221 protein-coding genes and 1 tRNA gene (2 of these 222 running past the window's edge) are annotated in these 223,558 nt (G+C 65.8%); 105 read left to right on the top strand and 117 right to left on the bottom strand.

The window, feature by feature from the left end; genetic code table 11:
• Window positions 1-2,467, bottom strand: the 5' portion of a protein-coding gene (secA, locus tag G391_RS0102580) for a preprotein translocase subunit SecA (RefSeq protein ID WP_029086124.1). Its footprint begins 452 nt before the window's first position; only the first 2,467 of its 2,919 coding nucleotides appear in the window; the start codon lies at window positions 2,465-2,467; its stop codon lies off the left edge, out of view.
• A gap of 204 nt (window positions 2,468-2,671) precedes the next feature.
• Between secA and G391_RS0102575 the strand changes: the two genes are divergently transcribed.
• Genes G391_RS0102575 through G391_RS0102560 form a run of 4 tightly spaced genes read left to right on the top strand, consistent with a single transcriptional unit; the run spans window position 2,672 to window position 5,648 of the window.
• A complete protein-coding gene (locus tag G391_RS0102575; protein ID WP_035303482.1) occupies window positions 2,672-3,643 on the top strand; it encodes a foldase protein PrsA in 972 nt (323 codons plus the stop codon).
• The gene (gene argJ, locus G391_RS0102570) at window positions 3,640-5,034 is read left to right on the top strand and encodes a bifunctional glutamate N-acetyltransferase/amino-acid acetyltransferase ArgJ (RefSeq protein ID WP_029086122.1); all 1,395 of its coding nucleotides are present in this window, start codon (window positions 3,640-3,642) and stop codon (window positions 5,032-5,034) included. The genes G391_RS0102575 and argJ overlap by 4 nt, the downstream gene beginning before the upstream one ends.
• Window positions 5,031-5,435, top strand: a complete 405-nt coding sequence (locus G391_RS0102565) for a (deoxy)nucleoside triphosphate pyrophosphohydrolase (RefSeq protein ID WP_029086121.1) — start codon at window positions 5,031-5,033, stop codon at window positions 5,433-5,435. The genes argJ and G391_RS0102565 overlap by 4 nt, the downstream gene beginning before the upstream one ends.
• An 18-nt stretch (window positions 5,436-5,453) precedes the next feature.
• Window positions 5,454-5,648 (top strand): Flp family type IVb pilin, encoded by a 195-nt coding sequence (locus G391_RS0102560; protein ID WP_029086120.1) that lies wholly within the window; start codon window positions 5,454-5,456, stop codon window positions 5,646-5,648.
• Window positions 5,649-5,679: 31 nt separating this feature from the next.
• On the opposite strand, the gene G391_RS13635 is transcribed toward G391_RS0102560, so the two are convergent.
• The 3 genes from G391_RS13635 to G391_RS0102540 form a co-directional block, all read right to left on the bottom strand.
• Complete coding sequence (locus G391_RS13635) at window positions 5,680-5,925, bottom strand: HxlR family transcriptional regulator (protein ID WP_035303481.1); 246 nt, start codon at window positions 5,923-5,925, stop codon at window positions 5,680-5,682.
• A 137-nt stretch (window positions 5,926-6,062) separates the two neighbouring features.
• The gene (locus G391_RS0102545; protein ID WP_029086119.1) at window positions 6,063-8,618 is read right to left on the bottom strand and encodes a hypothetical protein; all 2,556 of its coding nucleotides are present in this window, start codon (window positions 8,616-8,618) and stop codon (window positions 6,063-6,065) included.
• A 124-nt stretch (window positions 8,619-8,742) separates the two neighbouring features.
• Window positions 8,743-9,234 (bottom strand): winged helix-turn-helix transcriptional regulator, encoded by a 492-nt coding sequence (locus G391_RS0102540; protein WP_029086118.1) that lies wholly within the window; start codon window positions 9,232-9,234, stop codon window positions 8,743-8,745.
• Window positions 9,235-9,407: 173 nt separating this feature from the next.
• On the opposite strand from G391_RS0102540, the gene G391_RS0102535 reads away from it, so the two are divergent.
• The 4 genes from G391_RS0102535 (at window position 9,408) to G391_RS13630 (ending at window position 12,832) form a co-directional block, all read left to right on the top strand.
• Window positions 9,408-10,235, top strand: a complete 828-nt coding sequence (locus G391_RS0102535; RefSeq protein ID WP_029086117.1) for a thioesterase family protein — start codon at window positions 9,408-9,410, stop codon at window positions 10,233-10,235.
• 73 nt (window positions 10,236-10,308) lie between these two features.
• Complete coding sequence (locus G391_RS0102530) at window positions 10,309-11,499, top strand: acetyl-CoA C-acyltransferase (RefSeq protein ID WP_029086116.1); 1,191 nt, start codon at window positions 10,309-10,311, stop codon at window positions 11,497-11,499.
• Window positions 11,500-11,554: 55 nt separating this feature from the next.
• On the top strand, window positions 11,555-11,776 hold the full coding sequence (locus G391_RS0102525; RefSeq protein ID WP_029086115.1) for a hypothetical protein: 222 nt from the start codon (window positions 11,555-11,557) through the stop codon (window positions 11,774-11,776).
• 9 nt (window positions 11,777-11,785) lie between these two features.
• Window positions 11,786-12,832 carry an SPFH domain-containing protein gene (locus G391_RS13630; protein WP_051257073.1) on the top strand — a complete coding sequence of 349 codons (1,047 nt, stop codon included), beginning with the start codon at window positions 11,786-11,788 and terminating at the stop codon, window positions 12,830-12,832.
• A gap of 11 nt (window positions 12,833-12,843) precedes the next feature.
• On the opposite strand, the gene greA is transcribed toward G391_RS13630, so the two are convergent.
• A complete protein-coding gene (gene greA / locus G391_RS0102515; RefSeq protein WP_029086114.1) occupies window positions 12,844-13,320 on the bottom strand; it encodes a transcription elongation factor GreA in 477 nt (158 codons plus the stop codon).
• Window positions 13,321-13,417: 97 nt separating this feature from the next.
• On the opposite strand from greA, the gene G391_RS15065 reads away from it, so the two are divergent.
• Window positions 13,418-14,590: a serine hydrolase domain-containing protein gene (locus G391_RS15065; RefSeq protein ID WP_029086113.1), complete on the top strand. Its 1,173-nt coding sequence runs from the start codon at window positions 13,418-13,420 to the stop codon at window positions 14,588-14,590.
• Window positions 14,591-14,608: 18 nt separating this feature from the next.
• On the opposite strand, the gene G391_RS0102505 is transcribed toward G391_RS15065, so the two are convergent.
• From G391_RS0102505 to G391_RS0102495, 3 genes are read right to left on the bottom strand one after another with little or no spacing between them, the layout of a single operon-like run.
• A complete protein-coding gene (locus tag G391_RS0102505) occupies window positions 14,609-15,550 on the bottom strand; it encodes an alpha/beta fold hydrolase (protein WP_029086112.1) in 942 nt (313 codons plus the stop codon).
• Window positions 15,551-15,583: 33 nt separating this feature from the next.
• Window positions 15,584-15,781: a helix-turn-helix transcriptional regulator gene (locus G391_RS0102500; protein WP_029086111.1), complete on the bottom strand. Its 198-nt coding sequence runs from the start codon at window positions 15,779-15,781 to the stop codon at window positions 15,584-15,586.
• Complete coding sequence (locus tag G391_RS0102495) at window positions 15,778-16,161, bottom strand: hypothetical protein (protein ID WP_035303480.1); 384 nt, start codon at window positions 16,159-16,161, stop codon at window positions 15,778-15,780. The genes G391_RS0102500 and G391_RS0102495 overlap by 4 nt, the downstream gene beginning before the upstream one ends.
• A gap of 147 nt (window positions 16,162-16,308) precedes the next feature.
• Between G391_RS0102495 and G391_RS0102490 the strand changes: the two genes are divergently transcribed.
• From G391_RS0102490 to folP, 17 genes are all read left to right on the top strand, one after another.
• A complete protein-coding gene (locus G391_RS0102490; RefSeq protein ID WP_029086109.1) occupies window positions 16,309-16,614 on the top strand; it encodes a hypothetical protein in 306 nt (101 codons plus the stop codon).
• 78 nt (window positions 16,615-16,692) lie between these two features.
• Entirely contained in the window at window positions 16,693-17,085 is a 393-nt protein-coding gene (locus G391_RS0102485) for a hypothetical protein (RefSeq protein WP_029086108.1), read from the top strand.
• Window positions 17,086-17,153: 68 nt separating this feature from the next.
• A complete protein-coding gene (ypfJ, locus tag G391_RS0102480) occupies window positions 17,154-18,014 on the top strand; it encodes a KPN_02809 family neutral zinc metallopeptidase (RefSeq protein ID WP_029086107.1) in 861 nt (286 codons plus the stop codon).
• A 15-nt stretch (window positions 18,015-18,029) separates the two neighbouring features.
• Window positions 18,030-18,386 carry a hypothetical protein gene (locus G391_RS0102475; RefSeq protein ID WP_029086106.1) on the top strand — a complete coding sequence of 119 codons (357 nt, stop codon included), beginning with the start codon at window positions 18,030-18,032 and terminating at the stop codon, window positions 18,384-18,386.
• The gene (ybgC, locus tag G391_RS0102470; protein WP_281168396.1) at window positions 18,383-18,832 is read left to right on the top strand and encodes a tol-pal system-associated acyl-CoA thioesterase; all 450 of its coding nucleotides are present in this window, start codon (window positions 18,383-18,385) and stop codon (window positions 18,830-18,832) included. Before G391_RS0102475 ends, ybgC begins: the two co-directional genes overlap by 4 nt.
• A gap of 81 nt (window positions 18,833-18,913) precedes the next feature.
• Entirely contained in the window at window positions 18,914-19,675 is a 762-nt protein-coding gene (locus tag G391_RS13620; RefSeq protein ID WP_051257072.1) for a MotA/TolQ/ExbB proton channel family protein, read from the top strand.
• 1 nt (window position 19,676) lies between these two features.
• Complete coding sequence (locus tag G391_RS0102460) at window positions 19,677-20,174, top strand: ExbD/TolR family protein (RefSeq protein WP_029086104.1); 498 nt, start codon at window positions 19,677-19,679, stop codon at window positions 20,172-20,174.
• Between the two features lies 1 nt (window position 20,175).
• Window positions 20,176-20,967: a hypothetical protein gene (locus tag G391_RS0102455; RefSeq protein ID WP_029086103.1), complete on the top strand. Its 792-nt coding sequence runs from the start codon at window positions 20,176-20,178 to the stop codon at window positions 20,965-20,967.
• Between the two features lie 131 nt (window positions 20,968-21,098).
• Window positions 21,099-22,475 (top strand): Tol-Pal system beta propeller repeat protein TolB, encoded by a 1,377-nt coding sequence (gene tolB / locus G391_RS0102450; RefSeq protein ID WP_029086102.1) that lies wholly within the window; start codon window positions 21,099-21,101, stop codon window positions 22,473-22,475.
• A gap of 106 nt (window positions 22,476-22,581) precedes the next feature.
• A complete protein-coding gene (pal, locus tag G391_RS0102445) occupies window positions 22,582-23,133 on the top strand; it encodes a peptidoglycan-associated lipoprotein Pal (RefSeq protein WP_029086101.1) in 552 nt (183 codons plus the stop codon).
• A gap of 23 nt (window positions 23,134-23,156) precedes the next feature.
• Complete coding sequence (locus G391_RS0102440) at window positions 23,157-24,083, top strand: tol-pal system YbgF family protein (RefSeq protein WP_245572020.1); 927 nt, start codon at window positions 23,157-23,159, stop codon at window positions 24,081-24,083.
• A complete protein-coding gene (gene tilS / locus G391_RS0102435; protein WP_084169097.1) occupies window positions 24,074-25,273 on the top strand; it encodes a tRNA lysidine(34) synthetase TilS in 1,200 nt (399 codons plus the stop codon). Before G391_RS0102440 ends, tilS begins: the two co-directional genes overlap by 10 nt.
• Before the next feature lie 85 nt (window positions 25,274-25,358).
• On the top strand, window positions 25,359-27,269 hold the full coding sequence (gene ftsH / locus G391_RS0102430) for an ATP-dependent zinc metalloprotease FtsH (protein WP_029086098.1): 1,911 nt from the start codon (window positions 25,359-25,361) through the stop codon (window positions 27,267-27,269).
• 111 nt (window positions 27,270-27,380) lie between these two features.
• Complete coding sequence (locus tag G391_RS0102425) at window positions 27,381-28,634, top strand: acyltransferase family protein (protein WP_051257071.1); 1,254 nt, start codon at window positions 27,381-27,383, stop codon at window positions 28,632-28,634.
• A gap of 59 nt (window positions 28,635-28,693) precedes the next feature.
• Window positions 28,694-29,338, top strand: a complete 645-nt coding sequence (locus G391_RS0102420) for a hypothetical protein (protein WP_051257070.1) — start codon at window positions 28,694-28,696, stop codon at window positions 29,336-29,338.
• Between the two features lie 3 nt (window positions 29,339-29,341).
• Window positions 29,342-29,644: a winged helix-turn-helix domain-containing protein gene (locus tag G391_RS0102415; RefSeq protein WP_029086095.1), complete on the top strand. Its 303-nt coding sequence runs from the start codon at window positions 29,342-29,344 to the stop codon at window positions 29,642-29,644.
• Between the two features lie 14 nt (window positions 29,645-29,658).
• Window positions 29,659-30,447, top strand: coding sequence for a dihydropteroate synthase (gene folP, locus G391_RS0102410; RefSeq protein ID WP_035303742.1), 789 nt, complete (start codon window positions 29,659-29,661; stop codon window positions 30,445-30,447).
• Here folP and G391_RS0102405 read toward each other — a convergent pair.
• A complete protein-coding gene (locus G391_RS0102405) occupies window positions 30,444-31,169 on the bottom strand; it encodes a sterol desaturase family protein (protein ID WP_029086093.1) in 726 nt (241 codons plus the stop codon). The two genes, folP and G391_RS0102405, sit on opposite strands and share 4 nt — an antisense overlap.
• 43 nt (window positions 31,170-31,212) lie before the next feature.
• A complete protein-coding gene (locus tag G391_RS0102400; protein WP_051257069.1) occupies window positions 31,213-31,779 on the bottom strand; it encodes a hypothetical protein in 567 nt (188 codons plus the stop codon).
• Window positions 31,780-31,865: 86 nt separating this feature from the next.
• Between G391_RS0102400 and G391_RS13615 the strand changes: the two genes are divergently transcribed.
• Window positions 31,866-32,957: a winged helix-turn-helix domain-containing protein gene (locus G391_RS13615; protein ID WP_051257068.1), complete on the top strand. Its 1,092-nt coding sequence runs from the start codon at window positions 31,866-31,868 to the stop codon at window positions 32,955-32,957.
• On the opposite strand, the gene G391_RS0102390 is transcribed toward G391_RS13615, so the two are convergent.
• Window positions 32,944-33,810, bottom strand: a complete 867-nt coding sequence (locus tag G391_RS0102390; RefSeq protein WP_029086091.1) for an MBL fold metallo-hydrolase — start codon at window positions 33,808-33,810, stop codon at window positions 32,944-32,946. The genes G391_RS13615 and G391_RS0102390 overlap by 14 nt on opposite strands.
• A gap of 66 nt (window positions 33,811-33,876) precedes the next feature.
• Between G391_RS0102390 and G391_RS0102385 the strand changes: the two genes are divergently transcribed.
• From G391_RS0102385 to G391_RS0102375, 3 genes are read left to right on the top strand one after another with little or no spacing between them, the layout of a single operon-like run.
• Window positions 33,877-34,197 carry an ArsR/SmtB family transcription factor gene (locus tag G391_RS0102385; protein WP_029086090.1) on the top strand — a complete coding sequence of 107 codons (321 nt, stop codon included), beginning with the start codon at window positions 33,877-33,879 and terminating at the stop codon, window positions 34,195-34,197.
• A gap of 10 nt (window positions 34,198-34,207) precedes the next feature.
• Window positions 34,208-34,741 carry a rhodanese family protein gene (locus tag G391_RS0102380; protein ID WP_029086089.1) on the top strand — a complete coding sequence of 178 codons (534 nt, stop codon included), beginning with the start codon at window positions 34,208-34,210 and terminating at the stop codon, window positions 34,739-34,741.
• 10 nt (window positions 34,742-34,751) lie between these two features.
• Complete coding sequence (locus G391_RS0102375; RefSeq protein ID WP_425393376.1) at window positions 34,752-35,519, top strand: sulfite exporter TauE/SafE family protein; 768 nt, start codon at window positions 34,752-34,754, stop codon at window positions 35,517-35,519.
• 4 nt (window positions 35,520-35,523) lie between these two features.
• On the opposite strand, the gene G391_RS0102370 is transcribed toward G391_RS0102375, so the two are convergent.
• The 7 genes from G391_RS0102370 to G391_RS0102335 form a co-directional block, all read right to left on the bottom strand.
• The gene (locus G391_RS0102370; protein WP_029086087.1) at window positions 35,524-37,488 is read right to left on the bottom strand and encodes a S9 family peptidase; all 1,965 of its coding nucleotides are present in this window, start codon (window positions 37,486-37,488) and stop codon (window positions 35,524-35,526) included.
• A gap of 75 nt (window positions 37,489-37,563) precedes the next feature.
• Window positions 37,564-38,247 (bottom strand): DedA family protein, encoded by a 684-nt coding sequence (locus G391_RS0102365; RefSeq protein WP_084169096.1) that lies wholly within the window; start codon window positions 38,245-38,247, stop codon window positions 37,564-37,566.
• A 9-nt stretch (window positions 38,248-38,256) separates the two neighbouring features.
• A complete protein-coding gene (locus tag G391_RS0102360) occupies window positions 38,257-40,314 on the bottom strand; it encodes a transglycosylase domain-containing protein (RefSeq protein ID WP_425393375.1) in 2,058 nt (685 codons plus the stop codon).
• Window positions 40,315-40,470: 156 nt separating this feature from the next.
• Window positions 40,471-41,379, bottom strand: coding sequence for an alpha/beta fold hydrolase (locus G391_RS0102355; protein WP_029086084.1), 909 nt, complete (start codon window positions 41,377-41,379; stop codon window positions 40,471-40,473).
• Window positions 41,380-41,494: 115 nt separating this feature from the next.
• Window positions 41,495-43,429 (bottom strand): peptide MFS transporter, encoded by a 1,935-nt coding sequence (locus G391_RS13610; protein WP_051257067.1) that lies wholly within the window; start codon window positions 43,427-43,429, stop codon window positions 41,495-41,497.
• Between the two features lie 218 nt (window positions 43,430-43,647).
• The gene (locus G391_RS0102340) at window positions 43,648-44,865 is read right to left on the bottom strand and encodes an MFS transporter (protein ID WP_211226464.1); all 1,218 of its coding nucleotides are present in this window, start codon (window positions 44,863-44,865) and stop codon (window positions 43,648-43,650) included.
• Complete coding sequence (locus G391_RS0102335) at window positions 44,858-45,265, bottom strand: MarR family winged helix-turn-helix transcriptional regulator (RefSeq protein WP_029086082.1); 408 nt, start codon at window positions 45,263-45,265, stop codon at window positions 44,858-44,860. The genes G391_RS0102340 and G391_RS0102335 overlap by 8 nt, the downstream gene beginning before the upstream one ends.
• A 144-nt stretch (window positions 45,266-45,409) precedes the next feature.
• Between G391_RS0102335 and G391_RS15060 the strand changes: the two genes are divergently transcribed.
• The 5 genes from G391_RS15060 (at window position 45,410) to G391_RS0102295 (ending at window position 49,835) form a co-directional block, all read left to right on the top strand.
• Window positions 45,410-46,744, top strand: coding sequence for a hypothetical protein (locus G391_RS15060; RefSeq protein ID WP_051257066.1), 1,335 nt, complete (start codon window positions 45,410-45,412; stop codon window positions 46,742-46,744).
• A gap of 112 nt (window positions 46,745-46,856) precedes the next feature.
• Window positions 46,857-47,357: a crossover junction endodeoxyribonuclease RuvC gene (gene ruvC / locus G391_RS0102310; RefSeq protein ID WP_029086080.1), complete on the top strand. Its 501-nt coding sequence runs from the start codon at window positions 46,857-46,859 to the stop codon at window positions 47,355-47,357.
• Window positions 47,354-47,968, top strand: a complete 615-nt coding sequence (gene ruvA, locus G391_RS0102305) for a Holliday junction branch migration protein RuvA (RefSeq protein WP_029086079.1) — start codon at window positions 47,354-47,356, stop codon at window positions 47,966-47,968. Before ruvC ends, ruvA begins: the two co-directional genes overlap by 4 nt.
• Window positions 47,965-48,987 (top strand): Holliday junction branch migration DNA helicase RuvB, encoded by a 1,023-nt coding sequence (gene ruvB / locus G391_RS0102300; RefSeq protein WP_029086078.1) that lies wholly within the window; start codon window positions 47,965-47,967, stop codon window positions 48,985-48,987. Before ruvA ends, ruvB begins: the two co-directional genes overlap by 4 nt.
• Window positions 48,984-49,835 carry a hypothetical protein gene (locus G391_RS0102295; protein ID WP_029086077.1) on the top strand — a complete coding sequence of 284 codons (852 nt, stop codon included), beginning with the start codon at window positions 48,984-48,986 and terminating at the stop codon, window positions 49,833-49,835. The genes ruvB and G391_RS0102295 overlap by 4 nt, the downstream gene beginning before the upstream one ends.
• Here G391_RS0102295 and cuyB read toward each other — a convergent pair.
• The 6 genes from cuyB to G391_RS0102265 form a co-directional block, all read right to left on the bottom strand.
• On the bottom strand, window positions 49,807-50,469 hold the full coding sequence (cuyB, locus tag G391_RS0102290) for a cysteate racemase (protein WP_245572019.1): 663 nt from the start codon (window positions 50,467-50,469) through the stop codon (window positions 49,807-49,809). The two genes, G391_RS0102295 and cuyB, sit on opposite strands and share 29 nt — an antisense overlap.
• A gap of 365 nt (window positions 50,470-50,834) precedes the next feature.
• Complete coding sequence (locus G391_RS13605) at window positions 50,835-51,617, bottom strand: terminase small subunit (protein WP_051257065.1); 783 nt, start codon at window positions 51,615-51,617, stop codon at window positions 50,835-50,837.
• A 42-nt stretch (window positions 51,618-51,659) separates the two neighbouring features.
• The gene (locus tag G391_RS0102280) at window positions 51,660-52,403 is read right to left on the bottom strand and encodes a M48 family metallopeptidase (protein WP_029086075.1); all 744 of its coding nucleotides are present in this window, start codon (window positions 52,401-52,403) and stop codon (window positions 51,660-51,662) included.
• Window positions 52,403-55,450, bottom strand: a complete 3,048-nt coding sequence (locus tag G391_RS0102275) for a type I restriction endonuclease subunit R (RefSeq protein ID WP_029086074.1) — start codon at window positions 55,448-55,450, stop codon at window positions 52,403-52,405. Before G391_RS0102275 ends, G391_RS0102280 begins: the two co-directional genes overlap by 1 nt.
• The gene (locus G391_RS15055; protein WP_084169095.1) at window positions 55,447-56,616 is read right to left on the bottom strand and encodes a restriction endonuclease subunit S; all 1,170 of its coding nucleotides are present in this window, start codon (window positions 56,614-56,616) and stop codon (window positions 55,447-55,449) included. Before G391_RS15055 ends, G391_RS0102275 begins: the two co-directional genes overlap by 4 nt.
• Window positions 56,606-58,126, bottom strand: a complete 1,521-nt coding sequence (locus G391_RS0102265; protein WP_211226463.1) for a type I restriction-modification system subunit M — start codon at window positions 58,124-58,126, stop codon at window positions 56,606-56,608. Before G391_RS0102265 ends, G391_RS15055 begins: the two co-directional genes overlap by 11 nt.
• A 126-nt stretch (window positions 58,127-58,252) precedes the next feature.
• On the opposite strand from G391_RS0102265, the gene G391_RS15050 reads away from it, so the two are divergent.
• The gene (locus tag G391_RS15050; RefSeq protein ID WP_051257063.1) at window positions 58,253-59,062 is read left to right on the top strand and encodes an HNH endonuclease; all 810 of its coding nucleotides are present in this window, start codon (window positions 58,253-58,255) and stop codon (window positions 59,060-59,062) included.
• A gap of 24 nt (window positions 59,063-59,086) precedes the next feature.
• Here the strand turns inward: G391_RS15050 and G391_RS15545 are convergent, their stop codons facing one another.
• From G391_RS15545 to G391_RS0102240, 4 genes are all read right to left on the bottom strand, one after another.
• Window positions 59,087-59,557 (bottom strand): hypothetical protein, encoded by a 471-nt coding sequence (locus G391_RS15545; RefSeq protein ID WP_156893824.1) that lies wholly within the window; start codon window positions 59,555-59,557, stop codon window positions 59,087-59,089.
• Between the two features lie 502 nt (window positions 59,558-60,059).
• A complete protein-coding gene (locus G391_RS0102250; protein ID WP_029086071.1) occupies window positions 60,060-60,248 on the bottom strand; it encodes a helix-turn-helix domain-containing protein in 189 nt (62 codons plus the stop codon).
• 193 nt (window positions 60,249-60,441) lie between these two features.
• Window positions 60,442-61,635 (bottom strand): tyrosine-type recombinase/integrase, encoded by a 1,194-nt coding sequence (locus tag G391_RS0102245; protein WP_029086070.1) that lies wholly within the window; start codon window positions 61,633-61,635, stop codon window positions 60,442-60,444.
• A 165-nt stretch (window positions 61,636-61,800) separates the two neighbouring features.
• Window positions 61,801-61,890, bottom strand: a tRNA-Ser gene (locus tag G391_RS0102240).
• Between the two features lie 111 nt (window positions 61,891-62,001).
• Here G391_RS0102240 and msrA point away from each other — a divergent pair.
• On the top strand, window positions 62,002-62,631 hold the full coding sequence (msrA, locus tag G391_RS0102235; RefSeq protein WP_035303478.1) for a peptide-methionine (S)-S-oxide reductase MsrA: 630 nt from the start codon (window positions 62,002-62,004) through the stop codon (window positions 62,629-62,631).
• On the opposite strand, the gene G391_RS0102230 is transcribed toward msrA, so the two are convergent.
• A complete protein-coding gene (locus G391_RS0102230; RefSeq protein WP_029086068.1) occupies window positions 62,612-64,180 on the bottom strand; it encodes an ArnT family glycosyltransferase in 1,569 nt (522 codons plus the stop codon). The two genes, msrA and G391_RS0102230, sit on opposite strands and share 20 nt — an antisense overlap.
• Window positions 64,181-64,366: 186 nt before the next feature.
• Between G391_RS0102230 and G391_RS0102225 the strand changes: the two genes are divergently transcribed.
• The 4 genes from G391_RS0102225 to aguB all read left to right on the top strand — a co-directional run bounded on the left by G391_RS0102225 (window position 64,367) and on the right by aguB (window position 69,246).
• Window positions 64,367-66,841 (top strand): TonB-dependent receptor, encoded by a 2,475-nt coding sequence (locus G391_RS0102225; protein ID WP_029086067.1) that lies wholly within the window; start codon window positions 64,367-64,369, stop codon window positions 66,839-66,841.
• Between the two features lie 133 nt (window positions 66,842-66,974).
• Window positions 66,975-67,958: an agmatine deiminase family protein gene (locus G391_RS0102220; RefSeq protein WP_029086066.1), complete on the top strand. Its 984-nt coding sequence runs from the start codon at window positions 66,975-66,977 to the stop codon at window positions 67,956-67,958.
• The gene (locus G391_RS0102215; RefSeq protein ID WP_035303476.1) at window positions 67,955-68,350 is read left to right on the top strand and encodes a four helix bundle protein; all 396 of its coding nucleotides are present in this window, start codon (window positions 67,955-67,957) and stop codon (window positions 68,348-68,350) included. Before G391_RS0102220 ends, G391_RS0102215 begins: the two co-directional genes overlap by 4 nt.
• Window positions 68,347-69,246 carry an N-carbamoylputrescine amidase gene (gene aguB, locus G391_RS0102210; RefSeq protein WP_029086064.1) on the top strand — a complete coding sequence of 300 codons (900 nt, stop codon included), beginning with the start codon at window positions 68,347-68,349 and terminating at the stop codon, window positions 69,244-69,246. The genes G391_RS0102215 and aguB overlap by 4 nt, the downstream gene beginning before the upstream one ends.
• On the opposite strand, the gene G391_RS0102205 is transcribed toward aguB, so the two are convergent.
• The 3 genes from G391_RS0102205 to G391_RS13585 form a co-directional block, all read right to left on the bottom strand.
• Window positions 69,243-70,052 carry a phosphatase PAP2 family protein gene (locus G391_RS0102205; protein ID WP_029086063.1) on the bottom strand — a complete coding sequence of 270 codons (810 nt, stop codon included), beginning with the start codon at window positions 70,050-70,052 and terminating at the stop codon, window positions 69,243-69,245. The two genes, aguB and G391_RS0102205, sit on opposite strands and share 4 nt — an antisense overlap.
• Window positions 70,049-70,549, bottom strand: a complete 501-nt coding sequence (locus tag G391_RS15045; RefSeq protein ID WP_051257062.1) for a hypothetical protein — start codon at window positions 70,547-70,549, stop codon at window positions 70,049-70,051. The genes G391_RS0102205 and G391_RS15045 overlap by 4 nt, the downstream gene beginning before the upstream one ends.
• Before the next feature lie 64 nt (window positions 70,550-70,613).
• Window positions 70,614-71,621, bottom strand: a complete 1,008-nt coding sequence (locus G391_RS13585) for an RluA family pseudouridine synthase (protein ID WP_051257061.1) — start codon at window positions 71,619-71,621, stop codon at window positions 70,614-70,616.
• 67 nt (window positions 71,622-71,688) lie between these two features.
• On the opposite strand from G391_RS13585, the gene G391_RS0102190 reads away from it, so the two are divergent.
• A complete protein-coding gene (locus tag G391_RS0102190; protein WP_029086062.1) occupies window positions 71,689-73,386 on the top strand; it encodes an alkaline phosphatase D family protein in 1,698 nt (565 codons plus the stop codon).
• A gap of 67 nt (window positions 73,387-73,453) precedes the next feature.
• Here G391_RS0102190 and G391_RS0102185 read toward each other — a convergent pair whose 3' ends face one another.
• Both G391_RS0102185 and folE read right to left on the bottom strand, forming a co-directional pair.
• Window positions 73,454-73,897 (bottom strand): biopolymer transporter ExbD, encoded by a 444-nt coding sequence (locus tag G391_RS0102185; protein ID WP_029086061.1) that lies wholly within the window; start codon window positions 73,895-73,897, stop codon window positions 73,454-73,456.
• 114 nt (window positions 73,898-74,011) lie between these two features.
• Window positions 74,012-74,623: a GTP cyclohydrolase I FolE gene (gene folE / locus G391_RS0102180; protein ID WP_211226462.1), complete on the bottom strand. Its 612-nt coding sequence runs from the start codon at window positions 74,621-74,623 to the stop codon at window positions 74,012-74,014.
• Window positions 74,624-74,711: 88 nt separating this feature from the next.
• On the opposite strand from folE, the gene cysS reads away from it, so the two are divergent.
• The 7 genes from cysS to ubiB all read left to right on the top strand — a co-directional run bounded on the left by cysS (window position 74,712) and on the right by ubiB (window position 82,663).
• Window positions 74,712-76,142: a cysteine--tRNA ligase gene (cysS, locus tag G391_RS0102170; RefSeq protein WP_029086059.1), complete on the top strand. Its 1,431-nt coding sequence runs from the start codon at window positions 74,712-74,714 to the stop codon at window positions 76,140-76,142.
• 74 nt (window positions 76,143-76,216) lie between these two features.
• Window positions 76,217-77,422, top strand: a complete 1,206-nt coding sequence (locus G391_RS0102165; RefSeq protein WP_029086058.1) for a winged helix-turn-helix domain-containing protein — start codon at window positions 76,217-76,219, stop codon at window positions 77,420-77,422.
• A gap of 234 nt (window positions 77,423-77,656) precedes the next feature.
• A complete protein-coding gene (gene ppk2 / locus G391_RS0102160) occupies window positions 77,657-78,424 on the top strand; it encodes a polyphosphate kinase 2 (RefSeq protein ID WP_029086057.1) in 768 nt (255 codons plus the stop codon).
• Complete coding sequence (locus G391_RS0102155; RefSeq protein ID WP_029086056.1) at window positions 78,421-79,458, top strand: UbiA family prenyltransferase; 1,038 nt, start codon at window positions 78,421-78,423, stop codon at window positions 79,456-79,458. The genes ppk2 and G391_RS0102155 overlap by 4 nt, the downstream gene beginning before the upstream one ends.
• A gap of 2 nt (window positions 79,459-79,460) precedes the next feature.
• Complete coding sequence (locus tag G391_RS0102150) at window positions 79,461-80,324, top strand: DUF3298 and DUF4163 domain-containing protein (protein WP_029086055.1); 864 nt, start codon at window positions 79,461-79,463, stop codon at window positions 80,322-80,324.
• Between the two features lie 18 nt (window positions 80,325-80,342).
• On the top strand, window positions 80,343-81,107 hold the full coding sequence (locus tag G391_RS0102145) for a class I SAM-dependent methyltransferase (RefSeq protein ID WP_029086054.1): 765 nt from the start codon (window positions 80,343-80,345) through the stop codon (window positions 81,105-81,107).
• Window positions 81,095-82,663 (top strand): 2-polyprenylphenol 6-hydroxylase, encoded by a 1,569-nt coding sequence (gene ubiB / locus G391_RS0102140; RefSeq protein WP_029086053.1) that lies wholly within the window; start codon window positions 81,095-81,097, stop codon window positions 82,661-82,663. The genes G391_RS0102145 and ubiB overlap by 13 nt, the downstream gene beginning before the upstream one ends.
• 1 nt (window position 82,664) lies before the next feature.
• Here ubiB and G391_RS15040 read toward each other — a convergent pair whose 3' ends face one another.
• The gene (locus tag G391_RS15040) at window positions 82,665-83,546 is read right to left on the bottom strand and encodes a hypothetical protein (protein WP_051257059.1); all 882 of its coding nucleotides are present in this window, start codon (window positions 83,544-83,546) and stop codon (window positions 82,665-82,667) included.
• Window positions 83,547-83,631: 85 nt separating this feature from the next.
• The gene (locus tag G391_RS0102130) at window positions 83,632-83,832 is read right to left on the bottom strand and encodes a DUF1674 domain-containing protein (RefSeq protein WP_035303714.1); all 201 of its coding nucleotides are present in this window, start codon (window positions 83,830-83,832) and stop codon (window positions 83,632-83,634) included.
• 71 nt (window positions 83,833-83,903) lie between these two features.
• On the opposite strand from G391_RS0102130, the gene G391_RS0102125 reads away from it, so the two are divergent.
• Window positions 83,904-85,346 carry an aldehyde dehydrogenase family protein gene (locus G391_RS0102125; protein ID WP_029086051.1) on the top strand — a complete coding sequence of 481 codons (1,443 nt, stop codon included), beginning with the start codon at window positions 83,904-83,906 and terminating at the stop codon, window positions 85,344-85,346.
• On the opposite strand, the gene ccmI is transcribed toward G391_RS0102125, so the two are convergent.
• From ccmI to G391_RS0102105, 4 genes are read right to left on the bottom strand one after another with little or no spacing between them, the layout of a single operon-like run.
• Window positions 85,309-86,184, bottom strand: a complete 876-nt coding sequence (gene ccmI / locus G391_RS15035; protein WP_029086050.1) for a c-type cytochrome biogenesis protein CcmI — start codon at window positions 86,182-86,184, stop codon at window positions 85,309-85,311. The two genes, G391_RS0102125 and ccmI, sit on opposite strands and share 38 nt — an antisense overlap.
• Window positions 86,181-86,654 carry a cytochrome c-type biogenesis protein gene (locus tag G391_RS0102115; RefSeq protein WP_029086049.1) on the bottom strand — a complete coding sequence of 158 codons (474 nt, stop codon included), beginning with the start codon at window positions 86,652-86,654 and terminating at the stop codon, window positions 86,181-86,183. The genes ccmI and G391_RS0102115 overlap by 4 nt, the downstream gene beginning before the upstream one ends.
• The gene (locus tag G391_RS0102110; protein WP_051257057.1) at window positions 86,651-87,190 is read right to left on the bottom strand and encodes a DsbE family thiol:disulfide interchange protein; all 540 of its coding nucleotides are present in this window, start codon (window positions 87,188-87,190) and stop codon (window positions 86,651-86,653) included. Before G391_RS0102110 ends, G391_RS0102115 begins: the two co-directional genes overlap by 4 nt.
• Window positions 87,187-89,163, bottom strand: coding sequence for a heme lyase CcmF/NrfE family subunit (locus tag G391_RS0102105; RefSeq protein ID WP_029086047.1), 1,977 nt, complete (start codon window positions 89,161-89,163; stop codon window positions 87,187-87,189). Before G391_RS0102105 ends, G391_RS0102110 begins: the two co-directional genes overlap by 4 nt.
• Window positions 89,164-89,339: 176 nt before the next feature.
• On the opposite strand from G391_RS0102105, the gene G391_RS0102100 reads away from it, so the two are divergent.
• On the top strand, window positions 89,340-89,720 hold the full coding sequence (locus tag G391_RS0102100) for a helix-turn-helix domain-containing protein (RefSeq protein ID WP_029086046.1): 381 nt from the start codon (window positions 89,340-89,342) through the stop codon (window positions 89,718-89,720).
• Between the two features lie 51 nt (window positions 89,721-89,771).
• The gene (locus G391_RS0102095) at window positions 89,772-90,557 is read left to right on the top strand and encodes an inositol monophosphatase family protein (RefSeq protein ID WP_029086045.1); all 786 of its coding nucleotides are present in this window, start codon (window positions 89,772-89,774) and stop codon (window positions 90,555-90,557) included.
• Here G391_RS0102095 and G391_RS13570 read toward each other — a convergent pair.
• The 3 genes from G391_RS13570 to G391_RS0102080 form a co-directional block, all read right to left on the bottom strand.
• The gene (locus G391_RS13570; RefSeq protein WP_035303475.1) at window positions 90,554-91,540 is read right to left on the bottom strand and encodes an alpha/beta hydrolase; all 987 of its coding nucleotides are present in this window, start codon (window positions 91,538-91,540) and stop codon (window positions 90,554-90,556) included. The genes G391_RS0102095 and G391_RS13570 overlap by 4 nt on opposite strands.
• Window positions 91,537-92,442 (bottom strand): class I SAM-dependent methyltransferase, encoded by a 906-nt coding sequence (locus tag G391_RS0102085; RefSeq protein WP_029086044.1) that lies wholly within the window; start codon window positions 92,440-92,442, stop codon window positions 91,537-91,539. Before G391_RS0102085 ends, G391_RS13570 begins: the two co-directional genes overlap by 4 nt.
• Window positions 92,443-92,569: 127 nt before the next feature.
• Window positions 92,570-93,472, bottom strand: coding sequence for a class I SAM-dependent methyltransferase (locus G391_RS0102080; protein WP_035303710.1), 903 nt, complete (start codon window positions 93,470-93,472; stop codon window positions 92,570-92,572).
• A gap of 225 nt (window positions 93,473-93,697) precedes the next feature.
• Here G391_RS0102080 and G391_RS0102075 point away from each other — a divergent pair, with 225 nt between their 5' ends.
• Entirely contained in the window at window positions 93,698-94,171 is a 474-nt protein-coding gene (locus tag G391_RS0102075) for an Hsp20 family protein (protein ID WP_029086042.1), read from the top strand.
• A 57-nt stretch (window positions 94,172-94,228) separates the two neighbouring features.
• Here the strand turns inward: G391_RS0102075 and G391_RS0102070 are convergent, their stop codons facing one another.
• From G391_RS0102070 to gpmA, 4 genes are read right to left on the bottom strand one after another with little or no spacing between them, the layout of a single operon-like run.
• The gene (locus G391_RS0102070) at window positions 94,229-95,470 is read right to left on the bottom strand and encodes a pentapeptide repeat-containing protein (protein WP_029086041.1); all 1,242 of its coding nucleotides are present in this window, start codon (window positions 95,468-95,470) and stop codon (window positions 94,229-94,231) included.
• Window positions 95,467-96,741: a pentapeptide repeat-containing protein gene (locus tag G391_RS0102065; RefSeq protein ID WP_029086040.1), complete on the bottom strand. Its 1,275-nt coding sequence runs from the start codon at window positions 96,739-96,741 to the stop codon at window positions 95,467-95,469. Before G391_RS0102065 ends, G391_RS0102070 begins: the two co-directional genes overlap by 4 nt.
• Window positions 96,742-96,788: 47 nt before the next feature.
• Window positions 96,789-97,412, bottom strand: coding sequence for a bifunctional diaminohydroxyphosphoribosylaminopyrimidine deaminase/5-amino-6-(5-phosphoribosylamino)uracil reductase RibD (gene ribD, locus G391_RS0102060; RefSeq protein WP_029086039.1), 624 nt, complete (start codon window positions 97,410-97,412; stop codon window positions 96,789-96,791).
• Window positions 97,409-98,122 carry a 2,3-diphosphoglycerate-dependent phosphoglycerate mutase gene (gene gpmA, locus G391_RS0102055; protein WP_029086038.1) on the bottom strand — a complete coding sequence of 238 codons (714 nt, stop codon included), beginning with the start codon at window positions 98,120-98,122 and terminating at the stop codon, window positions 97,409-97,411. Before gpmA ends, ribD begins: the two co-directional genes overlap by 4 nt.
• Window positions 98,123-98,224: 102 nt before the next feature.
• Here gpmA and G391_RS15890 point away from each other — a divergent pair, with 102 nt between their 5' ends.
• The gene (locus tag G391_RS15890) at window positions 98,225-98,356 is read left to right on the top strand and encodes a hypothetical protein (RefSeq protein WP_281168395.1); all 132 of its coding nucleotides are present in this window, start codon (window positions 98,225-98,227) and stop codon (window positions 98,354-98,356) included.
• Window positions 98,353-99,303 carry a KpsF/GutQ family sugar-phosphate isomerase gene (locus G391_RS0102045; RefSeq protein WP_029086037.1) on the top strand — a complete coding sequence of 317 codons (951 nt, stop codon included), beginning with the start codon at window positions 98,353-98,355 and terminating at the stop codon, window positions 99,301-99,303. Before G391_RS15890 ends, G391_RS0102045 begins: the two co-directional genes overlap by 4 nt.
• Window positions 99,304-99,306: 3 nt before the next feature.
• Here G391_RS0102045 and G391_RS0102040 read toward each other — a convergent pair whose 3' ends face one another.
• Window positions 99,307-99,753 (bottom strand): aspartate 1-decarboxylase, encoded by a 447-nt coding sequence (locus tag G391_RS0102040; RefSeq protein ID WP_035303474.1) that lies wholly within the window; start codon window positions 99,751-99,753, stop codon window positions 99,307-99,309.
• Window positions 99,754-99,892: 139 nt separating this feature from the next.
• Between G391_RS0102040 and panB the strand changes: the two genes are divergently transcribed.
• Together panB and panC are read left to right on the top strand one after the other, a co-directional pair.
• On the top strand, window positions 99,893-100,741 hold the full coding sequence (gene panB, locus G391_RS0102035) for a 3-methyl-2-oxobutanoate hydroxymethyltransferase (RefSeq protein WP_029086035.1): 849 nt from the start codon (window positions 99,893-99,895) through the stop codon (window positions 100,739-100,741).
• Entirely contained in the window at window positions 100,741-101,598 is an 858-nt protein-coding gene (panC, locus tag G391_RS0102030; protein ID WP_029086034.1) for a pantoate--beta-alanine ligase, read from the top strand. Before panB ends, panC begins: the two co-directional genes overlap by 1 nt.
• On the opposite strand, the gene G391_RS0102025 is transcribed toward panC, so the two are convergent.
• On the bottom strand, window positions 101,580-102,329 hold the full coding sequence (locus G391_RS0102025; RefSeq protein ID WP_029086033.1) for an SDR family oxidoreductase: 750 nt from the start codon (window positions 102,327-102,329) through the stop codon (window positions 101,580-101,582). The two genes, panC and G391_RS0102025, sit on opposite strands and share 19 nt — an antisense overlap.
• Before the next feature lie 98 nt (window positions 102,330-102,427).
• Between G391_RS0102025 and lspA the strand changes: the two genes are divergently transcribed.
• The 4 genes from lspA (at window position 102,428) to G391_RS0102005 (ending at window position 105,918) form a co-directional block, all read left to right on the top strand.
• Entirely contained in the window at window positions 102,428-102,940 is a 513-nt protein-coding gene (gene lspA / locus G391_RS0102020; protein WP_029086032.1) for a signal peptidase II, read from the top strand.
• Window positions 102,941-102,992: 52 nt separating this feature from the next.
• The gene (locus G391_RS0102015) at window positions 102,993-103,544 is read left to right on the top strand and encodes a DUF3035 domain-containing protein (protein ID WP_029086031.1); all 552 of its coding nucleotides are present in this window, start codon (window positions 102,993-102,995) and stop codon (window positions 103,542-103,544) included.
• A gap of 77 nt (window positions 103,545-103,621) precedes the next feature.
• Window positions 103,622-105,466 (top strand): DNA mismatch repair endonuclease MutL, encoded by a 1,845-nt coding sequence (gene mutL, locus G391_RS0102010; RefSeq protein ID WP_029086030.1) that lies wholly within the window; start codon window positions 103,622-103,624, stop codon window positions 105,464-105,466.
• Complete coding sequence (locus G391_RS0102005; protein WP_029086029.1) at window positions 105,463-105,918, top strand: low molecular weight protein-tyrosine-phosphatase; 456 nt, start codon at window positions 105,463-105,465, stop codon at window positions 105,916-105,918. Before mutL ends, G391_RS0102005 begins: the two co-directional genes overlap by 4 nt.
• Before the next feature lie 42 nt (window positions 105,919-105,960).
• Here the strand turns inward: G391_RS0102005 and G391_RS0102000 are convergent, their stop codons facing one another.
• Window positions 105,961-107,904 (bottom strand): vWA domain-containing protein, encoded by a 1,944-nt coding sequence (locus G391_RS0102000; RefSeq protein WP_245572018.1) that lies wholly within the window; start codon window positions 107,902-107,904, stop codon window positions 105,961-105,963.
• Between the two features lie 34 nt (window positions 107,905-107,938).
• Between G391_RS0102000 and G391_RS0101995 the strand changes: the two genes are divergently transcribed.
• The 4 genes from G391_RS0101995 to G391_RS0101980 all read left to right on the top strand — a co-directional run bounded on the left by G391_RS0101995 (window position 107,939) and on the right by G391_RS0101980 (window position 111,001).
• Window positions 107,939-108,352, top strand: a complete 414-nt coding sequence (locus G391_RS0101995; protein WP_035303706.1) for a DUF2177 family protein — start codon at window positions 107,939-107,941, stop codon at window positions 108,350-108,352.
• Window positions 108,353-108,414: 62 nt separating this feature from the next.
• Window positions 108,415-109,431 carry a tRNA dihydrouridine(20/20a) synthase DusA gene (dusA, locus tag G391_RS0101990; RefSeq protein WP_029086026.1) on the top strand — a complete coding sequence of 339 codons (1,017 nt, stop codon included), beginning with the start codon at window positions 108,415-108,417 and terminating at the stop codon, window positions 109,429-109,431.
• A 2-nt stretch (window positions 109,432-109,433) separates the two neighbouring features.
• On the top strand, window positions 109,434-110,258 hold the full coding sequence (locus G391_RS0101985; RefSeq protein ID WP_051257056.1) for a sulfite exporter TauE/SafE family protein: 825 nt from the start codon (window positions 109,434-109,436) through the stop codon (window positions 110,256-110,258).
• Window positions 110,259-110,317: 59 nt separating this feature from the next.
• Window positions 110,318-111,001 carry a hypothetical protein gene (locus G391_RS0101980; RefSeq protein WP_029086024.1) on the top strand — a complete coding sequence of 228 codons (684 nt, stop codon included), beginning with the start codon at window positions 110,318-110,320 and terminating at the stop codon, window positions 110,999-111,001.
• Here the strand turns inward: G391_RS0101980 and G391_RS0101975 are convergent.
• Both G391_RS0101975 and G391_RS0101970 read right to left on the bottom strand, forming a co-directional pair.
• On the bottom strand, window positions 110,998-111,462 hold the full coding sequence (locus tag G391_RS0101975) for a retropepsin-like aspartic protease family protein (protein ID WP_029086023.1): 465 nt from the start codon (window positions 111,460-111,462) through the stop codon (window positions 110,998-111,000). The genes G391_RS0101980 and G391_RS0101975 overlap by 4 nt on opposite strands.
• A gap of 75 nt (window positions 111,463-111,537) precedes the next feature.
• The gene (locus G391_RS0101970) at window positions 111,538-111,735 is read right to left on the bottom strand and encodes a DUF1289 domain-containing protein (RefSeq protein WP_029086022.1); all 198 of its coding nucleotides are present in this window, start codon (window positions 111,733-111,735) and stop codon (window positions 111,538-111,540) included.
• Window positions 111,736-111,896: 161 nt separating this feature from the next.
• Between G391_RS0101970 and G391_RS0101965 the strand changes: the two genes are divergently transcribed.
• Together G391_RS0101965 and G391_RS0101960 are read left to right on the top strand one after the other, a co-directional pair.
• A complete protein-coding gene (locus G391_RS0101965; protein WP_029086021.1) occupies window positions 111,897-112,187 on the top strand; it encodes a hypothetical protein in 291 nt (96 codons plus the stop codon).
• 103 nt (window positions 112,188-112,290) lie between these two features.
• The gene (locus tag G391_RS0101960) at window positions 112,291-113,088 is read left to right on the top strand and encodes a crotonase/enoyl-CoA hydratase family protein (RefSeq protein ID WP_029086020.1); all 798 of its coding nucleotides are present in this window, start codon (window positions 112,291-112,293) and stop codon (window positions 113,086-113,088) included.
• On the opposite strand, the gene G391_RS15030 is transcribed toward G391_RS0101960, so the two are convergent.
• From G391_RS15030 to G391_RS0101945, 3 genes are all read right to left on the bottom strand, one after another.
• On the bottom strand, window positions 113,085-114,287 hold the full coding sequence (locus tag G391_RS15030) for a cupin domain-containing protein (RefSeq protein ID WP_029086019.1): 1,203 nt from the start codon (window positions 114,285-114,287) through the stop codon (window positions 113,085-113,087). The genes G391_RS0101960 and G391_RS15030 overlap by 4 nt on opposite strands.
• Before the next feature lie 6 nt (window positions 114,288-114,293).
• Window positions 114,294-114,830, bottom strand: coding sequence for a hypothetical protein (locus G391_RS13560; RefSeq protein WP_051257055.1), 537 nt, complete (start codon window positions 114,828-114,830; stop codon window positions 114,294-114,296).
• A gap of 111 nt (window positions 114,831-114,941) precedes the next feature.
• Complete coding sequence (locus G391_RS0101945) at window positions 114,942-115,838, bottom strand: isoaspartyl peptidase/L-asparaginase family protein (protein WP_029086018.1); 897 nt, start codon at window positions 115,836-115,838, stop codon at window positions 114,942-114,944.
• A gap of 79 nt (window positions 115,839-115,917) precedes the next feature.
• On the opposite strand from G391_RS0101945, the gene G391_RS0101940 reads away from it, so the two are divergent.
• Window positions 115,918-116,916 (top strand): NADPH:quinone oxidoreductase family protein, encoded by a 999-nt coding sequence (locus tag G391_RS0101940; RefSeq protein ID WP_029086017.1) that lies wholly within the window; start codon window positions 115,918-115,920, stop codon window positions 116,914-116,916.
• Complete coding sequence (locus tag G391_RS15025) at window positions 116,913-117,623, top strand: 2OG-Fe(II) oxygenase (protein ID WP_051257054.1); 711 nt, start codon at window positions 116,913-116,915, stop codon at window positions 117,621-117,623. Before G391_RS0101940 ends, G391_RS15025 begins: the two co-directional genes overlap by 4 nt.
• Here G391_RS15025 and G391_RS0101930 read toward each other — a convergent pair.
• Window positions 117,620-118,024, bottom strand: a complete 405-nt coding sequence (locus G391_RS0101930) for a YkvA family protein (RefSeq protein WP_029086016.1) — start codon at window positions 118,022-118,024, stop codon at window positions 117,620-117,622. The genes G391_RS15025 and G391_RS0101930 overlap by 4 nt on opposite strands.
• Window positions 118,025-118,083: 59 nt before the next feature.
• Between G391_RS0101930 and G391_RS0101925 the strand changes: the two genes are divergently transcribed.
• On the top strand, window positions 118,084-118,866 hold the full coding sequence (locus G391_RS0101925; protein ID WP_029086015.1) for an SDR family NAD(P)-dependent oxidoreductase: 783 nt from the start codon (window positions 118,084-118,086) through the stop codon (window positions 118,864-118,866).
• A 488-nt stretch (window positions 118,867-119,354) separates the two neighbouring features.
• Here the strand turns inward: G391_RS0101925 and hisS are convergent, their stop codons facing one another.
• The 4 genes from hisS to G391_RS0101905 are packed head-to-tail and all read right to left on the bottom strand — an operon-like array spanning window position 119,355 to window position 123,641.
• Window positions 119,355-120,815: a histidine--tRNA ligase gene (gene hisS, locus G391_RS0101920; protein ID WP_029086014.1), complete on the bottom strand. Its 1,461-nt coding sequence runs from the start codon at window positions 120,813-120,815 to the stop codon at window positions 119,355-119,357.
• Window positions 120,816-120,850: 35 nt separating this feature from the next.
• Complete coding sequence (locus G391_RS0101915) at window positions 120,851-122,089, bottom strand: DUF418 domain-containing protein (protein ID WP_035303471.1); 1,239 nt, start codon at window positions 122,087-122,089, stop codon at window positions 120,851-120,853.
• A 20-nt stretch (window positions 122,090-122,109) separates the two neighbouring features.
• The gene (locus tag G391_RS0101910; protein WP_051257053.1) at window positions 122,110-122,766 is read right to left on the bottom strand and encodes a hypothetical protein; all 657 of its coding nucleotides are present in this window, start codon (window positions 122,764-122,766) and stop codon (window positions 122,110-122,112) included.
• Window positions 122,763-123,641 carry a 3-hydroxybutyryl-CoA dehydrogenase gene (locus G391_RS0101905; protein ID WP_029086011.1) on the bottom strand — a complete coding sequence of 293 codons (879 nt, stop codon included), beginning with the start codon at window positions 123,639-123,641 and terminating at the stop codon, window positions 122,763-122,765. Before G391_RS0101905 ends, G391_RS0101910 begins: the two co-directional genes overlap by 4 nt.
• 163 nt (window positions 123,642-123,804) lie before the next feature.
• Here G391_RS0101905 and G391_RS0101900 point away from each other — a divergent pair, with 163 nt between their 5' ends.
• The 3 genes from G391_RS0101900 to G391_RS0101890 are packed head-to-tail and all read left to right on the top strand — an operon-like array spanning window position 123,805 to window position 126,493.
• Window positions 123,805-124,527, top strand: coding sequence for a DUF969 domain-containing protein (locus G391_RS0101900; RefSeq protein WP_029086010.1), 723 nt, complete (start codon window positions 123,805-123,807; stop codon window positions 124,525-124,527).
• Window positions 124,524-125,489, top strand: coding sequence for a DUF979 domain-containing protein (locus tag G391_RS0101895; RefSeq protein WP_029086009.1), 966 nt, complete (start codon window positions 124,524-124,526; stop codon window positions 125,487-125,489). The genes G391_RS0101900 and G391_RS0101895 overlap by 4 nt, the downstream gene beginning before the upstream one ends.
• A 2-nt stretch (window positions 125,490-125,491) precedes the next feature.
• Window positions 125,492-126,493, top strand: coding sequence for a DUF2891 domain-containing protein (locus G391_RS0101890; RefSeq protein ID WP_029086008.1), 1,002 nt, complete (start codon window positions 125,492-125,494; stop codon window positions 126,491-126,493).
• Here G391_RS0101890 and G391_RS0101885 read toward each other — a convergent pair.
• Window positions 126,490-127,926: an HlyD family type I secretion periplasmic adaptor subunit gene (locus G391_RS0101885; RefSeq protein ID WP_245572017.1), complete on the bottom strand. Its 1,437-nt coding sequence runs from the start codon at window positions 127,924-127,926 to the stop codon at window positions 126,490-126,492. The two genes, G391_RS0101890 and G391_RS0101885, sit on opposite strands and share 4 nt — an antisense overlap.
• A 1-nt stretch (window position 127,927) precedes the next feature.
• A complete protein-coding gene (locus G391_RS13550) occupies window positions 127,928-129,676 on the bottom strand; it encodes a type I secretion system permease/ATPase (RefSeq protein WP_084169092.1) in 1,749 nt (582 codons plus the stop codon).
• Between the two features lie 95 nt (window positions 129,677-129,771).
• Between G391_RS13550 and G391_RS0101875 the strand changes: the two genes are divergently transcribed.
• Window positions 129,772-130,920, top strand: coding sequence for an iron-containing alcohol dehydrogenase (locus G391_RS0101875; protein WP_029086006.1), 1,149 nt, complete (start codon window positions 129,772-129,774; stop codon window positions 130,918-130,920).
• Between the two features lie 22 nt (window positions 130,921-130,942).
• Here the strand turns inward: G391_RS0101875 and G391_RS0101870 are convergent, their stop codons facing one another.
• A complete protein-coding gene (locus G391_RS0101870; RefSeq protein ID WP_245572016.1) occupies window positions 130,943-131,728 on the bottom strand; it encodes a DUF1295 domain-containing protein in 786 nt (261 codons plus the stop codon).
• Window positions 131,729-131,836: 108 nt separating this feature from the next.
• Between G391_RS0101870 and G391_RS0101865 the strand changes: the two genes are divergently transcribed.
• The 3 genes from G391_RS0101865 to G391_RS0101855 are packed head-to-tail and all read left to right on the top strand — an operon-like array spanning window position 131,837 to window position 134,783.
• A complete protein-coding gene (locus tag G391_RS0101865; protein ID WP_029086004.1) occupies window positions 131,837-133,003 on the top strand; it encodes an ABC transporter permease in 1,167 nt (388 codons plus the stop codon).
• Complete coding sequence (locus G391_RS0101860; RefSeq protein WP_029086003.1) at window positions 133,000-133,749, top strand: ABC transporter ATP-binding protein; 750 nt, start codon at window positions 133,000-133,002, stop codon at window positions 133,747-133,749. Before G391_RS0101865 ends, G391_RS0101860 begins: the two co-directional genes overlap by 4 nt.
• Before the next feature lie 17 nt (window positions 133,750-133,766).
• Window positions 133,767-134,783 carry an HlyD family secretion protein gene (locus G391_RS0101855; protein ID WP_029086002.1) on the top strand — a complete coding sequence of 339 codons (1,017 nt, stop codon included), beginning with the start codon at window positions 133,767-133,769 and terminating at the stop codon, window positions 134,781-134,783.
• 2 nt (window positions 134,784-134,785) lie between these two features.
• On the opposite strand, the gene G391_RS0101850 is transcribed toward G391_RS0101855, so the two are convergent.
• Window positions 134,786-135,415 carry a DUF1134 domain-containing protein gene (locus tag G391_RS0101850; RefSeq protein WP_029086001.1) on the bottom strand — a complete coding sequence of 210 codons (630 nt, stop codon included), beginning with the start codon at window positions 135,413-135,415 and terminating at the stop codon, window positions 134,786-134,788.
• 137 nt (window positions 135,416-135,552) lie between these two features.
• Here G391_RS0101850 and rfbA point away from each other — a divergent pair, with 137 nt between their 5' ends.
• Window positions 135,553-136,422: a glucose-1-phosphate thymidylyltransferase RfbA gene (gene rfbA / locus G391_RS0101845; RefSeq protein WP_029086000.1), complete on the top strand. Its 870-nt coding sequence runs from the start codon at window positions 135,553-135,555 to the stop codon at window positions 136,420-136,422.
• A gap of 3 nt (window positions 136,423-136,425) precedes the next feature.
• Here rfbA and G391_RS0101840 read toward each other — a convergent pair whose 3' ends face one another.
• The 9 genes from G391_RS0101840 to G391_RS13540 all read right to left on the bottom strand — a co-directional run bounded on the left by G391_RS0101840 (window position 136,426) and on the right by G391_RS13540 (window position 144,288).
• Window positions 136,426-136,974 (bottom strand): TIGR00645 family protein, encoded by a 549-nt coding sequence (locus G391_RS0101840; protein ID WP_029085999.1) that lies wholly within the window; start codon window positions 136,972-136,974, stop codon window positions 136,426-136,428.
• Window positions 136,975-136,976: 2 nt separating this feature from the next.
• Window positions 136,977-139,388, bottom strand: a complete 2,412-nt coding sequence (gene pheT / locus G391_RS0101835) for a phenylalanine--tRNA ligase subunit beta (RefSeq protein ID WP_029085998.1) — start codon at window positions 139,386-139,388, stop codon at window positions 136,977-136,979.
• Entirely contained in the window at window positions 139,385-139,801 is a 417-nt protein-coding gene (locus G391_RS15020) for a hypothetical protein (RefSeq protein ID WP_051257052.1), read from the bottom strand. The genes pheT and G391_RS15020 overlap by 4 nt, the downstream gene beginning before the upstream one ends.
• An 8-nt stretch (window positions 139,802-139,809) precedes the next feature.
• Complete coding sequence (gene pheS, locus G391_RS0101825; RefSeq protein WP_029085997.1) at window positions 139,810-140,925, bottom strand: phenylalanine--tRNA ligase subunit alpha; 1,116 nt, start codon at window positions 140,923-140,925, stop codon at window positions 139,810-139,812.
• Window positions 140,926-140,987: 62 nt separating this feature from the next.
• Window positions 140,988-141,191 (bottom strand): dodecin family protein, encoded by a 204-nt coding sequence (locus tag G391_RS0101820; protein WP_029085996.1) that lies wholly within the window; start codon window positions 141,189-141,191, stop codon window positions 140,988-140,990.
• Window positions 141,192-141,268: 77 nt separating this feature from the next.
• On the bottom strand, window positions 141,269-142,219 hold the full coding sequence (locus G391_RS0101815; RefSeq protein WP_029085995.1) for a polysaccharide deacetylase family protein: 951 nt from the start codon (window positions 142,217-142,219) through the stop codon (window positions 141,269-141,271).
• Between the two features lie 101 nt (window positions 142,220-142,320).
• Entirely contained in the window at window positions 142,321-142,674 is a 354-nt protein-coding gene (gene rplT, locus G391_RS0101810; protein WP_029085994.1) for a 50S ribosomal protein L20, read from the bottom strand.
• A 43-nt stretch (window positions 142,675-142,717) separates the two neighbouring features.
• Window positions 142,718-142,921, bottom strand: coding sequence for a 50S ribosomal protein L35 (gene rpmI, locus G391_RS0101805; protein WP_029085993.1), 204 nt, complete (start codon window positions 142,919-142,921; stop codon window positions 142,718-142,720).
• Window positions 142,922-143,040: 119 nt separating this feature from the next.
• Complete coding sequence (locus tag G391_RS13540; protein WP_051257051.1) at window positions 143,041-144,288, bottom strand: MFS transporter; 1,248 nt, start codon at window positions 144,286-144,288, stop codon at window positions 143,041-143,043.
• A gap of 97 nt (window positions 144,289-144,385) precedes the next feature.
• On the opposite strand from G391_RS13540, the gene G391_RS0101795 reads away from it, so the two are divergent.
• On the top strand, window positions 144,386-145,177 hold the full coding sequence (locus G391_RS0101795; RefSeq protein ID WP_035303469.1) for an ion transporter: 792 nt from the start codon (window positions 144,386-144,388) through the stop codon (window positions 145,175-145,177).
• Here the strand turns inward: G391_RS0101795 and G391_RS0101790 are convergent.
• The 3 genes from G391_RS0101790 to rpmB form a co-directional block, all read right to left on the bottom strand.
• Window positions 145,174-146,037, bottom strand: coding sequence for an extensin-like domain-containing protein (locus G391_RS0101790; RefSeq protein ID WP_035303467.1), 864 nt, complete (start codon window positions 146,035-146,037; stop codon window positions 145,174-145,176). The genes G391_RS0101795 and G391_RS0101790 overlap by 4 nt on opposite strands.
• 42 nt (window positions 146,038-146,079) lie before the next feature.
• The gene (locus G391_RS0101785; protein ID WP_169719085.1) at window positions 146,080-147,177 is read right to left on the bottom strand and encodes a serine hydrolase domain-containing protein; all 1,098 of its coding nucleotides are present in this window, start codon (window positions 147,175-147,177) and stop codon (window positions 146,080-146,082) included.
• 91 nt (window positions 147,178-147,268) lie between these two features.
• Window positions 147,269-147,565, bottom strand: coding sequence for a 50S ribosomal protein L28 (rpmB, locus tag G391_RS0101780; protein WP_029085989.1), 297 nt, complete (start codon window positions 147,563-147,565; stop codon window positions 147,269-147,271).
• A gap of 208 nt (window positions 147,566-147,773) precedes the next feature.
• On the opposite strand from rpmB, the gene G391_RS13535 reads away from it, so the two are divergent.
• Window positions 147,774-148,214: a DUF3617 domain-containing protein gene (locus tag G391_RS13535; RefSeq protein WP_051257050.1), complete on the top strand. Its 441-nt coding sequence runs from the start codon at window positions 147,774-147,776 to the stop codon at window positions 148,212-148,214.
• On the opposite strand, the gene gshB is transcribed toward G391_RS13535, so the two are convergent.
• Genes gshB through rsmI form a run of 3 tightly spaced genes read right to left on the bottom strand, consistent with a single transcriptional unit; the run spans window position 148,211 to window position 150,439 of the window.
• Window positions 148,211-149,155, bottom strand: coding sequence for a glutathione synthase (gshB, locus tag G391_RS0101770; protein WP_029085988.1), 945 nt, complete (start codon window positions 149,153-149,155; stop codon window positions 148,211-148,213). The genes G391_RS13535 and gshB overlap by 4 nt on opposite strands.
• A gap of 37 nt (window positions 149,156-149,192) precedes the next feature.
• The gene (locus G391_RS0101765) at window positions 149,193-149,585 is read right to left on the bottom strand and encodes a YraN family protein (RefSeq protein ID WP_029085987.1); all 393 of its coding nucleotides are present in this window, start codon (window positions 149,583-149,585) and stop codon (window positions 149,193-149,195) included.
• Entirely contained in the window at window positions 149,582-150,439 is an 858-nt protein-coding gene (gene rsmI / locus G391_RS0101760) for a 16S rRNA (cytidine(1402)-2'-O)-methyltransferase (RefSeq protein ID WP_029085986.1), read from the bottom strand. The genes G391_RS0101765 and rsmI overlap by 4 nt, the downstream gene beginning before the upstream one ends.
• A gap of 104 nt (window positions 150,440-150,543) precedes the next feature.
• Here rsmI and G391_RS0101755 point away from each other — a divergent pair, with 104 nt between their 5' ends.
• Window positions 150,544-151,176 (top strand): hypothetical protein, encoded by a 633-nt coding sequence (locus G391_RS0101755; RefSeq protein ID WP_156893820.1) that lies wholly within the window; start codon window positions 150,544-150,546, stop codon window positions 151,174-151,176.
• Window positions 151,177-151,186: 10 nt separating this feature from the next.
• Here the strand turns inward: G391_RS0101755 and hemW are convergent, their stop codons facing one another.
• Together hemW and rdgB are read right to left on the bottom strand one after the other, a co-directional pair.
• Entirely contained in the window at window positions 151,187-152,335 is a 1,149-nt protein-coding gene (gene hemW / locus G391_RS0101750) for a radical SAM family heme chaperone HemW (protein ID WP_029085984.1), read from the bottom strand.
• Complete coding sequence (rdgB, locus tag G391_RS0101745; protein WP_029085983.1) at window positions 152,328-152,924, bottom strand: RdgB/HAM1 family non-canonical purine NTP pyrophosphatase; 597 nt, start codon at window positions 152,922-152,924, stop codon at window positions 152,328-152,330. The genes hemW and rdgB overlap by 8 nt, the downstream gene beginning before the upstream one ends.
• 430 nt (window positions 152,925-153,354) lie before the next feature.
• Between rdgB and G391_RS0101735 the strand changes: the two genes are divergently transcribed.
• The 3 genes from G391_RS0101735 to G391_RS15380 all read left to right on the top strand — a co-directional run bounded on the left by G391_RS0101735 (window position 153,355) and on the right by G391_RS15380 (window position 154,675).
• Entirely contained in the window at window positions 153,355-153,885 is a 531-nt protein-coding gene (locus tag G391_RS0101735; protein WP_029085982.1) for a DUF2975 domain-containing protein, read from the top strand.
• A complete protein-coding gene (locus tag G391_RS0101730) occupies window positions 153,885-154,130 on the top strand; it encodes a helix-turn-helix domain-containing protein (RefSeq protein ID WP_029085981.1) in 246 nt (81 codons plus the stop codon). Before G391_RS0101735 ends, G391_RS0101730 begins: the two co-directional genes overlap by 1 nt.
• A gap of 158 nt (window positions 154,131-154,288) precedes the next feature.
• On the top strand, window positions 154,289-154,675 hold the full coding sequence (locus G391_RS15380) for a Smr/MutS family protein (RefSeq protein WP_245572015.1): 387 nt from the start codon (window positions 154,289-154,291) through the stop codon (window positions 154,673-154,675).
• A 61-nt stretch (window positions 154,676-154,736) separates the two neighbouring features.
• On the opposite strand, the gene G391_RS0101720 is transcribed toward G391_RS15380, so the two are convergent.
• Window positions 154,737-156,884: a M3 family metallopeptidase gene (locus G391_RS0101720; RefSeq protein ID WP_029085979.1), complete on the bottom strand. Its 2,148-nt coding sequence runs from the start codon at window positions 156,882-156,884 to the stop codon at window positions 154,737-154,739.
• A gap of 185 nt (window positions 156,885-157,069) precedes the next feature.
• On the opposite strand from G391_RS0101720, the gene G391_RS0101715 reads away from it, so the two are divergent.
• From G391_RS0101715 to lpdA, 3 genes are read left to right on the top strand one after another with little or no spacing between them, the layout of a single operon-like run.
• Window positions 157,070-157,918 carry a glutamate racemase gene (locus G391_RS0101715; RefSeq protein WP_029085978.1) on the top strand — a complete coding sequence of 283 codons (849 nt, stop codon included), beginning with the start codon at window positions 157,070-157,072 and terminating at the stop codon, window positions 157,916-157,918.
• 49 nt (window positions 157,919-157,967) lie between these two features.
• On the top strand, window positions 157,968-158,504 hold the full coding sequence (locus G391_RS0101710; protein WP_029085977.1) for a hypothetical protein: 537 nt from the start codon (window positions 157,968-157,970) through the stop codon (window positions 158,502-158,504).
• Between the two features lie 58 nt (window positions 158,505-158,562).
• Window positions 158,563-159,969, top strand: coding sequence for a dihydrolipoyl dehydrogenase (lpdA, locus tag G391_RS0101705; protein WP_029085976.1), 1,407 nt, complete (start codon window positions 158,563-158,565; stop codon window positions 159,967-159,969).
• On the opposite strand, the gene G391_RS13530 is transcribed toward lpdA, so the two are convergent.
• The 4 genes from G391_RS13530 to fsa form a co-directional block, all read right to left on the bottom strand.
• A complete protein-coding gene (locus G391_RS13530) occupies window positions 159,966-160,850 on the bottom strand; it encodes an aspartyl protease family protein (RefSeq protein WP_156893819.1) in 885 nt (294 codons plus the stop codon). The genes lpdA and G391_RS13530 overlap by 4 nt on opposite strands.
• A 127-nt stretch (window positions 160,851-160,977) precedes the next feature.
• The gene (locus tag G391_RS0101695) at window positions 160,978-161,892 is read right to left on the bottom strand and encodes a tyrosine recombinase XerC (protein WP_029085975.1); all 915 of its coding nucleotides are present in this window, start codon (window positions 161,890-161,892) and stop codon (window positions 160,978-160,980) included.
• Window positions 161,889-162,587, bottom strand: coding sequence for a DUF484 family protein (locus tag G391_RS0101690; RefSeq protein ID WP_029085974.1), 699 nt, complete (start codon window positions 162,585-162,587; stop codon window positions 161,889-161,891). The genes G391_RS0101695 and G391_RS0101690 overlap by 4 nt, the downstream gene beginning before the upstream one ends.
• Before the next feature lie 10 nt (window positions 162,588-162,597).
• A complete protein-coding gene (gene fsa, locus G391_RS0101685; RefSeq protein ID WP_029085973.1) occupies window positions 162,598-163,248 on the bottom strand; it encodes a fructose-6-phosphate aldolase in 651 nt (216 codons plus the stop codon).
• A 177-nt stretch (window positions 163,249-163,425) separates the two neighbouring features.
• Here fsa and G391_RS0101680 point away from each other — a divergent pair, with 177 nt between their 5' ends.
• Window positions 163,426-165,591 (top strand): primosomal protein N', encoded by a 2,166-nt coding sequence (locus G391_RS0101680; protein ID WP_029085972.1) that lies wholly within the window; start codon window positions 163,426-163,428, stop codon window positions 165,589-165,591.
• Here the strand turns inward: G391_RS0101680 and G391_RS0101675 are convergent.
• The 6 genes from G391_RS0101675 to G391_RS0101650 form a co-directional block, all read right to left on the bottom strand.
• Window positions 165,588-167,450, bottom strand: a complete 1,863-nt coding sequence (locus G391_RS0101675) for an ABCB family ABC transporter ATP-binding protein/permease (protein ID WP_051257047.1) — start codon at window positions 167,448-167,450, stop codon at window positions 165,588-165,590. The genes G391_RS0101680 and G391_RS0101675 overlap by 4 nt on opposite strands.
• Before the next feature lie 87 nt (window positions 167,451-167,537).
• Window positions 167,538-168,554, bottom strand: a complete 1,017-nt coding sequence (locus tag G391_RS0101670) for a threonine aldolase family protein (RefSeq protein WP_029085970.1) — start codon at window positions 168,552-168,554, stop codon at window positions 167,538-167,540.
• Window positions 168,555-168,560: 6 nt separating this feature from the next.
• Complete coding sequence (locus G391_RS13525; protein ID WP_051257046.1) at window positions 168,561-169,538, bottom strand: mechanosensitive ion channel family protein; 978 nt, start codon at window positions 169,536-169,538, stop codon at window positions 168,561-168,563.
• Window positions 169,539-169,569: 31 nt separating this feature from the next.
• A complete protein-coding gene (locus G391_RS0101660; RefSeq protein WP_029085969.1) occupies window positions 169,570-173,151 on the bottom strand; it encodes a hydantoinase B/oxoprolinase family protein in 3,582 nt (1,193 codons plus the stop codon).
• Window positions 173,148-173,615 carry a universal stress protein gene (locus G391_RS0101655; protein WP_029085968.1) on the bottom strand — a complete coding sequence of 156 codons (468 nt, stop codon included), beginning with the start codon at window positions 173,613-173,615 and terminating at the stop codon, window positions 173,148-173,150. Before G391_RS0101655 ends, G391_RS0101660 begins: the two co-directional genes overlap by 4 nt.
• 19 nt (window positions 173,616-173,634) lie before the next feature.
• A complete protein-coding gene (locus tag G391_RS0101650) occupies window positions 173,635-178,512 on the bottom strand; it encodes an NAD-glutamate dehydrogenase (RefSeq protein WP_029085967.1) in 4,878 nt (1,625 codons plus the stop codon).
• A 204-nt stretch (window positions 178,513-178,716) separates the two neighbouring features.
• Here G391_RS0101650 and G391_RS0101645 point away from each other — a divergent pair, with 204 nt between their 5' ends.
• Window positions 178,717-179,193, top strand: a complete 477-nt coding sequence (locus G391_RS0101645; RefSeq protein ID WP_029085966.1) for a YbjN domain-containing protein — start codon at window positions 178,717-178,719, stop codon at window positions 179,191-179,193.
• 6 nt (window positions 179,194-179,199) lie between these two features.
• Here G391_RS0101645 and G391_RS0101640 read toward each other — a convergent pair whose 3' ends face one another.
• Window positions 179,200-179,955, bottom strand: a complete 756-nt coding sequence (locus tag G391_RS0101640) for a creatininase family protein (RefSeq protein ID WP_029085965.1) — start codon at window positions 179,953-179,955, stop codon at window positions 179,200-179,202.
• Window positions 179,956-180,077: 122 nt separating this feature from the next.
• Here G391_RS0101640 and acs point away from each other — a divergent pair, with 122 nt between their 5' ends.
• A complete protein-coding gene (gene acs / locus G391_RS0101635) occupies window positions 180,078-182,009 on the top strand; it encodes an acetate--CoA ligase (RefSeq protein ID WP_029085964.1) in 1,932 nt (643 codons plus the stop codon).
• Here acs and G391_RS0101630 read toward each other — a convergent pair.
• Genes G391_RS0101630 through G391_RS0101620 form a run of 3 tightly spaced genes read right to left on the bottom strand, consistent with a single transcriptional unit; the run spans window position 182,006 to window position 185,273 of the window.
• On the bottom strand, window positions 182,006-182,599 hold the full coding sequence (locus G391_RS0101630) for a TetR/AcrR family transcriptional regulator (RefSeq protein WP_029085963.1): 594 nt from the start codon (window positions 182,597-182,599) through the stop codon (window positions 182,006-182,008). The genes acs and G391_RS0101630 overlap by 4 nt on opposite strands.
• Window positions 182,599-184,194, bottom strand: a complete 1,596-nt coding sequence (locus G391_RS0101625; RefSeq protein WP_029085962.1) for a DHA2 family efflux MFS transporter permease subunit — start codon at window positions 184,192-184,194, stop codon at window positions 182,599-182,601. Before G391_RS0101625 ends, G391_RS0101630 begins: the two co-directional genes overlap by 1 nt.
• On the bottom strand, window positions 184,191-185,273 hold the full coding sequence (locus tag G391_RS0101620) for an HlyD family secretion protein (protein ID WP_029085961.1): 1,083 nt from the start codon (window positions 185,271-185,273) through the stop codon (window positions 184,191-184,193). The genes G391_RS0101625 and G391_RS0101620 overlap by 4 nt, the downstream gene beginning before the upstream one ends.
• A gap of 104 nt (window positions 185,274-185,377) precedes the next feature.
• Between G391_RS0101620 and nth the strand changes: the two genes are divergently transcribed.
• Window positions 185,378-186,079 carry an endonuclease III gene (gene nth / locus G391_RS13520; protein WP_051257045.1) on the top strand — a complete coding sequence of 234 codons (702 nt, stop codon included), beginning with the start codon at window positions 185,378-185,380 and terminating at the stop codon, window positions 186,077-186,079.
• On the opposite strand, the gene G391_RS0101610 is transcribed toward nth, so the two are convergent.
• Window positions 186,040-186,903, bottom strand: coding sequence for an ATP-grasp domain-containing protein (locus tag G391_RS0101610; protein ID WP_029085960.1), 864 nt, complete (start codon window positions 186,901-186,903; stop codon window positions 186,040-186,042). The genes nth and G391_RS0101610 overlap by 40 nt on opposite strands.
• 45 nt (window positions 186,904-186,948) lie before the next feature.
• Between G391_RS0101610 and G391_RS0101605 the strand changes: the two genes are divergently transcribed.
• From G391_RS0101605 to G391_RS13515, 4 genes are all read left to right on the top strand, one after another.
• Entirely contained in the window at window positions 186,949-187,944 is a 996-nt protein-coding gene (locus tag G391_RS0101605) for an adenosine kinase (RefSeq protein WP_029085959.1), read from the top strand.
• Window positions 187,945-187,946: 2 nt separating this feature from the next.
• Window positions 187,947-188,900, top strand: a complete 954-nt coding sequence (ftsY, locus tag G391_RS0101600; RefSeq protein ID WP_035303466.1) for a signal recognition particle-docking protein FtsY — start codon at window positions 187,947-187,949, stop codon at window positions 188,898-188,900.
• Entirely contained in the window at window positions 188,897-189,586 is a 690-nt protein-coding gene (locus tag G391_RS0101595) for an inner membrane-spanning protein YciB (RefSeq protein ID WP_029085957.1), read from the top strand. Before ftsY ends, G391_RS0101595 begins: the two co-directional genes overlap by 4 nt.
• Window positions 189,587-189,678: 92 nt before the next feature.
• Window positions 189,679-190,164 (top strand): MarR family winged helix-turn-helix transcriptional regulator, encoded by a 486-nt coding sequence (locus G391_RS13515; RefSeq protein ID WP_051257044.1) that lies wholly within the window; start codon window positions 189,679-189,681, stop codon window positions 190,162-190,164.
• On the opposite strand, the gene G391_RS0101585 is transcribed toward G391_RS13515, so the two are convergent.
• The 6 genes from G391_RS0101585 to prmC form a co-directional block, all read right to left on the bottom strand.
• Window positions 190,161-190,433, bottom strand: coding sequence for a hypothetical protein (locus tag G391_RS0101585; protein ID WP_029085956.1), 273 nt, complete (start codon window positions 190,431-190,433; stop codon window positions 190,161-190,163). The genes G391_RS13515 and G391_RS0101585 overlap by 4 nt on opposite strands.
• 34 nt (window positions 190,434-190,467) lie before the next feature.
• Complete coding sequence (locus G391_RS15010; RefSeq protein WP_051257043.1) at window positions 190,468-191,004, bottom strand: redoxin family protein; 537 nt, start codon at window positions 191,002-191,004, stop codon at window positions 190,468-190,470.
• On the bottom strand, window positions 191,001-191,150 hold the full coding sequence (gene ccmD / locus G391_RS0101575) for a heme exporter protein CcmD (protein WP_029085955.1): 150 nt from the start codon (window positions 191,148-191,150) through the stop codon (window positions 191,001-191,003). The genes G391_RS15010 and ccmD overlap by 4 nt, the downstream gene beginning before the upstream one ends.
• Window position 191,151: 1 nt before the next feature.
• On the bottom strand, window positions 191,152-191,871 hold the full coding sequence (locus tag G391_RS0101570) for a heme ABC transporter permease (RefSeq protein ID WP_029085954.1): 720 nt from the start codon (window positions 191,869-191,871) through the stop codon (window positions 191,152-191,154).
• A gap of 26 nt (window positions 191,872-191,897) precedes the next feature.
• Window positions 191,898-192,647 carry a DUF4167 domain-containing protein gene (locus tag G391_RS0101565; protein ID WP_029085953.1) on the bottom strand — a complete coding sequence of 250 codons (750 nt, stop codon included), beginning with the start codon at window positions 192,645-192,647 and terminating at the stop codon, window positions 191,898-191,900.
• A gap of 225 nt (window positions 192,648-192,872) precedes the next feature.
• Window positions 192,873-193,724, bottom strand: coding sequence for a peptide chain release factor N(5)-glutamine methyltransferase (prmC, locus tag G391_RS0101560; protein ID WP_029085952.1), 852 nt, complete (start codon window positions 193,722-193,724; stop codon window positions 192,873-192,875).
• Between the two features lie 66 nt (window positions 193,725-193,790).
• On the opposite strand from prmC, the gene G391_RS0101555 reads away from it, so the two are divergent.
• A complete protein-coding gene (locus tag G391_RS0101555; RefSeq protein WP_156893818.1) occupies window positions 193,791-195,008 on the top strand; it encodes a YihY/virulence factor BrkB family protein in 1,218 nt (405 codons plus the stop codon).
• On the opposite strand, the gene G391_RS0101550 is transcribed toward G391_RS0101555, so the two are convergent.
• Window positions 195,005-195,586: a TetR/AcrR family transcriptional regulator gene (locus G391_RS0101550; protein WP_029085950.1), complete on the bottom strand. Its 582-nt coding sequence runs from the start codon at window positions 195,584-195,586 to the stop codon at window positions 195,005-195,007. The genes G391_RS0101555 and G391_RS0101550 overlap by 4 nt on opposite strands.
• 83 nt (window positions 195,587-195,669) lie before the next feature.
• Between G391_RS0101550 and G391_RS0101545 the strand changes: the two genes are divergently transcribed.
• Window positions 195,670-196,674 carry an SDR family oxidoreductase gene (locus G391_RS0101545; RefSeq protein ID WP_029085949.1) on the top strand — a complete coding sequence of 335 codons (1,005 nt, stop codon included), beginning with the start codon at window positions 195,670-195,672 and terminating at the stop codon, window positions 196,672-196,674.
• Here G391_RS0101545 and prfA read toward each other — a convergent pair.
• Window positions 196,671-197,738 carry a peptide chain release factor 1 gene (gene prfA, locus G391_RS0101540; protein ID WP_029085948.1) on the bottom strand — a complete coding sequence of 356 codons (1,068 nt, stop codon included), beginning with the start codon at window positions 197,736-197,738 and terminating at the stop codon, window positions 196,671-196,673. The genes G391_RS0101545 and prfA overlap by 4 nt on opposite strands.
• 174 nt (window positions 197,739-197,912) lie before the next feature.
• Between prfA and G391_RS0101535 the strand changes: the two genes are divergently transcribed.
• Window positions 197,913-198,689, top strand: a complete 777-nt coding sequence (locus G391_RS0101535; protein ID WP_029085947.1) for a sulfite exporter TauE/SafE family protein — start codon at window positions 197,913-197,915, stop codon at window positions 198,687-198,689.
• Window positions 198,690-198,695: 6 nt separating this feature from the next.
• Here G391_RS0101535 and G391_RS0101530 read toward each other — a convergent pair whose 3' ends face one another.
• From G391_RS0101530 to ptsP, 4 genes are all read right to left on the bottom strand, one after another.
• Window positions 198,696-199,298 carry a glutathione S-transferase N-terminal domain-containing protein gene (locus G391_RS0101530; protein ID WP_245572014.1) on the bottom strand — a complete coding sequence of 201 codons (603 nt, stop codon included), beginning with the start codon at window positions 199,296-199,298 and terminating at the stop codon, window positions 198,696-198,698.
• Window positions 199,295-200,440, bottom strand: a complete 1,146-nt coding sequence (gene ispG / locus G391_RS0101525) for a flavodoxin-dependent (E)-4-hydroxy-3-methylbut-2-enyl-diphosphate synthase (protein WP_029085945.1) — start codon at window positions 200,438-200,440, stop codon at window positions 199,295-199,297. The genes G391_RS0101530 and ispG overlap by 4 nt, the downstream gene beginning before the upstream one ends.
• 32 nt (window positions 200,441-200,472) lie before the next feature.
• A complete protein-coding gene (locus tag G391_RS13505) occupies window positions 200,473-201,633 on the bottom strand; it encodes a helix-turn-helix domain-containing protein (protein ID WP_169719084.1) in 1,161 nt (386 codons plus the stop codon).
• 161 nt (window positions 201,634-201,794) lie between these two features.
• Complete coding sequence (ptsP, locus tag G391_RS0101515) at window positions 201,795-204,059, bottom strand: phosphoenolpyruvate--protein phosphotransferase (RefSeq protein WP_029085944.1); 2,265 nt, start codon at window positions 204,057-204,059, stop codon at window positions 201,795-201,797.
• A 113-nt stretch (window positions 204,060-204,172) separates the two neighbouring features.
• On the opposite strand from ptsP, the gene lysA reads away from it, so the two are divergent.
• Window positions 204,173-205,444 (top strand): diaminopimelate decarboxylase, encoded by a 1,272-nt coding sequence (lysA, locus tag G391_RS0101510; protein ID WP_029085943.1) that lies wholly within the window; start codon window positions 204,173-204,175, stop codon window positions 205,442-205,444.
• Here the strand turns inward: lysA and G391_RS0101505 are convergent.
• Window positions 205,441-206,694: an aspartate kinase gene (locus G391_RS0101505; protein WP_029085942.1), complete on the bottom strand. Its 1,254-nt coding sequence runs from the start codon at window positions 206,692-206,694 to the stop codon at window positions 205,441-205,443. The two genes, lysA and G391_RS0101505, sit on opposite strands and share 4 nt — an antisense overlap.
• A gap of 69 nt (window positions 206,695-206,763) precedes the next feature.
• Here G391_RS0101505 and ubiG point away from each other — a divergent pair, with 69 nt between their 5' ends.
• Both ubiG and G391_RS13500 read left to right on the top strand, forming a co-directional pair.
• A complete protein-coding gene (gene ubiG, locus G391_RS0101500) occupies window positions 206,764-207,504 on the top strand; it encodes a bifunctional 2-polyprenyl-6-hydroxyphenol methylase/3-demethylubiquinol 3-O-methyltransferase UbiG (protein ID WP_029085941.1) in 741 nt (246 codons plus the stop codon).
• A 58-nt stretch (window positions 207,505-207,562) separates the two neighbouring features.
• On the top strand, window positions 207,563-208,081 hold the full coding sequence (locus tag G391_RS13500) for a PH domain-containing protein (protein WP_035303465.1): 519 nt from the start codon (window positions 207,563-207,565) through the stop codon (window positions 208,079-208,081).
• On the opposite strand, the gene G391_RS0101490 is transcribed toward G391_RS13500, so the two are convergent.
• The gene (locus tag G391_RS0101490; protein WP_029085940.1) at window positions 208,078-209,901 is read right to left on the bottom strand and encodes a cation:proton antiporter domain-containing protein; all 1,824 of its coding nucleotides are present in this window, start codon (window positions 209,899-209,901) and stop codon (window positions 208,078-208,080) included. The genes G391_RS13500 and G391_RS0101490 overlap by 4 nt on opposite strands.
• Before the next feature lie 153 nt (window positions 209,902-210,054).
• Here G391_RS0101490 and G391_RS0101485 point away from each other — a divergent pair, with 153 nt between their 5' ends.
• On the top strand, window positions 210,055-212,187 hold the full coding sequence (locus tag G391_RS0101485) for a M13 family metallopeptidase (RefSeq protein WP_029085939.1): 2,133 nt from the start codon (window positions 210,055-210,057) through the stop codon (window positions 212,185-212,187).
• A gap of 4 nt (window positions 212,188-212,191) precedes the next feature.
• Here G391_RS0101485 and G391_RS0101480 read toward each other — a convergent pair whose 3' ends face one another.
• The 4 genes from G391_RS0101480 to G391_RS15540 all read right to left on the bottom strand — a co-directional run bounded on the left by G391_RS0101480 (window position 212,192) and on the right by G391_RS15540 (window position 214,957).
• Window positions 212,192-212,524 (bottom strand): PilZ domain-containing protein, encoded by a 333-nt coding sequence (locus tag G391_RS0101480; RefSeq protein ID WP_029085938.1) that lies wholly within the window; start codon window positions 212,522-212,524, stop codon window positions 212,192-212,194.
• Between the two features lie 9 nt (window positions 212,525-212,533).
• Window positions 212,534-213,757, bottom strand: coding sequence for a beta-ketoacyl-ACP synthase I (fabB, locus tag G391_RS0101475; RefSeq protein ID WP_029085937.1), 1,224 nt, complete (start codon window positions 213,755-213,757; stop codon window positions 212,534-212,536).
• Between the two features lie 9 nt (window positions 213,758-213,766).
• Window positions 213,767-214,300 carry a 3-hydroxyacyl-[acyl-carrier-protein] dehydratase FabA gene (gene fabA, locus G391_RS0101470; protein WP_029085936.1) on the bottom strand — a complete coding sequence of 178 codons (534 nt, stop codon included), beginning with the start codon at window positions 214,298-214,300 and terminating at the stop codon, window positions 213,767-213,769.
• Between the two features lie 66 nt (window positions 214,301-214,366).
• Window positions 214,367-214,957: an SH3 domain-containing protein gene (locus G391_RS15540; protein ID WP_051257040.1), complete on the bottom strand. Its 591-nt coding sequence runs from the start codon at window positions 214,955-214,957 to the stop codon at window positions 214,367-214,369.
• On the opposite strand from G391_RS15540, the gene G391_RS0101460 reads away from it, so the two are divergent.
• On the top strand, window positions 214,956-215,939 hold the full coding sequence (locus G391_RS0101460) for a 2-hydroxyacid dehydrogenase (protein ID WP_029085935.1): 984 nt from the start codon (window positions 214,956-214,958) through the stop codon (window positions 215,937-215,939). The genes G391_RS15540 and G391_RS0101460 overlap by 2 nt on opposite strands.
• On the opposite strand, the gene G391_RS0101455 is transcribed toward G391_RS0101460, so the two are convergent.
• A complete protein-coding gene (locus G391_RS0101455) occupies window positions 215,936-216,265 on the bottom strand; it encodes a YbaB/EbfC family nucleoid-associated protein (RefSeq protein WP_029085934.1) in 330 nt (109 codons plus the stop codon). The genes G391_RS0101460 and G391_RS0101455 overlap by 4 nt on opposite strands.
• A 6-nt stretch (window positions 216,266-216,271) precedes the next feature.
• Window positions 216,272-218,092 carry a DNA polymerase III subunit gamma/tau gene (locus tag G391_RS0101450; protein ID WP_029085933.1) on the bottom strand — a complete coding sequence of 607 codons (1,821 nt, stop codon included), beginning with the start codon at window positions 218,090-218,092 and terminating at the stop codon, window positions 216,272-216,274.
• 133 nt (window positions 218,093-218,225) lie between these two features.
• On the opposite strand from G391_RS0101450, the gene G391_RS0101445 reads away from it, so the two are divergent.
• Entirely contained in the window at window positions 218,226-221,072 is a 2,847-nt protein-coding gene (locus tag G391_RS0101445; RefSeq protein WP_035303464.1) for a M16 family metallopeptidase, read from the top strand.
• A 29-nt stretch (window positions 221,073-221,101) separates the two neighbouring features.
• Window positions 221,102-223,558, top strand: the 5' portion of a protein-coding gene (locus tag G391_RS0101440) for a M16 family metallopeptidase (RefSeq protein WP_029085931.1). The gene runs 387 nt beyond the window's last position; the window shows 2,457 of its 2,844 coding nt (coding positions 1-2,457); its start codon is at window positions 221,102-221,104; the stop codon falls past the right edge of the window.

Genomic DNA, 223,558 nt, shown 5'->3' with positions numbered 1-223,558 from the left:
CGCGCATCTGGTCGGCCCCGATCAGGCCCAGACGCTCAGCCGCGCGGGCTTCGGAAGCGGCCTGAATGCGCTCTTCCATCTCTTCGTTGGAGACGCCTTCTTCGGCAGCCCATTCGGCGATCGGCAGCTCAAGACCCAGGGTCGAGCGGACGCGCTCGTCCAAGCCTTCAACGTCCCATTGTTCGGCATAGGCCTTCTCTGGCAGGAACCGCTCGACCATCTCGGCCACGGAATCCTGACGGAACTCGTCGACCAGCTCGGACAGATCGTCGGACTGCAGGAACTCCTGGCGCTGTTCGAAGATGGCCTTGCGCTGCTCGTTGATGACGTCGTCGTACTTGAGCAGGTTTTTACGGATCTCGAAGTTGCGCTGCTCGACCCGCTTCTGGGCCGTCTCGATGGCTGAATTCAGCCACTTGTGGCTGATGGCCTCGCCTTCGGCGACGCCGAAGTTGCGCATGATCGAATCCAGGCGGTCACCGGCAAAGATGCGCAGCAGGTCGTCTTCACACGACAGGTAGAACTTCGAGAAGCCGGGGTCGCCCTGACGACCGGTTCGACCGCGAAGCTGGTTGTCGATGCGGCGGCTCTCGTGACGTTCCGTGCCGAGAACGAACAGCCCACCCGCCTTGAGCGCCTCATCGCGGCGACCGACGATCTCGGCGGCGATGCGCTCACGCTCGACCAGTTCGGCGGCCGGGTCAGGCTCCTGGCCGGCATCGCGCAGGTCGGCTTCCCAGCGCAGCATGTGCATGTCGAGGTTGCCGCCCAACTGAATGTCGGTGCCGCGACCGGCCATGTTGGTGGCGATGGTGACGGCACCCGGCAGACCGGCGTCTGCGACGATAAGGGCTTCCTGTTCGTGGTGACGCGCGTTCAGGACGTTGTGCGGCACCCCGACACCGTTGCGGGTCTGGATCTCGAAGGCGTCGTCGCCGAGCTTTTCGCGCAGCTTCTTGCCGGTCTTGTCGGCTTCAAGCTCGCGTCGCGACCAGATCAGCTTGATCGACTTGCCGCCCGTGGCCTCCATGAGGCGCTCGACCTGGTCGTCCTTGACGCGCCAGACCTCAACCTCAAAGGGGAATTCCGCCAGCATCTTGGAAAGCTGCTCGGATCTCTCGATCGAGACGGTGCCGACCAGGACCGGCTGGCCCAGGACGTGACGCTCGGCGATGAGCGAACAGATGGCCTGGTTCTTCTCGGCCATGGTCCGATAGACCTCGTCGTCCTCGTCGATCCGCTGGATCGGACGATTGGTCGGGATCTCGACCACATCCATCTTGTAGATGTCGTGGAATTCGCTGGCCTCGGTGGCCGCGGTGCCAGTCATGCCCGACAGCTTGTCGTAGAGGCGGAAATAGTTCTGGATCGTCACCGATGCCAGGGTCTGGTTTTCCGGCTGAACCTTGACCTTCTCCTTGGCCTCGATGGCCTGGTGCAGGCCTTCAGACAGGCGCCGCCCCTGCATCATCCGGCCCGTGAACTCGTCGATCAGGATGATCTCGCCGGCGCGGATGATGTAATCCTTGTCGCGCGTGTACAGCATGTTGGCGCGCAAGGCCTGGTTGACGTGGTGAACCACCGAGATGTTGGCAGGGTCGTACAGCCCGGCGGAATCCTCGGCCAGGTGGCCGGCTGCGGCCAGAAGATCCTCGACCTTCTCGGATCCAATCTCGCTGAGCAGGACCTGACGCTGTTTTTCGTCGAGGTCATAGGTGGTTTCGTCCTTGATCAGCTCACGGACGATTTCATCGACGACGAGGTAGAAGTCCGACCGGTCTTCGGTCGGGCCCGAGATGATCAGAGGCGTGCGCGCCTCATCGATGAGGATCGAATCGACCTCATCGACGATTGCGAAGTTGTGGCCGCGCTGGACCATTTCGCGCACGTCATAGACCAGATTGTCGCGAAGATAGTCGAAGCCGAATTCGTTATTGGTGCCGTAGGTGATGTCGGCCTGATAGGCGGCGGTCCGTTGGGCCTGGGACAGGCCGTTGACGACGACACCGACCTCAAGCCCGAGGAAGCGATAGATCCGCCCCATCCAGTCGGCGTCACGTCGTGCCAGATAGTCATTGACCGTGATCAGATGTACGCCCTTGCCGGTCAAGGCATTGAGATAGGTCGGGGCAGTGGCCACCAGGGTCTTGCCCTCACCGGTGCGCATTTCGGCAATGCCGCCCTGATGGATGATCATGCCGCCGACGAGCTGAACATCGTAGTGGCGCTGACCCAGGGTGCGTTTCGCGGCCTCGCGCACGACGGCGAAGGCCTCGTTGAGGATCTGGTCCAGGGTTTCGCCCGCCTCCAGGCGGTCGCGGAACGTCTGGGTCATCATCCGCAGTTCGTCGTCGGACAGAGCCTCGTAGCGGGCCTCCAGCGCGTTGATCTTCTGAACACGCACCAGCATGTCCTTGACCTTGCGGTCGTTTGAGGAACCGAAGAGTTTCTTGGCGATGCCGAGCATGGAGTACCGGTCAGACAGGCGCGGTGCGCCGCCGCTTGGGAGGAAGACAAGGAGCTTGACAGCGGGGCGGGATGCGCCGCGGCCAGGCGTTTCGAGCGGGTTCAATCCCCTCGACTTGGGCGCGCGTGAGACTTAAGCAGCCCCCCTAGCCCTGTCAACGATACGGGCCCATCATCATTGTCTGCGTTTGGCGAGGCCTGGCTTATGAGCGTCCTTTCGGTTCAGCGGATTCTGACGGCCCTCAGTCTCGTTGTCGTTCTGGGCGCAACGGCCTGTAGCCGGACCCCGTCGGATGAACGCCCGCCGCAGCCCGGCGATATTGTGGTGGCGCGGGTGTCCGGCGATCCGATCTGGGCGTCGGATGTGAAACGTGAGGCGGTCGCCCAGGGCCTGATCGGGGAGGGCGAGCCGCTCGACCCGGCCACAGTTCTGTTTCGGCGGGTTCTGGATGAGGTGATTGACCAGGAGCTTCTGGCTCGGGAAGCCGAACGTCAGGGGCTGGACGATACGCCGCTGGCGCGTCAGCGCCTTGAGGCCGCCCGCAAGCGTATTCTCGGCGACATGCTGGTCGAGACGGTGGTGGATGATGCCATCACCGGTCGCGCGGTCGAGGAACTGTATCAGGAGCAACGCCGCCTGACCGAGCAGTCCGAAGAGTTTCGGGCGCGCATGATCCTGGTGCGGACGCGCGAAGAGGCCGATGCGGTCATGTCGCTGTTGGCCAATGGCGCGTCGTTCGAGGCCCTGGCGGCGGACCGTTCGATTGATGAATCGACCCGCTTCAACGGCGGTGATCTGGACTACTTCACCGCTGACACCATGCCGCCGGCCTTTGGACGGGCGCTGACCGATGCGCGGGCCGGCGACACGGTCGGTCCCTTCCAGGCGGAAGGCGGCTGGGCAGTGTTACGCGTTGAGGACCGCCGTCAGGAGCAGCCCCTGACCCTGGAGCAGGCGCGCCCGCAGATCCTGCGTTTCCTGACCTATGATCAGGTCCGCCAGCTGCTTGAAAGGCTGAGGGGGCGGGCAGAAATCGAGATTCTGCTTCGTGATGACCCGATGGCGGTTCCCGGAGCGCCAGAAGAGCCGGCCTCGGCACCTCCGGCACGGCGTGAGAATGCCGCCTCCCCGACAGCACCGGTGGCCCCGTCGCCGGCGGCGGGCGCCGCCCAATGAGCCGTTCGTCAGGCAAGTCAGGCGGGATAGGCGACAGCGCCAAGGCTGTCGGCCAGACGCTGGAGCGTGCGCTCGATCCTTTGGCCTCGGCCATCAAGAAGGCGTCGGGCCAGAAACCCGCAACCGCGGCTGTTTCGCCCACACCAGGCAAGCCGGGGTTGGCGATCTCGCCTCTGGCCGTGCCACTGCCGCGCATGAAGGCCATTCCCGGCGTGGAGATGGCGGTGGCCCGGGCGGGCTTCTACAAGCACGACCGACCGGATCTGGTCGTGTTTCGCTTTGCCGAAGGGACGACTGCGGCAGGTGTCTTTACCCGTCACAAGATCGGATCGGCCCCGGTCGACTGGTGCAAGCGTCACCTGGAGGGGGCGGGCGGAGACGAAGTGCGCGCCCTGGTGGTGAACGCCGGCTGTGCCAATGCCTTCACCGGCCGTCCGGGGGCGGATGCGGCCCGACGCACGGCCTCAGAGGTCGCCAAGCGGTTCGACTGTCGCCAGCGGGATGTCCTGTTGGCCTCGACCGGTGTGATCGGCGTCGTTCTGGACGACAAGAAGATCGCCGCCCGCATTCCAGACATCGAAAAGGCGCTCAAACCCGGCCAGTGGGACGAGGCGGCGCGCGCCATCATGACGACGGATACCTTCCCCAAGGGGGCCTATGCCGAGGCCGAAATCGAGGGGGTCAAGGTTCGCATCGCCGGCATCGCCAAGGGATCGGGCATGATCGCGCCGGACATGGCGACCATGCTGGGCTTCGTCTTCACCGATGCGGCCCTGTCGCCCGGCGTCCTTCGCGCGCTGTTGTCGCTTCATGTGAGGTCGACGTTCAACTCGGTGACGGTCGACGGGGATACCTCGACCAATGACACCTGTTTGCTGATTGCCACGGGCCAGTCCGGCGCGCCGCGCATCGGTCGGGTCGGCGACCGTCGCCTGGCGGACTTTTCTGCGAAGCTGGAGAAGGTGCTGTTGAGCCTGGCCCACCAGCTGGTGCGCGACGGGGAGGGGGCGACAAAATTCGTCAAGGTTCAGGTTTCAGGGGCAGCCAGCCCCGCTTCGGCCCGCCGGATCGCCAAGTCGATCGCCGAAAGCCCGCTGGTGAAGACCGCCATTGCGGGCGAGGACGCCAACTGGGGCCGTATCGTCATGGCTGTGGGCAAGACCGAAGAACCCGTTTCGCGGGATCGTCTGGCCATCAAGTTCGGGCCGCATCAGGCCGCCATCGACGGTGCGCCGGCACCGACCTACGACGAGGTCAAGATGAGCGCCTATATGAAACGATCCGAATTGGAGATTTCGGTCGACGTCGGGGTTGGGCGCGGCCAGGCGGCGGTTTGGACCTGTGACCTGACCAAGGGCTACATCGAGATCAACGGCGACTATCGCTCGTGACCCTCCCCATCGTCCTCGTAGCGGCCGCGGCGCTCGTTGATGACGAGGGCCGGGTGCTGATCGCCCAACGCCCCGAAGGCAAGCAGTTGGCCGGGTTGTGGGAGTTTCCCGGTGGCAAGGTCGAGCCGGGCGAACGGCCTGAAGAGGCCCTTATCCGCGAGCTGGATGAGGAACTTGGGATCCAGGTGAAAGAGTCGTGTCTGGCCCCCTACGTCTTTGCCAGCCATGCTTATGAAACCTTTCACCTTCTCATGCCATTGTGGCTGTGTCGGCGCTGGGACGGGGTGGTAATCAATCGCCATCACGCGGCCCTGGCGTGGGTTCGGCCCAATCGAATGGCCGAATATCCCATGCCGCCGGCGGACCTGCCCCTGGTCGCGCACCTCTGCGACCTGCTTTAGGATGAAAGGAGGCGGAGCTTGAAACGACTGTTCCGCCAACTGGCGAAAGACCTCCGGGGCGCGACGGCCATTGAGTACGGCCTCATCATCGCCGGCATCGCCCTGACGATCTTTGCGGCCTTCAGCCTGTTTGCCGGTAACGGCACCAGCATCTTCAACGGTGCGATGAACACGACATCGGCGACCCTGGAGGCCAGCCGGTCGGGCAACTAGCCCGGCAACGCCGCCGTCGCGCCGTCGGGGTTCAGGCGGCCTCGTCCCTGGACAGGATTTCCCCGACGGTTGGGCGGACCTGCAGCACGATCATTTCGATATCGCTGCGTTTGACGATCTCGCCGCAACAATCGCAGGCGACGCGGGGCTTGAGCTGCTGACCGCACGGCATGTGTTTGAACACAACCCCGGCTTCCATGTCTCCATAGAGGTGTTTGGACCCCCAGGCGTGCATGGTCACCAGCACGTCGGCCAGATCCTTGCCTTTCTGGGTCATGTACGCCACCGCCACAGCCCAGGTGCTCAGCGGCCTGGTCGAGCTCCAGGCCGAAGCGTTCGTTCTGGTCTTTTGTGGCGTGGCCACGGCCCTGTGGCTCACCTCCGCCGCCTGATCACACGACGAACACCCGCCGATCACATGGCATCGCGAAAGATGCAGGCCAGTTGCTGAGCCGCCTCAGGGTCGGCAAGGATCTGGGCCATCATCTCGGCCCGAACTTGCTCGGGAACCTGAGCCGCATATTGTTCCAGCAGACGGCGCACCTCCTCGGGCGTCAGAGCACATTGACCGGTACCCAACACCCCGCCGGTTCCCGAGGGGCCTCGTGCCGGTCCCGGCTCAGGATCGCCTCGGCGATCAGCCATCTCCATCTCGCGACGGTCCGAGGCAGACAGGCTCACCCATAGCCGCTCCCCCAGCAGGTCAATCGGGCGAGGTGCGATCATGGCCCGGCGCGACGCTGGGGCCAGCGGCAAGGCCACGACCGCCTCCAACTCGCCGGAAATCGTCCCCGCCAGATAGGCCTGGCATTGTTGAGGCTCAAAGCGCGCCTGGTAGCGGACCTTGAGATAGCCGGGCCCCGCCTCCTCCACTGTGATTGTGCCTTCGCCATAGCTCGAGGGCAGCAGGGTCCCGCGCGTCTCTGCCGGAAGGTCTTCGTAACTCACCGAGGCGTCAGCAGCGTAGGTTCCGGGCCCCGTGATCGCCGTGCGCGCCGAAAGGCTGAACGAGACCTGCCGGGGCGCCAGCCCTTCGAGCCCTGTAAGGCTACCACCACCGGATGCCGCCGCCATGGCTTGGGCTCCCAGACCCGTGACCGCGGCCATACGCCCGGCGCAGACAGCGTCCGGCGACCCGGCTGGAGCCGTCGAAACAGTTTGACCAACTCCCACCTGCGACAGCGCGAACTGGACGCGCACGCAGTCGGTCATTTGCCGCATAAAGTCAGGCGAGCCTGCGGCCAGGAAGTGGCCGGTGATGGCAAAGTCGTCGGCATCCAGCGCCGCCGCGTGGAAGCTGACGACCGGCAAGCTGTAGGTCTGCGCCACACCCAGCGAAAGCCGCTGTTGATCTCGGCACGGATCACCATCCGCCGGCAATGACGTCCCGCTGAGATTCTGTCGGGCCTCGTGGGCCCCCGCGCCAACCGTCAAGTCCAGGTCCATCGGTCGGGTCGAGCCGGGACGGTCGGGATGCTGATTGGTGAAGACCAGCGTCATTCTATCATCGCCAAAGGCAGGGTCGGGCCGCAGGACGACCTCCCAGACCTTGGTTGCCTCGCCGGTCGCGGTGTTTTCCACGACGATGCCGGGCCGGATGAGCGGTGTGTGATGGCGTCGGTCAAAAGCCTGAACCCCGCCTTCGCGTTCGACGGTGAGGGTATCGGACCAATTCTGGTCGGCAGATAGATGAAGCGCGTCCAGTCCCGCCGCATCCACGCCGTGCGCTCTGGCCACAACGGTGAAGACGGGAGGCAGTTCAGGGTCGGGCGGCGGCCCATCCCAAGCCACGACGATGCAGTTGGACGCCGCCTCTGCCAGCTCCAGGTCGACCGGCACGGCGGCCACCTCGTGCGACAGCGACACGGGTGCGCATCCGGGCGCGGCATTGACGCTGATCATCGCCTCTTGCCAGATCTCACGTCGAAACACGCCACGTCCGCGAAGGGCGGGGTCGGACTGCCAGTTGGCCGTAATGTCGTTCCAATTGATGGTCGCCAGGGCCCGGTCGAGACCGATGCCGGCATCGCTTGTTCGGCGCAGGGCGGAATCCAGCCAGTCCCGTAGGGCTGGGTCCGTATCGTCCGACGGCGCGCTAGCCAGAAGCGGTTCCAGGAAGGTCCAGTCCCGGACCCAACCCGCATAGTACCAGAACCAGCTGTCGGGAGAGCTTCCAGCCCGCACGGAAAAGAGCGGGTGGTCGACCGGTCGCAGGCCACCCATACGCCGAGCCAGGCCCGTCGGCGACGCCAGCGCGACCTGATCGTCAAACCGGGAAACGCCGAGCCGATCCAGCATCCGCCCGATGATCTGGTCATCCCAACTGTCGCCGTCTCGCGTCAGGTCTCCCCACAGTCCCGATTGGCCGAGCGCTCCTCCCAATCCATTCAAGGCCAGTCCCACCGGCGAGGTGCGGGCCTCGGAGACGGGAACGGGCGACAGGTTCAACCGGTCTGCGCAGTAGTCTCGCATCTGACGCCAGCCGATTGCCATGGCGATGGACAATTCCGGATAGGCCGACATCCAGGTGCTGGAATCTGGCGCGTCGAACCAGGACACCGGTACGGTCAGGTACTCGCTGTCGCCCTGGGCTCCACAACCTCCGGCAAAAGCCCGGTCATCGGCCCGCATCCGGATCATGATGCCGATCATCCGCTCAGGACCAGGCTGGGGTGGCTGAAAAGTCGCCGGGTCGTTCCAGCCGACCAGGCCGAACGGCCGACCGGTCCTCGGGTATTGCCGCAGAACCCGATCAACCGCTGCCTCTATTCGCGACGTTTCAACGGCGTCACGTGGGCGGGCCGAGACATAGTCCACCTCTGCGGCGGGATCATTCCATTGTGCCCAAGGCTGTTCGCCCGACCAAACCCGCAAGGTCGGGGCCGAGGATGGTTGAGCCTGCGCGTGCCCCGAAGCCATCAGGGCCAGCGCCGCGGCGCTCCCTGCCAGCCAGTTTTTGTATCGGTCCATCGCTCTGCCTCCCAGCAACGCTTACTGTTGGGAGTACGCAGAACGGGTCCGAGGTCGGACATCTGGCTCTAAAATCCAGCGTGCTGGAGGCTGACGGCTGCGTTACGGCTTCAGACGATCCTGCCTATGCCGCCTCGTCCCTGGACAGGATTTCCCCGACGGTCGGGCGATCCTGCAGCACGATCATTTCGATATCGCTGCGTTTGACGATTTCGCCGCAGCAATCGCAGGCGACACGGGGCTTGAGCTGCTGACCGCACGGGATGTGTTTGAAGACAACCCCGGCTTCCATGTCTCCATAGAGGTGTTTGGACCCCCAGGCGTGCATGGTCACCAGCACGTCCGCCAGATCCTTGCCCTTCTGGGTCAGGACATATTCGTTGCGCGGAGGGCGGGCGGAGTACTGGCGCGCCTCAAGGACGCCGTGGGCCACCAGCGTCTTCAGCCGTGAGGCCAGGACATTGCGCGCAACGCCCAGCCGTTCCTGCCATTGCTCGAAACGGCTGATGCCCTTGAAGGCGTCACGGATGACAAGCAGCGTCCAGGGGTCGCCGATGACCTCCAAGGTCGCGGCGATCGAGCAGCTTTGATCGGAATAGTCAGCAGTACGTCCCATGCCGACGAAGATGACGCTCCGTCAGGCATTTGACAAGTGGGTTGCGAAAACGAACGCGCCCGATTAGGTTTTTAATCGCAACGTTATCGAATCGCCTCGATTCGGATCGTCGCCAACCTGCACCTCGGGCGGGGGCGCTTGCGCTCCCGCCCGCCTTTGTCCAAGCCGCGCCCATGACCGACCAAACCCTGCCCGAGGCCCTGAGCCTGACCCGCAACGGCGAGGCGCTCAGCGCCTATCTCACCGGCGGCTTCTCGAATGGACCTCAGGGCGGGCCGCCCGAGGCCGGTGCGCCGTTCGGCGGACTGCTGGCCGCTCTGGCGGCCAAGGCCATGCGCGAGGGGCTGGACCTGACGTCGCCGCTTAGAACCCTGTCGGTTCAGTATCTCGCCGCCGCGCGCTTCGAGCGCGAGATCATGTTGCGGCCCCGCACCCTGCGGGGCGGGCGCCGCGTCGCCTATACGGCGCTGGAGGCCTTCCAGGGGGATCGGCTGACCCTGCACGCGACGGCGACCTGGGGCCGGGATGCGCCCAGCGTCGCCCTTGCGCCCCTGACCGCGCCGCCGCCGCCGCGCGACGACAGGCTGATCCGCGATCAGCTTTCGGACCCCTTGTCGCCGTGGTTCACGCGTCAGGTCGACTACATCTATGTCGACGGTCCCAATATCTTCGGCGGCAATGTCGGCAAGCCGCCGATTGAACGCGTGTGGATGCGGACGCGCGATGGCGCACCGCTCGACGCGGACCGATTGTGTTTTCTGCTGGACGCCCTCTATCCACCGGCCTGGACCGCCTTCACCTCGCCGCCGATGATGACCTCGGTGGACCTGCGCTACGATCTACTCGCCGATCCGACCCCCGAACTGTGCCCGGACGGCTGGGCCTTCTTTGAATTCACTCTGCTGGACATCGGTTTGGGCTGGTCGGTCGACGACGTCGTCTGCCGGGCCGCAGACGGCACGCCCCTGGCGGTGGCCCGGCAAAGGCGCAAGATCCTTTAGGACGCCGTAGCGTGACGCCGGACCGATCCAGGCCTATATCCCCGCCGACCCTTTAGCTTCAGGACATCTCCCCATGACCCAGGCCAACGATCCCGTCGTCATCGTCTCCTTCGCCCGCACCCCGATGGGCGGTTTTCAGGGTGTGCTGTCTGGCGTCAAGGCGACGGACCTGGGTGCCCAGGCCGTCAAGGCCGCCGTCGAGCGTGCCAAGGTCGATCCGGCCAAGGTCGATCAGATTTTCATGGGCTGCGTCCTGCCCGCCGGCCTCGGCCAGGCTCCGGCCCGCCAGGCGGCGCTGGGTGCCGGCCTGGGCCAGAATGTCGAGGCCACCACCGTCAACAAGATGTGCGGCTCGGGCCTCCAGGCCGCGGCCATGGCCCACGACGCCCTGAAAGCCGGGACCGCCGACGTCATCGTCGCCGGCGGCATGGAGAGCATGACAGGGGCACCCTATGTCATGGCCAAGCATCGCGGCGGCGCCCGCATCGGCCACGATGTGATTTCCGACACCATGTATCTGGACGGTCTGGAAGACGCCTACACGCCCGGCAAGCTGATGGGGGCCTTCGCCGAGGATTCGGCCGGCCAGTACCAGTTCACCCGAGAACAGCAGGACGCCTACGCCATCGAGAGCCTGGCCCGCGCCAACGCGGCCATCGCCTCGGGGGCCTTCGCCGCCGAGATCACGCCCGTCGAGGTCAAGACCCGCGCCGGGACTGAAACCGTCGACACCGACGAACAGCCCGGCAAGGCCCGCCCCGACAAGATCCCGACCCTGCGTCCGGCTTTCGCCAAGGACGGGACCATCACCGCCGCCAACGCCTCCTCGATCAGTGATGGTGCCGCCGCGCTGGTTATGACGCGCGAATCGACGGCCAACGAGCTGGGTCTGCCCATCGTCGCCCGCGTCATCAGCCATGCCGCCCACGCCCATGAACCGGCCCTGTTCACCACCGCCCCGGTCCCGGCTATGCGCAAGGCTTTGGACAAGGCTGGCTGGACCGTCGACGACGTCGACCTGTGGGAGATCAATGAGGCCTTCGCCGTCGTCCCCATGATCGCCATGCAGGAGATGGGCCTCGACCACGCCAAGGTGAACGTCAACGGCGGCGCTTGCGCGCTCGGTCACCCCATTGGTGCCTCGGGTGCCCGCGTCATGGCGACCTTGCTGGGCGCGCTTCAGATGCGCGGCGGCAAGAAGGGCGTGGCGTCGTTGTGCATCGGCGGCGGCGAGGCTGTGGCCATGGCGGTCGAGCTGGTCTGACGACTTGAGGTTGCCAAGGCGCACGGCCTGCCCCTAGATCGGGGCTGGAGGCGTCATGGATCGCGAAGCCCGCATCGCTATCATGCTGGTTGCACTGATCGTCGGCTGGGTCGCGGCCCTGATCGTGCTGACCCGCTGGCTCGTGCCCATGATCCTGTCGTCCCGGTTCAACGGGGCCCTGCCCGTCGCCACCGTCGTCGGCGTCGTCGGCGTGCTGGGCCTGGCCTGGCTGGCCTTCCGCATCTTTCGCTGGGCGCGCCGCGCCTTTGGCCGCTAGGAGTTCGCCATGACTGACACCAACCGCGTCTGGAAGGGCCCGCGCCTGCCAACGGGCGGGCGGCCCTCGGTTGGGCGCACGATCGGCATGGGTGCCGCCATCATCCTGTTGCTCGTCGGTGCCGCCATCACCGTCTCGTCGTGCAGCGTCACGGTCGAGAGCGGTTATATGGGCATCAAGACCACCCGCTTCGGGGCCAATCCGGGCGTTCAGCGCGACGAGCTGGGGCCGGGTTTCCACTGGGAAGGCATCGGCGAAAAAATCCGCACCTATCCGACGCTCCAGCGCACCTACAGCTACACCCGTGAACCCAACGAGTACGGTAGCGAGAACGAGGAGATCACTTTCTCTGACAATCTCGGCCTGCCGATGTCCGCCGACGTCGCCCTGACCTTCCGCGTGCGTGAGGACCGGGCCGCGGACCTGTTCGCCACCTGGCGGCAGGAGTTTGACGCCTTCATCGATGGCCCCCTTCGAACCTCGGTTCGCGCCGCCATCGCGCGCGAGACAGAACGCCTGCCGGTGGCCTGCAACGCTCAGCTGACGGTGGCCGACATCGCGCCGGTTGTTCCTACTGAAGGCGCACAGTCCGCCCCCGCCGCTCCCGACGAGGATCCAACCTGTCCGGGCCAGCTGATCGGGCCGGGCCGCCAGGTGGCGCTCGCCGCCGCCATGCGCGCGCTTCAGCGCGAATGGGGTCCGCAAGGGTTGGAGATCATCCGCATGGAGTGGGTAGGTTCGATCCGCTATCCCGAGAGCGTGCTGGCCGCCATCCAGGCGCGCACGACCGCCGAACAGAACACGCGCGCGGCGCTGGAGCGGGTCAACCTTGAGCGCGCCAACGCCGAGGCCCGCATCGCCCAGGCCCGCGGTCAGGCCGAGGCCAACCGGCTGCTGGCCGAATCCATTCGCTCCAACCCCGAGGTCGTGCGCCTGCGCGAGATCGAGCGAACGCTCGGCATCTGTCCGCTCAGCGCCGACACCTGCGTGGTCGGATCGGACATCAATGTCTCAGCCCTGATCGCTGAGCGGAACGGGGCAAACGCCAGCCCCTGAGCCGGCAGGCTTCAGTCGACCGCGACCACCTCGGCCTCCTGGCCGTTGATGCTCACGACATCGCCGACGGACTTTCCCATCAGAGCGCGGGCGAGCGGCGACACCTGGCTGACCGACCCCTTGGTGGGATCAGCCTCGTCCTCGCCGACAATGCACCAGGTCTGCGAGCGACCGTCTTCACGTTCGATCGTCACCGACCCGCCGAAGCGCACGGTCCCGTCAGGTTCAGTCTCGATCAACTGGGCGTTCGAGCGACGGGCCGACCAGTATCGCAGGTCGCGGGTCGCCCGCGCCATCGCGGTTCGGTCCGCCTCGATGGAGCCTTGAGCCTGGGCGGCGGCGTAGGCTGCGCGCGCGCTCGCCAATTCACGCTCAATCTGGGTCAGGCCCGAAGGTGTCACCAGATTGGGATGCGGCGAAACCGGCCGGTCCGGCAGGTCCGCCGCCGTGGCTTCCAGGTCCTCTTCGCGGGTGAAGGCGACGCTCATGGCGTCAATCTAGGGTCGTGAGCCTCTCTTCGTCCATGCCCTCGCCCCATTCTCGCCCCTGCTGTCGGCCTAGCCTCGGGACAGAGGGAGGTGTCAAATGAAGCTGATCCAGTCGTCTCTGCCCGGGGTGTTGGCTCTTGGAGCGGCCTGCCTCCTCGCCACGCCGGCGCTGAGCCAGCCGTCCTGCCCGGCACCGGCGCGGTTCGCGGGGCCGCCGATCCACGCCCCACCTGCCCCGGAGGCCTGGCCCGCCCCGGCGACGTTCGCTGCGGATCCCTTCCCTTCGACCGTGACCGCCGCCTTCGACGCCGTGCTGGCGCGCGCGGTCGAGCGGTCCGAGCCCTTGTCGCTCACCGCCGCCCTGTGGCAGCCCGGTGTCGGTTTCTGGAGTTCGCGTTGGGACGCGCCCGGCGTCGAGCCGCGTCCGCTCCACTGGTGGGCCAGCGTCGGCAAGCTGGCCGTCGCAGCCAGCGTGCTTCAGCTCGTCGAGGAAGAGAGCCTCACCCTCGATGCGCCCCTCACACGCTGGCGCGTGGACGTATCTCACGGCGACCAGATCACGGTCGATCAGCTGCTGACCCACACCTCGGGCCTGTTCAGCGCCAATGAGGACCTGGCCTATCGTGCCGAGCCCCACAGCATGAACGTGGACGAACAGGTCGCGGTCGCCGAGCGGAACGGCGCGGTCTTCTGTCCGGGGACCGGCTGGCGCTACTCAAACACCAACTACGCCCTTTTGGGGCAGATCATCGAGATCGAGGACGAGCGCCCCTGGTCCGAGGCGGTCCAGGCGCGCATCCTTGATCGGCTGGGCGTCGACGGGCGTGTCCTCTCAGCCGATGCGGACATTTCTGACATTCAACCTCTCGGACCGCCGCAAGCCGGCGAGCCGGCCGTGGATCCGCGCTGGCCCGGCGCCGCCGGCGGAATCGCGGCAACGCCGGAGGCCGTCATCCGGTTGCTGCACGGCGTCCTCACGGGCGAACTGCTGGCAACGTCAGACGCGCACGCCATGCTGGCCTCATCCCATCAGATGTTCGGTGCGCCTCAATGGTACGGGCGCGGCCTAATGCTCTACGAAGTCCCGGTGCCCGATGGCCCGCCCCAGGTCTGGATCGGCCACAGCGGTGGCGCTCCGGGTGCCGGGACGGTCGTGGCGTGGTCGCCGAGCCATCAGGCCTATGTCGCGGTCGCCTTCACTGGACGATCCTCGGCTGAGGCCGTAGCCAACGGCCTGCTCGCTGCGCTGGCGGCGAGCGCGGCCCGCTGAGACGAGCCGCGTCATTTGCTATTCCGCCAGGAAGGCGTCGATCTGTTCGGCCATCCGGTCGGGCTGGTCGGCCATGACGAAATGGCGTGAACCATCGACCCGCACCAGATGCGCGCTGGGCAGGCCGGCGTACTCCCGCACCCACATGGCGTCGGCCAGGGCGGCGGGCGCGCCGCCGTCTGCGTCCGAAGCATAGACGGCCCAGACCGGCACGGTCATGGTCGCGAGTTGCGGCCGGACGTCGGTGGTCATCACCTCACGCATCGCAGAGGCCAGGGCCTGCCGGTCGCTGGCGACGGCCCATTCGACCATGACGGCCTGGGTCGCCGGATCGCGCGCCATCCCGGCGGCGCCCATCGCCTGCCCCGCTCGGAAGCTGTCGAGGTCTGCGTTCAGCATCATCGTCGCAGCCTGATCGGCCAACGGTCGCATCGTCTCGGCCGTCGTCGTCGGTCCATAGAGGGCGGAAAAGAACGGCAAACTGTCCACGCTCATCACCCGCTCGACCAGGTCCGGGTGCTGCTGGGCCAGCATCAGGGCGATCAGACCACCCATGGAATGACCGATCACGGCGGGCCGTTCGACGCCGGACTGGTGGACATAGGCCGCCAGTCCGTCGATCGCCGGCTGCAGAAACGGTCCGTCGCCGTGCCTCCAGGGCTGGGCGGCGAATCCGGCAAGCTGCACCAGATGCACCCGATGCGTTGCGGCCAGCCGCTCGGCCTGCGCCCGCCACACCTCGCGCGAGGAGGCGAAGCCCGGAATGAAGATGACGTCCGGGCCCTGACCCAGAACCTCGACCGACAGCCGGTCGCTGAGGAAGGTCGGAGCGGTCGGCTCGCCCTGAGCCAGGACCGGCCCGGCGACCATCACCGAGCCGCCGGCGGCCAGGGTCAGAACTGAGGCGACGAACAAGGCGCGCAGGGTCGACCCCGCGGCGCGGCGAGCGAAATGGATCATGGAAGTCTCCTTCAGGCTTCTGGAACGCCGGCCTCAGCCGTGCGGATTCTCAAAGATGTCCTCGACGCTCTGACCGAACACCGAGGCGATGCGATAGGCGAGGTCCAGCGATGGATCGTGTTTCTCAGTCTCCAGGGCGTTGATCGCCTGGCGGCTGACCCCGATGGCCTTGCCCAGGTCCTCCTGGGTCCAGCCCTTTTCGGCGCGGAGCACGCGCAGCCGGTTTTTCATCGTGAGGAATCCCGAACGAAGATCGGCGCGGCGCCCATCAGCGCCCAGAAGACCGGATAGATCCAGTAGGCTTCCAGGTGCGGTGCTCCGGCCAGGCGTTCGGCGAACCCCCAGAAGACCGCCAGGGCGATCGCCAGGCCCGCCGCGAGGATGAACCGCTTGGCGGTGACGGCGGCGACAAACTCGTCACTGTCGCGGATAAAGGCCAGGGTCGCCCAGATCTGCCCCGCCACGGGTGCCGCGACGGCGGCCGCCAGAACCCAGCCATTGGCACCGGCTATGGCGTCCAGCCCGCCACCGATGGCCAGCACGAGCGCGACGGCATAGCCGGCCATGAATAAAACGGTCCGAATCCCATAGGCTTTGGCGGCGGCGGTCATGTCAGCTCCTCGTGACAGAATGTAAGGACAACGTGACACGAGGCGAATGTCGCGTCAACCTGACATTTCGTCAGGCTGTCATCACGCACTCTCGCTACGACCGCAGCCGCCTTTGGCAATCGTTGCGCGGCCTGCTACGGCAGGTCCATGACCGATGACGCGCCTGCCAACCCCAACATCCCGCCCCCTGATATTCGGGGTCGCCGCCTCGATCACCCGGGTTCCGAGCCGCTTAAGAACGAGCTGCTCGAGCTGACGGTGTCGCGCCCGCTGGAAATCCTGGTTCCGAGCAATGACCCGGAAGCCCAGACCTTTGCCGGCATGATCCAGGACCTGATGAAGGAGAAGGGTCGCGCCTGCACGGTGCTGCAGATCACGTTCGACCCACCGTTCCGGGGGCTCCAGATCCACGAAGGCGACGACAAGATCCAACTGGCCATCGGTCACCGCTGACGGGACGGCCATGCTTCAGGACGTGGCCCAGGCCTGGCTCCGCTTGGATCGTGACGGGAGCGATGTCATTCTGCCGGCATGGGACGGGTTCTTTTCAGCCTCGCGGTGTTGATGACGCTTGCGGCACCTGTCGGCGCAGCGGCCCAGGTCCAGACCTGGACACTTCGGCCTGACGATCCGGTCTGGCAGGCCGAGCAGCTGCGCTTTCAACGGGAACGTTGGCGCAACGAGCAAGACCTTCGCCGGCTCGAATCCCGGCTGGACCAGTTGCGGACCGACGCCGTCGTTCGCGATATCCAGGCGCGCCGCGGTCCTGCGGGGGGTGTGATCCCCCTCGATCCGGCCGGGGTGGTCCCAGTCGCTCCGGTGCCTGTCGCGCCTGACCCCAGCCCGACGCGATCGTCACAGGAGGACCTCGAACAGGGTCTGAACGGTCTGCGCGGTTGGTTGAACCAGACTCGGTCTGACTGATCCAGCGATTGCGAGCGTCGCAGTTTTCGGCCTAGGTTGCGGCCAAAGGTCCTTGGGAGGGATTTCGTATGCGTTGGGAAGGTGGACGGCGCGGGGGCGGAGTCGACGATCGCCGCGGCATGGGCGGCGGCGGCATCATTGGCGGGGGCCTGGGGGTCGCCGTTCTGGCCCTGGCTGGATATTTCCTGTTCGGGATCGACCCGCAAGTGACCACCCAGGTCGCCACCCAGCTCGGCATGGGGCAGGGGGCCAGCACGGAGGGGGAAATCGGTTCGCCCGACGATCCGGCAGGTCAGTTCGTCGAGGTCATCCAGTCCAGCACCACCGATGTCTGGTCGGGCCTGATAAATGGCTATGAAGAGCCGCGCGTCGTTATCTACGAAGGCGGTACCGGCACGGCCTGTGGCCTCGGCCAGGCGGCCATGGGCCCCTTCTATTGTCCGATGGATCGTCAGGTCTATCTGGATCTCAGCTTCTGGAACACCATGTCCCAGCAACTGGGCGCGTCCGGTGATTTCGCCCAGGCCTATGTCATTGCCCATGAAGTCGGCCACCACGTTCAGACCCTGGACGGCACAGCCGACCGCGTGCGTCAGGCCCAGTCCCAGGCGCGCAGCCAGGCCGAGGCCAATCGCTGGCAGGTCGCCATGGAACTTCAGGCGGACTGCTATGCCGGTGTGTGGGCGGCGCGGGTCGGTCAGGCCTCGGGCGGCCAGGTGACGCTGGAGCCGGGTGACATCGAGGAGGGCCTGAACGCGGCTTCGCGCATTGGCGACGATGTTCTGTCCGGCGGTCGGGCCAGCCCGGAGAGCTTCACGCACGGTTCCTCGGAACAGCGGGTCGAATGGCTGCGTCGCGGTCTTCAGTCCGGCGATCCGGCCCAGTGCGACACCTTCGGTTCCGGCGGTAGCTCGGGCCGGGCGAAATAGGGGCGGAGGCGCGGTGTGAACCGGGCCTGGATCTTCGGTGTGGGCCTGGCGATCCTCGTGGGATTGGCCGTGATTGTTCTGGTTGATCCGATTCGCGGGCCACAGGCCCCCGAAGCCCGCGCTATGCGCCAGCTCGAGGATGCCAGTATCCGGCCGACCGAGGTGCGGTTCCTCAGAGCCTCGGCCCAGGACCCACAGGTCATCTGTGGTCAGGCCGTTGTTTCACGACAAGGCGGTGGGTCACGCCAGGCCTATTTTGTCTCGACCCCCCGCAATGTGATCATCGGGCGCGTAGAGAATCCGGCCCTTCAGGCGGCACAGGCGCGCTATTGTCGCGGCATGTTCCCCAATCCTGCCGCACCCGTTCCATGACCGCCCTGCCCGAACCGACCGCCGGCGCGTTCGAAGGCCGAACCCATCTGTTGCCAGTCCGGGTCTATTACGAGGACACCGACTTCACCGGCCTGGTCTATCACGCCAACTATCTGCGCTATTTCGAGCGCGGGCGGTCCGATTTCCTGCGCCTGATCTCGATCGGTCATGCCGAACTGCTGGATCAGGCCGAGCCCATCGCCTTCGTGGTTACACGGATGGACACCCGCTTTCGAGCCGCGGCCCGGATCGATGACGCCTTGATCGTCAGGACCCTGTATGAGGCCATTCAGGGCCCGCGCCTGATCATCCGCCAGACCATCACCCGCGGCGATCAGGTCCTGACCCAGGCCGACGTCGAGGCGGCCTGTATTGACCTGAAAGGCCGCCCGCGCCGTCCCCCGGAGGCGCTGCGGAACGCTCTGGCCTCCTGGTTGCTGCCTTAGAAACGTCACGTCTGGCCGCTTGTGTGAGCGGCACCGTTCCTGCAAGCGGGAGGGTGATCGATTCGGGAACCGGAGACTTTCATGCCGATCAGTGCGACCGCCGCCGAGGCGCTCAACGTCATTAACCTGTTCATCCATGCCGACTGGGTGATCAAGGGGGTGATCATCGGTCTGGCCCTGGCGTCCCTGTGGTCGTGGGCGGTGATCATTGACCGCGCCGCGCGGTTCATCACCCTGAACCGTCAGGCCAACGCCTTTGAAGAGGCGCTATCCAGCGGCCGGTCGCTGGAGGATCTGGCCCAGCAGGCCGGCCCCAATCCGCGCCAACCCCTGCCCCGGATGCTGGTCGCGGCGATCCGCGACTGGCGCGAGGCGCGGGCCGGCGGCCCGCTTTCGGATGCGCAGGCCGGTTTTCTGATTGCGCGTCTTGACCGCACACTGGACGCCATCATCGCCCGCGAGAGCCAATCTGCCGAAGAGGGCCTGGGGGTCCTGTCGGTGGTCGCGACCTCGTCACCCTTTATCGGGCTGTTCGGGACCGTTTACGGGATCATGCATGCCTTTGGTGAGATCGCCGCCCAGGGCAACACCAATCTGACGACGGTGGCCCCGGCGATTGCCGAAGCCCTGTTCGCCACCGGAATCGGCCTGGCCGCCGCGATCCCGGCCTATATTGCCTACAACAAGTTCTCGATTGATGCGGGCAAGTTTGCCGGTCGCCTAGAGAATTTTGCCGACGACCTTCAGGCCGCCATCGCCAAGCGCCTGGGCGAACGGTCGGGCCCGCCGCCGCATCCAGCGGCAGGTTTCCAGCCGGTTCAGACCCGTTCGGAGACGCTCTGACATGGCCCTGTCTGCCGGAGGCTCGGGGGGCGCGGGGCGTGGCCGACGTCGCGCTCGCCGTCGCCCCCTGTCCGAAATCAATGTCACGCCGCTGGTCGACGTCATGCTGGTGCTGCTCATCATCTTCATGGTGGCCGCGCCGCTGCTGACGGTGGCGGTTCCGCTGGAGCTGCCCAAGACCGACGCCGGATCGGTCGAGCAGATCGAAGAGCCAATCACCGTCTCGATTCAACGCGACGGGGCCATCTATGTGCAGGAAGACCCCGCAACGCTGGAGCAGTTGGGCCCGCGCATCTCGGCCATGGCCGGCAACAATCTGGAGCGCCCCATCTTTGTTCGTGGAGATGGCCAGGCACCGTATGGCGTGGTTGCCCAGGTCATGGGCCGTCTGTCCGCAACCGGGTTCACGCGCCTGAATTTGGTCACCGACAGTGCCGGCCCGCAGGCGACCCCGGCAACGGCCACTGAAACGGCCGAAGGGACCGCAGAGGCCCCCTGAGATGCTGCGTCGGGCGCTCGCCATTGTTGGATCGATCGTCCTGCATGTGGGCGTGTTGGCGCTCGCCCTGGTCATGCTGCTCAGGCAACCCGAGCGGCCAGAGGTCGTCATCGGCTCGGTGCCGGTGACGGTGGTGTCCGAGATTCAGCGACAGGCGGCGCCGACCCCGGCTCCGGCTGAAGAGGTGTTCGATGAGGTGACGCCGGACGCCGTCGAAACGCCCGAACCCGAAGCGCCTGAGCCGGCCCCCGATCCGACCCCGACTCCGCCCCGACCTCAGCCGCCGCGTCCGACCCCGCCGCGTCCGACGCCGACCCCGACGCCTACGCCCCGCCCGCAACCCCCTCAGCCGCGCCCGGATCGTCCGACCCCGCCGCGCCGGGAAACGGAATCTCTGAACCTCGACGATCTGACGGGAGGCGGGCAACGCCAGCCGAACCGGCCGCAGCGTCCCGGGCGCCCGGCGACCGAATCCGGAGCCGGCGACGCACCGGTGGCCACGGGTCAGCAGGTCGCCCTGTTCGGTCGTCAGGTGATCCCGCACTGGAACCTGACCTTCTGTGAAATGGCAGGTGGAGATGCTCTGTCGATCCGCATGCGTCTGACGATTGACGGTCGCGGCCGTATTACCGAGGGACCGACCCTGATCAGTCCGCAGTCCGGGCCTGTTTGGCGCGCGGCTTCAGAAAGTGCCTTGCGTGCGGTTCGGGCCGCGGCACCCTACGAAGTTCCAGACGGCTATGAGTCGTCCAACGTAACCTTCCGGTTCGAAACCGCTGATGCCTGCCGGTAGAGGGCATCAGGCTTCGTCAGGCCGATCGTTTGACGCCTTCGCCGTATCGTTGCCTTATTGGCCGTTCACCTCTCTGCAAGGGACGCAAGGACAGTAAGGGGTGTCCCTCGCCTTTGCTTGATGGAGCGCCGATGCGTCTGACCGCCCTGATCGCCCCCCTCTGCCTCGCGCTTGCAACGCTCGGGGCTCAGCCAGCGATGGCCCAGTCCGGCCAACCCGCAGGCGAAGATGTCGTGATTTCCGAAGGCGTGCTGCGCGACCTGCCGATTGCCATTGCCCCGTTCCAGGGCCCGCGCGGACAGGAGATCGCCCAGGTCATTTCCGCCAATCTGGAGCGATCCGGCTTTTTTGACCCCATCGACCCAGCCGCCTTCATCCAGCAGAATCCGGGCGTCGATGTCGAACCCCAGTTCGCACAATGGACCCAGATCAATGCCCAGACCCTGCTGGTCGGGCAGGTCAATGTCGACGGTGATGGTCGCCTGCGGGTCAATTTCCGGCTCTGGGACACGGTCCAGCAGACCCAGCTTTTGGGCTTTCAGTTCACCTCAACACCGGAAAACTGGCGGCGGGTGGCGCACAAGATCTCTGACGCCGTCTATCAACGCCTGACCGGTGAGCTCGGCTATTTCGATACCCGGATCGTCTTTGTCGCCGAAGACGGGCGCGGCCCCAATCGAACTACGCGGCTGGGCGTCATGGATCAGGACGGCTTCAACCCCTCCTACCTGCCGGCGACCGACGCCATCGTCATGACGCCGCGCTTCTCGTCGACCCACCAGCGCGTGACCTATATGGCGCTGGGCGAGGACTATACCCGTATCTATCTGCTGGATCTTGAAACCGGTCGCCAGGAAAGCCTGGGCGAGTTTGAGGGCGTCGTTTTCGCCCCGCGGTTCTCTCCCGATGGGCGCCGGATCGCCTTTTCACTCGAACGGGGCGGCAATTCGGACATCTATGTGATGACCCTTCAGGGGCGCCAGCTCACCCGGCTGACGTCGGACCCGGGTATCGACACCTCCCCGTCCTTCTCGCCGGACGGATCGCGGATCGTCTTCAACTCGGATCGGGGCGGGCGACCGCGCCTGTATGTCATGAACGCCGATGGCTCGGGCCAGCGCCCGATTTCATCGGGCTCGGGCAACTACCACACGCCGGTGTGGAGCCCGTGCGGCGATATGATTGCCTTTACCAAACAACAGGGTGGCCGGTTCCACATCGGAGTGATGAACGCGAGTGGTGGTGGCGAGCGCATCCTGTCGTCGAGCTATTATCAGGAAGGTCCGACCTGGGCTCCGAATGGCCGCTATCTGATGTTCTTCCGGGGTGAGGCGGGAGAGAGCCCGCACCTGTGGATCACCGATGTTACCGGACGTATTCTGCGCCCGGCTCCCTATGGTGGGGCGGCCTCTGATCCGGCCTGGTCGCCGCTGCTGGACCCTCCCGCGGCCGACTTCGGCGGGGCTGTCGGCGCGAGTGGCGGAAGCTGTCTCGCCGCTGGGGGGTAAAGGTCAACTTGCCGTTATCGCGATGGTGGAAATCCCAACATCGGCCTAGGACTTTTGGATAAGCTACACCGTTGAAAAAGCGGAACAGTCGAGAGGATATAGATCGATGACCACGTCACCCTTCAAGACCACGGCGATCGTCGTCGCCGCCGTCGCGATGATCGCGGCCGCCGGTTGTACCCGCCGCACGCCGCCGCCGACCCCGGTTGACCCGGGCACGCCGAGCCAGCCGACCACGCCGACCGGCCCGTCGGTTCCGACCGGACCCGTGGACGGCGCGGTCATCCCGGGCTCGGTGCGCGACTTCACCATCAACGTCGGGGATCGGGTCTATTTTGACTTCGATTCCTATTCGATCCGGTCGGATGCCTCGCGCGTTCTGGCGGCCCAGGCCGGGTGGCTGTCGCGCTATCCGCAGGTCCAGATCCGCATCGAGGGCAATGCTGATGAGCGCGGCACCCGTGAATACAACCTGGCCCTCGGGGCCCGTCGCGCCGAAGCCGTGCGTAGCTTCCTGATCGCCAACGGTATCCCGGCCAGCCGGATCGACACGATCTCCTACGGCAAGGAACGCCCGATCGCCTTCGGCTCGAACGAGCAGGCCTGGGCCCAGAACCGCAACGCCCACACCACGATCACGGGCGGCGCGCCTCAGTAACCGGTGATGGGGCGCGTGCCTCGGTGCGCGCCCGTCACGTCAGTCCGTTTGGCCAGGCCATGATGCTCAAGTCTATGTCCCGCTTCCGCCTCGGAACCCTCAGCCTCGTTCCAGCCCTGGCGATCACCCTGGGTGCCGCTGCCGGGGCTCTGGTTGTGACGGGTGGGGCCGTCGTGGCTCAGACCCAGGAGCCGCCGGCGATCGCCTGGGATGCCCGGCGTCTGGAGCGGCTTGATCGCAACGTGCGCCGTCTGGAGCGGGCCCTGACCCAGCGCAATGCGGCGGGGGACCCGGTCATCATCGAGGCCGACCCCGAGGTCGTGGCCTTGATGGGACGGGTCGATCTGATGGATCAGCGGCTATCCGATCTTGAGGCGACCCTGGTTCGGATCAACGGCGAGAATGAGCGTCTGACGATCGAGCTGGAAAGCGGCGAGCGGACCCGGCGCGACCTGGCGGGGCGCATCGACGCCCTGACCCGACAGGTCGCCCAGCTTGAGTCGGCGGCTGCCGAGACGGCGGCTGAGGGCGGTGGAACCCTGGCCCCCCGCTCTCCCAGTGGTTCCGAGGGCGGTGATTTCGATGCCGCCATGCGTCTGGTCCGGGACGGCCAGGCCACCGATGCCGCAGAAGCGTTTGAGCTGTTCATTGTCACCTGGCCGGATAGTGGTCGTGTGTCTGAGGCCCATTATCGACTGGGCGACCTTCGCCTGGCCGGCAACGACGCCACCGGTGCCGTTCAGGACTTTGCCCGCGCGTTGCGGGGATGGCCCAGCACCGCGTGGGCTCCCGATGCGACCGTCAAGCTGGCGTCGGCCCTGGCCGCCAGCGACCGGGACGAACAATCCTGTCAGGCTCTGGGCGAGTTCAGCCGGCGCTATGCTGAGCGCGCCAGCCCGGCCCTGCGCGCCCGCGCCACCCAGATCAACAGCCAGGCCGAGTGCGGCTGAGGCCCGATTGGGTTGAACGCGTCCAGCAACGACTGGACCACTATCTGACGCCGCATGCCCGCGCGCCCGTGACCCTCGGGGTGTCGGGCGGTGGCGATTCCATGGCCTTGATGCATGTGGCTGCCGATTGGACCCGCCGACGCAAGCGGCGGCTGGTTGTTCTCAGCCTGGACCACGGCCTGTCACCGCACGGACCGGCATGGAACGATCAGGTCGCCCGCGCGGCAACTGCCCTGGGCCTGGACTGGCTCGGTTTGAGCTGGGATGGGGCGAAGCCTCATAGCGGTCTGGCCGAGGCCGCGCGGCAAGCTCGACATGCCCTGCTCGCCGAGGCCGCGCGCGCGGGGGGGGCCAAGGTTATTCTGCTGGGCCACACTCTGGATGATCTGGCCGAGGCCGACTGGATGCGGGCCAGGGGAACGCCGCTTGGACAGATGCAGGTCTGGTCGCCGTCGCCGGCCTGGCCGGAGGGCCGGGGGCTGATGCTGCTGCGTCCCATGCTGGATGTTCGGCGCGAGGCGTTGAGGGCCTGGCTTCAGACCGAGGGGATCAGCTGGGTCGACGACCCGGCCAACGCCGACCTCCGCTTTCAAAGGAGTCGTGCCCGCGCCGCCCAACCGTCCCGGACGGCCATGGTGGATCGCCGCCGCCCGAGCCTTGATCTGGAGGTGGATACCGAAACGGGCGTCATCCGCGGGCCGATCACAACGCCCTGGCTGGGTCAGGCCCTGGCCAGCGCGGCGGGGCGGGCCGGCATCCCGTCGTCGTCGGCGGTTGAGCGCCTTCGGCATCGTCTCGTCACCGGGGCCTCTGCGGGGGTGTTAAATGGGGCGAGGGTTCAGGCTCAGGCTGGCGGACTGACCATCACACGAGAACGGGGACGCGAGGGCCCGCCGACCCAATCGCTTGTGCCCGGGGATGTCCAGGTCTGGGACGGGCGTTTCGCCTTTGAAGCCGCTGAGCCGGGGTGGGCGGTCGGCCCGGCCGGCGGCCACCGGGCAAGACTGTCTTGCCAGGATCGGACCTGGCTTGGCCAGTTGCCTGCACCGGCCCGACCGTATCACCCGGTGCTGTTTCGGGACGGTGATCCTTGCCCGGTTCTTGCACACCCGACAGTGAAGGCGTCCTGCCTCGTTCCGGATCGGCTACGACTGGCGACGAGGCAGGCGAAAATGGAAGGCGATCTGTGAGCGGCCATGGCGTCGCCCGACTCGTCATCCTATCTAGGGTCGAACAGCGCGGTGACGCGCTCATCAAGAGACGTTGAGGACAGGAATGAACCTGCGCAATCTGGCCATCTGGGGTGCCATCGCCATGGCCCTTTTGGCGGCCTACAGCTTCATGGGGCCGCAAACCCAGACCAAGACCAACCGCCCGACCGAGATTTCCTATTCGGAACTTCTGCGCCGCGTCGATGCCGGTGAAGTTCGGGAAGTGAGTATTCGGGGAGATCGCGTCGACGGTGTCTATGAAAGTGGCGCCGGCTTCCGATCCGTGACTCTGCTGCCCAGTACCGACCTTCAGGAGCGATTGAACGCCGCCGACGTCGAGATCACGGCGGTCACCGGTCAACAGTCGATCTGGCTGACCCTTCTGATCGGTATCGCCCCCTTCCTGTTGCTGATCCTGGTCTGGTTCTGGTTCATGAACCGGATGCAGGGTGGTGCGCGAGGCGCCATGGGCTTCGGCAAGTCCAAGGCCAAACTGTTGACCGAGCACAAGGGCCGCAAGACCTTCGACGACGTGGCCGGCGTCGACGAGGCCAAGGAAGAGCTGCAGGAGGTTGTCGACTTCCTCAAGGATCCCGGCAAGTTCCAGCGCCTGGGCGGCAAGATCCCCAAGGGTGCCCTGCTGGTCGGCCCTCCGGGCACCGGCAAGACCCTGCTGGCGCGTGCCGTGGCCGGCGAAGCCGGCGTGCCCTTCTTCTCGATTTCCGGCTCGGACTTCGTCGAAATGTTTGTCGGCGTCGGCGCCAGCCGGGTTCGTGACATGTTCGAACAGGCCAAGAAGAACGCGCCCTGCATCATCTTCATCGACGAAATCGACGCCGTCGGGCGTCACCGGGGCGCAGGCCTCGGCGGTGGCAACGACGAGCGTGAGCAGACCCTGAACCAGTTGCTGGTCGAGATGGACGGCTTCGAGGCCTCCGAGAACATCATCCTGATCGCCGCCACCAACCGGCCGGACGTTCTGGATCCGGCGCTGCTTCGTCCCGGCCGCTTCGACCGTCAGGTCGTGGTGCCCAATCCGGACGTTTCCGGCCGTGAGAAAATCCTGCGTGTCCACATGAAGGACGTGCCGTTGGCCGCCGACGTGAACGTCAAGACCATTGCGCGCGGCACGCCCGGCTTCTCGGGTGCCGACCTGGCCAATCTGGTAAATGAGGCGGCTCTGACGGCGGCGCGCAAGGACCGCAAGATGGTCACCCATCGCGACTTCGAAGACGCCAAGGACAAGGTCATGATGGGTGCCGAGCGCAAGTCCATGGCCATGAGCGAGGAAGAGAAGCGCCTGACCGCCTATCACGAGGCCGGTCACGCCATTGTCGCCATCAACGTCAAGATGGCGGACCCGGTCCACAAGGCCACCATTGTCCCGCGCGGGCGGGCCCTGGGCATGGTCATGCAGCTGCCCGAAGGCGATCGCTACTCGATGAAGTACCAGCAGATGGTCGACCGTATCGCCATCATGGCCGGCGGCCGCGTTGCCGAAGAGCTGATCTTCGGCAAGGACAACATCACCTCCGGGGCGTCGTCCGACATTGAACAGGCGACCAAGCTGGCGCGCGCCATGGTGACGCGCTGGGGCTTTTCGGATGTGCTGGGCACCGTCGCCTACGGCGAGAACCAGGAAGAGGTCTTTCTGGGTCACTCGGTTGCCCGCAGCCAGAACGTCTCGGAAGAGACGGCCCGTACCATCGATGCCGAGGTCAAGCGCCTCGTGACGTCCGGCTGGGACGAAGCGCGCAAGATTCTCAAGAAGAAGAAGGGCGATCACGAAAAGCTCGCCCAGGCGCTGCTTGAGTACGAAACCCTGTCGGGCGAGGAAATCGTCGCCCTGCTCAAAGACGGCAAGCTGCCGGACCGCGAGGAATCGGGGGACGTGACTGTCGGGGCATCCCTGGCGGTCCCGGTGACACCCGCCGGCGATACGGTCGAGGCGGACACAATCCCGACCGTACACTAAATCCGAGCATCCAAGACAGGCAGGCGGGCGGCTTCATGAGCCGCCCGTTTGTCATTGCGGAGTCAGGCAAGGGAAGGTTCTGGCGAACAAGTTTGCAAAACAGACAAGTCTATGCAATACGCTCTCCCGCACTATGGAGACATCGTCATGCCGCTCACCCAGACCCCCCCGGACCGCCTGCACGGGCTCGACGCCCTGAGAGGCGGTGCCCTGCTGCTGGGCGTAGTCCTGCACGCCAGCCTTTCCTTCTTCCCGACCCAGATCTGGATCGTCGGCGACGACAGCACCTCGATTGGCGCGGCGTGGCTGTTCTTTGCGATTCACATCTTCCGCATGACGGCCTTCTTTCTGATCGCCGGCCTGTTTGCCCACATGATGCTGAGCCGACGCGGTTGGCTGGGCTTTCTCAAGGATCGCGTGATCCGCATCGGTGGGCCGCTCGCGACCTTCTGGACGCCGGTGATGGCCGGCATCATCACCGCCCTGGTCTGGAATGCCCACATCCAGGGCTGGGTCACGCCGGGTGCGGAACCACCTCCGCCTCCGACCTACGACTGGACCAACTTCCCCCTGACCCACCTATGGTTCCTGTATGTCCTGCTGATCTTCTACGCTGCGGCGCTGATCCTGCGCTCGCCATTCGCGATGCTGGACCGCTCTGGTGCCTGGGGCCGTCTTGTGGATCGGCTGACCGGTGCCGTGACCGGTCCCTGGACTCCCATCCTGCTTGCTATCCCGACCGCCTGGGCCTTCTGGCAGGATCCGGCCTGGGTCGCCTTCTTTGCCGTCCCCACGCCGGACGAAGGGATCGTGCCGGACACCGCTGCGCTGATCGCCTTTGGCCTTGCCTTTGGTTACGGTTTCCTACTGGACCGGCGGCGTGACCTCCTCAACCGCATCGCGCAGTGGTCCCCCATCTTCGTGGGCGTTGCCGTTACGGCGGGCGTTGCCGGCTATATCCTGGCGGGCGGCCCCAACCTGGAGCCAATGGTCGAGCCGACGATGGACAAGGCCATCGCTGCCGGGGTCATGGCCCTCGCCGTTCAGTCATCGGCCCTGGCCGCGATGGGGCTGTGCATTCGCTTCCTGTCGGGCCACAGCCCGGTTCGACGCTATCTCGCGGACTCCTCCTACTGGGTCTACATCCTGCATCTGCCGCTGGTCATGCTGGCCCAGGTCTGGATCCAGGACTGGGCCGGTCCCTGGTGGCTGAAACTGGCCGGTGTATCGCTCGGCGTCATGGCGGTCTGTCTGATCAGCTATGAACTTCTGATCCGTCATACATTCATGGGCCGCTGGCTAAACGGTCGTCGCGTCCCGTGGCGTCGGTCGCCCCCGCAACCCACAGCCGCGCCTGCCGAATAGCTTGCCAAGCCGGGCCGGTGCGTTCACTTCGAAACGCGCCGGTTCACGGAGCCCACAGAATGCCCGACACACCCAATCGCCAGTCCGCCGAAGCCGATCTGGCCTTCCTTCGGTCCATTGTTGACGGTGACCGACGTCCGCCGATGACCTTGGCCATCTGCTATCTGGCCGGTGGCTTGCTCTATGGGCTCCAGTGTCTGTTTCACATCGGCCAGATTCTCGGCGTGATCCGTTGGCCGGGCCTGGCCAATCTGATCTTCGTCGTCGGCATTACCGTTGCCTTTCTGGCCATCCTGACCTGGGCCATCCTGACCGACATGAAGAACGGCGGTGCCAACCGTGGCCCGACCGGTGCCCGTATGCTGAATGCCGCCTTCAGTGCGACCGGCATGGCAAATGCGGCGGTCGTCATCGTCTTCGCCGTCGGGGCGATCCGAGAGGGCGAGTTCTTCATCTGGCTCTACTACGCCGCTATCGTCTTCGCGTTGCAGGCTGCGGCCTGGTACGTCGCCTGGACCCTTCGCCGAAAGGGCTGGATGCTGGCGACCGCACTGGGCGGCTGGGCGACGGCTGTGGCGCTCGGCGTGCTGGTGCGAGAGCCGTTCTGGTATCTGGTCGTCTGCACAGCCGCCCTGTTCCTGCTGTTCGCCCTGCCGGGCTGGATCATGTTTCGCGATGCGCGCGCCGGGCTGAAGGCGCACTGATCCATGAGCCTGTCCGACCTGGGCAAGATCGATGAGGTGATCCACGGTCGTATTCGGCTGGGGATCATGGTCTATCTGGCGGACGCCGAAACGGCTGACTTCACCGAACTCAAATCGGCGCTGGAGGCGACGCAGGGGAATCTGTCGGTTCATCTCAAGAAGCTGGAAGAGGCGCACTATGTCGCCATCGACAAGAGCTTTCGCGACAACAAACCGCTGACCCGCGTGACCATCACCAAGGCGGGGCGCAAGGCGTTCGCGGCCTATCTGGAGGCTCTGGGTGGCCTGATCGGGGGCCGAGGGTGACCCGGCCCCAGGTCATGGGCATCGTCAATGTGACGGCGGACAGCTTTTCAGATGGCGGTCGTTTCGTCTCGACGGACGCAGCTCTGACGCATGCCCTGGCTCTGATCCAGGCGGGCGCGGACATTCTCGACATTGGCGGGGAAAGCACGCGCCCGGGTGCCCAGCCGATCGACGCCGAAACAGAAATAGCCCGGGTCGTGCCGCTGATCCGGGCGATCCGGGATCGCTGGCCGGGGCCGATCTCTATCGACACCATGAAACCATCGGTCGCCAGGGCGGCGGTGGCGGCAGGCGCGACCATATGGAATGACGTCACGGCCCTGACCTGGTCCGAAGAGAGCCCGGCGACGGCGGCCGATCTCGGATGCCGGGTCGTGCTCATGCACATGCAGGGCGAGCCCCGGACCATGCAGGACAACCCCGTCTATGACGACGTGGTGGCCGAGGTGTCGGATTGGCTGGCCGAGCGGGCTTTGGCCGCCGAAGCCGCCGGCGTCGTTCGCGACCGGATCTGGCTGGACCCCGGCATCGGTTTCGGCAAGGCGCTTCAGCACAATCTGGCCCTGACCGCCGACTTGAGGGCCCTGGTCGAGCGCGGCTACCCGGTTCTCTATGGTGCCAGTCGCAAGCGGATGATCCAGACCCTCGACCCGACCGCCGTTGACCCCCTGGATCGGTTGGGGGGATCGCTGGCTCTGGCGCTGGAGGCCGCGCGCCAGGGTGCGGCCATCCTGCGGGTCCATGATGTCCGCCAGACGGTTCAGGCCCTATCCATCCACAGCGCCCTGGAGGGTCTGGGCTAGCCGTCGACGTCCTTCATCATCAGCATCTGGCCGATCAGGCGTTCCTTGTCGTCGGGAAAGCCGCATTCAACCCAGCCGTCTCGTGGATTGCGCCAGGTGCCGAACAGCAGATCCCACAGTGGCAGGCCGTAGTTATTCCGGTGGACACCCCGCTCATGGTGGATGCGATGCATCTCAGGCCTCTGGGCGATGAATCCGAGCCACCAGGGTGTCTTAATGTCGGCGTGGGCCAGCAGGTTGAAGGCCGTCACGCAGCCCAGGCCGATCGCCGCCGCTACCGGCCCGACACCGAGTAGTCCATAGGCCACCGCGGCATTCAAAAGCGTCGCCATAAGGCCGTCGAGCGGGTGGATATAGAAGGCCGTTAGGGCTTCGATCCGGGTCGGGCTGTGATGCAGTTGATGCACCCATCGCCAAAGGCGATCGCTCTTGTGGATCAGCCGGTGATACCAGTAGGCGAAGAAGCTGGCCGTCACGAAAGTTAGAAGGCCGCCGCTGACCGGATCGATCCGTCCCTCCAGTTTGAAAACCGAATGGCCGGCGATCCAGCTCTGGAACAGAACGCCTGCCGCGACCACGACGATCAGGTTGAGGGCGTTCAGCGACCCTGCGTAAAGACGCCAACGCTTGTCGCATTTCGCTCGCGAGGCGGGGGCGATGACCTCGCGGGTGAAGATCACCGAAAACAGGGCGAAGGTCGCGAAATAGACCAGGATCATCATGGTTCCCAACCATGGGTGATCCCGTTGCGCCGAGCAAGCCGCGTCAGGCCGGGGGCGTCCCGGCGACCGTCTGGGCCTCTGCGGCGCGGCCAAAGAGGGTCGCGGCCGCCAGCCACAGGGCGGTGGTGATGCCGCAGAAGACCCAGACAAAGGGCTCGGCCTGCAGGGCGACCAGGGCGCTAAGCGCCTGGGCGGCTGCGGTGGCCAGAAACACCCAGCGCATGCGGCTGGCCTTGAAGCCGACCAGGATCGACCCAAACACGGCGATGGCGACCACGCCGAAGAAGACCAGATTGATCGGATTGTCCTCATTGCCGACGATGCCGACGGCCAGATTGGCCCAGGTGATCACGAAGCTGGTCGCCAGGGCGATCACGACGCCGCCGCGATAGGCCCAGTTCGAGGTCAGGCGGGATACGACCTCAATGACAGCACCGGGAATGGCCAGCATGAAGAACCAGAAGACGTGATCCATTGTCGACCACTGGACCTCGTCAGTGAACTGTTTGGCGATGAGGGGGAAGAGCCACAGGCCCAGCAGGCCACACCACATCAGCAGGCGAAGGATAGTATCGAGGTGGCGGTTGGCGATTGGGTCTGGTCGGGTCATGCGGTTTGCTCCATGTCAGGCTGAGGTCGCCAACCTGGGCCAGAGTTCCATGAGCGGCATGAGCAGGGTGTGAGGAAACGCTGAAATTGACATCGGACCGGTATCGCTTCGGGGAATTCGAGCTGGACGCTGCGGATCGACGGTTGACCCGCGCGGGCGTGCCGGTTGAGTTGTCGAGCCGGTATCTCGACGCTTTGATGCTGCTGGTGTCGGAGGCCGGGCGGCTGGTGTCCAAGGACAGGTTTCTCGACGAGGTCTGGAAGGGCATTCCGGTGACGGACGAGGCCCTGACGCAGTGCATACGCTCGCTGCGTCGGGCGCTAGGCGACGCGGCGGGGCGACCGAGGTTTATCGAGACAGAGCCAAAGCACGGCTATCGGTTCATCGCGGAAGTGAAGCGGGGTGATGGCGGGGTGGTTGACGCTCGTGCCTCCGTCGAGCCGACGACGACCCGAGCTGGTGACACCCCTGTGTCGAACGGGCGCTGGCGTGACGCCCTGCGGCTGGTCGTGGCGGGTGTCGCCGGCGGCGCAGTCGCCGGCACCATCGGTGGCCTGATCTATGGATTTATCGGAGCCGGAGATCCGCTTGAGCCGGGGCTGGGGTCCGGCTCGATTGTGCTGGTGCTGACTTGCGTGACCATTCTGGTGGCCGTGACCGGAGCCGCCGGCGTGTCGCTGGGCATTGCGGGAGCGGACCTGCTGGCCGGTCGGCCCGGCCCGTGGCGGATCGTCGGCGGAGCCCTGGGTGGGATGATCGTCGGGGCAGTGGTCAAGATGCTGGGACTGGACGCCTTCTCGCTGCTGCTGGGTGAGGCACCGGGCGGGATCACCGGCGGCGGCGGCGGGCTGGTGCTGGGTGCGGCGATCGGCGTCGGGGCCTGGATGTCCGTGCGCGGGGCTCCGTCACTGAGGCGGTCGATGGCGGTGGCGGGTCTGGCCGGGGCATTCGGCGGCGTAGCCATCGGCCTGATGGGCGGTCGGCTGTTCGCAGGGAGCCTCGACCTGCTCGGACGTCAGTTCGCGGAGTCGCGCCTGAACCTGGACGGCGTGGCCCGGCTGCTGGGCGAGCCGGAGTTCGGGGTCGTGAGCCGCACCGTCACCGGCGGGCTGGAAGGCCTGCTGTTCGGCGCCTGCATGATCGGGGCGATGTGGCTGGCGTCCGCTAGATCGCGTTGATCGGCAGGCGGATGAACCGCTGACCCGAGGTTTCGGCGGGCGGCAGGGCACCGGCGCGGATGTTGATCTGGAGGGCGGGCAGGATCAGTTGTGGCGGCTTGAGGGTGGCGTCGCGGGCTTCGCGAAGGTCGACGAAATCGGCTTCGGAGCGATCTCCGCCGATATGGATGTTGTCGGCCTTCTGGGCGGCGACAGTGGTTTCCCAGGCGTAGGCGGTGCGACCAGCGGGCAGATAGTCGTGGCCGACGAAGATGCGGGTGTCGTCCGGCAGGGCCAGGATCTTGTGGATCGAGCGATAGAGGGTGCGGGCATCGCCCCCGGGGAAGTCACAGCGCGCGGTGCCGTAGTCGGGCATGAACAGGGTGTCGCCGACGAAGACGGCGTCGCCGATCCGATAGCTGACGCAGGCGGGGGTGTGGCCAGGCGTGTGGATGACCTCGACCTCCAGCTCGCCGAGCGGAAAGCGCTCGCCGTCGGCCCAGAGCTGGTCGAAGGCCGCTCCGTCCGCGGTGACGTCATCGGCGTCGAAGACGGTAGCGAAGGTCTTCTGCACCTCGGTGATCCGGCAGCCGATACCGACGGGCGCGCCGGTGCGTCCGCGCAGCACATGGGCCCCGGTCAGGTGGTCGGCGTGGGCATGGGTCTCCAGCACACGCTCCAGTCTGAGCTCGCGCGCCTCGACGACCTGCATCAGCTTGTCGACCGACATCGTGGTGATGCGCGCCGCCGCCGGGTCGTAGTCGAGCACGGGGTCGATCAGGGCTGCTGTGCCGGTAGCGGGATCGGACACCAGATAGGTGACGGTATGGCTGGCCGGATCGAACAGGCCGACGACGTCGGGGGATGAGGTCATGCGTGTCTCCTGAGGATCTATAATATTATAGCTTGCTAATTTAGCAATCGCGAATATATAGGCCGCATGATCGACGCTGAAATTCACGATCTGGAACGGCTGCAAGCCAGCGCAGGCGCGGCCACGCACCTGTTGAAGGCCCTGGCCAATCCGCATCGTCTTCTGATCCTGTGCCAGCTTGAGGCGGGCGAGATGCAGGTCGGCCAACTTCAGGCCGGCTCAGGTCTGTCACAGTCGGCCCTGTCCCAGCACCTGGCGCGCCTGCGCGAGGATGGGCTGGTGGCAGCGCGCCGGGATGGCGTCGCCATCTTCTATCGCATCGCGGATCCGTCCGCCCTCAAGGTCATCGGCGTGCTCGCCGAGATCTTTTGTCCTCCTGCTGCCTGAAAGGTTCGCCATGACCGCCAAGCTCGTTCCCCTGTCTCCCACCGAAGTCTCTGCGCGCCTCAAGGCCGGCGCGGCGCACCTCGTCGACATTCGCGAACCCGACGAAGTCGCGCGCGAGCACATCGCCGGTGCCGCACGGGTGCCGCTGTCCACTTTCGAGGGGGCGGACCTGAACATTGCACCTGATCGCGACGTCATCTTCATGTGTCGGACGGGCAACCGGACCGGTGCCAACTGCGACCGGCTGGCGGCCAGGGTTCAAGGCGAGGCCTATGTGCTTGAGGGCGGGCTCGATGCCTGGAAGGCGGCGGGCCTGGCGACCGAAGTTGATCGAAAGGCGCCGCTGGAGATGATGCGCCAGGTCCAGATCGGGGCCGGCAGCCTGATCCTGATCGGAGCTGCGTTGGGCGTCTGGGTCAATCCGGGCTTCTGGGCCCTGTCCGCCTTCGTCGGCGCCGGCCTTTTGATGGCGGGTGTTACGGGCTTCTGCGGCATGGCTCGGGTGCTGGCGGTCATGCCCTGGAACCGTCCGGCCCAGGCCTGATCCCATGGAGATGACGACGCTTGCGCTCGCCGCGCTCAGCGGCGGGATCGTGGCGCTGTTCCTGACCGTCTTTGGGGGCGGCGGATCGGTTCTGGCCGTGCCGCTGCTGCTCTATGTGGTCGGCGTGTCCGAGCCTCACGTCGCCATCGGCGTGTCAGCCGCCGGCGTGTCATTGAACGCCCTGACGGCCCTGGTCGGTCAGGCCCGCGCCGGTCGGGTTCGCTGGCCGCACGCCTTGACCTTCGCCGCCTTCGGCATCGCCGGTGCCTGGGTCGGATCGTCCCTGGCCAAGATGGTCGATGGGGATCGGCTACTGCTGGCCTTCGCCGCCGCGATGGCCGCCGTGGCTCTGGCGATGCTCCGGCCCCAAAAGGGATCCGAGGCGTTGATGCGGCCCCATACGGTCTCCCTCGTCCCGCGTCTGGGCGTGGCCGGTGCCACCGTCGGTGCGGCGTCGGGCTTCTTCGGAATTGGCGGCGGATTCCTGATCGTGCCGGGGCTGATGGCCGCCGCCGGCATGACCCTGGCGGTCGCCCAAGCCTCGTCCCTTGTCAGTGTCGCCGCCTTCGGGGCGACGACGGCGATCAACTACAGCCTGTCGGGGCTGGTCGTCTGGCCGCTGGTTGCGGCCATGGCCGCAGGGGGCGCTGTCGGCACGCTCCTCGGCCTGCCGATCTCAGATCGACTGGGCACCAACGCCGCTCTCGGACGCCGCCTGTTCGCGGGCCTGATCCTGGCCGTGGCCGCCTACGTCGCCTGGCAGGCCCTGACCGCCTGACGGATCATTCGCCGGTTCGCCGGACGTACTGATCCAGGAATCGCAGATAGGCTTCCTGCGCCGTCACCCGGTTCTCTCGGCGCAGGAAGCCGTGGCCTTCGTCGGGGAAGAGGACGTATTCCACCGGCGTGCCGTTGGCGCGGGCGGCGGCGACCAGTTCGTCGCTCTCGACCTGCAGCACGCGCGGGTCATTGGCGCCCTGGATAACCAGCATCGGCCGCACGATGTTGCCGGCGTGGAACAGCGGCGAGATAGCGCGGTGGCGCTCGGCGTCGGTGGCGGGATCGCCCATCTCGTCGAACAGCGCGTCGCGCTGGGCACCCCACCAGGCGGGGATGGACTCCAGGGTCCGCACCCAGTTGGTGACGCCGAAGATGTTGATGCCGGCCTCGAACGCTTGCGGGTGGAAGGCCAGAGCCGCCGCCGTCATATAGCCGCCGTAGGACCCGCCCATGACTGCGACCTGGTCGTCGGCCACCCAGTCCTGGTCGCGCAGCCACTGACCGCCGGCGACGATGTCGCGCAGATCGGCCTCACCGTGCGCCCGGTCGTCCATGTGGAAGAAGGTCTTGCCATAACCGGACGAGCCGCGGTTGTTGGCCATCAGGACCGCATAGCCGTGATTGACCAGATGCTGGACCATGGCGGAATAGCCGCGCCGGCTCTGGCCGCCCGGACCGCCGTGGACGAAGACAACGGCGGGAACCGGCACCGCGGCTGAGGCACCGTGCGGCCGGTACAGCACACCCGGAACCATGACCCCGCCCTCGCCCTCGTAGCGAACGATGGTCGCCTCCACGAGATGGCTTTCATCGATCTCGGGGTTGAGGGCGTGGGTCAGGCGCCGCGCCTGGCCGGTCGCCAGGTCGGCGACGAAGATGTCGGACGGCGAGGTGTCGGACGCGACGGAGAAGGCGATGGTCGTTTCGTCCTCATTGAAGCGGATGCCGCCGAGGTCGCCGCCCGGCACGCCTGAAAGGCTGATCGCCTGCCCCGTCGAGGTGTCGGTGAGGGTGACGTCGGTCGAGGCGTCGGCGTTCAGGGCGTGAACCTGGTAGCGGCCGGATGGGCTGTAGCTGACGTAGGTGACGTCCCAGTCGGCCTGGATCATCGGCGAAATCTCACCGGAGGCGAGATCTCGCCTCCAGGCCTGGTTCCATTCGCCGTGCTCATTAGTGCCGAAAACCAGAGCCGAACTGTCCGGTGTGAAGCCGTAGGATCCATAGGCGATCGCGCCCTCATGGGCGGTGATCAGGGTCGGCTCGCCGGACCCCTGCAGGTCAACCAAATAGATGTCGCTGTCGGCCGAAGTGTTGGGCTTGTCGATGACGACCCAACGCCCGTCCGGCGACACCCCCGACGGGAAGAAGCCGCCCGGGTTCTCGAACAGGACGCGGCTTTCGAGCGAAGCGGCGTCGAACGCCAGGATGTCGAAGGCGGCTGCGTCGCGCGCGTTGGACGTCAGGTAAAAGGTCGCTCCGTCCCCTGACCAGCCGAGGAAATCGGCCTTGAGACCCTCGCCCGGCGTCAGGTCGACGACCGTGCCGTCCTCGTTGCGGAGGTAAACGTGGTCCAGTTCGTCGCCGCCCTGGTCGTGGGTGAACAGGACCCGACCGTCATTCGGAAAATAGGAGGCGGCGAAGGTGGCGTTGTCGGTCGACTGGGTCAGGGCGACGGGTTCGCCGCCGGCGATCGGCTGGGCATAGACGTTGAAGACACCTGAGGCGTCGGAGTTGATCAGGATGTGCGATCCGTCCGGCGAAAAGGCGTAGGCACCAGACGAGGCCATACCGAAGCTGGTGGTCTCAAAGAACTGGGCGGCGGTGTAGGTCTGGTGATCCTGATGCGCCGCATGATCCGCGTGCTGGGCGTGGGCGCCGTGGCCGGCATGGCCGTCCTGGGCCACGGCGGCACCGGCGGGCATGGCGGCGAGAAGGGCGAGGATGGATGCGGCTGCGGCGCGGTGCATGGCGGGCTCCTGAGCTTGTGGCGTCTTGGCCTAGAGGTCGCAGACAAGCACCGTGGACGCACAGAGTCCCGCGATTTATTCCTCAGCGAGGCCCAGCGCGCGCTCGGCGCGGGCCTTGAGTGCGCCGCGCGCGACCAGAAACAGCACGATCAGAACCGCCAGGATCGCCATGCCGTATTCGAGGCCATGCTCATATTGGTTCAGCCACTGAAGACCGAGGCCCCCGAGATAGCCGGGGGCCAGCATGATCGGCACCCAGACGGCCGCCGAGCCGAAATTGGCCAGCTGGAACTTCAGATGCGGCATGCCGGTAATTCCGGCGATCAGCGGCACGAAGGCGCGCACCGGGCCCATGAAGCGGCACAGGTAGATCGACAGCACGCCCCAGCGTCGGAAGAACAAGCGCGAGCGCGCGGCCAGGCGGCGCTGGTTTCTGAGCAGGCGGCTACGCCAGGCCGCGGGCCCGAGCTTGCGGCCGAGCCAGTAGGACACGGCGTCACCCAGAAACGCTCCGGCGACGCACCACAGAAGCACCTCAACGATGCTGACCGAGCCTTCCGCCGCTAGACCGCCGGCAATGAGCATCAGGGCGGTCGCCGGGAAGAAAGCCCCGATGAGCACCATGGACTCGCCAAAGGTGATCAGGCCGAGGATCGGTCCCGCCCAAGCCGAATTGTCGCGAATGAGTTCGCCGAGGCCGTCGAAGAAGGCGCTGATCGGAGCCCAGAGATCGGCAAAGAAGCTGAAGATGCTGTCCATTATGGCCCGTCAGAAATAGATGGGCTCGCGTCCCTCGTCCCGTTGTTCAGACGGTTGGGGGGACGGCGTACCGGGCGGTGGCGTTGCGGGTGCAGGACGAGGCTGGGGTTGCGGCTGCTGAGGTTGGGGCCGAGCCGGTTCCTGCACCGGCACGGGTTCAGGCTGGGGTTGCGGCTGGGCCGGCGTACCTTCGCCACCGAACAGACCGCCGATGCCGTCCAGAATGTCGCCGATCGGGTCCTGACCCGGAGCCTGAAGACCCTCCTGCCAGCCCTCGGGCATGGCCGGGCCATCGGGAATGCGCTGGACATCCAGCCGCGGCAGGGCCGCGGCCATGAACTGACGCCAGATCGCCGCCGGCGCGCCGCCGCCGGTCACCCGGCGCATGGGCGTATTATCGTCGCGACCCACCCAGACGGCGGTGACGAAGCCGCCGGTGTAGCCGACGAACCAGGCGTCCTTGTAGTCGGACGTCGTCCCGGTCTTGCCGGCCAGGTCATAGCCCTCGATGGCGGCGGCGCGCGCCGTGCCGCTGGTGATCACCCCACGCAGCATCTGGTTCATGTAGTAAAGCGGGGGGTTGTTGATCACCTGCTGCTGGGCCCCGGCCTCGCCTTCACGGCGTTCGTACAGGGTCTGCCCATCACGCGTGCGGATGCGCGTGATGCCGTGAGCACGGGCCCGCCGACCTCCGTTGGAGAAGGCTGCATAGGCCTGGGCCATCTCCAGAGGGCTGACCTCCACCGCACCCAGAGCCATGGCAGGCTGGGTATTGATCGGCGAGGTGATGCCCAGACGGCGTGCCGCTGAAGCGACACGGTCCCGCCCGACCCGGTCTGCCACATAGGCCGCGACCGTATTGGTCGACTGGGCCACCGCCTGGGCCATGGTCATACGCCCGCGGAAGGTTCCGTCGTAGTTCCTGGGCGACCAGTTTCCGATGGTGATGGCCTGGTCCTCAACCGGCGTATCGGGCGTGTAGCCGGCCTCCATGGCCGCCAGATAGACAAAGGGTTTGAAGGCCGACCCGGCCTGACGTCGGGCATCGACGGCCCGGTTGAATTGGCTGTCGGCATAAGACGCCCCGCCGATCATGGCGCGCACACGGCCTTCGCCGTCGACGGCGACGAGGGCGGCCTGTTCGACACCGCGCTCGCCGTCGCGGGCGATGATCGCGCGCACGGCGCGTTCGGCCTGGGCCTGGAGCGTCAGATCCAGCGTCGTTTCGACGACCAGATCGGCGCTGCTTTCACCGATCAGGGCCTGAACCTCCTGATCCAGCCAGTCGACGAAATACTGGGCGTGTTGGGTCGCCAATGTGCGCGACACTCGCACCGGCTCTAGGACCGCCGCCTCGCGCTGGGCGGTGGTGATGACGCCCGCCTCTTCCATCTCGTTCAGGACGACGGTGGCGCGCCCGGCTGCGCGTTCTGTCTCTGACAGGGGTGAATAACGGGACGGGGCCTTGAGCAGTCCGGCCAGCAAGGCCGCTTCGCCGATGGTCAGCTCGTGGGCGGACTTGTCGAAATAGCGTTGGGCCGCCGCCTCGATGCCATAGGCCCCGGCACCGAAATAGACCCGGTTCAGATAGAGCTCGAGGATCTCGTCCTTGGAGAAGCGCAACTCCAGCCACACCGCCAGCATGATTTCCTGGACCTTGCGGCGCATGGTCTGGTCCGGTGTGAGGAACAGGTTTTTGACCAGCTGCTGGGTCAGGGTCGACCCGCCCTGGACCACGCGCCCGGCTCGCATATTGGCGACCATGGCCCGAACCATGCCGATCGGGTCAAAGCCCGGATGGTGGTAGAAGCGTCGGTCTTCCACCGCGATGAAGGCGGCGGGCACGTAGTCGGGCAGGGTATCCAGCTCGATCGGAGGGGATTGCTCGGAGCCGCGGGCGGCGATCAGCACGCCGTTCCGGTCCAGATAGGTGATCCCGGGCACCCGCTCGATGGCGTCCAGCGACGAGGTGTCGGGCAGACCCCGTGCAAACACCGCAAAGAAGACCACGGCGAAGATCAGGCCCCAAATGGCCAGCACACCACCCCAGTAGACCAGCCTGCCCATGGGCGAGCGCCGCGAGGTTCCCCCGCTTGACTGATGGCCGTGGCTCATCGACGTTTCCGTTCCTTGCTGGACTAACCTAGCGACCTGGACCTCAGGGGCTTGCCAGACGGTTTCTGACGCGACAAGTCCGAGCTCTTATCACGGAAACGTGAAAGGTCACTCCGGCGAAAGAAAGGCGTCCAGTTCGGAAAAGAACCGGGTCGGATTGTCGAACATGATGAAGTGGGCGCTGTCGGGAATACGGACGAGGCGCGTTGCCGGACGGGTGACGAAAGACGTCGTGTAAAGTGCGTCGAGCTGGGCGTCTGTCATTGGAACGCCTGCCGGCGGAGCGTAGAGGACCACCATCGGGACCGAAATCCGCGTAAGTTCGGGGCGCAGATCGGTGACGATGAGCTCGTAGAAGGCTCGACCTGCAACGTCATAGTCGCTGTTCAGGATGTGCTGGATGGCCTGCTCACGTCGGGCCTCCGTTTGAATCATTCCGTTGATGGTCGCTTCCGCCCTCGCGCGGCGCTGTTCGAGCGGCACGGAGCGGACGTTGTTGCGCGTCAGTTCGGCGATCGGCCGAACCTGTTCGGGGGTCGCGCCCGGAGGTCCGAACATCATCCCGAGGAAGGGGAGCATATCGACGACCATCAGCCTGCCGACCAGGTCCGGGTGGCGGGCCGCGAGGACCATGCCGATCCACCCCCCCATCGAATGGCCGACAATGGCGGGCCGAACGAGGCCTTGCTCGTGGATATAGCGGGCGATCTCCTCGGCAACAGGTTGACCGACATCATCCCCGGCGGCATTGGCACCCGCCGGGCGGCCGGCAAAGCCAGACACCCACACCCGGTGGACCCGATGGCCGGTGCCAAGCAGGTGGGCCGTCGTCGTGTCCCAGATCTCGGGATGAGAGGTTAGTCCAGGGATCAGGATAACGTCCGTCCCCGATCCCTCGATCGATACGGCAATCCGCTCCGAACTGAAGGCCGGCGTCGAACGCACGGTGGCACAAGCCCCGAGGACGGACAGGCTTGGCAGGGTCAGGACAGACAGGACCAGATTACGGCGATTCACGAGGAGACTCCTGCAGATGATGGAAAGCCACTCTATCGTCGTGGCGCCGGGATGTAGATGAAAAAGGGGCGGCGGATTGCTCCGCCGCCCCAATCTGTCCGAAATCTGCCGATGATCAGGCGGTGCGTTCGCCCGTGGCCTCGTCGATGTCGGCCGCGCTGTCTTCGATGCGCGGGTCCGGGGCCGGCGTGCCGGCGTCGTCGGAGCCTTCACCCCATTTGCCCATGATGAAGCTGAGCACGAGGAAGACGGCCCCACAGATCAGACCGGCGTAGCCCATCTGTTCGAAGCCGCCGAGCGAGGTCTGCAGCGCGCCCGCCGGGTCAAGAACCTGACCGCCGACTGTCTCGGTGCCCAAGGCGGCGGCGATCATGCCGCCGACATACTGGGCGATGGCGGAAGACAGGAACCAGACGGCCATCATGAAGCTGACGACCGACGGCAGGCTGAGCTTGGTGATCTGCGACAGACCGACCGGCGACAGGCAGAGTTCGCCGGTGGTGTGCAGCAGATAGAGCGCGGCCAGCAGGAACAGCGGGGCGCGGAACGCCTCGTTGACGAAGCCGGCGTTGACGCCCCAGACCACCACCAGGAAGCCCAGGCCGGCCTGGAGCAGGCCGAGCGCGAACTTCAGCAGCGGATTGGGGTCGCGACCCTGACGGCCGAGGTTGGTCCACAGCGCCGCGAAGATCGGCGCGAAGATCAGGATGTAGCCGGCATTGAACGACTGGGTCTGGGCCGCCGTCAGGGTGGTGTCGATCCACATTCCCGATGGTGTGACGCCCGCCTCGGCCAACTGGGCCGGGGTGCCCCACCACATCCCCATGAACTGGGTCGCGGCGGCGGTCAGGTTCAGGTCGACGTTACGGCTCGTGAAAAGGTTGAGCGAGGTGCCGGCCTGTTCAAACAGGGTCCAGAAGACCACCGCGCCGCCGATCAGGACCGTCGCCAGGATCATGTGCCGCCGTTGCATCCAGGTCTTGGCGCCCAGGAGGATGATCAAGCCGATCGCGAGCAGCGAAAGGATGGTCGCGCCGGTCAGAATGCTGCCGACCAGCGCATGGCGCTGGACCATGAACCAGACGACGGGGACAGCCATCAGAGCCAGCAGATAGATCAGCCATTCTCGGTTGACCGGCCCGACGACAGGTTGGCGCAGGCGTTCGGGATTGGGCGGCTCACCGTTACCCTGGAGCAAGGGCTTTCCGAGCACAAAGACGATGAAGCCCAGCGCCATGCCGACGCCCGCGAGCCCGAAGCCCCAGTTCCAGCCGTAGTTCTGACCAAGGATGCCGCACAGGATGGCGGCCCAGAAGGCTCCCAGGTTGATGCCGTAATAATAGAGTGTGAAGCCGGAATCCCGTCGCGGATCGCCCTGCGGATAGAGCTGGCCGACAATCGAGGAGATGTTGGGCTTCAGGAAGGCGACGCCCATGATGATCAGCGAGACCGCCAGGTAGAAGGCGTTCAAGCCGTTCGAATCTTGGTCCTGCTGCATGACATAGCTGTCTTCAGCCAGCACGGCCGGGAGGGATGCGCCCTCTGGCAGGCCCTCGATTGCGAAGCCGCCGCCCTCGGCCGGTCCGAAGTCGTAGCGCTGGCCGTCAACCATGATGCCGGCCTGGCGCAGGTCGCCGCGTCCCTCGGCGACGATCTCATAGGCTTGACCCTGATAGGTCAGGGTCTCGGTCGCTGGGCGGCCCTCGTAGGCCATCAGGCCATGACCGGCGACCAGCAACAGGGCACCGAACGCAATAGCCTTGCGCGTGCCCAGCCAACGGTCGGCGATAATGCCGCCCAGAAGCGGCAGCAGGTACACCAGCGAGGTGTAGGAGCCGTAGGTCTGGCTGGCCGTCTCGTCGTTGAACAGGAAGTGCTGGGTCAGGTAGAAGATCAGCAGACCGCGCATGCCGTAGTAGGAGAAACGCTCCCACATCTCGGCGAAGAACAGGATGATCAGGCCCTTCGGATGGTTCCGAAGCATTTGCATGAGGACCGGAAGGCCGGTCACCAGCGTGACCAGCACGCCTAACAAGATCACGATATTCATGGACGTCCCTACTCCACGGCGGAGCACGCGACCGCGCGCTGTTCCCGCCCCCTTGAGGCGCGGATAGGAACACCAGCTTCAAGGTTATTACAAGCCGTAACCTTAAGTGCAGAAGGCGATGACGGCGTCGATCCAGACCTCAGCCCCTTCACGGAACCACAGCCACACCCCGAGAAGTGTGAGAACGACGAAGCCGCCTATCAGGGCGATCCAGCGTCTCATGCCGGGACCCGGGGGGCTCTCAGCGAGACTTCCCGGATCGGCGCATTTGCGAGCGCCGCAAGGAAAGCCAGGACGATCGAAGCGATCCAGATCGCGTCATAGGACCCCAGCACCGAGAAGGCCATGCCGCCTAGCCAGGCTCCGAGGAAGGCCCCGACTTGGTGGCTGAGGAAGACGATGCCGCCCAGCGCCGACAGATTGCGTACGCCGTAGATCAAAGCGATCAGCCCGTTTGTCAGGGGTACGGTTCCGAGCCACAGGAAGCCGAAGCTGGCAGCAAAGACCAGAGCAGATGCCGCGCTGATCGGGACCAGCAGAAACAGGGCGATGGCGACCCCGCGTAGGGCATAGACCATCACCAGAAGTCGCTTCTTGGAGTGCTTTGAGCCCCAGGCCCCCCAGGCCGCCGAGCCCAGGATGTTGAACAGGCCGATCAGGGCCAGCGCCATGGCCCCGACGCCGGGCGTCAGCCCCTGGTCGCGCAGATAGGCGGGCAGGTGGGTGCCGACGAAAGCGATGTGAAACCCGCAGACGAAGAAGCCCATATTCAGCATCCAGAAGGAGGGGTGGGCCGCCGCCTCGCCCAGGGCCGCCTTCAGGTCCGGGCCGTCGTCGGCCGCCGATGTCGCGGGCTTTCCGGCCACGCCCAGGGCCAGCGGCAGGATCAGGGCGATCAGGCCGCCAAGGATGAGAAGGGTGTCGCGCCAGCCCAGTGCGTCCACCAGGCCCTGGGTTGCGGGGACCAGCAGAAACTGGCCCAGGGAGCCGCCCGCCGTGACAATGCCGAAAGCCAGGGTGCGCTGGCCTTCGGGCACGGCCTTGCCGACAGCCCCGAGGACGACGGTGAAGGTACAGCCCGCCATGGCCAGGCCGACCAGCACGCCCAGGCCCAGAGTAATTCCGAACAGGCCGGCGGCCGTGGAGGCGAGGACCAGGCCGGCCAGATAGGCGACGGCCCCGACAGCGGCGACCTTGCCGGCTCCATGCCTGTCAGCCCAGGCCCCCACAAAGGGCTGGGCCAGACCAAACAACAGGTTCTGGATAGCGATGGCCAGGCCGAAAGCCTCGCGGCTGATGTTCATCTCCAGCCCCAGGGGGGTCAGGAACAGCCCGAAGGTCTGACGCACGCCCATCGACAGGGTCACCACCAGGGCACCGGCCACCACCATGATCCAGGCACGGTTGGACATTTCAGGTGATGCGACGTCAGACACGGGTTTCGACATCCGAAAGCAGGTCAATCAAGGCGCGACCGCGCGGGCCGAGGACGCGATCCACGCGACGCTGCGCCTCTCGCCACATCGGCATGGCGCGCACAAGAGCCATCAGCCCCTGATCCGACAGTTTTACCCGCTGGACCCGGCCATCGGCCTCGGTTTCGATCAGGCCATCCCGGATCATGGGCTGCAGCGTTCGCCAAAGCCCGCTCTTTTCGTGCGACGTCTCATCGGCCAGTTCCCCCAGGGTCGGATGGTCCAGGCGGGTCAGCGTCCGCATGATCGAGAACTGGGTGATGGTCAGGCCAGAGGGGTCCAGCGCCTCGTCATAGAGGCGGCTGAGCGTGCGTGTGGCGCGCCTTAGACGACCACACAGACAGGGTTCGCGAGATTCCATTGCATATGCAATACCCTGAGAGGCGGTGCGAACGCAATCGCTCAGCGAAATTCGAGTCGAATATCGATGTTATTGCGGCCTATACTTGCTGGAGGCCGAAGTCCGGGAGCTGGGGTCCGGCCTGGTAATTGATTGAGAGAACAGATGAAATTGCTATCGCCCTTTGACCGCGTGTTGTCCGCCAGGAAAGATGAAGACAAGGAAGGCCTCAGGGTCGCCGGCGGATCCGGCGTTCGCCGACAGACTGCGGATGTCGCGGGTGCCATCGGGGAACGCTACGAGACGATGAATGTCGGGCTCGACAAACTGTCGGCCATGCTCGACCAGCTTCGCGCCTTCGAGCCCGCGCTCAAGGAGATGCGCCAGCCGCTCCAGGCCGAATATGCCGCACGACGGGCCGACTATATCGAGTTGGTCAATCTCCGCTCGGCTCATGCTGAGACGGCGGCTGCCCTCGAAGCGGCCAGCACGGAGGCGCGCACCCTGATCTCGACCCGCGACGCCATTGAGGAGCGGCTGGAAGAAACTCGCCAGCGCCTGGCCGAGCAGACAGCGACGGCCCAGGAGCATATGGGTCAGGCGGAGGCCCTGAGGGTCGCCAAATCCGAACTTGAGGCCAGGCTCTTGGCCCAGACCGAGGCGGACCGCGTCGCCGCCGAGAAGATCCGGCGGCTTGAGCAGGATCTTGAGCACGTCGGAACGCAGCTGAGAGATGCCGATACGGGACGCGTAGAGGCCGCAGAGGGGCGCGCTGTCGCCGAACGTGGTCATGCCCTGGTTGTGGAAGAGAATGCGGCGCTCAAGCGCCGGCTCGATGAGGCCCAGTCCGAAATCTCGCGGCTGGCACGGGCTGAGGCGACGCTTGATGGCCAACTCACCTCCGAGCGGGCGCGGGCACAGTCCGAGAAGTCTGACGCAACGCGATCAATCCAGTCCCTTGAGGGACAGGTTGAGACCGCGCGCGCGGAACTAGTGGGTCTTGAGACGAAACATGAAACCCTGTCCGCTCGGGCGGAGCGGCTGGACCGTCTCAATGCCGAGCTTACATCGCGCCTCAACGAGTCACAGAGCGCCGGCCAGACCAGTGAACGTCGCTCGGGCAATCTCCAGATCGATCTGACCCGCTCGCAGGACAAGACCAAGGAGCTTGAGAGCCTTCTGGAAGAAAGCCGCCAGCGCCATGCTGCGACCGATGCGGCCCGTCAGGCCGCCGTGGAACGGGCCGACCAGCTTGCCAAGTCGGCGGCGGCCGCCGAGCGTGGGCTGGCGCGCAGCGAACAACGGGCATCCAAGCTGCAGGAGACGATCGAGGCCCTGCGCGCCCAGAATGAAGCCAAGGCGCGGGGCCTGAGCGAGCAGATGGACGCTCTCAGGGCGCGCATGCAGGAGGCTGAGGCCGAGCAGGCGATGACGGCCGCTGCACTCGAGGCTTCGCGGCGCAATCGTTCAAACGACTCGCCAAGCGCCGCCAACGGCTAGGCATCTCAACGGCGGCGCGTGCGGCCTCGCGGCCCGAGCGTCAGCCTGATCAGGGAGGCTCTTTCGCGCCGGTCATTGTCCATCAACCTTCTTTGGGGCATGAACGGAACGGATGGCGAACGAACCGACTCGAATCCTGGGGCTGGACCCCGGCCTGAGGCGCACCGGCTGGGGCGTGATCTCGGTTGCCGGTTCTCGCCTGAGCTGGGTCGCGCACGGCGTGGTGACGCCCGATGACAAGGCTCCGTTCGCGGCGCGTCTTCTGCATCTGATGACTGCGGTGGGCGAGCTATGCGCGACCTATTCCTGTGACGAGGCGGCGATCGAGGAAGTCTTCGTCAATGCGAACCCCGCGTCGACCCTGAAGTTGGGCCAGGCGCGCGGGGCGGTGATCCTGGGGCCGGCCGGTCATGGATTGTCGGTGGCCGAATATGCGCCGAACCTGATCAAGAAGGCCGTGGTCGGGGCCGGTCACGCCGACAAGGCTCAGATCGCCTTCATGGTGCGCCGCCTGCTGCCGGCGGCGGGCGAGGTGTCGGCGGATGCGGCGGACGCGCTGGCCGTGGCCCTGACCCACGCCCAACTTCGGCGGATCAAGGGGATCGCGGCGTGATCGGGCGGCTGCGCGGCATGCTGGTGGAGACGGGCGAAAGCGACCTCGTGATCGATGTCGGCGGTGTCGGCTATGTGGTCACGTGCGGAGCCCGCACGCTCAGTCGCCTGCCGGCCGCGGGCGAGGAGCTGACCCTGATGGTCGAGAGCCAGTGGAGCCAGGAGAACGGCCCGCGCCTCTACGGCTTTCTGGCCAAGGATGAGCGGAAGGCCTTCACCACCCTCATTGCCATTCAGGGTGTAGGACCCAAGGCGGCGCTCGGCGTGCTGGATGTCCTGCCGCCGGGAGAGCTGGCCGGCGCGGTGGCCCGCGAGGACAAGGCCGCGGTTGGACGGGCCAACGGGGTGGGGCCGAAGCTGGCGCAGCGGATCGTGACGGAGCTGAAGGGCAAGACCCTGGGCGAGGTGACCTTTACGCCGTCGGGTCTGCCGGGCGGGCCGGTGCCGGCTGCTGCACCATCGGTCGCGGGTGAGGCCGTGTCAGCCTTGCTGGGTCTGGGCATGCCGGAGATGAATGCACGTCGGGCCGTCGATCAGGCGATTACGCGCCTTGGAGACGAAGCTGACGTCTCAGCGGTGATCAAGGCGGCCTTGCAGGAGTTGGGGCGATGACCGACCGCCTTGTTTCTCCCGATACGCCGGAAGCCTCCGACCGGGCGTTGCGCCCTCAAACTCTGGCGGAGTTCGTCGGCCAGCCCCAGGCCAAGGCCAATCTGAAGGTCTTCGTTGACGCCGCGCGCTCGCGCGGGGAGGCGATGGACCACGTCCTCCTGTTCGGCCCGCCCGGTCTGGGCAAGACGACCCTGGCCCAGATCGTGGCGCGGGAACTGGGCGTCGGCTACCGGGCGACGTCGGGACCGATCCTGGCCAAGGCTGGGGATCTTGCGGCGATCCTGACCAATCTGGAGCCGCGCGACGTCCTGTTCATCGATGAGATCCACCGGCTGAACCCGGCGGTCGAAGAGGTGCTCTATCCGGCGATGGAGGATCATGTGCTGGACCTGATCATCGGTGAGGGACCGTCGGCGCGCTCGGTCAGGATCGACTTGGCACCGTTCACTCTGATCGGGGCGACGACGCGGGCGGGCCTCTTGGCGACGCCGCTGCGCGACCGTTTCGGCATTCCGATCCGGCTGGAGTTCTACTCGCCCGAAGAGCTGCTGGGCGTGCTCCAGCACGGGGCGCGGCGGATGGGGATCGACCTGACCACCGACGGCGCCGGCGAGATCGCCGCGCGGGCGCGCGGCACGCCGCGCGTGGCCGGACGGCTGCTGCGTCGAGTGCGGGACTTCGCGGACGCGGAAGGGTCGACCGCCATCGACCGGATTGTAGCGGCACGAGCGTTGAGCCGGCTGGAGGTTGACGAGGCCGGGCTGGACCGGCTGGACCGTAGCTTTCTCAAGGCCCTGATTGAAAACTACGGCGGCGGCCCTGTCGGCATGGATACGCTCGCCGCCGCCATCGCCGAGGCGCGCGATGCGGTCGAGGACGTGATCGAGCCCTATCTGCTGCAACAGGGCTTCATCCAGCGTACGCCGCGCGGCCGGGTCGCCTGCGCCAAGGCCTATGCCCATCTGGGCCTGGAGACGCCGCCGCAGGGGCCGGGACAGGGCGGGTTGTTCGGGAAGTGAGCGGCCGACCGCTGATTGCGATCGGCGCGGCCGCGGCGGTGATCTCGGCGGGCCTCGTGGCGATGTCGGTCACGGGTGCGCCGACCGCGCTGGTGGTGTTGCAAGGCGTCGCCGGTCTTGTTGGTCTGGGCCTCGGGGGCGTGATCGCGGCCCAGTCGCCCGATCCGCGAGGTCGGGGTGCGATGGCGGCGGTCGGCCTGGCCCTGGCTGCGCTGGCCGCGACCCTGTTCTTTGCGGGAACCGACGGCGTTCATCGCTGGATCGCCCTTGGTCCCGTCCAGTTCCTGCCTTCGGCGGTGGCCCTGCCGATCCTTGTCTGGTTCGCCGTCGCGCGTCCGACCGGATGGGCCGGTCCGGCGGTCGTGATCCTGGCGGCGGCGTTCTGCGCGGCCCAGCCGGACACCCAGGCCGTCGGTGCCCTCTTCGCCGCCGTCGCGACGCTGGTGCTTCTGGGGATGTGGCGACCGCCCTGGCTCCTGGCTCTGGCGGCCTGTCTGATCGCTGGGATTGTCGCCGCGTTCGCTCCACCGTTGGAACCCGTCGCCTATGTCGAGCAGGTCGTGCCCCTGGCCCTTGAGGCTGGACCGGTGTTCGGCCTCGTGGCCGTGGCGGGGCTGATCGGCGTTCCCGCCACGATCCTGCTGGCGTCTTGGGGTCGGTTCGGTCCAACGACAGCAGCCATGGTGGCCCTGTGGCTGATCTTCTGCGCGGCGAGCCTGTCCGGGACGCTGCCGACACCGGTGATCGGTTTCGGCCTGTCCTGGGTCTTGGGTTTCGGCCTCAGTCTCGGCCTGGTGGCGGGGTCAGGTCATCGACGACCTAGAGACACGCCTCCACACACGCCCTAGCCAAAGCCTCGGTGGCGTCGATGACGGGGACGGCGACGCGATCCGGGTCGAGCGCCAGGGGCACTTCGGAACAGCCGGCGATGATGATGTCGGCCCCACCGTTGGCCAGTTCGGCGGCGGCGGCGGCCATGACGTCCTCGACCTGTTCGGACAGATCGCCGGCCTTGACGGCAAAGATCGCCTCCATCAGCGCCTCCTGGCCCAGCGGGGACAGGGCAATGGTCTGTAGACCGGCGGTGCGGATCCGCTCAATGAACAGGCCCCGCGCCAGGGGTGTGGACAGGACGCCGATCCGCTCGGCCCCGAAATCACGCGCCTCATGGACGGCGGCGTCGAGCATATCGACCAGTTCAAGCCCCGAGGCCGCCTCGATGGCGGTGCGGTTCACATGGGCGGTATTGCAGGGCATGGCCAGGATCTGGGCACCCGCAGCCTTGAGGGCAACAGCCATCTGGGCCAGCTCGGCGGCGGCGGCGTCCGTTTCAAGATGGCGGTTGGGCACGCGGGGGTTGAGGTCCATGACCACGCGGATGTGGTCCTCGTCACGCTCAGCCGGCGTCTCGTACTGGAGCTTGGCCAGAAAATCGATGGTGGCAGCCGGACCCATGCCGCCGAGGACGCCGAGAACTTTCAAGAGGCACTCCCAAAACACCTAGCTAGGGCTTGCAGACCGAGGGGTCCAGTCAAAGACGCGGCGCAGGATGACCGGATTCTGCACTGTGAAAACACAGTGCGACTGGTGCAAATGGGGGAAAATCGACCTTCGGCGACGGACCCTGCCAGCCAGTATGGCACCACCGCTTTGAGCGGGGATGACGGAGCAGGTTTGGCCGACCGTGGACGGCAGATTGCCGGCCCCTAAGCGGTTGATGTCGTGATCAAATGATGGCGAGGGCGGCCATCGAACTTTATCAATAAACTATAGAAAATATGCGTGAAAATATCACGCCAACTTTCTTCGCCCACGTTTTCGCCCACACTTTCTCAGAGTGAAGGTGCCTAGTGCGACGAAATGCCCGCCTCGGATCGGGTTCGTCGGACATGCTCCAGGGCGCGTTGGCGTCCAGCTTCGAGAGCTTCAGCGAAGCCCTCGGTCACGTCTAGGACGACCGCCTCGCGGGTCAGGCCATGATGGCGGGCTAGCAGCTCAGTGACCTTCATCTGGTCCACCAGCTTTACCTCGATACCGTCGCGTGTCTGCTTCACCCCTGCGACTAGCCGGGACGCACCGGGGCTGAGGTCATCAAGGTCCGCCAGCCACAGAACGGCTACACCCCGCCCGTGGCATCCGGGGCAGTCGCCAGCCGGGCGCTTGCGCGGATCAAAGCCGACGCCTCCCCTCGGGTTCGGTGGCACTGGCCAGCGAGCACGATCAAGGCCCTCGCGCCTGGCGCTCTCCAGCTCGCCCTCGTGGGCCTCAAGAGCCAAGTCCCATTCTGGTTGGGTGAACTGATACTTGTGACGCTCGCCATGGCAGAAGCGGCATGCGTCGCGTCTCACCGTCACGACCTCTCGCGGATCGGCCTGGAACTGCTGCCAGAGGCGTCGCAGCACGTCGTCTGCCTCACCGATGATCCGCTCCTCGCGCTCCCTGGCTAGGCGAGCGATCACCGTGGAAACCTCAACATTCTTCAACAGCCGCTGACCCTGCGAGTAGGCCGTCTTGAGGCTGTAGCCAGCCCGGATCGCCGCCTGGGTCGCGTTTAAGTCCTTGAGGTATTCGAGGACAAAGAGGCGCTGCTTAATTGAAAGCGCCGCCAGGTCGGGTAGGGGCGGGGCCATGGCGACAAATTACGTCAGCCGGACTCCCATAGATAGGGCGAGCTAGCGCCCTGCTCTTAGAAACCCGTCGTCCAAGGCGCCCTGGTGCCGGTCGAGCCATGCCTTCGGGCGTTCGTAGTCGGGAAGCAAGTCGCCCAGGTGAGCCCAGAAGGCTGGGCCGTGGGATCGTTCCTTCAGGTGAGCGAGCTCGTGGACGACGACGTATTCGAGCACGGCCTTCGGCGCGAAGACGAGCGTCCAGTTGATGAGAATGGCGCCGGTTGGCCCGCAGGAACCCCAGCCGTGCTTCATCTCACCGACGCGGAGAGAGCGAGGCTTCAGATCGAAACGGCGACGGTAGGAGGAGGCGACCTCAAACACATCACGGCGCGCCCGACGCTTGAGCCACAGCTTGAGCTCGGTCGAGACAACGGCGTCCTGATCCTCGTCGCGCACCCAGGACGGCAGATCGATGAAGAAGCCCCGGCGATAGTCGATTTCGACGTGCGCGCCGTCGTGGCGGCGCACAGTTAGCTTCGCCATCCGTCCCCGGAAGGGAATCTTGGAGCCGGTCATAAATCGGGGGACGACGGCCCGCGCTGCCGTCCTAGTTTCCAGCTCACGCAGGGTGTTGAACAGCCACTGACGCTTGCGATTGACAAAGGCGTCGATATCGGCATCGCCGTCCGTGGTCAGCGCCAGCACCTCGACGTGACCCGGCGTTACCGTGATCCGGCGTTCGGACGCGGCGGCCGAGCGTCGAAGGTCGTAGGCGACCTCGGTCTGGCCGATGCGGACAACACCCATCACCGGCTCTCCGCATAGGCATGGACGGCGTAGTTCTCGATCTCGTCGCGGACGGCGTTGGCGTCAGTCAGGTCCAGGGCCCGCAGTTGCTTTCGCACCTCGCGACGGAGCTCTTTCTTGTAGCCGTCCATGAAGAACCAGGAGGGCTGGCTGGCCTGGGCCTGGGCGTAGAGGTCGCCGATCTCGACGGCGACGGGCTGGAGCCCGCTATGATCGGTGTGCGGTGCGTGCGGCTCCATGATCCGCAGGATGGCGAAGGCCCGTTCATCCATGCCTAGATCGGCGTGGGCGCCAGCTTCGGCCTCAATGCCTAAGGCCAGGTCTTCAAACTCCTTCAGGCCCTCAGCGGCGGCGATCTGCCCCTGCTCGAAGCGACGAATGATCTCCAGAACCCGCTCAGAGAACCGTCCGAATTGGGCTGGGTTCCTATCGACCAGCTCTCGCGTCACACGGCGGAGCTCGGCCGCCTTGCGAATGAATGCCTCCTGGAGCTCCTCATCGGACTTTTCGTCGGTCTGGAAGTCGTCCTTGAAGTCTGGATCGGTGATGTTGCGGAGGCGGACGGTTGTGGTCAGGCCGGTAGCGCGGACATGCTCCTCCAGCATGTCCCTGATCTTGCCAGAATAGGTCAGGTGATCGAGGCTCTCGTCCTTGGTGATCGCCTGTTGCGCCAGCCGTAAGAAGGTAGCGGCCCACTTCATGTCCTCGGTGAAGTCGAGGATCGCCGGATCGGGCGACAGATCGCCATAGGTCCGCACGAAGTGGCGCCCCAGCCGCTGAAGCTCGAACCAGTCGTCCTCGCGGCCGTCGGCCACCAGCCTCTCGATGGCGTAGGCGGCGGTCTTCTCGTCCATGCCGTCGAGGCCCAGCAGTCGAAGCTGACGCTTGAACTCGGCATGGGTCTTCCGCAAGTCGCGGCGTAGCAGGTCGAGGTCACGCAGGGCGTTCTGAACGTCCTCGGCACGATAGGACGACAGAGCCTCGTCAAGGTGCTGGGTTACTCCGATGTAGTCCACGATCCGGCCGTGCGGCTTTGTCACCGTCGAACCGTCCGGTCGTTTCGACGAATGAGTCCGGTTAGTGCGGGCGATGGCTTGGAGCAGTCCGTGCTCACGCAGGGGCTTGTCCAGATACATGACGTGCTCGTTCGGGGCGTCGAACCCGGTAAGGAGCTTATCACACACGATGAGAAAGCTAGGCTCATCGCCTGAGCCCTTGAACGCCTTCTTGGCCGCCTTCTCTCCGTCAGCGTCGAGATAGTGGGCGCGCAACTCGGCGCGGACGGCCTCGATGTCCGCACCCTCGCTCGGCTTGTCGTCCTCCTGGCTCTTGGAGAACACGCACGCGATCATGCTGTCGGCTTTGGCCGCAGCATCCGCCTCGGCCATACCGTCCTTCGCCAGATCGGCGGCGATCACCTCCGCCAAGGCCAGTCGATAGAGCACGACCGACTCGCGGTCGATGGCGACGATCTGGGCCTTGAAGCCATCCGGGCGACAGGTCTGCTTGAAGTGCTCCCAGATGTCGCGGGAAATCAGCCGAATGCGCTCGGGATGCTTTGCGATCAGGGCGAGGCTGACACCCTTCTGCTTCAGCTTTTCGCGCTTCTCGTCCGACAGATCGACGAACCAGCGGTCGAACAGAATGTCGATCTCGGCTTCGTTGATCGACCACTCGGTCTTTCGGCCCTCGTAGAGGATCGGCACGGTCGCCCCGTCGCGCACGGCGTCGTCGATCCCGTATTTGTCGAGGTAGGTTTCGCCCGGCTCGCTGAAGCGGGCGTAGGTGTCCTTATCGGCCTTCTTTATCGGTGTGCCGGTGAAGCCGAAGTAGCGGGCGTCGGGCAGCGTCGCCTGAAGAAAGGCGCCGAGGTCTTTCTCCTGCGTGCGGTGGCATTCATCCACCAGCACGATCCAGTCGTCCGAGTTCGGGATCGCCTCCTTGGAGCCTTGGAATTTGAAGATGGTCGAGAGGAGGATTTGGCCGGAACCGCCGCGCGCCACGGCCTCGCGCAGTTCGCCGACCGAGGCCGCCTGTTTCGGGTTGGGTAAGCCACACGCGACGAATGTCTTGGAAATCTGGTCGTCCAGATCAATTCGGTCGGTGAGGACGAGGATGTTGGGGTTCTGGAGCGTCGGCGCATCCAGCGTCAGATGGGTCTTCAGCTTCAGGGCGAGGAACACCATCGTCAGGCTCTTTCCCGAGCCTTGGGTGTGCCAGATCAGACCTGTCTTCTTGGTGCCCTCGGCGACGCGGTTCACCGCCTTGTTGACCGCCCGGAACTGCTGATAGCGGCAGACCTTCTTGATCCGCCGCCCAGTGTCGGGATCGGTCTCGAAGACGATGAAGTGGGCCGGCAGGTCCAGCAGTCGCGACGGCTCTAGCAGGCACCACAAATCTTTGGTCAGGTCGTCGGCAAACTCGTCGCGGGTGCGTGGCCATGGGTCGGGCCAGGGGGCGTAGAACTTCGCAGGGGCTCCGGTCGCGCCATACAGCGTCGCCATGCCGTCCGTCACGACGCTGAAAGCGTTGGGGTAGAACAGGCGCGGAATGTCGCGCTCATACTGCTTGATCTGCTCGAACGCCTGACCGGAACGATCCGCCGCCTTCAGCGGGCATTTCGCTTCAATCACGACCAGCGGGATGCCGTTCACGAACACCACCAGATCGACGATCCGCGACCGCTGCGCCTCGACCTTGAACTGTCGCACGACGTGGTAGCGGTTCCTATCGGGTCGCTTGAAGTCGATCAGGACGACAGGCTTGTCCTTGGCCTCCCCCTTCAGCCGCCGGGAATAGGCGCCGCGCAGACGCCGCTGCCATTCCTCGTTGTCCGACAGGGTGGAGAGGTCGCTGTAGATCGCTTCGGCGTCCTCGGCGTCCAAGCCCTCATTCAGGGCCTGAAGGGCCTCGATCAGCACCGGCTTCAGCAGGACGCGGTTCGCTTCCTGCCGCATCGCCATCGCCGCCTCGTGATGAAGTGCGACGTAGCCCATGCCGGTCAGGGCCTCGAGCGCAGGTTTTTCGGCGAGGCGGTATTCGCTCATGCGGGCACCCGGACACTGCCGGAGAGAAGATCGGCAGACACAGCAGTTTTTGTGATCCTCAACGACAAAATCGTGGCTCGTTGAGCTTCGATGGCAGAATCAAGATCACGCATAGTGATGACGTAATCCCTCTGAACTTCACGAGACGGCACGGGGATCATTATTTTGCCCACAGTTCCTTGGTTCACGGATGGAACAGCACCGGGCTGAACGTAGTCAGCCATGTCGATGGTGTTGAAGGCATAGAACAAGAACCACGACTCAATGGCGGTTGGCACCGCTCCCATGACGTTGTTGTCCACAATGATCTCGCTTGATGAGATGCGTCGTTTGTTTGTGAGCAACGTCGCCCCGACCTTCGGAAAGAACGTCGTTCCCGGCGGGAAGGGCTTGGCTCGCAGCACCTTTAAGTCGGCCTGATCGACGTAGTTTTCCGCACTTACCAGTTCTGTCTCGTTGCCCGGCCGGTTCATGTCCGAAACCTTGGCGAACGGGTAGGCTCCGCTCCGCTTCCCTTGGTGCTTGATGGGGAATCCGTAGCCGCCACCGAGCCGACACACGTCAGCCAGCGGCCGCATGTCGCCCGGTAAGGCCATGAGTCTTTCAAGCTGGTGTTCGCGAGCCTCAAGGGTTTGAGACAACACAGCACCCGCTATCGTTATCGCCACATCCACCGAGCGAAGAACCTCGGCGATCCGCCGCTGCTCGTCGAGCGGTGGGAGGACGATGGGCCAATCGAGCAGAATGTCCTTCCGCAGACCCTTCACTGTGGTCCCAGTCGCGACATCCGCGAAGTGCGTAGAACAGTGTCGCAGCCAATGGAACAGGAAGTCGCCATCGAGCGAGTCAGCCGGGGTCAGCGCGAGCAGGTCTTGGTTGATCGCAACATCGACGCCGTAGCGAACGACCGATCCCACGGCCATTCGCATTGCCAAAATGTTGGTCCCTGCCGCAACCCGACGCGATGACGAGTTCTCAAGCCCCTCGGCGGTGATCCCTTCCAAAGGCTCGCGCGCGCCGCTCGTCACGTCTTTCACGCTGGCCCATGGTAGATCGCGCCCCCAGTAGGCCGGGTTGTCACGGGGTGGAGTTCCGCCGCCTTGGGCAGCTTTCAAGAACTGTCCGAACCGGCCCGGTCGCCACCCTTCCGGCACCTCACTCGACATAGCCGAGCCTCTTCAGATGCTCGAACATCACTGCCTCGGCCTCGTTGCGCTCGGCAATCAGGTCTTGGAGCTTGGCGACTTCGGCGGCCACATCCACCGCTGCAGCGTCCGCACCGGTTTGGACGTAGCGGCTAATATTCAGGTTGAAGCTGTTGGCCGCGATCTCCTCGATCTCCGCGACGCGAGCAAGCTTCTCGGCGTCGGCAAAGCCATGGAAGGCGGCGGCCAGCGTTCGAACATCGGCGTCCGACAGATGGTTTTGGGCCTTCCCCGGCGTGAAAGTGGCGTCGCCGTTGACGACCAGCACCTTACCCTTCCGCTCGGCGGGCTTGGTCTTGCGGATGATCAGGATCGCCGCCGGGATGCCCGCGCCATAGAACAGGTTGGGCGCCAGTCCGATCACCGCCTCGATGATGTCGGCCTTCAGCATGGCCTCGCGGATGCGGCCCTCGGCTCCGCCACGGAACAGCACGCCGTGCGGCACGACCGCGCCCAGCATGCCGTCGTCCTTTATCGAAGAGACCATGTGCTGAACGAAAGCGAGATCGCCATAGCCCTTTGGCGGCACGCCAAACAGATCACGACCGAACGGATCGCCATTGGTCCAGACCTCGTGCCCCCATTCCTTCACCGAGAAGGGCGGGTTGGCCAGCACCCGGTCATAGGCACCGACGCCAGGTGTGAACTCCTGCGCGCGCGGATCGTATCGCTTCGGATCGAGGATAGTGTCGCCCTTGGCAATAAACGCGTCGTCGATGTCATGAAGGAACAGGTTGATTTGGGCGATGGCCCAAGTGTCCAATTCCTTCTCCTGTCCATAGAGGGACAGGCTGCGCGGGTCTTGGCCGTTTGCCTTCAGGTGCTGCGCCGCCTCCAGCAGCATGCCGCCCGAGCCGCAGGTGGGGTCGTAGATCGACATGCCCGGCTGGGGATCGAGGCATTCGACGATCAGCTTCACGACCTGCCGGGGCGTGTAGAACTCGCCGCCCTTCTTGCCCGCGCCCTCGGCGAACTGCTCGATCAGATACATGTAGGCGTCGCCCAGCATGTCGGGCGGCACGTCACTGTTCCGCAGCCGATGCTTCTCGAAATGGGCGAGCAGCCGCTCCAGACGCGCGTCGGGGAACCGTTCCTGATTGGCGAAGTCCACGTCGCCGAACACGCCACGCAGACGCAGGTTGGCGTCCTCGATGGCGGCGAAGGCGTTGTTCAGATGCTGGCCGATCTGGGTGGCGTGCTTCCTGACCGCGTTCCAGTGATGCTGGGGCGGGACGTGGAAGCGATGCTCGTCAGGATCGGCCGCCTCATCGCGGTCGCCGGTCTCGGCCAGCAGCACCTCGAACTCCTCATCCCAGACGTCGCACAGGCGCCGGTAGAACAGCAGGGCGAAGATGTAGTCCTTGAACTTCCCCGCATCGACGTGGCCGCGCAGGATGTCAGCGGCCGTCCAAAGATGGCGTTCAAGTTCGGATTGCGTAAGCGTCGGCACTGATTTCCCCCTGGCGTCCACACTCGACGTCCCCGCCCAAGCGTTGAATCGGTCACGAGGCCTGGGGTCAAGGGCGACCAGGAAGTTGGACCTTCGAGACTGGCGGTCAGCTAGCTAAGGATGCTTCTTCACACACGGAGTTTGCCTATGCCGGGCGGCAACATTCTCATTCGTCGTTCGCCGGAGATGTACCTGGTCGCCTACGCCTTGGCGCGAGCTGGAGCAGACGGTACGCCTCCGTCTTGGCTCGGCGTGGGTTCGTGGAACGAAGCCTATGACCTTTTCTACCTGGTGCTTGGCAATGGGCGGTCGCAGTCCACGTTCCGCAATAGCCTCAAGGCAGCGCGTGACACGTTCGACGGCCATTTCGAGAACGGACGACAGGGGTGGCGGCAATCCAGCAAGATTGAGCGGCCGCCCGCGCCGAACAAGAGGGCTGCCGAAACGATGGAGACGTGGCAGTCGCGCAGCGAAGCCGAGCTGCGGGAGGCTGTTCTCACGCTTATTGCTGAAAGCGTCGCCGATGCAGGAGCGACGCCCGAAGCGGATGTTCCGACTGAGGACCTGGCCGAGGCTGATGCGCGCCTGAAGGTGTTGGCCGAGGTGACGCGTCGGCAAGGGCAGAAGCAGTTTCGGGGCGAGTTGATGAAGGCGTATGGGGCGGCCTGTGCGATTTCAGGGTGCGACGTGCGCGAGGTGCTCGAAGCCGCGCATATTCGCCCCTATCTCGGCCCCCACAGCAACGATGTTACAAATGGCCTCCTGCTTAGGGCCGATCTTCACACCCTGTTCGACCTCCGCCTGATCAAGATCAACGCCGATACGCTGACCGTTCAGGTGTCAGACGAACTGAAGCAATCTCCCTATGGCGAGTTTCACGGGAAGCCGATGCGCCTACCAGATGATCCGGCGCAAAGGCCGAGCAAGACGGCGTTGGCCGCAATCATGCTCAGTTGAGCGCTTGATGGCGGTGCTGAGCAATCAGCCTCCGAGCAGATTGTTGGACGCCCCGCACCGCTTGCCGATGATTAGGCCGCCGGGCTGGCTGCGTCTGATCCCGAACGCTGCCCGAACGTCCGATTCAGCGCCCTTCAAAAGGTAATCGACGGCCTCATCAAAATTGACTTCATGGAGGTGAGGATTGCTTGTCTCCAGGCCGAGCCGTCCGCCAATCGGCACAGACTTGATGGTCTTGGCCGCATAGGGCCTGTTGGTGATCTGTTTGATCCATCGCGTTTGCAGTCGGGTCAGCTTTTTCACTAGCTCGGACGGCACGTGCGCGAGGATGTGGCAGTGCCCGCCGATTTGGGGTCCGTTTTCGTGCACCCATATCCACGAGCGCTCATGTCCCGACGCCTTTAGATGTTTACCAAGGCAATCAAGGAAGGCGCTCGTGGCAGCCACCATTTCCTCCAAGGGTATGCCTGCTGCTTCCCAGGTGATCGTGATCATACGATTGGGCGGGAGACCGAGGGCGAAGCTACGGGCTGCCGCCGCGCTTAGCTGCTGGAGCTGCGCGTCGGTCAGCCCATAGCTTTTCCTATCAGCACGGTTGCGATTCCCGCCCCATGGGGACCGTTGGTCTCCCCTACCTTATATAGAGGTATGGCCTCCCGTGTTGGTCTGCCAATGTGGCGATATAGCTCTGCATTTTCAGCACCTAATGCGGCTGCCGAAGGTTCGTCGGAGCCTGCTGAGCCGTGAGGTTTCACCTGCGGACGTGTGCGGCTGTCAGCATCCTTTCTCAGACGATCTGCTTCTCGGCCTGCCTCGTCCAGGATGGCGCGGCCTAGTCGAGCGAGCGCACGCTCCAGGCCAGCGCTGCCGGGGAATGCCTCAGGCGGTGAGAAAGGGGAATTGCCGCCGGGAGAAACTGGATGGGGCACGCCATTGAGACCAGCGGCGGAGGAGCCAGGTGCCGCGCTTGCGGTCCCGGCCCCTCCGGCTGTCCGCATCACTGATCAGGGTTCTGACTGTCTGTGGAGCGGTCGACTATGGATTTGATGCTGTCGGCCTTTACCAGCCGCCGTGCGCCGATATAGACGGTCTCAAGCCGCCCTTCTTCAATCAGTTCGTAGGTTTTGGACCGACCGATGCCCAGCATCTTGGCGGCCTCGGCGATGGAATGGAGAAGTGGTGTCAATGGACACTCCTGGACCAGGGGGTCACCGCTGACTCAGCGGGTCCAGACGGGCTTGCCCGGACGCAATTCTATCGCCGAGATTCTCGCCGCCGTCAGCCCGAAGTGCTGTGGATGAATGCCGCCGACCTGTGGGAGCTTGGCTCCGCATGACTTGGTTGACCTTGTTGCGTCCTATCCTTGGCAGGGGGATCGCCTAACCCCGATCCACCAGGTTGACGACGGTGCTATGATCGTCGTCACAAAAGGCTCCCCACGCTTCCATCATGCCGCGTCGCTTCTCCAGCAGGTCGCCGCGCCGATAGGCCGCCTCGACCTTGTTGGCGACGACGTGAGCCAGAGCCGCTTCCGCTACTTCCCCAGGATAGTTGGTTTCCTCAGACACCCAATCGCGAAACGAGGACCGGAAGCCATGGACATGGAAAGGTTCTTCAGCATCCCGCAGCACCTTCAGAAGCGTCATGTTCGACATGGGATTCTTGAGAGAGCTTCCGGGGAAAACGAGATCGGTTCCGGCGACGCGCATGGTATTGGCCTTGGCAAGGACTGCAAGGGCAGCTTGCGAAAGGGGCACGACGTGGACCCGGCGCGCCTTCATTCTCGACGCCGGGACGGTCCACAGACCGGCCTCCGTATCGAACTCATCCCAGGTCGCTTCGCGCACTTCCTGAGACCTCGCAGCGGTCAGGATCAAGAACTCCAGAGCGAGTCGTCCAAACGAGAATCGCTCCCTCAAGCGAAGCAAGTAGCTAGGAACATTCGCGTACGGCATGGCCAGCCGGTGCGTGTCTCTCGGCGGTTGGCGGGGCAGTCCTCGACCGGCGGCAAGTGATCGGGCGGGGGCCTCGGTGGCGCGCCACCCCTGCGTATGTGCATAGTCCAAGGTGGCGCAGATGCGCTGACGTAGCCGCCGCCCCGTTTCGGGCTTGGTCGTCCAAACGGACTGGAGCGCCAATACGATATCAGCGGCATCGATATCGCCGACCGGACGGTCCCCGAGTTTGGGAAATGCGTAGGTCTTGAGCATCGCAAGTCGGGCGTCCGGTCGTCCCGAGGCTTTCGATTTGGGATGGCCGAGATTGCAGAACGCTTCAGCGGCTTCCCGGAACGTGACGGCGGCGGCCTTGGCCTGGCGTTTCTCAGTCGCGGGATCACGACCTTCAACACGAATCTGATGGCGAAGTCGGGATGCTTCGGCGCGGGCCTCGGCTAAAGACACAAGGCGGGCGGACCCTACGGCATAGTCACGCCGAATGCCGCAGTGTTGGACCCGAACCTTCCAGGATGCACCGCCGCGCCGATCTACTTTCAGGAACAGCCCGTCGCCATCCTGGTAGGTTCCTGGTCGGTTCAGGGCGGCTTTCACTTCGTTCGCCGTCAGCTTTCCCATAAGTCTTCGCCCACACTCTCCACTTCGGTTTCGCCCACATTTCCGCCCACGAAATATCGCGGCTGCGGGCGAACGCGCTCGGATCAATGCGAAGAATTATGGACAACGAAGCCCTGTGTTTCCAGGGTCTCTACGGACCCTGGTGCACGTCAGCGGACGATGGGATGGCGGAGAGGGTGGGATTCGAACCCACGGTACCCTTGCAGGCACGCCGCATTTCGAGTGCGGTACATTCAACCACTCTGCCACCTCTCCATTTTGGGGGCACCGACGCAGGGCCGGGCGAGCGAGGGCGCGATCTCTAATGCGGGCTTTGCGCAAACGCAAGCGGTGCATCCAAGGGCGGGGTTCAGACGTATAGCCACCATGACCCACACCCGCCTCATTGCCCGAAGTTTTGCTGTCGTCATGGCGGCATTTGCCTTTGCGGCCTGTGCCGACAGCCAGGCCCAGACGCGCCGCGAGGTGCCTCCGTTACGAGGCGAACAGCGTACCGCGATCTTCGCCGGGGGGTGCTTCTGGTCCATCGAGCACGGCTTTGAGCAGATCCCGGGCGTTATCGAGGCGGAATCCGGGTTCACCGGCGGTCATGTGGTCAATCCGTCCTATCGACAGGTGGTGGCGGGCGGGACCGGCCATGTCGAGGCTGTCCGCGTCACCTATGATTCCGGCCGGGTGACCTATCGAGATCTGGTGGACCGGTTCTGGCGCATGATCGACCCGACCGACCCGGACGGTCAATTCTGTGACCAGGGCCCATCCTATGTGTCCGGTGTCTATGCGACGCCGGCCCAGCGACCGGTCGCGGAGGCGTCCCGCCGCGCGGCGGTGGCGGTTCTGGGTCAGTCGCGGTTTCGCACACCGGTCTTGGATGCACAGCGATTCTGGCGAGCCGAATCCTACCATCAAGACTATGCCCGGCGGCATCCAGCCAACTACCAGGCCTATGCGACGGGGTGTCGCCGCGCGGCGCGGCTCAGGGCCGTGTGGGGCTGACCGGAACCGGAAGGCCGGTTTCGGGATCACGAGGCTGGGGGGCGAAGCCCTCGCCGATCCCGATGGCCAGATCCCGCGTTCGTTCTGGATCGAGGCGGACGGTGGCGTCCGTCCAGCCGTCAAAGCGAACGAAATCCGCCTCGAATTCGTGGCGGAACCGGCCTTCTATGGACGCCATCAGAACACGGTGCCCCTGATCCACAGTCAGGGGGTCTTCAGCCTCGGCCTGGTTCTGCGGATGGGCTTCGCGGACCCACATGGTCAGCTCAGGCGCGTCTGGGCCCGACAGGCGGTCGCGCCCATAGTAGGCTAGGGAGTTGTAGAGGAAGCGGTCATCCGCCGCGATCACGGTTCCGGGGCCCAAGGCTTCAGCCGCGTCCAGGATGCGCGTGGTGCCGACCTCCCAGCCGCGCACACGCTTGAACGAGCTGCCCAGCCCGGCGCGATCGGCCAGATGCGGCCAGGCTCCGAACACCAGAACCATGACCGCCACGACGATCTGGAAAGCCAGGCCGCCCATGAACCACCGATAGGCGTGCCAGCGCAGGAGCCAGGCGGCGGCCAGTATGACAGCGGGAGTATAGGCCACAGCGGCCCAGTTGGCGTTTGCGCGCGACAGCAACGCCTGAATGAAGACGAGGATCAGCGGCGGCAGCACGAAGGCCAGCAACAACCGGTCCGATGGCGAAAGGTCGAACCGCCGCGCCGCCGCCAGGCCCGCTCCGATCAGGATGGCGGCAAACGGCACGGGGCCCAGGACCATGGTTTGCGATACCAGGAACTCCAGTGCCTCGCCAGGATGGAACAGGTCCGCGACGTTCCAGTTGGCGTTGGCAGCGGTGTGGCTGACCGTCGAGAAGTCATGCAGGGCGTTCCAGATCAGGTTCGGGGCCGCGACCACAAGCAGGCCCGTAGCAGCAGCCAGGACCCGCATGGGCGTCCAGCCGGCGCGGGCCGAAGGCGTACTGATCAGATGCAGGGCGACGCCGATGAGCAGATAGAGCGAAGCGTATTTGCTGAGAAAGGCCCCGCCGAGGGCCAGTCCGGCAAAAAGCGCCGTGCGCGCCGAAGGGCGGGCTTGAAAGGCCACATAGGCCCACAGGGCCAGGGCGGCGAAAAACAACAGGGGCGCATCGGTCGAGGCGATCCCGACCGACAACTGGACGCCGGGCATCAGCAGATAGAGGACACCTCCCCAGAAGCCGGTTCGCTCATCATAGAGCCGGGCTCCCACGCGAAAGAGAATGAGTCCCGTCGCCGCATGTAGCAGTGACGATGACAGCCTTACAAAGGGCTCGCTGTCGCCACCGATCCCGGTCGTCAGGGCGATCAGCCAGGCCAGCATCGGGGGCTTGGAGAAATAGCCGAAGGCCAGGTCGCGCGACCACAGCCAGTACTGGGCCTCGTCCGGGTAGAGCTCCAGCGGCGTCACGAACAGCGCCGCCAGCCGGATCACGGTGATTCCAAGCGTCAGCCACAGGAACAACCGCCAGAATCTGTGAAATTCTTGCGAACCGGCGTCGGACGAGGCTGCGGCGGAGAGGGCCATTGGCGGGCCTGTACACCAACCAGGCGAAAGGTGTCACCTCCATGCCACGCTTGGCGACTGTCACGCCTCTGTCACAGACCTGTCGCCATCCTTTATAGACTCGCTCCTAAACGCGCCGCATACAACGGGCTGTCCGGGACGGCCTTAATTCTGCCATCGGCTATCTCACCCCAAGGGATCTCAAGAATGACGAACCTCAAGCGCGCTATCTGGGCCACCACGGCCCTTGTCGGCGGTGTTCTGGCGGCTACGGCTGCCTCCGCCCAGTCCACCGGCTCGGAAACCTTCGAAGAAGATACCGTGGCCGAAGTCATCGTCACCGGTGCCCGTGGCCCGGCCAACGTCGACGGTCTGGCCGTCGAAGAGACGGTGACCCGTGCCCGCTCGACCCTCACGGGCGAATATCTGGAAAGCCAGCAGCCGGGTCAGTCCGTTCTGGCCTCGATCGCGATCCTCCCGGGCGTGACCTTCTCGAACAGCGACTCCTACGGCGCTTCGGGCGGTGACATCACGGTGCGCGGCTTTGACTCCAACCGCATCTCGCTGAACCTGGACGGTATTCAGCTGAACGACACCGGCAACTACGCCATCTACTCGAACCAGCAGCTCGACCCGGAACTGATTGAGCGCGTCGGCGTCAACCAGGGGTCGACCGACGTCGACAGCCCGACGGCCTCGGCCACCGGTGGTTCGATCAACATGGTCACCCGTCGTCCCGGCCCGGACATGGGCTTCATTGTCCAGCCGTCGGTCGGTTCGTTCGACTATCGCCGTATCTTCCTGATGGGCGAAACCGGCGAGATCGGCCCGTGGGGCACCCGCATGTGGGCCGCCTATTCACACACCGAATATGACCACTTCGCCGGCGTCGGCGGCGTCCAGAAGGACCAGTACAACGCCCGCATCTGGCAGCCGGTCGGCCAGAACGGCGACTTCATGGCGGTGGCGTTCCACTACAACGAGAACCGCAACCAGTTCCCGCAGACCCGCGACAGCGTTGATACGTTCAATCTGAACGGCACCTTCTCGGCGACGCCCAACTCCACCAGCTGTACCCTTCTGGCTGGTGTCAACGGCACCCGTCAGGACCAGGCGAGCAGCTCGCTGAATCCCGGCTGCAGCAACTACTATATGTTCAGCGTCAACCCGTCGAACACGGGCAGCATCCGCGGTCAGTCACGCTTCACCCTGAGCGACAGCCTGACCCTGACGATTGACCCGACGTTCCAGTACGTCCTGGCCAACGGCGGCGGTATCACCAACGTCGAAGAAACCGACCAGCGGCTGCAGGGGTCAACGTTTGATCCGCTGAACCGGCGGCAGATCACCTATGGTGTCGGTGGCGTTGCCGTTTTCCCGGCGGTGTTCAACGGCGTCGACTTGAACGGTGACGGCGACTTGCGTGACCGGATCAAGCTGTATTCGCCCTCCAACACCAACACCCGCCGTTACAGCGTCAACGCCTCGCTGATCTGGGACTTCAACGACGATCACCGCGTTCGCTTTGCCTATACCTGGGATCACGGCAATCACCGCCAGACCTCGGAGTTCGGCTATCTGGACCTGTCGGGCAACTGGGACAGCTGGTTCGGCGGCAAGGACGGCCACGGCCGTCAGGTTCTGACCCTGGACGGCAACGTGTTCCAGGAGCGCAATCGTCAGTCGATCGCCATCCTGAACCAGTTCGCCATCGAGTATAATGGTCGCTATCTGAACGACACGGTTCGTGTGAACCTGGGTCTGCGCGCGCCGTATTTCTCCCGCGAGCTGAACAACTACTGCTGGCAGACGGACACTTTCAACGCTTGGTGTACCGAGCAGCGTCCCGTGACGCCGCTGGTCAGTGCGTCGGCGTCGACCACGGCCGGTGCCCCGGTGTCGTTCGAGCGCGACTACGATGCCCTGCTGCCGAACGTTGGCGCGTCGTGGGAGTTTGCTCCGAACCACACGACCTACATCAGCTATTCGGAAAACCTGTCGGCTCCGCGTACCGACGACCTGTACGACCGCGTGCCGGCCAACCCCGACCCCGAGCGCAGCCGCAACTATGAAATCGGCTACCGCTTCGGCAACGGCGACCTGATCGTCTCGACCTCGGCCTATTATTCGCAGTTCGAGAACTTCATCGTTCGCGGCTTCGAAGTCCTGCCGGATCTGTCGACGATCGCCTATTCGATCAACGCCGGTGACATCGATCGCTGGGGCTTCGACGGCTCGCTGGGCTATCAGGTGACCGACAGCTTCTCGGTCTTCACCTCGGCCTCGTGGATTCAGACCGAGCTGCAGAACGACATCCCGAACACCTCGGGTGGCTTCTACAACACCACCGGCAACGAGCTGGCTGAGGTGCCGCAGTTCCAGTGGGCCCTGCGCGGCGAATATTCGCGTGGCCCGATCACCCTGGGGGCCCAGGCCCGCTATGTCGGTGAGCGTTGGACCAACCTGGTCAATGACGAATCGACCCCGTCCTACACGGTCGTCGACCTGGATGGCCGCGTGGACCTCGGCTTCATCAACGAGCGCACCTACCTGCAGGTGAACGTCCAGAACCTCTTCAACGAGCGTTACCTGGGCAACATCTCGACGGCTGAAGCGGGCAACCGCACGGCCGACCGCGGTGCCCCGCGTGCGATCTCGGCCTCGCTGCGCATCGCCTTCTAAGCGCGACGCACAGTCAAACGACAGAGGGGGGCGGAGCCGAAAGGCTCCGCCCCTTTCGTTTGCGTGGCTTGCGGGGCGGGCCTCGGCCCCCTATCTGGTCGCGCCTTGGTACGCCTGAGAGGACCTGCCTGAGATGACCGGGATCATCCCCGCTGAATGGTCGCCACACCGGGCGATGTGGGTCGGCTGGCCCAGCCACGAAGAGCTGTGGGAAGAGAACCTCGCACCGGCGCAAGACGAGGTGGAAGCGTTGGTCCGGGCCCTGGCCGGAGCCGGGCGCGAGCGCGTGCGTCTGCTGGTCGGCAAGCCGGAGGCCCTGGCCGACGCTCAAGGGCGCTTTGCTGATGTCGCCGGCGTCGAGGTTGTGGCCGGGCGGTTCGGTGACATCTGGCTCAGGGATACCGGCCCCATCTTTGGTCCGGGCTCGCGCCGGGCCGCCGCTTTTCGCTTCAACGGCTGGGGTGGCAAGTACGAGCTGGCGTATGACGACACCGTCGCCGCCCAGATCGGAGAGGCGTCAGGCGTGCCGCTGGACCGGCATGACTTTATTCTGGAAGGCGGTGCGCTGGACCATGGCGGAGACGGGACGATCCTGACCACGCGCCAGTGCGTGCTGAACCCAAACCGAAATCGCGGCTGGGATGAGGCGATTGCAGAAGCTGCGCTGATCGAAGCCCTGGCCGCGCGACGGGTCGTCTGGCTGGGTGACGGGCTTCTCAACGACCACACGGATGGCCACGTCGACAATCTGGCCCGTTTCGTTGCCCCGGGTGTGGTGGCCTGTCCGATCGCCTTTGGGATCGATGATCCAAACGCGGGGGTCTATGATGCCTGCGCTCAGGACCTGGCCGAGGCCGGGCTCGACGTCGTGCGTATTCCGTCGCCGGGCCGTCAGGTCGATGCGGATGGCGCGGTCATTCCTGCCAGCCACATGAACTTCCTGATCGCCAATGGGGCCGTCATCGTTCCGACCTATGGAAACGAGACGGCCGTGCGCCTGGTCGTCGAGGTTCTGGCCGATCTGTTCCCGGATCGGGAGGTCATCGCCCTGCCCTCGAGTGCCATCCTGACCGGGGGCGGTTCGTTCCACTGTATCAGCCAGCAGGAGCCGGAATGAGTGGCGAGTGGCGAGTGGCGAGTGGCGAGGTTCGTCACTACCGGGAACTCCGGGTTTGGCAGAAGGCCATGGCCTTGGTGCGCGGGGTCTATCAGGCCAGCAGCGGCTGGCCCACGGATGAACGATTTGGGCTAGTCAGTCAGGTTCGGCGCGCCGCTGTTTCTGTCCCGTCAAACATCGCCGAGGGCTGCGCGCGGAGAGCAACCGGCGACTTCGTGCGGTTCCTCTCGATCGCTAGGGGCTCGCTAGCCGAAGTGGAGACGCAAATGCTCCTCGCCGAGCAATTGTCCTATCTTTCGACAGAAGCGCTTGAGCCTCTGTTGCAATCTTCCGACGAAATTAGCCGAATGCTGGCTTCGCTGATCGCCAAACTGGAAGCGCGTCGCCCATGACACTCGCCACTCGCCACTCGTCACTCGTCACTCGTTCGATCTCCGTCGCCGCCATCCAGACCTCCTATGGCGATGACCTCCAGGCCAATATCGACAAGACGATCGACTTCATCCGTGAGGCGGCGGATCGCGGGGCCCAGGTCGTCCTGCCGTCGGAGCTGTTTCAAGGCCCCTATTTCTGTGTCAGCCAGGAGGAGCACTGGTTTGCCCACGCCCATCCGTGGCGCGAGCATCCGTGCGTGGTTCAGCTGGCTTCGGTGGCCCGGGAGCTGGGGATCGCAATCCCTGTCTCGATCTTCGAGCGCGACGGACCCCAGTATTACAATTCCCTGGTCATGCTGGATGCTGATGGCGAGGCCCTGGGCGTCTATCGCAAGAGCCATATTCCCGATGGCCCCGGCTATCAGGAGAAATACTATTTCCGCCCTGGCGATACCGGCTTCAAGGTCTGGAACACGCGTCATGGCCGGGTTGGCGTCGGCATCTGTTGGGACCAGTGGTACCCCGAAACGGCGCGCGCGATGATGCTGATGGGGGCCGAGGTGCTGATGTATCCTACCGCCATCGGCACCGAGCCGCACGACCATGAGCTGGACACCGCCGAGCCGTGGCGGCGTGCCATGCAGGGCCATGCCGTGTCGAACGTGGTGCCCGTCGTCGGGGCCAACCGGATCGGCCACGAACGGGTGACCGAGGCAGGACAGACCTTCTATGGCCACAGCTTCATTGCCGACCATCGCGGCGATCTGGTCGAGAGCTTCGGGCGTGAGGATGAGGGCGTGCTGGTTCACGCCTTCGACCTGGAGTTCCTGGACCGGCACCGGGCCGCCTGGGGCTTTTTCCGGGATCGCCGCACGGACCTGTATGGTCCGCTGCTGGGCCCGCCGCGCGCCTAGTTCAGACCAAGCGCCAGGCGTTCGGCTGCACAGGTCGGATTGGTGTGTCCCAGCTGCCGGGCTGCGGCCAGTTCGGAGCGGGCCTGGGCGATATCGGCCTGGTAGGCCGGTGTGGCCACGATGGCTTCAAACAGCTCATAGCCGAGTTGCTGACCGGCCGTGACGTCGGCGGCATAGTGTAGGCCGCAGACGAGGCGGCTCTCACCGATGACGCGCCCGCGATAGGTCAGGGCATCGGCCTGATCCGGCGCGGCATCGGCCATGATCAGGCCAAAGACGATGCCCGCCGTGGCATGGCTGGAGGGCGCGGAAGAGTTGGTGCGGTAGCTGTCATCGACGCGAATACAGGTGGCCACCGATGGGTCATCGACGAAGGGGCGTGGCCGAAAGATGCGCGCCTTGGCCACGCGAGCCGCGGCCGAAATGTCCTCCAGGGCACGGCTGAACAGCCGAACGAGGGCCGGCGGTGGGGTCTCGGACAGCCGTGTTCCCAAGGGACAGTCGAAATGTCCAAGCGCCAGGGCCGGCGAGATCTCGGCGTGGTTCTGGGCCAGGGTCCAGCGCGGAGAGCCCGGGGCAACCCAGCCGGCGCGGGTAGCCACCTGGTCCGCGCGTTCAGCCGCCGAGCCGGGCTCGGGCGGCAAGGGGGTCGCCTGACCCAGGCGCTGATGGGTTTCGGTGTCCAGATAGGCAGCGGGGCGCTCGGCCTGGCCGGTTTCCGTCGCGACCGGTGCCACGCGCGCACCGACGGGCGCACAGGCGGCGGTCACCAGAAGGAGGGCGGCGGTGGCCAGCGGACGCCTCATCCCGGCAAGCCTTCCCAGGTGACCGTCACGGTCGACTGGCCGTCCTGGGGGGTGACCACGACATTGAGTTCACCGCCGGCGGCTGTGTCTGCCCCGAACTGCTGGGTGTCACCCATGGTCATTTCCGCGCGCGCGGTCAGGCCGGATTCCTCGGCGCGCTGGCGATAATAGGCGATGACGGTGCCGGGCTCAGCCTCGGTCTGGAAGGTCAGCAAGCCGGCGTTGTCGGTGGGCGAGGTAACGGATGACAGCACCCGAGAGTCGGGGTAGGGCCGGGTGTAGGCCGGACCGCTGGCCGCGACATCCGGGCCTGTGGCGACAACCACTTCGCGACCGTCGTTGTCGCGATAGGTCGAGGTGGAATTCTCGCCCTCGGTCTGGGTGTGGATCGTCCCGTCGGGCGTATGCAGGGTGCGGTCTTCCTCTGTGCCGCCATTGCCGCAGGCAGCCAAAGGCAGGGCGAGGAGGACAGCGGCCAGGCCAAGACGTCTGATCATGAAAGGACTCCGTTCGGCCAGAACCTTGGCTTCGCTGGACGACCTAGGCAAGCACCGAACTGCCTCAGAGCTCAGCCAATTGCTGTTCCAGGTCGGACATGTCGGCGGGAAGCGGCGTTTCAAACCGAAGCGTGGCCCCGGTGATGGGATGAACAAAGCCCAGAACGGCCGCATGCAGGGCCTGTCGGTCCAGGCCGGTGGTCTGGATGGCTTGCCTGACTGAAGGCGCGGGCGGGCCGGAGCCATAGATCGGATCCCCCAAGACCGGTGCGCCGATTGAGGCCATGTGAACCCGAATCTGGTGCGTGCGACCTGTGTGGAGACGACAGACGACACGAGATGCCAGCGGGCGATCCTGGGGACCGAACGTCGTTGCGGTCCGATAGTCGGTGATCGCCAGCCGTCCGGATGTCTTGAGGACGGCCATTTTCTTGCGGTCGCTGTTGGAGCGACCAATCCGGTTCTCAACCCGGCCGGATGCGGGCCTTGGCTGCCCCCGGGTCAGGGCGATGTACTGGCGTTCCAGATCATGGGTAGCAAACAGGGCGGACAGGCCCTGATGGGCGGCGTCGGACTTGGCTGCGACCATGATGCCGGACGTGTCCTTGTCGAGCCGGTGGACGATGCCGGGCCGCAGAACCCCGCCGATGCCCGACAGGCTGTTGCCACAGTGAAACAACAGGGCGTTGACCAGGGTACCGGTCTGGTGGCCGGGGCCCGGATGGACCGTCATGCCCGCCGGCTTGTCGATGACGATCAGATGTTCGTCCTCGAACAGAACCTCCAGGGGGATATCCTCTGGCTGCGGCTCGGCGGGCAGAGGTTCGGGAACGGCGATGAGATAGAGGCCTTCGCGCGCTTTGGACGACCCATCGGTCATCACCTCGTCGGCGTAGGTGACGCGACCCTCGGCCATCAGCGCCTGGATACGGGCACGCGAGAGATCCGGGGCCGCCAGGGCGAGCGCCTTGTCGAGCCGCTGGCCGACGGCCTGGGGGCCGAGATCGACGATCAGAGCCTCGATGAAATCAGGCTCGTCGTCGGTCAGGTCTGTGCCGTCGCTGGGCGACAAGGTCGTGCTCCGGTCGTGGTTCCATGCTCTATGACACGTTGAGATGAGACGGACGAGGAGCCAGGCGATGAAGATCGACCGTAGGCAGGCGTTGGGACTGTTGGGAGCGGGCGTGGCGACGCCGGCTTGTGCGACCCCACCACCCCCGCCCGCCTACGAGGGAACAGCCGTATTCAATCATGGCGTTGCTTCGGGCGATCCTACAGCGTCTGGGGGCGTGTTCTGGACACGGGTCACGCCTGTCGAGCCGCCTGATCCCTCCGAGATTCCGCTTCAACTCATTGTCGGTGAAATGAATGATGACGGGTCGTTGGGGCGTCTGATATTGGGGAGCTACCTTCGGGCCAGCCGAGAGCGAGACTACACCGCCAAGCTGGAGATCAACAGTGACTCGGCTCGTCCGCTCGAATCCGGACGCGAGTATTGGTTCGGGTTCTACGTTCAGGGCACCGACCTTGCCTCCCCCATCGGTCGCTTCCGTACCCTGCCCGCCGAGGATTCGACCGACGAGGTCGTCCTGGCGGTGGCCTCCTGTTCCCTGCATCCCGGTGGCTATTTCAATGCCTATGAGGCCATTGCCGGGCTGGAGCGGGTCGATGCGGTCGTCCACCTGGGCGACTACATCTATGAGTACGGGGCCGGCGAGCGTGACTACGGGATGCGCACGGGGCTGGAGCTGAACCGGATACCCGATCCGGCGCATGAGATTGTCACCCTGGACGACTATCGGCGGCGCCATGCCCAGTACAAGGCCGATCCACAAACCCAGGCCGCCCACGCCCGCGCGGCCTGGATCATGACCTTTGACGACCATGAGGTGACGAACGATCCCTGGGAAGGTGGGGCGCAAAATCACAACGAGGGCGAAGGGGATTGGGCCAGTCGCAAGGCCCATGCCCTCAGGGCCTATCTCGAATGGAACCCGATCCGCGAACCGGCTCCCGGTCAGCCGCTGCATGACGCGGTACGCCGCTCTTTCCGATTTGGGCAGACAGCGGCGCTGCACATGATCGAGACACGGCTGTCGGCGAGGGCGCTTCAGTTTGAGTATGAGGATATCACCCGGCCCGACGGCACCATCGACGAAGATCGTCTGAATGACCCGGATCGACGCCTCATGGGTCAGGATCAGCTGGACTGGCTGGGCCAGTCCATGACCAACACAGCGGCGTGGCAGGTGCTGGGCAATCAGGTTCTGATGGCGAAACTGGTCGTCCCTGATCTGGTCACGGTCGTTGGGGAGGCGGCTATTGAGGCGGCCATGCCGGACCTCCAGGGCTATCAACAACGCCGGTTGCGAGAGATGGCGGCGCTGGGCGCGGTCGAGGCTCCGCTCAATCTCGACGCCTGGGATGGCTATCCCGCCGAGCGGGACCGTCTGTATGCCAAGGCGCGGGCGGCAGAGGCCCGGCTGATCGTGCTCAGCGGCGACAGCCATGCGGCCTGGGCTTCGAACCTGCATGATGGACAAGGTCGCGTCGGGGTCGAGTTCGGAGCGACGGCGGTGTCCAGCCCCCAGCCGTCCTATTCCCGGGCCCTGCCCGGAGCCCCGATGGCCGAGATGCTGGTGGCCGCCAGCCCGGACCTGGAATGGTGTGAGTTTGAGCCGCGTGGCTTTTTTGTCCTCAGCCTGACGCCGGACCGGGCCGAGTGCCGGATGATGGGCGTCTCGACCATCATGGAGCCGCGTTTCGCCGTCGAGGAACGCGCGGCATTTTCGGTGACGGCGACTACGGTTGGGGCCGGGCCGCTGGACAGGCTTTAGGCCAAAAGAAAACCGCCCCGGCGCGAACACCGGGGCGGCTATCGGGATTTGAACGGGCGATTAAGGCCTATTCGATATCTTCGTTGATCAGACCGACCTGGAGCCAGCCCTTGGACTGGAGATCGTTCATCACGGTCATAAAGTCGTTGTAGGGCACATCGGCGTCAGCGCGGATCATCACGCGCTCTTCGCGGTCACCCAGGCGGCTCATCAGTTCGCCGTCGAGGCCCGGCAGGGTCACTTCGGTCGGCGCGCCTTCACCGGTCAGGACAAACAGGCGTCCACCCTCGGCAATCGAGATGAAGGTCGGCGGCGGCGGCGGCGGCGAACCGGGCGGCGGATCGACCGGCGGCGGCAGGTCAAGACGGATCGACACGGTGGCCAGCGGCGCGGACACCATGAAGATGATCAGAAGCACCAGCATGACGTCCACGAAGGGCGTCACGTTGATGTCGGCGTTCTGGGAAACGGGGCCGCCCTTGCCAGACGGACCTGAGAGTTTCGCACCCATGCGTAACCAACCTCCTTGGGGGCCCACGCTCGGCGGACCTGTCGCGGGTTTCTTGGCGGGACGAAGCCGCCTTGTAAAGCGCGGACTGCGGCTTAGCGCGAAGAGAAGGCCAAATTACGCCTGTCGGGCGAGATTCAGGAAGCGATCCGCCATTCGCGGGTCGTCTTTGAAGGCACCGGTGAAGCGATTGGTGACCGTCGAGACGTGACGATGATTCACGCCACGGGTCGTCATACACTGATGCTCAGCCTCGATGAGGACGGCCACACCCCGGGGCTGAAGCGCCGATTCGATGGCCTCGACGATCTGATTGGTCAGGGTTTCCTGGCTTTGTAGCCGTCGCGAGAAGATTTCGACGACCCGGGCCAGTTTGGAGATTCCGACCACCTTGTCCCCGGGGATATAGGCGACCGTCGCCTGGCCGATGAACGGGGCCATGTGGTGCTCACAGTGGCTCTCGACCTCGACATGGCGCAGCACGACCATGTCGTCATAGCCGGTCACGTCCTCGAAGATGCGTGCCAGTTCACGGCTGGCGTCCTGATCATAGCCTTCGAACCACTCGCCATAGGCGTCGACAACCCGGCGCGGGGTATCGACCAGGCCTGGGCGTTCGGGATTGTCACCGGCCCAGGCGATCAAGGTCCGCACCGCGTCCATCGCCTGCTCGCGTGTCGGGCGGGGGCGGTCGTCGTTACCGACCAGCTTGGGCTTGAAGGCGTCCATGGTACTCGAAATCCGTCTGTCCGGCGTTGGCCGGGCTTGAGGTTGGGCTATATGGGGAAAAATCCCGCTCCCGCCAAGGAACGCCTGAATGCCTCTGAAGCTGCACGACACCCTGAGCCGCGAAAAGCGCGTGTTCGAACCGGCACAGGCCGAGCGGGTGACGATGTATGTCTGTGGCCCCACCGTCTATAATCACGCCCATATCGGCAACGCGCGCCCGGCGGTGGTGTTCGATGTGCTGTTCCGCCTGTTGCAGCGGCTCTACCCTGAGCGGGAGGTCGTCTATGCGCGCAACATCACCGATGTCGACGACAAGATAAATCAGAAAGCCGCCGAGGAAGGCGTCGAGATCGGCGTCATCACCGAACGCTATACCGATATCTATCACGGCGATCTGGACGCTCTAGGCTGCCTGCGTCCGACCGTCGAGCCGCGCGCGACGGCCCATATGGCCGAGATGATCGCCCTGATCGAAGCCATGCTGGCAGACGGCACCGCCTATGTCGCGGATGGCGAAGTGCTGTTCGACGTGGAAGGCTATGATGCCGGAACGGGGCGTTATGGGGCGCTGTCCAATCGGTCGCTGAGCGACATGGTGGCCGGGGCCCGCGTTGAGGTGGCGCAGAACAAGCGCCACGCGGCGGACTTTGTGCTGTGGAAGCCGTCAAAGCCGGCTGAGCCGGCTTGGGACGGCCCGCACGACCCGACGACGGGCCAGCCCCTGCCGGGGCGCCCCGGCTGGCATATCGAATGCTCGGCCATGTCCGAGAAGGTGCTGGGGCTGCCGTTCGATATTCACGGCGGTGGGCTGGACCTGATCTTTCCGCACCATACCAATGAGATCGCCCAGTCGTGCGCGGCGCACGGGCTGGCGACCAATACGGACTTTGCCCGCTATTGGATGCACAACGGCTTTCTGACCATGGACGCCGAGAAGATGTCCAAGAGCCTGGGCAATGTGAGCTTGATCACGGAGCTGTTGGAGCGGCAGCCGGGCGAGGTTCTGCGCTGGGCCTTGCTGAGCGCGCACTATCGCGGCCCGCTGGACTGGACCGATCAGTTGGTCGATCAGGCAAGGAAGAACCTGGATCGGCTGTACGGCGCGCTCAAGCGCGCGCGCGCCGCAGGCGGGATTTCTGACAGTGCGCCGCCGCAACTCCTGCTGGATGCCCTGTCGGATGATCTGAACTCACCGGCGGCGATGGCCGTGCTGTTCGATGCCGCCGGGGCGGTCGAGCGGGCGCTGAACGATGGCGAAGTCGAGACAGCGGCGGCACGGGCCGGGGAGCTTCTGGCGGGCGGAGCACTGATGGGCCTGCTTCAGCAGGACCCCGACGCCTGGTTCGAGGGCGGGGCGGATGACGGCTTCAAGGCCCAGGTCGAGGCCCTTCTGGAGGCGCGCGCCGCCGCGCGTGCGGCCAAGGACTGGGGCGAGGCGGACCGTATCCGCGGTGAGCTGGCGGCGTTGAATGTCGTGGTCATGGACGGGCCGACCGGCGCGACCTGGCGGCGGGGGTAGGTCTGACGTCTTCTCCCCATCGCGGTCACGATGGGAGGCGAGACTTGAGAACAGGAACACACTAAGAACATCGCATGACCGCGACCGAAACGCTCTCCGACCTCCAGGCCCGCCGGGTCGCGCTGCTGGCGCAAGGGTTTGGGGATCGACGACCTGCCAAACCGGGTAAGGCGCACCTGAGGCGGGTGTTCGACCGGGTTGGGCTGATCCAGATCGATTCGGTGAATGTGCTGAGCCGATCGCACTATCTGCCGCCGTTCGCGCGGCTGGGGGCGTATGACCATGCGGATATGGACGCCCTGGCCTGGGGCAAGCGCAAAGCTCTGTTTGAATATTGGGGGCATGAGGCATCGCTGATCCCGATGGCCTATCAGCCGCTGTTGCGCTGGCGCATGGCGAGGGCCGAGGCCGGGGTGGGGACCTATTCGGGTCTGGCGCGGTTCGGGCGAGAGAAGCGGACCTATATCGAACAGGTGCTTGACGAGGTCCGGCGGCGCGGGCCGCTGTCGGCGGGCGAGCTGGAACAGGCGGGCAAAGGCGCCGGCGGCTGGTGGGGCTGGTCGGACGGCAAGCGGGCGGTCGAATGGCTGTTCTGGGCCGGGTTGGTGACGACGGCGACCCGGCGGGGGTTCGAGCGGCTGTATGATCTACCCGAGAGGGTGTTGCCCCAGAGCGTGCTCGATACGCCGACGCCGACGGTAGAGGACGCCCAGCGGGGCCTGATCGAGATCGCGGCGCGGGCCATGGGCGTGGCGACCGAGACGGATCTCAGAGACTATTTCCGCACGGACCCGGGCGAGACGCGCGCGCGGATCGCTGAGTTGACGGAAGAGGGGGTTCTGGTTCCGGTTCAGGTCAGGGGTTGGGGCAAGGCGGCGTGGCTGTACCGAGACGCGCCCCGGCCCCGGAAAGTCGAGGCGACGGCCCTGCTGTCGCCGTTCGACAATCTGATCTGGCGGCGTGAGCGGGCCGAACGGATGTTCGGCTTTCACTATCGGATTGAAATCTATGTGCCGGCGCACAAGCGGGTGCATGGCTACTACGTCCTACCGTTCCTTCAAGGCGAGCGACTGACGGCGCGGTGCGATCTGAAGGCGGACCGACAGGCCCGGGTGTTGCGGGTGCAGGCGGTGCATCGCGAAGACCACGCCCAGCCGCTCGACATCGCGCCGGCCCTGGCGGAACGCCTCCAGGATATGGCGGCCTGGATGGATCTGGGCGACATCGAGGTGCATGGCCACGGCGAGGCGGCGACGGCCTTGAGGGAGGCCGTGTCGTGACGCCCCCTCTCATCATCCTCCGACAAGCCGCAAGGTGGCGCAGATCGGGGATCCAGCGCCATCGGAGGGAAGGGGGCCGGCTTCAGGCCCTGGTCTGGGTCCCCCGGTCGCGCTCCGCGCGCCGGAGGATGACGAAAGACAGAGAAACCTGCCGACCTGTTCGCCCCTCTACGGACGTAAATCAGGTACGGCTAGACCCTCCCGCCAAGCGAGAGGGCACTGTAAGGGTAGTCGATGAGCAAGAAAGCCACCAAGGCCTATGAGGCCGAACTTGAACAGCTTCAGATCGCCCTGGTGGAGAGCCAGGCGTGGGCGATTGCGCAGGGGCGCAAGATCCTCGTGGTGTTCGAGGGGCGCGATGCCGCGGGCAAGGGCGGCGCGATCAAGCGGGTGATCGAGCATATGGCACCGCGCCAGACGCGGGTGGTGTCCTTGCCCAAGCCGTCGGACCGGGAGGTCAGCCAGTGGTATTTCCAACGCTACGTCGCGCATCTGCCGGCGGCGGGGGAAATCGTGCTGTTCGACCGCTCCTGGTACAACCGGGCCGGGGTCGAAGTGGTGATGGGTTTTTCCACGCCGGAACAGCAGGCGGACTTCATCCGCGACGTGCCGGGGTTTGAGCATTCGCTCACCGAGGGCGGGGTCCAGATCATCAAGTTCTGGCTGGATATCTCCAAGGCCGAACAGGCGGAGCGGCTGGAGGCGCGAGTGGACGATCCGCTGAAGCGGTTCAAGGTGTCGTCGCTGGATGCGGAGGCGCAAGTGCGCTGGGAAGCCTATACGGAGGCGCGCGATGTCATGCTGACCCGGAGCCATTCGGCGCATGCGCCCTGGACCATCGTGGCCACCGATAAGAAAAAAAAGGCGCGACTGAACGTCATGCGGCATCTGGTGCGCCAGATCGGGGCCCCGGACCTTAGCGTGAAGGTCAAGCCGGTGGATGCGGATGTGTGTTTCCCGTTCGAGGCCTCGGCCCTGACGGATGGGCGGATGGCGCGGTGAGCGATCACCTCCCGGACGCCCATCGGACCAACTGGGTCGACCGATCTGCCCCCGAGACGCTCAAGCCCTGGCTGAAGCTGGGACGGTTCGACCGACCCATCGGCATCTGGCTGTTGCTGATCCCGTGCTGGCAGGGGATCGCCCTGGCCATGGTCCAGTATCGAACCGGGCCGTTCGCCTATCACCTTTGGCTTTTCGTTTCGTTCGCCGTCGGCGCAGTTCTGATGCGCGCTGCGGGATGCGCCTTCAATGATGTGGTTGATCGCGACATCGACCGACAGGTCGCCCGGACCGCCGACAGGCCGATCGCCTCCGGGCGGATCAGCCTGAAACAGGCGCTGGCGTTTATTGCGGCGTGCTGCCTGGTCAGCCTGGGTATCCTGCTGACCCTGCCCGTCACGGCGATCTGGCTGGGGGTGGGGTCGCTTGTGCTGGTGGCGGCCTATCCGTTCATGAAGCGGATCACCTGGTGGCCGCAGGCGTGGCTGGGGCTGACCTTCAACTGGGGCGCCCTGATGGGCTTCGCAGCTTCCATCGTGGCATCGGCCGGAGCCCTTCTGCCGACGGAGCTCCTGATCGAGTATCGAGCCTTTGTCTGGGATCGCTGGCTCATGCCGCCAACCTCTCATGCAGTCGGACTGGCGCCGGAGGTCTGGATCCCGGCGATCCTGCTTTACCTCGGCGGGGTGTTCTGGACGCTCGGCTACGACACCATCTATGCGCTGCAGGACATCGAGGATGATGCCATGGTCGGGGTGAAGTCCTCGGCCCGGCGGCTGGGTGGACGGGTCCGAACCGGGGTGGCCCTCTTCTATGCCCTGGCGGTGTTGTGTGCGGCCCTGGCGGGCTCACAGGCCGGGCTCGGTCCGATTTTCGCCATCGGAATGCTGGTCTATGCGGGGCATCTGGCCTGGCAGGTCCGGTCGCTTCGTACCGGCGACCCTGTTTTGGCGCTGAAACTGTTCAAGTCCAATCGCGAGGCGGGACTCATCCTTCTGGTCGCGATAGTGTCGGGCGGCCTGTTGTGGAGTTGACGATGAAGCCGGTCCATTTCGCCCTCGCGGCTCTTGTCCTGGTCGCGGCGTGCCAGCGTGGCACCGACGATGAAGCGACCCGCACGGTAGCCGAAGCGCCGCCTGCGCAACCCCAAGCCGATCCGCAGGTGACAGAGGCCGAGCAGGCCGCGCCCCTGACCTATTCGCGCGAAACCGCCTATGCCGATGTCGAACTGACCTTGCCGGAAGCCGTCATTGCCTATCCCGACCTGCATGCAACCCTCTATCGCGAAGAGGTTCAGGGCATGCGGGCCTTCCTCGAGGGGGCCCAGTCCGATCACACGGAATATTCCGGTGAGGACGGCTTTCCTCCCTATGAGCGCAGCGTCACCTATGAGATGGCCGGTCAGAGTGCACGCCTGCTGAGCCTGACGGAGGTCAATTTCGAATACACCGGCGGGGCGCATCCGAATTCGTCCTTTGGCGCGGTGCTTTGGGACAAGACGGCGGATCGTCGTCTGCAGCCGGCCTCGCTGTTCCGGCGCGGGGCGGATATGTCGGTCCTGGATCAGGCCCTGTGTGATGCCATCAATACGGCGCGGGCCGCCACCACCGGCGAGCCATCGCATTTGTCGGTGGGCACCGACGGTGACTGGTCGTGTCCGCGTGCGGCCCAGACGCCTTTTGTCCTGGCGGCCTCGACGACCAGCGGTCGGGTCGGTGGTCTGGAATTCCTGATCGGCCCTTATCAGGTGGGCCCCTATGTCGAGGGTTCCTATCAGATCGTGGTGCCGCAGAGCGCCTTTCGCAGCCTGATTGATCCGGCCTTTTCGGCAGAGTTTGCCGGCCAACCCCGCCGCGTGGGTGATGTTACGGATCGTGGTGGCGTGACCCAGGCGCGATAAGGCGCTAAAGCCCCGCGCATGAGCGAGGCCCCGTCCACTTCCAGCTTTGGTTTCCGCGACGTCGATGCGCGCGAGAAGGTGCGCCTGGTGCGCGGCGTCTTCGACAGCGTGGCAGACCGCTACGACGTGATGAATGACCTGATGTCCGGGGGCGTCCACCGCCTGTGGAAGGACATGGCGGCTAACCGCCTAAACCCCCAGCCGGGCGAACTGATCCTCGATCTGGCCGGCGGCACCGGCGACATGGCGCGGCGCTTTTCGAAGATGGCCCGCAAGGTCCAGCAGCGGCGCGGCGGGCCGGACGCAACGGTCATGGTGATCGACTACAACGCCGAGATGATTGCCGCCGGTCGCAAGAAGGGCGGCGAGCCCGAGATGACCTGGAATGTCGGCGACGCCATGAACCTGCCGATCCCGGACGCGGTGGCCGACGCCTATGTGATCTCGTTCGGCATCCGCAATGTCGCCCATGTGCCGACGGCCCTTGCGGAGGCGCGACGGGTGCTGAAGCCTGGCGGGCGGTTCCTGTGTCTGGAGTTTTCGCGGCCCAAGGCCTCGGCCATCCGGGCGGCCTATGACGCTTGGTCATTCAATGCGATCCCGGCCATCGGCCAGGCGGTGACGGGCGACCGCGACAGCTATCAGTATCTGGTGGAATCGATCCGCCGGTTCCCGGACCAGAAGACGTTCGCAAAAATGATCGAGGACGCCGGTTTCGGGCGTGTCGGCTGGACGGACTATTCCGGCGGGGTTGCGGCCCTTCACCATGGGTGGGCGATCTGAGCGGGCCGGTCTATCGCGATCCGCCGCCGCCGCCGGCTGACCATCCGGTCAGGAACCCGGTCACGGCCTTTTTTCGCCTGTGGGGCTGGCTGTGGGTGCTGGCGCGCTACGACGCCTTGGTGCCGCGCGAGGTCAATCCGCTGTTGCCGGCATGGAGCCGACCTTTCGCCTGGACGGTCCAGCTCTTCTCCGGGCGTCAGGGCAAACAGGGACGGCCCGGCCAACGCCTCGGCAAGGCCTTCGAACAACTGGGGCCGGTGGCGATCAAGCTCGGTCAGGTGCTGGCGACCCGCGCGGACATCTTCGGCCTGGAGTTCGCCCGTGATCTCGGCCGCCTGAAAGACGCCCTGCCGCCCTTCCCGGTCGACCAGGCCCGGCGCGAGGTCGAGCGGTCGTTGGGCAAGCCGGTCGAGGCCTTGTTCGCCGATTTCGAACCGGCGGTGGCCGCCGCGTCGCTGGCCCAGGCGCACCCGGCGCGGCTGGCCGACGGAACCAAGGTCGCGGTCAAGGTGCTGCGCCCCGGCGTCGAGCGGCAGGTCGAGAAGGGCCTGGATTCCATGCGCCTGGGCGCGCGCATCGTCTGGCGGCTGATCCCGATCGCGCGGCGGCTGGAGCCGTCGGCCTTCGTCGAAACGATAGCGCGCGCGCTGGACCTGGAACTGGATATGCGGCTGGAAGCGGCCGCGGCGTCCGAACTGGCTGAGGTCATGGCCAAGGACGGCTACATGTCGGCACCGTCCGTCGTCTGGGAGGGGGTCGGCAAACGGGTCCTGACCCTGACCTGGGCCCCCGGTATTCCGATGACAGACCCGGACATTGTCGCGGATCCGGCGTTTCATCAGAATGAGCTTGCCGACAAGGTCGTGCGGGCCTTCCTCAGTCAGGCGCTGGATCACGGCGTGTTCCATGCCGACCTTCACGAAGGCAATCTGTTCGCCGAGGCCCCGGACAAGCTGACGGCGATCGATTTCGGCATTGTCGGGCGGCTTGGGCCGTCAGAGCGGCGCTATCTGGCCGAAATTCTCTGGGGCTTCATTTCGCGGGACTATGACCGGATTGCGCGGGTGCATTTCGAGGCCGGCTATGTGCCGGCCCAGCATTCGGTCGAAACCTTTGCCCAGGCCCTGCGTGCGGTGGGAGAGCCGGTGATCGGCAAACAGGCCAGTCAGGTGTCGATGGGGCGGTTGCTCGGTCAGCTCTTCGAGATCACGGCCCTGTTCGACATGCGGCTGCGGCCCGAGTTGATCCTGCTGCAGAAGACGATGGTATCGGTTGAGGGCGTGGCCCGGCGGCTGAACCCGGATCACGATCTGTGGGCCGCGGCCCGGCCGGTGGTCGAGCGGTGGATTCGCGAAGAACTGGGCCCGCGCGGTCAGATCAAGGACGGCCTTGAGGAGCTGCGTCGGGCGGTGCGTGGGCTGATCCGCCTGGTCGAGACACCGCCCCAGCCTCCGGTGATCATCCAGGAGCGCCGAGGTGATGACTGGGGAGCGGCGGGGTTTGTGATTGCCCTGGCGGCCCTGGCCGTCGCCGTCGCCGGCGTCGTTGCGGGCTAGGTCAGCCGCACTCGCCCGAACCACCCCGATAGCAACCGCGATCCGGCTCAGTAGGATCGTGGTAGGTATCGGGCGCTTGCGTCACCGGCGGGGGCGGCGGAGCCGGGGGCTCCTGCTGGACGTAGCAGTCGCAGTCGCGGCTGTAATAGCCGTCGCTGTAGCCGGTCTGATAGCCGTCGTGGAAGGCCTGGACGTAGTCACCCCGTGAGCGGTCGTCATGGACGTCTTGATCACAGTTCGCCGCTTGATCGTAGCGGCTGTCGTAGCTGCATTCGTAGCGACGCGCGCCCTCGGAACGACGCCCGTAGGAATCTGAATAGCGGTGCGAAACCTCTTCGCGGCTGTACTCCCGGCGATAGGACCGGCTGTCGACGACCGTATAGGTGACAAAGGGCCCGCCCGGGCCATAGGGCGCAACAGTATAGCCGACGGGCGTAACGCCGCATGGAGAGGCACAGGCCGCGCCATAGCCGTAGCCGCCACCCCCGGCGGGGGGCGAGCCATAGGCGATGCTCTGGGACTGTGAACCGCCGTAGAAATCCGACTGAGCGGCATAACCGTAGGCGCGAGATGAGGCGGCGGCATAGGCCCCGGCGCTAGCCGATGAGTGGCTGGAGACATTGATGTCGATGTTGACGTCGCCGCCGCCGCGACCGCCGCCATGACCACCCCCATGGCCCCCTCCGCCATGACCGCCACCATGTCCGCCACCATGGCCTCCGCCACCGCCGCAGCCGGTATTGCAACCGCCGCCGCCGTAGCCGCCGCCGTAGCTGCCACCGCCACCGCGGTCACCGCCGTTAAAGCCGGAGAGTTCAGCATGGGCCGCGACCGGGAAGGCCGCGACGGCAAAAAGCGCAAGAGCGGGCAGGAGCTGTCTCATGGCACCAGTCAGCGCCGAAGCGTGCAAGGCTTCAAACCCAAACACCGAGTAAACGGCGGTTTAACCTTAAGATTCCCGCGGTGGGTTAGAAGTCGACGGTCAGGCCCTTCTTTTCCCAATCCCCGTAGCGGGTCGGTTCCTCGCCGCCACGGCCGCCGGCTTCAGGGGGCAGGTCGCTCGAGGGTGTCGCCGCCCGCCGCGCGGCCGCCTCTTCGAGCGCACGCCTGGCCTCGGGGCTCAGCGTCTTGCCCGGTGCAGCACCTTCGATCTCGGGGATATCGGTCATGTCGCCTATGTAGGCGGCTTGCTCCGTGGGCTCCAGTCCCATACCGCTGGCCCAGCAAAGGGAGCCGCGCCATGTTCCAGCTCAAGGACACCTACCCCCTCTACCTCGCCAATGAGCCGGTGCAGCCGAACGCCGATCTTGAGGTTACCGACAAATACTCCGGCCGGGTGGCAACGCGCGTGGCCATGGCCAGCCCGGACGTCATCCACGAGGCGATCGGCTGGGCGGTGAAGGCCAGCGAGCCGATGAGCGACATGGCGGCCTATGAACGTCAGGCGGTGCTGATGCACTGTGTCGCCCGCTTTACGGAACGGGCCGAAGAGCTGGCCTGGTCGCTCTGCGTGGAGGCCGGCAAGCCGATCCGGGATTCGCGCGGCGAGGTCACCCGTCTCATCGACACCTTCCGGGTGGCGGCTGAGGAGAGCGTCCGCATCACCGGTGAGCATCAGCCACTGGACATTTCGGCAAGGGCGAAAGGCTATCAGGGCATCTGGAAGCGCGTGCCGATCGGACCGTGCTCTTTCATTTCTCCGTTCAATTTTCCGCTGAACCTGGCGGCGCACAAGGTGGCACCGGCGCTGGCGGTGGGCTGTCCGTTTGTCTTGAAGCCGGCCTCCAAGACGCCGTTGGGGGCACTGATCATCGGGGAGGTTCTGGCCGAGACGGACCTGCCCAAGGGGGCCTTCTCCATTCTGCCGGCGACCCGCGACGGGGCGGATCTGTTCACCACCGATGACCGGCTGAAGCTGTTGTCGTTCACAGGATCGCCGGATGTCGGCTGGGCGTTGAAGGCCAGGGCGGGACGCAAGAAGGTCGTGCTGGAGCTGGGTGGAAATGCCGCTGTCATCGTCGACCGGGACGCCGATCTGGACGACGCGGTCGAGCGGATCGTCTTCGGGGCCTTCTATCAGTCCGGCCAGTCCTGCATCGGCGTGCAGCGGATTCTGATCCACGCCGACATCTATGACGACCTGAAGGCGCGGCTGGTCGAAAAGACGGCGTCGCTGGTCTGCGGCGACCCCAAGGACGAGAACACCTTCATCGGGCCGGTGATCGACGAGGGCGAGGCGAGGCGGCTGGAAGACTGGATCCAGGAGGCGGTCGACGGCGGCGCGCGGGTGCTGGTCGGGGGCGAGCGCGACGGCTGCATGATGCAGGCGACCCTGGTCGAGGATGTGCCCCACGACGCCAAGCTGAACCGCGAAGAAGCCTTCGGTCCAGTGGCGACCTTGCAGAGCTACACTGACTTCGCCAAGGCTTTGGACGAGGTCAATGACAGCCGCTTTGGCCTGCAGGCCGGGGTCATCACCCATGATCTCAGCAAGGCCCTGATGGCCTGGGACCGGCTTGAGGTCGGAGGTGTCGTCGTGGGCGACGTTCCGTCCTACCGGGTCGACAACATGCCGTACGGCGGGGTCAAGGATTCCGGCCTGGGCCGCGAAGGCGTGCGCTTTGCCATGGAGGGCATGACCGAAATCAGGAACCTCGTGATCCGCTCGCGTCCGATCCTGTGATCCGCCCTGAGACGTCGATGCCGCGCTCGGCAGCGACCTGATCGACGAGGGCACGGACCTGGGGTGCCCAGGGCGCATCCGCTGGCGCGCTGTTCAACAGGGCGATCCAGTCTTCCATGGCCCCGTCGCGGTCGCCGGTCTGGTCCTTGTGCAGGGCAAGGAAGTAGCGCGCGCGCGGGTCGTTCGGGTCGCGGGCTACCGCAGCCCGAAAGGCGACGAGCGCATCGTCGGTGACCACCCCGTCGCCGACCTGAACCAGGGCTTCACCCAGTGCCGAATGCAGGCGGGCATCGTCGGGCATCAACAGGGCGGCCCGCGCATAGGCCCCGGCGGCCGGCTCAAAGCGTCCGGCCTGGGAATAGGCCTGTCCCAGGATACGCCACATCTCGGCATCGTCGGGGGTTTCCTGAACGCGCGTCTCCAGGGCGGCGATCATCCGGTTCAGCGAGCTGTCGGCCGGCGCGGAAACCGCGGCATCCGGGCGGGCCAGATCGGGCCGACCCAGAAGCGCATACAGCCCCAGCCCCCCCGCAAAGACCAGGACGGCCGCGCCGATGCCGACGATCCGGCGGCCCCGCAGACTCAAGGGGCGGGCCATGCCGTTCGCCGTTCGGGCCTCCGCAAGAATCCGGCGATGCGCTTCCAGCCGCAGGGCGCTGGCTTCGCCTTCGCTGAGGTCACCGTCAGTGGCCTGTCTATCGATCTCGGCCAGCCGATCTTTCAGAGCCAGCGGCTGGGCCGGCTCGGGCAGGGGTTCGGTCCGGTCGGGGCGAATGAACGGCAGGAGCACCGCCATGGCAGCCAAGGCGGCCATGGGGACCAGAACAAGCCAGATCATGCCTCGTCCTCCTCGGCCAGAAGGGCATCAAGGCGCGCCCGTTCCTCGCGCGTCAGGGGTGTCGCTTCCCCGGCACTTCGCCGACGGCGCAGGTAGGCAAACACCGCCCCGGCCCCGATCAGGACAACGGCAAACGGGCCGAGCCAGAGTAGCCAGGTCGCTGCCTCAAATGGCGGTTTGAGCAGGACGAAGTCACCATATCGCTCGACCATGAAGGCGCGGACCTCCTTGTCGCTGTCGCCGGCGCTGACGCGCTCGCGCACGACCTGGCGCAGGTCGGCGGCGAGGACGGCCCCGGATTCAGCAATGGACTCGTTCTGGCAAACGACACACCGCAACGATTCGTGGATCGCCTGGGCACGGGCTTCCTGGGCCGGATCTGCCAGCGGTCGATCTTCGACCGGCGCAGGCGGAGGCGGCGCTGAGGCCATCAGGATCAGGGCCGTCAGGATCAGGGCAGCTCGCTTCATCCTTCGGCCTCCAGTCGCTGAAGGATCGGGCGCAGTTCCGTCTCCCAGACCTCGGGTGTGATCGGCCCGACATGGCGATGCCGGACACGCCCACGGGCGTCGACGATAAAGGTTTCGGGCGCGCCGGATACACCCAGATCAATCCCGGTTCGCCCGTCGGGATCATCGCCGACGCGCGCATAGGGGTCGCCGTGTTCCGCCAGCCAGGCGGCTCCGGCCCCTGGGGGGTCCTTCCAGTCGAGGCCCTGGATGACCACGCCACGCCCAGCCAGCTCCATGAGGAACGGATGCTCGAGCCGACAGCCGACACACCAGCTGGCAAAGACGTTCAGCAGCATCGGACGACCGGTGAGATCGGTTGTGGCCAGGCCGTGGTCTTCGCCGGTCCGAACCGGGGCCAGTTCGAAGGCCGGAAGGGGGCGGTCGATCAGGGTCGAGGGCAGGGCCTCGGGGTCGCGTCCTAGCCCCAGCCAGAGAAGTCCCGCCAGAACGGCCAGGGCCACGACCGGTACAAAGAACATAAGCCGCCGGATCATGGTGCGGCCTCCGCGGTCTTCGCGGGCGCGCGCGGCGCGGGCGCGGCCAGACGCAGGCGTCGATCTGCCAGGCTGAGAGCACCGCCGAAGGCCATCACCAGCCCACCCCACCAGATCCAGCCGACCATCGGATGATTCCAGGCCCGGATGACGACGCCGTCACCCCGGCGCTCACCCACCGAGACGTAGTAGGCCCCCAGGGGCGTCAGATCGATGCCCGCCTCGGTCGTCCAGGTGCCGGTCACCGGATAGAAGCGACGCTCCGAGATGATCTCGCGGTTCACGCCGGGGCCTGTGGCGTGCAGGATCACGCGCTCGGCCCGATAGTTAGGACCCTCGACGATTTCCGCTCCGGTCAAGGTCATGCGGCGTCCGGCGAAGTCGACCGATTGGCCGGGCGTCAGGGTCGCGACAGTTTCCGTTTCCAGGGCCGTGACCGAGGCGATGCCTAGCGCCGTCATGCCGAGGCCCGCATGAGCCAGGCACAAGGCCCAGACCGCCGGCGGTGTTTTGCGGATACGCCAGCCGATCTCGTCGCGACCGGCCGCCGTCCAGCGGCGAACCAGCACCCAGGCCGATCCGGCGATCAGCCAGACCCCAAGCGTCGCGCCGAGAATCTGAAGGACATGCGACGGGCCCAGAGTAAAAATGGCGACGACCAGAGCGAGGGCGGCGATCAGCAGCGGCCACTTCAGCCGCCCGGTGACCGCCTTGAGGCTGTCCCGCTTCCAGTTCAGCATCGGGCCATAAGCGACGATGGCCAGCAGCGGCAAAACCAGTGGGACAAAGGTGATGGCATAGTAGGGCGGTCCGACCGAGATGCGGTCCTGACCCTGCGACAGGACCTCGACAAAGACCGGATAGAAGGTGCCCAGAAACACCGTCGCCGTGGCCGCCATCAAGAATAGGTTGTTCAGGGCCAGACCGGCCTCGCGCGAGACGGGGGAAAAGACCGCGCCGGTCTGCATCGACGGGGCCCGCCAGCCGTAGAGGGCCAGCGCCGCGCCTGTCGCCAGTACCGTAAAGCCCAGAATCGCCGTGCCCCGCGCAGGATCGACCGCAAAGGCATGCACACTGGTCAGAACGCCTGAACGCACCAGGAAGGTGCCCAGCAGGCTCAGCGAAAAGGTCAGGATCGACAGCAAGAGCGTCCAGCTGATCAGTGCCCCGCGCTTCTCCAGCACAATGGCGGAATGGAGCAGGGCCGTGCCGGCCAGCCACGGCATGAGCGAGGCGTTCTCGACCGGGTCCCAGAACCACCAGCCGCCCCAGCCCAGTTCGTAATAGGCCCACCACGACCCCAAGGCGATGCCCAGCGTCAGGGCCGACCAGGCCGCGATGATCCAGGGGCGCAGCCAGCGGGCGAAGGCCATGTCAGCGCGCCCTTCGATCAGGGCCGCTGCCGCCAAAGAGAAAGCCGCCGAGAAGCCGACATAGCCGAGGTAGAGCAGCGGCGGATGCAGGACCAGGCCGGGGTCCTGCAGCAGCGGATTGAGCTCTGCCCCATCCAGCGGAGCCGGGTGCAGTCGCAGGAACGGGTTGGACGTGAACAGCGCAAATCCCAGAAAGGCCGCCGCGATCAACGCCTGGACCCCCAGCATGCGCGACACCAGGGTCGGACGCAGCCGCCGCCCGAACAGGGCCGCTGCGGCTCCATAGATGGCCAGGATCAGCACCCACAACAGCAGCGAGCCTTCATGGCTGCCCCAGGTAGCCGCCAGCCGGTAGGGCCACGGCTGGGTCGAGTGGCTGTGTTGCTGGACCAGGGCCACCGAGAAGTCGGGGATCAGATAGCAGATCGCCAGGGCAACGAATGCCATGGCGACGAACAGGAGCTGGAACAGGGCCGAGGCGCGGGCCCCCGCCATCAGGCGGCTATCACGGCGAGCGCCACCACTCAGTCCCATGGCGGCCTGAACCAGGGCCAGAAGAAATGCCAGGATGAGGGCGAGATGCCCGATTTCCGCGATCATGCCAGTCCTGGGAGTTGGGAGCCGGGCGGTCCTAACCCCTTGGGGCCGCGCCGCCAAGGGGCGGCACCTGCCACACGGGGAACAAGAAGGGAGGATTTCGTGTGCGGCACGAGCCTTGCCGCTTGTCAGGCGAGCCGTCCAAGAATGGGACGGTCGCTATCGAGGAAAACGGACCAATGGCGACCGACATTGATCTTCACCTGGGCAAGCGCCTGCGCCGCCGCCGCCGCCTGCTGGGTCTTACGCAACAACAACTGGCCATGCAGGTCGGGATCCGCTTCCAGCAGATCCAGAAGTACGAATGCGGGGCCAACCGCATTTCGGCGGCGCGCCTTTGGCAGCTGTCCGAGGCCCTGGAAACGCCCGTCAGCTACTTCTACGACGGCCTGGCCGAGGCCCTGGAGCAACAGGTAACGCGCCCGGAACGTTCCGACATGTTCTCGCGCAAGGAAACCCTGGACCTCATCCAGGCCTATTATCAGCTGGAAGAGCGCCCTCGTCGTCGCCTTCTGGATCTGGCCAAGTCGCTGCATGCTGAAGGTGGCGATCCCGCCTGATGTGGTTTGGCCCGTGACCGGCGCGCGGCCCTGTGCCATGCCGCGTCGGTCATGACCGATCTGAAACGACTTGAAGAATTCTCTTTGGAACTCTGCGGGGCTGCGGCGGATGTCGCGGTCCCGATCTTTCGTGCCGGATGCGCGCATGAGGACAAGGGGGATGCGGCGGGCTTCGATCCTGTCACAGAAGCCGACCGAGGGGCCGAGGCTGTGATCCGTCAGCTGATTCAGGCCCGCTTTCCCGATCACGGTGTCATCGGTGAAGAGTATGGGACCGATCGGCCCGGTGCCGAGTTCGTCTGGATCGTCGATCCGGTCGATGGAACACGGGCGTTTATTTCCGGCCTTCCGCTGTGGACGACGCTGATCGGCCTGCGACAGGCCGGCGAGCTGGTGATCGGGGCAGTGGCCGCCCCGGCTCTGGGCGAGGTCTTTGTGGGGGGTCCGTCCGGCGCGCGCCGGGTTGCGGGCGGCATCTCTACACCGATCCGCGCCCGGGCCTGTCCTGAGCTGTCGGCCGCAGTCATCTCGACGACCGACCCGATCCTGTTCGACGTCCAGCAGAAGCGCGGCTGGGATGCCTTGCGTACCGCGACACGCCTGGCTCGCCTGGGGTGTGATGCCTATGCCTATGCCATGGTGGCCGCAGGGCGGATGGATGCCGTCGCCGAGACGGGTCTCAAGCCGTGGGACTGGGCGGCACCGACGGCTCTGGTTCGGAGTGCGGGCGGGACGGTCACAGACTGGGCCGGAGCCGAGCCCAGCGGCGAGTCCAGTCTGCTGGCGGTGGGTGATCCGGGCCTGGCCCAGTCCATGCGCGGGTTGCTGGCGAGCTAGGCCGCCGCTTGCCCGCGCGAGGTCAGATAGTCCGCCATGGCATCGAATTCGGTCAGGAACGCTTCCCGCGCCTCGTCCAACTCGGCCAGGATCTCATGTTGGGCGTCCTTGATCTCGACATAGCGACCGCGCCCCAGGCGCTTGGCTGCCCAACGATTGGTCTGTTTCCAGACCCGGGTGTCGTCTCCCCCCTGTATAATCGACACAGGGATTTTGACCGACTTGAGCGCCCGCGGCTTGAGCGCCCGTTCGCCGGCGTCGAAGGCGGTCGCCAGCCAGCCCCAGGTCGGTCCGCCGATAGCCAGGTGCGGACAGGCGTAGAGCTGCTGTCGGAACAGCTCGTAGCGGTGGGCGTCCCGCGTCAGGGCGTTGTCCTCGAAGGTGTGCTCAAACGGGTCGTCCATATCATCCAGCACATAGTCCGCCGAGCGACCGTGGCGCAGGTTCCATCGGACGGCCAACTTGGCCGACCACATGGAGCGTTTGCCCGTGGTGATGCTTAGCATGGGGCTGGACAGCACCGCCCCGTCGATACGGGGCTCACCCTGTTCCAGCGTCAGAAGATTGAAGGCGGCTCCCATCGAGTGGGCCACCGCGATCCAGGGCTTGGGCATGCGGTCCTGGAAATGGTCGAGCAGGCGGCCGTAGTCGTCGAGGAACTCCTCAACCGCCCGGGCGTGGCCGCGCATGCGGTCAGGCAGGAGCCGCGCCGACAGCCCTTGCCCGCGCCAGTCGTGGGCCAGAACACAGAACCCACGCGCCAGGAGATCGGCATAGAGCTCGTAGTATTTCTCGATCGGCTCGGTCCGACCGGCCGAGAAGATGACCGTTCCGCGCGGCGGCGATGCCGGCGTCCAGAAGGCGGCGCGCAGGCGCAATCCCCCGGCACCACGATACCATTCACCCTCACCGCCCGGCGGCGGCATGGCTCCCGGTACACCCATCAAGGGCGCGTTCGCAGCATAGGCTTGGGCGCGATTCACGCGGTCGGCTTTCTGAATTTGAGTGTCATGCGATCAGATTCCCCAATGGCATCATAGGGAGAATGATCAAACGAAGGGTTAGGAGCCTCTCCGCGCGGGGCTGAGCGCCTTTCGGGCGGCAAGGTCCAGACGCCGAACGGATGATCGCGGGTATCGGCCGCATTGGCGTTGATTTCGCTGGCCGCGACAAAGGCGAAGCCGGCCTCAGCGGCGAGCTGTTTGACAAAGGCCTCCTGGACGTAGCCGTCAGCCGCCGCCGGATCCTGGATCGAGCCGACCGGGGCGCGGTGCTGTTCGATGCCGAGCGTCCCGCCGGGCTTGAGGGCGGCATAGGCATCTTCAAAGGCCTTTTCGGCGATGCCGGCAGCCATCCAGTTGTGCAGCTGGGACATGAACAGAACCAGATCCGCCGAGGCGGCGGGGGCGACGGGTCCACTAGTTGGACCAAATTCGGTCATGGCCACTTCGCCATAGAGGCGCCGGTTGCCCTCAAATCGCTCCCGGAACCGCGCGACCAGCTGGGCAGTCGCCAGATTGGCCCCGTTGCTGAGATCCTGACCGGGTTCGGGACGTTCGACCTGGAAGTTGGCGCAGTACAGACGCCCACCGCCGCGTGCGAGATAGGGGGCCAGAATCTCGGTCCAGTAGCCGGCACCCGGCCACATATCGACGACCGTTTGATCCGGCGCGACTTCGAAGAACTCAAGCGTCTCAACCGGATGACGCCAGGCGTCGCGCGGTCGACCGTCGGCCCGCCAGTTACCGGCAACCGCCCAGGCCAGGCTCCCGACGGGAGGCGCATTCGGATCGACCGGTTCGTCGTTCTGAGGCTCGCCCTGACCGCGTCCACAGCCCGCCAGGGCCAGACCACCGGCCGCGAGCAGCAGATGGCGGCGGCTCAATCCATGGAGATTGTTCGCAGATACTCGGGCCAAGAGCGGTCGACTTCTTCAAGCGGAAAACAGGCTGGCGAACGGCTTAAACTGCGCCGCGAGGGGCGTCAAAGCGATCCCGATCGGCAGGTTGCCCTCAGTTGTCCGCCGCTGTCGGTCGCACGAAGCGAAGGGTCATGCGGTCGGATTCCCCAATGGCGTCGAAGTGGTCGCGCTCAGCGCCCGTCAGGGTCCGCCCATCCTGGGTCGAACGCCGAACCGGCGGAAGCGTCCAGACCCCGAACGGATGATCGCGCCCGTCCATCGGATTGGCGTTGAGGTCGCTGCGCGCCTCCAGGACAAATCCGGCGCGCTGAGCCGCCTCGATTACATAGGCTTCGGGCACATAGCCCGTCGGAGCAGTGGCCTGAACGTCGGTACCGTCCGCAGCCCGGTGCTGTTCGACGACCAGATAGCCGCCCGGCTTCAGCACCCGGAAGAACTCAGCCATGTAACGATCCGTTCGGCCTTCGGCCCTGGCCCAGTTGTGGAAGGCCCGTGCCACCAAGACCATATCGGCGCTCTGGTCCGGCAGGCCGACGCCTGATTGCGGTCCGAAATCGACCACCGTGGCCGGACCAAAGGTGGAGGGATCAGCATCAAACCGGGCCTGAAGGGCGGCTCGGGCATCGCGCGCGCCCTGGGACGTCTGCGGGTTGGTCGTGTCGACCCAGGCGGCAACATAGCGACCGCCGGTGCTGGCTGTGTACGGCGCGAGAATGTCGGTCCACCAGGCACCGGCACCCGGTTCGATCTCCACCACCGTCATCCCGGGACGCAGACCCCAGAAGGTCAGGCTTTCGAAGGGATGACGAAACGCATCGCGGGCGCGCGCCTCGGCGGACCTCAGCGGAGAATCGATCACCGCCTGAAGCGTGTCGTCCTCGGAAAAATCGGGCCGCGCCGCCTGACCCCGCTCGATCGGAAATGTCTGGGCCCAGGTCACGCTCGGGGACAGAAGGGCCAGGGAAACAAGGGCGGCGAGGGCAGGGCGCATCACAAACTCCAGATCGATTCCGGGGATTAATAGACACATCAAACCGCTCGGTCACCCGCGCACCCCTTGCGCGGGTGCTCCGGTATCCCATCTGATTTGTCGAAGGCGCCGATGGTCGGGCCTTCGCGGATGACGCCGGTGCCCAGGAAGGGGCCGACACCATCTGATCCCAGATCGTCCCGGGAAGACGCCGGACGGTTCACCTTGCTGATTTCAGGAGGACTTGAAATGCGCACCTATGATTTTGCCCCACTGACCCGCTCGGCCGTTGGCTTCGACCGACTGTTCACGATGCTGGAAGCGGCCTCCAAGACCGAGGGCCAAGGCTACCCCCCGTACAACATCGAAGGTCTGAGCGAGAACCAGTACCGGATTGAGCTGGCGGTCGCCGGCTTCAAGCCCGAAGAGCTGAATATCGAGGCCAAGGAGAACGTGCTGATCGTGACCGGTCGCAAGGCGGCCAACGATGGAAGTGATGAGCGCCGTTTCCTGCACCGCGGCTTGGCGGAGCGCGACTTTGAGCGCCGTTTTCAGCTGGCAGACTATGTCGTGGTCACGCAAGCCAAGCTTGAGAACGGGCTGCTTCAGATTGGCTTGGAGCGTCAGCTGCCCGAGGCGCTGAAGCCCCGCACCATCCCGATCTCGGCCTCGAGCGACGAGGTCATTGAGGCCAAGCCGGCGCGCAAGTCCAAGTCGGCCTAAGCCTGGATTGGATAGACCTGAAAGAGGGCGGTCCCGACGGGGCCGCCCTTTTTTGCTTCACGCCGCCAGGTTGAGGCCCTCGACCTCCCCCAGTTCTGCGCCGGCGAGCATGGCCCCGACGAGGACCGCCCCGGTGAGATCCGCGCCGCGCAGGTCGGCCTGTTTGAGGCCGGCCTGGGTCAGATCGGCTTGCTGAAGTTGGGTATAGCGAAGCCGGGCGCTGGTCAGATCGGCGGGAAGGGTCCGGTTTGCGCCGATCGGGAGCGGCCCCAGCTGGGCGCCTCTCAGGTCGGCCTTGACCAGATTGGCCCCGCCCAGTCGAGCGCCCCGCAGGTCGGCACCGCGCAGAATAGCACCGCGTAGATCGGCATTCTCGAGGTTAGCCCCCTGAAGCTCGACACCGGACAGGTCCATGCCGACCATACAGGCCCCGCGTGCACTCATGGCTGGAAGCCGCCGTCCCTTGAGGCCGTCCAGCAACGGGCGAAGATCCAACCGATCCATCAGGGCCGGCGTCCCGTCCTTACCGCCCGAGCGGGCCCAGGACTCCGCCTCGGCGATGGCCTGACCCAGCGTTTGCAGACTGGTGCCATCGGCCACCGGCGAGCGAAGACACCCGGTCATGTCGGCCTTGTCGATCTTGGCCTTGTCGATGTCACAGCCGGCGAGAACCGCGCCATTGAAGCGGGCGCCCTCCAGGTTGGCTCCGACCACGTCGGCCCCCTCGAGCAGGGCACCAGCCAGATTGGCGTCCTTGAGATTGGCCCCGGTCAGCTTGGCCCCCCGCATCGAACAGTCGGAGAAATCCGCCGCGAAGGCGGACACACCGTTGAAGTTCGATTGATCCAGGGTGGCGCCTGAGAAATTGACCTCGTCGGCCTCCCCCGAACGGACCTCGTGGCGAAGGGCGGTCAGCCCCTTTTCCGGGTGGGGAATGCCGATCTTGCCTTCGCGGAAGTCGGCCTGGGTGAGGTCCGCAAGCGACAGATTGGCTCCGCGCAGACAGGCCCCCCGGATGTCCGCGCGGCGCAGGTTGGCCCCTCTCAGGTCCGCTTTGCGCAGGTCGCAGCCGAAGAGGACTGCCCGCTCAAGCTGGGTGCGGATGAGGCGGGCGTGGTCAAAGACGCAGCCGGTGAAATCGGCGTCGTCCAGGCGACGCCCGGCCAGATCCAGTCCCGAAAGGTCCACGAACTTGAGCATGGCGCGACGTCCGCCGCTGCGGCCCGAGACATAGCGTTCGTGCGACACCAGGATCATTTCCAGGTCGCCCTGGCTCAAACGTCGATGGCCGGTGTTCATTGGGGTGTTTCCTTGGAGGGATGGTCCAGGCCGCTCGCGCCGACGAGCTGGGCCAGGGTGAAGTCGGCGAGTTTTGTCTGGGCCCCGGCGAGGCGGGCGCGCCGCAGATCGGCTTCGGCCAGGCAGGCATGGCGAAGGTCAGCGCCGGACAGGTCTGCACCGCGCAGAACCGCCCCGGTCAGGTCCGCCGGCAGAAGCCGGTCCTGTCCGATCAGCAGAGGACCCAGGTGAGCCTGACGCAGGTCGGCGTCGTTGAGCTTCGCCCCGGCCAGCCGGGCGCCGCGCAAGTCCGCGCCGCGCAGATTGCAGGTGCGCAGATCGGCTCGCTCGAGATGGGCCCCCTGGAGCTTTACGCCCTCCATGTCGAGGCCATAGAAAACTGCGCGTTGGGCCGAAAGGGCCGTCAGATTAAAGCCGCGCACCGATTCGAGCAGGCGCAGGTCGAGGTCATCGAAAACGGAGGGCTGGCCATCCTTGCCCGAGGACTCGCACCAGCGAGCATGGGCCCCCAGACGCTCGGCCGCCTGCTGCGGCGAGACATTGCGCTGGCCGGACCCGGCATCGGTCAAGGCACCGGACAGGTCCGCCCCGTCGGTGCGCCAGGCCTCGGTCTTGATCCCGACCAGAACGGCGTCGGTCAGATCTGCCCCTGAGAGGTCGGCTCCAGACAGATCCGATCCCGCCAGATCCGCCCCGTTGAACGTGGCCTGTTTGAGATTGGCGCGCACCAGCTTGCAGTCACGCATGACCGCGTCGGTAAAGTCGGCCCGCACCGCGATGATCCCGGTCAACCGTGACCGTTCAAGGTTGGCCCCAACCAGGGACACGCCCTGGGCGTCCGACGGGCGACCGTCCGGCTTGAGAACGCGATAGCCCGTCCTAGCGTCAGCCGTGGCCAGAGCGCCCTCGCGCAGATCGGCCTCGAACAGGTCAGCGCCAGACAGATTGGCCCCGCGCAGACAGGCACCGCGCAGGTCCGCCCGCCGCAGGCTGGCGTTGGAAAGGTCCGCCTCACGCAGGTCAGCCCCAAACAGATTGGCGTTGTCCAGCTTGGCCCCGGACAGGTTGCAGCCGACTGCGATCGCGCCTGAGAAGTCCGTATCTGTCAGATTTCGACCTGAAAAATCCAAGCCGCTCAGGTCCATCCAGGCAAATACGCCCCGCGCACCGCCGGGCCGGGCGCGCCATAGCCGTTCGTGTCGGGCGCAGATGGCGTCCGCTTCGGCCTGGGAGAGGCGCTGGGGAACTTCCTGGATAGCGCGGGTCTGCATCGCGACTACCCTAGGACAGAGCGGTTAAGGAACCCTCGCTTTCGGGGTTAATCGACGGCGAGCAGTCCCTGTTCGGACAAGGCTTCAGCCAGAGGCCCGGCGGGCACCCAGACCCGCATGTAGCCGGCCTCGCCCAGACGGCGCAGCTCGGCTTCCAGGTCCGTGGTGGGGGCGGCGGCGAAGCGGGCGTCGAAACCCACGCCGTCCTCGCTAATTCGCACCATCGGCCGCCCCGTCTTGAGCCGGTTGAGATAGCCTTCGGCCAGGACCGCAGCCTCGGGAGCCAACAGGCCGATCTCAACATCCAGGCCGGCGGCCTTGAGCCGCTCGACCCCGCGCCCGGCAGCAAAGGGCGACGGGTCCTCCGAGGCGATGACGACGCGGCGAATCCCGGCATCGATCAGGCGCTGGGCGCACGAGGCCCGGCCTGACGAGCGCGCGCCGCACGGCTCCATGGTGACATAGGCGGTGGCCCCTTCGGCGGCGTCGCCGGCCAGGGGCAGAGCCTGCTCTTCTGCGTGCGGGCGTCCGCCATTTGCCGTGGCCCCCTCGGCCAGAACCTGACCGTCCTTGACCAGCACACAGCCAACAGGCGGGTTCGGAGCGGTCTTGCCGAGCTGGTCGGTGGCCAGCTCGATCGCGCGGGCCATGAACTTGCTGTCGTCGCTCATGGGATCGCCGGCAGGCCCTGGGCCCGCTCCTCGTCGAGATACTTGGCTGACACAGGCCGAAGATGGTCGTCCAGAACGACCATCAGCGGATTGCCGGTCGGAATTTCGACATTGACGATATCGTCTTCGGACACGTCGAACAGGTGTTTGACGATCGCTCTGAGCGAATTGCCATGAGCGGAGATCAGGACGTTCTTGCCATCGGACAGGCGCGGCGCAATGGCCTCGCTCCAATAGGGAAGAACCCGCGCCAGTGTGGTCTTGAGGCTTTCGGTGGCCGGAACCTCGACCGAGCGATAGCGGCGGTCCCCCGACAGGTCATAGGCCGACCCAGCCGCCAGCGGCGGCGGCGGGACATCATAGCTGCGGCGCCAGATCTTGACCTGGTCCTCACCGTGTTTGGCCACCGTCTCGGCCTTGTCCAGACCGGTCAGGCCGCCGTAGTGGCGCTCGTTCAGACGCCAGGCCTTGGTCACCGGCACCCAGCTCTGGCCGGCGGCGTCCAGGGCCAGATTGTTGGTGCGAATGGCCCGGGTCTGGACCGAGGTGAAGGCTTCGTCGATCTCCAGCCCCTCGGCGGCGATCAACTCGCCGCCCTTGCGGGCCTGGGCTTCACCCGTTTCGGTCAGGTCGACATCGACCCAGCCGGTGAAGCGGTTCTCGAGGTTCCACTGGCTCTGGCCGTGGCGAAGTAGGATCAGGATGGGCATCCCGGCTCCGTGTTGTGACAGTTTGGGCCGGGCTAGGCCCCATGTTGCGGCGCGTCAAGCGTCGGCTTGGACGGGACGGGCGGCGCACGTTATAGGCAGGTCATGTCGGATCGGCTCTTTTACGCACTGGCGGCCCTGGTGGCGGTCGCCCTGATTGCCACGGCGGTGATGTGGCCGCAGCGGCCCGGTCGCACGCCGGGAAATCTTGGTGCCGTGGCGGAGGCCCAGCCATGAGCGCGGCCGTCGCGGTCGGTCAGCGCGTCCTGCGTACCGAAGCTGAGGCCCTCAAGGCCATGGCGGATAGTCTGGGTGAGCCCTTCGCGCGGGCGGTCGAAACCCTGGCCAATCTGTCGGGCCGGGTCATCTGTACCGGCGTCGGCAAGTCCGGCCATGTGGCCCGCAAGATTGCAGCCACCCTGGCCTCGACCGGTCGCCCGGCCATGTTTGTCCATGCGACGGAAGCCAGCCACGGGGACCTGGGCATGATCGGGCCGGACGATGCCGTCCTGGCCCTGTCGAAGTCTGGCGAGACGCGAGAGTTGGCGGATGTGATCGCCTATGCCAAGCGGTTCGGAGCTCCTCTGATCGGCATGACCGCACGGGCCGACAGCGCCCTGGGCAGTCAGTCGGACATCCTGCTGCTGTTGCCCGACGCTCCCGAAGCGACCGGCCAAGTCGATGCGCCGACGACCTCGACGACGCTTCAGATCGCGCTGGGCGATGCCCTGGCGGTAGCACTGCTGGAACGCGCCGGGTTCACGGCCCAGGATTTCCGGGTTTTCCATCCCGGCGGCAAGCTGGGTGCCATGCTGCGCACGGTCGGGGACCTGATGCACGGGGCCGACGAGCTACCGCTGGTGGGGGCCGATCAGCCAATGGATCGGGCGCTTCTGGTGATGAGCGAGAAACGTTTCGGAGCCGTGGGGGTGATCGATGCGGACGGCACCTTGATCGGCCTGATCACCGACGGCGACCTGCGCCGGCATATGGACGGACTGCTGACTTATGCCGCCGGCGAGGTCATGACCCGGGATCCGCGCACGGTCGAGCCGACAACCTTGGCGGCTGAGGCCTTGAAGTTGATGAACGAGGCCCGGATCACCGTCCTGTTTGCGGTCAGGGAGGGGCGGCCGGTTGGTATCCTGCACGTCCACGACCTGCTCAGGGCCGGGGTGATGTAGGCATCACATTCCCGGAACGATGCGCTCACCGGTGTCGGTGTCGCGCATGCGGAACTCAAAATCGAGATCGGGGGTCTGGCCGACTTCGTAGGTGATCTTCTGGCGCACGGTGTTGCCGGGGCCGAAGACCAGAACCTTGGGCTTGAGCTGATACAGGTCGCCCGGCTCGGCATAGGTTGAGGCGGCGATTATGACCTCATCGCCCTTTTGACAGGTCCGGGCCGCTGCGCCGTTCAGAACGCAACAGCCGGAACCCGGCTCGCCGTGGATGACATAGGTTTCGATCCGCGCGCCGGAGTTCTTGTTCCAGATCTCGACGAATTCGAGCGGATAGATGCCCGCCTCCTGGCACAGCAGGGGGTCGAGGGTAATCGAGCCCTGATAGTGAAGGTCGGCACCGGTCACGGTCATACCGTGGAGTTTGGCGCGAAGGACGCGGATCTTGCTCATGTCGGGAGGCGATATGGGGACGGAAGGGGTCGCTTCCTAGCCGAAATCACCCCTGACGTCCCCTGATTTCTTGTGCAGGTGCGAACGAGGTTCGTCCGTGCCATATTGGCGGACACCCCGCTCCCCCGGAGGATGGCCTGTGCGTACAACCGTTTTCGACCTTGCGAAGCTGAAGTCCGAGGGGCGGCGTTTCCCCATGCTGACGGCCTATGACTATTCCTCTGCCTTGATCGCCGAGGCGGCGGGCGTGCCCGTCCTGCTGGTCGGGGATTCGATGGGCAATGTCGTGCACGGCCGTGGCGACACCCTATCGGTGACGGTCGATGACATTGTGCGCGCGACCCAGTCGGTGGTCCGCGGCACCCAGACGGCCCTGGTGGTCGCCGATATGCCTTTCCTGTCGTTCCGCGACGAGGCGACCGCCATCGCCAACGCCGGGCGGATGATGAGCGACGGCGGGGCCGGGGCGGTGAAGATGGAAGGCGGCGGCGCGGTGGTTCCGATCGTGCGGCGGCTGGTCGATCTGGGCATTCCGGTGATGGCGCATCTGGGGTTCACGCCGCAGTCGGCGGGGACCATCGGCCTGAAGGTCCAAGCCAAGGACGCCGAGGGCGCACGCGCCCTGATCGCCGATGCCGAGGCCTTGCAGGCGGCGGGGGCGTTCGCGCTGGTGCTGGAGCTGGTGCCGGCGCAGCTGGCGGCCGAGGTGGCGCGCCGTCTGACCATCCCGGTGATCGGCATCGGGGCCGGGCCGGAGTGCGATGCCCAGGTCCAGGTCTGGCATGATCTGCTGGGTCTGTTCGACGGGCGTTCGCCGCGCCACGCCAAACGCTATGCCGAGATCGGCCGGGCCATGCGCGAGGCCGTCGCGGCCTATGTCGGCGAGGTCGAGGCGGGTGCCTTTCCGACCGACGCGCAGTCCTCGCGCAAGATGGAAGACGGGGCGCTGGATGAGGCGCTTGGGGCCATCTACGGCAAGGGGGCCTGATGCGGGTCGTTTCGACGGTCGCCGATCTGCGCGCGGCGCGCGGTGACTATCCCCGCCTCGGCTTTGTGCCGACCATGGGCTTTCTGCATGAGGGGCATCTGACGCTGGTGCGGGCGGCCAAGGCGCGCATGGGCGCGGTCGCCTGTTCGATCTTCGTCAATCCGACCCAGTTCGCCCCGAGCGAGGATCTGGCGCGCTATCCGCGCGATCTGGACCGGGACCTCAGGCTGTTGGAGGAGGTCGGCTGCGACCTGGTGTTCACCCCAACGCCGGAGGCGATCTATCCGGATGGCTTCTCCACCCGGATCGAGGTGGAGGGGGTGACGGCGCCGCTCGAAGGGGCGGTGCGGCCCGGGCATTTCTCGGGCGTGGCAACGGTGGTGACCAAGCTGTTCAACATGGTCCAGCCGGACGCGGCCTGGTTCGGCCAGAAGGACGCCCAGCAGTGCGCCGTGATCCGGCGCATGGCGCGGGATCTGAATCTGCCGGTCGAGATCGTGGTGGCCGAAACCGTGCGCGAGCCGGACGGTTTGGCCATGTCCAGCCGCAACATCTATCTGGCCGCCGACGAGCGGGTGGCGGCGCTGTGCCTGATCCGGTCGCTCAGGGCGGCCGAGGCGGCGTTTGACGCCCGCGAGCGGTCGGGCGACAGGCTTCGCCTGGCCATGAAGGCCGTGCTCATTGCCGAGCCGATGGCGCGGCCCGACTATGTGTCCATCGCCGACCCGGACACCCTGGCGGAACTGGACATGGTGGATGATCGCGGCGCGGTGGCCTCGCTGGCGGTGCGGATCGGCAAGACCCGGCTGATCGACAATCTGTTGCTCGGTGAAGCGCGTCAGAAGTGGCTCAGGTAGCCGCCGTCAACGACGAGGACGTGGCCGGTGACATAGCTGGCGGCGTCTGAGGCCAGGAAGACAGCCGCGCCGGCGATTTCGGACGGCTCACCCCAGCGGCCCATGGCTGTGCGCCGCGCCAACCAGGCGGCGACCTCAGGGTCCGACGCGTAGTCCGTATTGGCTTCCGTGCGGAAATAGCCGGGCGCAATGGCATTGACCGATACGCCTTTGGGCCCCAGTTCGGCGGCGAGGCCGCGGGTCAGGGCGTCCAGCCCGCCCTTGGCCATGGTGTAGGCGGCATCGCCTGACCGCGCGATCGGCCCGGCGATGGAGGTCAGATTGATGACGCGTCCGCCCGGCCCCATGCGGGCGGCGGCCTCGCGGCTGATCAGGAAGGCGGAAATCAGATTGACCTCGATCATCTTGCGCACCGAGGCCATGTCGAACTCGGCCAGGGGGCGGCGATCCCGCATCCCGACGGCATTGACCAGAATGTCGAGGCGCTCCAGTCGCTGGACGGCGGTGCGTGTTGCATCCTCATTGGCCAGATCGAACGGCCAGGGCTGGGCGGTCCCGCCCGCCGACATGATCTCTGCCGCGGCGACTTCCAATGGCGCGACGGTGCGACCGCCGAGCCGGACATCGGCCCCGGCCGCCGCCAGGGCCAGGGCAATTTCCTTGCCCAAGCCACGGCCGGCCCCGGTGACAAGGGCGATGCGGCCGGAAAGATCGAACAGGGGCCCACTCATGGGCCGGGCTTACCGTGTTCGCCGGAACGGTGCCAACCCTTTGCCTTTCGTCGCGTTTGGCCTTAACCGGCTGGCTCGCCTAGTTCTGTAGAGATCGAATGCCTCCGTTTTCCCTCAAGAAGCTGACCTGGCTGGCCTACGGTGTGGCCCTGGCGGCGATTGTCCTGGACCAGCTGACCAAATGGATCGTGCTGCATCTGCTGAACATGCAGCTTGGCCAGACCATCGAGATCAGCCCCATCTTTGATCTGACCTTCACCCTGAATACGGGAGTGAGCTTCGGCATGTTCTCCGGCGGCGAAGCGCGCTGGGTTCTGACCGGTTTCTCGCTGATCGTGGCCGGCGTGATGGCCTGGTGGGCTTTGCGGGCCCCCCGGCGGTTGTTCGCGGTGGCGCTGGGCCTGGTTATCGGGGGCGCGCTCGGCAATGTGATCGATCGCATCCAGATCGGGGCCGTCGTCGATTTTCTGGATTTCTCCGGTCTGGGTTTCCCGTGGATCTTCAATATCGCCGATTCCGCCATCTCGGTGGGTGTCGGCCTCCTTATTCTCGACAGTTTCCTGAGCGAGCGTCGGACTGAGCCTGTTGGCTCCGAGGCGCAAACAGAGTAACCGTCTCTTCCAGATACCCGCCCGGCACCGGGCGATACGACCGGAGTTGTCCATGCGTGGTTCACGCGTCGCTGTTCTCATCCTGGCCGGCACCGCCCTGGTCGGCCTGTCGGCCTGCAATACCCTGCGCGGCGCTGCGGGCATGAATCGGGTCACACCGGATGAATTCCGGGTCGTGTCGATCGCGCCGCTGACGGTTCCACCGGATTATGCCCTGCGTCCGCCCACGCCGGGTGAGCCCCGTCCTCAGGAGCTGGACCCGACCTCGACCGCCCGCGACATTCTGCTGGGGGCCCGCGAAGGAGCCGTGCGTTCGCCGGCCGAACAGGCTCTGGTCAATGCTGCGGGGGGCGATCAGGCTGATCCTCTGGCCCGTTTCGTCGTCGACGATGAGTTCGGTGACCTCGCCCACAAGGACGAGAGCTGGGCGCAACGTCTGATGTTCTGGCGCAGCGGCGACGCGGCCAGCCAGACGGCGACAACGACCGCCGGCAATCTGGTCATCGATGCGGCCCGCGAGCAGGAGCGTCTACAAGCTCTGACCGGCGGTCAGGCCATTGTCATTCAGCGGTCAGACTCGGGCTTCAAGCTGCCGGGCCTCTAGGCCACCGCCATCTCGATGTTGATTTCGGTTCGCCCGCGACGCTGTGCGTTGCGGGCGAAGTCGTTATGATGCGACTCATGCCCATCCGCCGTTTGCCCAGCGAGGTCGTCAACCGCATCGCCGCCGGCGAAGTGGTTGAGCGACCGTCCAGTGCCATCAAGGAGTTGGTGGAAAACGCCATCGATGCCGGCGCGCGCCGAATCGAAATCCAGGCGGACGGTGGAGGGCTGTCGCGAATCCTGGTGGTTGATGACGGCCGCGGGATGGGGCCGGACGAACTGCCGTTGGCGGTTGAACGCCATGCGACGTCCAAGCTGGAGGTCGATGATGCCGGCGACGTCGATCTTCTGAACATCCATACGCTGGGCTTCCGGGGCGAGGCCCTGCCGTCGATCGGATCCGTCGCTCGCGTAACCATCAGTTCACGGACAATCGGTGGTGATGCCCATGCCATAGACGTGCAGGGTGGAGCGGTATCGACGGTCCGGCCGGCGGCTTTTGCAGGCGATCATGGTGCGCGGGTCGAGGTGCGCGACCTGTTTTACGCCACGCCGGCGCGGCTCAAGTTCATGAAGTCGGAGCGGGCCGAGAGCATGGCCATTTCCGAGGAAATCAAGCGTCAGGCCATGGCGCATGAGGATGTGGCCTTCATCCTGACGCTCGACGGGCGCCCCGTCCTGCGGCTGGAGGCCGAGCACGCGGGCGATGAAGGGCGGCTCCGGCGATTGGCGGCGATCCTGGGTGAGGCCTTTGGCGAGAACGCCCTGCTGATCGATCAGACGCGCGACGGGCATCGGCTGTCGGGCTATGCGGGGCTGCCGACCTATTCACGAGGGAATGCCGCGCACCAATATCTGTTCGTGAACGGACGACCGGTACGCGACCGCCTGCTTCAAGGGGCCTTGCGCGGGGCCTATGCCGATTTCCTGGCGCGCGACCGGCACCCGGCAGCGGTGTTGTTCATCGATCTGGAGCCGACGCAGGTGGATGTGAACGTCCATCCGGCCAAGGCGGAGGTCCGGTTCCGCGACCCGGCGCTGGCCCGAGGCCTGATCGTCGGGGCGCTGAAACATGCGTTGGCGGGGGCCGGGCACCGGGCCTCGACGACCGTGGCCGACCAGGCCCTGTCGGCGTTCCAGGGGCGAGGGGGTGTCGGGCGTGGGGCGTGGGGTGTGGGGGCCGGGTGGTCTTCAGAGCCGGCCTACAGTCCCGGTGCCTGGACCAGCCCCTTCACCGCGCCCGCACAGGTCATTCCGGGCCTCGCCGAGGTTTCCGCACGGGTAGAGCCGGGGCTCGACCCGGAGACCCCAAACCCCGGACCCCACACCCTCGACCTGATCGACCGGCCACTGGGGGCGGCGCGGGCTCAGTTGCACGGAACCTATATCGTCGCCCAGACGCGCGACGGCATGGTGGTGGTTGACCAGCACGCGGCCCACGAACGGCTCGTCTATGAGCGGATGAAGGCCCAGATGTCAGCGGGCGGCGTGGCGCGCCAGGCGCTGCTGGTGCCTGCCGTCGTCCAGCTGGAACCGCCCGAGGCCGAACGGGTGGTCGCCGTCGCCGACGATCTGGCCGAGCTGGGTCTGATCATCGAGGGCTTTGGGGCCGGGGCGGTCCTGGTGCGCGAGACGCCGGCCTTGCTAGGCGACACCGACGTCGAGGGCCTGATCCGCGACATCGCCGACGACCTGACGGAAACCGGCCAGACCCTGGCGCTGAGGGAACGGCTGGCGGAGGTCTGTTCGACCATGGCCTGCCACGGCTCGATCCGGGCGGGGCGACGCCTCAACGCCGACGAAATGAACGCCCTGCTGCGCCAGATGGAGGCCACGCCGCATTCGGGCCAGTGCAACCACGGTCGCCCGACCTATGTGGAGCTAAAGCTGGCGGACATTGAGCGGCTGTTCGGGCGGCGATGACCTCCATCCTCTTCGTCTGCCTTGGCAACATCTGCCGCTCGCCGCTGGCAGAGGGGGCTTTGCGCAATGAGGTGGAGCGGCGCGGCTTGAGGATTGAGGTCGATTCCGCCGGCACCGGCGGATGGCATGAGGGTCAGCCGCCCGACCCGCGCGCCATTGCGGCGGCGGGTCGCAACGGCGTCGATATTTCGGGTCTGAGGGCGCGGACGGTGACGCCGGACGATTTTCGCCGGTTTGACCACATCATTGCGCTGGATCGGTCCAACCTGCGAGTGCTGCGCGAGGTTGCGCCATGGGATGCGACGGCGGCTTTTAGCCTGATGCTCGACCATGTGCCGGGCCGCGAGGGGCAGTCGGTGGCAGATCCCTACTACGGCGATGACGAGGATTTCGACATCACCTGGGGCGAGGTGTCCGCCTCCGTGGCAGGGATTTTGGCGCGGGTGGCCTGAACCGCTCCTCCCCATGAAATGGGGAGGAGCCACAGATGCCGGCTACGGCGTGCGGCGCTCCAGTTCCGAGGCCCGGTCGATCAGGCCGATGAACTCGCGGCGCAGGCCGTCCTGATCGCGACCGACAGCCCCGCTGGCCAGACCCCGGATATCATCCCAGCCAAAATCGTCCGAGAGCCAGGGATCGCCGCGCAGGCGCTGGCCGAAGGCCGCGACTGACAGGGCCCAGCGGGTGGATTCCGAAGGGCGAACGGCATCGGCCTGAACCACCTGTTCCATCAGGCGGGAATCGTCCTCGCCGGGCAGTTTGTAGCGAACCCGCACGAAGGCCAGTTCGCCGTCCCGACTGTTGGTTGAGGGCACGGCATAGCGCAGAGGGTCGACCTGGGTAGGGCCGCCGGGAGGTGTGATCTCATAGATGGCGGTGACGGTGGCACCTGAGCCTGCGTCGCCCGCATCGACCGCGTCGTTGTTGAAATCCTCGCGGTTCAGCAGGCGTGTCTCGTAGCCGATCAGACGCCATTCGGCGACCTGGGCCGGATTGAACTCGATCTGAACCTTCACATCGTCGGCGATGGGGAAGATGGACGAAGAGAAGTCGTCGCGGAACAGGCGGTTGGCCTCATGGATCGTATCGATATAGCCCGCCGTGCCGTTGCCGGCCTGGGAGATGGCCTGCATCATCGTGTCGTTGTAGTTGCCGCGCCCGAAGCCATAGACCGACAGATAGACGCCGCTCTCGCGGCGCTCGGCCACGAAGTCCTCGAGCCGCTGGTCGGAGGTGACGCCGACGTTGAAGTCGCCATCGGTCAGCAGGACGACGCGATTGACCCGATCCCGATCAAAGTTGGCCTCGGCCATCCGATACGCCAGGGCCAGGCCGGCACCGCCCGCGGTCGAGCCGCCGGCGCGCAGCGCATTGACGGCGCAGCGGATGCGCAGGCGCTGGTCGCCCGGCGTCGGCTGGAGCACCGCGCCGGCGGCCCCGGCGTAGACGACGATGCCGACCCGGTCCTGGGGCCGGAGTTGGTCGATCAGGGTGTTCAGCGCCTGTTGCGCCAGCGGCAGCTTGTCGGGCGACCACATCGAACCGGACACATCGACCAGGAAGACCAGATTGAGGGCCGGACGCTCACGGCTTTGCAGCTCATAGCCTTGCAGGCCGACGTGCAGGATCTGACGCCCCTCTGCCCAGGGGCTGGCGCTGACTTCCGTGAAGACTGTGAACGGCTGGGCGCGGCTGCGCGGCCGCTCGTAGCCATAGTCGAAATAGTTGATCAGCTCCTCCACCCGAACGGCGTCGCGTGGCGGCAGGGAGCCGTCATTGAGGAAGCGCCGGACGTTGGAATAGCTGGCGGTGTCGACGTCGATGGCCAGGGTCGAGACCGGGTTCTCGGCGGTGACGACGACGGCGTTGGTGGGGGCGTCCGGGTAGCGCTCGGTGTCGCCGGGCTGGGGTCCGGGTCGCACCGGAGAGGTGGAAACCAGACCCTCTTGGCGTATCCGGCTGCCGGTGACGACGACGGAGTCAGCGGTTTGCGGCGCATAGGCCAAAGGCGGCGGCGAAGGGGGAGGAGGTGGTGGTGGTGGTGGTGGCAGGGCCCCGGTCATCTGGGTCACGGGTGCGGTGGACACCATTGGTGCGCCGCGCGCGCGACCGTCACGTTCTAGGTCGTTGATCTGATAGCCGAACTGTTCGCAGGCCGCTGGCGTCGCCTCGCCGTCGAGCGGCCGCGTCGGACCCACCGGCGGCGGGGGCGTGAACGACTGTGCCAGAGCCCCAGACGTTGCCGTCGCTAGCGATAAAACAGAAACCAGACTGATCTTGAGCCACTGCATCTTGGACCTCCACCCGTTGATGTGGGGATTGGGCGGTGCAACCTTTGGCCGAAATGGGGCGAGCAGGGGTCGCTCAAAGGGCGAAACCGGATCGTGGGCCTCGCGTTGTTGTTCGGACACACCCCGTGTCAGGAGACGAATCGGCATGCAGGATGACGGACGAACAGGTTCAGGAGAATGGGTGAGGCCGATCCTGGCCTATCTGACCGCGGGGAGCGCATTCGCCGTTCTGGACTATCTGTGGCTGTCGAATGCGGCACCGCGCCTCTACCGACCGGCCATCGGCGAGATCATGGCTGATGATGTGAGGTGGGGCCCGGCGGCGGCCTTCTATGTCTTGTATCTGGTTGGCGTGACATGGCTGGTCGTGCTGCCGGCCCTGAAAGCGGGTGGCACCGTCAGGGCGCTATGGACCGGAGGCTTGTTTGGGCTGGTGGCCTACGCCACCTATGATCTCACCAATCAGGCGACCCTGCGGATCTGGCCGATCCATCTCACTCTGATCGACATGGCCTGGGGGGCTTTCGCCACCGCGACGGCCGCAGTCGTCTCGGTCTATTTGACGCGTCGTCTGGCTCATCGCACGACACAATAGAGAGGGCATCACGGATCGCCGCAGATTTGCAGCGGAGGCCCGCCTGGCCTATGGGGCGCGGCATGACCCTGGCGCTTGCCCGCCGCCTGTCGGTGGCCCCGATGATGGACTGGACCGACCGGCATTGCCGGGCGTTCCATCGCGCCTTCACGAAGCGGGCCCTGCTCTATACCGAGATGGTGACGACCGGCGCGGTGATCCACGGCGACCGCGCGCGCCTGATCGGATTTGATCCACTGGAACAGCCGGTGGCCCTGCAACTCGGCGGGTCGGAGCCGGCCGACCTGGCCGAGGCGGCGCGGATCGGCGAGGCCGAGGGCTATGCCGAGATCAATCTGAATGTCGGCTGCCCGTCCGACCGGGTGCAGTCGGGGCGGTTTGGGGCCTGCCTGATGCGCGAGCCGGACCTGGTGGCGGACTGTATGGCGGCGATGCAGGCGGCGGTCGCAGTGCCGGTGACGGTCAAGTGCCGGATCGGCGTCGATGATCAGTCAACGGATGAAGGGTTGTTCGCCCTGGTGCGGACCTGTGCGGATGCCAGGGTCGATACCTTCGTCGTCCATGCCCGCAAGGCCTGGCTGAAAGGGCTGTCTCCCAAGGAGAACCGGGATGTGCCGCCGCTCGACTATGGCGTGGTCCGGCGGCTGAAGGCTGAGCGGCCTGAGCTGTCGATCTCGATCAACGGTGGGATCGCTGATCTGGATCGGGCCGAAGGGTTCCTGGTCGAAAACGATGACGGCCCGGCGCTGGACGGGGTCATGTTGGGCCGGGCCGCCTATCACGAGCCGGCCCTGCTGGGTCAGGTGGACCGGCGCATATTCGGCGAGGCGGTCGAGGATGTCGGGCCGTTCGAGGCGATCGAGGCCTATCGTCCCTATCTGGCGGCGCGGCTCGACGAGGGCGTGCATCTGTCGGCCATGACGCGGCACATGCTCGGGGCCATGCACGGGCGCCCCGGCGCGCGGACCTATCGACGCATTCTGACGGTCGAGGCCGGGCAGGCGGGGGCCGGGCTGGAGGTCGTTGATCGCGCCGTTGCTGCCGTGCGCGAAGCCGAAGCCCGGCGCGAGGCGGCCTGAGCGTGGAGGCCCTGTCTTTTTCTGACTGGGCCGCCTTGGCGGCGGCGCTGATCGGAGCGGGACTGTTCGGCGGGCTGATCGCGGGACTGTTCGGCGTCGGGGGCGGCACGGTGATGGTGCCAGCCCTGTTCTATGCTTTCGAGCTGTTAGGCGTCGGCGGCGAGAGCAATCTACACGTTGCGATCGGGTCGTCGCTCCTGACCATCGTGGCGACCAGCTGGCGGTCGCTGGCGGCGCACCGGGCGCACGGGGCGGTGGACGAGACGGTCCTGAGGACGTGGACGCCGTGGGTGGCGTTTGGGGCCCTGATCGGGGCCGGGATCGCGGGGATGACCTCGATGGCGAACCTCGGCTGGGTCTATGGAGTCTGCCTGATCCTGGTGGCGGCCCAGATGGCTCTGACGCCTGATGGCTGGAAGCTGGCCGGAGATCTGCCGACCGGCTGGGGCCGGCGCGTCATAGCCACCACGATAGGTGGTCTGTCGGCCATGATGGGGATTGGCGGTGGCAGTCTGGGCGGAATGACCATGACGCTGTTCGGTCGGCCTATTCATCAGGCCGTGGCGACGGCTTCGGGATTTGGCTTCGCCATCGGCCTGGCGGCGACCCTGGGGTTTGTCCTGTTCGGTTGGGGGGCCCCGGGGAGGCCACCCCTGTCGCTGGGCTACGTGAATGTTCCGGCGGCCATCACCCTGGGGTTGCTGACGACAGCCGTGGCCCCGTTCGGTGCGCGCCTGGCGCATCGCCTCGACAAGACCGTGCTGCGACGCGCCTTTGCCGTCTATCTGACGCTTGCCGCGGTAGCTGTGCTGATCAAGGCGCTCTGAGCTGTTCAGGCTTCATTAGCCGTGTTGGTCCACGGTTCCCTGCGCCACAGGAGGCTCCCATGACCCGCATCGCGCTGATCGCCCTGTCTGCTATTGCGGCGGCGGGTGCCGCCCAGGCTCAGGCACCTACGGAGCCGCGCGAGCCGACCCGTTTCGCCGCCGGGGCCGGCATTGGGACCACCGGCCTCTACGTCGAGGGACAGTTCCGGGTCACCTCCTACATCAGCCTTCGCGCGACCTACGAGTTCGCAGAATTCGAGCGCGACCAGAATGTGGACGACATTACCTATACCGGACGCCTGGATTCCGGGGTGATCGGCGGCTTCGTTCAGGTCCACCCGATGGAATCCAACTTCTTCGTCAGTGGGGGCGGGCTGTTCGGGGAACGCGCCGTCGGCCTGGCGGCCCAGCCGGCCGGGCCGGTGACCATCGGTGACCAGACATTCACCCCGACGCAGATCGGGCGACTGGATGGCGAGGTGGACCTGGGCGATCGGGCCCTGTCGTTCGGAGCCGGATGGGACAGTACCTTCAGCCGGGTGCGCGGTCTGGGTTGGCGGGTCCTGGCCGGGGTCGCCATCGGCGATGAGCCGGATGTTCACCTGAACTCGGTCGGCGGCACCTTGTCGAATGATCCGAACCTTCAGACTCAGCTTCGTCGCGAGGAAGGTCGTGTGGAATCAGAGGCCGCCGAGCTACGCTACTATCCGGTGGTTCAGGTTGGGCTGACCTGGCGCTTCTAGCTCTGGAGCCGCATGGCCCCGCGGGACACGCCGTAGCCGTCCAGCCGGCCCAGAAAGCTCATGCCGAGCAGGGAGTGACCCAGGCCGTTCTGGAACACAACGGCCTCAACGTTCTCAAGGCGCGTCGGTCCCACCGAGAGCCAGGGCAGGGTAATGACCGCCACATGTGACGGTCCGCCCGCGGTCGCCACAACGTCGGTGAAGGCGTCGTCCGTCAGGATGACCCCCAGACGTTCCGCATCCGTGCGGGTCAGGGAAACCCGAGTCGCACCTGTATCAATCAGCAGGCGAAGACGACCGCCCTCGGTCGCCCCCTCAGCCCAGAAATGCCCGTCGTCGGCGACCGGAAGCACGGCGTCGGGGGGGCCGACAGACCGATCGACGGCCAGCACGCCGCCAGCCGCGCCGAGCGCGCCACAGGCTGCGATGGCCACGATCGCCATGGGTTTGAGCTTCTTCACGCCTACGCACCCCACACACTGGCCGTTTCTCGGCCTTGGGATCAGCCTAGCGCGATCAGGTTTGCATCCGGTGAATCAGGCTTCGCCCAGCTTGGCCGGGTCAATCTGGCCCCGACGCCCCGGCAGTTCGGACAGGATGGTTTCCCGCTGATCCTGCGTCAGCCGTATCCAGCCTGCGATCTCTTCCAGCTTGCGATAACAGCCGAGGCACAGGCCACTCTCGCCATCGACGATGCAAACCTTGACGCACGGGGTGGTGATCGGCGTGGACATGGCCTGCGTCATAGACCGGTGCGCTGAAGATTACGACACCGTCATGCTTGGGGCAAAACTATAGCCAATAATATCCGATAGTTAACTTGTCGATCCGAGATCTTCGAGCGACCCTTCCAAGGGGTTGTTCAGGCGCTCAGCAAAAAAACGGAGATACCGACATGAAGATGCTTATCGTACCTACGGCTCTCGTTGCCGCCGCCCTGGCCGGGGCCGCCCAGGCCCAGACGGTTCGGCTCTCGGACACCGACTATATCGCCACCGCCCGATGTGCCGGCCTGGCGGACGGGACCGGTGCGGACACGGCTCGCTTTGATCAGACGCTGCGCGAGCAACGCCGCGGCCGAGCGGACCACATTCGTGATGCGGCCTCTAGCGCACGACGCGAAGCAGCGTCCTGGGCACGGTCGGATCAGGCCGCAGCCACCGGTGAGCTTGCCGCCTGTCGCTAGGCTTGATGGAGCCAAACAAGGGGAGGCCCCGGCGCTCGCCGGGGCTTTCTGCTTGTCGCGGGCACGGTCGGCTCCTAGTCCTGCCTCACATGGGAGGACACCGATGAGCCTGATCGAGATCGAACGCCGCGGACGGATTGCCGTTCTGACTCTGAACCGACCGGACCGTCTGAATGCTCTGCCCGATCTCGATGACGGCGAGGCCTTCGCGGGGGCGTGTGATGCCATCAACTCTGATCCGCAAATCAGTGTTGCGATCCTGACGGGGGCCGGGCGCGCCTTTTCTGCCGGGGGCGATCTCAAAGCGATGGCCGGACGTTCGGCCCTGTTCGAAGGTTCGGGCGCAGCGATCCGCGAACGCTATCGTCGCGTTGTGCACCGGATTGTCCGATCCCTGTATGGACTGGAGGTGCCCCTGATTGCCGCCGTCAACGGGCCGGCCATGGGGCTCGGCTGCGACATTGCAGGTTTGGCGGACATTCGCCTGGCCTCGTCAGAGGCCGTTTTCGGCGTCCCCTTTATCAAGCTGGGATTGATCCCGGGTGATGGTGGAGCCTGGCTCCTGCCGCGAAATGTCGGCTATGCGCGGGCGGCCGAGATGTTGTTCACCGGAAACAGTATCGACGCCGAGACGGCCCTGGCCTGGGGACTGGTCAACCGGGTGGTGGCCCCTGGTGTCCTGATGGATGAGACTGTGAAGCTGGCTGAAGAGATTGCCGGCCAGCCGCCGCAAGCTCTACGCATGGGCAAGGCGTTGTTGCGACAGGGGCGCGACGCCAGTTTCGATCAGCTCTTGGAGATGTCGGCGGCGGTTCAGGCGCTGGCGCACCTGACGAACGACCACCTCGAAGGCGTGCAGGCTGTCATTGAAAAGCGGCCCGGCGCTTTCAACGGCAACTAGGCCGGCTCGATCACGCCGAAAGCAATCAGGCGGCGTAGCACCTTGTCGGCATCGTCCAGCCCGAGGTCTGCCAGGACAAAGGGATCGCCGGACAGGGCACGCCGATAGGCCGCTTCTTCGGCTTGTTTGATATCCAGGTCCCCGCCTGGCGCGATCAGCACCAGGGTGTCGCCGTCCTCGGCAAGTCGCCAGGGGATGGTGGCCTTCAGCACATAGGCCTGGGCCGGGTCGAGCGGCAGGGCTCCCGAGACGACAGCCCCGGCGATGTCGGAATCCCGCGACCGGATAAAGCCATCGACCATCAGGTCGAAGGCACTGTCCATCCGCGCACGTTCGGGAAGAATCTTCATTAGGCGGTCGAACAGGACCTGGGCCTGGGTCCGGTCATAATCTCTGTGAGCGTGACCGGGCGGCAGACTGCGGCGGAACTCCGGCTCGCTCAGCGCGACCTCCGAGACAGCCTCAAGCACGACCTCCGCCCAGGTTTTGACGATCAAGCCGCAGGTGATGTGCAGCGATGGTCCATCGCCAGACGTTGAGGCGTCGTGGACCAAGCCGCGCGGGACATAGGCGCAGTCGCCGGCCTTGAGGACAAACTCGCTGGTCTTCTCGCCCAGATCATATTTGCCGCGTTCGAAGCCCTCGCCGCGATAAGGGGTGGTCACCGGCGTGCCGTAGAGCCGCCAGAGCTTTTCGCCCTCGACCTGAAGCACGAAGACGTCGTGGTTGTCGTAGTGGGTGTGAAAGCCCTGAGCTGAGGGCGGCGTCAGGTAGATGTTGGTCTGCACATGACAGGAAAAGGTCTGTTCCATCGCCCGGCAGAAGGCGGCCAGATCCGGGTCGGACTGATGCAGCTGCTGCAGGATGATCGTTGCGCCCAGTGCGTGCTGGTGGGCGATGACGGCGCGATCAACCGCACCACCGTCCATGACCCAGCCCGCGCGATCCAATTCGCGGCTGGCATCGGCCAGGTCGATCGTGTTCGCACGGAGATCGGCGGAGGCGATCAGGCTGTCCAGATGCGCGATCGACAACAGGGGGGCGAACCGCGTGGGCTCGTCGCGGGGGACGATCAGCGCCTCGCGCTCATAATAGCGGTCAAAGAACTCCTGATGGGTGATCGGACCGATCAGCCAGCTCAGGGCGTCCGCCGCCCATGGACGGGCCGGTGCCTGACCGGCCCCTTTGAATTGACTCATGGAGGCTTAACCGCGGGGACGTCCCCGGCCATGGCTGGCGCGGTCACGGTTCGATCCCGAATCGGAATCGGTAATACCGGTATAGCCGCGTCCTGCCGGATCGGAGTTGCCGCCGGAATCGGAATCCGAACGTCCTGTGCCGTTGCCGCGGCCGTTGCCGCCACGATCGACCGGATCGCTGTCCGTCAGGCCTGACGCCCCGCCGCCTCCGCCAGTGTTGCAACGGCGACCGTTCCCGCCGGGATCGGCGTAGGTTCCACCATCACTGTCAGAACACCCCGAAGTGCCACCGCCGCCCCCGACGCCGTAGCCGGAGCGGTCGTAGGGGTCTGAATCGGTCAGGCCGGTCCGGCCATAGCCACCCCGGTCGGCATAGGATCCGGAATCACCATCGGTCCGGCCCGTCGGTCTTTGCTGGGCGCGAGCTTCACCTGCAATCAGGGCGCTGGCCCCGCCGGCCGCGGCCGCGCCGCCAAGCACAGTCGCCATGAAGGATCGCCGATTGAGGCGCTTTTTCTTAGGCTTGTTATCTTCGTCAGCCATGGCACCCTCCCGTGCAATTGCGACCAATTCTCAATTAAACAGCTGTTTTCAATGAAAAACTATCACGAAACGGCGATACATCAAGTCGGAGATCGAGAGGGTCAGATTTGATCAGAGTTGGGTCGGTCCTTCGTCGAAAACGGCGGACCCGATGTGACCGTCCGACGTGGCCCAGGCGCGCTTCATGCCCTGGCTGTTGTACGGCATGGCGATCCGACCCTGACGATCCACCGCAATCAGGCCGCCGTCTCCACCGAGCCGGCCGATTTCGTCGATGACCGCCTGGGTGGCCTGGGCGACGGTCGCACCGGCAGCCACGCGCCAGGAGGTCTGGGCACAGGCGGCGGTCCGAATGAAATACTCGCCCTGGCCGGTTCCCGAGACGGCGGCGTGGCTGTCGGCCCAGGTGCCCGCCGCCGGGATCGGTGTGTCCCCCACGCGACCCGGCATCTTGCCGAAGACGCCGGCCGTCGATGTGGCGGAGGCCATACGACCGTTGAGATCGAGAGCCACGCAGCCGACCGTTCCGTGGGCCAGTGTCCCAGGCGGGTGATTGTCCTCGCCCTGACCGGCCCGGGTGAACCAGGTGTCGGGATCCTCGATCCCGGCCAGGTCCTGCTCGCGGCAGAAGGCCTCGGCCCCCTCACCAGCCAGCATGACATGGGGCGTCGCTTCCATGACCCGGCGCGCGGCCAGAATCGGATTGCGAAAGCCCTTCAGCGCCGCGACGGCCCCGGCCGCCTGGCTGGATCCATCCATCAGGCTGGCGTCCAATTCATAGTCTCCCGCGAGGTTGGGGCTGGCCCCGCGCCCAGCGACGTAAAGGCCGGAGTCTTCGAGCGCCATGGCCGTCTCGACGGCCACATCCAAAGCCGAGGCCCCGCCGGCCAGACGGTCGCACGCCCGCTCAGCCAGTTCGAGCATGTGGGGAACTTCGCGGCTGTAGTCCCGATTGCGGCGGGCCCCGGCACCGCCATGCAGGGCCATAGCAAATCTACGCATCGACATTTCCTCGTCCGCGACGCCTTTACCCGGCGCGTGGCGGCTGCTTAGCGTTGGACCAGCGCAAAGGCGAGCGGGGGATTCGATGCGAGCACTATTGTCCAAGGCCGTTGGCGGTCCTGAAACCCTGGTCCTTGAGGAGGTCGATGACCCGACGCCGGGCAAGGGCGAGGTGATCATTGACGTCAAGGCCGTTGGCATCAACTTCCCCGACACGCTCATCATCGAAGACAGATACCAGTTCCGTCCGCCGCGTCCGTTCGCACCCGGCGGCGAGATTGCCGGCGTGGTGGAGTCCGTCGGGGAGGGCGTCACAACGCTTCGACGGGGAGATCGGGTCGCGGCTATGGTGGGCTGGGGCGGGCTGGCCGAGCGCGTCGCGGTCCACGCCGGACGGTGCCTGAAAATTCCCAAGGACATGCCGTTCGACGAGGCCGCCGGCTTCATCATGACCTATGGCACCGTCTATTACGCGCTCAAGGACCGTGCTGAGTTGAAGGCTGGCGAGACGCTTTTTGTACCGGGTGCCGCCGGTGGGATCGGGTCGGCGGCGGTGGAATTGGGCAAGGCCATGGGCGCGCGCGTCGTGGCCGCGGCCTCAACCAACGAAAAGGTCGAGTTCGCCCTCGAACTGGGGGCAGATAACGGCCTGATCTATCCTTCTGGAGCCTTGGACAAGGCCGCCCAGAAGGAGCTGTCGGGCGAGATCAAGCTGGCCTGCGGGCGCGACGGGGCAGATGTGGTGCTCGATGGCGTCGGCGGCGACTATGCTGAGCCGGCCCTGCGAGCCATGGACTGGAACGGGCGTTTCCTGGTTGTCGGCTTCCCGGCGGGCATTCCGTCGTTTCCGCTCAATCTAACCCTGTTGAAGTCGGTGTCGGTCATCGGCGTCTTCTGGGGCGCGCATGCCGAGCGCGAACCTGATTTGCATCAAGCGAACATGGCTGCGCTTCTGGCAATGTATGCCGAGGGCAAGATCCGGCCGCGGATTTCACAACGCTTCTCCTTCGACCGGGGTGCTGAGGCGATCCAGGCGCTTGGAGATCGATCTGCCCTGGGCAAGATCGTCGTGGAGATTTCGTGAGCCGTTTTGCGTTCAACCCGGACCTTGATCTGGAGGCCCTGTCAGAGTGCTGGGAGCCGGGGGGGCGTCTTCATGTTCCCAACATCCTGACTCTGGAAACAGCCGACCTGTTGGAGGAGGCCCTGGCGACCGAGACAGACTGGATCCGGTCGGTGACAATGCGGTCGGGGACCTTCCATGTCCCCCTCAAGGGAAATGAGCCGCAGACCGAGACGCACCGAAAGTGGCTGGCCGACGCCATCGTCGACGGCGGTGATCCCGAGATGCAGTACGTCTATGATAATCGGCCGCTCGGCTCGGGTCATGTGCCAAACCCGCCACGCGGCGATCTGCTGGATGATTTCGAATACTGGCTGAACGAGGAGCCGCAGTTGGAGGTGATGCGCACCATCACCCAGGCGGCTGATACCCAACGCATCTACTGCCAGGCCTCACGTTTCGTGAACGGACAGGTCCTGACCGAGCACACGGATCACGGCGGCGGCAAACGCCTGGTGGCCCATGTGTTCAACCTGACGAGGACATGGAATCCGGACTGGGGCGGCTTGCTGCTGTTCTACGACGAACAGGGCCACGTCTCTCGCGGGTTCACGCCGGGCTTCAACTGCCTGAACCTGTTCCGCACGCCGCAAAGCCATGCGGTGACCCAGATCGCGCCATATGCGCCGCATCCTCGACTGGCGATCTCGGGCTGGCTGATGGGCTAGTCGGCCTCGAGCCGGTCCAGTGCCGCCCGGGCCTGGTCGCGGTGTCGATCCTTCAGGTGCCCGCGCAGTAGGGCGATGACCCCGGCGATGACCGCAGCGTCGTCCGTAAAGCCGATCCCGGCCAGCACGTCAGGAATGGCATCCGTCGGCAGCACAAAATAGGCTAGGGCGGCGAGCATCATGCCCTTGGCCGCAACGGGGGTGGCCGGATCGCGGGCGCAATACCACACAGACACGACGTCGCGGGCAAAGGGGATCTTCGCCGCCGTCCGGGCAACCTTGGGCCAGAAACCCTGACGCACGCGCGTCTCATTCATCCGCACAACGGCGGGAACCAGGGCCTTGTTCGGGTCGAGAGCATCCTCGACCGTCATGCCTTCAGTGTTGGCCTTGTTCGCCATGACCGCTACATCCTCGCGCTCATCAATCAGCCCTTGGGGCCAATATAGGGATACTCCGCATGAAACTCGATGGTTCGATCTCTGCAGTGGTCACCGGGGGCGCGTCGGGCCTCGGTGAGGGTACGGCGCGCGCGCTCGCCGCCCAGGGCGTCAAGGTCGCCATCTTCGACATGCAGGCCGACAAGGGTGAGGCCGTCGCCGCCGAGATCGGTGGCGTTTTCTGCAACGTCGACGTCACCGACGACGCCTCGGTCGCCGCCGGCTTCGAAAAGGCGCGCGCCGCCCACGGCCAGGAGCGCATCTGCGTCAACTGTGCCGGCATCGCCACCGGCATGAAGACCGTCAGCCGCAAGAAGGACACCGGCGAAATCAAGGCCCACGACATGGCCCAGTTCGAGCGCACCGTGCGGGTCAATCTGTTCGGCACCATGCGGGTGCTGTCGCAGTCGGCGGCGGGCATGGTGACGGCGGATCGTCTGGATGACGGCGAGCGCGGCGTCATCATCAATACGGCCTCGGTGGCGGCCCAGGACGGCCAGATCGGCCAGGCCGCCTATTCGGCCTCCAAGGGCGGCGTCTTTGCCATGACCCTGCCGATCGCACGGGATCTGGCCCAGGAGGGGGTGCGCATCAACACCATCCTGCCGGGCATCATGTGGACGCCGATGATGGCGGGCATGGACCAGAAGATCCAGGACGCCCTGGCGGCGATGATCCCCTTCCCCAGCCGCCTGGGCACGCCGCAGGACTACGCCTCGCTGGCGCTGGAGCTGGCGCGCAACGTCTACATCAACGGCGAGTGCATCCGCCTGGACGGCGCGATCCGGCTGGCACCGCGGTAGGATTGTCGAAAGGGACCGTTGCACCCGCAGCGGTCCCGGCTCGACTTCGCTTCGCTCATTGGCCGGGATGACAAATTCTAAAGAGAAGCCCGCCCCACCGGCGCGCTTGTCGCGCCGGCATTGACCAGGGATTTGCGGCGGTCTTCTCAAAGAGAAGCCCGCCGCGGGGATTATCGCGGCGGGCTCTGCTCTTCATCAGGAGCGGGCGTTTCCTCCCCGAAACGCCGGAGGCGGCGAACCACCTCACTGGCCGGACGAAACGCCAGTTTATTCAGACTGTCAATGCGGGCACGCGTTCACAAACCTGCCAGCTAACAACTGATCAACGATCAGTTTCGCTAGAGCATGATGGTTCGCGTTTGAACCGCGGCGCGGTTCCAACACGAAGCCGAATCATGCTCGCGCTCTCATCTGGAGCCTGATTCACGGCAGGGATGAAATCGCGAAGCGATTCCATCTCAACCGACCAGGCTCTAGGCGCGAAGACCCTATGGCGTCGCTGAGACGATGGCGCGCACAGCCTCAACCATCTGGTCGCGCGGCACGGTCTGCTGGCCAGGGCGTTCGGCTTTCCAGGTCTGCAGGTCGGACCCTGCGGCCAGCTCCCGGCCTAGGTCGAGATCCTTGATGGTGACGGTTCCGGCCTTGATTTCATCCTCACCGATCAGGATGGCGGCGGGGCTCATCCGCCGGTCGGCATACTTCATCTGAGCCTTGAGGCCCGACCGTCCCAGATAGACCTCGGCGGGGATGCCGGCCTGTCGAAGCTGGGCAGCCACGGCGAAATATTCGGGCATCGCCGCCTCATCGAAGGCGACGACAACCACCGGTCCGCGAACCGCCGCCAGGCCGGCGTCCATGGCCTGAAGCGCCACGGCCAGGCGGCTGACGCCAAAGGAGAAGCCCGTCGCCGGTGTTCGCTCGCCGGTGAAGCGGGCAACCAGATCATCATAGCGGCCGCCGCCCCCGATCGACCCTAGCCGCAGGGATTCGACGGGCCCGCGCAGGATCAGTTCGGCCTCAAACACGGCCCCGGTGTAGTACTCCAGTCCGCGCACCACCGAGGGATCAAACAGCGCCTGATCCTCTGACACGCCCAGGCCGCTGAGGGCGGCGTCAATGCGGGCCAGTTCCTCGAGCCCCTGATCGCCCTCGGTGGACCCGCCGACGACCTCGGCCAGGACGCCCAGGGCCGAGCTTCGCCCGGCTGTGGAGGCGGTGAGGAAGGTCATCACCGCACCGATCTGCTCGCCCGAGAGGTCTGCCCCTTTCGTGAAGGCCCCGGAATCGTCCAGGCGACCCTTGCCGAGCAGGTCGCGCACGCCGTCCGGCCCCAGCCGGTCGAGCTTGTCGATGGCGCGCAGCACCGCCAGTCGCTGGCTCGCCTCGGAGACGCCTGAACGATCAAGAAGGCCGTTCAACAGCTTGCGCGTATTGATCTTGATGACCGCTCCACGCTGGGGGACGCCGGCCGCCGTCAGGCCCTCGACGGCCATGGCAATGATCTCGGCATCGGCCTCGGGCCGATCCGAGCCGACGGTGTCGGCATCACACTGAAGGAACTCGCGGAAACGTCCCGGCCCCGGCTTTTCGTTGCGCCAGACCGGGCCGAAGGCATAGCGCCGATAGGGCTTGGCCAGGGTCTGCCAGTGCTCGGCGGCAAAGCGCGCCAGCGGAGCCGTCAAATCATAACGCATGGCCAGCCATTGCTCGTCGTCGTCCTGGAAGGCGAAGACGCCTTCGTTGGGACGATCGGCGTCCGGCAGGAACTTGCCGAGTGCATCGGCATACTCGAAGGCCGGCGTGTCGAGCGGCTCAAACCCCCAGCGTTCGTACATGTCGGCGACGGCGGTGATGATGCGGCGCTCGGTGATGAGGTCGCGACCGCGGCGGTCGACCAGGCCGCGGGCCTTGCGGGCCTCGGGCCGTATTTCCAGAAGATCAGACATGGGCCGCGCTTACCCCGGCACGGCCCGAACCGCAATCAGGCCGCCGCTTCGCGGCTCAGTGGCAGCAACCGACCATAGGTCAATGAGCGCCAGATCCATTCGATTGGCCCCATGCGGAAGAAGGCCAGCCACATGGGTGACCAAAGCAGCTGGAGGATCCAGACGACGGCAATGATGCCCCACATTTCAGGCCAGCCGATCTCGCCATACCAGCCCAGGCCTCGCCCGCCGTAGGCGAGGGTGGTCATGATCAAGGTCTGGGTCAGATAGTTGGTGAAGGCCATCCGCCCGACCGAAATCAGCGGATACAGGATCAGGCTCATGCCGAAGCGCACCATCAGGATCAGCACGCTGGCATAACCGAGCGAAACCAGCGGAACCAGGAAGGTCGCATGGGGCCGCGTCATGGCCTGAATGAAGTCGAAGCCACTCGCCGCAATGGCTGAGCTTTCGCCCCAGATCAGATAAAGGCAGCCCGCCGCCAGAAGGATCGAAGCGAAATAGAGCCAGGTCGGGCTCCGACCGGCCAGAAAGCCGGCCTTGAACAAGCCCATGCCGATCATCATCAGGCTGGCGGTGACGGGGATCATCGCCACAGCGATAATCGGTACGACGGCCAGCCACTGTTGGAACTGATGTACCGTCACCGACCAGGCGTCGCCGGTCATGGCCTGAATGGCCGCCGCCAGCTGTTCTGGGGTCATGTGGCCGCCCTGTTCGGCGATACTCGCCTGGAGCTGATCCGGCGGCATGAGCGTCATGCTCCACATCATCCCGACGTAGAGGGCACACAGGATGAGATAGAGGACCGTGCCCACGATTAGCAGGCGGCGCGCGCTCCAGGACCGGACGAGCATGACGATGAAGCCGGTCAGGGCATAGAGGAACAGGATGTCCCCAAACCAGAAGGCGGCCCCGTGGATCAGGCCAAAGACGGCCAGCCAGAACAGGCGTGATCTCAAGAGCCGACCCCGATCAAGGTCGGTGCGCAGACCGCCGACAAGGAAGATCGACACCCCGAACAGGAGCGAGAACAGCGTCCGCATCTTGTCGCGGAAGAAGACGTCCTGGATCTGCCAGCCGAGCAGGGCATCGGCGTCCCAGCCAGGCTGGATCGCGGGGTTCATTCCGACCTCGTGCGGCCAGAAGAAGGTCATGGCATTGACCGCCAGGATTCCCAGCACAGCCAGACCGCGCACCACATCCAGGCTGAGGACGCGGTCGGCCCGCTGAACGGGTGCCAGGATCTCGGTTTGTGGCTCTGTCTGCGTCATGGTTCCCCCAGAACCGGTTGCTAGCTAGCGTCCCCAACGCTGTCCTGCTGCTGCCCCTTCAGGATGTGATAGGGGGTCCGCATCGGCTCAGGAACGCGCGTGAAGGCGATCAGACTGACCATCAGGCCCGCCCAGCTGGCGAAGGCCGCTCCGACCAGAGCCGTGATCGGCAACAGGCCGACACCATAGATGAAGAAGGTGGTCTCAGCCACGCCCAGGCCCTGAGCCGGGCCGGTGACGCGCAGCCATCCGCCGATCAGTAAGATAAACACCAGCAAAAGCTGGGCTCCGACGGCCAGCACCGCCCCAAACAGGGTGAAACGCCAGATAACGCCCAGGCGCGTCGTCGGGGTGCGCGAGCGCCGCCATTCGCGCCGCAGCAGCCACAGGCCAATAGCGGTCCCCACGGCGACCCAGATCAGGCCGAGCAGGCGCCAATCCATGTCCAGGCCGAGCGAGAAGGCCTGGGGTGGCCAGGCCAGCAGGGTGATGATGATCGGTGGCCAGGCCAGGCTGGCCAGCCAGGCGACCGGTGCCCAGACGACGGGGCTTTCGCGCCAATGAATCAGAGCCGTGCCCGGCAGGCGTTTGTCGCTTTCGGCCAATTCGCGCAGCGGCTTCATGGCGCGCGTCTCGGTCAGTTTGCGACCGGTCTCGGCCAGGTCAGGCGGCCTCATCGTGTGGGCTCCGGCGTCGGGCCTGAGTAGTCATAGAAGCCGCGACCGGTCTTGCGACCGAGCCAGCCGGCCTCAACGTATTTAACCAGCAGCGGACAGGGCCGGTATTTGGTGTCACTCATACCGTCATGCAGGACATTCATGATGGCCAGCACGACATCCAGCCCCATGAAATCCCCCAGCTCGAGCGGGCCCATCGGATGATTGGCCCCCAACTTGAGCGAGTTGTCGATGGAGCGGACATCGCCGACCCCTTCATAGAGGGCGTAGATCGCCTCATTGATCATCGGCACCAGAATGCGGTTGACGATGAAGGCCGGATAGTCCTCGGCGTCCGTCGTGACCTTGCCCAGGCTTTCGGCAAAGACCTTGACGGTTTCATAGGTGGCCGGGGCCGTGGCGATGCCACGGATGATCTCGACCAGCTTCATCACTGGAGCCGGATTCATAAAATGCAGGCCGATGAAACGTTCGGGTCGGTCGGTCGATGCCGCCAGGCGGGTGATCGAAATTGACGACGTGTTGGACGCTAGCAGGGTTGTGGCCTTGAGGCTGGGCGTTAAGGCCTGAAAGATGGCCTTCTTGACCTCTTCATTCTCCGTCGCTGCCTCGATGACCAGATCGGCCTGGCCGATCTCAGCCAGATTGACCGTTGCGGCAATGCGCGACAGAGCCGCCTTGGCATCAGCCTCGGTGATCAGGCCCTTGGCGACTTGCCGGGCCATGTTCTTTTCGATGTCGGCAAGCGCGGCCTTTAGCCGCTCGGCGTTCTGGTCGTGCAGTTTGACCTCACGCCCGCCCAGCGCACAGACATGGGCGATGCCCGAACCCATCTGACCGGCACCGATGACGCCTACGGAATTGATGTCGCCCATACTCTCTTTCGCGCCCTTTGAGGCGTCTGTCTTCAAGGCGACGCAATCTGGCGAAGCCGGGCGGCGCTGGCAAGCGAAGAGGGGGGATTGACGCCACCGAGAGGTCTTTCCAAACGCCGTGGACGCCCTAGGGTGCGCGAACCAATCGGGAAAGGCGTGGCGCATGTGGGTTCTGTTGGGGGTCGGGGTTCTGGTGCTGGGCTTCGTGCTGCGGCTCAACCCTCTGCTGGTGATCGTTATTTCAGCCCTGGTCACCGGGCTGACGGCGGCCTGGGCTCCAGGGGTGGGTGTGGCCGAACTCTGGGCGGCGGCGGTGGCGACCCTGGAAGCCTTCGGCAAGGCCTTTAACGACAGTCGTTACTTCCACATCACCTGGCTGATCCTGCCTCTGATCGGCTTGCTGGAGCGGGAAGGGCTGCAGGAGCGCGCCCGGATCGTCATCTCCAAGGCCAAGGCTGCAACGGCCGGGCGGCTGATGCTGGTCTATCTGGTGCTGCGGCAGGCCACCTCGGCCCTGGGGCTGACCTCGCTGGGTGGCCACCCCCAGATGGTACGCCCTCTGCTGGCCCCGATGGCCGAAGGCGCGGCTGAGGCCGACGGCCCCATCTCCGACAGGACCCGGTACCGTATCCGGGGCATGGCCGCGGCCACCGACAACATCGGGCTGTTCTTCGGGGAGGATATCTTCATCGCCATCGGCTCGATCGTGCTGATGGTCGGCTTCCTTCAGCAGGCCGGCATTGTCGTGGAGCCCTTGCAGCTGTCGGTCTGGGCCATTCCGACCGCGATCGTTGCCCTGATGGTCCATGGAGCCCGGCTTCTGATGTTCGACCGGACCCTGGAACGATCATCCTCTGCGGCTGAAGAGACGGAGGGCTCGAAATGATCACTCTGGATCATGCCTATCTGGTCGTCGGACTGATGTTCCTGGCCTTCTCGGTCCTGACATTGCTGGACCGAGAGCATCCGACACGCATTCGTAGCGCCCTGTTCTGGGGCCTGATCGCCGCCTCGATGCTGGTTGGCACCTGGATCGGAGATCTGGGCAACGGCCTGCTGGTCCTGGGTCTGGTGGTTCTGGCGGGTGTGCGAAAGCTAGGCGTCGGCAAGCCGACGACGACCACGCCGGTGGAGCGTGAGGCCCGCGCTGTCCAGCATGGCAATTGGCTGTTTATCCCGGCTTTGATCGTACCTCTGGTGGCTGTCGGCGGGACGCTGGCGGCCAAGTACACCGCCTTTGGGGCCTGGCTGATTTCGGACGCGCAGACCACGCTGATCGCCCTGGGCCTGGGCTGCGTCATTGCGCTGGCGGTCGCCTGGGCCTGGTTGAAGCCGCCGCCAACCGCCCCGTTCCAGGAAGGCCGCCGGTTGGTCGATTCCATCGGTTGGGCGGTGCTCTTGCCGCAGATGCTGGCGTCCTTGGGCGCGGTCTTCCTGATGGCGGATGTCGGCGGGGTGGTCGGTGAACTGATCTCTTCGACGGTGCCTTTGACCACCCCCCTGATGGCGGTCATCGCCTATTGCGTGGGCATGGCGGCCTTCACCGTCATCATGGGCAACGCCTTTGCCGCCTTTCCGGTGATGACGGCAGCCATCGGTCTGCCGGTGCTGATCCATCAGTTTGACGGCAATGTCGCCATCGTGTGCGCGATCGGGATGTTGGCCGGGTTCTGCGGAACCCTGATGACGCCCATGGCGGCCAACTTCAATGTGGTACCGGCCAATCTCTTGGAACTCCCGGATCGCGATTCGCCGCTCAACGGTGTCATCCGGGCTCAGATTCCGACCGCCCTGGTCATGTTGGCGGTCAATATCCTCTTGATGTTCTTCCTCGCCTTCCGGTTTTGACGATGACGCTCGATCTCGCCCTCGCCTCCAGCTTCGCCTCGACGGCTCTGGGCCATGTGGCGCGTGAGTGGCCCAACAAGATGGATCACGTCATGGGCGGATCGGAGGATGTCCTGAGCCCACGCCAGGCCCACCCGATCTTCTATGGCAGCTTTGACTGGCACAGTTGTGTCCACGGCTGGTGGACCCTGGCGACGCTGGTGAGGCTTTTCCCGCAGATGCCCGAGGCGGAGCGTGTCTTGTCCGCCGCCGAGGTGACCTTTAGCCCGGCCCATGTCGAGGCCGAACGCGCCTATCTGCACCGACCGCTGTCGCGAGGTTTCGAGCGACCCTACGGCTGGGCGTGGCTCTTGATGCTGCAGGCAGAGCTGAACCGGCACGCGACACCCGAAGGTCGCCGCTGGGCCCGCGAACTGGAGCCCCTGAGCCAGGCCTTCGCCGACCGGTTCATGGGCTTTCTGCCGATTTCGGCCTATCCGGTGCGGACAGGAACGCACTTCTCGACCGCCTTCGCCCTGCGGTTAGCTCTCGACTACGCCGAGAGTGTTGAGGATCGGGGCCTGGAACGTCTGATCCAAGACAAGGCTCTCCAGTGGCACGGCGACGATCGCGACTGTCAGGCCTGGGAGCCGGATCAGGATGCCTTTCTGTCACCGGCCCTCATGGAGGCCGAACTGATGCGGCGGGTACTGGGTGAGGACTTTCCGGCCTGGTTTGATGGTTTTCTGCCACGTGCCGCTACGGGTGAGCCGGGCGTCCTGTTTGAACCGGTCACGCCGACGGACCGGACGGACGGCAAGATCGCACACCTGGACGGACTGAACCTGTCGCGGGCCTGGTGCTGGCGTGGGATCGCCGGTGCCCTGCCGGACGACCACAGCGTGCGAGCTCTGGCGCTGGCGTCGGCGGATCGGCACCTGGCGGCAAGCCTGCCGCATGTGACGGGCGACTATATGGGCGAGCACTGGCTGGCCAGTTTCGCCCTGCTGGCGATGCGTGCCTAGTGTTCGCGGAACGAGCGCCACACACTCTGGGTCAGGGGCTCGAAGAAATACTGCAGGGCGGTGCGTTTCCTGAGCGGCACGACCACCTCAACCGGCAGACCAGGGATCAGGCCGGTATCTTCGCCGCGGACGGCTTCGATCTTGGCTAGCTCTGATGGCGGGACCTCCACGGTGACACGGAAGAAGCTGCGGCCTGTCCGTTCGTCGGTGAAGCTGTCAGCGGAAATGTCGGTCACTGTTCCATGCAGGATCGGCAGGTCACGTTCACGGAAGGCCGAGAAACGGACCTCAGTGTCCTGGCCCATACGCAGGTCATCGGCATCGGTGGGCGAAACTTCGGCGGAGACGATCAAAGCCGCCTCTTCGGGCACGACCTCCATAAGCATCTGACCGGGCTGGACGACGCCGCCGATGGTAAAGACCGACAGGCCGACCACACGCCCGGACGCAGGGGCTCGTACCTGGGCGCGCGCCAGCTGCTCGCGCGCGGCGGTCAGGCGCGGGTTGAGTTCGTCGAGCTGGACCTGGACCTGGCGCAAAAGGTCAGCCACCTCCTCATCGGTCTGGGATCCAACGCCCAGCATCTGGAGCCGCGTCTCGCCGATGGCTTCCTGGGCGCGCGCGACCTGGGCTCGCAAGGCTCCTTCTTCACCGTCCAGAGCCGCAGCCTGGCGTTCGAGCGCGCGGACGCGATTCAACGGTGCGAAGCCGCGGTCGGCCAGGCTCTGCATGCCGGCGAGCTCTTCGCCGATCAGACGGCTTTGTTCGCGATTGGAGGCGATCTGCCGGTCCAGGCCGATGATCTGTTGGTTGAGCTGTTCGACCCGCTGCGACAGCACGCCGATCTCGTTGCCGCGTGATCCTCCACGCGCGGAAAACTGCTGGCGTTGCAAGGCCAGGGCCTCATTGGCCAAGGCCACGTCATCGCCTGACAGGGCCTGGAACTCCGGCGGGGTCGGCACAGATCGCAGGCCGTCGCGCTCGGCCACGAGCCGGGACCGTTGCGCCAGCAGCGCCAGCACCTGTCCGGTCAATCCGCGCTCGGCCGCGCGCAGCTCGCCGGCCGATATTTCGACCAGGACCTGGCCCTGACGCACCTCCTGGCCCTCGTGGACGTGCAGGGCCGAGACAACGCCGCCGTCGCGGTGCTGAACCGCCTGGCGATTGCCCGACACCACGATCTTGCCCGGCGCATAGGCCCCGGCATCCAGCGGTGCGAACGCGGCCCAACCGAGGAAGATCACAAAGAAGGCGGCGGCGATGATCCCGCCGATGCGCAGTTCGCGGCGCATGGAATCAGCCGGTCGGGTGCTCGGGGGCGGGCCTTCGGCAGACGGGGTGCCGGCCATCGGTTCGGCAGCACCGGTCGTGGCGGGTTCCCTCACCGTTGCAGGGGGCGTCTCTTCGACGCGTTTGGCGGGTTCGGCGCTCATCTCAGTTCACACTCGAGACGACGCGGGGGGCCGGTTGGCGACCGGCCTGGAGGCGGGCCGCGATCTCGTCGCGCGGACCGAGCCCCTCGATACTGCCGTCGCGCAGCACCAGCAGCTTGTCGACCGTCTGAAGAACGCCCGTTCGGTGGGCGATCAGAATGACCGTTGCGCCGCGCGTCTTCAGGGCCTTGATCGCGCTGGCCAGAGCCACCTCCCCCTCGGCATCGAGATGGGAGTTCGGCTCGTCGAGAACGACCAGACAGGGATCGCGATAGAGGGCGCGTGCCAGAGCGACGCGTTGGGACTGGCCGGCGGACAGTCCCCGCCCTCCCGGCCCCAGAGGTGTGTCATAGCCCTGCGGTAGCTTGAGGATCATCTCGTGGCATCCGGCGGCTTTGGCCGCCTGGATGGCCCGGGCATCGACGTCCTCGCTGGCGGCGTCGAGCATGCTCTCGAAACGCGAGATATTTTCCTTGATAGTTCCGGCAAACAGGATCGAATCCTGCGGCAGATACCCGATATGCAGGGCCAGCCGTTCCGGATTCCAGGTGGCATAGTCGGCCTGGTCCAGTCGCACCTTGCCGGCGTCCGGTTCGGTCGCCCCGGCGATCAACCGCGCCAGCGTCGTCTTTCCGGCCCCGGACGGCCCGATGATGCCCAGCGATTCTCCCGGTTGAAGGGTAAAGCTCACATGCCGCAGTAGGGGCTGTTCGCGCGCCGGAGCCCGCACGCCGACGCCATCTAGCGTCAACAGTCCGGCGGGCTTGGGCAATAGGGTCCGGGGCCGATCCTGATCGGCCGTTGAAGCAAACAGCTCAGTCAGATTGGCCCAGGCGGCCCGGGCCTGAACGATACCGTTCCAGGCCCCGACAACCTGCTCGATGGGCTGCACGGCGCGGCTGAGCAACACCGAGGCGGCGATGATGGCGCCGGCAGAAATCTGGCCTTCAACGGCCAGCCAGGCCCCGGCTCCCAGGGCGAGCGACTGAAGCACCAAGCGCAGGAATTTGATCGCCCCGGTGTAGCGCCCGCCGATAAACTGGGCCTCGGACTGGGCGGTCACGGCCGCGTCGCGTTCCTTCAGCTGGCGGGTGATCATGGCCTGGCGCATGCCCAACGCCCGCACGACCTCGGACTGACCGGCGATGGTTTCCTGAGCCATATAGGCCTTGGCCGAGGCCTGGGTGGCCGCCTCGATCCGGGGCTTGGAAGACCGCTCGTTCAAGACCGCCAGGATAAACAACAGGATGCCGCCCACGAGGGTGAGCATGCCCAACGTCCAATGCAGCATGAAACACACCAGCAGATACACCGGCGTCCAGGGCAGATCGCAAAGGGCCAGGGCTCCCTGGCCGCTCAGACCCTGGCGGAAGGTGTCGAAGTCGCGCATGGCCTGGGCGACCTTGGTGCCGGATTCTCGCGAACCGATGACCCGGTTCAACACGGTGCCGGCTAACAAACGATCCAGCCGCAATCCTGCCCGGACCAGAATGCGCGACCGGATGTGATCCAGAGCCGCCAGGGTCCCCAGGGCAAAGACCACGACAACCGTGACGAACAACAGCGTCATAATGCCGCCGGTCGGGACCACCCGGTCATAGACCTGCATCATGTAGAGGGTCGGGGCCAGGTACAGGACATTGACCAGGGCCGAGAAGCCGAAGGCGAACAGCAGGTGCGCGCGGCAGGCCCTGATGGCCTCCGCCAGGGGTTCCGTTCCGGGCTTTTTCGGGAACAGCGCTTGAAGCACGGAGCGGTCTTCACCTTTATACTTGGGCCTCCATTATAGAGGTTCGCGGGCAAATCCGCGACTCTTCAAGCGTTAACGGCGCAGAGGCCAACCAGATGGGTTCATTTCAGTTTCGCGCCCCGCCACAGATCATCGTCGAAGACGGCGCTTGCGAACGTCTCGGTGAGCGCCTGGCGACGCGCGGCCTGAGGCATGCCCTGGTCGTTACGGATCCTTTCCTGGCCGGTTGCGGCCTGATTGATGCGGCGGTGGCGGGCCTGGCCGGACAGGGCGTGGCGGCAACGGTCTTCGATGGGGTTGAACCTGATCCGCCGGAAGCCTCGGTGCAGGCGGGTGTCGATGTCGCCGGTCGCGCCGGCGTCGACGTGGTTATCGGATTCGGCGGCGGTAGTGCCATGGACACGGCCAAGCTGGTCGCGTTGTTGGGAGCATCGGGCGAAACGCTGGCCGAGGTGTACGGCGTGGATCAGAGCCGCGGCCCCCGGCTGCCGCTGGTGCAGATTCCAACGACGGCCGGCACGGGGTCTGAGGCCACGCCGATCTCGATCATCACCACACCGGACGGCCAGAAGACGGGCGTGGTTTCAGACTGGCTCTACCCAGACCTGGCCATTCTGGATGCGACTCTCACCCTGGGCCTGCCGCCCCGCGCGACGGCAATGACGGGTGTGGACGCCATGGTCCACGCGGTCGAAGCCTACACCTCTCGGCTTAAAAAGAATGCGATCTCGGATGCCCTGGCGGTGCGGGCGCTGGGGCTATTGTCGGCCAATATTCGCCGCGTCGTCGAAGAGGGGTCGGACCTAGTCGCCCGGCGGGCCATGCTTGAAGGCTCGCTGCTGGCGGGCATGGCCTTTGCCAATGCCCCGGTCGCCGCGGTTCACGCCCTGGCCTATCCGCTGGGAGGGCTGTTCCATGTACCTCATGGCCTGTCGAATGCCCTGGTGTTCGCCGAAGTGGCGGACTTCAATCTGGCGGAGGCGAGCCAGTCCTATGCGGATTTGGCGGTGAGCCTGCCGGACGACCTGACCGAGCGATGCCACAACGGCGACGGTTTCGTCACGGCGATCCGGCGGCTGGTGTCCGGCTTGCCGATGGAACAAAGGCTGGGCGACGTGGGTGTACGACCAGAGGATCTCGATCGATTGTCGGACGATGCTATGAAGATCACCCGCCTGTTGGTGAACAACCCGCGCGACATGACCCGGGCTGATGCGCGCGCCATCTATGCCGCGGTCCTCTAGAGCCTGATCGGCCGCGCGAGTCCTAGCCGGCCTTGGGTGGCCAGGGAATGAAGGCGCTCGTGCGCCGCACATAGTCGGCATAGCCCGGGCGAGAGCTTGTCAGGCCGCGCTCCAACAAAGGGGCACCGGACCAGCGTAGGAGAGTGAAGGTCAGGAAGGCGGGCCCGGCCAACGATACCCAACCCCAAGGCACCTCACAGGCGATCAGGCCAAGGCCCCACCAGACGCAGGCATCACCAAAATAGTTGGGGTGGCGTGAGTAGCGCCACAGGCCCCGGTCCATGACCTGTCCGGCGCTGGCAGGATCGGCACGAAAGCGACTGAGTTGATGATCGGCGACCCCTTCGAAGACCAGTCCGAACGTCGCCAGCGCCGCGCCACCCCAGCCGAGCCAGCCGACCGGAAGGTCGGGATGGGTCTGCCCAATCTGAACCGGCAGAGACACGAGCAGCAGCAGAATGCCCTGTAACAAGAAGACAAAGATCAGGGCGGCCACCGGCCAGGGCATTCCGCGCGCGGCCAACCGACCGAGAAGGCTCTCATACCGCTTGTCGACGCCCTGCCGTTGCCAGCGCACGAACAGATGACAGCCGAGCCGCAGGGCCCAGGCGACGCACAGGCCCGTCAGCAAGGCCTTGCGGACCGGGTCGCCGCCGGCGACGACGTAGTCGACGGTGGCCACAGCGCCCATATTGAACGCCCAGAAGGCGTCCACGAAGCTGACATCCCTCAGGCGCAGCGCCACCAGCCATAGGCCGAGCATCAGCCCCGCGACCACAGCGGCGTTCAGACCTAGAAGTTCGATCACTGTCACCCTGGTCCTCGTGGATAATCGTCTCGTCTAACATCGATTTAACTTGGAATGTTCCGGTCGGACACGGCAAGAGCGGGGTTCAAGGGAGCCTGTTCCGAGTCCATGTCGCTCGCGCTTTCAACGCTGATCTATGAATGGCGTCGCTATATGGCGGCGGTCGTCGCGCTGGCCTTTTCCGGCCTGCTCGTGCTGGCGTTCGCCGGCATGTTCATGGGCATGGGCAAGTCGTTTACGGCCACCATCGACCGGTCCGGTGCCGATGTGATGATCCTGGCACCCGGTGCGACCCAGCTGTTCGGCGGCCCCTCCGGTGTGCCGCGCCGCCTGATTCCGATCATCTACCAGCACCCCGAGGTCGAGGTGGTCGACTATATCGACCTCTCGGGTGGTCGGTTTGAATCGATGGACCAGGCCGCCTTGCGGGCACCCGGCGCGACGCCGCCACAAGGCCAGCGGTCGGAATCGGTCATGGTCACCTCGATTGTGACCCAGCCGGGAAACCCGACTATTCCTGTCGACTATTCGGAGGCGCTGGTTGAGGCTCTGCGTCAACCCGATGCCGTGGTGCTGGACGAGACGGCGCTGACCCGCCTGGGTGTCCAGTTGGGCGATGAGGCGATCTACAATGGTCACCGGGTGCGGGTGGTCGGCGTGACGCGCGGCTATGCCAACTTCATGCAGCCCGGCATGGTGATGTCGCGCGATACCCTGCGACGCTATGGCGAGGCCTATAACGGGTCGCGTGTCGGGCCACTGATGGTTCGCCTGCGTGACCCGGCCCGTGCCGAGGTCGTCGTGGCCCAACTGAATGCCGGTGCGAACGGCCAGTACCGGGCCTGGACCCGCGCTGAGCTTTCGGCGGCCAACGAGGCCAGCATGTTTGAGGAGGGCATCATCGTGGTGATGCTCGGTTTCTCGGTGTTTCTGGGCGGGCTGATCGGCATCGCCATCACCTGGCAGACCCTGAGGGGGGCCATCCTGGCCAATATCAAGGAATTCGCCTCGCTGCGGGCTCTGGGCGTCGGCATGGGCTCGCTACGGCGCATTATCGTCGAGCTCAGCTTCTGGGTCGGCATTGTCGGGATCGGGGCCTCGTTCCTCCTGACCTGGTTGATCAGTCTCCTGGCCGGGATGTTCGGCCTGCCGATGGCCTTCCCCCTCCCGATGTGTCTGGCCGTCTCGGCCTTGTTGCTGATCATCGCCCTGTTGTCGGGCTTCCTGTCACTCGGGATGCTGCAACAGAGCCAGCCGGCGGACCTCCTGCGATGAGCACAAGCGCCAGCGGCAAACACGGCACCCCGGCTATCGAGGCCACCGGGCTGGTCAAACGGTTCAAGACCGGGCGCACCTATATCGAGGTGCTGAAAGGCATGAACTTCGACGCCACCCATGGCGACCTGACCATGGTGATGGGGCCGTCCGGCTCGGGCAAGTCGACGCTGATCGCTGCCTTGTCGGGTCTGCTCAAGCCGGATGAAGGGCGCGTCGACATTCTGGATGTCGACGATCTGTGGAAGAAATCTTCGGGCCGGATCGACCGTTTCCGCCTGGATCATTGCGGCTTCATCTTTCAGGGCTTCAACCTGTTTCCGGCGTTGACGGCGCTACAGCAGGTCAAGATCGTCCTCAAATATCAGGGACTGAGCCCGGCCGAGCAGGACCGGCGTGCGCGCGTGGCCCTGGAGGAAGTGGGCCTGGGGCATCGGATGAACCAGCGACCGGCCGAACTGTCCGGCGGTGAGAAACAGCGGGTGGCGATCGCGCGCTGCCTGGCCAAGTCACCTCAGCTCATCTTCGCGGACGAACCGACCTCGGCGCTGGACGGCGAAAACGGCCAGGTGGTGATCCGGCTTCTGCGCCGGGCCGCTGTCGAGCATGGCGCGGCGGTCATTTGCGTGACCCACGACCCCCGGCTCGAAGCCTGGGCCGACCGCGTGATCAAGATGGAAGACGGCTACATCCTTTCGGACGAAAAGCGCGTCCCCGACCCCAACCCGGCGCCGCTGGCGCACTGACCCTCAGGACTTGTTCGATGTTCGGCTTTCTCAAGCGCCCCTGGTTCTGGATCACCATCGTTGTCGTCGCGCTGATCCTCATCGGCGGCTTCATGTTCACGCAGGCCAACAAGGCCCGTCAGGCTGAGGTCGCGGCGGCGGCGGCCCAGGAGGTCGAGAGCCCCTATGCCGCCATCGCCAATGGCCGGGCCGACGTCGAGGGCGGGATTATCCAGATTGCAGCCCGCCGGGGCGGGGTGGTTCGCGAGGTCTATGTCCAGGAGGGCGACCGCGTCGTCTCCGGCCAGATCCTGGCACGTCAGGAAGACGACGAAGCGCGCCTGGCGGTGGATCGCGCTCGGGCTGAGGTGGTGCAGACGCAATCCCAACTGGGAAGCCTGCGGGTCAATCTGAATGCCGCCCGCCGCGAGTTGGCGCGCCTGGAAGGGCTGGCCCCGTCGAATTTCGTGGCGGCGCAGCGTTTGGACCAGGCGCGTGACACCGTGGCCTCGGCCGAAGCTGCCATGACCAACCAGGAAGCGGTGGTTTCCACCACCCAGGCGCGCCAACGCGAGGCGGAGTACAATCTTGAATTGACCATCATCCGGGCCCCCATGTCGGGACGGATCGCGCGCCGCTACGCCCAGCCGGGGGCGGGGGCTTCAACGCTGAACGTCTCGACCATGTTCGACCTGGAGCCGGACACCCAGCGCATCGTGCGGGCCGAGATCGTTGAGAGTGACCTGCCCAATGTCAGCATTGGCCAACAGGTTGAGATCACGCCGGAGAACGATCCGACGCGCGTGTTTGTCGGGCGTGTCATGCGTCGGGCCACCATGTTCGGTGCACGCCAGCTGGCCTCGGATACACCCGGTCAGCAGACCGATGAGCGCGTCGTTGAAGTGGTTGTCTCAGCGGATGATGCGACCTTGCTGATCGGCCAGCGCGTGCTGGTCAAGTTCATGCGTCCAGGGGAAACCGCCGGCGCGGCCCGCGAATCCTCACCCGGCGTCGGTCCCGATCAGGCCATGCAGCGGCCGCAGCGCGCCAACTGAACCTAGACCGGCAGCACGTTGCGCTGGCGCGAATAGCTCATCGTCCCGACGTTGGCTCCGATACGAAGGCCGACGCCGGCGCGGATGGGGGCCAGGACGATGCCATCCGCCTGCTGGTAGTTCACGCCCATCCCGCCGATGAGATAGGCGGAGCCTTCGACGCCGGGGTAGCGCCGATACAGCATGTCGGGATGGTACAGATTGTAGACCAGGGTAAAGACCCGCGCGACGTTGCCGCCGAAATCCCAGCCGATCGAAAGACCCTGCCAGAACACTTCCTGGGGGGCCGGCCGGTCCTTCATGTACAGGAGGCCCTGGCCGTAACGCGCGCCGATCGCGAGCGCACCGGCACCTTCCTCACCGGCAATGTAGCCGGTCGGTGCATCCCCCTGGTCGAGGAAGACGCGCTCGATCGCCCCGCCGAGGGCTTCGGCGGCGACGCCGAGGAAGTTGGAACCCGCCGCGACCAGTTCTTCCTGGGTGTAGGTCGGTTGCGGCGCATCATTGGGGCCGGGTCCCATCCCTGGTTGGGTCGGATAGCCGGGGCTGGGTTGCTGGGTGGCCGGGCCTGAGGCGCATCCGGTGGCGGTGGCGGCGGCAAGCCCCGAAAGGATGAGGTTACGGCGATGCATGTGGAGCTCCCGTGGTCTTGCGAATCACATCTGGAATGACTTTGCCACAACGTCTCGCCTGTTTGGGGCGGGTTTGGGGCTTCGGCTCCATTCAGGCTAAGATGCCGCACCGGGTTTGAGAGGGCGGCGTGAGCGACATCAAGGGCGTTATCCTGGCGGGGGGCAACGGTACGAGGCTCCGCCCCGTGACACTTGCCGTCTCGAAACAACTCCTGCCGGTCTATGACAAGCCGTTGATCTATTATCCGCTGTCGGCCCTGATGCTGGCGGGTGTGCGCGACATCCTGGTGGTGACCCGGCCCGATGATCAGGCCGCGTTTCAGGCGCTGCTCGGCGACGGCACCCGCTTTGGCGTGAATTTCTCCTATGCCGGCCAGCCAGAACCCAAGGGCATCGCGCAGGCCCTGACGATCGGGGAAGGGTTCATTGCCGGACAGCAGGTGTGCCTGGTGCTGGGGGATAACCTCTTCTATGGCGGCGGTTTCACCGGCCTGCTGCGCCGGGCGGCCGAAAAGACGGATGGCGCGACCGTCTTCGGCTATGAGGTGCGAGAGCCCCGCCGTTTCGGGATTGTCGAGCTGGATCGCGACGGGCGGCCGGTTTCGATCGAAGAAAAGCCGGCCCAGCCCAAGTCAAACCTGGCGGTCACGGGCCTGTATTTCTACGATGGTGACGCCTGCCGGATTGCGCGCGAAATCAAGCCATCCGGGCGGGGCGAGGTCGAAATCACCGACGTCAACCGGGCCTATCTGGAAGCCGGCAAGCTGGATGTTGTCACCTTCGGGCGTGGATTCGCATGGCTGGATGCCGGAACCCACGACAGCCTGCTAGAGGCCAGCCATTTTGTACAGACCATCGAGCACAATCAGGGCCTCAAGATCGCCTGCCTGGAAGAGATCGGCTGGCGGAACGGCTGGTTGTCAGACGAGGACCTTAGCCATAGAGCCCACGACCTCGGCCCTGGTGCTTACGGCGAATATCTGCTGCGGCTGCTCAAGGGCGGTTAGGGCTCAGTGCTTGTCCGTCTTGGCGCTGAGCCAATCCATCAGGGCCAGAAGCACACCCGACACAACGAAGGTCAGGTGGATCACCACGCCCCAGAAGGCCTCGTCAGGATTCAACTCGTAGCCGGCCCGCCCAATGTTCATGAACGTCTTGAGCAGCTGGATGCCGGAGATCGCCACAATCGAGGCGATCAACTTCATCTTCAGGCCAGAAAAATCGACCGTCCCCATCCACGGCGGGCGGTCCGTCTCACTCTCATCGATATCGAGCTTGGAAACGAAATTCTCATAGCCCGAGAACATCACGATCAGCAGCAGATTTCCGGCCAGCGACAGATCCACCAGCGTCAGCACCGCAAGGATGCCGTCATTGGCGGACATCGAGGCCCCGTCAAACGCCAGGATCTGGGGGACGTAGTAGATCAGCTCCTTGACGAAGATGACCAGCAACAGCGCCAGCGCGATGACAAGACCCAGATAGAAGGGAGCCATCAGCCAGCGCGAGCGGAACAGAGCGCGTTCGAAGGCGGTTTCCAACGGCGGCTTGCTCGACATATCTATCCCCTCAGGCTGGCACCGAGCTTGGCGGCGGCAGCGACGATACGATCTGACAGGGCGTCAATCTCTGCCTCGGTCAGGGTGGCGTTGCGCGGCTGGATGGTCACCTCGACCGCCAGGGATTTCTGGCCGTCGGGCACGCCTGTGCCGGTATAGACGTCGAACACCCGAACATCTGAGATCAGTTGTTTGTCAGACCCCGCGACCGCGCGTGTCAAATCACCCGCTGCCAGTCCGGCATTGACCACAAAGGCGAAGTCACGCGACAGCGGCATCAGGGTGGAAAGGTCGAGCCGGGAACGCGCCTTGGTGGCCCGGGCCTTGGATTGGGGTAGGGCTTCGACGTCGATCTCGAAGCCCAGCATCGGGCCGTCGGCATCCAGGGTCTTGAGCGCGCCGGGGTGGATCGCGCCAAACTCGGCGATCACGGTCTTGGGGCCGAGTTGCAGCCGGGCCGACTGCCCGGGATGCCACCAGGTCGAGGTGTGCCCCTGCACGAGCTGGAGCGCGCTGGTCGAAACGCCCAGAGTCTCAAGCAGGACGAAAAGGTCGGACTTGAGGCCGAACAGATCATCGCCCGTGTCGCCATCCCAGCGGCGCGGGGCGTGCGGCGCGACCAGGCCGGCGATGACGGTCCGCTGGTCGCCCGGCTGGTCACCCCGGTAGATCGGGCCGATCTCGAACAGGGCGAGGTCGGCAAAGCCCCGATCTGCATTGCGGGCGGCTGCCTGGATCAGGTTGGGGAGGACCGACGGACGCATACAGTCCAGATCCGAAGCGATCGGATTGTCCAGAACGAGGGCCTCTGAGCCCCCGCCGAAGGCTTCGGCGATGTCCTGCCGCGTGAACGACCAGGTGACGGCCTCGGCCCAGCCGAGCCCGGCCAGGATGCGGCGTGCGGCCCGGATGCGGGATTGACGCGGACTGAGAACCCCGGCGGTGGGGGCACCCAGATCCGGCAGAGGCGTGGACGGCAACCAGTTGAAGCCGTTGATCCGGGCGACCTCCTCGACCAGATCAGCCGGCCCGTGGACGTCGCGCCGCCAGGTCGGAGGCGTGACCCGCCAGGGTCCATTGTCGTACGCCACTTCAAAGCCCAGGGCGCTCAGAATGGTGTGAATGCGGACGGTTGGTAGTCTCAGGCCTGTGAGGCGTTCGACCAGCGCCGGATCGAAGTCGAACGCGGCCGGCGGTGCCGGGGGGGTGCCGACGACGGTGATCTCAGACGCCTCACCGCCACATAGCTCCAAAATCAGAGCGGTCGCCTGTTCAAGGCCGGCGACGGCGGAATGGGTGTCGACCCCGCGGGCAAACCGGTACTGGGCATCCGAGGTGATCCCGAGCTGACGTCCGGTCTGGGCTGTTGCGATGGGGTCGAACCAGGCGCTCTCAATGAAGACGTCGGTGGTGGTTTCGTCGCATCCGGTAGATTCGCCACCCATGACGCCACCCAGGCCGATGGGGCGTTCGCCGCCGGCGTCGGCGATCACGCACATACGAGGGCCGGGCGCATAGGTTTTGCCATCCAGAGCGATCAGGCGTTCCGGCTCACCCGTATCGGTGGCGACCTGGCCACCGCGAACGACGATCTGATCTCCGACCAGCTTGGCCTTGTCATAGACATGCAGGGGGCGCGCCTGATCGTAACAGATGAGATTTGTCACATCGACCAAGGCGTTGATCGGCCGAAGCCCGATGGACCTCAGACGATCCTGGAGCCAGTCGGGCGAGGGACCGTTGCGAAGACCACGGATCAGCCGACCGGCAAAGACCGGGCAAAGTTCGGGAGCCTGAAGCTCGACGCGGATCGGGCTGGCGTAGCCGCCCGCAATGGACGGGGTCTGATGCGAGATCAGCAAGCCCTGCCCAGCGGCGTCGAGATCACGCGCGATGCCGGCGACACCCAGCCAGTCGGGCCGGTTTGGGGTGACCTCAAAATCGATGACCGGTTCAAGGCCGAAGACGTCTGCGGCGGGCGTGCCGACCTTGAGGTCGCTGTCCAGATCCAGGATGCCGTCTGACGCCCCGTCCAGCTCAAGTTCGGCGGCTGAACACAGCATGCCGTTGGAAACTACGCCGCGCACGGGCTTCTCGACCAGCGTCACGCCCAGCCCAGGCACATAGGCCCCGATCGGCGCATAGATGGTCACCAGTCCTGCGCGGGCATTGGGGGCACCGCAGACAATCTCCTTCATGCCGTCGACTGTCTCGACCTGGCAGACCTGAAGACGGTCGGCGTCGGGGTGGCGCGCTGCCGAAACGATGCGGGCCACGGAGAAGGGCTTGAGCCGCTCGGTCGGATCGATGACCTCCTCGACCTCCAGTCCGGCCATGGTCATGGCGTCGGCAATCTGGCCGATACTTCGATCGGTCCTCAGGTGCCGCTTCAGCCAGGATAGGGTGAACTTCATTCGCCGGCGTCTCGGGTCTTGGCGGAGGCGTCCAGAACTTGAATCATCTGGTCAATGAAGGCGTCAGGTCCGGTGTAGCCGACGGCGAAAAACGTACAGTCCTTGAACAAGCAGTTCCGAACCCCGATGGCACCGGTCACTCGGTTCTTGGCCATGGGCATGACAAGCAGGCTGCGCGGATCATCGCCGCGAACACCAAGATTGCAGCCGTCAAAGTTGACGCCCGCCAGGGCCAGAAGAATGGCGGGCCCTTCAATAACGCAGCCGGTGAAGGTCTTGTTTTCGATGATCGGCTGGCGCGTCGCCATCAGATTGGCCCTGAACACTTCGAACAGGGACAGGGCCACGCCGTCGAAATGAGCGACGTTATAGTCCTGACAGATGGGGGGCGTGAAACGCTCGGTCGGGGTCATGGTGTGTCTCAGCTTAGGCCGGCGGCGGCGCTGGGCGCCTGGACGGCCGAGAATCCAAAATGAGCGAGCCAACGCACATCGGCGTCGAACATCGGGCGAAGGTCGGGGATGCCGTATTTCAACATCGCCAGCCGGTCCACACCCATGCCGAAGGCAAAGCCCTGCCATTCGTTGGGGTCCAGGCCGGCGGCACTCAGGACATTGGGGTGCACCATGCCGCAGCCCAAGATCTCCATCCAGCTGTCGCCCACATTGAGCTTCAGTTCGCCGCCGGAGCGGTCACAGCGGATGTCCATCTCGGCGGACGGTTCGGTGAACGGGAAATGGTGGGGGCGGAACCGGGCTTCGACCCCGTCCAGCTCAAAGAAGCGGGCGACGAAGGTTTCCAGGGTCCATTTCAGATGGCCCATGTGGATGTCACGGTCGATCACCAGGCCTTCGACCTGATGGAACATCGGCGTGTGGGTGGCATCCGAATCCTTACGGAAGGTCCGACCCGGTGCAATAACGCGGATCGGCGGTTCCTGACCCGACGCAATCCACGGTGCGCCGGGTTTGTCGTTGGTCCGATGCATGGTGCGGATCTGGACCGGCGAGGTGTGGGTCCGCAGGACCTTTCGCTCACCCGTCTCAGGATCAGGCTTGAGGAAGAAGGTGTCGTGCATTTCGCGCGCCGGGTGGTCGGGCGGGAAGTTCAGGGCGGTGAAGTTGTGGAAGTCGTCCTCGATGTCCGGGCCTTCGGCGACGGCGAAGCCCATCTCGGCGAAGATCGAGACGATCTCGTCCATCGCCTGCATGGTCGGATGCACCGACCCCTTGCGACGCGGCGGGGCGGGCAGGCTCAGGTCGACGGTTTCGGCAGCCAGGCGCGCGTCCAGCTCGGCGGCCTCCAATGCAGCCTTGCGATCGGCCAAGGCCACGGTCAGACGATCACGCAGGCCGTTGATCAGGGGGCCCTGGATGCGGCGTTCATCCGGTGACAGGGCTCCCATGCCCTTGAGCAAGGTGGTGACCGAGCCGGACTTGCCCAGCGCGGCCACGCGCACCTCTTCGAGCGCAGCGGTCGTGTCCGCAGCGTGCATGGCATTGGTGAGGTCAAGTTCGAGCTGGGCGAGATCCGTCATAGCCCGGACCCTCTAGCGGGCCAGAGCGCATTCGTCACCCACCCAGGTCGAGAATGGCGGGTTCAGTCTTCCAGAACGAAGGAGATCTTCATATTGACCCGATACTCGCTGATCTTTCCGCCCGAAACGACGACCTTCTGTTCCTGAATCCAGGCCCCGGCGACATTGTTCAGCGTTTTGTCGGCTCGGGCGATGCCCTGCTTGATCGCGTCCTCGAAGCTGACGGTTGAAGATGCGGTGACTTCAGTGACCTTGGCGACGCTCATGGCGGTTCTCCGGTTGGGGGTGGAAAGACAACGCAAGCGTAGCCTTGGGGTTGCGCCCTTTTCAACCAGAGGATCGATTATCCTGAGGTCTGTCGGTTCTCGGCGTAATCGACGACCCATTGAGGCGTATCGGGTTCCGGCTGAAAGGGCACCCCATCGGCCAGGGCCCAGCGGTGCAGCCAGGAGACGCCGTTGGCCCGGGTCCATCCGTCGGCGCGGCTGTAGACGGAATGAGACACGGCCTCTTCGAGCGGAACAAAGCGATAGCCGCGCGCCATGAACAGCGCATGGATCGCCGGGTACCAGGCCTGATTGAGGCTGTTGGCATGCAGCAGCAGCACCTGTGGCGGCTCGGCCCCGCCCGCCAGAAGGGCTGAGTAGGGCTCGACCACGTCCAGGACAGCGGCCATGTGTGCGACATAGGCCTCGCCGATCCGCGCCTGCATGGCCTCATCTCCTTCGGATTCCGCGCGGCGATAAGCCTGGCCGAACCGCCAGTCTTCGTTGTCGATGGTAACCGGCGCGACGCGATAGCCACGCGCGGCGATCCCGGCCTCCAGAGCGGCGCGCTTCTCAGGGGTTTCGCCGGTGAACAGGAACGGATGACGAAACCAGATCAGATCGCGCCCATGCGCCGCCAGCAGCGGTCGGGTGACGTCGTCGCCCCTATCCACGTCCGCCAGATAGGCTTCTGGCGTCGACCGGTGGATGTTGATGTGGCTGAAGGTGTGGTTGCCGAGGTCGACGCCGGCCTCAAGCCAGAGCGTCAGGATGCCCCGCAAAGCCTGCTCGCGGGTTTCGTCGCACATCCGCCCCTCATTGACGAAAGCAGTCGCATGGGTGTCGAGCGGGGCCAGCATGGTCAGGAAATCGGTCGTGAGCCGACGGACATTGTCCGCATCGCAAAGACCTTCGGGCGTGGTCTGGAACGGCAGGTCGTCAAAGGTGACGGCGACGCTGCGCGTCTGGCTGAGCGCCGGGCCGGCGAGCATTGCGGCGGCTGCAGCGATGAGACTGATCAGGCGCATGGTTCCCCCTCGGTCGAGGCGATGCTAGCGCAGGCCGCAAACGAAAACCGCCCGATCCGGTAGCCGGAGCGGGCGGTCTGTTGTCGCAGGTCGCTTGGCGCTTACTTGAGCGCGGCGTTGACCTTGTCGGCGATGGCCTTGAAGGCGGCGCTGTCGGCAGCGGCGGCGGCCAGAACCTTGCGGTCCATCTCGATGCCGGCCTTGTTCAGGCCGTGGATGAACTGCGAATAGGTCATGCCATGTTCGCGGGCGGCGGCGTTGATGCGCTGGATCCACAGGGCGCGGAAGTTGCGCTTCTTGTTGCGGCGGTCGCGGTAGGCGTACTGACCGGCGCGGTCAACAGCGGCCTTGGCGGCGCGGATGGTGTTCTTGCGGCGGCCGTAGAAGCCTTTGGCCTGCTCCAGAACTTTCTTGTGACGGGCGTGGGACGTAACGCCCCGGGTGACGCGAGCCATTGTTCTCTATTCCTTCAAACTGATGTCAGATCCGATGCCGCGCTCACGCGTACGGCATATAGGACTTGATCTTCTTGGTATCGGCGTCAGCCATGACTTCCGTGCCGCGGTTCTGGCGGATGTACTTGGAATTGTGGCTGATCAGGCGGTGACGCTTGCCGGCGACGCCGGCCTTTACCTTGCCCGAGGCGGTCAGTTTGAAGCGCTTTTTGGCGCCCGACTTGGTCTTCAGTTTATACCCAGACATTTCATCGCGGGCTTTCGCCCGTCCTCTTTGTGAGACAAGAGCCGCCCAGGCATGTCTAGGGCCCGGCGGCTCGGAAGCCGGCGCTGATACGCCAAAGCATCGGGAAAGGCAAGCGGAGTCTAGGTTTGGTCCGCTGGCACCGAGGCATGGGCTCGCAAGAAGGCCCGTCCGGCATTCAGCGCCATGATCGCGGCGGGAATGGCGAACAAGGCCCCGATCAGGAACGGCCAACTTGGCCCCAGGCCCGAATAGATGGCGCCGGCCACGATCGGGCCGAGAATGCGGGCGATGGATCCGGACGCCATGTTCAGCCCCAGCATCTGGCCTTGGCGGTCAGGATCGACCGATCGCGAGATCAGGGCCGAGACATTGGGCATGGTCAGAGACATGCCGAACGCCGTGAAGGCTGTGATGACGGGCACGATCCAGTCGTGACCCGTCATCAGACGGGCTGCCACGACTTGGGCCACCAGTGAAACCCCGAACAGACAGGCCCCAAACGCCAGCACATTGGCCTCCCCGAACCTGCGCGCGAGGCGACCGGTCAGAAAGGCCTGGCTGATGACCGAGACGACGCCGACGGCCATGAAGTTGAGCCCGACCTCACGCGCGTGCCAACTCCAGGCATCTTCCGCCCACAGGGCGAATGTGGATTCCATGCCGGCAAACCCCGCCATGAAGATCAGGGTGACAAGCAGGACACGGCTGACGACCGGGTTTCGCACGGCCACCTGAAGTCCGGCCAGGAACGGTTCACGCGGCGTTGCGGGATCGGCCTTGGCGCGGCTCTCCTTGAGAAAGACGACCACGCCCACCGCTGCGAGCGCCGCCATCGCTGCTGCCAGATAGATGGGGACGACGAAGCCCTGATGGCCGGCCGCCTCGTCGACGAGCAGGCCGCCTAGGCCCGGTCCGACGATGAATCCCAGCCCAAAGGCCGCCCCGATCATGCCCATCCGGCCTGCGCGCTTCTCGGGGGGCGTGACGTCGGCGACATACCCCTGAACCGTAGAGATGTTTCCGGCCCCCAGGCCGGTGAACAGGCGCACGGCGATGGCGGTCCAGATGTCCGGCACAAAGGCCAGCATGAGATAGCCGAGGGCATTGGCCAGAAGGGTCATCAGCAGCACCGGCTTGCGACCGATCCGGTCGGACAGACGTCCCCAGAAGGGCTCGGCGAAGAACTGACCCAGCGAATAGGCGGCGAAGAGCAGGGTGATCTGCCACGGCTCGGCACCGAGACTGGTTCCGAAGAACGGCAGCAGCGGCACGATCAGGCCGAACCCAACCAGGTTGATGAACACCACACTGAAAAGCACCGCGAGGGCGGCGAAACTGGAGGGTGCGGGAGATTGGGGGGGCGTCATGGCGGCTCCTTAGACCGGATGGCGACCAGGGGCGAGACTTGCGTTTGCGCGACGTGGGATCGGCGGTCTAGGCTCGCCCGCGAGGGACGGAGGGCAAATGGGCGCGCATGCTGCAATCAGCCTGAGACGCTGGGTGTTTGATCGGCTTGATCCCTCGGCGCGGCCCGGGGGTCTGTCGCTCGCCAACAAGGTGCTGACGATCGCCATCATGCTTTCGGTCATGTCCGCGATTCTGGAGACAGAAAGCTCGGTCGCGGCCCGATTTGCGACAGCCTTTGGCATTTCCGAGGTGATCTTCACGGCCCTGTTCCTTGCGGAATACGTTGTACGCATCTGGATCGCCCCGGAAGATCCGCGCTATGCCGAGCCGTTTTGGGGGCGGCTGCGATGGATGATGACGCCGACGGCCATCATCGACGTGGTGGCTCTGGTTCCGGCGCTGATCTTCGTGGGGGCGGGCCCCGTCTATATTCTGCGGCTGTTCCGGCTGGCGCGTATCCTGCGCATCGCCAAGCTCGGCCGGATGTCGTCGGCCATCTCGTTGATGGGGGACGCCATCATGGAGCGCCGGTTTGAGTTGCTTCTGAGCCTGGCGGTCGCGCTTGTGCTGCTCGTGCTCAGCTCGACGGCGATGTACTTGATGGAAGGGCCGACAAACCCTGAAGCCTTCGGGTCAATCCCGCGGGCAATGTGGTGGTCGATCGTGACCCTGACCACGATCGGCTATGGTGACGTATTCCCGGTGACCCTGGGCGGGCGCATGGTGGCCGGGGTGACGGCTATTTGCGGGATCGGCCTGATCGCCGCCCCGACCGGCATTCTGTCTGCAGCCTTCTCAGATGCCCTGGCGCGTCGTCGGCGGCTCCGAGACGGTAGCAGCGGCGACTAGCTGCACAGGGGCGTGTGCGAGCCGTCCAGGTGCAGGTGATCACGATGGGCCGAGTTGTACTCCGGTCCCAGAACCGTGCCGAAGATGTCGCACGCATCGGTGCGGATGCGGCGCAGGAAGCGCGCCTCGGGTGTACTGGCGCGGGCCAACGGAGGACCGAAGAGCGGAGGAAGGGCTCCCTGGGCCTCGCGCTCGAGCCGGGCGGCGCGGGAATCAGCACGGATTGGCCCCCAGCCTCCGGCGACGGTGATCCGCCGCCCGTCCTCGAGGCGAATGGCCGGGATGTCCAGGGCATTGCCGCTGGCATGTTCGCTGGGTTGCGTCGACGGGTCGGTTGAGCCGTTGATCCGGCGGCAGGCATAGCCACCGGCCTCGACCCCGGCGACGGGAGAGCCCAGAATTTCCTCGGCTGCGGGGCGCAGGCTCTGACGTTCCCAGATGACGTAGCGAATGGCCAGGGGGCACCGCATGACCAGGCCCTCGGGACGCAAGGGGGTGACCTCGCCCCCGGTGATCCGCACCGCGCCCTGAATGACGCAGAAGCCTCCGTCATCAATATCCGCGACGCGCTCGACCTCAACGCCCGCTTCGCGCAGCGTCTGCATGCACCGCGCGGTGTCGGCGTCGATGCGGGATTGGTTGGTGGTCCGGTAGGGAAGGTCGAGGTCTGCGATCTTGGCCGCCGTCGTCACCCCGACCGGCTGGCCGAGGTCGAGCCGTGTCCACGGCAGATGTTCCGAGGGAACCCAGCCGTCCAGAACCGCCAGGGCAAAGGCCCCGACGATGACAGCCTGCCAGAGCTGGACCCAGAGGTCGGCGAGGATTTGGCGTTTTCCCGGGTCGTTCGGGGGGCGTCTCATAATGGTCTACAACGCCCCCGCCTCGATTTGGCGCCCGATAGATCAGGCAAGGAACCGTTCGATCAGGCTTCGCGTCAATCCTTGGATAGCCGACTCGGCCGGGTCTGCGGCGTTTGCGACACAGATGAGCGTGGTCGATTTCGCCGGAACAACGACCGCTCGCGCCAGCCACAGGGTGTTCGAGCCATCATGGGTGAGGGCCGGCGCGCCGCCTGTCCAGGCCGGGCCGGTGATGACGCCCCAGCCACAGGCATAGGCTGGGGAACCCTGGGGCCCGGGTGCCGTCAGGACCGCCAGGCTATCGGCGGACAACCAGCCATCGCCGCCCCTCAGGAAGACCCGAAGGAAGCGGGCATAGTCCTGCAGGCTGGCATGTACCGTTCCGGCCGGGCCGAGGGCGGGCGGATTGTCCGAGCCACGCACGGCGGGATCTTTCGGGCGTAATCCGGCTCCCTGGTGGCCCCAGGCATTGTCGCCGGTCGGTGCCCCAAATCCAGCTGACGTCAGGCCCAGAGGCTCGAAGACCTCCTGCCTCAAGGTTGTTTCCCACGGCTCCCCCGTGAGCCGTTCGATGGCGGCACCGGCCAGGATGTAGCCGGCATTGGAATAGGCGAACCGATCGAACTCTCCCGCTGGTGGCGCGCCCAGGACCGTTCGGGCCAGGCTGGATCGCAGTTCGCTCACATCTGCGTCGCCCCAGGCCGTCATCATCCACACGGGCATGACTGCGGGATCAAGAACCCCGGCCCGATGCCGGAACAGGTGCCCGATCGTCACGGCGTCCCAGGCGGGGTCGACGGTCAGATCTGCGAACAGGTCCCGCAAGGGGGCGTCCCAGCTTGCCCGCCCCTGCTCGACCAGACGGGCGTACAGGGCTGCGGTCATGGCCTTGGTATTGGAGCCCAGATGCCAACGGTCGGTTGAGGTCACCGGATCGGAGCGGCCGGACTGTCGCACGCCGGTTACGCCGAGCCACGCGATCCCGTCTGGCGTGACCACCGCCCCACCGAGCGCGGGGATACCTGCTTCGCTCCGTAGGTGATCGAGTAGGTCGGCCATGCCGTCGGTATCAGGCTGGGCCTGTACGGCTGAGGCCACGCCAGTGGCGGCAGCGGCAACCAGGAGGGCTCGGCGGTTCATGGCCATAGCCTGAAGCCCGCCGGCCGTTACGGCAATAAAAAAGGCCGGCGTTGCCGCCGGCCTTTCAAGCCCCTTTGCCCCTGAAGCGGGATCAGACGGCGGCGGTTTCCGCCTGCTTGGCCTTGATCTGGCGCTTCAGCTTCTGTGCCTTCGGCGACAGCTTGTCGTCCGAAGCCTTGACGATGAACGCATCCAGGCCACCCTTGAAGTCCAAGGTGCGCAGGGCGGCGTTGGAAATACGCAGACGCTCCGACCGGCCCAGGGCCTCGGAGTGCAGTGCCACCGACTTCAGCGACGGCAGGAAGCGGCGCTTGGTCTTGACGTTCGAGTGGCTCACGCTGTGGCCCGTCATGGGACCGATGCCGGTCAGTTCGCAGCGGCGCGACATCTCGGTAATCCTTGTCAGAGTTGGCGTCCCGACCGAAACCGGAGCGCGGAAATGGGAACGCGCGGGCATTCGACCCGCGCGAGAGGCGGGCATATAGACGGGATGGCCCTTTGGCGTCAAGGCGCAGGAGTCAGGTTCTGACCCATTCAGGCCGTATTCACAGGGCCCTATATAGAGATCGCCCTCCCTTCCAGCGAACCTACTGATCATGCTTCGTCGTCTGTTTCTTGTTGCTGCTGTCGCCACGCCGTTTCTGGCGCTGACGGCCGCCGCCCCCCACGCCCAGAGCACTGAAACCATCCTGCCGGGCTATTGGGAGTACACCAGCCAGATTCGTTTCGGCGTCTCTTCGACGGATACCGAGAACCGCTGCGTGCGGCAGAACGAGATCAATCGTTTCTTCAACGGGCCGTCGAACCGGCACTACACCTGTGACTACCCCACGCGCGTGGTCAACAACGGCCAGATGCGCTTCGAAGGCACCTGCCGTGACCGTCGCGGGCGGGAGGTGGGCGTGGTCGCCACGGGCACCTATTCCCCGACTCAGTTCCAGATGCGGGCCGAGCTCGACACGCGGGTGTTGGGGATTTCGGTGCGGCCGACTGGAACCATCCGGGCGCGTCGACTGTCGGCGAGCTGTCCGTCCTAACGACGTTTCGCTTCGATCACGTCCCACAGCAGGGCGGCGGAATTTGCCCCACCGAACTGTTTGAGTTGCTGGGCCCCGGTGGGGGAGGTGACGTTGATCTCGGTCAGATAGCCGCCGATGACGTCGATGCCGACAAACATCAGGCCTCGCCGGCGTAGCTCCGGGCCGATGGTGGCGCAGATTTCGAGGTCGCGTTGCGACAGTTCGGCCGGTGCGGCGGTGCCGCCGACGCGCAGGTTCGAGCGGACGTGGCCCTTGGGCGGGATGCGATTGATGGCCCCCGCGACCTCGCCGTCGACCAGGATGATGCGCTTGTCGCCTTCGGACACCGCCGGGATGAAGGCCTGCATGACCAGCGGATCCCGGTTGATGGCCCCGAAGGTTTCCACGAGCGATTCGAGATTACGATCATCGGCCTTCAGCCGCATGACGCCGGCCCCGGCAGCGCCGTGCAGGGGCTTGAGCACCACATCACCGTGGCGCTGGTGGAAATCGGCCAGGATGTCAGGGTCGCCCGAAATAACGGTTGGCGGTTGCAGGCCGGGAAACGCGGTAACGAACAGCTTTTCAGGCGCGTTCCTGACCTCGGCGGGGTCATTGACCACCAGCACCTTGGGATGGACCGTTTCGAGCAGATAGGTCGCGGTGACATAGGCCATGTCGAAGGGCGGGTCCTGGCGCATCAGCACCACGTCGAAATGGTCGGCGACCTTGAGCGTTTCGGCCTCACCCAGCGTGTAATGATCGCCTTTGACCGCTCTGAATTCGAGCGGACGGGCTCGGACGAACAACTCACCGTCCTCCAGCGCCAGATTCTCGGGCCCGTGATGCCAGAGCCTGTGGCCACGCCTTTGCGCCTCCATGGCCAGCATGAAGGTGGTGTCCGCCTCGATGTTGACGGTCTGAACGGGGTCCATCTGGACGGCGACATTGAGCATGATGGCTATCTGGGCCGGTGTCCGTCGGGGTGCAAGCGGGTCAGGGGGTGATGCCGGTGTCGAGATGGCGGAAATGACGCGGAAGTCGGCCGGGCGAAAAGGCAAAAAGGTCAAGCCGCAGGTCCAGACCGGCGAAGGCGCGTCGGCTCTGGATCAGGGCCTGGCCGGCCTGAAGCAGACGCTGACGCTGATCGGGGCCGAGCGCCTCCAGCCCCGCTTCGGGCGTCGCGCGGCGCTTGACCTCAACCAGGACGAGGGCGCGACCTTTGCGAGCCAGCACGTCGATCTCGGCCCCGCCTGTCTTCAGGCGAAAGCCGAGGATCTGATAGCCCTTCAGCATCAGCAGCGCGGCGGCAATCCACTCGGCCCGATGACCCTGACGATGCGCGCGGGCACCCAGCTGTTTGCGCCAAGGTCGCGGCGGGGCGGTCATTCGCTCTTGAAGGCAACGGCGCGGCGATAGAGGTCGCGGCGGTTCAGACCGAGCTGGCGGGCCACCTCGGCGGCGGCCTCGGACGGGCTGAGGGTCTTCAGCGCGAGGCGAAGGGCCGCATCCGCGTCCGCTTCGGTGGCCACCTCTGTGCGCGCGGGGCCGATGACGACGACGATTTCTCCCTTGGGGCCCAGCAGGCGCGGGTCGGCGGTGAGGTCGGACAGGTGGCCGCGCACGCTCTCCTCATGCAGCTTGGTCAGTTCGCGACAGACGGCGGCGGGGCGGTCGGGGCCGAAGACGGTGGCCATGTCGTTGAGCGACGCGGCCAGGCGCGGGCCGGTTTCGAACAGGACCAGGGTGGCCGGGGTCTGGGCCAGCTCCTCCAGGCGGGTGCGGCGTGCGCCCGACTTGGGTGGGAGGAAGCCGGCGAACAGGAACCGCTCCGTCGGCAGGCCGGCGATCGACAGGGCGGCCAGGACGCTGGAGGCTCCGGGGATGGGATGGACCGGAAAACCGGCCTCGGCGGCGGCGCGGGCCAGCGACTGGCCGGGGTCGGAAATCAGCGGCGTGCCGGCGTCGGAGACCTGGGCGATGATCTGGCCGGCCGCCAGGGCGTCGAGGACGCGGGCCTCGACCTCGGTGGAGACGTGCTCGTCATAACGCTGGAGCTTCTTCGACAGCCCGTAGGCGTTCAGCAGCTTGGCCGTGACGCGGGTGTCCTCGGCCAGCACCAGATCCGCCGCCTCCAGCACATCGAGGGCGCGCAAGGTGATGTCGCGCAGGTTCCCGATTGGTGTGGCGACCAGATAGAGGCCCGGCGAGACGGGCTTGGGTGGCGGCGGACTGAAGGCCATGGGCGCGGTATAGCGGGGGTTGGGCCTCTCTGACGATAGCTGACGCGCTCTTGGCGGCGGAACGCCCGATCCCATCTGCCCTCTTCAAGCGCGAGGAGGACGACATGGGCATGCTGATGGAATTCAAAGCGACCTGTCCGGTCGATGGCACGACGTTCACCTATATGAGCACGCCGAGCTATTCGGTGTTCGGGCGTGCCCTGGACGGTTTGCCGCACGGATCGTGGATCTTTCCGTTGCGCCTGCCGCAATGCCCCGCCTGTCGGTTCCCGGCGACGTTTCGCGATCTGGAGTCGGTGGAACGGACACGGGCACAGGCCCTTATCGCGAGCGAAGCCTGGACGGAGGCGGGTGAGGAAACGCCCTATTGGCGCCTGAACCTGGCGGAGGTTGCTCTCGGGCGTGCGACCGACTGGACGCGCATCGACCGTATGCTGCAGGCGACGTGGGAGTGCTATGGCGACCCGGCGCGCTATGGGCGGTACGCGGCGCAGCTGGGTCAGGCGATGGATGAGATCGCCGCCGATTTGAAGCCCGAAAAGGCTGAGGCCTGTGTGGTGCACCAGGTCTTTGTGGCCAATGTCGAACGACAGGCGGGCGACTTCAAACGGGCGGCGGCGCGGCTGGATCAGATCGACGCCGCGCGCGCGGTCGACGCGGGCATGGACGAGCGCATCGCCTTGACCCGCGGCCTGATCGCCAACGGCAGCCGCCGTCAGCAGTTTCTCGACCGCTGACAGGGCCGGATCAGACCAGCAAGGCCCGGATCACAGCGTCCAGCACCTTGCGACCGCGCGGGGTGGCGGACAGGCGGTTGGCGCTCAGCTCAAGGAAGCCATCCGCGACCAGCGAGGCGATGCGGTCTGACAGGTCCAGCGGTGCGAGTGCGGATACGGCGACGCCCTCGGTCGTTCGCAGGCCGAGCATCAATCGTTCCTCAGCGGCCTCAAGGGGGGACAGAGGCTCCGCTTCGGCCCAGCCCACTCCGGTCTGGTCGACTGCGGCGACATAGTCCGCAATGCGGCGATGGGCGACGGTCGTGGTCCGGGCCTCGTCGAGGTTCAGCCGCCCGTGCGCGCCAGGCCCGATGCCGAGGTACTCGTGGCCGCGCCAGACGTGGAGATTGTGGACCGATTGCGCCGCCGGGCCGCGCGCGTGGTTGGACACTTCATAGGCGTCGAAACCGGCGTCGGCGAGGGTGGCCTGGGTCAGGTCGTAGAGGCCTTCTTGCGCGTCATCGTCGGGCGGGATCAGGGCTCCGCGCTCATAGGATTTACCGAACGCCGTGCCGGCTTCAATGGTCAGCTGATAGGGCGAGATGTGTTCGGGACCCAGCGCGATGGCCTCGGCCAGCTCGGCACGCCAGGCGGCGGCGGCGGCGGTCTGGTCGGGGCGCGCGTAGATCAGATCGATGGAGACGCGACCGAAGGTGCTTTGGGCGGCCTCGACGGCGCGCCGGGCCTCAGCGGCGGAATGGTCGCGACCCAGGAACCTGAGTGCATCGTCGTTCAGGGATTGCACGCCGAGGGACAGGCGGTTGACGCCCGCTTCGGCGAAGGCGCGGTAGCGAGCAGTCTCGGCGTCGGTGGGATTGGCCTCGAGGGTGATCTCGACCGGATCAACCGTCGGGAAGAGGCGCTGCGCCGTCTCGATCAGACGGGCGGCTCCCTCGGGCAGCATCAGGGACGGCGTGCCGCCACCAAAGAAGATGGAGGCGAGCCGACGCGGGCCGAGACGCTCGGCCTGGACCTGCAGGTCTGCGACCATGGCATCGATGAGCGTGGCCTTTTCCGTCTCGCGACCCCGCTCGCGCACGACATTGAAGTCGCAGTAGGGGCAGATGCGGGCGCAGTAGGGCCAGTGCAGATAGACCGCTACGGGGGCCGGCTCAGTCAATCAGGGCGGCCTTCAGCTGGGTGAAGGCGCGGGTGCGGTGGCTGATGGCGTCCTTGGCGGCGGGGTCCATCTCGCCAAAGGTTTCCGCGCCGCCCTCGGGCAGGAAGACAGGATCATAGCCAAAGCCGCGGTCGCCGCGCGGTGGATAGACGAGGGTTCCCTCCACAGTTCCTTCGACGGCGAAGACCGAGCCGTCCGGCCAGGCGACGGCCAGGGCGCAGGTGAACCAGCCGGAGCGGTCCTCTGCGTCGCCGAGCTCGTCGTGGATGCGCGCCATGGCCGGGGCGAAGTCCTTGCCTGGGCCGGCCCAGCGGGCGGAATAGATGCCGGGTGCACCGTCCAGCGCGCGAACCGACAGGCCCGAATCGTCGGCAAGGGCGGGCAGGCCGCTGACGACGGCGGCATGGCGGGCCTTGAGCACGGCGTTGCCAATGAAGGTCGTTTCCGTCTCGTCCGGCTCGGGCACGCCGGCCTGATCGGCCGTCAGAACGTCGAAGTCACCGCCGAGGAGTCCGGCGATCTCGCGGGCCTTGCCGGGATTGTGGGTCGCCACCACCAGGCGCGACCCCTTGAGCAGTCTGGGTTTCATCACCGCGCCTTACAGGCGATTCACATATTGCGAAAGTTTAATATCGAAAAACGATAATTGCCTTGATCGTTTTTCGATATGCCCATATTGATTATCGGCAAGGACGGGGCCGCAGCCGTTCGACGGACCGAGGGAAGACCCCGGCGCTCAGATGCGGCGAACAAGGGCCAAGGCCCAGGACAACGGAGAACGACAATGCAAACGATGAACGCGTCCATCTGGATGGAAAAATTCGGCCTGACGGTGATCAATGCAGTGATGCTGGCGGGCCTGCCGCTGGGGCTGGTGGCCGCGCTGATCCAGAGCTTCTAGATGCGGGCCTTGCGTCGCACCCTGGGTCATCGACTATATCCCGACTGCGGACCGTCTCGTGTAGGGGCGGGTTCGCAGACGGGATCGGTCCCCGTGCGGCCTGAGGGAGACTAACCTGATGCGAGCTCTCGGACCGGGATCGGTCGCCAGCCTTCTGAAGGTCGCGCTGGATGTCGCCTACTGGGCGCTTTGGCTGGGACTGGCTGTCGTTGTGGCGGTGTTTGTGGTCAGCTTCTTCGTCCCGCTGGACCGGTTTGATGTCACGCTTGATGGGCCCGACGGCCCCATCGATGCGCCGCTTTCACGGGCCTTGATTGTTTATGCGCTGGCGTTTGTCGTGGCCAATATCGGGGCCTCCCTGTTTATTCTTCGTCGGCTTAGGCAGGTCTTCCTGACGTTGGCGGCCGGCGAGCCATTTGACCTGGAGAATGTGCACCGGCTCAGGCTGATTGGGTTTGCCATGACCGGCGTGGTGCTCATGCAGCTGGCCTTCCGTCCCCTCTTGTCGGTGATCTATCCGCAGTCGGATGTAAGGTTCGATGTCGGGGATCTGATCGTGCCCATCTTTTCGGTCCTGACGATTTTTGTGTTGTCGGAGGTGTTCCGGGAAGGGGCCCGTCTGCGTCACGAGCAGGAGCTCACCATCTGATGGCGATCCGCGTAAATCTGGACCGGATGCTGCTTGAACGGCGGATGTCACTGACCGAGCTGGCGGACCGGGTCGGGGTGACCCTGGCCAATCTGTCGATCCTGAAAACCGGCAAGGCGCGCGCCGTGCGCTTCTCGACCCTGGATGCCCTATGCCGCGAACTGGACTGCCAGCCGGGTGACCTGCTGGCCTATGAACCCGGAGCCTCTGAAGCCGGGCTCGATGACACCGAAGACGCGGCCTGAGCGTGGCCCGGCGGTCGCTGACGCGCGAGGATCGGCGACTTTGGGCCCGGGTTGAGCGAACGCTCGACAAGGCACGGCCTGAACGCTCCGAGCCCGCGGCGGAGCTCGAAGCGGAAGCGGTGCCTGGGCCCAAGCCTCCACCTAAATTTGTAAAACCCTTGAAACCTTCCGTGTTGGCACCTGCCGCGCCGCCGGCGCGACAGCTGCCACATGCCGCGCCGCAGGAACTGGAACCCCGCCGTCACCGCCGATTGGCGCGCGAGCGCGACCCGATCGAGGCTCGCATCGACCTGCACGGCCTGTCGCGGTTTGAGGCCCAGGATGCCTTCACCGCCTTCGTCCTGAGCGCCCACAGACGTGGATTTCGGGCGGTACTGGTGGTGACCGGCAAGGGTTCGCGCGGCACACCGGGCATCATCCGGTCATCCGTTTCAGACTGGGTGGCGCATCCGCCGCTGCGAGCTATCGTGTCCGGCATCGCCAACGCGCACCGTAAACATGGCGGCGAGGGCGCGCTGTATGTCACGCTCAGAAGAAGGGACTAGGGATTGGGTACTAGGTTCTAGGGACGTCACCACCCCTGGAACCTAGCCCCTGAAACCTCCCCTAGCTGGTCGGGAAGCCGCGCGTACGAAGCAGGGCCGTCACATCCGGGTCGCGACCGCGGAAGTCACGATAGGCCTGGGCCCGGTCGGTGGTGTTGCCTGGTGCCAGGATGATTTCCTTGAAGCGACGCGCCGTTTCGGGATCGAACGGATCGCCCGCCTCCATGAAGGCCGCCCAGGTGTCGGCGTCCATCACCTCGGACCAGAGATAGCTGTAGTAGCCGGCCGAATAGGCGTCGGACGTGAACAGGTGATTGAACTGGGGCAAGCGGTGCCGCATCACGATCTCGCGCGGCATACCGATCCGCGTCAGGCTGTCACGCTCGAACGCATCCACATCGGTGACCGGTTCGGTCCGGTTGTGCAGGTCCATGTCGACCAGGGCCGATGAGAGATAGCTGACGGTGGCGTAGCCCTCGGCAAAGGTCGAGGAGGCCTCGATCTTGTCGAGCAGTTCCTGTGGCATGGCCGCGCCGGTTTCGTGATGGCGGGCGAACTGATCCAGGATCGGCTGGGTCAGCACCCACTTTTCGTGAACCTGCGACGGATATTCGACGAAGTCGCGCGGCACGCCGCCCAGGCCCGGATAGGTCACGTTCGACGACAGATAGTGCAGGGCGTGGCCGAACTCGTGGAACAGGGTCTGGGTGTCGTCCAGCGAGATCAGCAAGGGCTCGCCGTCCGGGGCCTTGATGAAGTTGTTGTTGTTGGACGCCAGGACGTTCTCGGCGTGGCCGTTCAAGTTCGAGCGGCTGCGGTAGGTGGTCATCCACGCCCCGGACCGCTTGCCCGAGCGAGCGAAGTCGTCCGAATAGAAGATGCCGATGTGGCGACCGGATGCCTGGTCGGTGACCTCATAGGTCTTCATGTCGGGGTGGAAGACCGGAATGGTCCCGTCGGGCAATTGGGTGAAGACCATGCCGTACAGGCGCTCGGCCATGTAGAAGGCCCCGCGCTTCATCGAGGTCAGTTCGAAATAGGGCTTCAGGTCGTTCTGATCGAGGTCGTAGCGAGCTTTGCGGACCTTCTCGAGATAGTACAGATAGTCCCAGGGCTCGATGTCGTGACCGGCGACACCGCGCATTTCCGCCACTTCCTCTCCGACACGGGCGACGGCCGGCGGCCACACGCGCATCATCAGGTCCATGGCGGCCTGAGGCGACCCCGCCATGGTGTCCTGCATGCGCCAGTGGGCGTGGGTTTCGAAACCGAGCAGGCGCGCGCGCTGGGCCCGCAGGTCAAGGATCTGGGCGATGGTGGCGTTGGTGTCGTTGCCGTCGCCGTTGTCACCGCGATTGACGAACTTGCGCCAGATCTCCTCACGCTTGGCGCGGTTGTCGGCGAAGGTCAGGAAGGGATCGACAGCCGAGCGGGTATTGACGATGACCCAGCCGTCCAACTCCCGGCTGCGCGCAGCTGCCGCGGCGGCGGACTTGTTGGAATCGGGCAGACCGTCGAGGTCTGCCTCGGTGGTGTAGTGGGTGATCAGCTGCTCATCGGCCACGACCTTTTGCTGGAAGGCGGTGAAGGCGTTCGACAGCGCCTGGTTGATGCGACCAAGCTCTGCCTTGCCGGCGGCGTCGAGCGCAGCGCCATTGCGGACCGAACGCTCATAGGAGCGCCGTGTCAGGCGCGCCTGTTCGGGGGTGAGGCCGGCCGCCGCAGCCGTCTCATGGACATGACGGATGCGCTGGAACAGGGCGTCGTTAAAGGTGATCTCATCCGACACCGCCGCCAGAACCGGCGACATTTCCCGGGTCAGGGCCTGGTACTCTGGCGTGCCGATATTGCCGCCCATGACGCTGTAGATCGAACTGGCGCGGCCCAGATGCTCACCCGACAGCTCGATGGCCAGCATGGTGTTTTCAAAGGTGGCGGGCTGGGGATTGTCGACGACCGCGGCGACTTCGGCGCGCAGGACATCGATGCCCTTGTTCAGGGCGTCGCGCAGAAGATCCACCGAAACCTGGTTCCACGGGGGCACGCCCTGATAGGGGCCCGGCCAGGGATCGGCCAGCGGATTGCCGGTGAGAACAGGCGAGGCCGACGCCATGTTCGTCGCCCGTTCGGTCCCCGCCGTGGTGGCGCAGCCGGTGGCGGTCACGGCGAGCACGCCGGCGCTGGTGATGATCATCTGACGTCTGTTCATAGGGTTCCCTCAGGCCGCGACCCCGTTTCGCCGGCACGCCGGAAAAGGGCCATTTCAACTGACCCTAGCCGGTCGGGACCACGGCGTCACCTGAACGCGGTGTAATCCGTGTGGGTCGAAGTCTGGGCGATTTCACCCCAACCGGCCCTCCCATCCGGCTCCAATCCTCGCTAGAAGCGCCGATCATGGCGATAGGTGTTTTCGATTCCGGGGTGGGCGGCCTGACCGTGCACCGCAAGCTGGTGGACCGCTTCCCGCAGGCGGACTTTGTCTATCTGGCTGACCAGGCCCACGCGCCCTATGGCGGGTTGGGCGGCGAAGAGATTGTCGACCTGACCCGAACGGGGTGCCGACGGCTGTTTGAAGCCGGGGCCGATGTTGTGGTCCTGGCGTGCAACACGGCCTCGGCCATCGCCCTGCGACGGCTTCAGCAGACCTGGCTGCCTGAGTACCGGCGAGAGGTCGGTCGAGCCCTGAATGTCCTGGGTATCATCGTGCCGACCATTGAGGCAGCGACCGGGCGCGGGTGGGATCAGGGCCCGCCGCTGGACGGGAAGATCGAGAAGCTCGAGGTGCTGGGAGTCTTCTGTACCGCCGCCACAGCAATGAGCCAGGTCTACGAGATCGAGGTCCAGAAGCGCCGCGAGGATCTGGCGGCCTTTTCCGAGCCGTGCCCCGGACTGGCGGGTCTGATCGAGCTGGGGGCTCCAGTAGAGGAGCTCAAGGTGGTCGTCGGCGACCATGTCGACGCCCTGCGCCGGAGGATTGGGCGCTATCCAGACAAGGCGATCCTGGGCTGTACCCACTATGAGATCGTTGCGCCGCTGTTCGAGGCGGCTCTGCCGGAGGGGACGACCCTGATCCACCAGCCGTCGGCCACTGCGGATGCGCTGGAACGGTATTTCGGACGGCATGGCGAGTACGACCTCGGCACGGCGGGGCGGCGCGAGTTTCTGACGACCGGCACACCGGGGCGGCAGTCGGATCTGGTGTCTCAATTCTGGGGCGCGCCGGTGACGTTCGAAGCGGCTTGAAGCCGCATCGGTTTTGACGGCATCGTCTCTCCCGGATCGGGAGGACCCCATGAAATTTGTCTCCATTCTGGCGGGGGCCGTGCTGGTCGTCGGCGCGTCCTCGGCTTCCGCTGAGGTGGTTTCGACCAGCGCCAACGGATTTGAGCTGAGATCGACGGCCGTGCTGGAATCGACAACCTCGGAACAGGCGTGGGCAGCCCTGGGCCAGTGGGGAAGTTGGTGGAGCCCGGCCCACACCTATTCCGGCAGTTCGGCCAACGTGAACCTCGGCCTTTCGGCGGGCGGTTGCCTGTGTGAGGTCTGGGACGGCGGGCAGATTGAACACGCGCGGGTTCTGCTGGCCTGGCCCGGACAGGGTCTGTTGCGGATGAATGCACCGTTCGGTCCTTTGCAGGCCCAGCCCTTGACCGCCATCCTCACCTATACGATCCGGCCGCGCGACGAGGGCGGGGTCGAGGTCACCCAGACCTTTGTTGTCGGGGGCGGGGGTGAGGCGACGGCGGCGATGGCCCCGCTGGTTGATACCGTCATGTCTGGTGGGTTCGAACGATACGTCCGCTACACCCAAACAGGCTCTGCGGATTGACCTGACGGCTGAGGGGCCTATGTGGGGCGCGCCCCTCGTACAACAGGACACCAAGACCATGGCCGATGCCGCAACCGCCTATGACGTGATCATCATTGGGGGCGGGCCGGGTGGCTACAATGCCGCTATTCGCGCCGGGCAGCTGGGCCTCAAGGTCGCCTGTGTGGAAGCACGAAACACCCTGGGCGGCACCTGCCTGAATGTCGGCTGCATGCCGTCCAAGGCCCTGCTGCACGCCTCGGAGCTGTATGAACTGGCAGGCAAGGAATTCGCCAAGATTGGGATCGACGCGACCCCCAGCCTGAACCTCGGCCAGATGCAGACGGCCAAGGCCGACAGCGTCGACCAGCTCACCAAGGGCATCGAGTTCCTGTTCAAGAAGAACAAGGTCGACTGGCTCAAGGGCAGGGGCCGGATTCTGGCCAAAGGCCAGGTCGAGGTCACCGCGGCGGACGGCACCAAGACCGTCTATGGCTGCAAGGACATCGTGATCGCCACCGGCTCGGAGCCGACGCCCTTGCCGGGCGTGGCCTTCGAAGAGGGCAAGGTGATCGATTCGACGGGGGCCCTGTCCCTGGCGAAGGTGCCCGAACATCTGATCGTTGTGGGCGCGGGCGTGATCGGGCTTGAACTGGGTTCGGTCTGGCGTCGTCTTGGTGCCAGGGTGACCGTCGTGGAATTCCTCGACGCGGTTGGGGCCGGCATGGATGCCGAGGTCGCCACCGCCTTCCAGCGCGCCCTCACCAAACAGGGCATGGCGTTCAAGATGGGCACCAAGGTCACCGGAGCCAAGGTGACTGACGCAGGTGTCGAGCTGACGATCGAGCCGGCCGCGGGCGGCGCATCGGAAACCCTCACCGGCGATGTCGTACTGGTTGCGATCGGACGTCGTCCGTACACGGACGGTCTGGGCATCGAGGCGCTCGGCGTCGAGACGGACAAGCGCGGCTTCATCGGCAATGACCACCTGAAGGTGGCCGATGGCATCTGGGTCATCGGCGACGTGACCCACGGGCCGATGCTGGCCCACAAGGCTGAGGAAGATGCTGTTGCGGCCATCGAGCTGATCGCCGGTCAGCCCGGGCATGTCGACTATGCTCTGGTCCCCAGCGTTATCTACACCTCGCCGGAGGTCGCCTGGATCGGCAGGACCGAGGCCCAGCTGAATGAGGCCGGCGTCGCCTTCAAGAAGGGCAAATTCCCGTTCAGCGCCAACTCACGCGCCAAGATCAATCACGAAACGGAGGGCTTCGTGAAGGTACTGGCCGACGCCACAACCGACCGGGTTCTGGGCGTGCATATCTTCGGCCCTGAAGCCGGTGAAATGATCCATGAGGCCTGTGTGCTGATGGCCTTTGGCGGGGCGTCAGAGGACCTGGCGCGGATCTGCCATGCGCATCCGACCCGCTCGGAGGCTGTGCGCCAGGCGGCGATGGGCGTGGATGGCTGGATCATGCAGGCCTAGGTTGCCCCCGACCGCGCCCGCGTGGGTAGCCCAAACCGGACCTGGCGTTCGGGAAAGTCCACGGTCACGGTATCAAACATCCGAAGAATGTCCGCGCCGAACAGCATGGCGGGCCGATCTTCCATGCGCCAGATTCGAAAGGCGTGCAGGTCGCAGAAGATGGTCGGCAACTCATTGAGGGTCACGCTGCCCAGGCGGACCTGACGGACGACGGCAAGCTCGCCGGTGACGTTGTCGCCGGTCGCCCCGATAACGGGCACGGTCCAACGCCGGTCGTTGACGTCGGGACGGCGGGCCGCCACCGAGTTGAACAGCGCCATATTGCCGATCGAATACTGGCTGCCGCTGTCGATAAAGGCCTGGATTGGGACGCCATCGGCCGTCACACGCACGAGGGTGAGCTGGCCAAATCTCTGGCGTGCCTGAAGGGTCGTCTGATCATCGAGCCGGGTGTCCTCGGCACGCGATAGACCGACGCCGCGCCGCCTCAGCCGCAAAACACTCTCGCCGACGTCAAAGGTGACGGCAAATCGTCCCAGCACGTCCACGCCGAGCAACCCGTGAACGCCGAGCCGGGCGTGGGAGATGACCGGCATAAGCAGGCCGCGAAAGGCGGTTTCTCCGACAAAGAGACGCTCGACCCGCACCGTTGGGGTCGGTACCGCGGCGGTCACGCCATTGACCAGAACCTCCGGGCCGGGGGGCAGGCCCAGGGCCAAGGCCAGCTCTGATGAAATCGCGGTCCGGTTGGCACCGGTATCGACGACGAAGGTGTGGCCGGTGCTGCCGTTGATGTCGACGTTGACGGCCATGCGCGTGACCAGATTGGGCAGCACGTCCAACGCCGCTTCGCTGATCGGCGGTTCGGCCGGCACAGGCATGGGCTGGGACCTGGTCGGGGATGCCAGAACGACCGCGCCGCCACCGATCAGCAGGCTTCGCCTATTCCACACGTCAGCCTCCTCCCTGAGAGCAGGCTGAGATCAAAATACGGCAAGGTCGGGGCCGTCACGCGCGCGGATGGGCCTTGGCGTAAGCGGCGAGCAGGCCGGCGGAATCAACGGCGGTGTATTTCTGGGTCGTGGACAGGGAGGCATGGCCCAACAGATCCTGAATGGACCGCAGGTCTGCGCCGCCCCCCAACAGATGGGTTGCAAAGCTGTGGCGCAGGGCATGGGGGGTGGTGCTGGCCGGCAAGCCGAGCCGGGCGCGCAGTTTCTGGACCATGGCCTGGACGTGCCGGGGGGTCAGAGGGCCGCCGCGCTTGGCTCGAAACAGGGGATCGTCCCCGACTGACGGCCAGGGTGAGGCCTGTCGATAGGCCTCCACGGCGTCTGAAACAGACGGCAGGACGGGTATGATCCGGGTCTTGGACCCCTTGCCGAGCATGCGTAGCGAGGACCCGATCGGCGCGTCGGCGGCCGTCAGGGACAAGGCCTCGGATATCCGCAGGCCACAGCCGTACAGCAACGACAGGACAGCATGGTCCCGCGCGGCTTCCCAGGCGTCCAGGTCCGGGTCGGCCTCGGGTTCGGCCAGAAGGCCCAGCGCCTGATCCTCATTGATCGGTCGCGGCAGCGTCGCCTTCAGCCGCGGGCCTCGAACCAGCGCGATCTGAGGGGCCGGGGTATTCAGTCGCCTGTCCAGGAACCGGTGAAAGGCCCGGATGGCCGACAGGGTCTGCGAGATCGAACGGGCCTGGAGCCCTTGTTCGCCGGAGCGCCGCTCCGCCAGATGGGCGCGGACGTCGGCCGCGCGAACCCCACCCAGATCGGTCAGGGTCAGGGGGCCGCCGCGATAGGCTTGCAGGAAGGCGATGTAGCCGCGGCCGATCCGCCCATAGGCTTCGATTGTCCTGGGAGATGCCCGGCGTTCGTGCGTCAGCCAGACTAGCCAGGCCTCGATGGCCTGGTCGGCGGTCACGCCTGCGGGTCCAGGATCGGCCAGCGATCCGCCACGCGCTCGACCACGCGGGTTACGAAGGCGATCAACTCAGCCCCCATGTCCGGCGTGAAGCCTTCTGGATCGGCCGAGCCGAAGGCGACCAGCGCCTCACGGTTGCCGCTCCACAAGGCCATGCGGACCAGGGCCATGCTGTTGACCTCGGCCCCGCGTGATCCGAACAGGGCTCCCTGATAGTCGGACGGTCCTAGTCGTTGCAGGCCATGTTCGCCCAGCATGCGCGCGATAGAATCGGGTTCCAGCAAACGCCAGCCGAAGGGTGCCGTGCCGGGCCTTTCCAGACAAATGGTCGCCGTCGCCAGCCCGAACCGCGCCTGGCAGGCGTGATCCAGGCGCGTGGCGAGGTCGGAATGATTGCGGGCCTCCAGCAGGTCCAGCACCGTGACGTGGGTCTGGGCCTGGGCTGAGAAATTAGCGCGCGCGACGTGCTCGATAACGCGCCGAGCCCCCGTTTCGCGTTTCACCGCCTCCTCGAGGCGCGACAAGGCTGCCGGGCCAAAGGCGACGACATTGTCTGCCTGTTTCAGGCCCAGCTCCGTCAGAAGCTCGTGGTCTGTCGTCAGGTGCTGGGGATTGGACTTGAGCCAGGCACGCAGGTCCGGCCAGACGCCGGGGGCTTCATCGCCCGTCTTCGTCTCGCGTTCCGCCCCAGCCAATGCGCTTCCCCTAGATCGACTGACCGGTTCCGGCCCAATCCTTCAAGAACGCATCAAGCCCCTTGTCGGTTAAGGGGTGTTTGACGAGCTCCGCAAAAGTGGTCGGCGGAATGGTGGCGGCATCGGCCCCGGCCAGGGCCGCGCCGGTCACATGGGCCACGTTTCGCAGGGATGCGGCCAGAATTGACGTCTCAAATCCGTACTGATCGTAGATGGACCGGATCTCATGCAGCAGCAGCAGGCCATCCTCGCCGATGTCATCGAGACGGCCCACGAAGGGCGAGACGAAGGTGGCCCCGGCCTTGGCCGCCAGCAGCGCCTGGGCTGGCGAAAAACACAGGGTCACATTGGTGGCGATGCCTTCCGCGGCAAAGGTGGCGGTGGCACGCAGGCCGTCCAGCGTCAGGGGCAGCTTGACCACAACATTGTCGGCGATCCCGGCCAGGCGGCGACCTTCCTCGAGCATGGCGGCCGTTTCGGTCGCGGCGACCTCGGCGGACACGGGCCCCTCGACGGCGCGGCAAATCTCGGCAATGACCTCAACGATGGGTCGGCCCGATTTGGCAATGAGAGAAGGGTTGGTGGTGACCCCGTCCACGAGGCCCGTGGCGGCGAGGTCCTTGATGAGGCCGGTTTCGGCGCTGTCGATGAAGAGTTGCATGGGGACGATGTGTAGCGGTGAAATCGGGGTGGCGCGAGGCCTCTCCTCTCCATCGCTTTGCGATGGGGAGGTGGCTCAGCGCGGTGACGCGCTGAGCCGGAAAGGGCGGCGCTGCTTTATCCGAAAAAGCCTGAGGCGCCCCCTCCCCCTCGCTTTGTTCCGGGGAGGGGGCCGCCGTTGAAAGTCGCCTCGGTTCTTCTGCCGCTGCCGTTGCCGGAGGCGTTTGATTACGGCGTCCCGGACGACTGGGAGCTGGGCATCGGTGATCATGTCGTGGTGCCGCTGGGGCCGCGCCGGGTGCGTGGCCTGGTGCAGGAGATTCGCGAAGTCACCGGATCGAATCGCCGGCTTCGCGAGATTGAGGAGCGGCTGGATGTGCCCTCAGTCCCGCCCAGCGCCATGGCCTTCCTGGATTGGGCCGCCCGCTGGACCCTGACGCCGCCGGGCGAAATGGCCTTTCTGGCGACGCGAGGACTGTCGAGCCCTCCCCCGCGGGCTGAGCGTCGCTTGCGGCGGGTGGCCGGACGCGATCCCGCCCGGCCCACGGAGGCGCGCAGCCGGGCCTTGGCCACCCTGGGGGACGATGAGGCCGCCTCCATGGCCGACCTGGCCCGGGCGGCAGGCGTCTCGGCCAGCGTGATCAAGGGTTTGATGGATGAGGGCGTGCTTGAGGTCGCTGAAATCCAGCCCGCCCTGCCGTTCGGTGTGCCGGACCCTGAATTCTCCGCCACCCAGCTCAGCGCGGATCAGGCCGCGGCGGCACGCCGTCTGGCCGGCGCGATCGACGGTCGGACATTTGCGCCGGTGCTGCTGGATGGGGTCACGGGGTCGGGCAAGACGGAAGTGTATCTGGAGGCCGTGGCTCATCTTCTTCGGCAGCAGCCCGATGCCCAGGTGCTGATCCTCCTGCCGGAAATCGCGCTGACCCAGGCCTTGATGCGACGGATCGAAGCCCGGTTCGGCGCGCCCCCGGCGGAGTGGCATTCCAGTGTGCCGCCGCCGGTTCGGCGCCAGGTCTGGGAAGGTGTGCGCTCGGGCGAGGCCCACCTGGTCGTGGGCGCGCGGTCCGCTCTGTTCCTGCCGTTCCGGTCCTTGCGGATGATCGTCGTGGACGAGGAGCACGACGGCTCGTTCAAGCAGGAACAGGGCATTGTCTATCACGCGCGCGATCTGGCCGTAGCCCGGGCCAGTCAGAGCCAGGCGCTCGTGGTTCTGGCCTCGGCGACCCCGTCGCTGGAGACGCTCACCAATGCCGAACAGGGACGGTATGACTGGGTGCGTCTGGCAGCCCGGCACGGGGCCGCAGTCCTGCCGGACATTGACCTGATCGATCTGCGCGCGACCCCGCCAGACAGGGGGCGTTGGCTGTCGCCCCCCCTGGTCGAAGCCATGGTCGAGACGCTGGCCAAGGGCGAACAATCGCTGCTGTTCCTGAACCGGCGGGGCTATGCGCCGGTGGTGCTGTGCCGGGCGTGCGGTGAGCGGATGACGGCACCAGACAGCGATTCCTGGCTGGTGGAGCATCGCTATACGGGGCGGCTGGTCTGTCACCTGACCGGATTTTCGATGCCCAAGCCGAGCCATTGTCCCGCCTGTGGGGCCGCCGACAGCCTGGTGTCGATCGGGCCGGGTGTCGAGCGGATCGCCGAAGAAGCGGCGGAGCGGTTTCCGGAGGCGCGCATCGAGGTCTTTTCGTCAGACACCGTGCCCGATGCCGCCGCTGCGCGGGATCTGGTGCGCCGTATGACCGAGGGCGAGATCGATATTCTGGTGGCGACCCAGGCCGCGGCCAAGGGTCACAACTTCCCCAACCTGACCCTCGTTGGGGTTGTCGATGCCGATCTCGGATTGAAGGGCGGCGACCTGAGGGCAGCGGAACGGACGTTCCAGCTGCTAATCCAGGCGGCGGGCCGGGCCGGGCGGGCGGATCGTCCGGGTCGGGCCCTTCTCCAGACATGGTTGCCCGAGCATCCGGTCATGCAGGCCCTGAAGGCCATGGACCGCGACGCCTTCACGCAGGCCGAGGGTGACGGGCGCCGCCTGATGGGCTTGCCGCCCTATGGCCGGCTGGCGGCCCTGATCGTGTCGAGCGCCGATGCCGAGGCCCTGGATCGGGTCTGTCTGGATCTCGCGCGGCGCATTCCGACAGCCGAGCGGGTCGAGGTCTATGGCCCAGCGGATGCGCCGCTGGCACTGGTACGCGGGCGGCGGCGAAAGCGGTTCCTGGTCCGGGCCGACCGCGATGTGGATGTGCAGGCGTACCTCAGGGCGTGGCTGGCGGAGTTCAAGGTCCCCGCGAGCGTGCGTCTGCGGGTCGATGTGGACCCCTATTCGTTCCTCTAGCGCCCACGCGTCTGCTTTTTCCAGAGCGCCGCATACTCGCCACCCAAGGCTACAAGCTGATCGTGCTTGCCGCGTTCGACGATGCGACCCCCTTTGAGCACGAGAATCTCGTCCGCATCGGCGACGGTCGACAGACGGTGAGCGACGACCAGGGTGGTGCGCCCCTTGCGGGCCCGGCGCAGGGTCGCCTGGATGGCGGCCTCGGTGCGGCTGTCGAGCGCCGAGGTGGCCTCGTCCAGGATCATCACATGGGGCTCGGCCAACAGGGCGCGGGCCAGGCCGACGCGTTGGCGTTCACCGCCGGAGAGTTTGAGGCCCCGCTCGCCCACGCGCGTCTCCAGACCGTCCGGCAGGGAGCGGATGAAGTCTCCCAGCTCGGCAGCCTCTGCGGCGGCCCAGACGGCGGCGTCATCGGCCTGCGGGCGGGCGAAGCCGATGTTGTAACGGAGCGTCTCATTGAACAGGGCCACGTCCTGGGGGACCAGGGCCACGGCGCTACGCAGCGACGCCTGGGTCACGGTCCGGGCGTCGTGGCCGTCGATCAGGATGCGCCCGGACTGCGGATCGAGCAGGCGCAGCGTCAGCTTGACGATCGTGGACTTGCCCGAGCCGGAAGGACCGACCAGGGCGGTGGTCTTGCCGGGGCGAATACGGAAGGAGATGTCCTCCAGTCCGTGGCTGCGGGCCGAGTGCCGGTAGGAGACACCCTCGAACCGCACATCGCCGCCGCCGGCCCGGGCCGGTTCGGGGAGGTCGACGGCATCGGGCGCGTCGGCGACATCCGGGGTCTGGCGGATCAGGTCGAGCATAGCCTCCATGTCTATGAAGGACTGGCGGATCTCACGGTAGGCGAAGCCGAGCACGTTCAGCGGTTGATAGAGGGAAATCAGGATCAGTACACAGGCGGTCACGTCGCCGGGCCCCATGCGGCCCGCCATGGCCTCCAGCCCTGCCAGAAGGGCCATGACGCCAAGTCCCAGATTCATCACCAGCGTCTGTCCGGCGTTGAGAATGGCCAAGGAGTTGTTCGACTTGACCGCCGCATCGGCATAGGCGCTCAGCGCCCCCTCGTATCCGGCGGTGGCGCGACGCTCGGCTCCGAAGGATTTGACCGTTTCGTAGTTGATCAGACTGTCGACCACGAGGCCGGCCGCCTCGGCTTCGGCCGTATTCAGGTCGCGCCGATGACGAATGCGCCAGTCGGACACCATCAGGGTGAAGGCGACATAGACGGTGATGGTGGCGACCGCGACTGCGGCAAAACGCCAGTCGTAGGCACCAGCTAGGACGGCCGCGGCCAGGATCAGCTCCAGAATGGTCGGGCCAATATTGAAGGCCAGAATCCTAAGCAGAAACTCTGATGACCGCGCGCCCCGCTCAACGATACGCGCCAGCGCCCCAGACTTCTTGGTCTGGTGGAAATCGAGCGACAGGCTGAGCGCGTGACCGAAGGCTTCGGTGGCGGCGGTGCGTTTCGTAGCCTCGGCGACCGCCGTGAACAGGGCGTCGCGCGCCTGGGGCATGGCCGAGGACAGAAAGCGGATGAAGGCCCAGCCAAGGGCAAAGCCGGCGAATCCCAGGCTGAGGCCCAGCACGGGGCGGTCCTGCCCTGCCAACTGGTTGACGGCGGCCCCGAGGGCCAGCGGGGCCAGCACCCCAAGTGCCTTGGAGGCGATGGTCAGGATCAGCGCAAAGAACAACCGCAGGCGCAACTGTGGTGCGCGCGAACGTGCGACAAGACGGATCAGATCGGCAAAGGCGTCAAAGGTGCGCGGCAATCTGGGTTCCGCAGCGATCAGGCCAGCGTCAATCACCCGGCTTTCGGGATCCAGATTGCGTCGGCTACCCCCCCTCGCCATCAGCGGGCCATCCGGGAAATCGGGAAAGAGGAGGTGTGGCGCATGATTGGCATAGATAGTGCGGTTGGCCTGAAACGCGATGGATGATCAGACGAGGTCGACCATGTCGTCGATCAGGGAGACGACCGCCTGTTCGGTGGTGGCCCAGGAACAGACGAAGCGGACCGAGCCGTCATCGAAGCGATAGCAGGCCCAGCCCTTGTCCGTCAGACGCTTGTGATGGGCAGCCGGCATCCGCACGAAGACGGTGTTGGCGTCGACGGGATGGGCCAGCACATAGCGGGTGCGCGCCTGGACACCATCGGCCAGAGCCCGCGCGGCGGCATTGGCATGAGCCGCATGACCCTCCCAGGCCCCGGATTCGAGCAGACCCAGGATTGGGGCGGCGAGGAAGCGGCCCTTCGAGGCGGTCTGGCCGGCCTGTTTCAAACGATTGTCGAGGCGCCGGGTCAGGGATTTGTCGAAGATGACCAGGGCCTCGGCACATGGGGCACCGGCCTTCGCGGCCCCAAGAACCAGAATATCGACGCCCAGGCGAGGAATGTCGGCCAGATCAAATCCGGCGGCCACGGCGTTGGCCAGGCGCGCGCCGTCCAGATGCACGCCGAAGCCCCTGGCCTTCACCGGCTCGATCAGCTTGCGCAGCTCCTCCGAGGTGTAGATCGCGCCGTACTCGGTGGCCTGGGTCAGGCTGAGCGCGGCGGGGGGCTGACGATGCCCGACTTCGGGTTCGGACAGGACGGCCTTCAGCGCCGTCGGGTCGATCTTGCCCGATGGGCCGGGCAGGCCGATCAGGCCGACGCCCTGACCGAAGAAGCCCGGTGCCCCGGTCTCGTCCGTGCAGACGTGGGCGGCCTGATGGGCCATGACCGCCTCGAATGGACGCGCCAGCATCGACAGGGCGATAGCGTTGGCGGCTGTGCCGGAGAAGACGAAGCGGACCTCGGCGTCGGCCTGGACCTTGTCGCGGATGACATCGGCGCAGCGCGCCGTGATCTCGTCGGCCCCATAGGCACGTGCAAAGCCGGTGTTCGCCGCAGTTAGGGCAGAGAGTGCTTCCGGGGCGAGGCCGGCGGTGTTGTCTGAGCCGAAGTCGTATCGCATGGGCGATCAATCCCCACCGGCGGCTTGCGCCTTGGCGGCGGCGCTACGGCCCTGGGCCGCCTGGGTGCGACGGCTCTTTTTCAGGTCAGGGGCCTTGGTTGTCTTGGGCCTCGGTGCTGCCAGCGACCGATGCAGGTCAACCTGGTGCGGATAGGGGATGACGATGCCGGCCTTGTCGAAGGCGGCCTTCATGGCCAGGTGCAGGTCGGCCTTGGTCTGCCAATAGTCGCCCGACTTGACCCAGCTGTGCAGCATGACCTCGATCGAGCTGTCGAGAAACCTGATCACTCCGGACCAAGGCGGCGGATCCTTGAGGACGGCGGGATGGCCGGCGGCGGTAGCCTTCATCACCTCCATCACCTCATTCAGGTCGCTGTCGTAGTCGACCCCGATCGCCAGTTCGATGCGGCGTGTCTTCTGGCCGGAGATATTGACGATAGCGTCGCCCAGAACCTGGCTGTTGGGTACGGTAATCCGCATGTTGTTCGGGTCGATCAGTCGGGTGGTGAACAGGTCCAGCTTCTGAACCGTGCCGGTCTTGTCGCCGACCTGGACCACGTCGCCGACGCGATAGGGTCGCAGGATCAGCAGCATGACGCCTGCTGCCACGTTCGACAGCGTGCCCTGCAGCGCCAGGCCAATGGCCAGAGAGGCGGCCCCCAGGACCGCAAGGATGGAGGTGGTCTGAACCCCGAGGCGCTGGAGCACCGCGACCAGGCCAACGGCGATGACAATGACGCGGACAAGCTGAACCAGGAAGCCTTCGAGCATCGGGTCAGGTGCCCGTCGCTTGCTGCGGGACAACATCCGACTGACCGCGCGGCTGGCCCAGCGCGCGATGAACAGGGTTGCGATCAGGATGAGGGCCGCAACGACCAGGTTGATGGCCAGATTGCCGGCCATCTGGGTCGCCCGGTCGATCATGGCGGCGTTGAGGGAGACGGCCTCGCGGCCCTGGTTGATGACGTTGTTCAGATCGGTCATGGCGAGGACATAGCCCTCAAATCAAAGATTTTTAACCCCCTGAGCCAAATCCGCCGCCGCCGGGCGTGGCAATGACGAAAAGGTCGCCGGCCATCATCTCAGCCTGATCGGTGGAGCCAAGGGTCTGGGTGTCTCCGGTCGCGCGGATGATCTGGTTCTGGCCCGAAGCGCCGGGTTGCCCGCCACCCGCCCCAAAGGGTTGCGTCCGGCGCCGGTTCGACAGGATGGCCGCGGTCATGGGCTCGAGGAAGCGGACCTTTCTGAGAACGCCGTCTCCGCCTCGATAGCGGCCTTCGCCACCGGATCCGTGTCGAATGGAGAACTGTTCAATGCGGACAGGGAATCGCTCTTCCAGCACCTCAACGTCGGTGAGGCGGCTGTTGGTCATGTGGGTCTGGACCGCGCTGGCACCGTCGAAACCGGGCCCGGCACCCGAGCCGCCGGCAATGGTTTCGTAGTACTGGCGATGATCATCCCCGAAGGTGAAGTTGTTCATCGTGCCCTGGCTGGCGGCCAGAACACCCAGGGCGCCGTACAGGGCATCCACCACCGCCTGGCTCGTCTCGACGTTTCCGGCGACCACGGCGGCTGGATAGTGGGGCGAGAGCATGGATCCTTCGGGCAGGATCAGCGTCAGGGGCTTCAGACAGCCTTCGTTCAGGGGAATGGCGTCGTCCACCAGGGTGCGGAACACATACAGGCAGGCTGCGCGCGCGATGGACGAGGGGGCGTTGAAATTGGTGCCGAGCTGGGCACTGGTGCCTGTGAAATCGATGACGGCAGACCGTTCGGCGCGATTGACGGTGACCTTGACCCGAATGACGGCCCCTTCATCCATTTCCAACGCATATGCGCCATCGTTCAGCACCTCGATGGCCCGGCGGACGGCGGCTTCTGCATTGTCCTGAACATGGCCCATATAGGCGTCGACGACGTCGCGACCGAAGGTGTCGACCAGACCGCGGAGTTCATCGGCCCCTTGAACACAGGCTGCGACCTGGGCCTTGAGATCGGCGATGTTTTGGTCGGGGTTTCGGGCCGGCCAACGGTTGGAGGCGAGGAGGGCGCGTGTTTCCGCCTCAAGAAAGTGCCCGGCATCGACCAGCAAGGCATCGTCGATCAGGACGCCTTCCTCCTCGACCGAGCGTGAGGTCGGTGGCATGGAGCCGGGGGTGATGCCCCCAACGTCGGCATGGTGGCCGCGTGCCGCAACATAGAAACCAGGCTCGGAAGCCCCCTCCAGGAAGACCGGCTGAATGACGGTGATGTCCGGCAGGTGCGTGCCGCCGTTATAGGGAGCGTTCAGCACATAGGCGTCGCCCCGCTGCATACCGCGACCATCGCGGGCGTCGCCGCGCTGGCGGATGACGGTGCGGATACTCTCGCCCATCGAGCCGAGGTGAACCGGAATGTGCGGCGCATTGGCGATCAGACCGCCTTCGGCGTCGAACAGGGCGCAGGAGAAGTCGAGCCGCTCCTTGATGTTGACCGAGCGGGCCGTCGCCTGAAGCGCCAGCCCCATCCGCTCGGCCACGGCCATGAAGCGACTGTTGAACAGCTCCAGGCGGATCGGGTCGATGGCGGTGCCATCCGCCTGCCGCTTGATGCGGGGGGCCACCCGCTCAAGCACCAGATTGTCCAGGCCGTCCATTCGCGCGCGCCAGCCGGGTTCGACAACCGTCGTGGCTGTGGCCTCGCCGATAATGGCCGGTCCATCAATGACGGCTCCCGGCGATAGATCGGCCCGATCAAACAGGGGCGTTCGCGTGGCCTCGTCAAATATGGCGCGGACCCGTTGTACAGGTTCGGGCACATAGGCCGGAGCCCCGATCAGGACGCGCGGTGCCTGAGCCGTCATCTGGCCGACGACCTCGACACTGATGGAATCCAGCACCAGGGGAGAGGATCGGGCGTCAAAGCCGAACCGCTTCAGATGGGCCTGATGGAAGGCCTTGGTCATGTCGGACAGCCCGCCCAGGGCAACGGCCAGACTGGAATCCGAGCCGATGTATTTCACATGCGCCAGGCGCTCGACGTTCAGGCTGGCCAGCTCCATGTCCTGAGACAGGATTTCGGCCCGACCTTGCGCCTCCAGATCGCCGGCCAGACGGGCCAGATCGTCGAACGCCTCGACCAGGGGGCGCTCGACGCTGAGCCGGCGCAGCGAGCGTAGCGCGGCCAGGCCCATGCCATAGGCCGACAGGACCCCGGCCATGGGGTGAATCAGAACCGTGTCCAGGCCCAGGGCGTCCGCGACCCGACAGGCGTGCTGTCCGCCGGCCCCGCCGAAACAGGCCAGGGCGTATCCCTTCAGATCATGCCCGCGCTGGATAGAGATCTGGCGGATCGCTCGGCTCATATGTTCGACGGCGATATCGAGGAATCCCTCCGCCAGGGCCTCGACGGATTGTCCGGTTTCTCGTGAAAGGGCGTCAAAGCCGGTGTGTGCCGCCTCGGCGTCCAGTGGTTGGTCGCCGTCTGGCCCGAACACATGAGGAAAGGCTTCCGACCGAATTCGGCCCAGCACCAGATTACAGTCCGTGACCGTCAGGGGCCCCCCGCGTCCGTAGCAGGCTGGCCCGGGCATCGCACCGGCCGATGCAGGCCCAACCCTGAGACGCTCGCCGTCGAACCGGCAGATCGAGCCACCGCCGGCGGCGACGGTGTGGATGTCGAGCATGGGGGCCGTAAGGCGCACGCCCGCGACGGTCCGCTCGGTTGAGCGTTCAAAGACCCCCGCATAGTGGCACACGTCGGTCGAGGTGCCGCCCATGTCAAAGCCGATCACCCGGTCAAAGCCGGCCTCACGGGCGGTTGCCGCCATGCCGATGACGCCGCCGGCGGGGCCGGACAGGACGGCGTCCTTGCCGCGAAACAGCGACGTATCGATCAGGCCGCCGTTGGATTGCATGAACAACAGACGTGCCGCTGTGCCCATTTCCCGCGCCGCCTGATCGACATAGCGACGCAGCACGGGTGACAGATAGGCGTCCATGGTCGTCGTGTCGCCGCGTCCGACCATACGGATCAGGGGCGAAATCTCGTGGCTGACCGAAACCTGATCGAAGCCGATGTCGCGGGCCAGACGGGCCACGCGGACTTCGTGGTCAGTGTGCTTCCACCCATGGGCCAGGACGATGGCCACCGACCGAAGGCCGCGACTGTAGGCCGACTGAAGGGACTTGCGGGTCGCCACCTCGTCCAGCGGGCGAATGACCGTGCCATCGGTCCCCACCCGTTCGGCCACCTCCAGCACCTCGACGTAGAGGGCGTCCGGCAAGACGATATGGCGGGCAAAGATGTCGGGGCGGCTTTGCCAGCCGATGCGAAGCACGTCACCAAGGCCCTCAGTGGTGACCAGCAAGACCGGCTCGCCCTTGCGTTCCAGCAGGGCATTGGTGGCGACCGTGGTGCCCATCTTCACCAGAACCGGCGCGTCGGGTGTTCCAGCCGCGGCCAGGGTTCGGCGGACCGCCTCGGCGGCGGCATCGGCATAGCGTCCGGGGTCTTCACTGAGCAGTTTGGAGACGCTCAGAAGTCCGTCGGGCGCGCGCGCAACGACGTCGGTGAATGTTCCGCCCCGATCGATCCAGAATTCCCAGCGCCCACTCACGCCAGTTCCTCGATCTCCTCATCGGACAGGTCGCCGGGAACAACGGTGACCGGCAGGCGGCGCCCCCAGAAACCGGCCCCCTCCTTGGCGAGCGCCGTCACCAGCGGGCCGGGGCCGCGTCCTCCCACGGCGGCGGCCAGCACCAGAATCTTGATGTCCGGGTCCGCCACCACGACCCGGCGCAGGGCTTCGCGCGTGTCTCCGACCTCGATCAGAAACTCAGGCTTGGCCCCTGACCGTTCCTCGGCCTCGGCACCCAGACGATTGAGCATCGCCTCCCCGTCGCGGCGAAGCTCGGCTTCGATCTCCTCACGGACGCCGGCAAAATAGTCATTGGTCGAGGGCTGCAGCACCTTGAGAAGGGCCACACGACCACCGGTCGAACGGGCGCGACGCGCGGCGTAGTGCAAGGCCGCGCGGAACTCTGAACTGTCGTCCGCGACGACGAGGAACTTGCGGGGCATCCTCGTCCTCCTCTGTCCGTCAGGCCGAGGTCGCCAGGTCGCGCAGGGCGACATTGGCGATGGTCAGCTTGGCGAAGCTCCAGCCCTGGCCGCCCTGTTCGATCTCGTCGATGGTGCGGCGCACCTGTTCGACGATGCCTGCGCGCGGCCCGATCCAGTCGGCCACCGCCCGTGCGGCGAGTGCCTCATCGGACCCATCCGCCGGCTCGCAGCTGCGGGCAACGGCCTGTGCCAGGGTGGCCTGTTCGGTCATCAGGTCCTCGATCAGGCGACGGACAGCCAGGCGCTCGAAATGGTCGCGCGTGACCAGGGAACCGGCGGCCTGACGCAGTCGGTCAAACCCCAGAGCTAGTCCGACCTGATGGTACAGGCGCGCCATCGAGGGTGCCTCCCAGCCCGCCACATTGGCCAGATCGCCGATGTCGCTGGTCGCGGTCAGCGGACGCAGCATGGCGACGGCTCGGGCCAGGTCTTCGGGGGCTCCCAGGGCGATGAAATCCTGGGCACGCTCTTCGTACCGATCCTTGCCGAAGCTGGACAGGACGGTGGCACCCTGGGTCCGCAGGGCGTCCGCCGCCGGACGATAGGCATCGATGAGCGCCTGGACGCCGCCGATGGAGTTGCGGGCCCGTCGCGCCAGCCAGAAGGTCTGACGGCGCAGAACGACTTGGATTTCTCCATACAGGGCGAGTTGTGCAGCGGCGGGGATCTTGTAGTCCAGGGCCGAGACGGCATCCCAGGCCTCGTCCAGGCGGAAGACCCGGCGCGCGGCCTCGAAGGCGGTCACCAGGGCGTCGGTGTCGCACTCGGCCGATTGTTTGAGGCGCGCCCCGAAGGTCGCCCCACACATGTTGACGATCTCGTTGGACAGAATGGTCGAGATGATCTCGCGCCGCAGACGATGGCGGTTCATCTCGTCTTCGTACACGGCCATCGGAGCCGGGAAGTAGCGGACCAGGGTTTCCTCAAAGAAGGGGTCGTCCGGTGACTTGCCACCCACGATCTCGGCGTCGAGCTCGAGTTTGCCGTAGGCGGTCAGAACCGCCAGCTCCGGGCGGGTCAGCCCGAGGCCCGCAGTCGCCAGCTCGCTCAACTGCTCCGAACCGGGCAGTCCCTCGACCTTGCGGTCGAGCTTCCCGGCCTGTTCCAGGCGCGCCATGAAGCGCGTGTGAGAATCCAGGTCCGGGACGGCAGACGACTCCTGGAGCGAGATGGCCAGGGTCTGATCGTAGTTGTGAACCAGCACCTTGGCGGCAACCTCGTCGGTCATCGAGGCCAAGAGGACGTTCCGTTCCTCACGGTTCATCTTGCCGGCGGATTCGATGACGCCGCACAGGATCTTGATGTTGACCTCATGGTCGGACGAATCGACGCCGGCCGAGTTGTCGATGGCGTCGGTATTGATGCGCCCGCCATTGCGCGCGAACTCGATGCGGCCGGCCTGGGTCAGACCCAGATTGGCCCCCTCGCCGACGACCTTCACCCGCAGTTCCGAGGCATCGACGCGCACGGCGTCGTTGGCCTTGTCGCCAACCTGAAGGTCCGTCTCGGAGGCGGCCTTCACATAGGTGCCGATACCGCCCAGGTAGAGAAGCTCGGCTTGCGCCTTGAGGATGGCACGGATCAGGTCGGCCGGAGCCAGCGCGTCCTCTTCGATGCCGAACGCCGCCTTGATCTCAGGCGACAGGGACAGCGATTTCTCGTCGCGGGAGAAGATGCCGCCGCCCTTGGAGATCTTGGACGCATCATAGTCGGCCCAGGTTGATCGCGGCAGTTTGAACATGCGGTCGCGTTCGGCCCAGCTGGTCGCCGGATCGGGATCGGGGTCGATAAAGATGTGCAGATGGTTGAACGCTGCCACCAGCTTGATCTGCTTGGACAGCAGCATGCCGTTGCCGAAGACGTCACCGCTCATGTCGCCGACGCCGACGACGGTGAAGGGTTCGGACTGGATGTCCTTGCCCATCTCCATGAAGTGACGCTTGACCGCTTCCCACGCGCCGCGGGCCGTGATGCCCATGACCTTGTGGTCGTAGCCCACCGATCCGCCCGAGGCGAAGGCATCGCCCAGCCAGAAGCCGTAGGATTCCGAAATGCCGTTGGCGATGTCCGAGAAGGTCGCCGTCCCCTTGTCGGCGGCCACGACCAGATAGGGGTCATCCCCCTCCCAGGCGATGACACGGATGGGACGCTGGACCGATCCATCCGCCAGAATGTTGTCGGTGATGTCGAGCAGGCCCGACAGGAACGTTCGATAGGCGCGAATGCCTTCTTGCTGGATGGCATCCCGGTCGCCGCCGGAGGCCTTGGTGACGCGCGCCTGATGTTTGGCGAAGAAGCCGCCCTTGGAACCGACGGGCACAATGACCGCGTTCTTGACCTGCTGGGCCTTGACCAGGCCGAGCACCTCGGTGCGGAAGTCGTCGCGACGGTCCGACCAGCGCAGGCCGCCCCGTGCCACGGGACCGAAGCGCAGGTGGACGCCCTCGACGTGCGGGGCCCAGACAAAGATCTCGCGATATGGCTTGGGGGCCGGCAGGTCGGCCAACTCCCGCGAGGCGACCTTGAAGGAGATATAGGACTTGAAGGGCCGCTCGGCGTCGTCCGTCCGTTGGAAGAAATTGGTGCGCTTGATGGCCATGACCAGCAGCATCAAACGGCGCAGCACACGGTCATGGTCCAGGCTCTTGACCGCCTGCAGTCCCTGTTCACCCTTGGCGAACAAGGCCTTGACCTCGCCTTCGCGGGCGGTGGCGTCACCGTTGCGGTCCGGATCGAACTTGGCCCGGAACAGCTCAAGGATCAGGCGTGAGACTTCGGGATATTCCCGCAGGGCCTCTTCCTGGGTGGCCTGGGACGGGTCCAGGCCGGACTGCTGGCGGTAACGCGCCAGGGCGCGCACCAGGGCGGCCTCGCGCCAGTTGACGCCCAGCTCGAGCACCAGACGGTTGAAGCCGTCGGACTCGGTGTCCTCCGCCCAGACCGCCGTGAAGGCGTCTTCAAACGGGTCCTTGACGTCGGCGAACTTGAGATAGCTTCCGCGCGGGTCCTCAAGGAGGAACTCGTGGATGTAGATCGGGTCGCCTTCGGCGGGCTGAACCCTGTGGCCGTACTCTTCGAGCGCCTTCAGGCCCATGTCTGACAGGATCGGCAGAACATCGGCCAGCGGTGCGGAACGACCCCGCCGGTAGAGCTTGAAGTGGAACTGGAGATTGTTGTCCGACGCGTTGCGGAAGGCCCGCACCACCACATCGTTCTCACCCAGACGATCCACCTCGGCGAGGTCGATCAGGGCCTCTCGTGCGTCGTAGCGATCCCGATAGCTGGCCGGGAAAGCCTCGGCCCAGTTGCGTGTCAGGGCCCCGATGCCGGCATCCGCCAGTCCCAGACCTCGGGCGGCCTGTTCAAAGCGGTCGGCCCATCCGCGAGAGGCTTCGACCACCCGGACTTCGAGTTCGCCGGCATCGGGCGTCAAATGTTCGCCCGGTGTCACGCCGATGATGTAGTGAATGCGCACCAGGGGCCCATCGCTGAGCTGGGGGTACCAGGCCGACATGCGGCCGCCCCAGGCCTCGGCCAGGATCAGGCCGATCCGCTCCCGCACGCTGGCGTCGTACCGCTCGCGCGGAATGTAGGCGAGGACGGAAATGAAGCGGTCGAACGGGTCCAGCCGGGTGAATAGCTTGACGCGCGGACGGTCGTTCAGGTGCAGAATGCCCAGCGTCGTCGCCAGCAGCTCGTCTTCACCGACCTGGAACAGTTCATCGCGCGGGAAGGCTTCGAGAATGTTCTTGAGACGCTTGTGGTTATGGGTACCCTCGGCCTTGCCCCCACGGGCCAGAACCTGCCGGACCTTGGCCCGAACCAGCGGCACATCGAAGGCCGCCTTGTCATAGGCCTCGGAGGTGAACAGGCCGACGAAGCGCGTCTCACCGGACGGTCGACCGTCCTCGCCGTAACGAAGGATCGAGACGTAATCCATGTGGACGCGGCGATGGACGCGCGAGCGAAGATTGGCCTTGGCCACCACCACCGGCTCGCCCCGCTCAGCCCGTCGCTGCAAGGCATCCGACAAGGAAGCGGTTTCATGCGCTTGACGCAGGATGGGGCGGTCAGGGTCGCGTAGAACGCCCAGGCCATCGATGCGCTGACGCAGCGGTTCGTTGGTCGCATAGCCACCGCCGGCATCGCGCGGATAGTCGGCATCGCGTGCGCCCAGGAAGACAAAGTGGTCAGCCTGGAGCCAGCGCAGGAACTCAAGGCTCTCCTGGCGGATATCAGGTGAGACGCCGGGGGCACCCGCTTCCAGGCGGGTGATGGCTTCGGCCATCAGACCGGCCATGGCGGCGTGATCCTGAACCGCCAGGCGAACATCGGCCAGGGTTTCAGCCAGACTGGCCCGAACGGATTCCCGACGTTCGTGGGTCATCGGATCGATGATGACCAGAATCATGGATTCCCGCTGGCCCGACCCGGCAACGCGGGCCCCCTTGTCGTCGCGTCCGCAGTCCAGCAGCGGGTGGAACATGGCGCGGACCGACACGCCGGCCTCCGCGAGGTCACCCATGGTGCTGTCGACCAGGAACGGGCCGTCGTCCTGGACGATCTCGACCAGATCGTAGGGCGCATCGACTCCAGCCTCGCGCGCCGGGATGACCCGGATCGAGGGCGCGGACCCGGCCTGCCGCGATTCGGCAAAGGCCCAGAAATGGGCGAGGATCTTGCCGAAGTCCTCCAGGCCAAGCTCTGGCGTCTCGTCGGCGATATAATCGTCGTGGACCTGGCTAATGAACAGGCGTTCCAGCGCCTCCAGGTTCTTGGCCGACTTGCGACCGATCGGGCCCGAGACTGCGTCTTCAAGGGCCTGTAGGCTTTGTGCGGATTGGCCGCCGTCCATGGTGGTGCTTTCCTGACCAGGGCCGTCCTTGGCGCGCGGCCCATCTTCTCCCGATAGGACCGATAGGCTTTGGCAGTGATCCGGCCAAGCCCAATTGCGCGAATTCTGCTCGTCCGGGGGGCGAATTCCGTCTCGCCCGCGAGGTGCCTTGATCGCGTCATCGTCGCGTGGAACGCTTGCGGGTGGATTTCAGGAGTAGGTTTGATGCGCTTTTCCGCCTTGCCGGTCGTGGTGGTTGTTGCGGCGATGGGCCTGGCCGGGACGGCCCAGGCCCAGACGCTTCCCGCCGGTGGTCCGACACTTGAGGAAGTCTCGACCTGGCTGCGAGGGCAGGGGCTCGACACGCGGGTTGACGGCGACCGGGTACAGTCCGGGGCCAATGGCGTGTCCTGGGACCTCACCGGCTTTGACTGTACTGCGGGACGGTGCCGGTCCTGGCAGTTCAGCGCCGGCTTCCTGATCCCGGACCTGCCGGAGGGAGCAGTGAGCCGCTGGAATCTGGAGATGCGCTATCTCAAGGCCCTTGAGCTCCCACACGCGGACGGTCGGGCGGTTGCGGCCCAGTACGACGTCCTGATCACCCCCGGCATGACCTGGGATGCCATGACCGAACATATGCGTCTGTTCGCGTCGGTCGCGCCGCTGTTTGCCGCTGAGATGGGCGCGATCGTCGAGGAATAGCCGCGGCTAGACGCCGGGCATGACCTCATCGGAGAACGCCTTCACGTCCGCCAGCAGGGCCGTGACCGACGCGTCGATGATCCGCTGGCCTTTTTCCGGGCTGGCCAGCAGCGGGTCAGAGCCGATCCGGCCGTCGGGGAAACGCGCCCGGTAATCAAGGGCATCGCGGATGGGCCCCATGGGGGCGATCTTCGGCTCCATCACAGCCGTCTTGATCCGATCAGGGTAGGCGGCCTGGGTCACCGCGATCTCGGAAGGCGTGGCATGCGAGCCGTGGCCGGTCGGGAAGATGTTGCTGCACAAGGCATGGACGCCGGGTAGGTCCCACCAGTTCTTCAGCTTGAGGATGAAGGGACAGCGTTCCTCGGCAAACGACCATTCGGCGTAGATTTCAGCAAAGGCGGCCTCGATGGTCGAGACATTGCCGCCGTGGCCGTTGAGGAAATAGATGCGGTCAAAACCATGTCGGGTCAGGGACGATACCCAGTCCGAAATCGCCGCCATGAAGGTTGACGGTCGAAGGGTGATGGTCCCCGGAAAACCCAGATGATGCTGTGCCATGCCGATGTTGAAGGTCGGGGCGACGACCAGGCCTTCGTCCTGACGCTCGGCGGCGTGGGCGATGATCTCCGGGCAGAGCCAGTCGGTGCCCAACAGGCCGGTCGGCCCATGCTGTTCGTTTGAGCCGATCGGGATGATGACCGTGCGGGTCTGGTCCAGTCGCGTCTCGATTTCGGGCCAGGAAGACAGGTGGATCAGCATGGTGACACTCTCGGTGGGCCTACAGTGGGCACGGCTTGGATTCGGGATGCGCCTCTCATACTGAATGGATCAGCGCGCGGCGACAAAAACAGAGATGCAGCGCCGGTCCAGAGGAAACGACCATGAGCGACGACACCCTCTTTCCCGTGACGCCCGAACAGGCTGAGGACGCAAGTCTGGACGCGGCGGCCTTGGAGGCAGAGCGCCGGCGAGCGGTCACCGATCCCGATGGCTTCTGGCGGGACGTCGGCGGGCGGCTGGACTGGATGCGACCGTTCTCGAAGATCAAGGATGTGTCGTTCCTCAAGGATGATTTCCGCATCCGCTGGTTCGAGGACGGGGTTCTGAACGTCTCGGCCAACTGCCTGGATCGGCATCTGGCGACACGCGGCGACCAGACGGCGATCATCTGGGAGGGCGACGATCCGGGCGTCAGCCGGTCCTTCACCTACGGCGAAGCCCACGAAGCGGTGTGCCGGATGGCCAACCTCCTGAAGGCCCACGGCGTGGCCAAGGGCGACCGGGTGACGATCTATCTGCCGATGATCCCTGAGGCCGCCTGGGCGATGCTGGCGTGTTCGCGGATCGGCGCGGTGCATTCGGTAGTGTTCGGCGGCTTTTCGCCCGACAGCCTGGCCGGGCGGATCGAGGACTGCGGCTCGACCTTCGTGATCACCGCCGATGAGGGCCTGCGCGGCGGACGCAAGGTGCCGCTGAAGGCCAATGTCGATGCGGCGCTGACCAAGGTTGGCGGGGTCAGGACGGTGCTGATGGTGCGCCACACCGGTGCCGACGTGCCAATGATCGAGGGCCGCGATGTCGTCTATGACCCGGCCTCCGTTTCAGCCGACTGCCCGCCCGAACCGATGGGGGCGGAGGATCCGCTGTTCATCCTCTACACCTCGGGCTCGACGGGAAAGCCCAAGGGGGTGCTGCACACCACCGGCGGCTATCTGGCCTGGGCCAGCTATACGCACCAGCGTGTCTTCGATTGCAGGGAAGGCGAGGTCTATTGGTGCACCGCCGACGTCGGCTGGGTCACGGGCCACACCTATATCGTCTATGGGCCTCTGGCGAACGGGGCGACCAGCCTGATGTTCGAGGGCGTGCCGACCTACCCGGACGCCGGGCGCTTCTGGCAGGTGGTCGACAAACACCAGGTCGGGGTCTTCTACACCGCCCCGACGGCGATCCGGGCCCTGATGCGCGAAGGCGACGGCCCGGTGCTGGCGTCGAGCCGCAAGTCCTTGCGTCTGCTGGGCTCGGTCGGCGAGCCGATCAATCCGGAGGCCTGGCTCTGGTATCACCGCGTGGTCGGGGAGGGGCGCTGCCAGATCGTCGACACCTGGTGGCAGACCGAGACGGGCGGGGCGCTGATCTCGCCGTGCTCGGGCGCGACGGACCTTAAGCCGGGATCAGCGACGCTGCCGATGCCGGGGGTGTTCCCGGCCATCGTGACGAACGAGGGCGAGCCGATCGAGGGAGAGGCCGAAGGGCCGCTGACCCTGACGGATTCCTGGCCCGGCCAGATGCGGACGGTGTACGGCGACCACCAGCGGTTTCTCGACACCTATTTCTCGACCTTCCCCGGCCAGTATTTCACCGGCGACGGGGCGCGGCGGGACGCTGACGGCTATTACCGAATCACCGGGCGGATCGACGATGTGCTGAACATTTCCGGGCACCGGCTGGGCACCGCCGAGATCGAAAGCGCCCTGGTCGAGCACCCCGCCGTGGCCGAGGCGGCAGTGGTCGGCTATCCGCACGACATCAAGGGCCAGGGCGTCTGGGCCTATGTCACGCTGAAGTTGGGTCAGACGCCGTCCGACGACCTGAAAAAGGAACTGGTCGCCACGGTCCGGCGTGAGATCGGGCCGATCGCCTCGCCCGACGTGATCCAGTGGGCGCCGGGCCTGCCCAAGACCCGATCCGGCAAGATCATGCGCCGCATCCTGAGGAAGATCGCCGAGGGGGATATGTCGAACCTGGGCGACACCTCGACCCTGGCCGACCCGGCGGTGGTCGAGGATCTGGTAAAGAACCGGGCCAGCTAGACGGCGAAAGCCCTCAGGAACCGCCGGGCGGTGTCGCGAGCGCGGGCGGCGATGTCGAAGCTGGGGTGGTTGACGCCGAGGATGGCGCGCAGGTGGCTGTGGCCCAGGGTCATGCCGGCGAACATCTCGGCGGCGGCGTCCGGGTCAGGGACGTTGAGTGCGCCTGCGCGGTCCTGTTCCGCCAGCCAGGCGGACAGCCGGCGCAGTCCCTCGCCGGGGCCGGCCTGATAGACGGCGTCGGCCAGCTCCGGCACCTCGGCCGACATCAGGGCGACGCTGCGAAAGGCGACAGCGACGTTCTCGCGGACAATCTTTTCGAGCAGGCCGGCGGCGAAGGCAGTCAGAACCGCCTCGACGTCGCCGCCCGAGCGCAGCGGCTGGGTCAGCATGTCGGACCGGCGTGCCGCCAAGGCGCGGGCGATCTCGAGGCGCGAGGGGAAGCGGTTATAGAGCGTCTGCTTGGATACCCCCGCCCGTTTGGCGATGGCTTCCATCGACACCTTGGCACCGTTCAGTGCCGTCAGCTCGGCGGCGGCGTCGAGGATGGCCTCGGTCTTTGATTCGTCGACCTGTCCGATGGCGCGCGGCATCAGTGGGCTCCTTCTGTCGGGGCCAGCAGGCCGCCGCGGACCGGCTTGGCCAGGAGCACCACAAACGCGGCGACGACGCAGCCGAAGCCGAGCGCGGCGAAGGCGTCGCCAAACGCCAGGTTGGTGGCCTGCAAATGGATCATCCGCTCCATGGCGGCGTAGGCGGCCCCCTGAGGATTGGCCAGGCCCATCTCTTCAAAGCGGGCGATCAGGCCGGCCAGCATATCGGACGTCTGGGTCGAGGCCGTGGAAATGCGGGAGGTCAACTCGCCCATGTGCACGGCGGTGCGATCCGTCAGCATCGTATTGAGCATGGCCAGGCCGAAGGCACCGCCAACATTGCGCGCGAGGTTTACGAGGCCAGAGGCGTTCTTGATCATCTCGGGCTTCAGCGTCGACATGGTGACGTTCTGGGAGGCGATCATCGCCAGCATGACGCCAACGCCGCGAAACGCCTGAACCGAGGCGAACTCCCAAAAGCCCCATTCGGGCGTCACCGCGTGCGCCTCCCACATGCCCCAGGCGGCCAAGAGGAAGCCGACGAACATGGGGATACGCGGATCGACCTTGCGCGCGATGCGGCCGGCGATCGGCGCGGTCAGGAACATGGCCAGGCCCGAAACGACCATGATCGTCCCGACCTCGGCGGCCGAGAAGCCGCCCACCCGCCCCAGGAATAGAGGCAACAGAAAGGTGCCGCCGAACAGAGCCGCCCCGGTCACGAAGGTCATGATCACGCCGACGGTGAAATTCCGGTCGCGAAAGGCCCGCAGCTCGACGATGGGGTTGTTGTAGGCCAGCGTCCGCCAGATGAAGGCCGGGCCGGTGATGGCCGCGACGACGGCCAGCAAAAGGATCATGTCGTCGGCGAACCAGTCGTTCTTGGCCCCTTCCTCCAGCACGAACTGGAGGCTCATCAGGAAGGCGGCCATCAGCCCCAGGCCCCACCAGTCGAAGCCCTTCGAAAGCTCTGGGTCACCCTCGTCAAACTTGCCGTACTGGCTGACCAGAAACAGCACCAGGGCACCGGGGATGACGTTGATGAAGAACAGCCAGCGCCAGGACAGCATCTCGGTCAGGTGTCCCCCAAGCGTCGGCCCGACGGTCGGGGCCAGGGTGACGATCAGGCCCATGATGACGCTGGCGGTGACCCGTTGTTGTGGCGGGAAGGCCGTAAAAGCGACGGCGAAAACCGTCGGGATCATGGCCCCGCCCAGGAAGCCTTGAAGCGCGCGGCAGATGATCAACATGTCGATGGAGGTCGACATCCCGGCCAGCACGCTCATCACGATGAACCCGGTGGCCGAAGCGAGGAAGACCCGTTGCGTCCCCCACCAGCGGGCGAGGTAGCCCGACAGGGGGATCATCACGACCTCGGGGATTAGATAGGCGGTCTGAACCCAGCTGATCTCATCGTTCGAGGCCCCGACGCCGGCCTGGATTTGGGGCAGGGAGGCGGCGACGATCTGGATGTCGAGGATGGCCATGAACTGGCCAACGACCATGCCGCCGAAGCCCAGCAGCAGGACGAACCAGTCGACCTTCGCCTCCTCGCGCACCGGCGAACCGGCTGGAGCCGCGCCGGCGGTGCTCATCCCGCCGTTCCCGTGGCGGCCTCAGCGAAGGAGGCACCGCCGTCGCTGTGCAGATCGACCCGGACCTCAACCGACAGGCCGGGCCGCAGGGCCATGGACTCACGGCCCGTCTCGACGACGATGCGCACCGGCACCCGTTGGGTAATCTTGGTGAAGTTGCCCGAGGCATTTTCGATCGGGATCAGGGCGAACTCCGAGCCGGTCGCGGGCGAGAAGCTGTCAATCCGACCGGTCAGGGTCTGGCCAGGGAAGGCGTCAGCGGTGATCTCGACGGTCTGGCCGATGCGCAGGCGACCCACCTGGGTCTCCTTGAAATTGGCGACCACATAGGTTTCGCCCAAAGGCACCAGCGACATGAGTTGGCCGCCGGGTCGCACATACTGGCCGACACGCACCTGGCGCGCCCCGACGACCCCGGCAGATGGGGCGCGAATGACCGTTCGATCCAGCGCGATCTGAGCCTGTTCGACGGCGGCACGCGCCAGCTCGACCTGAGCCTCGGCCTGGCCTCGGGACGAGGTCAGGGTGGCGGCCGCCCGGCGTTCAGCCTCCAGACCGGCCTGGGCCTCGGCTACGACGGCCCGGGCCTGGGCGGCCCCGGCACGTTCGGTCTGAACCCTTTGATCCGAAACCCAGCCCTGCGAGGCGAGGCGGCCGTAGCGGTCTGCCTCGGCTCCCGCCAGGTCGGCCTGGGCCTGGGCCTGGGCCACGCCGGCAGCGCGGACCTGGATCTGGGCCCCTTCCTGGGCAGACCGGGCATCGACATTGTCGACGGCGGCCAGGGCTGCGGTAAGCTGGGCCTCAGCCTGGATCAGACGGGCGCGGGCGTCAGCATCATCGAGCCGGACCAGAACGTCGCCCGGCTGGACCCGTTGATTGTCATGGACCAGCACCTCGACGATGCGACCGTCGATCTGGCTGGACACCAGGACCGTGTCGGCCTCGACAAAGGCGTTGTCGGTCGCCTCCCAACGCTGCTTGCCCTGCCACCAGACGAGGCCGCCGATGATCAAAAGCACGCCGACGAGGCCGCCGACGATGAGGGGGAGACGTTTGCGAAGTTCCGGGGAGAGCGACATGGCGCACGGGTCCGATTGGGTGGGAGCGCGTTAAATAGACGATATCGTCCAATAATCAAGATGGCTTGCAATGCGGATCAAACACGGTTGGTTTCAGGTGTGAGATGCACCCGATGAAACGCCGCTGGCCCCCTGATGAAGCCTATGTCGATGAGGTGTTCGCGCGCCTGGCGCGCGGGATGCCGGAGCCCAAGACCGAGCTGAACTGGTCCACGCCGTTCGAGCTGGTCAGTGCCGTGGCCCTGTCGGCCCAGGCGACCGACGTGGGGGTCAACAAGGCGACGACCAAGCTGTTCGCCATGGCCAATACGCCGGCGGCGATCCTGGCGCTGGGGGAGGCGGGCGTGATCCCGTACATCTCCTCGATTGGCCTGTACCGGAACAAGGCGAAAAACCTGGTGGCGATGAGCCGCGTCCTGGTCGAGCAACACGGTGGCGAGGTTCCGCTGACGCGCGCCGAGCTTCAGGCCTTGCCGGGCGTCGGGCGCAAGACGGCCTCGGTCGTGCTGAACGAGCTGGAGATCGAGCCGGCCATTGCCGTAGACACCCATGTGTTCCGCGTCTCGCACCGGCTGGGGCTAGCCAACGCCAAGACGCCCGACAAGGTGGAGGACCAGTTGCATCGGGTCGTGCCGGCCGAATGGCTGCCCAAGGCGCACCACTGGCTGATCCTGCACGGTCGCTATGTCTGTACGGCCCGAAAGCCGAACTGCGCCGGCTGTGTGCTCAATGATATCTGCCCATCGCGGGCGGGGATCGAGACCGATCAGACGCGATCCAGCACGGCGCGCGCGAAGCGCGCCTGAGCGCCGTCTTCCTCGCCGAGGTAAAGGTCGGGCTCGAGCAGTTCCAGCTCCATCACCACCGGTCGACCGTCGCGGTCGCGAACGAGGTCGATGCGGGCGTAGAGCAGTGGACCCTCCTCGATGGCGTTGAGCGCGGCCTGGGCGGCGGCCTGCTCGTCGGGGGCGGGGCTGATGGCGCTGACTTGGCCGCCCCAGTCAGGCTGGACACGAAAATCCCCCGCGGCGGCGACCTTGCGGACGGCGTGGCTGAAGACGCCGTTGAAAAAGATCAGCGAGGTTTCCCCCGTCGTGCCGACCGCCGGCAGGAACGGCTGGAGCATGGCCGGGCTGTCGAAGGGCTCGAAGTTCGCGGGGGCACCCGACCGAAGCCGCTCGGTGCGGTAGGAGCCGCCCGAGCGGCGGGGCTTGACCACCGCCTCGTCCCAGCCGTGGGCCTGGCGGGCGGCCTCGGCCAGTTCGGGATCACCGCGGTCGAGCCAGGCGGTCGGCAGCACCGGCGCGCCGGCCTGGGCCAGGCGTTGCAGATAAATCTTGTCGACGTTCCAGGTCAGGACTGAGGCGGGATTGTGCAGACGGATACCTTGCGCGTCCCAGGCCGCGACGGCAGCCAGCCAGCGATCCACGGCGCGATAGTTGCCCCACACCATCAGAGCCAGCACGAGATCAAAGCCTGAGAGGTCGCCGGCATCCACCCAGGGACGCGGCTCGACGGTCGCACCGAGCGCCTGGAGCGGCGCGGCCATGCGGGCGAACACCTCGGTCCAGCGGCCTGTAGCGGCCTCGTCATCGGGGTCGGGCGTGAGAATGCAGAGCTGAGCGGTCATGGACGCCTTCTAGCGCCGGACCCCAAGACAGGCTATCGCCCCGACATGACCCAGACCCGTTTCGATATTTGCGCCGTCGGCAACGCTATCGTTGATGTGATTGCGCCCTGTGACGACGCCTTTCTCGCTCGCGAAGGGCTCAGCAAGGGCGGCATGATGCTGATCGATGAGGCCCGTGCCGTCAGTCTGTACGATGCCATGGCGACGGGCATGGAGGCCTCGGGCGGGTCCGCCGGAAACACCATCGCCGGTGCCGCCTCCTTTGGGGGACGCGCGGCCTATATCGGCAAGGTTGCAAACGACGACCTGGGGTCAGTCTATCGGACTGATATGCGGGCGATCGGTGCCGTGTTCGATACGCCCGAACTGATCGGCGGAGCGGCGACGGGGCGGTCGCTGATCAATGTCACCGAGGACGGCCAGCGCACGATGTCGACCTTTCTGGGGGCCGCCAATCAGCTGACGCCGGATGATATCGACGGCGACGTCGTTGAGGCGTCGGAGATCCTCTATCTGGAAGGCTATCTGTTCGACCCGTCCGACGCGCGCGCGGCCTTTGAACGTGCAGCGGACGTCGCCCATGCGGCGGGTCGTCGGGTGGCGGTCACGCTGTCCGACACCTTTGTCGTCGACCGCTGGCGCGATGAACTGCGCGCCTTCATCGAGACGTCATGTGACATTGTCCTGGCCAATGAGGCTGAGCTACTCAGCCTGTTCCAGTTGACGGATTTTGAGGCGGCGCTGAGCGAGCTGCGCGCCATCGTCGACACGGCGGCGGTGACCCGCAGCGAGAAGGGCTCCGTCGTTGTCTCGGGCGACGAGCGAATCGAAATCGCGGCGTATCCGGTCGGCAAGGTCGTGGATACGACAGGGGCCGGTGACCAGTATGCGGCGGGCTTCCTGCTGGGTCTGGCGCGCGGCTGGCCGCTTGAAACCTGTGGCAAGCTCGGCTCGGTGGCGGCGGCGGAAGTGATTGCGCACTGGGGGCCGCGCCCCCAAGTGTCGCTGCGGGCACTCGCTGAGGCGGAAGGACTGATCTGAGCATGTTCGGCGGCAAAAAGTCCGGCGGCTGGTTTTCCAAGCTCACCGAGGGGCTGAACAAGTCCTCCAAGCAGATGACCGAACAGGTCGTCCAGGTGTTTGCGACGAAAGAACCGCTGACCCGCGCCCAACTCGAAGAGCTGGAAGAAGAGCTGATCGCGGCCGACCTGGGGCCGGCGGCGGCGGCGCGGATCGCCGAGCGGTTCGGCGAGCTGCGCTTCGGCAAGGCGTCTGACGAAACCGAGGTGCGCACGGCTCTGGCCGAGGCGGTCGCGGCGGAACTCTTGCCACGCCAGGACACCTTTGATCCGCTGTCGGGGCCCAAGCCGTACGTGGTGCTCTTTGTCGGCGTCAACGGCTCGGGCAAGACGACGACGCTGGGCAAGATTGCCGCCAGCCTGACCCGCGAGGGGGCGAAAGTGATGGTCGTCGCCGGTGACACCTATCGCGCGGCGGCGGTCGAACAGCTCAAGGTCTGGTCCGAACGCGCCGGAGCCTATTTCGAAAGCCGTCGTCAGGGCGCGGATGCCGCCGGTCTGGCCTTCGACGCCTACACCAAGGCGAAGGCGGAAGGGTTTGATGTGGTGCTGATCGACACCGCCGGGCGGCTTCAGAACAAACAGGCCCTGATGGACGAACTGCTGAAGGTCGTGCGGGTGCTGAAAAAGGTCGACCCCGACGCCCCGCACGAAACCCTGCTGGTGCTGGATGCCACCGTGGGCCGAAACGCTCTGGAGCAGGAAAAGATTTTCGGGCGCACGGCCTATGTCTCCGGCATCGTGATGACGAAACTGGACGGCACCGCGCGCGGCGGGGTGCTGGTTCCGGTGGCCCAGGCGTCAGACGCCCCGATCAAGCTGATCGGCGTGGGCGAAGGTATTGATGACCTGCAGCCGTTCGACGCGCGGGCTTTCGCTCGTTCTCTGGTCGGTCTGAAAGAGGAGCCGGCTGCATGAGCGAAGAGACGCCTCCCGTCCTACCGGAGCGCAAGGGGAGCTCGATCAGACATTGGGTCGACTTTGGTGGATTGCTGGCCTTTGCCCTGACCTTCCTGTTTTTCCGCCTGCGCGGGCTGGAGGGCAATGAGGCGCTGGTCAATGCGACCTGGGCTCTCGTAGCCGGATCGGCCGTCGGGGTTGTGATGGGGCTTCTGGTTGAGAAGCGGCTGGCTCTATTGCCGTTGCTCGTCGGGGGATTTGCCCTGGTCTTCGGGGTGCTGACCCTGGTGACCCAGGATGATCTGTGGGTGAAGCTCAAGGTCACCATTCTCAATGCCAGCCTGGCCGTCGCACTGATCGGTGGGCGGATGATGGGCAAACAGCCCCTCAAGGCGCTGCTAGGAGATTTCATTCCGATCGCGGATCGGGCCTGGAACATTCTGACGATCCGCTACGGCATCTTTTTCGCGTGTGTGGCGGTGGTCAATGAGCTGGTTCGCTCCGAGGCGCTGGTCGGCTGGTCGGTGCAGCAGCTCGGCATGGGCCACATCGATCCAGCCGATGTCTGGGTGAGCTTCCGAGGCGTGCTGTGGATTGCGTCGTCGATCTTCGGGCTTGCCAATCTTCCTTTGATCTTCCGTAATCTGGCGACGGATGGGGTCGGAGAGCCGACGGATGACGAGCCCGCCTCCACCAACAGCTAGGCGTCCGTCACGCAGCTGACATCGACCTGTCGTCGGGAAGTCCAACGTCCGTGGCACACCTTCGGCGATAGGCAGGGAACGGAGCGTCTGGCATGGCCAAGTCGGAGAACAAGAAGGACGGCAAGGCCCCGTTCGATCTGACGGAATCGCCGAGCCATCTGTTGCATCGGGTTCTTCAGCGCGCGGCCGGCATCTATGCCGAGGAGATGGGCGCGGACCTGCTGACGCAGCGCCAATATGCCCTGTTGGCGGCGGTTGCATCGACGGACCAGCCGTCGCAAACCGACCTGGTCAATCTGACCGGTATCGACCGATCCACCCTGGCCGACCTGGCGGCGCGGTTGATCGACAAAGGTATGCTGGAACGGTCGCGTTCAGACCGCGATGGACGCGCCAAGACGATTCGCCTGACCCCGACCGGCCAGGCCGCCCTGGAGGCGGCACGTCCGCGGGTGCGCGCGGCGGACAAGCGCATTCTGGCCCTGTTGTCCAAGCCCAAGCGCGAGGCGTTTGTGAAGCTCTTGAACAAGGTCGCGGATGCGCCGGCGGCCAAGGCCAAGCCGCGCAAGAACGTCTAGACGCGGATATCGAGATAACGCCCCGGGCGCGACACGGGCTCAGGGCTCTCGATCGGCGACGCGGCAGCCGTTTGCGCACGGGCGGTCGGCGTGGAGGGGGGGGTCGCCATTGCCGCCTGGGGCTTGACCGGGGCTGAAGGCGTCGTGGCCCCAGACGCACGATCCATCGCGGCCTGGAAGAAGGCGCGCTGGGCCGCCAGGGCCTGCGGGCTACGCGACGTCGGTGCAGGTGGGGCCGTCATGGGGCCGGGGCGGATCGGCGTGGTCATGCGCCGATGGTTAACAGGGTCTGGCTAAAAAGGGTTAACGCGGCCCGGCCAGATCGCGAATTTCAGCGACGGCGGCGTCACCGTCGGTCCCGACCAGTGGCCCGGCGTGGCGGTACAGGATCTCCCCATCCTGCGAGATCACCAGGGTTTGTGGCAAGTCTGCTCCAAGGCCGAGGGCGGTCATGGCTTCGCCTGAGGCGTCGGTCATGGTTCGGAAAAAGGGATCCCCGAGTTCGCTCAAAAAGGCCTGGGTCGCCGGCGGTTGATCGCGCACCGCCACGCCGACAATCCTGACCCCCTCCCTCTGGAGCTGAAGCAGTACCGCATTCTCCGCCCGGCAGGGCGCGCACCAGCTGGCGAAGAAGTTGATGACGGTCGGGCCGATGACCTCGTCAGACAGGGGGCGGGGATCACCGCCCGCCAGGGGGACCACCTGCACATCATTCGAAAGGCGCTGGCCAGCTTCGATCTGTGGAGGTTCGGGCGACAATTGCCGATCGTTCCAGGCCTTGTAGGCCAGCGCAGCGACAAACAGGCCACCGAGGATGATCAGCGAGGTTCGAAGTGTCACGTATCGGCTTCCAACCTTGCCAGTCGGGCCGCAACGGACCGTGCCCGCTGCACGATAACGGCGCTCAGGCCGATCAGGGCGATCGCGCTCAGCGCATAGGCCCCCCAGACGAAGGGACCATAGGGGCTCATGTCCAGATCGAGCATCCTAGCCTCCCCGAGCCTGTCGCAGCATCAGGGCCGTGATCCGGCGCTGACGAACCTCGGTTCGGATGGCCAGAATCCACAGGGCCGCGAACAACAGCGAATAGCCTAGGCCCATCAGGCCCAGCGGCCAGAGGTAGTCGGCCGTCATGGTCGGACCGTCACCCCGGAATACCGACGCCGGCTGGTGCAGCGTCGACCACCAGTCGACCGAGAACTTGATGATCGGCAGATTGACCAGGCCCACCAGCGCCAGCACGGCGGCGGCGCGACCTGCGCGGCCCTCGTCATCGATGGAAGCTCTCAGGGCCATGACGCCCAGATAGAAGAGCAGCAGCACAACCACAGACGTCAGGCGTGCATCCCAAACCCACCAGGTGCCCCACATCGGCTTGCCCCAGAGGGAGCCTGTCGCCAGGGCCAGGACGGTAAACACCGCCCCGATCGGCGCACAGACCTTGGCCGCGGCATCGGCCAGCGGATGACGCCAGACCAGGGCCGCAAAACTGGCGGCCCCCAGGGCGACATAGGCCGCCAGCGAGACCCAGGCGGCCGGCACATGGATGAACATGATGCGGACGGTGTCGCCCTGCTGGTAGTCCTCAGGAGCGGTGAACCCCATCCACAAACCGGCACCGATCAGCAAGGCCGCCAGAAGGCCCAGACCTGCACCCCAGCCTCGGGTCAGGCGCATGAAGCGATCAGGATTGGCCAGGCCCCACACGATTGGTGCTCCTCAGCTCAGCCCGATCAGGCTTCGCCGTCGGTGGTTTCCGTCGCGCGGGGACGGCGCGTGCGTGGCTTGCGAGCGGGGGCCTCAAGGGCCCCTTCGTCCGCAGCGGTGACCGGCGTCGGGCGGGTCAGGAAGCTCGGCATGTGGTTGTCGTCGCCGGCCTCGTCGGCCTTGGGCTCGATGACTGCCAGCGGGTCCGACGCGCCGGCGTCGGCGTCAGATGCGCCTTCGGCCTGATCGTCCGTCTTGCGCTCCTGGCGGCGGCGCTCATAGCGTTCGCGGCGGGATTCACGGCGGCTTTGCTGACTGTCGCCTTCGGCGCGTCGCTCGTCCTGGGCGGCGGTATCGCCGTCACCGTTTGCCGGCTGAGCCTGGCCGTCTTCGCGGGCTTCGAGTTGCGGCTGGACCTGGGCGAACTGGGTGCCGGACTCGTCTTCGAAATCGATGTCGAAGCCCTGATTCAGACCGTCGCGCGCGGCGATCTCGGCCACGGGGCGATTGGGCTGCATGATGCGCAGAAGGCGGAAATAGTGCTCGGCGTGCTGGAGGTAGTTTTCCGCCAGAATCCGGTCACCCGACGACGTCGCATCGCGCGCCAGCTGCTGATACCGCTCATAGACGGTCTGGGCATTGCCGCGGACCTTGATGCCCTCGGGGCCTGTCGAATCGAGCGACCGATTGGGGTTGTTGTTCTGACCGCCCTGGCCTCCGCCGCCCGACCGCCGGTTGCGGTTGCGCTGGCGTTTCATGCCCTTGAAGTCTCTCATCTTCGATACCGTATCCTTGGGCCCGCGTGCGGCGTTGGCCTTGAGGCTTGTCCGTGGAGCGTTCGGGAGCCCGTCTCCCGATAGCGCCGACCATGGTTCTTGAAATCCCGGCCACCGAATAGGTGGCCCCGTTGATCGCCACCGACCACGTCGGTCGCGGGCGTTGTCTCAGGGGGGAACGGGGGTTCTTTAGCCGCTTTCAAGCGCCCATCCAAGGGCTTTTCGTCAGGCCGGACGAGTTCCGGTCACCACACGATCTCGCGCGCCGAGATCCTGAACGATCCGCAGGTTCTCGAAACCGGCTTGCGCGAACAACGCCTTGACCTGTTCGGCCTGATCCCAGCCGGTCTCGACGACGAAAACGCCCAGGGGCTTCAGGATGCGAAGGGTTTCGGGCACCAGGGCGCGGTAGGCATCCAGGCCGTCGGCACCGCCATCCAACGCCAGATGCGGATCGTGAGCGCGGACCTCTTCGTCCAGTTCGGCAATCTCGGCGGAGCGAATATAGGGCGGGTTGGACGTCACCAGATCAAAGCTGGCATCGGCCAGGCCATCGGCCCAGCCGGTCCGCAGGAAGGCCGCGCGATCCGCCAGGCCCAGGCTCGCCGCGTTGTCGCGCGCGACGGCAATGGCGTCTTCCGAGATGTCCGTGCCCAGGCCCCTGGCCCCCGGTCGCTCCGCCATGATCGACAGGAGAATGGCCCCCGAGCCGACACCCATGTCGACCATGTTGAAGCTGGTGCCCTCTGGAAACGCGGACAGGGCGGTTTCCACAACCGTCTCGGTGTCCGGGCGTGGCACCAGCACATCCGGCGTCACATTGAGCAGGATCTTCCAGAAGGCCTTGCGACCGAGAATGCGGGCGACGGGCTCACGCGCCAGGCGTCGCGCAAGCCAGGCATCGTACCGATCCAGCTGTTCGGGCGTCAGCTCGCGGTACGGGTCATTGAGGATATCGAGACGTGAAACGTCGGCGGCGGCCTCCAGCAGGAGCCGGGCGTCGATGGCCGGACTGTCGATGCCGGCGTCCTTCAGCCGCGTCTGCGCGGCCTTCCAAGTCTTCACAAGCGAGGTCATGCGCGCCAAATGGCGGTTCAGAGGCTGTCTGGCAACCATCGTCCCGGCGGCTCGTTACGAGGCAGCATGGCCAAGGCGGACAACAACGGCGGCATCGGCGGGCTCTGGGCCCTGGCAGGGACCGCCCTTGCGGGCCTGGCGGCCGGCGCTGCGGCCTCACACATGGCGGGGCGACGCTCCCGTCGTATTGCCCGCGAGGCATTGGCCCCTCCACCCCCGCCCAAGACGCCGGAAGATTTTGATGCCGAGGAGCCGGGCCGCGGGCGGGCAGCGGATCGACCCGAGCATATTCCCCGAAAAGGCTGGACCGATATTCTGTGGCGGCTGGGTGCGTCCTATTTCGGGGACCGGGTCGGGTTTCTGTCCGGCGGCGTGACCTTCTTCGTGGCCCTGTCCCTGTTCCCAACCCTGGGGGCTCTGGTTTCCGTCTATGGGCTGTTTGCCGATCCGGCGCAGGCCGCCGGGCGGCTTGAGTTGCTCTATTCAGTGCTGCCGCCAGGGGTCGCCGGTTTCCTCGCTGAGGAAATGCAGCGGCTGGCCGAGAATTCGAACACCGAGCTGACCTTTACCCTCGTCTGGACGCTGCTCCTGTCGCTCTGGACCGCGAACAGTGCGGTCAAGATGTTGTTTTTCAGCCTGAACGTCGCCTACCACGAGGTTGAGCGTCGGCATCCGGTCCGGTTCAATCTGATCTGCATGGCCTTCACCCTCTCGGGGTTTATGGCGGTGCAACTGAGTGCGGCGCTCGTTGTCGGGGTGCCGCTCGTCCTGGGTGTGTTCGGCCTGGCGGAGGAATGGAACCATCTGACGCCTCTGCGCTGGCCGATCCTTCTAGTGATCTATGTCGCCGCCCTGGCGCTGGCCTATCGGATCGGCCCCAGCCGCGCGCGCGCGCGCTGGCGATGGGTTGTGCCCGGTGCGGTGTTTGCCGGTCTGCTCAGCCTGGGCCTGTCGTTCGGCTTCTCCTGGTATGTTCAGACCTTTGTGCGCACGGCGTCCTATGGTCCGCTGGCCGCGATGATGGGTTTCCTCCTGTGGACCTGGCTGACGGTCCAGATCGTCATCATGGGGGCAGAGCTGAACGCCGAGATCGAACACCAGACAGCGGTTGATACGACGACCGGCGCGCCGCGCGCGCTCGGGGAGCGGGGCGCGGTGGTGGCCGACACGCTCGGCGCGCGCCGCGGCAATCCGGCGGCGCTGGCCTATACGCTGCGCTATGCCGAGTTGCTGTCGGATCGGTTGTTGCGGCGTCGATCCCGGCGGGAGGCCGAGCGCAGCTAACCGGCGATCAGGCCCGAAAAGATGCCGGCTAGCTGACGGATGAGTTCGTCCCGGTCGGCGTCGACCAGCGATGAAATCTCGACGGTCTGGCGCATGGACTGCAGACCGGCGACCACGGCCAGGATCAGGCCGGCGCGCTCTCTCGCCCCAGGGCCCGTCAAGGCACCCGCAACGTCAGCCTGGTGATTGGCCTCGATCCGGTCCCGGGCGATCTCCAGCGCGCGTGGGTTGGAGGCCGAGCGCAGCGGGATGACAAAGCCGTCCAGCTGAGGCGCACCGGCGGCGGTCATGTCGACGACCGCCTCGGCCAGAATGCGGGCGGCGTCGGGTGCGTGGATCAGCGCTTCAGTCAGGATGCGCGGGCCGCCGAAAATCTGATCCAGCACCTCGGCATAGAGGGCCTCCTTGGAGCCGAAATAGCGGTTGACCATCATGGCGGTGACGCCCGCGCCGCCAGCAATCTCGCGCACACCTGCACCATCGTATCCAGAGCGGGCAAAAGCCTCGCGGGCGGAGGCGAGAATGGCGGACCGCGTCGCGGTTGCATCTCTGGATCGCGTCGGAGCGGGTGTCAGCATATTCTTATTCTACAATTGTAGACAAACGGGTCAAGAGAGTCTACATATGTATACATAGGGCTGTCGCCCGAGACGAATTCGCCATGACACAGACCGTTCTCGTCACCGGAGGTTCGGGCTTCATCGCCGGCTGGTGCATCGCTCAACTCTTGGACCAGGGCTACGCCGTGCGGGCCACAGTGCGGTCTGACGACAAGGCCGACATCGTCCGCCAGACGGTTGGCAGGACCGGGGCCGACCTGTCGCGTCTGAGCTTCGCCATCGCTGACCTGACTCAGGACGCCGGCTGGGACGAGGCGACCCAGGGCTGTGACTATGTCCTGCACGTCGCCTCACCGCTGGGGCGCGACACCCAGGACCTGGAGGCCCTGGTCCGCCCCGCCCGGGACGGGACGATCCGGGTGTTGAAGGCGGCAAAGGGGGCCAATGTGAAACGGGTGGTGGTGACCTCGTCTTGCGGGGCGGCGACCCCGCGCGATACGACCGGCGCGGTCGATGTGGACGAGACGACCTGGACCGACCCGAACGATCCGAACCTGGACAACTATCGCCGGTCCAAGGCCGTGGCGGAGCGAGCGGCCTGGGACTGGATGGCTGAGAACGACGATCCGGCGCGGATGACCACAGTGCTGCCCGCCGCCGTCTTCGGCCCGATCCTGTCCCGCGAGGCGATGAGCTCGGTGGCCCTGATCGAGGGTTTGCTGAATGGTCATCCGCCGATGACGCCGCGCGTCGGTTTCAACGTCGTGGACGTGCGCGACGTCGCCGAACTGCACATCCGCGCCATGACCATGCCGGACGCTGCCGGTCAGCGCCTGATCGCGGCCGGTGAGCGGATGTGGATGGGCGATGTGGCGGCAATCCTTCGGCGTCGGTTGGGTGAGCGGGCCGCCAAGGTGCCCAAGCGCAATATGCCGGGTTGGCTGGTGCGGCTGATGGCGCGGTTCGTCCCCCTGATGAAGCCGCTGGTGCCGATGATCGGTCGGCAGATCAGCTTCTCGTCAGCCAAGGCGCAAGCCATGACTGGCTGGCGTCCGCGTCCGGGGGCGGCGACGATTGTGGAATGCGCTGAGAGCCTGTCGGCCTAGCCGAACTCCGCCTCGAGGCTGGCCAGGCGTTCGGCCTGGTCCTCGGCGATGAGGGCGTTCAGCACCGGGTCGAGGTCCCCCTCGAGGATCTGCGGCAGGGAATGTAGCGTCAGGCCGATACGGTGGTCGGTCACGCGGCCTTGCGGGAAGTTGTAGGTGCGGATGCGCTCTGAGCGGTCGCCGGAGCCGACTTGACTCTTTCTGGCGTCGGCGCGGGCCTTGTCCTTCTCCTGGCGTTGCAGGTCATAGAGACGGGCCTTGAGGTTCTTCATCGCCTTGTCGCGGTTGACGTGCTGGCTCTTCTCGGAACTGGTCGCGACGATGCCAGTCGGCAGGTGGGTGATGCGCACGGCGGAATCGGTCTTGTTGACGTGCTGGCCGCCGGCACCGGACGACCGGTAGGTGTCAATGCGGATGTCCTTGTCCTGGATGTCGATCTCGACATCCTCGACCTCGGGCAGGACCGCGACCGTGGCGGCTGAGGTATGGATGCGCCCACCGGCCTCAGTTTCCGGCACGCGTTGCACGCGGTGGACGCCGCTCTCGAATTTCAGTCGCCCGAAGACGCCATCGCCGGTGATGGTGGCGACGATCTCCTTATAGCCGCCGACCTCGCCTTCGGAGACGCTGTCGATCTCGACCCGCCACCCGCGCCCCTGGGCGTAGCGTTGATACATGCGGAACAGGTCGCCGGCGAACAGCGCGGCCTCATCGCCGCCGGTGCCGGCGCGGACCTCGAGAATGGCCGAGGCATTTTCATCGGCGTCGCGCGGTGCCAGCAGCAGGGCGACTTCGCGTTCCAGTTCGGGCAGGCGATCGTTCAGCATCTCCAGCTCGTCGGCGGCCATGGCGGCCATCTCGGGATCGGCGGCCAGGGCCTCGAGGTCGTTCGCTTCCTGGCGAGCCTTCTGCAAGGCCAGCACCGCATCGGCGACCGGCTTGATCTCGGCGTGCTCCTTGGACAGGCGCACGATTTCCTGACCGTCGGTGGCAGCGCCCATGCGGGCCTCGACCTCCTGGAAGCGGTCGAGCACCTGGTCGAGACGGGCCTGGGGCAGTTGCAAGGAAGGGCACCTTTCGTTCGGAGGCCCGGTTCCTACTCGAACCCGCCCCAATCTGTCGATCCACGCCGGCGTGATGGGTGGGCTGATAACATTCTCGTCAGGCGCTATCGGACCGAGGCTAGACGCGTCTAGCCTCGACAATGAACGCCCACGACGCGAGCGTGAGGATCCCGAATGGAAGAGTTCCTGCTGTTTCTCGCCGTCGGCTTCCTGGCGCAGATCGTCGATGGGTCGCTGGGAATGGCTTATGGGGTCATCTCATCGACCGTACTTCTGTCATTCGGGGTGCCGCCGGCCACGGCCTCGGCGAGCGTCCATGCAGCCGAAGTCTTTACAACAGCGGCCTCTGCCGGGTCGCACGCCGTCAACAAGAACGTCGACTGGCGGCTCTTCGGGCCCCTGGCGCTGGGCGGCGTGGCTGGCGGCATCGCAGGTGCCTTCCTGCTGACGTCGATCGATGGAAACATCATCAAGCCGTGGATCACCGCCTATCTCGGCTTCATGGGGCTGATGATCCTGTGGCGGGCGGTGCGCGGTGTCCGGCCCCGGAAATTTCCAGTCAAATACACGCCGCCGCTCGGCCTGGTCGGCGGTTTCTTCGATGCGGTCGGAGGCGGGGGCTGGGGACCTACGGTCACGACGACCATGGTCGGTGCCGGGAGCGAGCCGCGCAAATCCATCGGCACAACCAATGCGGCGGAGTTCTTCGTCACCTCGGCCATCTCGGCGACGTTTCTGGCGGCGCTTCTGACGGGGCATTGGGAAACGACGGACGGCCTGGCCGACCACGCCATGGCGATCGGCGGGTTGATCCTGGGTGGCCTCCTGGCGGCGCCTTTGGCCGGATATGTCGTGCGCATTGCGCCTGTCAGGGTGCTGACCTTTGCGGTCGGCATTCTGGTGACGCTAGTGGCCGCCTATCAGACGGCGCGGCTGGTGGGGTGGTTGTAGGGGATCCTAGCGCGGAGATGTCTCGACGAAACTCGTGCGAGTTTCGAGGGCCGTTTGTAGCGCGACAAGGCGTGGTCGCCCCGACCTCCAGTCAACCTCCGGGTGGCGGAAGTCCAGCCAGGTTACCAGGACGCCGGCGCTGATGATGCCGAGGTCGGGCCGGGCGGTGTCCATGTCCATGGCTTCGAGGGCATCGAGCGTTCGGATCAGGCCCGCCTGCCAGCGCGCAATCCAGGTGGGTGAGCGTTCGGCCTCGGGACGGCGCTTCTCCAGCACCCATTTCACGCCCATTTCCAGCCCGGCGTCGGCCAGGGTTTCAAGCCGGCGGACCGGCCACTGAGCATCCCCGGGCGGGATCAGCGCATCGCCTGATACCCCATGGGCGTCCAGCCAGGCACAGATCAGCGGGCTGTCGGTGAAGACCGTACCGTCCTCCGTCACCAGGGCGGGCACCTGGGCCACTGGATTGGCCGCTACGAGTGTCGGGTCAGACGCATAGGGATCGACGCGCAGCTCTTCGCATCGGTCGGCAAGACCCCGCTCCCGGAGCACGATGCGGCACTTGCGGGCGTAGGGCGAGGGGTCGGTGATGTAGAGTTTCATGCTCATTCCGCCGCCGCCTTGGCGGCTTCGCGCTCGGCGTCGAGCTGGGCCGCGCGTTGTTCGACCAGGCTGACGATGTGGTCGACCATGCCGGCGTTGTCCTGTTTGTGGTTGGGCTTGCCGGCCATATAGACCATACCGGCGCCCTTGCCGCCGCCGGTGAAGCCGACATCGGTGAACAGGGCCTCGCCCGGCCCGTTCACAACACAGCCGATGATCGACAGGCTCATGGGTGTGGAGATGTGGGCCAGACGTTTCTCCAGCTCGGCCACCGTCTCGATGACGTTGAAGCCCTGTCGCGCGCATGACGGACAGGCGATGATGTTGACGCCGCGATGACGCAGTCCCAGCGACTTCAGAATGTCGAAGCCGACGTGGATTTCCTCCACTGGATCGGCGGCCAAGCTGACGCGGATGGTGTCGCCAATGCCCGACCACAACAGGTTGCCCAGCCCGATGGCCGACTTGATCGTGCCGGTTCGTAGCGGCCCCGCCTCGGTCACGCCGATGTGCAGCGGGCAATCGATCGCTTCGGCCAGTTGCTGATAGGCCGCAACCGTCAGGAAGGGGTCCGATGCCTTCACCGAGATTTTGAACTCGTGGAAGTCGAGGTCCTGCAAGATGCGAGCGTGATCGAGTGCGCTCTCGACCATGGCCTCGGGGCAGGGCTCGCCGTATTTTTCCAGTAGGTGCTTTTCGAGCGACCCGGCATTGACGCCGATGCGCATGGAGCAACCGTGATCGCGGGCGGCCTGGACGACCTCCTTGACCCGATCCATTGAGCCGATGTTGCCTGGATTGATCCGCAGGCATGCGGCACCCGCCTCGGCGGCCTCGATGCCCCGGCGGTAGTGGAAGTGGATGTCGGCCACCAGCGGGACGTTCGATTCACGCGCGATAGTCTTGAAGGCAGCGGTCGAGGGCTCGTCCGGGCAGGAGACGCGGACGATGTCGGCACCGGCTTCTTCCAGTTGACGGATCTGGTCGATCGTCGCGGCGGCGTCCGCCGTCGGCGTATTGGTCATCGACTGCACAGAGATCGGTGCGCCACCGCCGACCGGCACCGAACCCACCATGATCTGGCGGCTGTTGCGGCGCTCGATGTGGCGCCAGGGTCGAACGTGTTCGAGGTCGGTGGGGGAGGCCATGGACCTAGAATAGGCGCTTCATGCGCCGGACGCTATTGGGCAGGCGTCGCCAATGGCAGGGGGGAGTCCGTGTCGGCTGTCTCGACCACGACCGGCTCCGACGTGGATTCTGATGCGCGGGCGGCGGCTGCAGCCTCGGCATGACGCAGGCGGGCTTCGGCCGCGCGCTGAGCCTCACGATTGCGGGTCTCGGCTTCAGCAGCGGCTTGGCGGGCCAAACTTTCGGCGCGTCCATTCAGTTGCGCGAGCTGGGTCTGGGGTTGCTCCAGACGACCGGCACGCTCGCCGTTGAGGAACAGGTCAAAGGCCGTCGGATCAGATACATCGACGACCAAGCCTTGGGTCCTGGGCGCGCGATAGGCCTCCCCCGCCGCGAGCTGGCGGGCAAAATGAACCACGCCGTCTGCGGCTCGGACCACGATGGTCGACGCCCGGCGTGCCTGGAGGATGACGCCAGAATTGCCGGCGGCCGCGCCATACACGGCTCCGCGCGGATTGAAGGCAGCTCCGACCGGCCCACCCATATCGGGGGCGGCGGCGGCGGCTTGTGCGCCTTCCAGAGCGGGAGCCAGAACCTCTTCCAGACCTGGTGTCACATAGAGGACTGGCGTGGTCTGATCCGGCGGGGCGGGGTGCGGGGCATCCAGTTCGATCTCGTCGAAGGTGGAACCGACGCGCCAGCTTTCAGGAATCGCCGCAAGCTCGGCCGTCTGCGGGACATCAATCAGATTGACGCGCTGAAGGACGTTCCAGCCGACCACGGCCAGAACCAGCACCACGCCTGAGATGGCCCAGACCGGTGACCGGCCACGGGGCTCGTCAAAGGCCAACCCGACCGGGGCCTCCAGCTTCTGGTTGGGAAGGTCGTACTCGCGGCGCAGACGCTCCGTGACGGCGGTTTCATCGAGTCCCAGGGCTTGTGCATAGGACCGCGCGTGGCCCAGGGCGAAGGGGCGTGACGGCAGGTCGGCGCGACGCCCCTCTTCCAGCGCCTCAAGATAGCGCACGGGCACCCGAGTCGATTCCGAGAGCTGGGACAGGGAGCGTCCCGACGCCACGCGCGCTGCCTTGAAGGCATCGCCGAGCGTCTCAGCGGTTTCCAGCGTAACCGAAGGCGTCGACCGCCGAACTGCTGCGGTCTGGTAGGATCCGTTGTCGGTATCCTCGTCTACTGACGGTACGTCCTCACTCACGCCCAACTCACTCCGATCTGCGACCCCTGGGGGCGTCAGATCCGCCTTTTGAAGAAAAGGCTCCCCGAACGGGTTAGCTGCATAGGCCATGACGGTCCAAAAATCAAGGTTTTCTTAACCAATCCGGCGGGATGGCGACACTTGTTTCGCCCCGGGACGCCTCACAGGGCGAGATTCAATTTTCGGGCCAGGGATTCGACTTCGCCGCGTACCGAGCCACTGGTCCGGCCCAATAGCGGCAGGAACAGCTTGCGCGCCTTTTCCAGATCGAGGGACAGGATCATGCGCCGGACCAGGCCGACGCCGGCAGCTGGGGCGGAAAGTCGCTGATAACCCAGGGCAACCAGGGCAAACGCCTCAAGCGGACGGCCCGCCATCTCGCCGCAAACGGACACTGGCGTGCCTGATGCCGCGCAGGCTTCCTGGATCCGGGCCAGGGCACTGAGGAATGGCGGCGACAGGGTGTCGTAACGATCCGCCACAGTCGGATTGGTGCGGTCTGCGGCGAACATGTACTGCATCAGGTCATTGGTGCCGACCGAGACGAAGTCTGTCTGTGGCAGCAGGGCGTCGAGATGCCAAAGCAAGGCCGGGGCCTCGATCATCGCGCCGATCCGCAGCATTGACGGCAGAGCCCAGCCGCGGCGGCGCGCCCAGTCGCATTCGGCGTCCACCAGACCCTTGGCCTGGGTGAATTCGTCGATGCTGGCGATCAGAGGAAACATCACCCTCAGTTCCCGCCCACGCGCACCCCGCAACAGGGCGCGGATCTGCAGGCGGAGCAGCGGGGGGCGGTCCAGGCCAAGGCGGATGGATCGACGTCCGAGGGCCGGGTTCTCCTCGCGCCCCTCCTGCAGGAAGGACACCACCTTGTCCCCGCCGATATCGAGGGTTCGGAAGGTGACCGGCCGATTGTCGGCGGCATCCAGGATCTGGCTGTAGAGATCCGCCTGGGCCTCCAGACCCGGCAGCCGATCCTGAACCATGAACTGGAACTCGGTACGGAACAGGCCAATCCCGTCGGCCCCAGTGGCATCGAGTGCGGCCAGGTCAGAAATCAAACCGGCATTGGTCAAAAGGGTGATCCGCGTTCCGTCACGCGTTACGGCGGGTTTGTCGCGCAGGCCGGCGATGTCGGCCCGCAATGTCTCGCGAACGAGAAGCCGCGATCGGGCGGCCTCAATAACATCGGGGCGGGGGCGCAAATGCGCCTCAGACGTCTCCCCGTCGACGATAACAATGTCGCCTTCCGACAGATGATCGCGCACCCCCGACAATCGCCCGACACATGGAATCTCCAGGGCGCGGGCAACCAGAGCTGCATGGCTGGCGGCGGAACCCTCTTCGAGCAGAAGCCCCTTCAGCGAGCCGGCGGGATATTCCAGCAGATCGGCCGGACCCAGATTGCGCGCCACCAGGACGGCATCTTCGGGCAGGGCGCGGTGGGTTGTGACTTCCCCCGCCAGGACTCTCAGTAGCCGGTTGGCCAGGTCTTCCAGATCATGCAGCCGCTCGCGGATATAGGGGTCCTTGGCAGCGGCAAAACGGGCGCGGTGCTGGGTTCTGGCCCGATCAACCGCTGCCTCGGCAGACAGGCCGCCACGCACCGCCTCTTCCAGGGACCGGACCCAGCCCCGGTCATCGGCGAACATCCGATACGTCTCGAGAACCTCGATGGACGGTCCGGACAGGTGGCTGACCGACAGCAGATTGTCGATCTGGGCCCGCAGCCGCAGCAGCCCGTCCTCCAGGCGCTCCTCTTCGGCCACCGGATCATCGGCGACGATGTGGGCAATGGCGATAGGCGGGTCGTGCATCACGGCCCGACCTATGGCCAGGCCGTCTGCGAATCGCTGACCCTTGAGGCGTTCGGGACGGTGCGGTGAAACCTCGACCTCGCCCAGGGTGTCGATGGCGGCCTCGATCCCGGCCACGACCTCGGCCAGCACCATGGCAATGGTCTGGAGGTCCTCGACCTCATCCTCGGCATAGACGCGCGACGTCTGGTTCTGCACGACCAGAACGCCGACCACACGGCCGCCTCGCAGCAAGGGCACGCCGAGGAAGGCACTATAGGGATCTTCGCCTGTCTCGGGTCGATACGAGAAGCTGGCATGCGCCGGGGCGTCCGAAAGGGCGATGGGGGCGGCGGTCCGCACCACTTCACCGACCAGACCCTCGCCCTCCCTGAGCCGGGTCCTGTGCACGGCTTCGGGGTTCAGCCCCTGGGTTGCGAACAGCTCCATCTCGCCGGTACTGCGAAGCAGATAGACGGAGCAGACCTCGGTCACCATCAGCCGGGCGATGGATTTGACAACCTGATCCAGCCGCGCCTGAACCGGCGCGTCGGACGCCATGACCTCGCGGATCTGCCTGAGCAGAACGCGCGGGCCGGAGCCAAACGCAGGTGTCTGTGATTTCGGCACGGCCTCCCTTTCGTCGGAGCGATGCCCCTGCCTAAGCGACCTTGGCTCCGTCGCCAATGCAGATGGCGACAAATTGCTCCCACGAACGGGCGAACCGTCTATGTAGCGGCGACATGACCCTGCCTTCCGACGATTTCGCCTACCGCGAGGGGAGCCTTCACGCCGAAGGCGTCTCGCTGACGACGCTTGCCGAGGCCGTGGGAACGCCCGCCTATGTCTATTCCGTCGCGGCGCTGCGTCACCGGCTGGACCGTTATATGGTGGCCTTCGCCGGCATGGACTGTCTGGTCGCCTATGCGGTGAAGGCGAACGGAAACCTCTCGGTTCTGAGTGTGCTGGCCACGGCGGGAGCCGGTGCCGATACCGTCTCCGAGGGTGAGATCCACCGCGCGCTCGAAGCCGGCATTTCTTCGGATCGGATCATCTTCTCCGGGATGGGCAAGACCGATGCTGAACTGGCCTATGCCCTCACCCTGCCGGGGCTCCAGCTCAATGTGGAATCGACACCGGAGTACGAACGGCTGACCGCCCTGGCGCGCGCGCGCGATGTGCGTCCCACCGTCGTTATTCGGGTCAATCCCGACGTGTCGGCAGGCGGTCACGCCAAGATCGCCACCGGCAAGTCGGGCGACAAGTTCGGCGTTCCCGTCGAGGAGGCCATGGCCCTCTACCGGCGGGCGCAAGACGAGGGAGCTGTTCGGCCGGTGGGCCTGGCCTGCCACATCGGCAGCCAGATCCGCCAGGTGGACCCGTTCGGCGACGCCTGGAGGCGACTTCGGCAGATGACCCTGGCGCTGCGCGCCGAAGGCCTGTCGGTGGATCGCCTCGATCTGGGCGGGGGGTTGGGCGTGGACTATGCGGGGGCCGGGGCGGGGGCCACCCCGGCGGATCTGGCCGACCTGGCCCGCCGGACCGTCGGTGATCTGGTGGTCAAGCTGGCGGTCGAGCCCGGGCGATCCATTGTGGCGGAGGCCGGCGTCCTGATTTCGCGGGTCATCCACGTCAACGCCCGCCAGGACGGACCCACCTTTCTGGTGCTGGATGCCGGGATGAATGATCTGGTGCGCCCAGCCCTCTATGACGCCTGGCATGATCTGGCGGCCATCAATCCAAGATCGGGCGCGCCCGTGGCCTATGATGTGGTCGGCCCCGTTTGCGAGACGGGGGACACGTTTGCACGGGGTCGGCTCATGCCGCCGCTTCAGGCGGGTGATCTCGTCGCCTTTGGTGGGGCCGGTGCCTATGCGGCGTCGATGGCCAGTGAATACAACAGCCGACTGCCCGCTGCAGAGGTGCTGGTCGACGGCGAGCGGTGGGCGTTGGTGCGCCCGCGTCCCCGTCTGGAGGAGGTCCTGGCCCGCGAGGTGAGGCCGGACTGGATTTAAGCCGGTTCTGCCAGCCCGTAGGCCGCGTGCAAGGCACGCACGGCCAGTTCGGTATAGGCCGCGTCGATCAGCACGCTGATCTTGATCTCCGAGGTCGAGATGGCGAGCATCTTGATCCCCTTGTCGGCCAGCGCCCGGAACATCGTTTCGGCCACGCCGGCGTGGCTCCGCATCCCGACCCCGACCACCGAAACCTTGGCCACGTCCTCATCGACGCGGCATTCCTCGAAACTGATTTCGCTGCGGATGGCTTCCATCAGCTCGGCAGCGGCGCGGGCGTCGCGGCGACCGACCGTAAAGACCAGATTAGTCAAATCGGCGCTGCGCGTCTCGGACTGGACGATCATGTCGACATTGATGTTCGCCTCGGCCAGGCGGGCAAAGACGGTGGCGGTGACATCAGCCCGATCCGGCAGGCCCAGAAGGGTGACGCGCGCCTCGTCGCGGCTCATGGCGACACCGGAGACAATCCGCTTTTCCAAGATCTCATCCTCTTCACAGATCACGGTACCGCCGACGCCCCGGCCGGTTTCGGGATCGACAAAACTCGACAGCACCCGGACGGGCACCTTGTAGGCCATGGCCAGTTCGACGGAGCGGGTTTGCAGGACCTTGGCCCCCAGCGACGCCAGCTCGAGCATCTCCTCATAGGATACGCGCTCCAGGCGCCGCGCACGGGCCTCGATGCGCGGATCGGTCGTATAGACGCCATCGACATCGGTGTAGATGTCACACGGGCATCCCAGTGCTGCGGCGACCGCGACGGCAGAGGTGTCCGACCCGCCGCGACCCAGCGCCGTCACCCGGTCGTCTTCGGTCACGCCCTGGAAGCCCGGGATCACCGCGACAACGCCGGAATCCATCGACTGCCCCAGCGCCAGGCCGTCGATGTCGGCGATCCGGGCCTTGCCGTGGGCATCGTCGGTGCGGACCGGCAACTGCCACCCCAGCCAGGAACGGGCGTTCAGGCCCATGTTACGCAGGGTCATGGCCATCAGGCCGGCGGTGATCTGTTCACCGGCGGTGACGACGACATCGTACTCATCATCGCTGGCGGGAACCCCGGCGGCGGCGGGGCCGACAAGGTCGGTCCACGTCACCAGCTGGTTCGTCTGGCCGGCCATGGCCGAGACGACAACGGCCACATGGCGACCGGCTGCGGCCTCGGCGGCCACGATGGCGGCCGACTTTCGGATGCGTTCGAGGTCGGCCATCGAGGTCCCGCCGAACTTCATCACCAGTCGCGACATGACCGCCTTTCCATTCCGGGGTTCAAACTGCTTGCCTTGGGGCGATAGGGCGTCCATCACCCGCGCGCAATGGCTCAGGTACATTCCAGCATCGATCCAGACGAGGTTGCCCGATTTTCGGCCCTGGCGGACCGCTGGTGGGACGCGACCGGACCCTTCGCGCCCCTGCACCGGTTCAATCCCGTCAGGCTGGGCTTCATCCGGGATCGGGTCGCGGTCCATTTCGGGCGCGAGATACGCCAGGCGCGCCCGTTCTCGGGGTTGAAGCTGCTGGATATCGGTTGCGGCGGCGGGCTTCTGTCTGAACCTATGACCCGGCTGGGGTTCGAGGTGACCGGCGTGGATGCGTCGGAACAGAATATCGGGGCCGCCGGCGCCCATGCCGAAGCACAAGGGCTGAACATCGACTATCGGGCCTCAACGGCCGAGGCCTTGCTGGAACAGGACCGCCGGTTCGATGTCGTCCTCAACATGGAAGTCATTGAGCATGTGGCCGATCCCCGCCGCTTCCTGCTCGATACGGCGCGGCTGGTTGCGCCGGGCGGGATGATGATTGTCGCCACCCTGAACCGAACCCTCAGATCGCTCGCCCTGGCCAAGGTCGGGGCCGAATATGTCCTGCGCTGGGTGCCGGCGGGAACGCACGATTGGAACAAGTTCCTGACGCCGGAGGAAATCCGCAGCTTCGCCGACGGCGAGCCGCTGGCCGTCGATGGCCCGTTCGGCGTGACCTACAACCCCCTGTCGGGTCAGTGGCGAGAAAGCCAGGACGCCTCGATCAACTATATGATGATCGTCACCCCCCTCTGACCCTCGGCCGTTGCAGTCGCCCGGCGATAGGATAGTGTCGCCGGCGAAGGGGGCTGCCATGACCTATCATCCCTCGGGCTATCTGGCTCAGGTCCTCGGTCAGGACGAGCGGGTGCTGCTGATTGCGCGCCCGCACTGGCTGGTCCTGATGGCCAAGACCATCCTCTGGATTGTGCTGTTTTCCGCCGTCGTGATCGGCGTCATCTGGCTGCGTATCGCCGGCTCGCCCTACTGGGGCTGGGTGGCCCCGTTGGCGCTGGTGCCTCTGGGATTCTGGATCTGGGAATATCAGGTCTGGTCAAACCAGATGAGCGTCATCACCAATCACCGCGTGATCCAGATGCAGGGCGTCCTCAACAAGGAAGTGTCGGACTCGATCCTCGACAAGCTAAATGACGTCAAAACCGAACAGTCCCTGCTCGGTCGTCTCTTTGGGTACGGGGAAATCGAGATCATGACCGCGTCCGATCAGGGCGTGAACCAGCTGCACATGATTGATGACCCGCTCGGCTTCAAACGGACGATGCTGAATGCCAAAGGCGCGCTCGAAGATGAGCGCCACAGTCCGCCGGATTAACGCTGGGGCGTACCCAGCCGCCCTCTGAGCGCGCGGGTGGGACGCTTGTTTCCTTCCGGCATCGAGGCCTGGAATATCTTACGGAAATCCTCGCGCTTCTGGTGGATCGAGGCCAGAACCATCCCCATAGGCACGCCCAGATCGACCAGGGCATTCTCGGCCAGTTGCAGGCTGGCTTCGGTCGTTTCCGGCACCGCATCGGTCACGCCCAGTTTGTAGAGGCGGGCGGCATGTTTCTCATCGCGCGCGCGCGCCACCAGCACCACGTCCGAGCGCAGATGACGCACCGCGCGGCAGACTTCATCGACCTTGCCCGGGGCATCCATCGTCACGATCACCGCCTTGGCATGTCCCAGACCCAGTTTCTCAAGCAGGTCAGGCCGGCCCGCATCGCCGTACCAGACCGGCATGCCGTCCAGTCGGGCCTTGGAAACCAGAGAAGGGTCGGCGTCGACCGCCAGATAGCCAATGTCGTGTTCACTCAGGAGCTCACCGATCAACTGACCGACCCGACCGTAGCCGACGATGATGACCGCTGTGGTGTCCTGTGGGGCGTCTTCCAGATCGGGATTCGGCGTGTCGGAGATTTCGATCTTGGGCCGGATGCGCCTGTCGATACGCGGTGCGAGGGCTGCCAGGATGGGGACGGCAAACAGGCTGAGGGTCGCCGACAACAGGACCCCTTGCGCGAAATCACGTCCGACCACCCCGTAGCCGATGGCCTCGTTCAGGATGACGAAGGCAAACTCTCCGGCGGGGCCGAGCACCAGGGCGGTTTCCAGTGCCGCGCCCGGCGGTACCTTGAAGGCGCGCGCCACACCAAAGATCGCCACGGCCTTGATCAGGATCAGCAGGGCCGCAATGGAAAAGATGGTCACAGGCGCAACCGCGACCGCATCGAGGTCCAGGCCGACCCCGACCGACACGAAGAAGACGCCAAGCAACAGTCCCTTGAAGGGCTCGATGGTGACCTCGACCTCGCGACGAAACTCGGTTTCGGCGATCAGCAGACCGGCGACCAGGGCCCCGACGGCGGGCGACAGGCCCGTGAACTGAGCCAGGAACACCGTTCCCAGCACCACGAACAGACAGGTGGCCAGGAACATCTCGGTGTTCTTGGCCCGGGCCACGGACCGGAACATCGGACGCAAGCCCACCCGACCCAGAACGACCAGGAGGCCGACGCCGACGACAGACGGCAGGAGGCTGGCCACCGCCTGTCCGATGGCCGCGGGGCTCAGACCGTCATCGCCCACGCCTGAGCCGAGGACGGCCACCATGATCAGGATCGGCGCAACCGCCAGATCCTGGGCCAGCAGAACCGAAAATGTCGACCGCCCCGCCGTCGTCGACAGCCGCCCGCGTTCGGCCATGACGGGCATGACCACCGCAGTTGACGAGAGAGCCAGGGCAAAGCCGAGCACCAGGGCTCCGCCGACTCCGCGCCCCATCAGATAGAACAGCACCCCCAACAGGGCCGCACAGACCAGAATCTGTGCCATGCCCATGCCGAAGACCAGCCGGCGCATCGACTTCAGGCGTTCCCAACTCAGCTCCAAGCCGATGGTGAACATCAGAAACACCACGCCCAGCTCGGCCAGGACGGCGATCTGGCTCCGATCCGAGATGGTCAGAATATCGACCCACTCAAACGTGCCGGCCAGGCGGCCCAGACCATCGGGCCCCAACAGCACGCCGGCGGCCAAGAAGCCCAGAACCGGGCTGACCTTCAAGCGATTGAACAGGGGAACCAGAACACCGGCGGCAGCCAGGAAAACGAAGATGTCCTTGTATTCAGTTGGTGCCGGTCCGTGGGTCATGGCGTAACCATAGGGGACGGGTCAGGCCTGATGGAAGGGTCGGGCCCATGCACGATGAACTTAATTTAAGGGGGCGAAGCCGTCGTCAGCCGCTAAGTCTCCCGGTCCACTGACGATTGGCGTGATCCCGCCGTGACCCTCAGGAGGTTTTCCTTGACCAGATCCGCCCTTCTCGCCGCCAGTGCTCTGACGGTGCTTCTTGCCGGCCCAGCCCAGGCCCAGCAGGACGATCACCCCTGTCTGGACGAACAGTGCACCCTGGTGTCGATTGTTGGTCGCGATGGATCGGCCACGACCCAGTCGACGGGATTGATCCAGGGAACAGAGGCTCCGAGCTTCGGAACCTGGGGCTTTGACATGGCCGGGCGCGACACCTCGGTAAACCCGGGTGACGACTTCTACCGATACGCCAATGGTTTGTTCGTGGACGCGCTGGAAATCCCGGCGGATCGGACGCGCTACGGGGCCTTCGACATGCTGGCCGAGCTGTCCGAGAACCGCATGCGCACGCTGGTGGAAGACATCTCACAGGAGACGGGCCTCGACCCGGCCTCTGACGAGGCCAAGATCGCCGCCCTGTACGACGGGTTCATGGATGTGGAACGCATCGAACAGCTCGATGACCAGCCGATCCAACCGATGCTGGCGACGGTGCGTGCGACGAGCGACCACGCGGCCATGGCGGCCCTGATGGGTCAGAGCATGCGGGGCTATGGGCGCTCGCTGTTCGGCAGCTTCGTCAATGACGATGCGCGCAACCCCGAGGTCTATGAGGCCTATCTGGCCCAGGGTGGCCTGGGACTGCCGAACCGCGACTACTATCTGGAGGCGCGCTTCGCCGACAAGCTGGCGGCATACCGGGTCTATGTCGAACAGATGCTGACGATGATCGGCTGGGCCGATGCCTCGACGGCGGCGGATGCGGTTGTGGCCTTCGAGACGCGTCTGGCCCAGGCGCACTGGACGCCCACGCAGAGCCGCAACCGCGACCTGACCTACAATCCGATGAGCGTGGCCGAACTTCAGGCCGCCGCGCCCGGCATGGACTGGGCCGCCTTCCTTGGGGCTGCCGGGTTCGGGGACCACGACCGCTATATCGCGATTCAGAACACGGCCCTTCCGGCCATGGCCCAGGCCTTTGCTGAAACGCCGGTGGGCACCCTTCAGGCGTGGCAGGCCTTCGCCATCGCCGATCAGGCAGCGCCCCTGCTGTCGCAGCGGTTTGTCGATGCCAACTACGGCTTCCGCCTGCGCGAACTGGGCGGCCAGCCGGAGCAACGCAGCCGCGAACGCCGCGGCGTCGCCTTTGCCGAAGGCGTGATGGGCCAGCCGCTCGGCCGGCTCTATGTCGAACGCTGGTTCCCGCCGGAAAGCCGCGCCCAGATGGAGGAGCTGGTGGCCAATCTGCGCGCCGCCATGGCCGCCCGGATCGCAACCCTGGACTGGATGAGCCCCGAGACACGGGCCGAGGCCCTGACCAAGCTCGAACTCTTCAACGTCAAGATCGGCTATCCCGATCAGTGGCGCGACTATTCGGGCCTGGTGGTGATGGCCGATGACGTCGTCGGCAATCAGATGCGCTCGCGCGCCTTCGAGTGGGACTTCCGCCTCGGTCGCCTGGGTGGCCCGGTCGACAATGACGAGTGGGGCATGACCCCCCAGACGGTGAACGCCTACTATTCACCGACCAAGAACGAGATCGTCTTCCCGGCCGCCATCCTTCAGCCGCCCTTCTTTGATCCCGACGCCGATCCGGCGGTGAACTATGGCGGGATCGGTGGCGTCATCGGCCACGAGATCGGCCACGGCTTCGATGATCAGGGCCGCAAGTCTGACGGCACCGGGGCCCTGCGCGAATGGTGGACCCCCGACGACGAGGCCCGTTTCGTCGCCCAGACCGACCGGCTGGGTGCCCAGTACGACTCCTACGAAGCTCTGCCGGGCTTCCATGTTCAGGGCGGCCTGACCATGGGTGAGAATATCGGTGACCTGGCCGGGGTGACCCTGGCGCTGGAGGCCTTCCATCTGTCCCTGGACGGCCAGGCGGCTCCCGTCATCGACGGTACGACCGGCGATCAGCGGGTCTTCTACGGCTGGGCCCAAGTCTGGCGCGCGGCCTATCGCGAAGCCCGAATGCAACAGATGATCGCGACCGATCCGCACAGCCCGCCGCAGTTCCGGGTGATCGGGCCGCTTCGCAATGTTGATGCCTGGTACGAGGCCTTCGGGGTGATGCCCGGCAGTGCCTACTACCTCGCGCCGCAGGATCGGGTCCGGCTCTGGTAGCCCTCTAGTGGCCGCCCGCACGCTGCCAGGCGTCGCGGGCGGCAGCCAGCCGCTGGGGCACCAGTCCGCGCAGGCTGGTTTCGCTGATCCGGCGACCTCCGGCCTCGCGACCACGGGTCCAGCGAATGTCGATGTCGACGGCCAGCGCCTCCTTGACCTCGACGACGATGACGCGTCCGGGCATCTCGATGCCCCGATCCAATGTGAGCTTTAGCCCGCCCTTGGATTCATCGGTGATCCGACACGGCACCTCGAGCGCCGCACCGACCAGAAGGGCACGTCGATTGGCCGGCCTGCGGATTTCAGACCGGCGGTCCTGGTTCGAATTTCCGAACACGCAGGGGCCCTAGAGGCTGTCTTTGGACAGGATCAAGGTGGCGTTGGTGCCCCCGAACCCGAACGAATTCGACATCACCGTGGTCAGTTCGCCGTCGTGACGCTGACGCAGGATCGGCATGCCCTCGAACTCGGGGTCGAGTGTTTCGATATGGGCGCTCTCGGCGGCAAAGCCGTGCTTGAGCATCAACAGGCTGTAGATGGCTTCCTGAACCCCGGCGGCTCCGAGCGAATGGCCCGAGAGGCTCTTGGTCGAGGAGATCATCGGCATCGCGCCACCGAAGACGTTGCGGACTGCCGCCATCTCACGTTGGTCGCCAACCGGCGTCGAGGTGCCGTGCGGGTTGAGATAATCGATCTTGCGGCCCCCGGCCTCGGCCATGGCCATCTTCATGCAACGCTCGGCACCTTCACCGGACGGGGCGACCATGTCGAACCCGTCTGAGTTGGCACCATAGCCGACGACCTCGGCATAGATGGTGGCGCCACGCGCCTTGGCGCGCTCGTATTCTTCCAGCACCACGATGCCGGCCCCGCCGGCGATGACGAACCCGTCACGGTTGACGTCATAGGCGCGGCTGGCCACCGCCGGGGTGTCGTTGAAGTTGGACGACATGGCCCCCATGGCATCAAACAGGTTCGACATCGACCACGACAGGTCTTCGCAACCGCCGGCGAACACGACGTCCTGCTTGCCCCACTGGATCTGCTCGGCCGCCGCCCCGATGCAATGGGCGCTGGTCGCACAGGCCGACGAGATCGAATAGTTGATCCCCTTCAGCTCGAACCAGGTGGCCAGCACCGCCGAGGGGCCGGACGCCATGGCCTTGGGCACCGCAAACGGGCCGACGCGCTTGGGTGATCCCTTTTCAAGGGTCGTCTGGGCCGCCTCGATGATGACCTGGGTGGACGGACCGCCTTCCCCGACGATCAGGCCGATTCGCTCGTTCTTGATCTCGTCGGGGCTCAGGCCACTGTCCTTCAGCGCCTCTTCGAACGCGATGTGGGCCCAGGCGGTGCCGGCGGCCAGAAAGCGCGAAGCCCGACGGTCGACCCGCTCGGTCCAGTCACCGATCGCCGGCGGAGCCCAGACCTGGGATCGGAAACCGTGCTCGATGAACTCAGGCGACGAAACGATGCCCGAGCGGGCAGATTTTAGGGACTGGGCGACCGCATCGGCCCCATCGCCGAGGGAGGAAACAATACCCAGGCCAGTAACAACAACGCGCCGCATCTGGTTCTCCTACGCCTGATCCGCAGAGGACGCATTGGCACCGAACAGGCCGACACGCATATCATTGCAGGTGTAGATGACCTGGCCGTCAGCCTCGAGCACGCCATCGGCAATGCCCATGACCAGCCGTCGATTAATCACGCGCTTGAGGTCGATCTTGTAGACCACCTTCTTGATGTCAGGCGTGACCTGGCCGGTAAATTTCACTTCGCCCACACCGAGCGCGCGACCGCGGCCCTGGCCGCCCGACCAGCCGAGGAAAAAGCCGACCAGCTGCCACATGGCATCCAGGCCCAGACATCCGGGCATGACCGGATCACCGATAAAGTGGCACTGGAAGAACCAGAGGTCTGGGTGGATATCCAGTTCAGCCTCGACATAGCCCTTGCCGTGGGCTCCCGAACCTTCGCCTTCGATGCGGACGACGCGATCCATCATCAGCATCGGCGGGGCCGGAAGCTGGGGATTGCCCGGACCGAACAGTTCGCCGCGGCCAGAGGCCAGCAGGGCGTCGTAGTCAAAGGTGTTGGGGTATTGGCTCATGGAGGCTCCCATCGGCGGACTGATCGCCGACCGTTCGGCTCCGGTTACACGACCGGGCGAGCCGCCTCAACCGCCAGCATCAAGCTCCAGGTTCCCGCGTGTTGCCGGCTGGCGTGGATCGCATAGAGGGGCGTCGGCGGTTCCGAATAGCGAAGCCTGCGGGGCCCACCCGCGAATGTCGCCTGAGCGCAGCTCGCACCATCCCCGGTCACAGCTCTCCAGACTGACCATCGCCCCTGCGGCCAACTGGGCTCGCACTTCTGATCCGGCCTGCGGCTGGGCATGCATTTCCGTGGCTGTCTCGGCGATCACCCGGCGCCGTCCCGTCGTCAGGCTGCGATGGATCCAGGCCATGGAGCCGTTGGGGCCGCAGACCTTTCGCCATTCCTCTGTCTCAGTGACGACCTGTAGCGGGGCCCCCGAGCGTTCGAACTGCCACAGAATGGGATAGTCCAGACCCGGTCCGGTTCGCATGGAGGCCGGGGCGCCGCGCACCGACACCCAGCGCGGCACCGGATAGCCCGACGGTGTGTCGGCCTTTTCCTCGTTCTGGGTTCCACAGGCGGGCACCGTCATCAGTAACAGGCCGCAGGCTGCGGCTTTGATCGCTCGGCCCGCCATGGGATAGGGAAGGGTCCGCAGTTCCGGAATCACCATGTCCGCACGCCTCAAAGTCATTCTTACCCGCCGTCTGCCCGATTCCGTCGAAACGCGGATGCGCGAGCTGTTCGACGCCGAGCTTAACCTCGATGATCATGCGATGGGTAAAGACGAGTTGAAGGCTGCGGTCGCGCGCGCTGACGTGCTGGTTCCGACCATCACAGATGTGATCGATGCCGAGGTGATCGAAGCGGCCGGAGACAGACTCAGGCTCATCGCCAACTTCGGGGCCGGGGTTGATCATATCGACATTGCGGCGGCGGCGGCTCGCAAGATCATCGTTTCCAATACGCCGGGTGTCCTGGCCGAGGACACCGCCGACATGGCCATGGCCCTGATCCTGGCGGTGCGGCGGCGGCTGATCGAGGGGGCCGCCCTGATGTCACAGGGCGATTTTGCCGGCTGGACGCCCACGGCCATGCTGGGCCGCCGGCTTTGGGGCTCAAGGCTCGGGATCGTCGGCATGGGCCGGATCGGCCAGGCCCTGGCGCGCCGGGCCAAGGCCTTTGGCATGCAGGTCCATTATCATAACCGCCACCGGCTGAATGTCGGGCTGGAAGAAGAATTGGGCGCGACCTACTGGGATAGTCTGGAGGCCATGCTGCCGCGCATGGATGTGGTGTCGCTGAACTGCCCGGCGACGCCGGAAACCTATCACCTGATGTCAGCGGAGCGGCTGGCGCTGATGAAGCCCGATGCCGTGCTGATCAATACCGCCCGTGGTGAGGTGGTAGATGAGGCGGCCCTGGTCGCGGCGCTGGACCGCCGGGCGCTCGCGGGGGCGGGGCTGGATGTCTATGAACACGAGCCGGCGGTGAATCCCGGCCTGGTCAACCGACCCGAGGTCGTGTTGATGCCCCACATGGCCTCGGCCACCCAGGAGAGCCGCGAGGACATGGGCGAGCGGGTCATCCTCAATATCAAGACGCTGGAGAACGGCCACCGCCCGCCCGATCGGCTGCTGCCACCGATGGCCTAGAACAGCTTGGGCATTCCCGGGATGTTCATGCCGGCCATAGGCCCGGCGGCTTCGCGCATCAGGGCATTGTTGGCTTCATCCAGCTTGCGCTTGGCATCGGCGTGGGCGGCCATGATCAGGTCCGCGAGGATCTCGGGATCATTGTCCGCCAGTAGCGAGGGGTCGATGCGGAGGGTCGTCATTTCCGACGGGCCCTTGAGGGTTACGCTGACCAGACCGCCGCCGGCCGAACCCTCAGCCGAGGTCGCCGCCATCTTTTCCTGGGCTTCCTGCATGCGCGCCTGCATGGCCTGAGCCTGCTGCATCAGGGCGTTGAGATCTTTCATGGTCTGTTACTCGTCTTCGGTGGGCTCGACGTCGCCGAGAACCGGAGCCTCGACCGGCGTGTTGGCCAGTTTGCGAATATTGATCAGCTCTGCGCCCGGGAAGAATTCCAGGACAGACAGAACGAAGGGGTCGGACTGGATCGCCGCCTTTTCGTCATTGAGGCGGCGCCGCTCCTGTTCGTACAGGCTCTCGCCGCCACCGCCGCCCTCGGTTGCGACCAGCCAGGGCCGACCGGTCCATTCACGCAGACGACCGACCAGGCGGCGGGTCAGATCCGGCGGGCAATCCGGGACCGGCTCAAAGGTGATGCGCCCCGGCTGGAACGACACGAGTTTGACGAAGCGCCGCACGTCCATCAGCAGCTTGACGTCGCGTTTGCTCTCGATCAGCGCAACCGTCTCGTCGAAAGTCTGGGGAGAGGCTAGGGGCGTGGCTTCGGCCCTGGGCTGAGCCATGGCGACCGCCCCGCCGCCGCTAGCTGCCGCACGTCCACCGCTTCCGGGAGGGGGGGCGGTCGGGCTGTCACCCGACTGGAGGCGGCGCACCATGTCTTCGGGGGAAGGCAGGTCCGAAGCATAGGCGAGCCTCAGGATCGCCATCTCGGCCGCAGCCGCCGGGTCGGGCGCGCGTCGTACCTCGTCGTGCGCCTTGAGCAGCAGCTGCCAGACCCGCGCCAGGGTGCCGGCCGACAGATTGGTCCCCAGCGCGGCCATTCTCTGGGCCTGATCGTTGGGCAGGCGGGTCGCCGCCGGTCCCAGGGTCTTGGCCACCGAGGCCATATGACAATGTTCCAGCAGGTCGTCGATGATCTGCTCCGGGTCGGCTCCGAAGCCGTACAGCGTTCGGAACGCCTCCATCGCTTCAGCCGTGCGGGCCGACATGATCAGTTCGAACAGGGCGATCGTCTGGGCGCGATCCGCCAGGCCCAGCATGTCGCGTACCGTCTCGGCCTTGACCGTCTGGCCGGCCTCGGCCTGGACCAGAGCCTGATCCAGCAGCGACAGGCCGTCGCGGACCGAACCTTCGGCGGCGCGCGCGATCAGAGCCAGGGCTTCGGACTCGACCAGACAGCCTTCCTGGGTTGCGACCTTCTCCAGGTGGGCCGACAGGACATCGGGCTCGACGCGACGCAGATCAAACCGCTGACAGCGCGACAGGATGGTGACGGGCACCTTGCGGATTTCCGTGGTCGCAAAAATGAACTTTGCGTGGGCCGGCGGTTCCTCCAGCGTCTTCAAAAGCGCGTTGAACGCGCCCTTGGACAGCATGTGGACCTCGTCGATCACATAGACCTTGTAACGGGCCTCGACCGGCGCATAGCGGACGGAATCCAGCAGCTCGCGCATGTCGTCCACGCCGGTCCGGCTGGCGGCGTCGAGCTCCAGCACGTCCATGTGCCGGCCCTCAATGATGCCGGCACAGTGGCGACCATCGGCGGTCAGGTCGACGCTGGGGCGATCCATCGTGTCGGTTTCGTAGTTCAGGGCGCGCGCCAGCAGGCGGGCGGTCGTCGTCTTGCCGACCCCACGCACGCCGGTCAGCATGAAGGCGTGGGCGATCCGGCCCGTCGAAAAGGCGTTGGTCAGGGTGCGGACCATGGCCTCCTGGCCGATCAGGTCCTCAAAGGTGCGCGGGCGATACTTGCGTGCCAGCACCGTATAGGCCGGTACCTCGTTCGCCATGCCCGGCGCGGGGCGCGAGGCGGGCTCCGGTTCCGCCTGGGTCGCCGGGGTGCCGCCCCCGAACATGTCGGAGGTGTTCTCGTCGCGCTCAGGCGCGTCGAGGTCCTCTTCAGGCAGGTCGGAATCGATATCGGGCGGGGCCATTATGTCTACTTAATCACATCGACCGCCGGATGCGAGACGGCGGACACGGCTATCCCCACATTACGACCCTGTAAGTGGCGAGCGACGGGTCACAGGTCTAGGGTCCGTGCCGGAATGCTGGGAGGGGTCTGATATGAAGCGTGTCCTGATGCTGTCTGCCGCCATGGCGACGATCCTGGGTGGGGCTCCGGCCCTGGCCCAGACGGTCGATGCCGCCATGACGGCGCCGCCGCAGACGCCGACCGCGCCGGCCCTCGACTATCAGCACCGGACCCTGGCCAACGGCCTTCAGGTCTATACGCTTCAGGACCGCTCTTCGCCGACCGTCTCCGTTCAGGTTTGGTACAATGTCGGTGCCAAGGACGACCCGAACGGTCGCTCAGGTTTTGCCCACCTGTTCGAGCACATCCTGTCGCGCATGACGCGCAACATCCCGCGCGGCTACATCAACACCCTGGTCGAGGATGTGGGCGGTTCACGGAACGCCTCAACCGGCCCGGATTTCACCAACTATTTCGAGGTCGTGCCGTCGCACTTCCTTGAGACCATGCTGTGGACCCATGCCGAGCGCATGGACCGGCTGGTTGTCGATCAGTCGATCTTCGAGGCTGAGCGTTCGATCGTGCAGGAAGAGCTTCGCCAGCGCGTTCTGGCCGTGCCCTACGGGCGGCTTCAGCGGTTCGTGATGATCGAGAATTCGTGGGTGGCCCTGCCCTATCATCGCCCGAGCATCGGCTCGATCGAGGAGCTCAACGCGGCCACGGTTGACGATGTCCTGGCCTTCCATGACGCCTATTATCGGCCCGACAACGCGTCGCTGATCGTGGCGGGCGATTTCGACCAGGCCCAGCTGGATGCCTGGATCGACGAGCACTTCGGACCGATCACCGCGCCGGACCGCCCGATTCCGCGTTTTGAGGCCACCGAGCCCGAGAGGACCGGCCCGCGCTCGGTGACGGCCTATGCACCCAATGTGCCGTTGCCGGCCATTGTCTGGTCCTATCCGGCCCCGCGGGTCGATCACCCGGATACGGCGGCGCTTCAGGTCATGGATGCCATCCTGACCCAGGGCGACAATTCGCGCTTCTATCAGGCCCTGGTTCGGGGCGGCGTCGCCTCGTCGGCCGGGGCCTACAACTATCAGCTTGAGGACGGCGGTTTTTATGGCCCGCAGGTCATCGTCTCCAGCGAGTCAGACATCGAGGCGGCTGAGGCGGCCCTGCAGGCCGAGATCGACCGGCTGAGGACCGGCGGGGTGACGGCTGCAGAACTGGCGGAGGCCCGCACAGAAATCCTGGCCCAGGCCCTCCGGTCCCGACAGACGGCAATGGGCCGTGGCTTCGCCCTGGGTCAGTCGATCGCAGACACCGGCGATCCCGACTGGGCCGACCGAAATCTGGCTGCCGTGGCGGCTGTTACGGCCGACGACGTCCTGCGTGTCGCACGCACCTGGCTGCGCGACGATCGGCGTGTGTCGATCCGCTACCTGGATGAAAGCCGGCGCCCGGAAGGCGTGACCGATCCTGTGGCACCGGCCTTGGGGCGATATGGGCTGGATTTGCCGGCCAATCAGCGCCCGCTCGTCACCCATGCCTCGGATGAGGAGCGGATTGCGCCGCCGGCCCCGATCGCGCAGCGCACGCCGACCCCACCACAGTTCTCTGAGCGCACTCTGTCGAACGGTCTGCGTGTGATTGTGGCGCGGGCCGGGGACCAGCCGTGGTTCTCCTCGGTGCTGATGGTGCGGGGAGGCGACGCAGCGGAGGGTGGACCCGGCGCGGTCAATGAATATATGGCCGAGATGCTGACGCGGGGTGCCGGCGACATGTCTGCCACCGCCATCGCGGCCCGGATCGAACAGCTGGGCGGCTCGATCAGCGCCGGCGGCGGCGCGGACCGCCAGACCCTCTCGGTATCGGCTCCGGCTGTGAACGCCGAGCAGGCTGCGGCCTTGATGGCGACGGTGGCGCGCAATCCGACCTTTGCGGGCAGCGAGCTTGAGCAATATCGATCCGAGGCCATCGACGGCTATCGGGTCTCCATGCGCCAGCCAGGCAACATTGCGGCTGAAGTCTCCACCCGACTTCTGTTCGGGGGGGCGACCTATGGGGAGGGCTCGGCCACCGAGGCCCAGCAGCGGGCGGTTACCGCCGAACAACTGGCCCGTTTCCATTCGACCTGGTGGCGTCCTGACAATGCGACGCTGCTGATCGGCGGCTCGATGGAGCCGGAGGCGGCCTTTGCCCTGGCGCAGGAGATGTTCGGCGACTGGCGAGCACCCGCTGCCGCCCTCCCAGCCATGGCTCCTCTGACGGGCGACAATCCGGGGCCGCGGGTGGTTGTGGTCGACATGGGGGCCGCCGCCGGTCAGGCGGCTGTCCAGATTTCGCTACGCTCGGTCCCGCGCGATGACCCTGACTATTATGCCATGGCCCTGGCCAATGCGGTCCTGGGCGGTGGGTCCAACGGACGCCTGTTCCAGGAGGTGCGGGCGCGGCGCGGCTTGTCCTATGGGTCCTATTCGTCCCTGAGCCAGGCGAGCGAAGCGGGTCGCCTGACCCTGACGGCCCAGACCCGAAACGAAGCGGCGGCGGAAACAACCGGTGTCATGCTGGATCAACTCGACAGTCTGATCGACACGCCGGCCGACCAGGGCGCGATTGATCGCCGGACCAACTTCCTGAACGGTTCGTTCGGTCGCCAGATCGAGACGACGGCGGGCCTGACGACCGCGCTTGCCGGCTTCTCGGCGCTTGGGTTGCCGTTGGATGAGGTGTCCAACTATCCACGGGCCGTCGATGCCGTCACCGCCCAGGACGTGGCCCGCATCAGCGCGGCCCGGATCGACCCGAGCCAAGCGGTCATCGTCATTGTCGGCAACGCCGACCAATTCTGGGAAGCTGTTCAACCCAACTGGCCCAATGCCGTCCGCGTGCCCTATGAGGCACTTGATTTCGACCGTTCCGACCTGGGCCTTTAGGTCCCCTGATCTCTCTCAAAGGTAGTCCCATGAAGCGCTTCTTTCTCGCCACTGCCGCCGCTGCGGCCCTGATTGCCGGAACGCCCGGCCTGGCCGTCGCCCAGGATACAGCCTCCCAGGGGGTCCAGGTTGCACCGCTGGGCTTCCAGCTGCGGACCCTGCCCAATGGACTTCAGGTCTGGTCGCGCCCGGACAGCTCGACAGCCGATGTCACCGTCCAGGTCTGGTACCGCGTCGGCTCCAAGGATGATCCCGAGGATCGCTCCGGCTTTGCCCACCTGTTTGAACACATCATGTTCAAATCGACCCGCAACCTTCCGGAAGAGACGTTCGACCGGCTGACCGAGGATGTCGGCGGCTTCAACAACGCCTCCACCTGGGATGATTTCACCAACTACTATGAGGTGGTGCCGGCCAACCATCTGGAGCGGATGCTGTTCGCCGAAGCCGAGCGCATGGGCTCTCTGGTCGTCAACCAGGAGAGCTTCGATTCCGAGCGCGCCGTGGTTCAGGAAGAACTGCGTCAGCGCATTCTGGCCTCGCCCTACGGTCGGCTGTTCGGCCTCTACATGCCGCGCGAAATCTGGCGCGAGCATCCGTATCGCCGGGCCGGTATCGGCTCGCTGGAAAACCTCCAGGCCGCGACCATCGACGATGTGCGCCGGTTCCACGAAACCTACTATCGTCCCGACAATGCCGTTCTGATTGTGACGGGCGATTTCGACCAGGGCCAGCTCGACGCCTGGGTCGATCAGTATTTCGGCGCGATCACCAATCCGGCTCAGCCGATCCCGGCCAATGATGTCGCAGAGCCGGCGACGGCGGCCCCGCGTGAGGCCACCTACTATGCGCCGAACGTTCCGCTCCCGGCGGTGGTCGTGGCCTGGCAGACCGTTCCCTATGGCCACGCCGACCGTGCGGCCCTGACCGTTCTGGACGGCATCCTGTCCACCGGGGAATCGTCGCGGATGTACCGGTCGATGGTGTACGACACCCAGATCGCGGCTCAGGCCTCCTCGACCCCCGATTTTGCCCAGCAGGGCGGAAGCCTCGCCGCCTATTCGCTGATGACCGGCGACCACACGGTCGAGGAGGGTGAGGCCGCCATCCTGGCCCAGATTGCGCGCTTGCGTGACGAGCCGGTGACGGCGGCAGAGCTTCAGGAAGCCCAGACCGAACTGGTGGCAGGCCTGCTGCGCCAGCGAGAGAGCGTTGACGATCAGGCCTTTGCCCTCGGCTATGCGCTGATTATGACCGGTGACGCCGCAACCGCCGACAATGAGGTGGCCGCGATCCAGGCCGTGACCGCCGCCGACGTCATGCGTGTGGCGCGCCAGTATCTGACGCCCGAACGCCGCATCGTTGTCCGCTATCTGAACGAAGATCAGCAGCCGGACGGTGTTCCCGCCGAGCCGACGGCGGCCCAGACCGGTGCGCCGGTCACCCTGGCCGATCTGGCGACCGACGTTGAGATCGTTGAACTCGCGCCGGAGGATCAGCGGATCGCCCTGCCCCAGCCGGGGCCGGAGCGCGCCGTCGAAACGCCGCAGGTCGTGGAGCGCCGTCTGGCGAACGGCATGCGGGTTCTGGTGGCCGAAACCGATGGCCTGCCGCTGATTTCGGCCCGCCTGTCCTTCCAGGCCGGGACCTCGGATGATCCCGCCGGTCGCGCCGGCCTGGCGTCGATGACGGCCGGTCTGTTGACGCAAGGGGCCGCCGGGCGTTCAGCCCCCGAGATCGCCACCGACATCGAGCGGCTTGGCGCTGCGGTCGGGGCCTCTGCCGGGGCGGACTTCACCAGTGTCTATGCCAACAGTCCCTCGGATACCTTCGATCAGACGTTCGCCCTGATGACCCAGCTGGTGCGCTCGCCGGACTTCGCCCAGGAGGAACTGGATCGGGCCCGCGACCAGGCACTTGACGGCATTCGCGTCTCCATGAGCCAGCCGGGACCGGTCGCATCGGCGGTCGCAGCCCGCGCCGTCTATGGGGATGCGCCCTACGGCGCTCCGGGCGGCGGAACGGTCGACAGCCTGCCGGCCATCACGCGTGAGGATGTGGCCATGTTCCACGCCGGGGCCTGGCGGCCCGAGACGGCGACCCTGGTGTTTTCGGGGGATATTGATCCCGACACTGCCTTCCGCATGGCCGAAGAGGCTTTCGGCGGTTGGGTGCCCTCGGCGACAGGTGTGGCCATGTCGGACAATCCGGCGGGTGTGGTTGTGGCCCCGCGCGTGATCGTGATTGACCTGCCGGGCTCCGGCCAGGCGGCGGTCTATGCTGCCGCGCGCGCCGTCGACCGGGCCGACCCGAACTACTACCCCCTGCTGGTCGGCAATGCGGTGATGGGTGGTGGCTATTCCGCCCGTCTGAACCGCGAGATCCGCATCGAGCGCGGCCTCAGCTATGGCGCAGGCTCGGGGCTTTCGGCGCGCCAGGACGACGGCATCCTCACCGCCCAGGCCCAGACCCGCAACGACGCTGCC

The sequence above is a fragment of the Brevundimonas aveniformis DSM 17977 genome (assembly GCF_000428765.1).
Lineage (GTDB): Bacteria > Pseudomonadota > Alphaproteobacteria > Caulobacterales > Caulobacteraceae > Brevundimonas > Brevundimonas aveniformis.
This window is presented reverse-complemented; position numbering and strand designations above follow the sequence as displayed.

Coding starts and splice junctions, on each gene's coding strand:
- folE (WP_211226462.1), bottom strand. CDS start 74,623: ATGGACGCCTTCAAGCCCAAGCTGGTCGGTAACGACGACCGCCCCCGC.
- G391_RS0102535 (WP_029086117.1), top strand. CDS start 9,408: ATGACCGACCAAACCCTGCCCGAGGCCCTGAGCCTGACCCGCAACGGC.
- G391_RS0101860 (WP_029086003.1), top strand. CDS start 133,000: ATGAGCACAAGCGCCAGCGGCAAACACGGCACCCCGGCTATCGAGGCC.
- G391_RS0101855 (WP_029086002.1), top strand. CDS start 133,767: ATGTTCGGCTTTCTCAAGCGCCCCTGGTTCTGGATCACCATCGTTGTC.
- G391_RS0102460 (WP_029086104.1), top strand. CDS start 19,677: ATGGCCCTGTCTGCCGGAGGCTCGGGGGGCGCGGGGCGTGGCCGACGT.
- G391_RS0102115 (WP_029086049.1), bottom strand. CDS start 86,654: ATGAAGCGAGCTGCCCTGATCCTGACGGCCCTGATCCTGATGGCCTCA.
- G391_RS0101815 (WP_029085995.1), bottom strand. CDS start 142,219: ATGCGCCTGATCAGTCTCATCGCTGCAGCCGCCGCAATGCTCGCCGGC.
- G391_RS0102000 (WP_245572018.1), bottom strand. CDS start 107,904: ATGCCGATTCGTCTCCTGACACGGGGTGTGTCCGAACAACAACGCGAG.
- G391_RS0102245 (WP_029086070.1), bottom strand. CDS start 61,635: ATGGGAAAGCTGACGGCGAACGAAGTGAAAGCCGCCCTGAACCGACCA.
- G391_RS13635 (WP_035303481.1), bottom strand. CDS start 5,925: ATGACCCAGAAAGGCAAGGATCTGGCCGACGTGCTGGTGACCATGCAC.
- G391_RS0101785 (WP_169719085.1), bottom strand. CDS start 147,177: ATGAACCGCCGAGCCCTCCTGGTTGCCGCTGCCGCCACTGGCGTGGCC.
- G391_RS0101970 (WP_029086022.1), bottom strand. CDS start 111,735: ATGTCCACGCCGATCACCACCCCGTGCGTCAAGGTTTGCATCGTCGAT.
- G391_RS0102065 (WP_029086040.1), bottom strand. CDS start 96,741: ATGCAGACCCGCGCTATCCAGGAAGTTCCCCAGCGCCTCTCCCAGGCC.
- fsa (WP_029085973.1), bottom strand. CDS start 163,248: ATGCAACTCTTCATCGACAGCGCCGAAACCGGCCTCATCAAGGACCTC.
- G391_RS0102145 (WP_029086054.1), top strand. CDS start 80,343: ATGAGCGAGGCCCCGTCCACTTCCAGCTTTGGTTTCCGCGACGTCGAT.
- G391_RS15020 (WP_051257052.1), bottom strand. CDS start 139,801: ATGACCCCGACCGAGCGTTTCACGCCCCCCATCTGTCAGGACTATAAC.
- G391_RS0102105 (WP_029086047.1), bottom strand. CDS start 89,163: ATGATCGCGGAAATCGGGCATCTCGCCCTCATCCTGGCATTTCTTCTG.
- G391_RS15030 (WP_029086019.1), bottom strand. CDS start 114,287: ATGAGTCAATTCAAAGGGGCCGGTCAGGCACCGGCCCGTCCATGGGCG.
- G391_RS0101890 (WP_029086008.1), top strand. CDS start 125,492: ATGACGCTCGATCTCGCCCTCGCCTCCAGCTTCGCCTCGACGGCTCTG.
- G391_RS0102500 (WP_029086111.1), bottom strand. CDS start 15,781: ATGAAAAACCGGCTGCGCGTGCTCCGCGCCGAAAAGGGCTGGACCCAG.
- G391_RS0101980 (WP_029086024.1), top strand. CDS start 110,318: ATGACCCGCATCGCGCTGATCGCCCTGTCTGCTATTGCGGCGGCGGGT.
- G391_RS0102110 (WP_051257057.1), bottom strand. CDS start 87,190: ATGATCCGGCGGCTTATGTTCTTTGTACCGGTCGTGGCCCTGGCCGTT.
- nth (WP_051257045.1), top strand. CDS start 185,378: ATGCACCCGATGAAACGCCGCTGGCCCCCTGATGAAGCCTATGTCGAT.
- G391_RS13525 (WP_051257046.1), bottom strand. CDS start 169,538: ATGACCGATCTGAACAACGTCATCAACCAGGGCCGCGAGGCCGTCTCC.
- G391_RS0101710 (WP_029085977.1), top strand. CDS start 157,968: ATGAAATTTGTCTCCATTCTGGCGGGGGCCGTGCTGGTCGTCGGCGCG.
- G391_RS0101875 (WP_029086006.1), top strand. CDS start 129,772: ATGGGTTCATTTCAGTTTCGCGCCCCGCCACAGATCATCGTCGAAGAC.
- G391_RS0102045 (WP_029086037.1), top strand. CDS start 98,353: ATGAGCGCGGCCGTCGCGGTCGGTCAGCGCGTCCTGCGTACCGAAGCT.
- G391_RS0101640 (WP_029085965.1), bottom strand. CDS start 179,955: ATGCTGATCCACCTGTCTTCCTGGCCCGAAATCGAGACGCGACTGGAC.
- G391_RS13605 (WP_051257065.1), bottom strand. CDS start 51,617: ATGGCCCCGCCCCTACCCGACCTGGCGGCGCTTTCAATTAAGCAGCGC.
- G391_RS0101925 (WP_029086015.1), top strand. CDS start 118,084: ATGAAACTCGATGGTTCGATCTCTGCAGTGGTCACCGGGGGCGCGTCG.
- panC (WP_029086034.1), top strand. CDS start 100,741: ATGCGGGTCGTTTCGACGGTCGCCGATCTGCGCGCGGCGCGCGGTGAC.
- G391_RS0101930 (WP_029086016.1), bottom strand. CDS start 118,024: ATGGCGAACAAGGCCAACACTGAAGGCATGACGGTCGAGGATGCTCTC.
- G391_RS0102130 (WP_035303714.1), bottom strand. CDS start 83,832: ATGACCGATATCCCCGAGATCGAAGGTGCTGCACCGGGCAAGACGCTG.
- G391_RS0101505 (WP_029085942.1), bottom strand. CDS start 206,694: ATGTCGCGACTGGTGATGAAGTTCGGCGGGACCTCGATGGCCGACCTC.
- ybgC (WP_281168396.1), top strand. CDS start 18,383: ATGACCGCCCTGCCCGAACCGACCGCCGGCGCGTTCGAAGGCCGAACC.
- G391_RS13540 (WP_051257051.1), bottom strand. CDS start 144,288: ATGACGCCCCCCCAATCTCCCGCACCCTCCAGTTTCGCCGCCCTCGCG.
- G391_RS0102220 (WP_029086066.1), top strand. CDS start 66,975: ATGACCGGGATCATCCCCGCTGAATGGTCGCCACACCGGGCGATGTGG.
- rpmI (WP_029085993.1), bottom strand. CDS start 142,921: ATGTCTGGGTATAAACTGAAGACCAAGTCGGGCGCCAAAAAGCGCTTC.
- G391_RS0102280 (WP_029086075.1), bottom strand. CDS start 52,403: ATGGGTGTTGTCCGCATCGGCCAGACCGAGGTCGCCTACGACCTTCGA.
- G391_RS0102405 (WP_029086093.1), bottom strand. CDS start 31,169: ATGATGATCCTGGTCTATTTCGCGACCTTCGCCCTGTTTTCGGTGATC.
- G391_RS0101450 (WP_029085933.1), bottom strand. CDS start 218,092: ATGGCCCCGCCCGATATCGATTCCGACCTGCCTGAAGAGGACCTCGAC.
- G391_RS0102385 (WP_029086090.1), top strand. CDS start 33,877: ATGATCGACGCTGAAATTCACGATCTGGAACGGCTGCAAGCCAGCGCA.
- G391_RS0102415 (WP_029086095.1), top strand. CDS start 29,342: ATGAGCCTGTCCGACCTGGGCAAGATCGATGAGGTGATCCACGGTCGT.
- G391_RS0102485 (WP_029086108.1), top strand. CDS start 16,693: ATGGGACGGGTTCTTTTCAGCCTCGCGGTGTTGATGACGCTTGCGGCA.
- G391_RS0101885 (WP_245572017.1), bottom strand. CDS start 127,926: ATGAGCGCCGAACCCGCCAAACGCGTCGAAGAGACGCCCCCTGCAACG.
- G391_RS0102275 (WP_029086074.1), bottom strand. CDS start 55,450: ATGAGCGAATACCGCCTCGCCGAAAAACCTGCGCTCGAGGCCCTGACC.
- cysS (WP_029086059.1), top strand. CDS start 74,712: ATGCCTCTGAAGCTGCACGACACCCTGAGCCGCGAAAAGCGCGTGTTC.
- G391_RS0102070 (WP_029086041.1), bottom strand. CDS start 95,470: ATGAACACCGGCCATCGACGTTTGAGCCAGGGCGACCTGGAAATGATC.
- G391_RS0102095 (WP_029086045.1), top strand. CDS start 89,772: ATGACCGATCTGAAACGACTTGAAGAATTCTCTTTGGAACTCTGCGGG.
- folP (WP_035303742.1), top strand. CDS start 29,659: ATGGGCATCGTCAATGTGACGGCGGACAGCTTTTCAGATGGCGGTCGT.
- G391_RS13620 (WP_051257072.1), top strand. CDS start 18,914: ATGCCGATCAGTGCGACCGCCGCCGAGGCGCTCAACGTCATTAACCTG.
- G391_RS0101715 (WP_029085978.1), top strand. CDS start 157,070: ATGGCGATAGGTGTTTTCGATTCCGGGGTGGGCGGCCTGACCGTGCAC.
- G391_RS0101755 (WP_156893820.1), top strand. CDS start 150,544: ATGGGCATGCTGATGGAATTCAAAGCGACCTGTCCGGTCGATGGCACG.
- G391_RS15060 (WP_051257066.1), top strand. CDS start 45,410: ATGAAATTGCTATCGCCCTTTGACCGCGTGTTGTCCGCCAGGAAAGAT.
- ftsH (WP_029086098.1), top strand. CDS start 25,359: ATGAACCTGCGCAATCTGGCCATCTGGGGTGCCATCGCCATGGCCCTT.
- gpmA (WP_029086038.1), bottom strand. CDS start 98,122: ATGCCCATCCTGATCCTACTTCGCCACGGCCAGAGCCAGTGGAACCTC.
- G391_RS0101675 (WP_051257047.1), bottom strand. CDS start 167,450: ATGGCGAGGGGGGGTAGCCGACGCAATCTGGATCCCGAAAGCCGGGTG.
- G391_RS13530 (WP_156893819.1), bottom strand. CDS start 160,850: ATGCCTGTGCCGGCCGAACCGCCGATCAGCGAAGCGGCGTTGGACGTG.
- rdgB (WP_029085983.1), bottom strand. CDS start 152,924: ATGAAACCCAGACTGCTCAAGGGGTCGCGCCTGGTGGTGGCGACCCAC.
- G391_RS0102495 (WP_035303480.1), bottom strand. CDS start 16,161: ATGACCGCCGCCGCCAAAGCCTATGGGATTCGGACCGTTTTATTCATG.
- ruvB (WP_029086078.1), top strand. CDS start 47,965: ATGACCGACCGCCTTGTTTCTCCCGATACGCCGGAAGCCTCCGACCGG.
- G391_RS0101820 (WP_029085996.1), bottom strand. CDS start 141,191: ATGAGCGTCGCCAAGGTCACTGAAGTCACCGCATCTTCAACCGTCAGC.
- G391_RS0101460 (WP_029085935.1), top strand. CDS start 214,956: ATGTCCGCACGCCTCAAAGTCATTCTTACCCGCCGTCTGCCCGATTCC.
- G391_RS0101865 (WP_029086004.1), top strand. CDS start 131,837: ATGTCGCTCGCGCTTTCAACGCTGATCTATGAATGGCGTCGCTATATG.
- G391_RS0101940 (WP_029086017.1), top strand. CDS start 115,918: ATGCGAGCACTATTGTCCAAGGCCGTTGGCGGTCCTGAAACCCTGGTC.
- G391_RS0101455 (WP_029085934.1), bottom strand. CDS start 216,265: ATGAAAGATCTCAACGCCCTGATGCAGCAGGCTCAGGCCATGCAGGCG.
- G391_RS0101735 (WP_029085982.1), top strand. CDS start 153,355: ATGCGAGCTCTCGGACCGGGATCGGTCGCCAGCCTTCTGAAGGTCGCG.
- G391_RS13500 (WP_035303465.1), top strand. CDS start 207,563: ATGACCTATCATCCCTCGGGCTATCTGGCTCAGGTCCTCGGTCAGGAC.
- G391_RS15540 (WP_051257040.1), bottom strand. CDS start 214,957: ATGGTGATTCCGGAACTGCGGACCCTTCCCTATCCCATGGCGGGCCGA.
- G391_RS0102215 (WP_035303476.1), top strand. CDS start 67,955: ATGAGTGGCGAGTGGCGAGTGGCGAGTGGCGAGGTTCGTCACTACCGG.
- G391_RS0102540 (WP_029086118.1), bottom strand. CDS start 9,234: ATGGGACGTACTGCTGACTATTCCGATCAAAGCTGCTCGATCGCCGCG.
- G391_RS0102040 (WP_035303474.1), bottom strand. CDS start 99,753: ATGAGCAAGATCCGCGTCCTTCGCGCCAAACTCCACGGTATGACCGTG.
- rsmI (WP_029085986.1), bottom strand. CDS start 150,439: ATGGCCTTCAGTCCGCCGCCACCCAAGCCCGTCTCGCCGGGCCTCTAT.
- G391_RS15050 (WP_051257063.1), top strand. CDS start 58,253: ATGCCGGGCGGCAACATTCTCATTCGTCGTTCGCCGGAGATGTACCTG.
- G391_RS0102420 (WP_051257070.1), top strand. CDS start 28,694: ATGCCCGACACACCCAATCGCCAGTCCGCCGAAGCCGATCTGGCCTTC.
- G391_RS15055 (WP_084169095.1), bottom strand. CDS start 56,616: ATGTCGAGTGAGGTGCCGGAAGGGTGGCGACCGGGCCGGTTCGGACAG.
- G391_RS0101765 (WP_029085987.1), bottom strand. CDS start 149,585: ATGACCGCCCCGCCGCGACCTTGGCGCAAACAGCTGGGTGCCCGCGCG.
- ribD (WP_029086039.1), bottom strand. CDS start 97,412: ATGAGCGACGACAGCAAGTTCATGGCCCGCGCGATCGAGCTGGCCACC.
- G391_RS15040 (WP_051257059.1), bottom strand. CDS start 83,546: ATGAGACAGCTCCTGCCCGCTCTTGCGCTTTTTGCCGTCGCGGCCTTC.
- pheS (WP_029085997.1), bottom strand. CDS start 140,925: ATGACGGATCTCGCCCAGCTCGAACTTGACCTCACCAATGCCATGCAC.
- G391_RS0101535 (WP_029085947.1), top strand. CDS start 197,913: ATGGAAGAGTTCCTGCTGTTTCTCGCCGTCGGCTTCCTGGCGCAGATC.
- G391_RS0101670 (WP_029085970.1), bottom strand. CDS start 168,554: ATGCGATACGACTTCGGCTCAGACAACACCGCCGGCCTCGCCCCGGAA.
- G391_RS0101645 (WP_029085966.1), top strand. CDS start 178,717: ATGCGCTTTTCCGCCTTGCCGGTCGTGGTGGTTGTTGCGGCGATGGGC.
- G391_RS0101915 (WP_035303471.1), bottom strand. CDS start 122,089: ATGACGCAGACAGAGCCACAAACCGAGATCCTGGCACCCGTTCAGCGG.
- G391_RS13630 (WP_051257073.1), top strand. CDS start 11,786: ATGACTGACACCAACCGCGTCTGGAAGGGCCCGCGCCTGCCAACGGGC.
- G391_RS0101620 (WP_029085961.1), bottom strand. CDS start 185,273: ATGTCGCTCTCCCCGGAACTTCGCAAACGTCTCCCCCTCATCGTCGGC.
- hisS (WP_029086014.1), bottom strand. CDS start 120,815: ATGTCTGATCTTCTGGAAATACGGCCCGAGGCCCGCAAGGCCCGCGGC.
- G391_RS0101530 (WP_245572014.1), bottom strand. CDS start 199,298: ATGAGCATGAAACTCTACATCACCGACCCCTCGCCCTACGCCCGCAAG.
- lysA (WP_029085943.1), top strand. CDS start 204,173: ATGACCCTGCCTTCCGACGATTTCGCCTACCGCGAGGGGAGCCTTCAC.
- G391_RS0102530 (WP_029086116.1), top strand. CDS start 10,309: ATGACCCAGGCCAACGATCCCGTCGTCATCGTCTCCTTCGCCCGCACC.
- G391_RS13535 (WP_051257050.1), top strand. CDS start 147,774: ATGCTTCGTCGTCTGTTTCTTGTTGCTGCTGTCGCCACGCCGTTTCTG.
- G391_RS15545 (WP_156893824.1), bottom strand. CDS start 59,557: ATGATCACGATCACCTGGGAAGCAGCAGGCATACCCTTGGAGGAAATG.
- G391_RS0102390 (WP_029086091.1), bottom strand. CDS start 33,810: ATGACCTCATCCCCCGACGTCGTCGGCCTGTTCGATCCGGCCAGCCAT.
- G391_RS0101965 (WP_029086021.1), top strand. CDS start 111,897: ATGAAGATGCTTATCGTACCTACGGCTCTCGTTGCCGCCGCCCTGGCC.
- G391_RS0102075 (WP_029086042.1), top strand. CDS start 93,698: ATGCGCACCTATGATTTTGCCCCACTGACCCGCTCGGCCGTTGGCTTC.
- lpdA (WP_029085976.1), top strand. CDS start 158,563: ATGGCCGATGCCGCAACCGCCTATGACGTGATCATCATTGGGGGCGGG.
- G391_RS0101550 (WP_029085950.1), bottom strand. CDS start 195,586: ATGCTGACACCCGCTCCGACGCGATCCAGAGATGCAACCGCGACGCGG.
- prmC (WP_029085952.1), bottom strand. CDS start 193,724: ATGACCTCGCTTGTGAAGACTTGGAAGGCCGCGCAGACGCGGCTGAAG.
- lspA (WP_029086032.1), top strand. CDS start 102,428: ATGCCTCCGTTTTCCCTCAAGAAGCTGACCTGGCTGGCCTACGGTGTG.
- G391_RS0102125 (WP_029086051.1), top strand. CDS start 83,904: ATGTTCCAGCTCAAGGACACCTACCCCCTCTACCTCGCCAATGAGCCG.
- G391_RS0102525 (WP_029086115.1), top strand. CDS start 11,555: ATGGATCGCGAAGCCCGCATCGCTATCATGCTGGTTGCACTGATCGTC.
- G391_RS15065 (WP_029086113.1), top strand. CDS start 13,418: ATGAAGCTGATCCAGTCGTCTCTGCCCGGGGTGTTGGCTCTTGGAGCG.
- G391_RS0101960 (WP_029086020.1), top strand. CDS start 112,291: ATGAGCCTGATCGAGATCGAACGCCGCGGACGGATTGCCGTTCTGACT.
- G391_RS0102370 (WP_029086087.1), bottom strand. CDS start 37,488: ATGCACCGCGCCGCAGCCGCATCCATCCTCGCCCTTCTCGCCGCCATG.
- G391_RS0102015 (WP_029086031.1), top strand. CDS start 102,993: ATGCGTGGTTCACGCGTCGCTGTTCTCATCCTGGCCGGCACCGCCCTG.
- G391_RS0102505 (WP_029086112.1), bottom strand. CDS start 15,550: ATGATCCATTTCGCTCGCCGCGCCGCGGGGTCGACCCTGCGCGCCTTG.
- ccmD (WP_029085955.1), bottom strand. CDS start 191,150: ATGCTCGATCTGGACATGAGCCCCTATGGTCCCTTCGTCTGGGGGGCC.
- G391_RS0102185 (WP_029086061.1), bottom strand. CDS start 73,897: ATGGGTGCGAAACTCTCAGGTCCGTCTGGCAAGGGCGGCCCCGTTTCC.
- ruvC (WP_029086080.1), top strand. CDS start 46,857: ATGGCGAACGAACCGACTCGAATCCTGGGGCTGGACCCCGGCCTGAGG.
- G391_RS0101630 (WP_029085963.1), bottom strand. CDS start 182,599: ATGCCGCGCGCCATCGGACAGGTCGACGAATCAAAGACCGAGGCCATC.
- G391_RS15045 (WP_051257062.1), bottom strand. CDS start 70,549: ATGATCAGACGTCTTGGCCTGGCCGCTGTCCTCCTCGCCCTGCCTTTG.
- G391_RS0102190 (WP_029086062.1), top strand. CDS start 71,689: ATGAAGATCGACCGTAGGCAGGCGTTGGGACTGTTGGGAGCGGGCGTG.
- G391_RS0101545 (WP_029085949.1), top strand. CDS start 195,670: ATGACACAGACCGTTCTCGTCACCGGAGGTTCGGGCTTCATCGCCGGC.
- acs (WP_029085964.1), top strand. CDS start 180,078: ATGAGCGACGACACCCTCTTTCCCGTGACGCCCGAACAGGCTGAGGAC.
- G391_RS13560 (WP_051257055.1), bottom strand. CDS start 114,830: ATGGCTGACGAAGATAACAAGCCTAAGAAAAAGCGCCTCAATCGGCGA.
- G391_RS0102225 (WP_029086067.1), top strand. CDS start 64,367: ATGACGAACCTCAAGCGCGCTATCTGGGCCACCACGGCCCTTGTCGGC.
- G391_RS0102205 (WP_029086063.1), bottom strand. CDS start 70,052: ATGAGGCGTCCGCTGGCCACCGCCGCCCTCCTTCTGGTGACCGCCGCC.
- G391_RS0102365 (WP_084169096.1), bottom strand. CDS start 38,247: ATGGACAGCATCTTCAGCTTCTTTGCCGATCTCTGGGCTCCGATCAGC.
- G391_RS0102490 (WP_029086109.1), top strand. CDS start 16,309: ATGACCGATGACGCGCCTGCCAACCCCAACATCCCGCCCCCTGATATT.
- G391_RS0101610 (WP_029085960.1), bottom strand. CDS start 186,903: ATGACCGCTCAGCTCTGCATTCTCACGCCCGACCCCGATGACGAGGCC.
- msrA (WP_035303478.1), top strand. CDS start 62,002: ATGACCCACACCCGCCTCATTGCCCGAAGTTTTGCTGTCGTCATGGCG.
- ypfJ (WP_029086107.1), top strand. CDS start 17,154: ATGCGTTGGGAAGGTGGACGGCGCGGGGGCGGAGTCGACGATCGCCGC.
- tolB (WP_029086102.1), top strand. CDS start 21,099: ATGCGTCTGACCGCCCTGATCGCCCCCCTCTGCCTCGCGCTTGCAACG.
- G391_RS0101945 (WP_029086018.1), bottom strand. CDS start 115,838: ATGTCGATGCGTAGATTTGCTATGGCCCTGCATGGCGGTGCCGGGGCC.
- ccmI (WP_029086050.1), bottom strand. CDS start 86,184: ATGATCTGGCTTGTTCTGGTCCCCATGGCCGCCTTGGCTGCCATGGCG.
- aguB (WP_029086064.1), top strand. CDS start 68,347: ATGACACTCGCCACTCGCCACTCGTCACTCGTCACTCGTTCGATCTCC.
- rpmB (WP_029085989.1), bottom strand. CDS start 147,565: ATGTCGCGCCGCTGCGAACTGACCGGCATCGGTCCCATGACGGGCCAC.
- G391_RS0102400 (WP_051257069.1), bottom strand. CDS start 31,779: ATGACCCGACCAGACCCAATCGCCAACCGCCACCTCGATACTATCCTT.
- G391_RS15890 (WP_281168395.1), top strand. CDS start 98,225: ATGTCGGATCGGCTCTTTTACGCACTGGCGGCCCTGGTGGCGGTCGCC.
- pheT (WP_029085998.1), bottom strand. CDS start 139,388: ATGAAGTTCACCCTATCCTGGCTGAAGCGGCACCTGAGGACCGATCGA.
- G391_RS0101720 (WP_029085979.1), bottom strand. CDS start 156,884: ATGAACAGACGTCAGATGATCATCACCAGCGCCGGCGTGCTCGCCGTG.
- G391_RS0102425 (WP_051257071.1), top strand. CDS start 27,381: ATGCAATACGCTCTCCCGCACTATGGAGACATCGTCATGCCGCTCACC.
- G391_RS0102545 (WP_029086119.1), bottom strand. CDS start 8,618: ATGGACCGATACAAAAACTGGCTGGCAGGGAGCGCCGCGGCGCTGGCC.
- rplT (WP_029085994.1), bottom strand. CDS start 142,674: ATGGCTCGCGTCACCCGGGGCGTTACGTCCCACGCCCGTCACAAGAAA.
- G391_RS0101905 (WP_029086011.1), bottom strand. CDS start 123,641: ATGGGCGACATCAATTCCGTAGGCGTCATCGGTGCCGGTCAGATGGGT.
- G391_RS0102230 (WP_029086068.1), bottom strand. CDS start 64,180: ATGGCCCTCTCCGCCGCAGCCTCGTCCGACGCCGGTTCGCAAGAATTT.
- mutL (WP_029086030.1), top strand. CDS start 103,622: ATGCCCATCCGCCGTTTGCCCAGCGAGGTCGTCAACCGCATCGCCGCC.
- G391_RS13515 (WP_051257044.1), top strand. CDS start 189,679: ATGGCCAAGTCGGAGAACAAGAAGGACGGCAAGGCCCCGTTCGATCTG.
- ppk2 (WP_029086057.1), top strand. CDS start 77,657: ATGAGCAAGAAAGCCACCAAGGCCTATGAGGCCGAACTTGAACAGCTT.
- greA (WP_029086114.1), bottom strand. CDS start 13,320: ATGAGCGTCGCCTTCACCCGCGAAGAGGACCTGGAAGCCACGGCGGCG.
- G391_RS0102335 (WP_029086082.1), bottom strand. CDS start 45,265: ATGGAATCTCGCGAACCCTGTCTGTGTGGTCGTCTAAGGCGCGCCACA.
- G391_RS0101490 (WP_029085940.1), bottom strand. CDS start 209,901: ATGACCCACGGACCGGCACCAACTGAATACAAGGACATCTTCGTTTTC.
- ftsY (WP_035303466.1), top strand. CDS start 187,947: ATGTTCGGCGGCAAAAAGTCCGGCGGCTGGTTTTCCAAGCTCACCGAG.
- G391_RS0101895 (WP_029086009.1), top strand. CDS start 124,524: ATGATCACTCTGGATCATGCCTATCTGGTCGTCGGACTGATGTTCCTG.
- G391_RS0102375 (WP_425393376.1), top strand. CDS start 34,752: ATGACGACGCTTGCGCTCGCCGCGCTCAGCGGCGGGATCGTGGCGCTG.
- G391_RS0101790 (WP_035303467.1), bottom strand. CDS start 146,037: ATGAGACGCCCCCCGAACGACCCGGGAAAACGCCAAATCCTCGCCGAC.
- pal (WP_029086101.1), top strand. CDS start 22,582: ATGACCACGTCACCCTTCAAGACCACGGCGATCGTCGTCGCCGCCGTC.
- G391_RS13610 (WP_051257067.1), bottom strand. CDS start 43,429: ATGAATATCGTGATCTTGTTAGGCGTGCTGGTCACGCTGGTGACCGGC.
- G391_RS0102165 (WP_029086058.1), top strand. CDS start 76,217: ATGACCGCGACCGAAACGCTCTCCGACCTCCAGGCCCGCCGGGTCGCG.
- G391_RS0101730 (WP_029085981.1), top strand. CDS start 153,885: ATGGCGATCCGCGTAAATCTGGACCGGATGCTGCTTGAACGGCGGATG.
- ispG (WP_029085945.1), bottom strand. CDS start 200,440: ATGGCCTCCCCCACCGACCTCGAACACGTTCGACCCTGGCGCCACATC.
- G391_RS0102025 (WP_029086033.1), bottom strand. CDS start 102,329: ATGAGTGGGCCCCTGTTCGATCTTTCCGGCCGCATCGCCCTTGTCACC.
- G391_RS0101655 (WP_029085968.1), bottom strand. CDS start 173,615: ATGCCCCGCAAGTTCCTCGTCGTCGCGGACGACAGTTCAGAGTTCCGC.
- G391_RS0101445 (WP_035303464.1), top strand. CDS start 218,226: ATGAAGCGTGTCCTGATGCTGTCTGCCGCCATGGCGACGATCCTGGGT.
- G391_RS0101840 (WP_029085999.1), bottom strand. CDS start 136,974: ATGTCGAGCAAGCCGCCGTTGGAAACCGCCTTCGAACGCGCTCTGTTC.
- G391_RS0102005 (WP_029086029.1), top strand. CDS start 105,463: ATGACCTCCATCCTCTTCGTCTGCCTTGGCAACATCTGCCGCTCGCCG.
- G391_RS0101625 (WP_029085962.1), bottom strand. CDS start 184,194: ATGAGCACCGCCGGCGCGGCTCCAGCCGGTTCGCCGGTGCGCGAGGAG.
- G391_RS0101555 (WP_156893818.1), top strand. CDS start 193,791: ATGGCCAAGGCGGACAACAACGGCGGCATCGGCGGGCTCTGGGCCCTG.
- G391_RS0102380 (WP_029086089.1), top strand. CDS start 34,208: ATGACCGCCAAGCTCGTTCCCCTGTCTCCCACCGAAGTCTCTGCGCGC.
- fabA (WP_029085936.1), bottom strand. CDS start 214,300: ATGAGCCAATACCCCAACACCTTTGACTACGACGCCCTGCTGGCCTCT.
- fabB (WP_029085937.1), bottom strand. CDS start 213,757: ATGCGGCGCGTTGTTGTTACTGGCCTGGGTATTGTTTCCTCCCTCGGC.
- G391_RS0102150 (WP_029086055.1), top strand. CDS start 79,461: ATGAAGCCGGTCCATTTCGCCCTCGCGGCTCTTGTCCTGGTCGCGGCG.
- G391_RS0101650 (WP_029085967.1), bottom strand. CDS start 178,512: ATGGACGGCGGCCAATCCGCACAAAGCCTACAGGCCCTTGAAGACGCA.
- G391_RS0101910 (WP_051257053.1), bottom strand. CDS start 122,766: ATGAGGCCGCCTGACCTGGCCGAGACCGGTCGCAAACTGACCGAGACG.
- G391_RS0102100 (WP_029086046.1), top strand. CDS start 89,340: ATGGCGACCGACATTGATCTTCACCTGGGCAAGCGCCTGCGCCGCCGC.
- argJ (WP_029086122.1), top strand. CDS start 3,640: ATGAGCCGTTCGTCAGGCAAGTCAGGCGGGATAGGCGACAGCGCCAAG.
- dusA (WP_029086026.1), top strand. CDS start 108,415: ATGACCCTGGCGCTTGCCCGCCGCCTGTCGGTGGCCCCGATGATGGAC.
- G391_RS0101565 (WP_029085953.1), bottom strand. CDS start 192,647: ATGAGAGACTTCAAGGGCATGAAACGCCAGCGCAACCGCAACCGGCGG.
- G391_RS0102575 (WP_035303482.1), top strand. CDS start 2,672: ATGAGCGTCCTTTCGGTTCAGCGGATTCTGACGGCCCTCAGTCTCGTT.
- G391_RS0101795 (WP_035303469.1), top strand. CDS start 144,386: ATGGGCGCGCATGCTGCAATCAGCCTGAGACGCTGGGTGTTTGATCGG.
- G391_RS0102360 (WP_425393375.1), bottom strand. CDS start 40,314: ATGGGCAGGCTGGTCTACTGGGGTGGTGTGCTGGCCATTTGGGGCCTG.
- ubiG (WP_029085941.1), top strand. CDS start 206,764: ATGGCTCAGGTACATTCCAGCATCGATCCAGACGAGGTTGCCCGATTT.
- G391_RS0101850 (WP_029086001.1), bottom strand. CDS start 135,415: ATGCATCGCCGTAACCTCATCCTTTCGGGGCTTGCCGCCGCCACCGCC.
- G391_RS0102455 (WP_029086103.1), top strand. CDS start 20,176: ATGCTGCGTCGGGCGCTCGCCATTGTTGGATCGATCGTCCTGCATGTG.
- G391_RS0101900 (WP_029086010.1), top strand. CDS start 123,805: ATGTGGGTTCTGTTGGGGGTCGGGGTTCTGGTGCTGGGCTTCGTGCTG.
- G391_RS0101605 (WP_029085959.1), top strand. CDS start 186,949: ATGACCCAGACCCGTTTCGATATTTGCGCCGTCGGCAACGCTATCGTT.
- G391_RS0101585 (WP_029085956.1), bottom strand. CDS start 190,433: ATGACCACGCCGATCCGCCCCGGCCCCATGACGGCCCCACCTGCACCG.
- G391_RS0101595 (WP_029085957.1), top strand. CDS start 188,897: ATGAGCGAAGAGACGCCTCCCGTCCTACCGGAGCGCAAGGGGAGCTCG.